Source organism: Jatrophihabitans sp. sgz311053 (assembly GCF_056135305.1).
Map to the genome: position 1 here is coordinate 450,745 of NZ_JBWAXP010000001.1, position 229,828 is coordinate 680,572.

Annotated in this window: 201 protein-coding genes and 5 tRNA genes (2 of these 206 running past the window's edge); 109 read left to right on the forward strand and 97 right to left on the reverse strand. The window is 71.4% G+C overall.

Going from position 1 to position 229,828, the window contains the following annotated elements:
* The 9 genes from AC0NZQ_RS01870 to AC0NZQ_RS01910 all read right to left on the reverse strand — a co-directional run.
* Positions 1-479: the 5' end (the start) of an isopenicillin N synthase family dioxygenase gene (locus AC0NZQ_RS01870; RefSeq protein WP_474527938.1), read on the reverse strand. Its footprint begins 481 nt before the window's first position; 479 of the gene's 960 nt are visible here — the first part of the coding sequence; the start codon lies at positions 477-479; its stop codon lies off the left edge, out of view.
* On the reverse strand, positions 476-1,057 hold the full coding sequence (locus tag AC0NZQ_RS01875) for a MaoC family dehydratase (protein WP_474527939.1): 582 nt from the start codon (positions 1,055-1,057) through the stop codon (positions 476-478). The genes AC0NZQ_RS01870 and AC0NZQ_RS01875 overlap by 4 nt, the downstream gene beginning before the upstream one ends.
* The gene (locus AC0NZQ_RS01880) at positions 1,054-2,853 is read right to left on the reverse strand and encodes a 2-isopropylmalate synthase (RefSeq protein ID WP_474527940.1); all 1,800 of its coding nucleotides are present in this window, start codon (positions 2,851-2,853) and stop codon (positions 1,054-1,056) included. Before AC0NZQ_RS01880 ends, AC0NZQ_RS01875 begins: the two co-directional genes overlap by 4 nt.
* A 43-nt stretch (positions 2,854-2,896) precedes the next feature.
* On the reverse strand, positions 2,897-3,412 hold the full coding sequence (locus AC0NZQ_RS01885) for a DUF4440 domain-containing protein (protein WP_474527941.1): 516 nt from the start codon (positions 3,410-3,412) through the stop codon (positions 2,897-2,899).
* 23 nt (positions 3,413-3,435) lie between these two features.
* Positions 3,436-4,443, reverse strand: a complete 1,008-nt coding sequence (locus AC0NZQ_RS01890) for an ABC transporter ATP-binding protein (RefSeq protein ID WP_474527942.1) — start codon at positions 4,441-4,443, stop codon at positions 3,436-3,438.
* Positions 4,440-5,474, reverse strand: coding sequence for an ABC transporter ATP-binding protein (locus AC0NZQ_RS01895; RefSeq protein WP_474527943.1), 1,035 nt, complete (start codon positions 5,472-5,474; stop codon positions 4,440-4,442). Before AC0NZQ_RS01895 ends, AC0NZQ_RS01890 begins: the two co-directional genes overlap by 4 nt.
* A 4-nt stretch (positions 5,475-5,478) precedes the next feature.
* Positions 5,479-6,381, reverse strand: coding sequence for an ABC transporter permease (locus AC0NZQ_RS01900; RefSeq protein WP_474529393.1), 903 nt, complete (start codon positions 6,379-6,381; stop codon positions 5,479-5,481).
* Between the two features lie 5 nt (positions 6,382-6,386).
* Complete coding sequence (locus AC0NZQ_RS01905) at positions 6,387-7,397, reverse strand: ABC transporter permease (protein WP_474529394.1); 1,011 nt, start codon at positions 7,395-7,397, stop codon at positions 6,387-6,389.
* 130 nt (positions 7,398-7,527) lie between these two features.
* Positions 7,528-9,099 carry an ABC transporter substrate-binding protein gene (locus tag AC0NZQ_RS01910; RefSeq protein ID WP_474527944.1) on the reverse strand — a complete coding sequence of 524 codons (1,572 nt, stop codon included), beginning with the start codon at positions 9,097-9,099 and terminating at the stop codon, positions 7,528-7,530.
* Between the two features lie 286 nt (positions 9,100-9,385).
* On the opposite strand from AC0NZQ_RS01910, the gene AC0NZQ_RS01915 reads away from it, so the two are divergent.
* The 6 genes from AC0NZQ_RS01915 (at position 9,386) to purB (ending at position 15,415) form a co-directional block, all read left to right on the forward strand.
* On the forward strand, positions 9,386-9,946 hold the full coding sequence (locus AC0NZQ_RS01915) for a helix-turn-helix domain-containing protein (protein ID WP_474527945.1): 561 nt from the start codon (positions 9,386-9,388) through the stop codon (positions 9,944-9,946).
* Positions 9,943-10,482, forward strand: a complete 540-nt coding sequence (locus AC0NZQ_RS01920) for a helix-turn-helix domain-containing protein (protein ID WP_474527946.1) — start codon at positions 9,943-9,945, stop codon at positions 10,480-10,482. The genes AC0NZQ_RS01915 and AC0NZQ_RS01920 overlap by 4 nt, the downstream gene beginning before the upstream one ends.
* Before the next feature lie 105 nt (positions 10,483-10,587).
* Entirely contained in the window at positions 10,588-11,886 is a 1,299-nt protein-coding gene (locus AC0NZQ_RS01925) for an adenylosuccinate synthase (RefSeq protein WP_474527947.1), read from the forward strand.
* A 107-nt stretch (positions 11,887-11,993) separates the two neighbouring features.
* Positions 11,994-13,238 carry a phosphoribosylamine--glycine ligase gene (gene purD, locus AC0NZQ_RS01930; RefSeq protein ID WP_474527948.1) on the forward strand — a complete coding sequence of 415 codons (1,245 nt, stop codon included), beginning with the start codon at positions 11,994-11,996 and terminating at the stop codon, positions 13,236-13,238.
* Positions 13,239-13,295: 57 nt separating this feature from the next.
* Entirely contained in the window at positions 13,296-13,940 is a 645-nt protein-coding gene (locus tag AC0NZQ_RS01935; protein WP_474527949.1) for a hypothetical protein, read from the forward strand.
* A gap of 35 nt (positions 13,941-13,975) precedes the next feature.
* Positions 13,976-15,415, forward strand: coding sequence for an adenylosuccinate lyase (gene purB / locus AC0NZQ_RS01940; RefSeq protein WP_474527950.1), 1,440 nt, complete (start codon positions 13,976-13,978; stop codon positions 15,413-15,415).
* Here purB and AC0NZQ_RS01945 read toward each other — a convergent pair.
* Complete coding sequence (locus AC0NZQ_RS01945) at positions 15,412-16,128, reverse strand: siderophore-interacting protein (protein WP_474527951.1); 717 nt, start codon at positions 16,126-16,128, stop codon at positions 15,412-15,414. The two genes, purB and AC0NZQ_RS01945, sit on opposite strands and share 4 nt — an antisense overlap.
* A 101-nt stretch (positions 16,129-16,229) precedes the next feature.
* Here AC0NZQ_RS01945 and AC0NZQ_RS01950 point away from each other — a divergent pair, with 101 nt between their 5' ends.
* Entirely contained in the window at positions 16,230-17,600 is a 1,371-nt protein-coding gene (locus AC0NZQ_RS01950; RefSeq protein ID WP_474527952.1) for an L-serine ammonia-lyase, read from the forward strand.
* Positions 17,601-17,615: 15 nt separating this feature from the next.
* Here AC0NZQ_RS01950 and AC0NZQ_RS01955 read toward each other — a convergent pair whose 3' ends face one another.
* Positions 17,616-19,259, reverse strand: a complete 1,644-nt coding sequence (locus AC0NZQ_RS01955) for an MFS transporter (RefSeq protein ID WP_474527953.1) — start codon at positions 19,257-19,259, stop codon at positions 17,616-17,618.
* Between the two features lie 124 nt (positions 19,260-19,383).
* On the opposite strand from AC0NZQ_RS01955, the gene AC0NZQ_RS01960 reads away from it, so the two are divergent.
* From AC0NZQ_RS01960 to AC0NZQ_RS02020, 13 genes are all read left to right on the forward strand, one after another.
* Complete coding sequence (locus AC0NZQ_RS01960) at positions 19,384-20,016, forward strand: TetR/AcrR family transcriptional regulator (protein ID WP_474527954.1); 633 nt, start codon at positions 19,384-19,386, stop codon at positions 20,014-20,016.
* Between the two features lie 68 nt (positions 20,017-20,084).
* Entirely contained in the window at positions 20,085-21,929 is a 1,845-nt protein-coding gene (locus AC0NZQ_RS01965; protein ID WP_474527955.1) for a bifunctional metallophosphatase/5'-nucleotidase, read from the forward strand.
* 100 nt (positions 21,930-22,029) lie between these two features.
* Positions 22,030-22,119 (forward strand) — tRNA-Ser (locus AC0NZQ_RS01970).
* Between the two features lie 22 nt (positions 22,120-22,141).
* A tRNA-Arg gene (locus tag AC0NZQ_RS01975) sits at positions 22,142-22,214 on the forward strand.
* A gap of 167 nt (positions 22,215-22,381) precedes the next feature.
* Positions 22,382-24,835: a lantibiotic dehydratase gene (locus AC0NZQ_RS01980; RefSeq protein ID WP_474527956.1), complete on the forward strand. Its 2,454-nt coding sequence runs from the start codon at positions 22,382-22,384 to the stop codon at positions 24,833-24,835.
* Positions 24,832-25,878, forward strand: coding sequence for a hypothetical protein (locus tag AC0NZQ_RS01985; protein WP_474527957.1), 1,047 nt, complete (start codon positions 24,832-24,834; stop codon positions 25,876-25,878). Before AC0NZQ_RS01980 ends, AC0NZQ_RS01985 begins: the two co-directional genes overlap by 4 nt.
* A complete protein-coding gene (locus AC0NZQ_RS01990; RefSeq protein ID WP_474527958.1) occupies positions 25,878-27,359 on the forward strand; it encodes a hypothetical protein in 1,482 nt (493 codons plus the stop codon). Before AC0NZQ_RS01985 ends, AC0NZQ_RS01990 begins: the two co-directional genes overlap by 1 nt.
* The gene (locus AC0NZQ_RS01995; protein WP_474527959.1) at positions 27,356-29,188 is read left to right on the forward strand and encodes a TOMM precursor leader peptide-binding protein; all 1,833 of its coding nucleotides are present in this window, start codon (positions 27,356-27,358) and stop codon (positions 29,186-29,188) included. Before AC0NZQ_RS01990 ends, AC0NZQ_RS01995 begins: the two co-directional genes overlap by 4 nt.
* Positions 29,185-30,336 (forward strand): hypothetical protein, encoded by a 1,152-nt coding sequence (locus tag AC0NZQ_RS02000; RefSeq protein WP_474527960.1) that lies wholly within the window; start codon positions 29,185-29,187, stop codon positions 30,334-30,336. The genes AC0NZQ_RS01995 and AC0NZQ_RS02000 overlap by 4 nt, the downstream gene beginning before the upstream one ends.
* Entirely contained in the window at positions 30,333-31,967 is a 1,635-nt protein-coding gene (locus AC0NZQ_RS02005; protein ID WP_474527961.1) for a thiopeptide-type bacteriocin biosynthesis protein, read from the forward strand. Before AC0NZQ_RS02000 ends, AC0NZQ_RS02005 begins: the two co-directional genes overlap by 4 nt.
* Positions 31,967-32,911 carry an ATP-binding cassette domain-containing protein gene (locus AC0NZQ_RS02010; RefSeq protein ID WP_474529395.1) on the forward strand — a complete coding sequence of 315 codons (945 nt, stop codon included), beginning with the start codon at positions 31,967-31,969 and terminating at the stop codon, positions 32,909-32,911. Before AC0NZQ_RS02005 ends, AC0NZQ_RS02010 begins: the two co-directional genes overlap by 1 nt.
* Before the next feature lie 12 nt (positions 32,912-32,923).
* Positions 32,924-33,682 carry an ABC transporter permease gene (locus tag AC0NZQ_RS02015; RefSeq protein ID WP_474527962.1) on the forward strand — a complete coding sequence of 253 codons (759 nt, stop codon included), beginning with the start codon at positions 32,924-32,926 and terminating at the stop codon, positions 33,680-33,682.
* 133 nt (positions 33,683-33,815) lie between these two features.
* Positions 33,816-34,064, forward strand: a complete 249-nt coding sequence (locus tag AC0NZQ_RS02020; protein WP_474527963.1) for a thiopeptide-type bacteriocin — start codon at positions 33,816-33,818, stop codon at positions 34,062-34,064.
* A gap of 85 nt (positions 34,065-34,149) precedes the next feature.
* Here the strand turns inward: AC0NZQ_RS02020 and AC0NZQ_RS02025 are convergent, their stop codons facing one another.
* The gene (locus tag AC0NZQ_RS02025) at positions 34,150-36,894 is read right to left on the reverse strand and encodes a LuxR C-terminal-related transcriptional regulator (RefSeq protein ID WP_474527964.1); all 2,745 of its coding nucleotides are present in this window, start codon (positions 36,892-36,894) and stop codon (positions 34,150-34,152) included.
* Positions 36,895-37,037: 143 nt separating this feature from the next.
* On the opposite strand from AC0NZQ_RS02025, the gene AC0NZQ_RS02030 reads away from it, so the two are divergent.
* From AC0NZQ_RS02030 to AC0NZQ_RS02040, 3 genes are all read left to right on the forward strand, one after another.
* Positions 37,038-37,814: a DUF3592 domain-containing protein gene (locus AC0NZQ_RS02030; RefSeq protein ID WP_474527966.1), complete on the forward strand. Its 777-nt coding sequence runs from the start codon at positions 37,038-37,040 to the stop codon at positions 37,812-37,814.
* Positions 37,815-37,892: 78 nt separating this feature from the next.
* Positions 37,893-38,291, forward strand: a complete 399-nt coding sequence (locus AC0NZQ_RS02035; protein WP_474527968.1) for a PLD nuclease N-terminal domain-containing protein — start codon at positions 37,893-37,895, stop codon at positions 38,289-38,291.
* A 130-nt stretch (positions 38,292-38,421) separates the two neighbouring features.
* A complete protein-coding gene (locus tag AC0NZQ_RS02040) occupies positions 38,422-38,694 on the forward strand; it encodes a hypothetical protein (RefSeq protein WP_474527969.1) in 273 nt (90 codons plus the stop codon).
* On the opposite strand, the gene AC0NZQ_RS02045 is transcribed toward AC0NZQ_RS02040, so the two are convergent.
* Positions 38,695-39,153 (reverse strand): SRPBCC family protein, encoded by a 459-nt coding sequence (locus AC0NZQ_RS02045; protein WP_474527970.1) that lies wholly within the window; start codon positions 39,151-39,153, stop codon positions 38,695-38,697.
* Positions 39,154-39,325: 172 nt separating this feature from the next.
* Between AC0NZQ_RS02045 and AC0NZQ_RS02050 the strand changes: the two genes are divergently transcribed.
* Complete coding sequence (locus tag AC0NZQ_RS02050; RefSeq protein ID WP_474527971.1) at positions 39,326-42,727, forward strand: fibronectin type III domain-containing protein; 3,402 nt, start codon at positions 39,326-39,328, stop codon at positions 42,725-42,727.
* A gap of 75 nt (positions 42,728-42,802) precedes the next feature.
* Here the strand turns inward: AC0NZQ_RS02050 and AC0NZQ_RS02055 are convergent, their stop codons facing one another.
* From AC0NZQ_RS02055 to AC0NZQ_RS02105, 11 genes are all read right to left on the reverse strand, one after another.
* On the reverse strand, positions 42,803-43,192 hold the full coding sequence (locus AC0NZQ_RS02055) for a PPOX class F420-dependent oxidoreductase (RefSeq protein ID WP_474529397.1): 390 nt from the start codon (positions 43,190-43,192) through the stop codon (positions 42,803-42,805).
* Complete coding sequence (locus AC0NZQ_RS02060; protein ID WP_474527972.1) at positions 43,189-43,722, reverse strand: hypothetical protein; 534 nt, start codon at positions 43,720-43,722, stop codon at positions 43,189-43,191. Before AC0NZQ_RS02060 ends, AC0NZQ_RS02055 begins: the two co-directional genes overlap by 4 nt.
* 114 nt (positions 43,723-43,836) lie before the next feature.
* Positions 43,837-45,597, reverse strand: a complete 1,761-nt coding sequence (locus tag AC0NZQ_RS02065) for a choice-of-anchor G family protein (RefSeq protein WP_474527973.1) — start codon at positions 45,595-45,597, stop codon at positions 43,837-43,839.
* 111 nt (positions 45,598-45,708) lie between these two features.
* Complete coding sequence (locus tag AC0NZQ_RS02070) at positions 45,709-47,436, reverse strand: FAD-dependent oxidoreductase (RefSeq protein ID WP_474527974.1); 1,728 nt, start codon at positions 47,434-47,436, stop codon at positions 45,709-45,711.
* A 139-nt stretch (positions 47,437-47,575) separates the two neighbouring features.
* Positions 47,576-47,968, reverse strand: a complete 393-nt coding sequence (locus tag AC0NZQ_RS02075; RefSeq protein WP_474527975.1) for an ankyrin repeat domain-containing protein — start codon at positions 47,966-47,968, stop codon at positions 47,576-47,578.
* Positions 47,969-48,121: 153 nt separating this feature from the next.
* A complete protein-coding gene (pstB, locus tag AC0NZQ_RS02080; protein ID WP_474527976.1) occupies positions 48,122-48,901 on the reverse strand; it encodes a phosphate ABC transporter ATP-binding protein PstB in 780 nt (259 codons plus the stop codon).
* A 21-nt stretch (positions 48,902-48,922) separates the two neighbouring features.
* Positions 48,923-49,888, reverse strand: coding sequence for a phosphate ABC transporter permease PstA (pstA, locus tag AC0NZQ_RS02085; protein WP_474527977.1), 966 nt, complete (start codon positions 49,886-49,888; stop codon positions 48,923-48,925).
* Positions 49,888-50,979: a phosphate ABC transporter permease subunit PstC gene (pstC, locus tag AC0NZQ_RS02090; RefSeq protein WP_474527978.1), complete on the reverse strand. Its 1,092-nt coding sequence runs from the start codon at positions 50,977-50,979 to the stop codon at positions 49,888-49,890. Before pstC ends, pstA begins: the two co-directional genes overlap by 1 nt.
* A 91-nt stretch (positions 50,980-51,070) precedes the next feature.
* Complete coding sequence (gene pstS, locus AC0NZQ_RS02095; RefSeq protein ID WP_474527979.1) at positions 51,071-52,195, reverse strand: phosphate ABC transporter substrate-binding protein PstS; 1,125 nt, start codon at positions 52,193-52,195, stop codon at positions 51,071-51,073.
* 182 nt (positions 52,196-52,377) lie between these two features.
* Positions 52,378-53,217, reverse strand: a complete 840-nt coding sequence (gene mshD, locus AC0NZQ_RS02100) for a mycothiol synthase (RefSeq protein WP_474527980.1) — start codon at positions 53,215-53,217, stop codon at positions 52,378-52,380.
* Between the two features lie 20 nt (positions 53,218-53,237).
* The gene (locus AC0NZQ_RS02105; RefSeq protein ID WP_474527981.1) at positions 53,238-53,996 is read right to left on the reverse strand and encodes a winged helix-turn-helix transcriptional regulator; all 759 of its coding nucleotides are present in this window, start codon (positions 53,994-53,996) and stop codon (positions 53,238-53,240) included.
* A 282-nt stretch (positions 53,997-54,278) separates the two neighbouring features.
* On the opposite strand from AC0NZQ_RS02105, the gene AC0NZQ_RS02110 reads away from it, so the two are divergent.
* The 8 genes from AC0NZQ_RS02110 (at position 54,279) to AC0NZQ_RS02145 (ending at position 60,421) form a co-directional block, all read left to right on the forward strand.
* Positions 54,279-54,836, forward strand: coding sequence for a TetR/AcrR family transcriptional regulator (locus tag AC0NZQ_RS02110; protein ID WP_474527982.1), 558 nt, complete (start codon positions 54,279-54,281; stop codon positions 54,834-54,836).
* Between the two features lie 68 nt (positions 54,837-54,904).
* Positions 54,905-56,524, forward strand: a complete 1,620-nt coding sequence (locus AC0NZQ_RS02115; RefSeq protein ID WP_474527983.1) for a GMC oxidoreductase — start codon at positions 54,905-54,907, stop codon at positions 56,522-56,524.
* A 17-nt stretch (positions 56,525-56,541) separates the two neighbouring features.
* Positions 56,542-57,327, forward strand: coding sequence for an alpha/beta hydrolase (locus tag AC0NZQ_RS02120; RefSeq protein ID WP_474527984.1), 786 nt, complete (start codon positions 56,542-56,544; stop codon positions 57,325-57,327).
* Positions 57,320-58,222 carry a hypothetical protein gene (locus AC0NZQ_RS02125; RefSeq protein WP_474527985.1) on the forward strand — a complete coding sequence of 301 codons (903 nt, stop codon included), beginning with the start codon at positions 57,320-57,322 and terminating at the stop codon, positions 58,220-58,222. The genes AC0NZQ_RS02120 and AC0NZQ_RS02125 overlap by 8 nt, the downstream gene beginning before the upstream one ends.
* 16 nt (positions 58,223-58,238) lie before the next feature.
* On the forward strand, positions 58,239-59,033 hold the full coding sequence (locus AC0NZQ_RS02130; protein WP_474527986.1) for an LmeA family phospholipid-binding protein: 795 nt from the start codon (positions 58,239-58,241) through the stop codon (positions 59,031-59,033).
* Positions 59,034-59,080: 47 nt separating this feature from the next.
* Complete coding sequence (locus AC0NZQ_RS02135; protein WP_474529398.1) at positions 59,081-59,167, forward strand: putative leader peptide; 87 nt, start codon at positions 59,081-59,083, stop codon at positions 59,165-59,167.
* Between the two features lie 119 nt (positions 59,168-59,286).
* Positions 59,287-60,120 (forward strand): sulfurtransferase, encoded by an 834-nt coding sequence (locus AC0NZQ_RS02140; protein WP_474527987.1) that lies wholly within the window; start codon positions 59,287-59,289, stop codon positions 60,118-60,120.
* Between the two features lies 1 nt (position 60,121).
* Positions 60,122-60,421, forward strand: coding sequence for a DUF1416 domain-containing protein (locus AC0NZQ_RS02145; protein ID WP_474527988.1), 300 nt, complete (start codon positions 60,122-60,124; stop codon positions 60,419-60,421).
* 60 nt (positions 60,422-60,481) lie between these two features.
* Here AC0NZQ_RS02145 and AC0NZQ_RS02150 read toward each other — a convergent pair whose 3' ends face one another.
* Complete coding sequence (locus tag AC0NZQ_RS02150) at positions 60,482-60,850, reverse strand: DsrE family protein (RefSeq protein WP_474527989.1); 369 nt, start codon at positions 60,848-60,850, stop codon at positions 60,482-60,484.
* Positions 60,851-60,979: 129 nt separating this feature from the next.
* Here AC0NZQ_RS02150 and AC0NZQ_RS02155 point away from each other — a divergent pair, with 129 nt between their 5' ends.
* Positions 60,980-61,504, forward strand: coding sequence for a heme-binding beta-barrel domain-containing protein (locus AC0NZQ_RS02155; protein WP_474527990.1), 525 nt, complete (start codon positions 60,980-60,982; stop codon positions 61,502-61,504).
* A 646-nt stretch (positions 61,505-62,150) separates the two neighbouring features.
* Here the strand turns inward: AC0NZQ_RS02155 and AC0NZQ_RS02160 are convergent.
* The 5 genes from AC0NZQ_RS02160 to AC0NZQ_RS02180 form a co-directional block, all read right to left on the reverse strand.
* Entirely contained in the window at positions 62,151-62,690 is a 540-nt protein-coding gene (locus AC0NZQ_RS02160) for a hypothetical protein (RefSeq protein ID WP_474527991.1), read from the reverse strand.
* Positions 62,691-62,790: 100 nt separating this feature from the next.
* Entirely contained in the window at positions 62,791-63,177 is a 387-nt protein-coding gene (locus AC0NZQ_RS02165) for a nucleotidyltransferase family protein (protein ID WP_474527992.1), read from the reverse strand.
* A gap of 132 nt (positions 63,178-63,309) precedes the next feature.
* On the reverse strand, positions 63,310-63,606 hold the full coding sequence (locus AC0NZQ_RS02170) for a putative quinol monooxygenase (protein ID WP_474527993.1): 297 nt from the start codon (positions 63,604-63,606) through the stop codon (positions 63,310-63,312).
* 97 nt (positions 63,607-63,703) lie between these two features.
* Complete coding sequence (locus tag AC0NZQ_RS02175; RefSeq protein WP_474527994.1) at positions 63,704-64,024, reverse strand: hypothetical protein; 321 nt, start codon at positions 64,022-64,024, stop codon at positions 63,704-63,706.
* Positions 64,025-64,068: 44 nt separating this feature from the next.
* Complete coding sequence (locus tag AC0NZQ_RS02180) at positions 64,069-64,755, reverse strand: TetR/AcrR family transcriptional regulator (RefSeq protein ID WP_474527995.1); 687 nt, start codon at positions 64,753-64,755, stop codon at positions 64,069-64,071.
* A gap of 143 nt (positions 64,756-64,898) precedes the next feature.
* On the opposite strand from AC0NZQ_RS02180, the gene AC0NZQ_RS02185 reads away from it, so the two are divergent.
* On the forward strand, positions 64,899-65,831 hold the full coding sequence (locus AC0NZQ_RS02185) for an AurF N-oxygenase family protein (protein ID WP_474527996.1): 933 nt from the start codon (positions 64,899-64,901) through the stop codon (positions 65,829-65,831).
* A 289-nt stretch (positions 65,832-66,120) separates the two neighbouring features.
* Here the strand turns inward: AC0NZQ_RS02185 and AC0NZQ_RS02190 are convergent, their stop codons facing one another.
* Positions 66,121-66,978: an aminotransferase class IV gene (locus AC0NZQ_RS02190; protein WP_474527997.1), complete on the reverse strand. Its 858-nt coding sequence runs from the start codon at positions 66,976-66,978 to the stop codon at positions 66,121-66,123.
* 26 nt (positions 66,979-67,004) lie between these two features.
* Here AC0NZQ_RS02190 and AC0NZQ_RS02195 point away from each other — a divergent pair, with 26 nt between their 5' ends.
* The 3 genes from AC0NZQ_RS02195 to AC0NZQ_RS02205 all read left to right on the forward strand — a co-directional run bounded on the left by AC0NZQ_RS02195 (position 67,005) and on the right by AC0NZQ_RS02205 (position 69,225).
* Positions 67,005-67,496, forward strand: coding sequence for a Fur family transcriptional regulator (locus tag AC0NZQ_RS02195; RefSeq protein ID WP_474527999.1), 492 nt, complete (start codon positions 67,005-67,007; stop codon positions 67,494-67,496).
* A gap of 8 nt (positions 67,497-67,504) precedes the next feature.
* A complete protein-coding gene (gene ygfZ, locus AC0NZQ_RS02200) occupies positions 67,505-68,521 on the forward strand; it encodes a CAF17-like 4Fe-4S cluster assembly/insertion protein YgfZ (protein ID WP_474528000.1) in 1,017 nt (338 codons plus the stop codon).
* 83 nt (positions 68,522-68,604) lie between these two features.
* Entirely contained in the window at positions 68,605-69,225 is a 621-nt protein-coding gene (locus AC0NZQ_RS02205) for a hypothetical protein (RefSeq protein ID WP_474528001.1), read from the forward strand.
* A 19-nt stretch (positions 69,226-69,244) separates the two neighbouring features.
* Here the strand turns inward: AC0NZQ_RS02205 and AC0NZQ_RS02210 are convergent, their stop codons facing one another.
* Positions 69,245-70,015 carry a pentapeptide repeat-containing protein gene (locus tag AC0NZQ_RS02210; protein ID WP_474528002.1) on the reverse strand — a complete coding sequence of 257 codons (771 nt, stop codon included), beginning with the start codon at positions 70,013-70,015 and terminating at the stop codon, positions 69,245-69,247.
* An 86-nt stretch (positions 70,016-70,101) separates the two neighbouring features.
* Here AC0NZQ_RS02210 and AC0NZQ_RS02215 point away from each other — a divergent pair, with 86 nt between their 5' ends.
* Both AC0NZQ_RS02215 and AC0NZQ_RS02220 read left to right on the forward strand, forming a co-directional pair.
* Positions 70,102-70,932, forward strand: coding sequence for a putative RNA methyltransferase (locus AC0NZQ_RS02215; protein WP_474529399.1), 831 nt, complete (start codon positions 70,102-70,104; stop codon positions 70,930-70,932).
* Positions 70,933-71,030: 98 nt separating this feature from the next.
* Positions 71,031-71,981, forward strand: a complete 951-nt coding sequence (locus AC0NZQ_RS02220; RefSeq protein WP_474528003.1) for a hypothetical protein — start codon at positions 71,031-71,033, stop codon at positions 71,979-71,981.
* 54 nt (positions 71,982-72,035) lie between these two features.
* On the opposite strand, the gene AC0NZQ_RS02225 is transcribed toward AC0NZQ_RS02220, so the two are convergent.
* On the reverse strand, positions 72,036-72,503 hold the full coding sequence (locus AC0NZQ_RS02225; RefSeq protein ID WP_474528004.1) for a DUF1810 domain-containing protein: 468 nt from the start codon (positions 72,501-72,503) through the stop codon (positions 72,036-72,038).
* A 113-nt stretch (positions 72,504-72,616) separates the two neighbouring features.
* On the opposite strand from AC0NZQ_RS02225, the gene AC0NZQ_RS02230 reads away from it, so the two are divergent.
* A complete protein-coding gene (locus AC0NZQ_RS02230; protein ID WP_474528005.1) occupies positions 72,617-73,816 on the forward strand; it encodes an MFS transporter in 1,200 nt (399 codons plus the stop codon).
* Positions 73,817-73,928: 112 nt separating this feature from the next.
* On the opposite strand, the gene AC0NZQ_RS02235 is transcribed toward AC0NZQ_RS02230, so the two are convergent.
* On the reverse strand, positions 73,929-74,135 hold the full coding sequence (locus AC0NZQ_RS02235) for a hypothetical protein (RefSeq protein ID WP_474528006.1): 207 nt from the start codon (positions 74,133-74,135) through the stop codon (positions 73,929-73,931).
* Positions 74,136-74,381: 246 nt separating this feature from the next.
* Between AC0NZQ_RS02235 and AC0NZQ_RS02240 the strand changes: the two genes are divergently transcribed.
* Both AC0NZQ_RS02240 and AC0NZQ_RS02245 read left to right on the forward strand, forming a co-directional pair.
* Positions 74,382-75,311, forward strand: coding sequence for a hydroxymethylglutaryl-CoA lyase (locus AC0NZQ_RS02240; RefSeq protein WP_474528007.1), 930 nt, complete (start codon positions 74,382-74,384; stop codon positions 75,309-75,311).
* 140 nt (positions 75,312-75,451) lie between these two features.
* Entirely contained in the window at positions 75,452-77,473 is a 2,022-nt protein-coding gene (locus AC0NZQ_RS02245) for a DUF3556 domain-containing protein (RefSeq protein ID WP_474528008.1), read from the forward strand.
* Here AC0NZQ_RS02245 and AC0NZQ_RS02250 read toward each other — a convergent pair.
* Positions 77,449-77,904: a PaaI family thioesterase gene (locus AC0NZQ_RS02250; RefSeq protein ID WP_474528009.1), complete on the reverse strand. Its 456-nt coding sequence runs from the start codon at positions 77,902-77,904 to the stop codon at positions 77,449-77,451. The two genes, AC0NZQ_RS02245 and AC0NZQ_RS02250, sit on opposite strands and share 25 nt — an antisense overlap.
* Before the next feature lie 46 nt (positions 77,905-77,950).
* Between AC0NZQ_RS02250 and AC0NZQ_RS02255 the strand changes: the two genes are divergently transcribed.
* Positions 77,951-78,895, forward strand: coding sequence for a carbohydrate kinase family protein (locus AC0NZQ_RS02255; protein WP_474528011.1), 945 nt, complete (start codon positions 77,951-77,953; stop codon positions 78,893-78,895).
* A 20-nt stretch (positions 78,896-78,915) separates the two neighbouring features.
* On the opposite strand, the gene AC0NZQ_RS02260 is transcribed toward AC0NZQ_RS02255, so the two are convergent.
* On the reverse strand, positions 78,916-79,752 hold the full coding sequence (locus AC0NZQ_RS02260) for a hypothetical protein (RefSeq protein ID WP_474528012.1): 837 nt from the start codon (positions 79,750-79,752) through the stop codon (positions 78,916-78,918).
* A gap of 88 nt (positions 79,753-79,840) precedes the next feature.
* Here AC0NZQ_RS02260 and AC0NZQ_RS02265 point away from each other — a divergent pair, with 88 nt between their 5' ends.
* Positions 79,841-81,307, forward strand: a complete 1,467-nt coding sequence (locus AC0NZQ_RS02265; RefSeq protein ID WP_474528013.1) for a neutral zinc metallopeptidase — start codon at positions 79,841-79,843, stop codon at positions 81,305-81,307.
* 1,642 nt (positions 81,308-82,949) lie between these two features.
* Positions 82,950-84,662: a sigma-70 family RNA polymerase sigma factor gene (locus AC0NZQ_RS02270; RefSeq protein WP_474528014.1), complete on the forward strand. Its 1,713-nt coding sequence runs from the start codon at positions 82,950-82,952 to the stop codon at positions 84,660-84,662.
* A 4-nt stretch (positions 84,663-84,666) separates the two neighbouring features.
* Here AC0NZQ_RS02270 and AC0NZQ_RS02275 read toward each other — a convergent pair whose 3' ends face one another.
* Positions 84,667-85,161, reverse strand: a complete 495-nt coding sequence (locus AC0NZQ_RS02275; protein ID WP_474528015.1) for a low molecular weight protein-tyrosine-phosphatase — start codon at positions 85,159-85,161, stop codon at positions 84,667-84,669.
* 55 nt (positions 85,162-85,216) lie between these two features.
* On the opposite strand from AC0NZQ_RS02275, the gene AC0NZQ_RS02280 reads away from it, so the two are divergent.
* Together AC0NZQ_RS02280 and AC0NZQ_RS02285 are read left to right on the forward strand one after the other, a co-directional pair.
* Positions 85,217-86,737 carry a TldD/PmbA family protein gene (locus tag AC0NZQ_RS02280; RefSeq protein ID WP_474528016.1) on the forward strand — a complete coding sequence of 507 codons (1,521 nt, stop codon included), beginning with the start codon at positions 85,217-85,219 and terminating at the stop codon, positions 86,735-86,737.
* Entirely contained in the window at positions 86,734-88,134 is a 1,401-nt protein-coding gene (locus AC0NZQ_RS02285; protein WP_474528017.1) for a metallopeptidase TldD-related protein, read from the forward strand. The genes AC0NZQ_RS02280 and AC0NZQ_RS02285 overlap by 4 nt, the downstream gene beginning before the upstream one ends.
* A 1-nt stretch (position 88,135) precedes the next feature.
* Here the strand turns inward: AC0NZQ_RS02285 and AC0NZQ_RS02290 are convergent, their stop codons facing one another.
* Positions 88,136-88,594, reverse strand: coding sequence for an Lrp/AsnC family transcriptional regulator (locus tag AC0NZQ_RS02290; protein ID WP_474528018.1), 459 nt, complete (start codon positions 88,592-88,594; stop codon positions 88,136-88,138).
* Positions 88,595-88,672: 78 nt separating this feature from the next.
* Between AC0NZQ_RS02290 and AC0NZQ_RS02295 the strand changes: the two genes are divergently transcribed.
* From AC0NZQ_RS02295 to AC0NZQ_RS02305, 3 genes are all read left to right on the forward strand, one after another.
* Positions 88,673-89,107: a DUF2000 family protein gene (locus AC0NZQ_RS02295; protein WP_474528019.1), complete on the forward strand. Its 435-nt coding sequence runs from the start codon at positions 88,673-88,675 to the stop codon at positions 89,105-89,107.
* A 226-nt stretch (positions 89,108-89,333) separates the two neighbouring features.
* Entirely contained in the window at positions 89,334-91,163 is a 1,830-nt protein-coding gene (locus AC0NZQ_RS02300; protein WP_474528020.1) for a phosphoenolpyruvate carboxykinase (GTP), read from the forward strand.
* Between the two features lie 144 nt (positions 91,164-91,307).
* Entirely contained in the window at positions 91,308-93,155 is a 1,848-nt protein-coding gene (locus tag AC0NZQ_RS02305) for a S8 family serine peptidase (RefSeq protein WP_474528021.1), read from the forward strand.
* 70 nt (positions 93,156-93,225) lie between these two features.
* Here AC0NZQ_RS02305 and AC0NZQ_RS02310 read toward each other — a convergent pair whose 3' ends face one another.
* Complete coding sequence (locus tag AC0NZQ_RS02310; RefSeq protein ID WP_474528022.1) at positions 93,226-97,239, reverse strand: S8 family serine peptidase; 4,014 nt, start codon at positions 97,237-97,239, stop codon at positions 93,226-93,228.
* A gap of 234 nt (positions 97,240-97,473) precedes the next feature.
* On the opposite strand from AC0NZQ_RS02310, the gene AC0NZQ_RS02315 reads away from it, so the two are divergent.
* From AC0NZQ_RS02315 to AC0NZQ_RS02340, 6 genes are all read left to right on the forward strand, one after another.
* Positions 97,474-99,492: a HelD family protein gene (locus AC0NZQ_RS02315; RefSeq protein WP_474528023.1), complete on the forward strand. Its 2,019-nt coding sequence runs from the start codon at positions 97,474-97,476 to the stop codon at positions 99,490-99,492.
* Between the two features lie 182 nt (positions 99,493-99,674).
* Positions 99,675-100,787, forward strand: coding sequence for a thiamine pyrophosphate-dependent dehydrogenase E1 component subunit alpha (locus AC0NZQ_RS02320; protein WP_474528024.1), 1,113 nt, complete (start codon positions 99,675-99,677; stop codon positions 100,785-100,787).
* Positions 100,784-101,755, forward strand: a complete 972-nt coding sequence (locus AC0NZQ_RS02325) for an alpha-ketoacid dehydrogenase subunit beta (RefSeq protein ID WP_474528025.1) — start codon at positions 100,784-100,786, stop codon at positions 101,753-101,755. The genes AC0NZQ_RS02320 and AC0NZQ_RS02325 overlap by 4 nt, the downstream gene beginning before the upstream one ends.
* 2 nt (positions 101,756-101,757) lie before the next feature.
* Complete coding sequence (locus AC0NZQ_RS02330; RefSeq protein WP_474528026.1) at positions 101,758-103,167, forward strand: dihydrolipoamide acetyltransferase family protein; 1,410 nt, start codon at positions 101,758-101,760, stop codon at positions 103,165-103,167.
* 117 nt (positions 103,168-103,284) lie between these two features.
* Positions 103,285-103,419, forward strand: a complete 135-nt coding sequence (locus AC0NZQ_RS02335) for a hypothetical protein (RefSeq protein WP_474528027.1) — start codon at positions 103,285-103,287, stop codon at positions 103,417-103,419.
* Between the two features lie 116 nt (positions 103,420-103,535).
* On the forward strand, positions 103,536-105,317 hold the full coding sequence (locus tag AC0NZQ_RS02340) for a thioredoxin-like domain-containing protein (RefSeq protein ID WP_474528028.1): 1,782 nt from the start codon (positions 103,536-103,538) through the stop codon (positions 105,315-105,317).
* 25 nt (positions 105,318-105,342) lie between these two features.
* Here AC0NZQ_RS02340 and AC0NZQ_RS02345 read toward each other — a convergent pair whose 3' ends face one another.
* Positions 105,343-107,535: a SpoIIE family protein phosphatase gene (locus tag AC0NZQ_RS02345; RefSeq protein WP_474528029.1), complete on the reverse strand. Its 2,193-nt coding sequence runs from the start codon at positions 107,533-107,535 to the stop codon at positions 105,343-105,345.
* 49 nt (positions 107,536-107,584) lie between these two features.
* On the opposite strand from AC0NZQ_RS02345, the gene AC0NZQ_RS02350 reads away from it, so the two are divergent.
* Positions 107,585-108,163: a peroxidase-related enzyme gene (locus AC0NZQ_RS02350; protein ID WP_474528030.1), complete on the forward strand. Its 579-nt coding sequence runs from the start codon at positions 107,585-107,587 to the stop codon at positions 108,161-108,163.
* 89 nt (positions 108,164-108,252) lie between these two features.
* Here the strand turns inward: AC0NZQ_RS02350 and AC0NZQ_RS02355 are convergent, their stop codons facing one another.
* From AC0NZQ_RS02355 to AC0NZQ_RS02365, 3 genes are read right to left on the reverse strand one after another with little or no spacing between them, the layout of a single operon-like run.
* Positions 108,253-109,062: an ABC transporter permease gene (locus tag AC0NZQ_RS02355; RefSeq protein ID WP_474528031.1), complete on the reverse strand. Its 810-nt coding sequence runs from the start codon at positions 109,060-109,062 to the stop codon at positions 108,253-108,255.
* Positions 109,049-109,981: an ABC transporter ATP-binding protein gene (locus tag AC0NZQ_RS02360; RefSeq protein ID WP_474528032.1), complete on the reverse strand. Its 933-nt coding sequence runs from the start codon at positions 109,979-109,981 to the stop codon at positions 109,049-109,051. The genes AC0NZQ_RS02355 and AC0NZQ_RS02360 overlap by 14 nt, the downstream gene beginning before the upstream one ends.
* A 12-nt stretch (positions 109,982-109,993) precedes the next feature.
* The gene (locus AC0NZQ_RS02365) at positions 109,994-111,166 is read right to left on the reverse strand and encodes a LolA family protein (RefSeq protein ID WP_474528034.1); all 1,173 of its coding nucleotides are present in this window, start codon (positions 111,164-111,166) and stop codon (positions 109,994-109,996) included.
* A 150-nt stretch (positions 111,167-111,316) separates the two neighbouring features.
* Between AC0NZQ_RS02365 and AC0NZQ_RS02370 the strand changes: the two genes are divergently transcribed.
* Both AC0NZQ_RS02370 and AC0NZQ_RS02375 read left to right on the forward strand, forming a co-directional pair.
* Positions 111,317-111,991: a response regulator transcription factor gene (locus AC0NZQ_RS02370; protein ID WP_474528035.1), complete on the forward strand. Its 675-nt coding sequence runs from the start codon at positions 111,317-111,319 to the stop codon at positions 111,989-111,991.
* Positions 111,992-111,999: 8 nt separating this feature from the next.
* Positions 112,000-113,424, forward strand: coding sequence for a sensor histidine kinase (locus AC0NZQ_RS02375; RefSeq protein WP_474528036.1), 1,425 nt, complete (start codon positions 112,000-112,002; stop codon positions 113,422-113,424).
* Positions 113,425-113,497: 73 nt separating this feature from the next.
* Here the strand turns inward: AC0NZQ_RS02375 and pknB are convergent, their stop codons facing one another.
* From pknB to AC0NZQ_RS02405, 6 genes are all read right to left on the reverse strand, one after another.
* The gene (pknB, locus tag AC0NZQ_RS02380) at positions 113,498-115,339 is read right to left on the reverse strand and encodes a Stk1 family PASTA domain-containing Ser/Thr kinase (protein WP_474528037.1); all 1,842 of its coding nucleotides are present in this window, start codon (positions 115,337-115,339) and stop codon (positions 113,498-113,500) included.
* Positions 115,340-115,400: 61 nt separating this feature from the next.
* Positions 115,401-117,002, reverse strand: a complete 1,602-nt coding sequence (locus AC0NZQ_RS02385; protein ID WP_474528038.1) for a peptidoglycan D,D-transpeptidase FtsI family protein — start codon at positions 117,000-117,002, stop codon at positions 115,401-115,403.
* A complete protein-coding gene (locus AC0NZQ_RS02390; RefSeq protein ID WP_474528039.1) occupies positions 116,999-118,384 on the reverse strand; it encodes an FtsW/RodA/SpoVE family cell cycle protein in 1,386 nt (461 codons plus the stop codon). The genes AC0NZQ_RS02385 and AC0NZQ_RS02390 overlap by 4 nt, the downstream gene beginning before the upstream one ends.
* A complete protein-coding gene (locus AC0NZQ_RS02395; RefSeq protein ID WP_474528040.1) occupies positions 118,381-119,817 on the reverse strand; it encodes a PP2C family protein-serine/threonine phosphatase in 1,437 nt (478 codons plus the stop codon). Before AC0NZQ_RS02395 ends, AC0NZQ_RS02390 begins: the two co-directional genes overlap by 4 nt.
* 2 nt (positions 119,818-119,819) lie before the next feature.
* Entirely contained in the window at positions 119,820-120,296 is a 477-nt protein-coding gene (locus tag AC0NZQ_RS02400; RefSeq protein ID WP_474528041.1) for an FHA domain-containing protein FhaB/FipA, read from the reverse strand.
* Positions 120,293-121,291, reverse strand: a complete 999-nt coding sequence (locus tag AC0NZQ_RS02405; RefSeq protein WP_474528042.1) for an FhaA domain-containing protein — start codon at positions 121,289-121,291, stop codon at positions 120,293-120,295. The genes AC0NZQ_RS02400 and AC0NZQ_RS02405 overlap by 4 nt, the downstream gene beginning before the upstream one ends.
* Before the next feature lie 191 nt (positions 121,292-121,482).
* On the opposite strand from AC0NZQ_RS02405, the gene AC0NZQ_RS02410 reads away from it, so the two are divergent.
* Together AC0NZQ_RS02410 and AC0NZQ_RS02415 are read left to right on the forward strand one after the other, a co-directional pair.
* Positions 121,483-121,568, forward strand: a tRNA-Leu gene (locus AC0NZQ_RS02410).
* A 2,005-nt stretch (positions 121,569-123,573) separates the two neighbouring features.
* The gene (locus AC0NZQ_RS02415; RefSeq protein WP_474528043.1) at positions 123,574-124,155 is read left to right on the forward strand and encodes a hypothetical protein; all 582 of its coding nucleotides are present in this window, start codon (positions 123,574-123,576) and stop codon (positions 124,153-124,155) included.
* A gap of 14 nt (positions 124,156-124,169) precedes the next feature.
* On the opposite strand, the gene AC0NZQ_RS02420 is transcribed toward AC0NZQ_RS02415, so the two are convergent.
* Both AC0NZQ_RS02420 and AC0NZQ_RS02425 read right to left on the reverse strand, forming a co-directional pair.
* On the reverse strand, positions 124,170-124,502 hold the full coding sequence (locus tag AC0NZQ_RS02420) for a hypothetical protein (RefSeq protein WP_474528044.1): 333 nt from the start codon (positions 124,500-124,502) through the stop codon (positions 124,170-124,172).
* A gap of 4 nt (positions 124,503-124,506) precedes the next feature.
* Positions 124,507-124,794, reverse strand: coding sequence for a DUF1330 domain-containing protein (locus tag AC0NZQ_RS02425; protein WP_474528045.1), 288 nt, complete (start codon positions 124,792-124,794; stop codon positions 124,507-124,509).
* A 138-nt stretch (positions 124,795-124,932) separates the two neighbouring features.
* On the opposite strand from AC0NZQ_RS02425, the gene AC0NZQ_RS02430 reads away from it, so the two are divergent.
* The gene (locus tag AC0NZQ_RS02430; protein ID WP_474528046.1) at positions 124,933-125,754 is read left to right on the forward strand and encodes an adenylate/guanylate cyclase domain-containing protein; all 822 of its coding nucleotides are present in this window, start codon (positions 124,933-124,935) and stop codon (positions 125,752-125,754) included.
* A gap of 6 nt (positions 125,755-125,760) precedes the next feature.
* On the opposite strand, the gene AC0NZQ_RS02435 is transcribed toward AC0NZQ_RS02430, so the two are convergent.
* Together AC0NZQ_RS02435 and AC0NZQ_RS02440 are read right to left on the reverse strand one after the other, a co-directional pair.
* Positions 125,761-127,980: an acyltransferase family protein gene (locus AC0NZQ_RS02435; RefSeq protein ID WP_474528047.1), complete on the reverse strand. Its 2,220-nt coding sequence runs from the start codon at positions 127,978-127,980 to the stop codon at positions 125,761-125,763.
* Positions 127,981-128,188: 208 nt separating this feature from the next.
* The gene (locus AC0NZQ_RS02440) at positions 128,189-129,883 is read right to left on the reverse strand and encodes a class I SAM-dependent methyltransferase (RefSeq protein ID WP_474528048.1); all 1,695 of its coding nucleotides are present in this window, start codon (positions 129,881-129,883) and stop codon (positions 128,189-128,191) included.
* 210 nt (positions 129,884-130,093) lie between these two features.
* On the opposite strand from AC0NZQ_RS02440, the gene AC0NZQ_RS02445 reads away from it, so the two are divergent.
* From AC0NZQ_RS02445 to AC0NZQ_RS02455, 3 genes are read left to right on the forward strand one after another with little or no spacing between them, the layout of a single operon-like run.
* On the forward strand, positions 130,094-131,017 hold the full coding sequence (locus AC0NZQ_RS02445) for a hypothetical protein (RefSeq protein WP_474528049.1): 924 nt from the start codon (positions 130,094-130,096) through the stop codon (positions 131,015-131,017).
* A complete protein-coding gene (locus AC0NZQ_RS02450; protein WP_474528050.1) occupies positions 131,014-132,060 on the forward strand; it encodes a glycosyltransferase family 4 protein in 1,047 nt (348 codons plus the stop codon). The genes AC0NZQ_RS02445 and AC0NZQ_RS02450 overlap by 4 nt, the downstream gene beginning before the upstream one ends.
* Positions 132,057-133,649: a Stealth CR1 domain-containing protein gene (locus tag AC0NZQ_RS02455; RefSeq protein WP_474528051.1), complete on the forward strand. Its 1,593-nt coding sequence runs from the start codon at positions 132,057-132,059 to the stop codon at positions 133,647-133,649. The genes AC0NZQ_RS02450 and AC0NZQ_RS02455 overlap by 4 nt, the downstream gene beginning before the upstream one ends.
* Before the next feature lie 3 nt (positions 133,650-133,652).
* Here the strand turns inward: AC0NZQ_RS02455 and AC0NZQ_RS02460 are convergent, their stop codons facing one another.
* Positions 133,653-135,272 carry a methyltransferase domain-containing protein gene (locus tag AC0NZQ_RS02460; protein WP_474528052.1) on the reverse strand — a complete coding sequence of 540 codons (1,620 nt, stop codon included), beginning with the start codon at positions 135,270-135,272 and terminating at the stop codon, positions 133,653-133,655.
* Positions 135,273-135,405: 133 nt separating this feature from the next.
* On the opposite strand from AC0NZQ_RS02460, the gene AC0NZQ_RS02465 reads away from it, so the two are divergent.
* From AC0NZQ_RS02465 to AC0NZQ_RS02490, 6 genes are all read left to right on the forward strand, one after another.
* On the forward strand, positions 135,406-137,004 hold the full coding sequence (locus tag AC0NZQ_RS02465; RefSeq protein ID WP_474528053.1) for a stealth family protein: 1,599 nt from the start codon (positions 135,406-135,408) through the stop codon (positions 137,002-137,004).
* An 83-nt stretch (positions 137,005-137,087) separates the two neighbouring features.
* Entirely contained in the window at positions 137,088-138,176 is a 1,089-nt protein-coding gene (locus tag AC0NZQ_RS02470) for a glycosyltransferase family 2 protein (protein ID WP_474528054.1), read from the forward strand.
* Positions 138,173-138,886 carry a phosphocholine cytidylyltransferase family protein gene (locus AC0NZQ_RS02475; RefSeq protein WP_474528055.1) on the forward strand — a complete coding sequence of 238 codons (714 nt, stop codon included), beginning with the start codon at positions 138,173-138,175 and terminating at the stop codon, positions 138,884-138,886. Before AC0NZQ_RS02470 ends, AC0NZQ_RS02475 begins: the two co-directional genes overlap by 4 nt.
* Positions 138,883-139,731: an ABC transporter permease gene (locus AC0NZQ_RS02480; RefSeq protein ID WP_474528056.1), complete on the forward strand. Its 849-nt coding sequence runs from the start codon at positions 138,883-138,885 to the stop codon at positions 139,729-139,731. The genes AC0NZQ_RS02475 and AC0NZQ_RS02480 overlap by 4 nt, the downstream gene beginning before the upstream one ends.
* 13 nt (positions 139,732-139,744) lie before the next feature.
* The gene (locus tag AC0NZQ_RS02485; RefSeq protein ID WP_474528057.1) at positions 139,745-140,551 is read left to right on the forward strand and encodes an ABC transporter ATP-binding protein; all 807 of its coding nucleotides are present in this window, start codon (positions 139,745-139,747) and stop codon (positions 140,549-140,551) included.
* Between the two features lie 49 nt (positions 140,552-140,600).
* A complete protein-coding gene (locus tag AC0NZQ_RS02490; RefSeq protein WP_474529400.1) occupies positions 140,601-141,695 on the forward strand; it encodes a glycosyltransferase in 1,095 nt (364 codons plus the stop codon).
* Here the strand turns inward: AC0NZQ_RS02490 and AC0NZQ_RS02495 are convergent.
* Positions 141,679-144,639 carry a CDP-alcohol phosphatidyltransferase family protein gene (locus AC0NZQ_RS02495; RefSeq protein WP_474528058.1) on the reverse strand — a complete coding sequence of 987 codons (2,961 nt, stop codon included), beginning with the start codon at positions 144,637-144,639 and terminating at the stop codon, positions 141,679-141,681. The genes AC0NZQ_RS02490 and AC0NZQ_RS02495 overlap by 17 nt on opposite strands.
* Before the next feature lie 112 nt (positions 144,640-144,751).
* On the opposite strand from AC0NZQ_RS02495, the gene AC0NZQ_RS02500 reads away from it, so the two are divergent.
* A complete protein-coding gene (locus tag AC0NZQ_RS02500) occupies positions 144,752-146,392 on the forward strand; it encodes an acyl-CoA synthetase (protein WP_474528059.1) in 1,641 nt (546 codons plus the stop codon).
* Between the two features lie 92 nt (positions 146,393-146,484).
* Here the strand turns inward: AC0NZQ_RS02500 and AC0NZQ_RS02505 are convergent, their stop codons facing one another.
* A complete protein-coding gene (locus AC0NZQ_RS02505) occupies positions 146,485-147,051 on the reverse strand; it encodes an adenylate kinase (protein ID WP_474528060.1) in 567 nt (188 codons plus the stop codon).
* Positions 147,052-147,194: 143 nt separating this feature from the next.
* Between AC0NZQ_RS02505 and AC0NZQ_RS02510 the strand changes: the two genes are divergently transcribed.
* Together AC0NZQ_RS02510 and AC0NZQ_RS02515 are read left to right on the forward strand one after the other, a co-directional pair.
* A complete protein-coding gene (locus tag AC0NZQ_RS02510; RefSeq protein WP_474528061.1) occupies positions 147,195-149,636 on the forward strand; it encodes an endonuclease/exonuclease/phosphatase family protein in 2,442 nt (813 codons plus the stop codon).
* A 64-nt stretch (positions 149,637-149,700) separates the two neighbouring features.
* Entirely contained in the window at positions 149,701-149,994 is a 294-nt protein-coding gene (locus AC0NZQ_RS02515) for a hypothetical protein (protein WP_474528062.1), read from the forward strand.
* 618 nt (positions 149,995-150,612) lie between these two features.
* Here the strand turns inward: AC0NZQ_RS02515 and AC0NZQ_RS02520 are convergent.
* Positions 150,613-150,939 carry a DUF6191 domain-containing protein gene (locus AC0NZQ_RS02520; RefSeq protein ID WP_474528063.1) on the reverse strand — a complete coding sequence of 109 codons (327 nt, stop codon included), beginning with the start codon at positions 150,937-150,939 and terminating at the stop codon, positions 150,613-150,615.
* A gap of 82 nt (positions 150,940-151,021) precedes the next feature.
* Between AC0NZQ_RS02520 and msrA the strand changes: the two genes are divergently transcribed.
* The 5 genes from msrA (at position 151,022) to AC0NZQ_RS02545 (ending at position 154,453) form a co-directional block, all read left to right on the forward strand.
* A complete protein-coding gene (msrA, locus tag AC0NZQ_RS02525) occupies positions 151,022-151,672 on the forward strand; it encodes a peptide-methionine (S)-S-oxide reductase MsrA (RefSeq protein ID WP_474528064.1) in 651 nt (216 codons plus the stop codon).
* Positions 151,673-151,685: 13 nt separating this feature from the next.
* Entirely contained in the window at positions 151,686-152,579 is an 894-nt protein-coding gene (locus AC0NZQ_RS02530; RefSeq protein WP_474528065.1) for a DNA-formamidopyrimidine glycosylase family protein, read from the forward strand.
* A gap of 22 nt (positions 152,580-152,601) precedes the next feature.
* Entirely contained in the window at positions 152,602-152,964 is a 363-nt protein-coding gene (locus AC0NZQ_RS02535) for a rhodanese-like domain-containing protein (protein ID WP_474528066.1), read from the forward strand.
* A 116-nt stretch (positions 152,965-153,080) separates the two neighbouring features.
* Positions 153,081-153,935 carry a glycerophosphodiester phosphodiesterase gene (locus AC0NZQ_RS02540; protein ID WP_474529401.1) on the forward strand — a complete coding sequence of 285 codons (855 nt, stop codon included), beginning with the start codon at positions 153,081-153,083 and terminating at the stop codon, positions 153,933-153,935.
* A gap of 128 nt (positions 153,936-154,063) precedes the next feature.
* A complete protein-coding gene (locus tag AC0NZQ_RS02545; RefSeq protein WP_474529402.1) occupies positions 154,064-154,453 on the forward strand; it encodes an ATP-binding protein in 390 nt (129 codons plus the stop codon).
* A 13-nt stretch (positions 154,454-154,466) separates the two neighbouring features.
* Here the strand turns inward: AC0NZQ_RS02545 and AC0NZQ_RS02550 are convergent, their stop codons facing one another.
* The gene (locus AC0NZQ_RS02550) at positions 154,467-159,344 is read right to left on the reverse strand and encodes an NAD-glutamate dehydrogenase (RefSeq protein WP_474528067.1); all 4,878 of its coding nucleotides are present in this window, start codon (positions 159,342-159,344) and stop codon (positions 154,467-154,469) included.
* Positions 159,345-159,503: 159 nt separating this feature from the next.
* Between AC0NZQ_RS02550 and AC0NZQ_RS02555 the strand changes: the two genes are divergently transcribed.
* Positions 159,504-160,955, forward strand: coding sequence for an NAD-dependent malic enzyme (locus tag AC0NZQ_RS02555; protein WP_474528068.1), 1,452 nt, complete (start codon positions 159,504-159,506; stop codon positions 160,953-160,955).
* Here AC0NZQ_RS02555 and AC0NZQ_RS02560 read toward each other — a convergent pair whose 3' ends face one another.
* A complete protein-coding gene (locus tag AC0NZQ_RS02560; RefSeq protein ID WP_474528069.1) occupies positions 160,956-162,260 on the reverse strand; it encodes a lipase family protein in 1,305 nt (434 codons plus the stop codon).
* 106 nt (positions 162,261-162,366) lie between these two features.
* Between AC0NZQ_RS02560 and AC0NZQ_RS02565 the strand changes: the two genes are divergently transcribed.
* Entirely contained in the window at positions 162,367-164,001 is a 1,635-nt protein-coding gene (locus AC0NZQ_RS02565) for a glycosyltransferase 87 family protein (RefSeq protein ID WP_474528070.1), read from the forward strand.
* A gap of 6 nt (positions 164,002-164,007) precedes the next feature.
* On the opposite strand, the gene hisC is transcribed toward AC0NZQ_RS02565, so the two are convergent.
* From hisC to hppD, 3 genes are read right to left on the reverse strand one after another with little or no spacing between them, the layout of a single operon-like run.
* On the reverse strand, positions 164,008-165,072 hold the full coding sequence (gene hisC, locus AC0NZQ_RS02570) for a histidinol-phosphate transaminase (protein WP_474528071.1): 1,065 nt from the start codon (positions 165,070-165,072) through the stop codon (positions 164,008-164,010).
* A complete protein-coding gene (locus tag AC0NZQ_RS02575) occupies positions 165,069-166,718 on the reverse strand; it encodes a DEAD/DEAH box helicase (RefSeq protein ID WP_474528072.1) in 1,650 nt (549 codons plus the stop codon). Before AC0NZQ_RS02575 ends, hisC begins: the two co-directional genes overlap by 4 nt.
* A gap of 25 nt (positions 166,719-166,743) precedes the next feature.
* Positions 166,744-167,937 carry a 4-hydroxyphenylpyruvate dioxygenase gene (hppD, locus tag AC0NZQ_RS02580; protein ID WP_474528073.1) on the reverse strand — a complete coding sequence of 398 codons (1,194 nt, stop codon included), beginning with the start codon at positions 167,935-167,937 and terminating at the stop codon, positions 166,744-166,746.
* 183 nt (positions 167,938-168,120) lie between these two features.
* Here hppD and AC0NZQ_RS02585 point away from each other — a divergent pair, with 183 nt between their 5' ends.
* On the forward strand, positions 168,121-168,642 hold the full coding sequence (locus AC0NZQ_RS02585) for a DUF4446 family protein (protein ID WP_474528074.1): 522 nt from the start codon (positions 168,121-168,123) through the stop codon (positions 168,640-168,642).
* Between the two features lie 30 nt (positions 168,643-168,672).
* Positions 168,673-169,605, forward strand: coding sequence for a prephenate dehydratase (gene pheA / locus AC0NZQ_RS02590; RefSeq protein WP_474528075.1), 933 nt, complete (start codon positions 168,673-168,675; stop codon positions 169,603-169,605).
* On the opposite strand, the gene AC0NZQ_RS02595 is transcribed toward pheA, so the two are convergent.
* Genes AC0NZQ_RS02595 through AC0NZQ_RS02605 form a run of 3 tightly spaced genes read right to left on the reverse strand, consistent with a single transcriptional unit; the run spans position 169,602 to position 171,344 of the window.
* Complete coding sequence (locus AC0NZQ_RS02595; RefSeq protein WP_474528077.1) at positions 169,602-169,919, reverse strand: GroES family chaperonin; 318 nt, start codon at positions 169,917-169,919, stop codon at positions 169,602-169,604. The genes pheA and AC0NZQ_RS02595 overlap by 4 nt on opposite strands.
* 28 nt (positions 169,920-169,947) lie before the next feature.
* Positions 169,948-170,196: a hypothetical protein gene (locus AC0NZQ_RS02600; protein ID WP_474528078.1), complete on the reverse strand. Its 249-nt coding sequence runs from the start codon at positions 170,194-170,196 to the stop codon at positions 169,948-169,950.
* An 11-nt stretch (positions 170,197-170,207) separates the two neighbouring features.
* Entirely contained in the window at positions 170,208-171,344 is a 1,137-nt protein-coding gene (locus tag AC0NZQ_RS02605) for an inorganic phosphate transporter (protein ID WP_474528079.1), read from the reverse strand.
* A gap of 221 nt (positions 171,345-171,565) precedes the next feature.
* Here AC0NZQ_RS02605 and AC0NZQ_RS02610 point away from each other — a divergent pair, with 221 nt between their 5' ends.
* The 7 genes from AC0NZQ_RS02610 to AC0NZQ_RS02640 all read left to right on the forward strand — a co-directional run bounded on the left by AC0NZQ_RS02610 (position 171,566) and on the right by AC0NZQ_RS02640 (position 179,586).
* The gene (locus AC0NZQ_RS02610) at positions 171,566-173,200 is read left to right on the forward strand and encodes an ABC transporter substrate-binding protein (protein WP_474528080.1); all 1,635 of its coding nucleotides are present in this window, start codon (positions 171,566-171,568) and stop codon (positions 173,198-173,200) included.
* An 81-nt stretch (positions 173,201-173,281) separates the two neighbouring features.
* Positions 173,282-174,325 (forward strand): ABC transporter permease, encoded by a 1,044-nt coding sequence (locus AC0NZQ_RS02615; RefSeq protein ID WP_474528081.1) that lies wholly within the window; start codon positions 173,282-173,284, stop codon positions 174,323-174,325.
* Between the two features lie 88 nt (positions 174,326-174,413).
* Positions 174,414-175,340, forward strand: a complete 927-nt coding sequence (locus tag AC0NZQ_RS02620; RefSeq protein WP_474529404.1) for an ABC transporter permease — start codon at positions 174,414-174,416, stop codon at positions 175,338-175,340.
* Positions 175,337-176,350 carry an ABC transporter ATP-binding protein gene (locus tag AC0NZQ_RS02625; RefSeq protein ID WP_474528082.1) on the forward strand — a complete coding sequence of 338 codons (1,014 nt, stop codon included), beginning with the start codon at positions 175,337-175,339 and terminating at the stop codon, positions 176,348-176,350. The genes AC0NZQ_RS02620 and AC0NZQ_RS02625 overlap by 4 nt, the downstream gene beginning before the upstream one ends.
* On the forward strand, positions 176,334-177,674 hold the full coding sequence (locus AC0NZQ_RS02630) for an ABC transporter ATP-binding protein (protein ID WP_474528083.1): 1,341 nt from the start codon (positions 176,334-176,336) through the stop codon (positions 177,672-177,674). The genes AC0NZQ_RS02625 and AC0NZQ_RS02630 overlap by 17 nt, the downstream gene beginning before the upstream one ends.
* Complete coding sequence (locus AC0NZQ_RS02635) at positions 177,671-178,180, forward strand: gluconokinase (protein WP_474528084.1); 510 nt, start codon at positions 177,671-177,673, stop codon at positions 178,178-178,180. The genes AC0NZQ_RS02630 and AC0NZQ_RS02635 overlap by 4 nt, the downstream gene beginning before the upstream one ends.
* Before the next feature lie 11 nt (positions 178,181-178,191).
* Positions 178,192-179,586 carry a GntP family permease gene (locus AC0NZQ_RS02640; protein ID WP_474528086.1) on the forward strand — a complete coding sequence of 465 codons (1,395 nt, stop codon included), beginning with the start codon at positions 178,192-178,194 and terminating at the stop codon, positions 179,584-179,586.
* A 30-nt stretch (positions 179,587-179,616) separates the two neighbouring features.
* On the opposite strand, the gene AC0NZQ_RS02645 is transcribed toward AC0NZQ_RS02640, so the two are convergent.
* The 4 genes from AC0NZQ_RS02645 to AC0NZQ_RS02660 all read right to left on the reverse strand — a co-directional run bounded on the left by AC0NZQ_RS02645 (position 179,617) and on the right by AC0NZQ_RS02660 (position 182,148).
* Positions 179,617-179,877 carry a hypothetical protein gene (locus AC0NZQ_RS02645; RefSeq protein ID WP_474528087.1) on the reverse strand — a complete coding sequence of 87 codons (261 nt, stop codon included), beginning with the start codon at positions 179,875-179,877 and terminating at the stop codon, positions 179,617-179,619.
* 392 nt (positions 179,878-180,269) lie between these two features.
* Positions 180,270-181,478 (reverse strand): HNH endonuclease signature motif containing protein, encoded by a 1,209-nt coding sequence (locus AC0NZQ_RS02650; RefSeq protein ID WP_474528088.1) that lies wholly within the window; start codon positions 181,476-181,478, stop codon positions 180,270-180,272.
* 80 nt (positions 181,479-181,558) lie between these two features.
* Entirely contained in the window at positions 181,559-181,852 is a 294-nt protein-coding gene (locus AC0NZQ_RS02655) for a WXG100 family type VII secretion target (protein ID WP_474528089.1), read from the reverse strand.
* Positions 181,849-182,148: a WXG100 family type VII secretion target gene (locus AC0NZQ_RS02660; protein WP_474528090.1), complete on the reverse strand. Its 300-nt coding sequence runs from the start codon at positions 182,146-182,148 to the stop codon at positions 181,849-181,851. The genes AC0NZQ_RS02655 and AC0NZQ_RS02660 overlap by 4 nt, the downstream gene beginning before the upstream one ends.
* 92 nt (positions 182,149-182,240) lie before the next feature.
* Between AC0NZQ_RS02660 and serS the strand changes: the two genes are divergently transcribed.
* Positions 182,241-183,500 carry a serine--tRNA ligase gene (gene serS, locus AC0NZQ_RS02665; RefSeq protein WP_474528091.1) on the forward strand — a complete coding sequence of 420 codons (1,260 nt, stop codon included), beginning with the start codon at positions 182,241-182,243 and terminating at the stop codon, positions 183,498-183,500.
* Positions 183,497-184,351: an HAD family hydrolase gene (locus tag AC0NZQ_RS02670; RefSeq protein ID WP_474528092.1), complete on the forward strand. Its 855-nt coding sequence runs from the start codon at positions 183,497-183,499 to the stop codon at positions 184,349-184,351. Before serS ends, AC0NZQ_RS02670 begins: the two co-directional genes overlap by 4 nt.
* Before the next feature lie 76 nt (positions 184,352-184,427).
* Here AC0NZQ_RS02670 and AC0NZQ_RS02675 read toward each other — a convergent pair whose 3' ends face one another.
* Positions 184,428-185,849, reverse strand: coding sequence for an acetate--CoA ligase (locus tag AC0NZQ_RS02675; RefSeq protein ID WP_474528093.1), 1,422 nt, complete (start codon positions 185,847-185,849; stop codon positions 184,428-184,430).
* Positions 185,850-185,854: 5 nt separating this feature from the next.
* Complete coding sequence (locus tag AC0NZQ_RS02680) at positions 185,855-186,445, reverse strand: proteasome activator (protein ID WP_474528094.1); 591 nt, start codon at positions 186,443-186,445, stop codon at positions 185,855-185,857.
* Positions 186,446-186,530: 85 nt separating this feature from the next.
* Between AC0NZQ_RS02680 and AC0NZQ_RS02685 the strand changes: the two genes are divergently transcribed.
* The gene (locus AC0NZQ_RS02685) at positions 186,531-187,727 is read left to right on the forward strand and encodes an aminotransferase class V-fold PLP-dependent enzyme (RefSeq protein WP_474528095.1); all 1,197 of its coding nucleotides are present in this window, start codon (positions 186,531-186,533) and stop codon (positions 187,725-187,727) included.
* A gap of 13 nt (positions 187,728-187,740) precedes the next feature.
* Here AC0NZQ_RS02685 and AC0NZQ_RS02690 read toward each other — a convergent pair whose 3' ends face one another.
* Positions 187,741-188,727, reverse strand: coding sequence for an NAD(P)H-quinone oxidoreductase (locus AC0NZQ_RS02690; protein WP_474528096.1), 987 nt, complete (start codon positions 188,725-188,727; stop codon positions 187,741-187,743).
* A 94-nt stretch (positions 188,728-188,821) separates the two neighbouring features.
* Here AC0NZQ_RS02690 and hutH point away from each other — a divergent pair, with 94 nt between their 5' ends.
* On the forward strand, positions 188,822-190,375 hold the full coding sequence (gene hutH, locus AC0NZQ_RS02695; protein WP_474528097.1) for a histidine ammonia-lyase: 1,554 nt from the start codon (positions 188,822-188,824) through the stop codon (positions 190,373-190,375).
* 87 nt (positions 190,376-190,462) lie between these two features.
* The gene (locus AC0NZQ_RS02700; protein WP_474528098.1) at positions 190,463-190,771 is read left to right on the forward strand and encodes an STAS domain-containing protein; all 309 of its coding nucleotides are present in this window, start codon (positions 190,463-190,465) and stop codon (positions 190,769-190,771) included.
* A 28-nt stretch (positions 190,772-190,799) separates the two neighbouring features.
* Here the strand turns inward: AC0NZQ_RS02700 and AC0NZQ_RS02705 are convergent, their stop codons facing one another.
* Genes AC0NZQ_RS02705 through AC0NZQ_RS02720 form a run of 4 tightly spaced genes read right to left on the reverse strand, consistent with a single transcriptional unit; the run spans position 190,800 to position 194,940 of the window.
* Positions 190,800-191,696 carry an alpha/beta hydrolase gene (locus AC0NZQ_RS02705; protein ID WP_474528099.1) on the reverse strand — a complete coding sequence of 299 codons (897 nt, stop codon included), beginning with the start codon at positions 191,694-191,696 and terminating at the stop codon, positions 190,800-190,802.
* Positions 191,697-191,735: 39 nt separating this feature from the next.
* Entirely contained in the window at positions 191,736-192,167 is a 432-nt protein-coding gene (locus tag AC0NZQ_RS02710) for a (deoxy)nucleoside triphosphate pyrophosphohydrolase (RefSeq protein WP_474528100.1), read from the reverse strand.
* A complete protein-coding gene (locus tag AC0NZQ_RS02715; RefSeq protein ID WP_474528101.1) occupies positions 192,164-193,639 on the reverse strand; it encodes a cryptochrome/photolyase family protein in 1,476 nt (491 codons plus the stop codon). Before AC0NZQ_RS02715 ends, AC0NZQ_RS02710 begins: the two co-directional genes overlap by 4 nt.
* The gene (locus AC0NZQ_RS02720) at positions 193,636-194,940 is read right to left on the reverse strand and encodes a family 4 glycosyl hydrolase (RefSeq protein WP_474528102.1); all 1,305 of its coding nucleotides are present in this window, start codon (positions 194,938-194,940) and stop codon (positions 193,636-193,638) included. Before AC0NZQ_RS02720 ends, AC0NZQ_RS02715 begins: the two co-directional genes overlap by 4 nt.
* Positions 194,941-194,959: 19 nt before the next feature.
* Between AC0NZQ_RS02720 and AC0NZQ_RS02725 the strand changes: the two genes are divergently transcribed.
* From AC0NZQ_RS02725 to AC0NZQ_RS02770, 10 genes are all read left to right on the forward strand, one after another.
* Positions 194,960-196,021 (forward strand): PfkB family carbohydrate kinase, encoded by a 1,062-nt coding sequence (locus AC0NZQ_RS02725; protein WP_474528103.1) that lies wholly within the window; start codon positions 194,960-194,962, stop codon positions 196,019-196,021.
* A gap of 50 nt (positions 196,022-196,071) precedes the next feature.
* A complete protein-coding gene (locus AC0NZQ_RS02730; protein WP_474528104.1) occupies positions 196,072-197,322 on the forward strand; it encodes an ABC transporter substrate-binding protein in 1,251 nt (416 codons plus the stop codon).
* Between the two features lie 4 nt (positions 197,323-197,326).
* Positions 197,327-198,313, forward strand: a complete 987-nt coding sequence (locus AC0NZQ_RS02735) for a carbohydrate ABC transporter permease (RefSeq protein WP_474528105.1) — start codon at positions 197,327-197,329, stop codon at positions 198,311-198,313.
* Positions 198,313-199,161, forward strand: a complete 849-nt coding sequence (locus tag AC0NZQ_RS02740; protein ID WP_474528106.1) for a carbohydrate ABC transporter permease — start codon at positions 198,313-198,315, stop codon at positions 199,159-199,161. The genes AC0NZQ_RS02735 and AC0NZQ_RS02740 overlap by 1 nt, the downstream gene beginning before the upstream one ends.
* Positions 199,162-199,176: 15 nt before the next feature.
* A complete protein-coding gene (locus AC0NZQ_RS02745) occupies positions 199,177-199,749 on the forward strand; it encodes an HhH-GPD-type base excision DNA repair protein (RefSeq protein ID WP_474528107.1) in 573 nt (190 codons plus the stop codon).
* Positions 199,750-199,869: 120 nt separating this feature from the next.
* Entirely contained in the window at positions 199,870-200,274 is a 405-nt protein-coding gene (locus tag AC0NZQ_RS02750; RefSeq protein ID WP_474528108.1) for a DUF6916 family protein, read from the forward strand.
* Positions 200,271-200,780 (forward strand): GNAT family N-acetyltransferase, encoded by a 510-nt coding sequence (locus tag AC0NZQ_RS02755; protein WP_474528109.1) that lies wholly within the window; start codon positions 200,271-200,273, stop codon positions 200,778-200,780. The genes AC0NZQ_RS02750 and AC0NZQ_RS02755 overlap by 4 nt, the downstream gene beginning before the upstream one ends.
* On the forward strand, positions 200,777-201,289 hold the full coding sequence (locus tag AC0NZQ_RS02760) for a phage tail protein (protein WP_474528110.1): 513 nt from the start codon (positions 200,777-200,779) through the stop codon (positions 201,287-201,289). The genes AC0NZQ_RS02755 and AC0NZQ_RS02760 overlap by 4 nt, the downstream gene beginning before the upstream one ends.
* Positions 201,290-201,302: 13 nt before the next feature.
* On the forward strand, positions 201,303-201,797 hold the full coding sequence (locus AC0NZQ_RS02765) for a phage tail protein (protein ID WP_474528111.1): 495 nt from the start codon (positions 201,303-201,305) through the stop codon (positions 201,795-201,797).
* 16 nt (positions 201,798-201,813) lie between these two features.
* A complete protein-coding gene (locus AC0NZQ_RS02770; protein ID WP_474528112.1) occupies positions 201,814-202,344 on the forward strand; it encodes a phage tail protein in 531 nt (176 codons plus the stop codon).
* Positions 202,345-202,417: 73 nt separating this feature from the next.
* Here the strand turns inward: AC0NZQ_RS02770 and AC0NZQ_RS02775 are convergent, their stop codons facing one another.
* The 5 genes from AC0NZQ_RS02775 to AC0NZQ_RS02795 all read right to left on the reverse strand — a co-directional run bounded on the left by AC0NZQ_RS02775 (position 202,418) and on the right by AC0NZQ_RS02795 (position 210,533).
* Positions 202,418-207,898: a beta strand repeat-containing protein gene (locus tag AC0NZQ_RS02775; RefSeq protein WP_474528114.1), complete on the reverse strand. Its 5,481-nt coding sequence runs from the start codon at positions 207,896-207,898 to the stop codon at positions 202,418-202,420.
* 143 nt (positions 207,899-208,041) lie between these two features.
* A complete protein-coding gene (locus AC0NZQ_RS02780; protein WP_474528115.1) occupies positions 208,042-208,704 on the reverse strand; it encodes an aminodeoxychorismate/anthranilate synthase component II in 663 nt (220 codons plus the stop codon).
* Positions 208,701-208,862 carry a hypothetical protein gene (locus tag AC0NZQ_RS02785; protein WP_474528116.1) on the reverse strand — a complete coding sequence of 54 codons (162 nt, stop codon included), beginning with the start codon at positions 208,860-208,862 and terminating at the stop codon, positions 208,701-208,703. Before AC0NZQ_RS02785 ends, AC0NZQ_RS02780 begins: the two co-directional genes overlap by 4 nt.
* Positions 208,862-209,731 (reverse strand): class E sortase, encoded by an 870-nt coding sequence (locus AC0NZQ_RS02790; protein ID WP_474528117.1) that lies wholly within the window; start codon positions 209,729-209,731, stop codon positions 208,862-208,864. The genes AC0NZQ_RS02785 and AC0NZQ_RS02790 overlap by 1 nt, the downstream gene beginning before the upstream one ends.
* A gap of 22 nt (positions 209,732-209,753) precedes the next feature.
* Positions 209,754-210,533, reverse strand: coding sequence for a DUF881 domain-containing protein (locus tag AC0NZQ_RS02795; RefSeq protein WP_474528118.1), 780 nt, complete (start codon positions 210,531-210,533; stop codon positions 209,754-209,756).
* A 113-nt stretch (positions 210,534-210,646) separates the two neighbouring features.
* Between AC0NZQ_RS02795 and AC0NZQ_RS02800 the strand changes: the two genes are divergently transcribed.
* On the forward strand, positions 210,647-210,922 hold the full coding sequence (locus tag AC0NZQ_RS02800; protein ID WP_474528119.1) for a cell division protein CrgA: 276 nt from the start codon (positions 210,647-210,649) through the stop codon (positions 210,920-210,922).
* Between the two features lie 70 nt (positions 210,923-210,992).
* The gene (locus AC0NZQ_RS02805) at positions 210,993-211,439 is read left to right on the forward strand and encodes a PH domain-containing protein (RefSeq protein WP_474528120.1); all 447 of its coding nucleotides are present in this window, start codon (positions 210,993-210,995) and stop codon (positions 211,437-211,439) included.
* Between the two features lie 6 nt (positions 211,440-211,445).
* On the opposite strand, the gene AC0NZQ_RS02810 is transcribed toward AC0NZQ_RS02805, so the two are convergent.
* The 6 genes from AC0NZQ_RS02810 to AC0NZQ_RS02835 form a co-directional block, all read right to left on the reverse strand.
* A complete protein-coding gene (locus tag AC0NZQ_RS02810; RefSeq protein WP_474528121.1) occupies positions 211,446-212,333 on the reverse strand; it encodes a rhomboid family intramembrane serine protease in 888 nt (295 codons plus the stop codon).
* A gap of 3 nt (positions 212,334-212,336) precedes the next feature.
* The gene (locus AC0NZQ_RS02815; protein WP_474528122.1) at positions 212,337-212,855 is read right to left on the reverse strand and encodes a peptidylprolyl isomerase; all 519 of its coding nucleotides are present in this window, start codon (positions 212,853-212,855) and stop codon (positions 212,337-212,339) included.
* Between the two features lie 20 nt (positions 212,856-212,875).
* Complete coding sequence (locus tag AC0NZQ_RS02820) at positions 212,876-213,523, reverse strand: YgdI/YgdR family lipoprotein (RefSeq protein WP_474528123.1); 648 nt, start codon at positions 213,521-213,523, stop codon at positions 212,876-212,878.
* A 20-nt stretch (positions 213,524-213,543) separates the two neighbouring features.
* Positions 213,544-214,266 (reverse strand): type 1 glutamine amidotransferase, encoded by a 723-nt coding sequence (locus AC0NZQ_RS02825; RefSeq protein ID WP_474528124.1) that lies wholly within the window; start codon positions 214,264-214,266, stop codon positions 213,544-213,546.
* Positions 214,263-215,525: a MurT ligase domain-containing protein gene (locus tag AC0NZQ_RS02830; protein ID WP_474528125.1), complete on the reverse strand. Its 1,263-nt coding sequence runs from the start codon at positions 215,523-215,525 to the stop codon at positions 214,263-214,265. The genes AC0NZQ_RS02825 and AC0NZQ_RS02830 overlap by 4 nt, the downstream gene beginning before the upstream one ends.
* A gap of 97 nt (positions 215,526-215,622) precedes the next feature.
* Positions 215,623-217,527 (reverse strand): S53 family peptidase, encoded by a 1,905-nt coding sequence (locus tag AC0NZQ_RS02835; protein WP_474528126.1) that lies wholly within the window; start codon positions 217,525-217,527, stop codon positions 215,623-215,625.
* A gap of 283 nt (positions 217,528-217,810) precedes the next feature.
* Here AC0NZQ_RS02835 and AC0NZQ_RS02840 point away from each other — a divergent pair, with 283 nt between their 5' ends.
* Both AC0NZQ_RS02840 and AC0NZQ_RS02845 read left to right on the forward strand, forming a co-directional pair.
* Positions 217,811-217,987, forward strand: a complete 177-nt coding sequence (locus AC0NZQ_RS02840) for a DUF1059 domain-containing protein (RefSeq protein WP_474528127.1) — start codon at positions 217,811-217,813, stop codon at positions 217,985-217,987.
* 146 nt (positions 217,988-218,133) lie between these two features.
* Positions 218,134-219,312, forward strand: a complete 1,179-nt coding sequence (locus AC0NZQ_RS02845) for an EAL domain-containing protein (RefSeq protein WP_474528128.1) — start codon at positions 218,134-218,136, stop codon at positions 219,310-219,312.
* Between the two features lie 36 nt (positions 219,313-219,348).
* On the opposite strand, the gene AC0NZQ_RS02850 is transcribed toward AC0NZQ_RS02845, so the two are convergent.
* From AC0NZQ_RS02850 to dnaA, 10 genes are all read right to left on the reverse strand, one after another.
* A tRNA-Ala gene (locus AC0NZQ_RS02850) sits at positions 219,349-219,421 on the reverse strand.
* 16 nt (positions 219,422-219,437) lie between these two features.
* A complete protein-coding gene (locus AC0NZQ_RS02855; RefSeq protein ID WP_474528129.1) occupies positions 219,438-219,569 on the reverse strand; it encodes a DLW-39 family protein in 132 nt (43 codons plus the stop codon).
* A 52-nt stretch (positions 219,570-219,621) separates the two neighbouring features.
* Positions 219,622-219,695: transfer RNA gene (locus tag AC0NZQ_RS02860), tRNA-Ile, on the reverse strand.
* 54 nt (positions 219,696-219,749) lie between these two features.
* Positions 219,750-220,355, reverse strand: coding sequence for a DUF3566 domain-containing protein (locus AC0NZQ_RS02865; RefSeq protein WP_474528130.1), 606 nt, complete (start codon positions 220,353-220,355; stop codon positions 219,750-219,752).
* 39 nt (positions 220,356-220,394) lie between these two features.
* Positions 220,395-222,878: a DNA gyrase subunit A gene (gene gyrA, locus AC0NZQ_RS02870; RefSeq protein ID WP_474528131.1), complete on the reverse strand. Its 2,484-nt coding sequence runs from the start codon at positions 222,876-222,878 to the stop codon at positions 220,395-220,397.
* Between the two features lie 178 nt (positions 222,879-223,056).
* Positions 223,057-225,030, reverse strand: a complete 1,974-nt coding sequence (gyrB, locus tag AC0NZQ_RS02875; RefSeq protein WP_474529405.1) for a DNA topoisomerase (ATP-hydrolyzing) subunit B — start codon at positions 225,028-225,030, stop codon at positions 223,057-223,059.
* A 384-nt stretch (positions 225,031-225,414) separates the two neighbouring features.
* Positions 225,415-225,978 carry a DciA family protein gene (locus AC0NZQ_RS02880; protein WP_474528132.1) on the reverse strand — a complete coding sequence of 188 codons (564 nt, stop codon included), beginning with the start codon at positions 225,976-225,978 and terminating at the stop codon, positions 225,415-225,417.
* 136 nt (positions 225,979-226,114) lie between these two features.
* Positions 226,115-227,290, reverse strand: coding sequence for a DNA replication/repair protein RecF (recF, locus tag AC0NZQ_RS02885; protein WP_474528133.1), 1,176 nt, complete (start codon positions 227,288-227,290; stop codon positions 226,115-226,117).
* Between the two features lie 11 nt (positions 227,291-227,301).
* Positions 227,302-228,444, reverse strand: coding sequence for a DNA polymerase III subunit beta (dnaN, locus tag AC0NZQ_RS02890; protein WP_474528134.1), 1,143 nt, complete (start codon positions 228,442-228,444; stop codon positions 227,302-227,304).
* 451 nt (positions 228,445-228,895) lie between these two features.
* Positions 228,896-229,828 carry the 3' portion of a chromosomal replication initiator protein DnaA gene (dnaA, locus tag AC0NZQ_RS02895; protein WP_474528135.1) on the reverse strand. Its footprint extends 708 nt past the window's final position, so only the last 933 of its 1,641 coding nucleotides appear in the window; its start codon lies off the right edge, out of view; its stop codon occupies positions 228,896-228,898.

Genomic DNA, 229,828 nt, shown 5'->3' on the forward strand with positions numbered 1-229,828 from the left:
GCGATGGTGAGCAGCTCGGCGACCCGGCCGGAGAGCCCCTCGCAGGCGGCGAAGTAGTCCCGCAGCGCGGCCCGCAGCGCGGCGCCCTCGGCGTCGGTGGGCAGCGGCAGCGGCTCGTCGTCGTCCAGCACGAGGCGGCCGACGCTGAGCTTCTCGACGTAGTCCGAGGGCATGCCGGGGCGGCCGGTGTAGGCGAAGGCGTTCTCGCTGAGCAGGGCGCTGTAGCCGTAGGGGCTGTAGTCGTTGTCGCCGCGTGCGGTGCTCGTCTGCATCGGGTACTTGTTCTTGTCCTCGACCGGCCGCGCGAAGAACTTCTTCGAGAGCTCGTAGGCGTTGTCGAAGATCGCCTTGTCGATGCCGTGGCCGCGGATGACGAAGAAGCCGACCTCGGTGCAGGCACGCGAGATCTCGTCCGCGACGCGGGCCTCCTGCGTCGGGTCGTCGGTGCCACGCAGGTCGATCACGGGGATGGCGCTCATGAGGACTCCTGTCCGGATTCGGGGTCTGGGGTGACGCCGGCGTCTCGGGGGCCGGCGAGCAGGGTGCGGTCGAACTCGATGACGACGACGCCGTCCTGGTTGCGGCCGACGGTGTGGACGGTGACGACGCCGTGGCCGGGGCGGCTGGCCGAGGGGCGCAGCGCGACGACGGTGCTCTCGGCGGTGAGGGTGTCGCCGACGAAGACCGGCGCGGTGAGCCGGACGGCGTCCCAGCCGAGGTTGGCGACCGCGCGCTGGCTCACCGTCCGCACGGTCATGCCGTTGACGATGCTGAAGGTGACGAGGCTGGAGACCAACATCCGGCCGAACTCGGTGGCGCCGGCGTAGACGGCGTCGATGTGCAGCGGGTGCTGGTTGTGGCTCAGCAGCGAGCCCCAGACGTTGTCGGCGTCCAGGACGGTGCGGCCGGGACGGTGCTCGTAGACGTCACCGACGACGAAGTCGGCGAAACCCAGGCCGGCGTCCTCCCGGTAGCGGCCGGGGCCGAGCCGCAGGTAGCCGGTCGGTCCCGTCGCGTTCGTTCCCGTCGCGGTGACCGGCGAGTCGACGGCGGTCATGCGCTCGCCTGCCGGACGACGACGGCGTGCTGCTTCTCGGGCCCGGCGCGCTCCACCAGGACGCCGGCACGGCGCAGCGCGGCGAGGACGGCACGGGTCCCGGCCAGCGGCTGCGACGACGAGAGGCCGACGCCCCACACCGGCCGCTCGCCGCCCGGCAGCGAGATGGCGGCGTAGCCCACCGACTGACCGGCGGTGGGTCCGCCGACGGTCTCGCCGAGCACCAGCTCGGTCAGCTCGACGTGGACGCCGTGCTCGGCCAGCGCCGCGCAGAGCTCGTGGGGCACCCCGGTGGCCGGGACGGCGAGGGTGCCGAGGCCGGGGACGGTGACGAAGACGTCGCTGCCGTCACCGCAGCGGGTGCGGACGGTGACCCCGCTGTCCAGCTCGCAGTACTCGGCGTGGAAGAGGTCCCAGAGGCGCGAGCTGGAGACCTCGTTGCCGGTGACGTCGGTGACGTGTTGGACGATCTTGGCGAAGTCCTTGCGCAGCGCGACCGGCAGCTCCAGCCCGCGCTCGGTGCGCAGCAGGTGGGCGATGCCGCCCTTGCCGGACTGGCTGTTGACCCTGATGATCGCCTCGTAGCTGCGACCGACGTCGCGGGGGTCGATCGGCAGGTACGGGACGCTCCACGGCAGGTCCCGGACGTCGCGGCCGGAGGCGGCCGCCGTCTCGTCCAGGGCGGCCAGCCCCTTGGCGACGGCGTCCTGGTGGGTGCCGGAGAAGGCGGTGAAGACGAGGTCGCCGGCGTAGGGGTGCCGGGCGTGGACGGGCATCTCGTTGCAGCGCTCGACGACATCGCGGATCCGGCCGATGTCGGAGATGTCGAGCTGCGGGTCGATGCCGCGGCTGAAGAGGTTCATGGCCAGGGTGACCAGGCAGACGTTGCCGGTGCGCTCGCCGTTGCCGAAGAGCGTCCCCTCGACGCGGTCGGCGCCGGCGGCCAGGGCGTACTCGGCGGCGGCCACCGCCGTCCCGCGGTCGTTGTGCGGGTGGACGGAGAGGATGATCGAGTCGCGACGGTCCAGCGACTCGTGCATCCACTGGATCTGGTCGGCGAAGTAGTCCGGCGAGTCGGTCTCGACGGTGCTGGGCAGGTTCAGCGTGAGCGGCCGGTCGGGGGTCGCGTCCACCACCTCGGCGACGAGGTTGCTGATCTCGAGTGCGAACTCCGGCTCGGTGACGTTGAAGGTCTCCGGCGAGTACTCGAAGCGCAGCTGCTCCGGACGCCGGTCGGCGAGCCGGACCAGCTGCTCGGCGCTGGTGCGGGCGAGGTCCAGCACGGCCGAGGCCGGCATGCCGAAGACGACGTCGCGCCACAGGCAGGCGGTGGCGTGGCAGAGGTGGACGATGGCGCGGTCGCTGCCGCGCACCGCGTCGAAGGTGCGGTCGATCAGCTCCGGCTTGGCCGGGGTGAAGACCGTGATGGTGACGTCGTCGGGGACCAGATCACGCTCGATGAGGTGCCGGACGAAGTCGAACTCGGCCTCGCTGGCCGACGGGTAGCCGACCTCGATGTCCTTGAAGCCCATCGAGACCAGGAGGTCGAACATGGCCAGCTTGCGATGCCGGTCCATGGGGTTGGCCAGCGCCTGGTTGCCGTCGCGCAGGTCGACCGAACTCCACAGCGGCGCCCGCTGCAGCGGGGTGTCGAGCCAGGTGCGGGTGGCGGGGTCCAGCGGTGCCGCGGCGCGGGGCTCGCGGTACCGGTGCACCGGCATCGCCGTGGCCCGCTGCCGGTTCCACCAGGGCTGCGCGTCGGGTGCGAGGTCGTGCAACGTCGTCACGGGGGTCATCGGTCTGCGTCCTCTCCAGCTGCGGGGTGTGTCGGAGTGCCGCTCAGGAACCGACGCCGGCGGAGTCGCCGACGGCGTATTCCTCGATGCGGGTGATCTGCGCGTCCCGGACCCAGACGCGCATCATGGTGTCGACCTGCTCGTCGGCGCCGTCGGCGCTGACGAGGTGGAAGGTGGTGCGCTGGACGTAGCCGTCGGCGAGGTGGTCGCGACGGACGTCCTTGGCGGCGAACGAGACCAGGTCGGTGCCGAGGTTGCTGATCAGCTCCAGGCTCTCGGTGCGGTCCCGTTCGATGCCGTCGTGGTTGTGCCAGACGACGAGGTCGTCGGCGTAGAGGGCGGCCGCCGCCTCGCGGTCACCGCTGACGATGGCCTCGACCAGCGCCTCGGCGATCGGCTCGAAGGGCAGTGGGTCGACGGCGACGCCACCGGCGTCGACCACCACGGCGTCGGCCGGCGGGCCGTCCGCCGGCACCCGCACCCGGCCGGTGGGGACGACCTCCACCCAGCAGCCGGGACGGGTCACGTCGTCGCCGGCGGCGACGACGACATTGCTCAACCACACAGAAGACCTCCGGGACGTCATGACGAGGGGGCGGCGTCGGGCACCCGGACGAGGCAGGCGGCTGCCCTCTCGGGTGCGGACGGGACCGCGGCCAGCCGCGGGTCGAGGTCGCGACAGCGGTCCTCGGCGAGCGGGCAGCGGGGATGGAATCGGCAACCGGTCGGCGGCGCGGCCGGGTCAGGCACGTCGCCGGGCAGGTCCAGCGGCAGCGTGCCGAGACCGTCGGCGCGCGGGATGGCCGAGACGAGCGCCTCGGTGTACGGGTGCTCGGGGGCACCCCACACCGTGCCGGTGTCGCCGAGCTCGACGATCCGGCCGAGGTACATCACCGCGACGCGATCGGCGATCTGCCGGACCACCGACAGGTCGTGGCTGATGAAGACCATGGCCATGCCGTCTTCCTTGGCCAGGGCGAGCAACAGGTTGGCGACCTGCGCCTGCGCCGAGGCGTCGAGCGCGCTGATCGGCTCGTCGGCCACGATGCAGGACGGCCGTGCCGCCAGCGTCCGGGCGATCGCGATGCGCTGCCGCTGGCCACCGCTGAACTCGTGCGGGTACCGCTCCACCGCGTCCGCGGCGAGGCCGACGCGCACCAGCAGCTCGGCCGGCAGCGAGGCGGCCTCACGGCGCGGACCGCCGCGCAGCCGCACCCCGTCGGCGATCAGGTCGCCCACCTTGCGGCGTGGGTTGAGCGAGGCGTACGGATCCTGGAAGACCATCTGCAGCGGCCGCAGCTCGTCGGGGCGACGGCGCCGCGACAGCGGTGTCACGTCGTGACCCTCGAAGCGGACGCTCCCCTCGGCGGCGGGCTCCAGCCCCACCAGCGCGCGACCCAGCGAGGACTTGCCGCAGCCGGACTCGCCCACCAGGCCGAGGACTTCGCCCGGCCGCACCTCGAGGCTGACGCCGTCGACCGCGCGGACCCGGCGTCGCCGCGGGCCGTAGTCGACGCAGACGCCGCTGGCCTCGAGCACCGAGTCGCGGCGCACCGCGACGCTCGCCTGCTGCTCCTGCACGCCGGTCATCGCCCTTCCTCCCCCGCCGTCACCAGGCACGCGGCCTCGTGGCCGGGGACCGCGTCGGTGACCCGCGTCAGCGGCGGCCGCCGTTCGCTGCAGGCCGCGACGCTGAGCGAGCAGCGCGGCTCGAAGGCGCAGCCGTCGGGGATGGCGCCGAGCGCCGGCGGGCTGCCGGGGATCGGACGCAGCGTGCTGTTCGGTGTCTCGGGGTGGGGCAGCGCGTCGAGCAGCGCCCGGGTGTACGGGTGCGCCGGTCGGCTCAGCACGCCCTCGCGCGTCCCCCGCTCGACGATGCGACCGCCGTACATGACGCAGATGTCGTCGGCGATCGCCGAGAGGACGCCGAGGTCGTGGGTGATGATGAGGACGGCCAGACCCCGCTCGCGGCGCAGCCGGTCCAGCAGCCGCAGGATGCCGGCCTGGACGGTGACATCGAGGGCAGTGGTGGGCTCGTCGGCGAGCAGGACGTCCGGGTCGCAGGCCAGCGCCGAGGCGATGGCGATGCGCTGGCGCATGCCGCCGGAGAAGACCGCCGGGTGGGCGTCCAGCGCCTGCTCCGGGTTGGGGATGCGGACCGTGGTGAGCAGCTCGACGGCCCGGCGGCGGGCGGCGTCCTTGGAGAGTCCCAGGTGGTGCCGCATGTGCTCGGTGAGCTGGGTGCCGACCGAGAGCATCGGGTGCAGGCTGGTGGCCGGGTCCTGGGAGATCAGCGCGATCCGCCGCCCCCGGATGTCACGCAGCGACCGCTGCGACATGTCCCGCAGCTCGGTGCCGTCCAGCCGGATCGAGCCGCCGGTGCGGGCGCCGTGGGGCAGCAGCCCCAGCATCGCCATCGCCGTCATCGTCTTGCCGCTGCCGCTCTCGCCGGCCAGGCCGAGGATGGCGCCGCGGTCGATGCCGAAGCTGACGCCGTCGACGGCGGCGCGGTGCCCGGACTTGGTCGGCAGGCTGACGGTGAGGTCGGTGACCTCGAGCAGCCGGCCGGTGCCGGCGCTCGACTCGGTGGCCGGCTCGCTCGTCGGGGTGGAGAGGGTCATGGCGTCACGTCCGGAGCGCACGAGCAGTGCGCGGGTCGAGGGCGTCGCGCAGGGTGTCGCCGACGAAGTTGAAGGCGAGCACGACGGTGAGGATGGCCAGGCCGGGGAAGAGGCTGATCCACCACTTGTCGAAGTTGGTGGAGCCGGCGGCGACCATGGCGCCCCATTCGGCGGCCGGCGGCTGCGCCCCGAGCCCGAGGAAGGAGAGGCCGGAGAGCAGCAGGATCGCGTTGCCCATGTCCAGCGCGGCCATCACCAGGACGGGCCCGGCGACGTTGGGGCGGATGTCCACCAGCAGCGTGCGCCACGAGGTGGCGCCGAGCAGCCTGCTGCTGATGACGTACTGGCTGGTGCGGGCCGACAGCACCAGGCCGCGCACCAGCCGGGCGTAGATCGGCCAGCTCACGATGATCACCGCGATGACTGCGTTGCGCAGCTCCGGTCCCAGCGCGGCGGTGACCGCCATCGCCAGGATGATGCCGGGGAAGGCGAAGACGAGGTCGGCGATGCGCATGATCGTGGTGTCCACCGCCCCGCCGAGCAGGCCGGCCAGACCGCCGAGGACGCCGCCGATGATCATGGAGGCGGCGACGAGCAGCGCGGCCAGCGGCAGCGTGATGCGGGTGCCGAAGACGACCCGGCTGAAGACGTCACGGCCGAGCTCGTCGGTGCCGAACCAGTGCTGCGCATCCGGGGGGAGGAAGAGCGCGCTGTGCTGCGCGAGCGGGCTGTCCGGGGCGATGAGCGGCGCGAAGACGGCCACCAACGTCCAGATGATCACGACACCGAGGCCGACCAGGGCCAGCGGCTGACGCCAGGGCGAGCGGGCGTTGCGGGCCTCGGCGCGACGCTGCCGCCGGCCCCGCCACGCGCTCGGCCGCTCCGCACGCGACGCCGCGATGTCCAGCGCCGTCACGAGAGCCGGATCCGCGGGTCGATGACGCCGTAGAGGACGTCGACGGCGATGTTGATGGCGATGTAGACGGTGGCGACGACCACGCTGACTCCCATGATCGCGGGCAGGTCGAGGTTGGTGGCGCTGCGGAAGGCGTACTGGCCGATGCCGGGCCAGCCGAAGATGTTCTCGACGAGGACGGTGCCCGAGAGCAGGCTGCCGAAGGCGACGCCGGCGACGGTGATGATGCCGACCAGGGCGGGCCGCAGGATGTGGCGCGTCACCACCACTCGCTCCGGCAGGCCCTTGGCCCGTGCCGCCCGGATGTAGTCGCTGCCGACGACCTCGAGGACGGAGGCCCGGGTGAAGCGCAGCAGCATGCCGACGGTGTAGATGGCCAGCACCAGACCCGGCAGCACGATGTGTCCCAGCGCCGAGGTGAAGAGGCTCCAGTTGCCCTGCAGCAGGGCGTCGACGGTGTACATCCCGGTGACGTGGTGTGGTGGCGCCTGCCCCGGGTCGAGACGACCGCCACCCGGCGCCCAGCCCAGCTTGAAGAAGAAGACGTAGAAGGCGACGAGGGCGATCCAGAACGTCGGCGCCGAGACGCCGGCCAGGCTGACGACCCGCAGGATCTGGTCGGGCCACCGGTCGCGGGTGAGCGCGGCGACGACGCCGAAGGTGACTCCGAGCAGCAAACTCACGCCGATGGCGAAGAGGGCGAGCTCGGCGGTGGCGGGGACGAACTCGGCGAGGTCGGTGCTCACCGGCCGGTGACTCTGCTGCGAGGTGCCGAAGTCGCCCTGCACCAGGTTGCCGAGGTAGATCAGGTACTGCATGGGCAGCGGCCGGTCGAGACCGTTCTGCTCCCGGAACGCGGCGACCGCCGCCGGGTCGTTGATCGCCTGCTGCCCGAGGTTGGCCGCCGCCGGATCGCCCGGCACCAGCTGCGTGAGCAGGAAGGCGATCAGCGTCGTGCCGATGACCAGCACCAGGCCGATGGCGATCCGACGCACCAGGTAGCGCATCAGGTCGGCGCGCCCCTGCCGGGAGGCGGAGCGGGTGATCGGGGCCGCCTCGGCCCCGATCCCGCCCTCGCCGCCGGCAGGTGGCACCGGGGCGAGCCCCGCGCCGGCCGGAGCGGCCGGCGCGGGGGCGTCAGCGGACGGCACTGAGGTCCAGCTCCCACAGGGCGTTCGAGTGGACGTTGGAGACGGACTTCGCGCTGACGAGCAGCTGGGCGGGCTGGATCAGCGGCATGAACGGGCTCTTCTCGTTGAGCTCCCGCTGGATCTGCTCGTACATCGTCTGCCGGGTGTTGCTGTCGGTGGTCTGCTGCGCCTTGGTGCCCAGCGCCTCCAGGGTCGGGTCGGCACCCTTGCCCCACTTGGCCCGCTCGCCGACGGTGGCGCCGGGGAGGAAGACCAGGTAGTCGCTCGGGTCCGGGAAGTCCGGGCCCCAGTACCAGAGACCCATCTGGTCCTTGCCGTTGCGGTACGTGTCCAGGGCGGTCTGCGTCGGTGCCGGCTTGAGGTCCACGGTGATGCCGACATCGGCGAGGTTCTGCTTCACCCGGGCGGCGAGGTCACCGAAGTTCAGGCCGTTGACCTGCAGGTCGCTCGGGTAGGACATGGTCACGGTCGGCCGTCCCAGCCCGGACTTGGCCAGCGCGGCCTTGGCCCGGCTCACGTCCCGCTTGACGCCCTGCGAGGCGGGGAGGCTGCCGAGGAACATGCTGGGGATGACGCCGGCGGCCTGGACCGAGCCCTTGCCGGCCAGCTGCAGCAGGCCCTGGTAGTCGATGCCGTAGCGGACGGCTTCCTGGAAGTACGGGTTGCTCGTGGCCTTCGAGACCGCCGAGCTCTCGTTGGTGTAGACGAAGAAGACGTTGGGCGAGGCCCCGCGCTGGACGTTGACGCCGGTGATGCCCTGCGCCTGCGCCGGGGAGAGGTCGACGGCGATCTGCGAAGCGCCCTTGAGGACGTTGAGCTTCTGCACGTTGGCCGCGACGTTGCGCACCACGATGCTCTCGTACTTGGGTTTGGGTCCCCAGTACTTCGGGTTGCGCTTGAGCTCGACGCTGCTGGCGGCGCTGAAGCTCTCCAGCACGTACGGGCCGGAGCCGGCCGAAGTCTTGTTCAGCGAGGACTCGGCCTTGTCGCTCTTGTCGGCGCCGGAGGCGTCCGTGCCGCCCGCGGCCTTGACCTGCTTGGAGTTGACGATGCCCAGCGCCGGGTTCGGGACGATGAAGGGGATCGCCGGGTTGGGCGTCGCCGAGGTCAGCACCACGGTGCTGCTGTTGGGGGCGCTGGCGGTGATGCCGCTCATCAGGAACGACGGGTTGCCCTTGAGGTTCGCGACGCGCTGCAGCGAGAAGACGACGTCGGCGGCGGTGACCGGCGTGCCGTCGGCGAAGACCGCGCCCTTGCGGAGCGTGAAGGTGTACTTCTTCGCGTCCGCCGAGGCGGTGTAGGACGACGCGAGGTCCGGCACCGGCTTGGTCATGTCGCCGTTCTTGAACGTCAGCAACGTGTCGTAGACGGCGCGGTCGATGAGCAGGCCGGTCGGCTCGAACATCCGGCCGGGGTCGCTGGTCTTGAGGTTGAAGGACGTCTCGACGATCAGGGTGCTGCCGCCGGCCGAGGTGTCAGCCCCACCGCTGCCACAGGCGGCCACCGAGCCGAGCACCCCGGCTCCGACACAGACCAGGCCGATCAGACGAAATTTCACGAAACCCCCGAAGGCGGTAGCCGCGCGACCCCTCGGCCGCTACGGTCTGGCGGGAAACACTCCACCAGGACAGGATTCCTGTCACAGAGGATGTTGTCTTGTAGCGCAGGACACTAAATTCGCTCCACGGCGGCTGTCAACGGGTAGCTAGGGAGTTGATCTGGCCGTAACGTGCGGCCCACGTCGGGCCGCGGGGCAGGACAGGCAGAATCGAGCCCGTCACGCCCGTCCGCACAGCGCTCGTGCGGTCCGACGGCCCTGTGACGAGAGAGGAAGTACCGCAGCCGTGGTCGACGAAGTCATCGAAACGGCGGGCCGGCAGCTCCGCCTGCTTCGACAGGCACGGGGCCTCACGCTCGCCGAACTCGCCGACCGCGCCGGCCTCACCGACGGCTACATCTCCAGCGTCGAGCGGGGGGCCACGGCGCCGTCGCTGAGCTCGCTGGCGACGATCGCGGCCGTCCTCGGCTCGGACATGTCGGTCTTCTTCCCCACGACCGTCCGCGGCCACGTCCACGTCCACCGCGCCGATCGCGAGGACCACCTGCGCGTCTCGGCGGGCAGCAATGAGACGTACACGATCCTGTCGGCGCGGTCGGTGGCGCCCACCTTCACCGGTCTCATCGAGGACCTCGCCGTCGCCGACGCCGACACCACCTACAGCTTCTTCGGCGAGCGCTTCCTCGTCATGCTCGACGGCGAGATCGAACTGCAGATCGACACCACGACCTACCGGCTGGGCCCCGGCGAGATGATCCACTACTCGTCCCACCCGAATCACCGGCTCCGGGTGGTCTCCGACCGGGCGGCACAGATCCTCTGGATCGTGACGCCGGCGCTGCTGTGACCGTCACCGGCGCCGATGCCTCGCTCGCGCGACGGATCGGCGCGCGGCTGCGGTTGCGGCGCAAGGAACAGCAGCTGACCCTGGCCGTCCTCGCCCAGCGGGCCGGGCTCTCCGTCTCCTACCTCTCGGCGGTCGAGAACGGGGTCAACCTGCCCTCGCTGCCGGTCCTGGCGCGCCTCACCGAGGCGCTCGACGTCAGCATCCCGGCCGTCCTCACCGACGAGGGCAGCCCCTTCGCCGTCACCGGCGAGATCCCCGCGGCCGACGGCGAGGTACAGGTCAGCCACCCGATGCTGCAGCTGCACAACACCGTCATCCGCGCGGCCGCCGGGGACTCCGGCAGCGCGACGGTGCCGCTGGAGGGACGCGACCTCTTCGTCTACGTCCTGGAGGGGACGATCACCCTCCGCGTCGAGGACGAGCCCTACGAACTGCACCGCGGCGACGCGATCGACGTCAGCCTCCCCGGTGAGGTCAGCTGGAGCTCACCGACGCCCAGCCTCACCGTCTGGTCGAGCTGCCCGAAGCAGACCTGACGAGCCGGACCCGCCCAGACGGATACCCTGTGCGACGACCGGGCGCCGGACGGCGCCGGCAGTCCGCCGTCGGCACCGGGCCGGCGCAGACGAACGAGGTGGAGCATGCCCGCGATCGTGCTGGTGGGCGCCCAGTGGGGCGACGAGGGCAAGGGCAAGGCGACCGACCTGCTCGGTAGCCGCATCGACGGCGTGGTGAAGTTCAACGGCGGCAACAACGCCGGCCACACCATCGTCATCGGCAGCGGAGAACAGCGGCAGAAGTACGCGCTGCACCTGCTGCCCTCGGGCATCCTCACGCCGGGCTGCGTCCCGATCATCGGCAACGGCGTCGTCGTCGACCTCGGCGTGCTCTTCGAGGAGATCGACGGCCTCGAGGCCCGCGGCGTCGACACCTCCAAGCTGCGGATCAGCAGCTCCGCGCACGTCATCGCGCCCTACAACCGCACCCTGGACCAGGTCACCGAACGCTTCCTGGGCAAGTCCAAGATCGGGACAACCGGCCGCGGCATCGGTCCGACCTACGCCGACAAGATGGCCCGCATCGGCATCCGCGTGCAGGACCTCTTCGACACCGACGTCTTGCGTGCCAAGGTCAGCGGCGCGCTGAACAACAAGAACCAGGTGCTGGTCAAGCTCTACAACCGCAAGGCCTTCGACGTCGACGCCGTCGTGGCCGAGCTGTCGTCCTACGCCGAGCGGCTGCGGCCGATGGTCACCGACACCGCCCTGCTGCTGGAGCAGATGCTCGACCGCGACGAGACGATCGTCCTCGAGGCCGGCCAGGCGACGCTGCTGGACGTCGACCACGGCACCTACCCGTTCGTCACGTCGTCCAACGCGACGGCCGGCGGCGCCTGCACCGGCAGCGGCATCCCGCCCACCCGCATCCACAGCGTCATCGCGGTCATCAAGGCCTACACCACGCGCGTCGGCGAGGGTCCGTTCCCCACCGAGCTGCTCGACGACAAGGGCGACCTGCTCCGCGACAACGGCGCCGAGTTCGGCACCACCACCGGGCGGCCGCGGCGCTGCGGCTGGTTCGACGCGGTCGTGGGCCGCTACGCCACCCGCATCAACGGCGTCACCGACTTCGTCCTCACCAAGCTCGACGTCCTCACCGGGATGCCCGAGGTCCCGGTCTGCGTCGCCTACGACATCGACGGCGTCCGCCACGACGAGATGCCGACCAACCAGGCCGAGTTCGACCGCGCCGTCCCGATCTACGAGACCTTCCCCGGCTGGGACGAGGACATCTCCACCGCCCGCAGCCTCGACGACCTGCCCAAGAACTGCCGCGACTACGTCGACGCCCTCGAGAAGATGATCAAGGCGCCCATCTCGGCCATCGGCGTCGGCCCGGGCCGGGACGAGACGATCGCCGTCCGCGACCTGCTCCGCTGACCCACCCCCCTTCCCCCACCCCCTTTCCTCCGGTTTTGGCGGCAGGCGCTCACATGTGAGCGCCTGCCGCCAAAACCGGGGGGTGAGGGGGTCGCTAGGCTCGCGCGGTGCGAGTCCTCGTGATCGGCAACGGCGCGCGTGAGCACGCCCTCTGCCTGGCCCTGGCCGCTGACCCCGGCGTGACGTCGCTGGCCTGTGCCCCCGGCAACGCCGGGACAGCGGGGGTCGCCGAGCAGCACCCGGTCGCCGCGACGGAGCCGGCGGCGGTGGCCGCGCTGGCCGTGGAGCTGGGCGCCGACCTCGTCGTGGTCGGCCCCGAGGCGCCGCTGGTCGCGGGGGTGGCCGACGCGGTCCGCGACGCCGGGATCGCCTGCTTCGGACCATCCGCCGCCGCCGCGCAACTCGAGGGCAGCAAGGACTTCGCCAAGCAGGTGATGGCCGAGGCCGGCGTCCCCACCGCGGCCAGCCGCACCTGCACCACCCCCGTCGAGGCCGCCGCCGCGCTCGACGAGTTCGGCGCGCCCTACGTCGTCAAGGACGACGGCCTCGCCGCCGGCAAGGGCGTCGTCGTCACCGACGACCGGGAGGCCGCCCTCGCCCACGCCGCGGCCTGCGAGCGGGTGGTCATCGAGGAGTACCTGGACGGCCCCGAGGTCTCGCTCTTCTGCGTCACCGACGGCACCTCGGTGCTGCCGCTGCTGCCCGCCCAGGACTTCAAGCGCATTGGCGACAACGACACCGGCCCCAACACCGGCGGCATGGGTGCCTACGCCCCGCTGCCGTGGCTGCCCGCCGACTTCGCCGACGAGATCGTCCGGACCGTGGCGCAGCCCACCGTGGCGACGATGGCGCGCCGCGGCACGCCGTTCGCCGGACTGCTCTACGTCGGGCTCGCCATCACCTCACGCGGCCCGCGGGTCGTCGAGTTCAACGCCCGCTTCGGCGATCCCGAGACCCAGGTCGTGCTGGCCCTGCTCGACTCCCCGCTCGGCACCCTGCTGCGTGCCGCCGCCGTCGGCGAGCTGGCGGCGCATCCGCCGCTGCGGTGGCGTCCGGGATCGGCGGTCACCGTCGTGCTCGCCGCCGCCGGATACCCCGGCAGGCCCCGCGCCGGCGACGTCATCACCGGCGCCGAGCAGCCCGGCGTCATCCACGCCGGGACCCGCCGCCGCGAGGACGGGGCCGTGGTGGCCTCGGGCGGACGAGTGCTCTCGGCCACCGCCACCGGAGCGAGCCTGGCCGAGGCCCGTGACCGCGCCTACGCCCTGGTCGAGAACATCGACCTGCCGCACGCGCAGTTCCGCCGCGACATCGCCGCCAAGGCCCTCGCCGGGGAGATCGTCGCCGGCTGAGAACCGGCACGCGGCCCCGGCTCGGACGGGGACCTCATCACGCGTACGTTCGCCAGCATGACGAGCCCGCACCACGGCAGCGATGTCGAGTGGCTTGACGGCGACGGTGCCCACGATCCGCGTGGTGTTGAGGAGCTCGCCGGCCGGGACGCGTCGCCCGTCCGCCGGCGCGGCGTCGTCGGTCTCGGTCTCGTCGCGGTGCTGCTGGTGGGCGCGGGACTGGTGGCGGCCGGCCACCATGACGAACCGAGCCCGCGCCCGTCCGCGTCGACCGTCACCGCAACCCAGGTCCCCGGCACGACGCCCCAGTTCGGCCTCGAGCCGACCCCCGCCGAATCGACGCCTGTCGAGTCCACCCCGGCCGGCCCGCCTGCGAGCGTCCTCGCCGCGATCCGCTCGGTCTTCCCCGGCGCGGTGCTGACCCTCTTCGTCGCCACCGATCCCCGGCCGCCGGAGACCCGCCCCGCCCTGGGATACACGCTCCGCTGGCGGGACCGAACCATCACGGTCGGCGTCCGACCGATCCGGCCCGAGGACATCGACCTGCTGTACCGCACCCGCCGCAGCCTGCGCCTGGCACAGGAGCTCCGCTCCTCGTGGGTGGACCTCCGGGTGAGGGTCGCTCGCGGCTCGACCACCGAGCGGGACTTCGCCGCGCTGCAGCGGCTCATCCTGGACACCCGGCTGCTCGCGACCCGGTGAGGCGAGCAGCGCCGGCCGACAGGGACAATGGCCCGGTGAAGCCCGTGATCCCGGACGTCCTCGCCGGTCGCTACGCCTCGGTCAGCATGGCGACGCTCTGGTCGCCGTCGCAGAAGGTCGTGCTCGAACGGCAGCTCTGGCTGGCCGTGCTGCGGGCGCAGGCCGAGCTCGGGGTGGAGGTCCCCGAGGCGGCGATCGACGCCTACCAGCGTGTCGTCGACCAGGGCATCGACGCCGTGGACCTCGCCGCCATCGCCGAGCGCGAGCGGGTCACCCGGCACGACGTGAAGGCGCGGATCGAGGAGTTCGCGGCGCTGGCCGGCCACGAGCACGCGCACAAGGGCATGACGAGCCGGGACCTCACCGAGAACGTCGAGCAGCTGCAGGTGCTGTCGTCGCTGCGCCTCGTCCGCGCCAAGGCGCTGGCGGTGCTGGCTCGCCTGGCCCGCCGCGCGGCCGAGTACGACACGCTCGTCATGGCCGGCCGCTCGCACAACGTCGCCGCGCAGGCCACCACGCTGGGCAAGCGCTTCGCCACCGTCGCCGACGAGCTGCTGGTGGCGGTCGGCCGGCTGGACGACCTCGTCGCCCGATACCCGCTGCGCGGCATCAAGGGGCCGGTCGGGACCTCGCAGGACATGCTGGACCTGCTCGACGGCGACACCGACAAGCTGGCCGAGCTCGAGGTCCGGGTGGCCAAACACCTGGGCTTCTCGCGCACGCTGACCAGCGTCGGCCAGGTCTACCCCCGCTCCCTGGACTGGGACGTGCTGACCGCCCTGGTCCAGCTCGCGGCGGCCCCGTCGTCATTCGCCACCACGGTCCGGCTCATGGCCGGCAACGAGCTGGTGACTGAGGGCTTCAAGCCCGGCCAGGTCGGCTCCTCGGCCATGCCGCACAAGATGAACACCCGCTCGGCCGAGCGCATCAACGGCTTCGCGGTGATTTTGCGCGGATACGCGTCAATGGTTGGCGAGCTGGCCGGCGACCAGTGGAACGAGGGGGACGTCTCGTGCTCGGTGGTCCGCCGGGTCGCCCTGCCGGACGCCTTCTTCGCCCTGGACGGCCTGCTCGAGACGACGCTGACCGTCCTCGACGAGTTCGGCGCCTTCCCGGCCGTCGTCGCACGCGAGCTCGACCGGTACCTGCCCTTCCTTGCCACCACCAAGGTGCTGATGGCCGCGGTGCGTGCCGGTGTCGGCCGGGAAGCCGCGCACGAGGCGATCAAGGAGAATGCCGTCGCCGTCGCCCTGGAGATGCGCGAGAAGGGGACGGAGGGCAACGACCTCTTCGCGCGGCTCGCCGCCGACTCGCGCCTGGGCCTGTCGGCCGACACGCTGCAGGGGCTGCTCGCCGAACCGCTCTCCTTCACCGGCGCGGCGCGGCAGCAGGTGGCCGCCGTGGTGAGCGCCGTCGACGCGCTGCTCGCCGCCGACCCCGACGCCGCCTCCTACGCGCCCGAGCCGATCCTCTAGCCCGGCGTGCGCCCCGCGATCCGGTCGGGGCGGCCGATGTTCCAGTAGCCCTTCACGAACATGGCCTCGTGCGCGATCCCCCGCGCCTCGAGCTCGGGGCGCAGCGCGATCATGGCCCGGCTCTCGCCCATGAGGTAGGCCCGACTGCCGGGGACGACGTCCAGCTCGGCCAGCACGGCGCGCAGCCGCTCGGGACCGCCGGCGGGCTCGGACCCGCGGTGCACCCACCGCACCTCGGCGGCGAGGGGCTGCTCGTCGGCGGCGTCGACCACCTCGACGAAGGCCGACGCCGCCTCGCCGGGCGGCAGCGACTCACAGATCGCGGCGATCGCCGGCAGCGCGGACTCGTCGCCGACGAGCACGTGCTGCGGTGCTGGGCGCAGCTCGAGCTTGCCGCGCGGCCCCTGGAAGGCGATCGCGTCACCCGCGGCCGCCCGCGCGCCCCAGGTGGCGCCCGGCCCCTCGCCGTGGAGCACCACGTCGAGGTCGAGCTCGCCGAGCTCGGGACGGGCATGGCGGATCGTGTAACGCCGCTTCACCCGCCGGCCGGCGGGATCGTCGAGGTGTAGCTCGACATCCTGGGCGGGCGTGACGGCGACGCCGCGCATCGTCTCGGCCTGCACCGTCACTCGGCGCATCCGCGGCGTGACCGCCGCAGCGCCGACGACCGTCCCGCGGTGCACGGGCGAGCGGCGAACGAGCGGCGCAGTCATGCCCGTGACCCTATGTGGCGCGACGGACCCGACCCGTCCCCGGTGGCCGGGGAAGGATCCGGCCTTCGTCGCGACCGTGGTCCGTGGCGCAAGATGAGCGCATGGCGATCAGTGTCTTCGACCTCTTCTCGGTCGGCATCGGGCCGTCGTCGTCGCACACGGTGGGGCCGATGCGGGCCGCGCTCACCTTCGCCCAAGGGCTCGCCGACGACGCGCTGCTGCCGCTGACCGTCCGGGTCAAGGCCGAGCTCTTCGGTTCGCTCGGGGCCACCGGCCACGGTCACGGCAGCGAGGCCGCAGTAGTGCTGGGCCTGCTCGGCGAGCATCCCGAGGAGGTCGACACCGCGGGCGGACCGGCGCGGGTCGCCTCGGTCCGGGAGCGGGGCCGGCTCGAGCTGCTCGGCCGGCACGACGTCGCCTTCGGCGCGGACGACCTGGTCATGCACCGCCGCCGTTCGCTGCCGTACCACCCCAACGGCATGCTCTTCACCGCCTTCGGCCCGTCCGGCGAGATCGTCCGCGAACGCACCTACTACTCGGTGGGCGGCGGCTTCGTCGTGGACGAGGCAGCTGCGGGGGCGGACCGGATCGTGCCGGACGAGACCCCGCTGACCTTCCCGTTCCGCTCCGGTGCCGAGCTGCTGCAGCGCTGCCGCGAGTCGGGACTGTCGATCAGCAGCGTGATGCTGGCCAACGAGACGGCATGGCGCAGCGCCGACGAGGTCCGGGCCGGGCTGCTGCACATCTGGCAGGTGATGATGCAGTGCGTCCGGCACGGCTTCGCCGCCGAGGGGGTGCTCCCCGGCGGGCTGAAGGTGCCACGGCGGGCGCCCGAGCTCTACCGCCGCCTCATGGACGATCCGTACTCCACCGATCCGCTGCGCGTCATGGACTGGGTGAACCTCTTCGCCCTCGCCGTGAACGAGGAGAACGCCGCCGGCGGCCGGATCGTCACCGCCCCCACCAACGGCGCCGCCGGCGTGCTGCCGGCGGTCCTGCACTACTACGTGCGCTTCTGCCCCGGCGCCAGCGACGACGGCATCGTGCGGTTCCTGCTCTGCGCCGGCGCCATCGGCGTGCTCTACAAGGAGAATGCCTCGATCTCCGGTGCCGAGGTCGGCTGCCAGGGCGAGGTCGGCTCGGCCTGTTCCATGGCAGCTGCGGCCCTCTGCGAGGCGCTCGGCGGCACGCCCGAGCAGGTGGAGAACGCCGCGGAGATCGGCATGGAGCACAACCTGGGCCTGACGTGTGACCCCGTCGGGGGCCTGGTCCAGGTGCCGTGCATCGAGCGCAATGCGATGGGGGCGGTGAAGGCGATCAACGCCGCCCGGATCGCACTGCGCGGCGACGGCACCCACGTCGTCAGCCTGGACAAGGTCATCAAGACGATGCGCGAGACCGGCCGGGACATGAAGATCAAGTACAAGGAGACCTCGCGCGGCGGGCTGGCGGTCAACGTCATCGAGTGCTGACCGCCGGCCCGCCGGTCAGGCCGCGCCCGCCCCCAGCGGCAGCTCGGCGGGCACCTCGTCCTTCTTCACGTTGATGACGACGAGCGCAACGACGATCCCGACGACACCGAAGCAGGTCGCCGCCAGGAAGCCGCTGCCCGAGGCGTGGGCCTGCAGCTGGTCGGCGAAGTCGCGGTAGGGACCGTTGAAGAAGGAAGCGGCGCCGGGGTGGGAGCGCACGAACTCGGTGATCTGATCGCGCTGCGGCCCCTGCTCGCCGGCTCCCTGCAGGAACTGCATCAGCTGCCCCCGCACCCCGGCCGGGGCCTGCGCCAACGCGCGGCCCAGTTCGGCGCCGTGATCGTCGGCGTAGCTGCGGCCGGCCGTCGCGGCGACGGTGGCGAGCACCGACAAGCCGATGGCACCACCCACCTGCTGCCCCACGTTGAGCATCGCCGACGCGACCCCGGCCTCGGTGTTGTTCACCTTCGAGACCGCCACGGTCGTGAGCGGGACGAAGAGGCACCCCATCCCGATGGCCTGGACGATGAGCCCCGGCAGGAAGAGGTTGAGGTATCCGGAGTCGGCGTCGACGGTGCTGTACCAGAACATCGACGCGGTGAGCAGGACGGCGCCGGTGAGAATCAGCGGCTTGGGCCCGAAGCGCGGCATCAGCTTGGTCATCAGCTGAGAGGTGATGCCGATGACGAAGGCGACCGGCAGGAAGGCGAAACCGGCCTTCAGCGCGCTGAACCGCATGACTTCCTGCACGAAGAAGGTCACGAAGTAGAACATGCCGAACATCGCCGCGCCGACGATGAGCATCACCAGGTAGGCGCCACCCCGGTTGCGGCTCAAGATCACGCCCAGCGGGAGCATCGGCGACGGCGTGCGCACCTCCCACGCGAAGAAGGCGACGAGCAGGACCACCGCGGCCACGAGGACCCCGATCGTGACGCCGTCGCTCCAGCCGTGCTTCGCGGCGTTGATGAAGCCGTAGACCACGCCGACCATGCCGGCCACGGAGAGCAGCGCGCCGACGACGTCGAGCCGGCCACGGAACCGTTCGGACTCGTGCAGGTAGAGGTACGCCCCGGCGATGAGGACGACGCCGATCGGCACGTTGACGAAGAGCACCCACCGCCAGGTGAGGAACTCGGTCAGGATGCCGCCCAGCAGCAGCCCCAGCGCGGCACCGGCACCCGAGACCGCGGCGTAGACGGCGAAGGCGCGGGTCCGGGCAGGGCCCTCGTCGAACTCCGTGGTGACCAGCGACAGGGCGGTCGGCGAGGCGATGGCGCCACCGATGCCCTGCACCACCCGACCGAAGAGCATGAGCCCATAGGTGGGCGCCAGGCCGCCCAGCAGGCTGCCGAGGGTGAAGAGCCCCAGCCCGATCATGAACATGCGCCGGCGGCCGAAGAGATCGCCGGAGCGGCCACCGACGAGCAGCAGACCACCGAAGGCGAGCGTGTAGGCGTTGAGCGCCCACGTCATGTCCGTCTGGTTCTTGTCGAAGTAGTCGCCCATCGACGGCAGCGCGATGTTCACGATGGTGGCGTCGAGGACGACCATCAGCTGCGCGCCGGCGATCACCAGCAGGACGAGGGCGGGGTGCGCGACCCGCTTCGGCCCCGCGGAGGTGGCGGCCGGCGCGGCCTGCTTGTCGAGGTCTGTCACGAGGATCTCCCGGTCGATACGGACGGCGCAGAACGCCTTTTGTAGACGCAGCCGTTCCTTAGGTGGGTAGGCTAGGGTCTGCCGACTAAGGAACGCAACCGTCTTGTACGAACTCGCCGAAAGCATGCCAGTGACCTCCGACATCGAGCCGCCGCTCTGCTCGCCGCAGCGCCGGCGCGGGGCCGCCCTCGAGGACGCCATCGTCGACGCGGCCTACGACGAGCTCACCGAGGTCGGCTACGCGGCCTTCGCCGTCGAGAGCGTCGCCACGCGGGCGCGGACGGGCAAGGCGAGCATCTACCGGCGCTGGCCGTCCAAGCAGGAGCTCGTCATGAGCGCGTTGCTGGCCCGGCTGCCCGGGCCCGACGATCCCGCCCTCGAGATCGCCGCCCATCTCGGCGACGAGGTCACCACAGCCGACGTTCTGCGGGGGGTCGGGCGGCTCATCGTCGCCACGCTGCGCAGTCCCGCCGGGCGGGCACTGCGCGCCATCAAACTGGAGTCCACCCGCGATCCGGAGCTCGCCGCCCTGGTCGACCGGCACTTCCAGGAACCGCGGCGTGCCGCCCTGCTCGCCGTGCTGCAGCGGGGCGTCGCGCGCGGCGAGGTCCGGGCCGAGGCCGCCACCGAACTCGTCGCCGACGTCCTGCCCGCCGTGCTCACGCACCGGATGCTGCTGCGCGACGAGAACATCTCGTCCGCCGACGTGGAGGCCGTCATCGAGCAGGTCGTGATTCCCCTGGTCTCGGTCCGCTAGCCACATTCCGGAGGTAGGGTGCGACCGCTCACGAAGCACCCGCAGCTACCCGGAACGGACACCCCTCGATGACCGATCGCACCATCTCCCGCCGCTCGCTGCTCGCCGGCGCCGTCGTCGGCAGCGCCAGCGCTACCTTTCTCGGCATGACGAGCGCCCGCACGGCTGCGGACGCCGCCGCGCCGGCGCGGACGGCCCGCATCAGCATCCTCGGCAGCACCGACCTGCACGGCCACATCTACAACTGGGACTACTACAAGGACGCCGAGTACGACGACGCCGCGCACAACGACGTCGGCGTGGCCAAGGTCGCGACGCTGATCCGGATGATGCGCAAGGAGCGGCCCTACTCGCTCACCCTCGACGCCGGCGACACCATCCAGGGCACCCCGCTCACGTACTACTACGCCGCCATCGACCCGATCACCGGCCCCAAGGCGCCGACCCACCCGATGGCCGCGGCGATGAACGAGATCGGCTACGACGCCGCCTGCCTGGGCAACCACGAGTTCAACTACGGCGTGCCGCTGCTGCGCAAGTTCCAGTCCCAGCTGCACCACCCGCTGCTCGGTGCCAACGCGCTGGACCCCAAGACCCGCGCCGCGGCCTTCCCGGAGTACGTGATCAAGAAGGTCAAGGTCGTCCCGGTCACCGGGCACACCAAGCGGCCGCAGGACTACGTCAACGTCGGCATCGTGGGCTTCGTGACGCCCGGCTGCGCGATCTGGGACAAGGCCAACGTCGCCGGCAAGATCGACTTCAACGGGATCGTCGAGCAGGCCAAGCAGGTCATCCCCCGGGTCAAGGCCGCCGGCGCCGACGTCGTCGTGGTGGCGTGCCACTCCGGCGCGACGCCGTCCTCGTCCTACGGTGACGCCCTGCCGTGGCCCGAGAACGCCTCGCAGCAGCTGGCCGAGGAGGTCGCCGGCATCGACGCGATCCTCGTCGGCCACGCCCACGTGGAGATCCCGCAGCGCTTCGTCGCCAACAAGCGCACCGGCAAGAACGTGCTGCTCTGCGAGCCCTACTACTGGGGCATGCGGCTGGCCGTCATGGACCTCGACCTGGAGTTCGCGCAGGGCCGCTGGTCGGTGACCGGATCGCAGGCCACCCTGCTGAACTCGAACACCGTGGACGCCGACCCCGACGTCCTCGCGGTCTCCAAGCAGGCTCACGAGAAGACGCTGGCCTACGTCAACGGCGTCATCGGCACCTCGACGGCGGCGCTCTCGGCGGCGACCTCGCGCTACCAGGACACCCCGGCCATCGACTTCATCAACTACGTGCAGGCCGAGGCCGTGAAGAAGGCGACGGGCACCACCTTGCCCGTGCTCTCCATCGCCGCGCCCTTCAACAAGCTGGCCGCGATCCCCGAGGGCGCGGTCACGGTGCGGGACATCGCCGGGCTCTACATCTACGACAACACCCTCGAGGCCATCCAGTTCACCGGCGCTCAGGTCAGGGCCTACCTCGAGTTCTCGGCGCGCTACTTCAAGCAGGTCTCGGGCACCGGGCCGTTCACGCCCGACCAACTCACCAACGCCGTCACGTCCACCGCACCGAACGGCACACCCGACTACAACTACGACATCATGGGCGGCTTCGACGCGCCGCTGACCTACGACATCGACGTCAGCGCCGCACCCGGCTCGCGGCTGCGCAACCTCGCCTACGGCGGCAAGGCGGTGGCCGACACCGACCAGTTCGTGGTGGCGATCAACAACTACCGCGCCTCCGGGGGCGGCAACTTCCCTGGCGTGACGACCGCGCCGGTGCTCTACAACGCCCAGGTCGCCATCACCCAGCTGCTCATCCAGTGGGTCACCGACCACAAGACGATCGACCCCGCGACCTTCGCCACGGGCACCTGGCGGCTGGTCTCCGGTGGGCAGCCCATCACCGTCAACGGCTGAGATCGCACCCCCGCAGCACCGTCGAGCGGTCACCCTGCACGACCGCTCGACGGTGCCGGTAGGCTGCTCGCTTGGTGGCTGGACCACGGTCCGACCGCTTGGAGGCTTCGCCTAGTCTGGTCTATGGCGCCGCACTGCTAATGCGGTTTGGGCTAACCGCCCATCCCGGGTTCGAATCCCGGAGCCTCCGCTGGATAGACTGATTCACCGATGCGCCCGTAGCTCAACGGATAGAGCACTTGACTACGGATCAAGAGGTTGCAGGTTCGAGTCCTGCCGGGCGCGCAAGTCCCCGAGGCCCCCGCCATCCGGCGGGGGTTTCGTCGTCTCGGTACCGAGACCGCAGCGCATGCGCCGTTAGGTAATCCGTCCCGCACCTGTACCGATCCTGTGCCGGGCGCGGACGAGCACGGTGGGCGCATGGTCCGGTGCAGCCCCTCCCGAGGCGTCCGATGACGGCCTTGCAGGTGCGGCCGGCGGCCTCGGTCGCGGTCGTGGACGTCCCGCCTCGGGCGCTCGTGCGCACGTCCTGCCTGGCGCTTCCCTCCCCCGGTCCGGCCGGGCTGCGGTGTGCCGGCGCAGCCGAGGCAGCCCTGACGCGTCGCGTCGACCGGGAGGCCGCCACACCCGCGGCCGAGCAGGCGCTGTACCGCTTGGTCGGCGGCACCACCGGCTCACGCCGCACGCAGCTGCTGCTGCCGCTGCGCCGGGCGATCCTGCGGGGCGAGGTGGGATCCGCGCTGGCCGCGCAGGCGATCGACGTCGCTCCCGAGGTGTCGCAGTGGTTGGCGCTGGACCGGGAGCTCGTCCGCGCCGAGGCCGAGCTGGCTGCCGCAACCGACGCAGCCTTGGCCGAAGCGCGGGTCGCACTGGCCGGCCTCTGCGGTGAGGAGGCACTACACCGCGCGGCCGCCTTCACCAGCCCGACCCTGCTGGACGCGATGCGGCGAGCCGCCGGCCGCGGCGGTGACGTCGACCGGCGGGCAGCGAAGTCCGAAGCCACGGTGCTGCGGCACGTCCTGCGCGCAGCGACCAAGACCGTCCCGCTCAGCTGGTTCGCCGTGGCGAGCTGGGCGGGTGTCGGCGACGTCGAGCCGACAACCGGCCCGGACGCCCGCGCGCTCCCCGACCTGGCCGCCGTGGCGGCGGTGGTGGACGCGGTCGTCGCCGCGCTGCCCGCAGACGAGCAGCCGCTGCGCGTCGCGGCCGGGACCTCCTGCTCGGGCGGTCGCGTCGTCTTCCCTCGCGCTGGCGGAGCCGAGACCGTCTCGCTGCCGGCGACGCCGGCACTGCTCACCCTGCTGGACGCGATCGGCGAGCGGGCCTCCCTTGCCGACCTCGCTCTCCGCCTGGGCAGCACCGCGCAGGCGCTGCGGCCGACCGTCAGCCGGCTGCGGTCGGCAGGCCTGCTGCTGCCCGCGCGGATCTGCGACGAGCAGGCGGCCCGTCCCGTCGCGGGGGTGACGGCCTGGCTGCGCAGCGTCGGCCGGCACGACGCGGCCCGTGACCTCGACGACATCGCCCGCACCACCGAGGCGTGGGGGCAGGCGACCGGGCCGCAGCGGACGACGCTGCGGTCCCGTCTCGCCGACCTGTGGGTGGGGCTGCCCGGCGGCGCCGAGGCCCGGCCGCCCTACCTGACGGAGGACGTCAGCCGTGCCGGCCTGATCGCTCCGCCGGCGGTGCCCGAGCGGGAGCGCGTCGCCGCGCTGCACGGCCTCTTCGAGGCGTTCGACTGGTTCACCGTGGTGCGGGCGGCCCAGCGGGCCCGGTTCGTCGCGATGCACGGTTGCGGTGGCGTCGTGGGCTCGGTCATCGAGTACGCCGCCGAGTACGACGCCCTCTGGCGCGATCCGGCCCTGCTCACCGCGCCCGACCTTGCCGACGACCCTGTGCTGTGCTCCGTGCGGAGCGCACGCGCCCGGGTCGCCACCGCCGTGCAGGAGACGACCGACGGTGACCTCGTCCTGACCCACGACGCGCTGCGCGACGCCTGGCCGCGGCAGCTCGACGGCCGGCCCGTCAGCTACTCGGTCTTCACCCAGCAGGAATCCGGAGACTCCGGGCCGGCGGTTGTCAACGAGGTGTACGGCGGGTGGGGGCGCTTCGCCAGCCGGTTCCTCTCAGCGCTGCCGGTCGGCGCCGGGACGGCGATCCGCGCCGACCTCTCGCGGCTGCCGAACCCGGTGCAGATCCGGCCGGTCGAGCACTACGCCGCCAACCGGCATCCGCTGCTGGTCGAGCAAGAGATCGTCGACGGCCCGGGCCCCCTGTCGTGCGGCAGGCTCGAGATCTGTCACGACCTGACGACCGACGCAGTCCGCGTGCGGGTGGCGGCGACCGGTGAGCTGCTCGACGTCGTGTATCTGGGCATCCTGGTGCCGCTGGCGCTGCCGCGTCACCTGGTGCCCCTCGTCAACGACCTCGGTTCGGGCCTGGTCGACCTGGACGGGCTGCGCCCGGCGCGGCCCGTCGCCTCCCCGGCCGGCGAGATCGCCTTCCGACCGCGGCTGAGCGCCCCCGGGGTCGTGCTCGCGCGGCGGTCGTGGTCGCTGGACCGGTCCCGAGCAGAGCAGCTGGCCGCCGATGTCGCGGCCGGCGGCCTGGCCGCCGCCGCCCGCTGGCGAGCCACCACCGGCTGGCCGCGCGCGGTCTTCGTCGGCGCCGGCAGCGACACCGGCGCGGCGGCAGCTCCCCGTGCGGGCGTCGGCCCGTTCGTCGCACGGATGGGCCGGGCGCGCTCGCAGTTCGTCGATCTGGCCGACCCGCTGCATGTCCGGCTGCTGCCCAAGCTGATCGCGCGGTTGCGCAGCGGGCTGCGCGTCGAGGAGGCGTTGCCCGTGCCCCGTGCCGGAGAGCCCGCCAGCGAACGGGTGCTCGAGACCTACCGAGGAGGCGCGCGATGACCGACGTGGTCTGTAGCTACTACGACCCGGTCAAAGCCCCCGTGCTGCACGAGGTCGTGGTGCCGGCGGCCAGGGCGATCGACGCACCGGGGGTCCGGATCGAGCGGCACTGGCTGCACGGCCCGCACCTGCGAATCGCGCTTCCGGAGGGCATCACCGCCACCGCCACCGCCGAGCGGCTGCGGGAGGGCATCGCGCGGCGCCCGTCGAGGAGCACTCTCGGCCCCGCCGAGCTGGTGGCCGCGGCGGAGGTCGCAGGCCGCGCCGAGCTCGTCCCCGGCCCGTACCTGCCCCTGCGGCCCGACAACAGCGTGCGCGTCGAGACACCCGACCGATCCGCCCTGACCAGGCTGCTCGGCGGCGCCGGCGCCGTGGCCACGCGTGACGCGATCCTGGCCGCGGCGCTCGACCCGATCGCCGCGACCGTCGCCACCGCGCGCACGCCGTCCGGCCGGGTGATGGCGGCGTTCACCGCCATGGCCGTGCACGCCCGGCACTACGGCCCGGGCTTCACCGGCGGCGCGATGTCGTTCCTGTCGCACCTGGAGGACGTGCTGCACCGCACCGACCCCACCGGCGGGCTGCGAGCCGGCTTCGAAAGGGTCTGGACGGCGCAGGCGACGCTGCTCAGCGACCGGCTGGACGCGCTGCTGGACGACGGTGAGCCGGACGGCGACGAGCTGGTCTGGTCGGCGTGGTCGGCCACCGCGCTGGGCATCGCACGCACGGCCTTCGAGCGCGGAGCGATCCCACTGCTGCCGGCAACCCGACACCGTCCCGGCGGGGTGGTGCGAGGTGACGCCCGCTCCGACGAGGCCGGGCTGAGCGGGTTCCATCGGCTCGTCGCCGACCGCTTCGACCCCGAGGCGGTGGCCGCTGACTTCGGCCCGTATCGCTTCGCCACCAACGTGCTCTACCAGGTGCTGTTGATCTGCGACGTCACGCCCATCGAGCGCTATCTGGGGGCGCATCTGCTGACGCGGGCGGTGGCGCGCCGGACGGGGACGGACTGGCAGGCGCTCGCCGCCGCCGTGGTGGCGTGATGGTCACCGATGAACTCGACATGCTGCGGCTACGGCCGATCGTGCAGGTGACCGCGATCGAGAAGGGGCTGCACGTCCGGGGATGGTCCAGCAGCTTCACCCTCGGTGGGGGAGCCGCGGTCCAGCGCATCTGGGATCGGCTGGCCCCGGCTCTCGCCGCCGGTGCCCGGCGTAGCGCACTCTGCCCGGAGGGGGCGCCGCCCGCCGTCCGTACCGTCGTTGCCACCCTGCTGGACGAGCTCACTGCCCACGACATGCTCGTGGCCGTCCCCGCCGACTGGGAGACCGAGGCCGGGCGTCCGGACGCCGCCACGGTGTCGTGGCTGGAGTCGGTGGCGACCCGACCGGACGTCGCCTGGTCCCGGCTCCGGGCAGCCACCGTCCACGTCGTCGGAGAGGGTCCGGTGGCCTGGGCGGCCAGCCGGGCGCTGCGGCGGACCGGGCTGTCCGTCGTCGCGGAACCGGGCCCCCGCGCCGATGTCGTCACGCTGCTGGCCGGTGACACCCACGTGACGGCGACAGCCGACGACCGCGTGGGCGCCGTCCTCCCGGCCGGGCTCACCGAGATCGACGCGATCGCCGCGCGATTGGGGGTGACCACCCGGCGCCTGGCGCCGTCGCCGCTGCAGCCCCTGGTCGGAGCCGTGCTGGCGCACCGCCTGATCTGCGCCGTCGCCGGCCTGCCCGACCCGGGCCACGAGCGCGGGGGCCGCCCCGGACCGGACACCCCGCCGCCGGTGGGGCAACGGGTCTTCGTCGCCCGGGTCGACCCGCTACGTGGCGAGTACCGGGTCTGGCTGCCGGCCGGATCCGATCCGCAGGACTCGCCGTGGCTCGAGGACGCGCTGTGGCACGTCGACGCGCTCACCGACCCGGAGCTGGGTCCGCTGGCGGCGCACGAGGTGGCCACGCTGCCCCAGGCGCCCGCGGCCCTGGGCGCCGTGCGATCGGGCAGCACCGTACGCCGGGCGGTCGCCGCCACCGCGGACGTGGCGCGGTTGACGGCGACCGGACACCAGACGCCGACCGAGGCGCGGGGACGGCGGCTGCGGGCCGCCTGGGCCGGGCGGAGCGGCGCACCGCTGGCCGAGGAGGCGTGGGCGAGCCACCCCGCGGCCCGCCGCTGGTGGAAGGCGCTGACGCTGCACTTCGGCGTCGACGCGACGGTGCGGGTGGAGCGCCTGGCCGACGGCGTGCACCGAGCCCGCGTCCTCGCAGGGCAGACCGAGCTGGCTGCCGCGGTCGAGGCCGAGCCGGGGGACGCCGTGGCGTTCGCGGCGTTGACAGCGGTCGGCCGGTTGCAGTGGGCCGAGCACGAGGGGAGCACCGAGCTGCCGGAGGTCAGCGCGCCGTGCGGGGCGACCCCCGCCCGCACTCGCGAGGCGGCCCAGCCGATCAGTTGGGCCGACGACGCCTGGAGCTGGCCCGCCGGACTGCTCGCAGTGGAGGCGCGCTTCGCCGAACGGCTAATCGGGCCATGACCGCGCCCGCTGCCACCCTCCCCGCCGTCACCGTCGCGACGCTGACCCGCTGGACGCTGGCCGACTGCGCCGAGCTCGCCGAGCGGGCCGCTGCGCTCGACGACGTCGTCGTGCCGGTGCGCTGCGACGGCCGTCTCGTGCTCGTCGGGCCACCCCAGTACCGCGGCGCGCCGCTGTGCCTGGAGTGCGCCGAACACGCACGGCTGACCGCGCAGCTCGGTCGCCTCGCCGACGACCGCATCGTCCGCGACGGCGTCGTCCCGCCCGCGCTGGCGGAGATGCTCGCCGTCGCCGTCCGTGCCGTTGCCGCCACCGCACGTCATGCCGACGCCGACCGGATCCGCGTGCTGCACACCGCCGACTTCGGGTACTCGACGCACACCGCGCACCCGCGGCCGGGTTGCCCGCGCTGCGCCCCCTGTCCCGTCGACACCGCCTCGACGACGCAGGCGGCGCTACCCAGCGGACGCAGCTGCGAGCCGTACTCGCTGCGTGGCGAGAACGCCCGGACGAGCGCGCGCCGGCTGCGGGCCGAGCTCGCCGACGAGTTCTTCGGCCCGGTGCCGGAGTCCAGCCGGAGCGAGCGCATCGCCCTGCCCATCGCACGGGCCGCCGTCGCCGCGCGGATGGTCGAGCAGGAAGGCGGCTACGGCCGCGCCGCAACCTACGGCGACGCCGAACGCACCGCGCTCTTCGAGGCGGTCGAGCGCATCTCCGGCATGGGCCCGCGCGGCCGTCGCACCGCCGTCACCGCGAGCTTCGCTGAGCTGGGCCCCGACCGCGCGCTCGACCCGACGACCCTGGGTCGGCACGAGGCGAGCGCCGAGACCGACCCGCGCTTCGCCCTCGCCGCCTGGTCGCCCGACCTGCGGATCGACTGGGTCTTCGGCTGGTCCTTCGCCCGCTCGGCGCCGGTCGCCGTGCCCGAGCAGGCTGCCTACTGGGGTGTCCCCGCGCCGCGCGGCACCGGCCTGCTCGCCGAGTCCTCCAACGGCTGCGGGCTGGGCAACTCCCCGGAGGAGGCCGCGCTGTACGGCCTCTTCGAGCTCATCGAGCGGGACGCCTTCCTGATGGCCTGGTTCGCTCGCACCCCGCTCGGCCGGGTCCGGATCCCGACAGGTGATCGCCTTGTCTCGTCGCTGGACGGGCGGCTGGACTCGCTCGGCTACGAGCTGCTCCTGCTCGACGCGACCAACGACCTGGGCGTCCCCGTGGCCGTGGCGGTGGCCCGCTCGCGCGATGCGCACACCGAGGCACCCCAGGCGTTCGTCGCCGCCGCAGCCCACCCGGACCCGCTTCGCGCGATCACCGGTGCCGTCGTCGAGGTCGTCGTCAACGTGGAACAGGCACCCAACGTCGCCCGCGCCCTGCCGGCACACTTCGACCGGGCCCGGCTGCGCCCGATGCTGGACGACCCCGCGGCCGTCACCACCATCGAGGACCACGTCGGGCTGAACGCGCTGCCCGAGGCCCGCCCGCGCTGGGAGCCGCTGCTCGCCGGCGCCGCGGCCCGGCCCTGGGACGAGGTGTGGGCGCCCCCGGCGCCGGAGGACGACATCGCGGCCTACCTGCATCGGCTGCGCAGCCACCTCCTCGACCGGGGCGTCGACACCGTCGTCGTCGACCAGACCGAACCGCGCACCCGCGACCGGCTCGGCCTGCACGCCGCGCGGGTCATCGCGCCGGGCATCATCCCGTTGACGTTCGGCCACCTGTACCGGCGGACCCGCGGGGTGACGCGGCTGACCGAGGTGCCGGCCCGGCTGGGTCGCCTGCCCGCCCCGCCGCGCTACGCCGACCTGCCCCTCGACCCGCACCCGTTCCCATGACGGCCACGCACGACCCGATGCTGCTGACGGCCACCCCCGACCCGGTGCTGCGCACCGCCTGGCAGCACGGCCCGGGAAAGGAGCTGGTCGTCGACCCGGGGCGGCCGCAGCGGCACCACCCCGCCGCAGGACGACGGCCAGGCGAGCTGGAACCCGTCCTGCGCGAGGCGCTGGCGCCCACCCGCTGGGACGACTGGTCGCACTACAACGCGCATCGGCCCTTCCCGTCCGCTCGCGCCCGGCAGGCGCACCGGTGCTGGCTGGTGCTGGCCGACGGACCGCACCGCGTCGACGAGGAGCGGGTCGAGATCGCGATGGCCGCCACGGGGCGTGACGACGAGGACGGCCCGTGCCACAGCGACGCAGGCGTCGAGCGCATTCTCGTGGCGGCCGACCCGGATGCCGTGCCCCTCGGCTACGGCGCGCTCCGCACGGCGCTGGCCGCGCTCGAGACCGGTCATGTCGTCGAGTCGCTGGTCGTCGCCGCGCACCGGCACGGCTGGCAGCCCACGGTGCAGTGGCAGCCCGGCCGGCCCGAACGGCCGGAGCTGCTGGTGACGATGACGCGTCACGCGGTACGCACGCCGCCGCCGCGACCGCGGCGCTGCTCCGGACTCGATCCGCGCGGGCTCTCCGCCGACCCGCGACCGCTGCCCGCCGCCACCTGGGACGCCCTCGTGGCGGGCGTGCCGACCGACGACGGAATGCTGCGACACCGGCTCGCCGTGCACAACGTCGAGGGACGCGCCGACGGCGTCTGGACGCGCGGCGTGCTGCGGCCCGGGACCGTGGGTCCGACGCTGGCCCGCGCGTTCCGTGGTCCGCAGGGTGTCGCCGACATCGCCGGCCTGAACACGGTGTGGGGCATCAGCGCCGACGTCCGCGCCGCCTGCACCGCCGACCCCGTCGCGGGATACGCACGTCTGCTGGTCGAGGCGGGACGGGCGGGCCAGCGCGTCGCCCACTCGGCCGCAGCGGCCGGGTTGTTCTGCCGTCCCGTCCGCGGCGTCGACGAACCGGACGCCGAAGCAGCACTCGGACTGCCGCCGAACGAGGACCTGCTCTACACGCTGCTCATCGGCCGGCCCCGCGTGCACGGCTTCAGCTACGACCTCACCCCCTGCTCGGCCGACGGAGGCGCCTCGTGACCACACTGCTCACCGCGCGATGGCACGCGTTGCGTGTCGCGAGCGACGGCGACCGGCTGACGGTCGACACGCTGATCCGGGACGTGCTGGCGCCGCTGGCCGACGCGGCGGTGGCCGACGGCAGGCTGCGACGGTGGTTCTTCCTGCGCTACTCCGAGGGTGGCGAGCACCTGCGCTGGCGACTGGAGACGGAGCGTCCCGAGGTTGTCGACGAGCTGGCCGAGCAGGTCCGCAGCCGCACCGGCCGGGACGTCGCGACCGCGTGCTACGAGCCCGAGGTCGAGCGTTACGGCGGCCCGGGGCTGATCGACGTCGCCGAGCAGCTGTTCTGCGACGCCAGCCGACTGGCGGTCGAACTGCTGCGCAGCGTCCCCGCGGACGGCCGCGCCGGACTCGCCCTCGAACTGATCGTCGCCACCGCCCGGGGGCTGGGGCTCACCGCCACCGACGCGGCCGCGTGGCTGCGGATGAGCGCTGCGTCCTGGCGCTGGCAGCTGGCGGAGACCGACGGGCTTCGCTCGGTCGGCCTGCACGCCGCGGCTGTCGCCGCGGCCCCGGCCCGCGCGGCGGCGGTGTGGCGACGGTGGAGCGGGGACCCGCAACCGGTCTGGCGCGGACTCGTCGCGGCGCGGACCACGTCCGATCGCCCCCGCGCACTCGGCATCGCCGCCTCGCAGCTGCACCTGATGCTCAACCGGCTCGGCATCACCCCGGACGAGGAGCGCTGGCTGCAGTGGCTGGCCGCTGCCTGCCTGGAGTTCGGCGGCGCAGCACCGGACCCGCAGCAGTTCTTCTCCACCGCCCCGGACGCCCCCGACCGGGCCTACCTCGCGGCCAGCCGCTACGCCCTGGCCGAGATGCCCGTGCAGGCCCCGGAGGATCGGCCCGTCCCCGAGGCGCTCTTCGAGTGGGCGCCGCCGGCCCCGGCCGTCGACCTGCCCGGCTCCCCGCTACCGCCGATGTCGCTGACAACAGCGCTGCAGCGTCGTCGCTCGGTGCGGGGACCGTACGGTCCGCTCACCGCGGCCGGGCTCGGCACGCTGCTCTGGACCGCCCTCCGCAGCGAGGACGGCCTGACGGGGCGGGCCTACCCCAGTGCGGGCGGACAGCTGCCGGTGCGGCTACGGGTGATCGCCGGCAACGTCGAGGGGGTGCCGCGCGGGCTCTACGAGGCCGACCCCGGCGCCCGTCGGCTGCTGCGGGTGGGGCCGTGTCCCGGTGCGGCCGAGCTGGCCGAGGCCTCGATGTGGCTGCACGACGGTCCGGCGGCACCGGAGCTGCAGCGGGTCGACGCGGCTGCGCTTCCCGCGTTGCTGGGGGTCTACGTCGACCTGCGGCCCGTCCGCTCCCGCTACGGCCTGCGCGCGCTGCGGTTCGCGCTGCTGGAGGCCGGGCACGTGACGCAGAACCTCGCCCTGGTCGCCGCCGCAGCCGGATTGAACCTGACACCACTGGGCGGTTTCTACGACGAGATCGCCCACGAGCTGATGATGCTCGACGGCGTCGACCGGGCGCTGACCTACCTGGTGCCGGTCGGCGGTTCGGTAGCGACGTCGGCAACGCCGCGGATGTACCCCGCCACCCCGGCACGCGACAGTGAGCCGAACCCGAAGGACAGGAGCTCGCAGTGATCCTCGAGACGCACGGCCTGCGCAAGAGCTTTACCCGCCGCGGCGTCCGCGGTGGTGCCGCGGTGACCGCGGTCGACGGCGTCGACCTCGGCGTCAAGGAGACCGAGATCTTCGGGTTCCTCGGGCCCAACGGCGCCGGCAAGACGACCACGATGCGGATGCTGACCACGCTGCTGCGTCCGGACGGTGGCGAGGCGACGGTGGTGGGTCACGACCTGCTCTATCACCCCGACCGGGTCCGCCGCGACATCGGCTTCGTGCAGCAGACCGGTGGCCTGTGGGACACCAGCACGCCCCGCGAGGAGCTGGTGCTGCAGGGCCGCATGCAGGGTCTCGGCGCCCGCGCCGCGCGCAGCCGCGCCGACGAGGTGATAGCGCTGCTGCAGATCGATCAGTACGCGACCCGGCCATGCATCGCGCTCTCCGGCGGTGAGCGGCGTCGCGTCGAGATCGGACTCGGCATCGTCCACGCGCCCGCACTGGTCTTCCTCGACGAGCCGAGCACCGGGCTGGACCCGAACAGCCGCAGCGCGCTGTGGCACACGATCCGCGACCTGCGCGACCAGGGCGTCACCATCTTCCTGACCACGCACTACCTGGACGAGGCGGATGCGCTCTGCGACCGCATCTCCATCGTCGACCACGGTCAGGTCGTGGCCACCGGTTCGCCGACCGAGCTCAAGCGCGAGATCGCCGGCGATGTCGTCACCGTCGACATCGCCGGTGACGCACCCGCCGAGTTGGCCCGGCTGGACGGGGTGGTCGAGCTGCTCGACGCTCCACCCGGCCAGGTTCGCCTGGTCGTGGACGACGGCGAGCGCACGCTCGCTCCCATCCTGGCGCTGCTGGCTGCCCACGGCGTGGGCATCAGCGCCGTCGAACTGCACCGCGCCAGTCTCGACGACGTCTTCCGGGCGCGGACCGGCCGCGGCCTGGCCGGCTGAGGAGGCCCCATCGTGTCCGCACTTGTGGGTGACACCGTCACCGTGTTCCGCCAGCAGCTCGCGCTCACCCTGCGCAGCCCGTCCTGGCTGGTCATCGGCATCGTGCAGCCGGTGCTCTACCTCGCCCTCTTCGCACCCCTGCTGCGCAAGGCGCTCGGCGCGACCAGCACCGCCGCGGCCTACGCCGGCTTCGTCCCCGGCCTGCTCGTGCTGCTGGTCATGGGCGCCTCGCTCTACGCCGGCGTCGGCATGATCAACGAGGTCCGCAGCGGCATCCTGGACCGTTGCCGGGTCACCTCGGTGAGCCGGTCGGCGCTGCTACTGGGACGGGTGCTGCGCGATGTCGTCAGCTATCTCGCCCAGGCCGTCCTCGTGGTCGGGTTGGCGACGGCGTTCGGCATGCGCGCCAACCTCTGGGGCATCGTCCTCGTCCTCGTCGTCCTGGCCATGGTGGCCGCCGCATTGAGCGCGCTCTCCTACGTCGTGGCGCTCAATGCCAAGCACGAGGGCGCGATGAGCGGAATGCTGCAGATGGTCAGCCAACCGCTCATGCTGCTCTCCGGGATCATGCTGCCGTTGTCGCTCGCGCCGGGATGGTTGGGCTTCATCGCCGACATCAACCCGCTCTCGCACGTCGTCGACGGTTCCCGTGACCTGTTCGGCGGCCGATTCGACACGGCACCGGTGTGGTGGGCCGTCGGACTGACGGCCGTGCTCGGCGCGCTGCTCGTGGGCTACTCGTCGCGACGGTTCGGTCGCGCCCTGAGCTGAGCCGTACCCTGCCCGCAGAAGCGCCCGTGGCCTCGTGCCGCGGGCGCTCGTCGTGGTGTGCTGAATTAGCGCGATTCTGCGCGATCCTTACGCAGCAGGCATTAGGTACCACGGTTGCGTAACTTCGCCGGTGATGCCCGGCGCGACGACGAGCACGCTGATGGCACCGGAGCGGATCACCGGACCGGCAACCATCGGCACCACCGACCAGAAGGAGACCACCATGGACAAGAACATCGAGACCGTCGAGTTCGCCGCCGACTTCGACGTCACGGACCTGCGGCTGGACGAGCTCACCGTCGACAGCGTTCTCGACTCGGCCGCGCTGCCCGAGGGCTCGGCCTCCTACAAGTCCAGCAGCACCTGCATCGTCACGGCCTGACACTCGCAGCACGGGTCGCTTCGCCGACACCGTCCGGGCCGGCCCACCATCTGGTGAGCCGGCCCGCGTCGCGTTCCGGGGCCGGTCACGACGCAGTGACGCGAACACCCTCGTCGGCGAACAGGCCCACCAGCTCGATCCGTGAGCTGACACCGACCTTCGCCAGCACCCGCGCCACATGCGAGTCGACCGTCCGTACCGACAGGAAGAGCTGGCCCGCGATGACCTTGTTCGTCAGTCCCTGCCGCACCAGCTCCGCGATCTCGGCCTCTCGCTCCGAGAGCCCGAAGGCCCCCGGTCGCAGTCCGCGAGCGGCGCTGGCCGCGACCCGCTTCTGCGCCGTGATCGCGACGGTGACGAGATGATGCGCACCGCGCACCTGGAGCACCCGTTTGGCCAGGCCGGCCTCGTGCTGGGCCTCGTGCAGGGCACCGGCGCCGCGCAGCGCGTCGGCCAGCTGCAGCCGGGCCCGGCCGGCGTCGACGTGTGCGGCCAGCTGCTCGAAACCTGCCAGCGCCCGCCGGGCGGCGGCGACCGCCCCCGGACCGTCGCCCCGCAGGCCGAGGACGAGGGAGTCGGCCAGGTCGGTCTCGGCCAGGTCGCTCGTCGTCCCGAGCGTCGCTGCCGACCGCGCCCGGCGCAGGTGCAGCTCGGCCGCGGCCAGGTCGCGCCTGGCGACGGCGAGCATCGCTGCCAGCGCCTCGGGCACCGCAGCCTCCGCCGTCTCCGCGCCGGCGGCTCGGAACAACGGCAGCAACGCGTCGTGCGCCTCGTCGTACCGCGCGGCGAGCAGGTAGGCCCGAGCCGTGGCCAGCGCGCATATCCGGTCGGCGACCGTCGGGCGCACGGGGACGGGCGGCGCGGTCACCCCGACGAGTGCGGCGGTGCCGTGCACCGCGATCCGGGCCGGCAGCGCGCAGGCGCGAGCAGCCCGGGCCAGACCGGCCAAGCCGAGATCCGCGGCCAGCTCGGCCGCCTCCTCGTGCCGGGCGATCGACTCGTCCGGCGCACCCAGGTGGTCTGCCACCGCGCCGGCCGCCAGCTGCAGCCGAGCGACGGCGTCCGTGCGGCCGCCCGCTGCGTGCAGGCCGCGCTCGGCATGCATGGCGGCAAGATCGGCCAGCCCCAGCCGCAGCTCGCTCCACACCAGGACGGGCAGGTAGGGCACGATCTCCCCCAGCCCCGAGCCGGGCAGCGCGTCGACGGCCGCGGCCACGTCACGGGCGAGCGGCACCAGGTCCGGCAGCCGGACGCCGGGAGTTGGGGTCAGTGTCCGACGCCCCAGCTCGAGCAGCTGCCGGGCTGCGAGCTGGGCGTCGCCGTCCTGGGGTCGGGCGGCGGGCAACCGCAGGTCGCCGACGACCTCGTGGTCGCCCAGCACGACGGCCGCTGACAGCGCCTCGTTGACCAGCTCTGCGCGCAGCGGCCCGTCGTGGCCCAGCTCGGCTCGGGCCAGCGACAGCGCAACCCCGGCGCGGCCGAGCGCGCGCTCGCTGCGCGCGGCGACGAGGGTCGCCGCGGAGTGATCGTCGCCGAGCAGTCGGGTGGCATGTTCCAGCGCCCGGGCGTGCCGACCCGTCGCCGCGAACGCCTGCGCCAGCACGTGGTGCGCCTGCCGAGCCGGAGCCTCGTCGTGCTCTCGGCACAGCCGTAGCGCGCCGCTGGCCCAGTGCGCGCTGGTGTCCGGGTCGTGGCGAAGACGGCGCTCGGCGGCAGCCAACAGCGTGGCGATGGCGGCGCTGTCACCGGCCGCGGCACAGACGACGAGGTGCTCGGCAGCGTCCAGGACACTCGCGCCGGGGGCCGTGGCGACGTACTCGGCGGCCCGACGATGGAGGTCGCACCGGCGGGGCGCGGTCACGCCGCGGTAGCTGCGCGCCCGCTCGACGGGATGGGCGAACCGCAGCCGGCCGGCCACGTCACCCAACACCCCCTCGGCGACCAGTACCGCCAGAGCGGCCAGCACCCGGGGCACCGGACGACCGCTGATGGCGGCGACGGCCTCCACCTCGACATCGAGTGACAGCACGGCAGCCGCGCCCGCGACGTCGACGGTCTCGGCGGTGTCCTGGGGTACCGGATCACCGGCCGCCTCGAGGTGTTCGGCGAGCATCTCGACCGGGATGCGGTGCAGCCGGCGCAGCTCGCTGGACGGCAGCGCGCGCAGCGTGGCCATCCGTCCGGGTCGGCCGTCGCAGGCCGCCACCAGCGTGCGGGCCCGCACCTCGCTCAGGCCGGGCAGCAGCGTCCGGGTCTCGATCTCGTCCCAGCGAGGCAGCCGGACGATGTTGCCGACGCCGGCGACGGCGCGCAGCGGCGCGGGCGTCCGGCCGGTACGGCCGCCACCCAGCAGCGTCAGTGGGCTGTCGTCACGACGCAGCAGTGCGTCCAGCACCGCCACCGAGGCCGGGTCGGCGCGGTGCAGGTCGTCCAGGACGAGCAGCAGCCGCTTCGGACCGATCCACTCCGCAAGCTCACGGGCCAGAACCCCGACGCGGCAGGGGTCCTGCGCGCTCTCCGGCGTCACCGCGGCGCGAAGCGCACCGACGGCGTCGGTTCCGCCGAACGCACCCAGCAGTGCCTCGTACTCCGCTCCGCCGGTGGCGCGCGCGGTGAGCACCCGGTCGAAGCCGCGGCCGTAGCGGACTGCCGCCTCCACCAGCGCGGAGGAGACCCCACCGCCCGGCGCGCCCTCGACGACCACGGTCGAGCCGGCGGCACGGGCGGACCGGCCCAGCAACTCCCCGACCCGACCGATTGCGGCGGCGCGGCCGCCCGGGCACGACGTCGATGCGGTCCCGAGCCCGGCACTCTCCCCGGCAGCAGTCATTGCGGCTCCTCCACCCCGTGTCCCGGTGCTGTCCCGCACCCGTGCCATGAGGATCAGCCGACGGCGGCCGTCCTGCATGGGGGTACCGCCCCCAGATTCATCGCGGGGCCTCGCGCAGGGCGTACGCATGCCACGATCTCGCTGTGTCGGCAGCGTGGGAGTGTGCGCTGACGCAGCGGGAGTGGCGCCGCCGTGTCAGGTCGGCGTTCGTCCTCGCCACCCTCGGCCTGCTGCTGTTGCTCGGCTTCGTGGGTGCGGTGGGCTTCTTCGCCGACCAGAGCGACCAGCTTCGCGCCTCGGGGACGCGGACCTCTGGTTCGGTCATCGGACGTGACGAGGACTCCCGGACCAGCAGCGGTGGCGTCGTCGTGTCGTATCGCGTTGGGCAACGACGGCTCAGCGAGCGTGTCGAACTGGGCGGAGACGTGACGAGCTACCACCTCGGCCAGCAGGTGACCGTCTACTACGACCCGCGCCGTCCCACGCTGATGACGATCGACGACGAGGACAATCAGCCGTCCTGGACGGTGCTGCCGATGATCGTGGCACTGCTCGCGAGCATCGCCTTCCTGGTCGGTGGCGGCGCCGCGCTCGCGCGGTGGTGGCGGGTGCGACGGCTGCTCCGCAGCGACGCGTGGCATCCGGTGCTCACCCACGTGACGCTGGACAGGCGGAACCGTGTGGTGGTCACCGCGGACCTGCCCGCCGGACCGATCGCCCTCCGCCTTCCGCTGCTCACCGGGACGCACCTCGCCCAGCGGAGCTCGACGCCGCATTCGGGTCCCGACGAGCTCTGGCTCGCCGGCCCCGGTCGCAGGCTGGCCGTCCTGGCCCAGCCGGGCGGCGCGCCGATGTGGTGCGCGAGAGCGCCGCGGACCACGCGCGCCGCCGCACGCTGGCAACGGTCAGCTCGAACGTGATGCTCGCCGGCCCGTGACCCGTCGTCCGCGCGTTTCGTCCCCTGGCCATCGAGGGTGGGGGCATGCCAGGATTCGGCTGTGATTTTCGCGGACGGTCTGGCGGGCCTCGTCATGCTGGGGCTCTGGTTGTTCTGCCTCCTCGACGTGATCACCACCGACGAATCGCGGATGCGCAACCTGCCCAAGGCGATGTGGGTGCTGATCGTCCTGATCTTCCCGGTCGTCGGGGCTATCGCCTGGCTGGTCGCGGGGCGGGTGTGGGACTCGCCGCGCCCGCAGTCGAACAGCCGCTTCCCCGAGTACGACCGGCCGGGGCGTCACGTCGCGCAGAACCCCGACGACGACGACGAGTTCCTCGCCGGCGTGCGAGCCCGGGCCGAGGCGCAGCGCCGCCAGTACGACGCCCGGCGCAAGCGGGAGCTGGCCGCCGAGCAGGAGGCGCTGACCGAGCGGCCGGAGCCTGACGACCCGCGCTGAGCCGTCTCGCCCGAGGGACTCGAGTCCCGAGGGCCTCGAGTCCCATAGGCCTCAAGTCCCGACGGCGACGGCCGATGGTCCCGGGTGCGCACGGCAGGAGCCCGCGCTGGACGACCACGGACGGACGATCATGCGTCACGGCAATCGCCTGCTGCGCCGACCCCGGTTGGCCGAGCTCGGACCGGCACTGCTGGCCAGCCTCAGCGCCGCCGCCGTCCTCGTCACCGTCACCACGACCTCCGGCGGCGACATCACCGTCGTCGTGCCGAACGCCTACAGCTGCTCGCAGGCCAGCGACACCTGCCGCCAGCTCAACCCGCCGTACGCACCGTCGGCGCCGAACCAGTGCAGCTGGGTGACCCAACCGATCCCCGGCGGGGTGCCCGCCGACCGTGTCTGCTGATCAGCGCGATGCGGCGTACGCCTGCTCGATCTGCTTGCGCAGGTTCGCGTCGCTCTGCCGGACGGTGAGCGCGATGACCGGCTCGATGACCTTGCCGAGCGCCTTGCCCGCGAGCCCGCCGGGAAGGTCGTAGCTGAAGACCACCGAGAGCTTCGTCCGCTCCGGCCCGTCGGCCTCGAAGCGCCAGGTCGAGGAGTTCGTGAAGCCCTTGACCGAGGTGAGCTCGATCAGCTCGTCCTCCTTCCACCCCGTGATCTCGACGCGGGAGGAGAGCTTCACCGGCTTGACCTGGAAGGTGGCGTCGAAGACCGCACCGGGGCCCCGGGGGTTCGCGGGGTCGACGGCCTCGAACTTCCCGATGCCGAACATCCACTGCGGCACGTTCGCCGGGTCGTCGACGTAGGCGTAGGCCACGGAGAGCGGAGCTTCGGCTATTCCTTCGTGGTGGATCTCGACCATGCCAGGACCCTAGACGCGGCAGGTCGGAATCTGCCGTGAACAGTCGTACACCGTAGGGAAGCTCACGTCGTGGACGGAGGGCCAAAGTCCCTGCGGATCGACCGGACATCGGTCGATGGACCGAAGCGTGACTCCTCCCTGCGACGGCGTGACGCCGCCTCCCTCCTTGCGAATGCATTCACGTGCCCGCTCGTTCGGGCCGACGGCAGCCGTCGTCGCGGCACTCGTCCTCGGCACCCTCTCCGGAGCCGGCAGCGCCGCCGCAGCGACCTCCATCACGGTCAGCTCGACCTCGACCAGCCGCGTCGCGCCGAACACGACGGGCGCCCTCGCCGGCCTCTCGGTGGCCAACACCGGCGGTGCCACCGTCCAGGTCACGCTGGCGACCGACGTCGGCAGCGTCGCCCTGCCCTCGCACGCCAACCTGACGCTGGCCTACGCCAACCACTGGTCCGGCGATCCGTCGATCACCTTCACCGGCTCCGAGGCCGACGCGCAGACCGCACTGAACGCGGCGACGCTGAGCACAGGCAACACGGCGGGCCAGACCGCCCACGTCAGCGTGACCGCCAGCCCGGCGGACAGCACGCGGGTCTACCTCGCGCCCAACCAGCACTACTACGAGTACGTGGCGAGCTCGAACATCACCTGGACCGCCGCGGACACCGCCGCCAAGGCCAAGACGTTCCAGGGCCAGCGGGGCTACCTGGCCACCATCCCGAACACGACGGTGAACGACTTCATCTCGTCCAAGATCCAGGGCGCCGTGAACGTCTGGTTCGGCGCGCAGGCCTACGTCGGGGACGTCCCGAACTATGCGCGAGTGTGGCGCTGGACCAAGGGTTCCGACGAGAGCCCGCTGCAGGGCCAGACCATCTCCAACTGCAACTCGAACAACAGCCAGCAGACCTGCAGCTTCACCGACAACACCGGCCTCTACAACTCGTGGGCGCCGGGTGAGCCGAACAACTACAACGGTGAGTACTACGCCGTCACCAACTGGCAGGGTTCGGTGGGCAAGTGGAACGACCTGAACAACAACCCCGGTGGCATCGCCGGCTACGTCGTCGAGTACGGCGACCAGGCCGTCGGGTCGACCGGCTTCAACCAGACCGTGACCGCGTCGGCCAACGTCCTCGTCGCCGACGTGCCGGGGGCGCCGACCGCCGTCGCCGCCGCCCGGGGCAACGGGTCGGCCAGCGTCAGCTTCACGGCGCCGGCGAGCAACGGCGGTTCGGCCATCACCGGTTACACGGTCACCTCGGCACCCGGCGGCAAGACGGCCACCTGCGCCGGCAGCCCCTGCACCGTCGCCGGCCTGGACAACGGCACCAGCTACACCTTCACCGTCGTCGCCAGCAACGCCATCGGCGACAGCAGCCCGTCGGCCGCCTCCAACGCCGTCACCCCCGCCACCGTCCCCGGCGCCCCGACCGGCGTGATCGCGACCCGCGGCAACGGCTCGGTCTCGGTGAGCTTCACCGCCCCGGCGAGCAACGGTGGCTCGGCCATCACGAGCTACACCGTCACCTCCGCACCCGGCGGCAAGACGGCCACCTGCGCCGGCAGCCCCTGCACCGTCGCCGGCCTGGACAACGGCACCGGCTACACCTTCAGCGTCGTCGCCACCAACGCCATCGGTAGCGGCGCCGCCTCCTCGGCCTCGTCCGCCGTCACTCCGGCGACCGTGCCGGGGGCACCGACGTCGGTGACCGCCACCCGCGGCAACGGCTCGGCCGCCGTGGCCTTCACCCCGCCGAGCAGCAACGGCGGCTCGCCCATCACGAGCTACACCGTCACCTCCGCACCCGGCGGCAAGACGGCCACCTGCGCCGGCAGCCCCTGCACCGTCACCGGCCTGGACAACGGCACCAGCTACACCTTCACCGTCGTCGCCACCAACAGCGTCGGCGACAGCAGCCCGTCGGCCGCCTCCAACGCCGTCATCCCCGCCACCAAGCCGGACGCGCCGACCGACGTCGTCGCCACCCGCGGCAACGGCTCGGCCTCGATCAGCTTCACCCCGCCGGCCAGCAACGGCTCGCCCATCACGGGTTACACCGTCACCGCGGCACCCGGTGGCAAGACCGTGACCTGCGACGGCCTCAGCGCCTGCATCGTCGCCGGCCTGGACAACGGCACCAGCTACACCTTCACCGTCGTCGCCACCAACGACGTCGGCGACAGCAACCCGTCGGCTGCCTCCGCTGCCGTCACCCCCGCCACCGTCCCCGGCGCGCCCGGCATCACCTCGGTGGTCTCCAACGCCGGTTCGCTGACGGTCACCTTCACCGCCCCCACGGCGGACGGTTCGGACGCCATCACCGGCTACGAGTACTCGGTCGACGGCGTGCACTGGGCGTCGCTCACCACCACCGGCAGCGGTCCGTACACCGGCACCATCGCCGGACTCAGCAACGGCACCAGCTACCCGGTCCGGGTGCGCGCCGTGAACAGCGTCGGCTCCGGTCCGGCCTCGGCACCGGTCAGCGCCACCCCGGCCACCACGCCGTCGGCGGCGACGAACGTCGCCTCCAGCGTCCGTGACGGGCAGGTCACCGTGACGTGGAAGGCGCCGACCGACAACGGCGGTTCGGCCATCACCGGCTACACCGTCACGGCCCAGCCGGGTGGGATCACCTGCCGGACGACCGGCGCCACCAGCTGCACCTTCCCCGCGCTGCCGCCGGGCAAGTCCTACCGCTTCAGCGTCGTCGCCACCAACGCCAACGGCAGCAGCACCGCCACCGGTGTGGGAACGGGCGCCCACTCGGCCCCGTCGGCTCCGACGCGGGTGAGCGGACTGCCCTCGGCCCCGCGCTCGCTGCGGGTCACCACCGGCGACCGCACCCTGAACCTGCGGTGGGCGAAGCCGGCCGACGACGGCGGTGCCCGCATCACGCACTACCTCGTCAGCCTGGACGGCGGCCGCCACTGGCAGCAGGTCGACAGCACCCACCTCACGATCGAAGGCGTGCCCAACGGCGTGGCGTTCCGCGTCCTGGTGCGGGCGACCAACGCTAACGGTGCCGGCGCACGGAGCGCGACGGTCCGCACCGCCACCCGACAGTGGTTCCACGACCCCATCAGCCCGAAGGCCCGCGCGAAGCAGCGCAGCGTTCCGGCTAAGCCGTGGAGCTACGGCGGCAAGCCCGTCGCGACCCGAAACACCGCCCGCTCGGCCAACGGCTCTCCGGCGCTTCCGGTCGGCGCGCTCCATGGCCGGCAGTTGCAGCGGGGCCAGGCCGCCGGTCTGGGTGCAGGCACCGTCTTCCGCTTCGACTCCGCGGTCCTCACCGCGGCGGGCAAGCGGCAGGTCCGGGCACTGGCCGCGAGCCTGCGCTACGTCGACGGCATAGTCTGCGAGGGCTTCAGCGACTACGGCGGCAAGACCGCGCACGAGGCGCAGCTCTCGCTGCAGCGGGCCAAGACGGTCTGCGCCGCCCTCCGCGCCGATGGTGTCGAGGTGAGCAGCAGCGTCAAGGGTTACGGCGCCAGCCGCCCCGTGGTCATCGGCGGCACCCCCGCCGACCGCGGCGCCAACCGCCGGGTGGTCGTCCTCGTCACCCGCTGACAGCAGCATCGACCGGCGCCGCGCCGGACGAGCCCTCGGGCCGTCCGGCGCGGCATCGCCGTCTTCGGCGGCAGGTCAGGCGCGGAAGTCCGCGGTGCCGAGGAGCCGGTCGACGGCGATCTCCACGACGACGCGGGCCGGGTTCTCCCGCGGCTGGCGGTAGCGCTCGGCGTATCGCCGGACGGCCTCGGCCACCCGGTCCGGATCGTCGGAGACGGTGGCCGCACCCTCCAGCGAGAGCCAGTGACGGCCGTCGACCTGGCACAGCGCCACCCGACGGTCGCGTCGCGCATGCCGCGCCTTGGCGCTGGTGCCGCTGCAGATGACGCGGGCCATCCCGGCGTCACCGTCCCAGGTGAAACCGACGGGCGTCACGTGCGGGGTGCCGTCGGCGCGCAGCGTGGTGAGGGTCGCCAGGTGCCGGACGGTGACGAAGTCCAGGCCCGCCGCGGTCAGCGCGCTCAGGTGAGTTGCCGATCGTCGTGCGGCAGCACCGGCGGGGTGTCGTCGACATCGCTGCCACCGCCACCGCCCTGGCACCAGGGGCACCACGGCTGCAGCTTGCGGTGGGTGGCGCTCGCCAGCAGCAGGTAGATCATCGACAGCTGCACGACCGCCCACAGCGCGTGCCCGACCGGCGTGGTGGCGAAGTTCGATCCCACCAGCACGGCGAGATAGGGCAGCAGGAAGCGCGGCTCGGTACCGGCGTGAGCCGTCCAGAAGCGGCGCTGCATGCGGGTGGCACGGCCGGCGGCGTCGAGCGGCAGCGACGCGACGCAGGCCTCGCAGAGCGACCGGTCGTGGCGTCGCATGAGCAGGAAGAGACCGATGACCGCGGCGAAGAGCACCACCGGAACGGTGACGGCCAGCAGGCCCGGCGGGGGGAAGAGCCCCACCCAGACCACGCCGACGACGGCCAGGCTCAGCAGCGTCGTGGCGTGATGACCGACCAGGGCACGGGCGCCGCCGTGTCCGGAGACTTCGTGAGCGTGCATGCAGACAACCCCCAGCAGCGAGACGCTGCCCCGCACACCGCCTCGACCGCTGAGTTAACCACTTCGGCCCGCCTTCGGATAACCGAAGGCGGGCCGAGGCAGCTGTTGCTCAGGTCAGCTCAGGTGCTGTCCGCGCATCCGGAACTGGTAGAACGCTCCGCCGGAGACGGCCAGCAGCGTCAGCAGCGCCACCAGCGGCAGGACGGGCAGGCCGCCGTTGTCCGCGCCACCGGCCTGGCCGGCGGGGATGCCGGTCGGGATGTTGGAGGCGGGCACGACGGTGGGCGGAGCCGAGGAGGACGGCGTCGTCGTCGGCTCGTCCGCGGCGGTGCTGGGGCCGGCCGCGGCGTTGGCCAGCGCGAGGTTCACCACGCCGTCGCCGGGGGCGAGGGCCAGCGGACGCACGGCGCCGGTCAGCTTGGTGACCTTGGCGCTGTTGCCGCCGAGCGCGCCGGTCAGCGAGCCGAGGTCGAGACCGCCGGGGACCGCGTTGACGTTGAGCAGGTTGATCTCGACGGCGCGGACCAGGGTCTGGTTCTCGACCACCGGGGTCGACTGGTTCGGCGTGGCCTCGAGGTTCGACTCGTACGGGTAGTCACCGTCGCGCTGCTGGATGCCGGGGCCAGACTGCACGTTCAGGCCGATGTCAACGATGTTCTTCAGACCGTCGGCCAGCGTGCCCAGCGGACCGTCGCTGGCCGCGGTGAACTGCGAGGCGATCGCGTTGACCGCACCCAGCACCGTGGTCTTGCCCTGGTCGACGAGGCCGAGAACGGTCGAAACCAGGGTCTTGACCGGCTCCGGCAGCACCGCGACGCAGTTCTTGAAGGCCGTCTCGAGCGGGTCGGTGATGCTGGTGACCAGGTTCGCGAGTCCCGTGGAGAGGATCTTCGGCAGGTTCTTCACCACGAACGAGATCAGGTCGAAGTTCGAGGTGTCGAGGTCGGTGAGGTCCTTGTCGAGCAGGGTCTTCAGCAGCTTCGCGACGTTGACCGTGATGGTGGCGTCGTCGACATCGACGGTGACGCCGCCGCCGGCCAGCGACAGGTTCGGCACGGTGGTCGAGGTGAAGGCGCACTTGGAGGCGTCGCCGCCGGTGAGGCCGCCGAGGACCGCCCCCAGTCCGCTGACGCTGCCCAGGACACCGGAGAGCGAGCTGCCGCTGAGCAGGCCCTTCAGCTGGCTGAGCAGCGCGCCGAGCGCCGGCGAGCCGATGTTGAGGTTGACCGAGGCCACGCTGGACTTCGGCCGGATGACGTCGCCACCCTTCTCGGTGCCGACCGTGCTGGTGACGGCGCCGATGCTGGCGGTGACGCCGCCGAGGGCGGCCAGCGAACCGCCACCGGGCAGGCTCGTGGGCAGGCCGGGGATGCTCGGCAGGCCGGGAATGGTGACCTTGCCACCGCTCAGGGCCGCGCCGCTGAGGTTCAGCGTCGCGAAGCCCTGCGACTGCACGTCGTCGCCCAGCAGGGCGCCGCCGTTGTTGGCGACCGCACCGGCGGCACCGCGCGAGGCACCGTTGAGGTTGGCGCGCGCCACCTGGTTGGCGACACCGGCCTGGACGGCCGGGTTGGTCGGCAGCTTGATGAGGTTGGTCAGCGGCAGGTCGATCGCGTTCAGCAGCTTGACGTCGAGCGGGTTCTGCACCGAGGTCTCGCCCGGTGCCGTGGCACGCGCATCCTGGACGTCGGCGATGGCCTGGATCGGGTTGCCCCCGACCGAACCGTCGACGAGCCGACCGACGGCCTGCGCGTTGGGAAGATCGGCGGCTGCGGCGGTACCCCCACCGGCAGCGACGATCGCGGTTGCACCCAGACCGACCACGGCGATTCCCGCGACCAGTCGGACGGAGCGACGTGCGCTCGTGGGGCGCACGGCTACCCGTTCTGACATTCCGACCTCATTCGTTCGTCCAGTGATACAGGCGTGCAACCCCGATGCGAACGTGACCGCACGTAACCCCCAACGAGCGGGGGCAACTGATGGCTACGCGCTCCGGAACCCGGGCATCCCGAGGCTGACTGAACCGTAATCTAATGCAGCAGGGGCGTTGATCGGAACGGCCGGTTTCTGCGGCGGAACCGCCGGAATGCGCTCGTACGGCGTCCCGAGGGGCGCGCGCTGGTCCTCCTCGCCGACGTTCGGCCACATCGACAGGGCCCGTTCTGCCTGGGCCGTGATCGACAACGACGGGTTGACGCCGAGGTTCGCGGTGAGCGTCGAGCCGTCCACGACGTGGAGTCCCTCGTAGCCGAAGAGCCGCTGATAGGCGTCGATGACGCCGCTTTCCGGGGTGTCCCCAATGGCGCAGCCGCCGATGAAATGCGCAGTCATCGGAATGTTCATGAGGTCGCCCCAGGTTCCCCCGGCCATTCCGTTAACGTTTTCGGCGAGCTGATCCGCTGCGCGGTTGGCGACCGGGATCCACGTCGGGTTCGGCTCGCCCGCGCCCTGCCGACTGGTGAGTCGTGCAAAACCAAATCGTGAACGCTTGCGGCTCACCGTTATGGAATTGTTAAGTGACTGCATCACGAGCAGGATGACGACCCGCTCCGACCACTTGCGCGGAACCAGCAGCAGCGCCTTGGACGGGTTCTTGACGATGGCCGTGACGAACTGCCACCACCGCGAGCGTCGGGTGCCGCCGGTGGTCATCACCGTGTTGAGCAGTCCCATCGCGTTGCTGCCCTTGCCGTACCGGCAGGGCTCGATGTGGGTGTTCTCGTCCGGGTGCCAGGACGACGTGATGGCCACGCCCTCGGTGTAGTCGTGCTTCGGCTTGGGGACGCGCACGCCCAGGATGGCCTCGGAGTTGGTCCGCGTCAGGTAGCCGAGGCGGCCGCTGATGTTCGGCAGGCTCGTCTCCCGCAGCTTGTGCAGCAGCTTCTGGGTGTTGTACGTCCCGGCGGAGAAGATGACCTGGTCGGCAGTGAAGGTGGTGCCCTGCTTGCCGAACCAGCGTCCGGTCCGCTCGGTGCGGACCTCGTAGCCGCCGGCGGAGCGCGGACGGACGTCGGTGACGGTCGTCAGCGGGTGGATGGTCGCACCGTGCTTCTCGGCCAGGTACAGGTAGTTGGTCATCAGGGTGTTCTTCGCACCGTGCCGGCAGCCGGTCATGCACTCGCCGCACTGGATGCAGCCGGTGCGCTCGGGGCCCGCGCCGCCGAAGAACGGGTCCGGGACGGTCTGGCCGGGCTCCTGCTTGCCGTCGCGGCCGAAGAAGACCCCGACCGGCGTCGCGGTGAAGGTCTCGGCCTTGCCGAACTGCTCGGCGAGCCGCTTCATCTCCAGGTCGCTCGGCGTCATCGTCGGGTTCTTCACCACGCCGAGCATCTTCTTGGCCTGCGCGTAGTGCGGGGCGAGCTCGTCGCGCCAGTCCGTGATGTGGGCCCACTGCGGGTCGTCGTAGAACGGCTGCAGCGGCTCGTAGAGGGTGTTGGCGTAGTTGAGGGAACCGCCGCCGACGCCCGCGCCGGCCATGATGAGGCAGTCCTTGAGGATGTGGATGCGCTGCAGGCCGGTCATCCCCAGCTTGGGCGCCCAGAGGTAGTCGCGGATGCGCCACGACGTCTTGGGCAGGGTGTCCTTCTCGAACCGGCGACCGGCTTCGAGCACACCGACCCGATAGCCCTTCTCGGTCAGCCGGAGCGCCGACACGCTCCCGCCGAAGCCGGAACCGATGATCAGGACGTCGTAATGAGTGGCCGTCGACACATACCGGAGTGTATGCGCGTCATCGTGTCGCACGCATCAGGAACTTCCGGCCACCGCCGCTGCCCTGACCGCGGCACGCGCGTGGCGACTCAGCAGGCCCGACGCGCCGACACACCCCTGCCCCGCCGCCGCCCCACGGTCACGGCGCAGGCGGAGCCCAGCGGGCCGCGAGGTCGTCCCGGCCGAAGAAGGCGGCGGTCTGCGCTGCCGACGGCGTCCCGGCAGCCGGGTCCGCCCCGGCGGCGAGCAGCGCCTCGACGACGGCATCCTCGCCCTTGAAGACGGCGCCCGCCAGCGGCGTCTGTCCGCGGTCGTTCACCCGGTCCACGTCCGCCCCGCGGGATGCCAACGCAGCGACTGCCGCGGCACGCCCGTGGTACGCCGCCAGCATGACCAGGGTGTTGCCCTTCGTGTCGGTCAGGTCCACCGGCACCCCGGCGTCCACATACGCCGCCAACCGCTCCGTCTCGCCCTCGCGCGCCCACTTCAGCACCCGCTGAGCCAGCTCGACGACGTCGTCCTCACCACTCACGAGGGGAAGCGTAGGCCGCCCGCGAAAGACGAAGGCCGGGATGGACGGGGTGTCGCTCGCGCAGCGTGGATGGGCCTGGCCCCCCGAGCGAAGCGAGGGGTGGTTGCAAGCGAGCGATGCCCCGTCCGGCCCGGCCAGACGCACGAGAGTCGATCAGCCGAAGCGGCCCGAGATGTAGTCCTCGGTACGACGGTCGGACGGGTTGGCGAAGATCTTCTCGGTCTCGTCCATCTCGACGAGCTGCCCCGGCTTTCCGATGCCGGCCAGGTTGAAGAACGCCGTCCGGTCCGAGACCCGCGCCGCCTGCTGCATGTTGTGGGTGACGATCACGATCGTGTACGTCTCCTTGAGCTCCTGGATCAGGTCCTCGATCGCGAGCGTCGAGATCGGGTCCAGGGCCGAGCAAGGCTCGTCCATCAGCAGCACCTGCGGCTCGACCGCGATGGCGCGGGCGATGCAGAGCCGCTGCTGCTGACCGCCGGAGAGGCCCGCGCCGGGCTTGTCGAGACGGTCCTTCACCTCTTCCCAGAGGTTCGCGCCGCGGAGCGACTTCTCGACGATGGCGTCGGCGGACGCCTTGTTGAGTCGCTTGCTGTTCAGCTTAATGCCCGCGATGACGTTGTCGTAGATCGACATGGTCGGGAACGGGTTGGGGCGCTGGAAGACCATACCGATGGTGCGACGGACATCCACCGGGTCGACGGCCGAGTCGTAGATGTCCTCGCCGTCGAGCATGACCTTGCCCTGGACACTGGCCCCGGCGATCACCTCGTGCATGCGGTTGAGGGTGCGCAGCACGGTCGACTTGCCACAGCCGGACGGGCCGATGAAGGCGGTCACCGACCGCGGGGCGATGGTGAAGTTGACCTCGCTGACGGCGAGGAACTTGCCGTAGTAGATGTCGAGGTTCTTGGCCTCGAGACGCTTCGCCATGATGTTCTCCGGTCCGGCCGCTCAGGCGGCTATCTTGTTGCGCCGGCCAATGAGGCGGGCGATGAGGTTAAGGGCGAGCACGATGATGATCAGAGTCAGCGCGGCGCCCCACATGCGCTCGGGCGCGTAGTTGGCCACGGCCCCCATCACGCGGTTTCCGTTGGCGTCGAGGTGGTAAGCCCCCGCCCCCGACGACTGGTTGTAGTTCAGGAACTGGGAGTTGATGAAGCCGGGCAGCGAACTCTGGAACCCGTCGAAGAGGTTCGTGTTGGTGGTTCCGGCATATCCGACCAGGATCAGCAGCGGAGCCGTCTCGCCGGCGACGCGCGCGATGCCGAGCACGATTCCGGTGATGAGACCGGTGAACGCAGTGGGGATCACGACCCGAGCGATGGTCTTCCACTTGGGGATGCCGAGCGCGTAGCTCGCTTCCCGCAGCTCGTTCGGGACGAGCTTCAACATCTCCTCGGTGGTGCGCACGAGGACCGGGACCATGAGGATCACGAGCGCGAGCGAGACGAGCCAACCCGCACGGACCCCTCCCAGAGTGGTGATGAAGAGGGCGTAGATGAAGAGGGCCGCGACGATCGACGGGATGCCGGTAAGGATGTCGACCATGAACGTGGTGACGCGGGCGAAGACCCCCTTACCGCCGTACTCCACGAGGTACACGCCGACGAGGATGCCGATCGGCACGGAGATCACCGTGCAGAGCGCGACCTGCTCGGCGGTGCCGATGATGGCAGCGGAGACGCCGCCACCCTGTACGCCCTGGCTGATACCGGCTTGGTCCGAGGTCCACCAGCCGGCGGACATGATGACCGATGCGCCCTTGCTGACAACTGTCCAGAGCAGCCAGACCAACGGGACCATCGCGACGCCGAAGGCCAGCCAGACCAGGGTGGTCGCGAGGTTGTTCTTGACCCGACGTGAGCCGCGCGCCTTCGAGAAAGTCGGCCCGATCGGAGGTGTGGCGATGGCGGTCATCACTGCACCGGCTTCCTGTTGACGATGGCACGGGCGGCCGAGTTGACGACGAAGGTCAGCACGAAGAGCACGAGGCCCGCGGCTATGTACGCACCCGTCGAGGAGGGGTTGTTGAACTCGGAGGAGCCGTTTGCGATCTTGGACGCAAAGGTCTCGCCTCCGGTGAAGATCGAGAAGGAGAACGGCGGGCTCGCCGCCGACACGATGAGGTAGACGGCGATCGTCTCGCCCAGGGCCCGGCCCAATCCCAGCATCGAGCCGCTGACGACGCCGGCACGGCCGTAGGGGATGACCGCCATCCGGATCATCTCCCACTTGGTGGCACCAAGTGCGAGAGCGGCCTCGACATTCGCACGCGGCGTCCGCTCGAAGACATCACGGCTGATCGCCGTGACGATCGGCAGGATCATGACGGCAAGAACCACCGCGCCGTTGAAGATCGTGTTCTGCGCCTGCTTGTTGTCGAAGAGCGGCAGCGGAATCGCGCCAATGGCGTTCTGCACGGGCTCGAGCTTAGGGGCGAGGATGAACGCGCCCCAGATGCCGTAGACGATGGAGGGAATGGCGGCAAGCAGATCAAGAACATAGGCGACCGGCTTGGCCAACCGCCTTGGGGCGTACTGCGTGATGAAGAGTGCGACACCCACCGCGATCGGCACGGCGATGATCATGGCGATCAAAGAGATGACGACAGTCACCCAGAGCAGGCTGGCGATTCCGAATTGCAGGTTGCCGGGCGTGGTGACGAAGTTCGTCGACGTGAAGAAGTTGTCCTTGTCGTCCATGATCGACGGAACGGACTTGATGGCAAGGAAGGCGCCGATCAAGACCACCAGAACGATCACGAACGCCGACGCACCCGTGGCCAGTCCGGCGAAGATCCGATCGCCGGGACGGACCTTGCCGCCGGCCGCGGTTGTCCCTGCCCCGACTACGGGGTCGATCGGAGCCATTCCCGCAGACAGCGGTTGACTCGACGCAATGGGCTCGGGCTCGGGCTCGTCGCGGTGCAGGATCGATTCGCCGCCCACGACCGGGGGCGGCAGCTCGTTGCCCTCCGGGGGGCCGGCGTGCCGTGCCTGATCGGTCATGGTCTCTCGCTCTGTCATGTGCGTCGTGGCCTCTCACGCCGGAGCCCCGCCGGACACCTCTCGGCGTCCGACGGGGTTCGCGGGGTAGTTGCTAGCTGATCTTGGCGATCGACGCCTTGACCTTGGTGGCCAGTTCGGCCGGGATGGGCGCGTAGCCCTTCGAGGCGAGGACGTTCTGGCCGTCACCGATCGTGTAGTTGAGGAAATTCTTCACGAAGGTGCCGGTGGCCGCGTCCTTGTAGTTAGTGCACGCGATCTCGTAGGTGACCAGGATGATCGGGTAGGCGCCGGCGGTGGTGGGCTTGTAGTTGAGCTTCAGGCTCAGATCGTCACCCGTGCCCGCCACGGTCGCCTCGCCGGCAGCCTTGCTGGCGGTGTCCTTGGAGATCTGGACCGCACCGGAGCCACTGTCGATCTGCGCAGTCTGCAGGCTGCTGTCCACGGCGAAGGAGTACTCGGCGTAGCCGATGGAGCCCTCGGTCTTGGCGACGGCCGCGGCGACGCCCTGCGACTTGGCCTGACCCTGTCCCTTGAAGACCTGGGCAGCATTGTCCTTGGCCGGCTCGGCAGTGAAGACGCTGGGAGCGGTCGCCGAAAGGTACTTCTCGAAGTTCTGCGTGGTGCCCGAGGCGTCCGAGCGGTAGATCACGCTGATGTTGGTGCTGGGGAGGGTGGCGCCGCTGTTCTCCGCCTTGATGGCCGAGTCGTTCCACTTGGTGATCTTGCCGGTGAAGATCTTGGCGACGAGGTCGGGCGTGAGGACGAGCTTGTCAACGCCGTTCAGCTTGTAGGCGACCGCGATCGGACCGACGACCATGGGCAGGTCCAGCGGTGCCGAACCGCAGCGCTTCTGCGCAGCAGCGACCTCGCCAGCGTCCTTGTTCAGCGGCGAGTCCGAGCCGGCGAAGTCGACCTGACCGGCATTGAACTGGCTGATGCCGGCCCCGGAGCCGGTCGGGTTGTAGTTGATCTTCGCGCCGCCGCACGCCTTGGTGTAGGCGTTGATCCACTCTGTCATCGCGTTGGTCTGCGCGGTCGAGCCCTCGCCGTTGAGGGTGCCGGTCGAGCAGGTTGGCTTGCTGCCGGACGAGGTCGAGCCGGAGCCCGTGCTACCGCCGGAGGCCGAGCTGTCGCTGTTGTTGCTGCTGCCACAGGCGGCCATGGCCACGGCGGCTGCGAGCAGCCCGGCGGCAACGCCCACACGGTTGAACTTCACGTTCGGATCTCCTTGATCGGATGTCGTTTCCGGACGCGACGCTAAGAGCGGCAAGTGGCGCAACGGGGTGGCGTAAGTGAACGATGAGTGAATGACACGTCCCACCACGATGACGTGCACAAACCGGACATGTGGCCAACAGGTGAACTGCTTCACGCAGAACTAACAGGCAAGCCCCGGAATCACGGGGATTCCCACTGGATGTCCACGTCGTGCCGGGTGAACGACTCGCTCTCGTAGAGCCGGAAGGCCGCGGTGTTGTCCGCGTCGACATAGAGCAGGACGTACGGACACCGGACGTCCGCGAGGTGTCTTAGGCCGTGCGAGAGCAAGGTGCGACCCAGGCCGAGGCCCTGCGCGGCCGGTGAGACCCCGAGGACGTACACCTCCCCGGCGCCGTCGGGATGGATCTTGGTCCAGTGGAAGCCGAGGAGCTCGCCGCCCCGTTCGGCGAGGAAGAAGCCGTCGGCGTCGAACCACTCCTCGGCCTGCAGGCTCTGCAGGTCGGGCAGGGTGACGCGCCCCTGTTCCGGGTGCGAGGCGAACGCCGCAGCGTTCACCGCAAGCCACGCCTGCTCGTCGCGGCCGGGGACGAAGGTGCGCAGCGTGATGCCGTCGGCCGGCGGCGCAGCGACGGGCGGTGGCGCGTCACCGGGCCGGCGCAGCTGCCACAGTTCCCGCACCCGTCGCAGTCCGCGCGACTCGAAGACGTCGATCAGCCGGCTGTCTCGACCGTGCGACCAGACCCGGACCGGTCCGCCGACGCGCTCCGCCACGGCATCGAGGATCTCTCGCGCCGCCTCCGGTTCGGCGACCAGCTCCAGCTCGGAGCCGTCGAGCTGGCCGTAGCCGGTGACCGCGGAGCCGTCAGGGACGACGAGGTGCGTGACCTCGTCCGAACGCAGCCGTGCGTGTGCGCGATCAGAGAGCGGCGGCGCGCCGTCCTCGGCCGCCAGCGCGGCAGTCAGCGTGGCGACCGCCGCGGCGGTCCCGTCGTCCGGACGTCCGATCGCGGGGGGCATCCCCCGACGCTAGCTCGCGATCAGTGCTCGCCGCTCAGCTGGTCGGCCAGGGAGATCTCGCTGTCCAGGGAGTCCAGCTCGCGGCCTGCTTCCCGGCGGGCAGCAGCAGCGTCGGCGGGGCGGACGAACTTGTAGCCGACGTTGCGGACCGTGCCGATCATGGCCTCGTACTCGTTGCCGAGCTTGGCCCGCAGGCGCCGCACGTGGACGTCGACGGTGCGAGTGCCGCCGAAGTAGTCGTAGCCCCAGACCTCCTGCACGAGGTGGGAGCGGGTGAAGACCCGGCCGGGGTGCTGCGCCAGGAACTTCAGCAGCTCGAACTCCTTGTAGGTCAGGTCGAGCGAGACACCGGCGAGCTTGGCCGAGTAGGTGGCCTCGTCGATGGTCAGCTCGCCGAGCTCGAGCTTGCCGTCGACCTCGTCGCTGGCGGCGGCGCGGCGCTCGACGACGAGACGCAGCCGGGCGTCGAGCTCGGCCGGACCTGCGGTGTCCAGGACGAAGTCGTCCACGCCCCACTCGGCGGCGATGGCGATGAGGCCACCCTCGGTGAGGACGGCGACGATCGGCACCGACGTCCCCATCGCGGCGAGCACGCGGACGAAGGAGCGAGCCGCGACGAGGTCACGGCGGGCGTCGACGAGGACGGCGTCGCCGAGCGAGCGGTCCACCAGCGCGCCTGCGTCCTGCGGCAGCACCGTCACCTGGTGCGGCAGCAGGCCGAGGGCGGGAAGCACCTCGGTGGTCGGCTGCACGGCTCCGGTCAGCAGGATGAGCTCCACGTTCGCCTCCGGTTCGGGCCTGGTCGGCCACTGATTCGGCTGGTCATTCGGGTCGTGATCACTGCCCCCACGCGGCGGCGTTGCCGGCGCAAAGCGCTTTCAGAATACCGGACGGCGACAGTGGTGCGACGGGACGGACGGCCCTACAGTCCCGGAAATACGGGCGTTACATGGCCGAAACAGAAGGCCAGTGTTGAGCGAGCACGGTGCCGGTGAGCTGGCGCGACGAGGCACCGAGAGGGGCGTCCATGATCGATTCCAGACGTCGCGGGACGGTCTGACATGGCACCTCGCCGCACCCGTGAGCGCATCCGCGACACCACCCGGGACCTCATCGAGGCCGGCGGCTTCGCCGCGGTCTCCGTGGCGGCCGTGGCAGCCGCAGCAGAGGTCTCGAGACAGACCGTCTACACGCATTTCGGAACCCTCGAGCAGCTCGTCCACGACGTCATGCTCGGCGAGGCGGAGCAGCTGCTGGCCGAGGTGACCGCCGAGCTGGCCGGCTGCACGACCCCCCTGGACTACATCGCCGAGCTCACGATCGCCTGCCGGCGTGCGATCCGCACCCATCCGGTGCTGGTCCGCCTCATCGCCGCGGACGCCGCCAACCCGCTGAACGAACCACTGGCGATGAATCGCGCGGTGCCTGTCGCCGAGCAGATCCTCGCGCCGGTGGTGGCCATGGCGCCGGAGCTGGCTGTTGATCGGACGTCGCTGGCCGAGCTGGTCGTCCGGCTGGGGCTGTCGGTCATCCGGGATCCGGGAGGTTCGCTGGGCGAGGACGACGCCGTCCGATCGTTCTATGCCCGCTGGCTCGGACCGGCACTTCGCTGGTCTTGATTGGACACTCCTGGCGATAGTGTCCAGAATCTCGATGTCCTTTTCGTCCACATCGAGAGCGAGCCGTCGTGACCTCAACCACTCCGCACCGCGGAAACTCGTCCGCCGGAGTCTCCCGCCGGGGATTCCTCACCGCGGCCGCGGCCACGGGGGCCGCCGCCGTCCTGGCCCGGCCAGCACGAGCCGCGGCCGCGACACGGGTTCCGGTGAGCCGTGAGGAGCGTCGGGTCGTGGTCGTCGGGTCCGGTTTCGCAGGCGGGGTGGCCGCGCTCCGCTTCGCGCAGGCCGGAGTCCCCGTCCTCGTCCTGGAACGGGGCAAGTGGTGGCCGGCCGGCCCGAACAAGGACACCTTCGCGACACCGTTGCACCCCGACAAGCGCCTGCTCTGGTACGGCTCGGCGCCGGAGCTGCTGGGGCGGAGGCTGTCGCTGTCGCCCTACGTCGGCCTGCTCGACTCCGTCGCCGGTGACCACATGACCGCGCTCTGCGCCGCCGGCGTCGGCGGCGGGTCGCTCGCCTACCAGGGCATGAGCCTGGTTCCGGCCGAGGGCGCCTTCCACGAGGCGCTCCCCGAGGCGCTCGACTACGAGACGATGACCCGCGTCTACTACCCGCGGGTGTCGCGGATGCTGCAGCTGGAGACCGCACCCGACTCCCTGGTCAACACCGAGAACTACCGGGTCTCGCGGCTCTTCGCGCAACACGCCCGCACAGCGGGCTATCACGTCGAGAAGGTCCCCATGCCCATCGACTGGAACTACGCCCTCGCCGAGCTGCGTGGCGAGATGAAGCCCTCCTACACCGACAGCAGCGGCTCCATCGGCATCAACAACGGCGGCAAGCACACCGTCGACGTCACCTACATCAAGCAGGCGCAGGCCACGGGCCGGGTGGAGGTCGCGGCGCAGCACGAGGTGACCGAGGTCTACCGCACCCGCTCCGGCAAGTGGGAGGTGCACGTCAACCGGATCTCGGAGACCGGGACGACGCTGCAGAAGAAGATCATCACGACACCGACCCTGATCATGGCCGCCGGCAGTCCCAACACCAACAAGCTGCTGGTCCGCGCGGCCGCGCTCGGCCACATCCCCGCCATCGACGGACTCGGCGAGAACTGGGGCACCAACGGCGACCGGATCTACCTCTGGACCGACCTCAACCTCACCGAGCGCATGACCGCACCGCAGGGCGGTCCGGTCGTCTACTACAGCAAGGAGTGGGACGACCCGAAGCTGGCGAACACCGTCATCCAGGCCTCCATCCCGTCGCTGCTCGGCGTCGTGGACCTGCGCAGCACCGTGCTCGTCGGCTACGGGCACAGCCCCGACCGGGGCCGCTTCACCTACGACGGCGGCCGCGACGTCGCCCGGCTGCGCTGGCCACGCGGCGGCGACCACACCATCCACCAGCGCATCGGCACGCGGGTGCACAAGGTCGCCGGCCTCGGCGGTCTCGTCGTCGACACCTACCCCGCCTACCCCAACACCTGGCACGCCCTCGGTGGCGCGAACATGGGCGTCAGCTGCGACCTCGAGGGACGGGTGCACGACCTGCCCGGCCTCTACGTCCTGGACGGCGCGCTCATCCCGGGCTCCACGGCCGCCTGCAACCCCTCGCTCACCATCGCCGCCGTCGCGGAACGCGCCATGGATCGCATCGTCACCGAGGACGTGGGCAGCCGCATCTGACGGGCGACAATGGCACGGTGCCCGAGCCGTCGCCCGTCGTCCTCTCGACCCGTGACGGGGTCCGCCTCGTGGCCGACCACTGGCGGGTGGACGATCGGCGGGTCGGCATCGTGCTGGCCCACGGCTTCACCGGGCACGCCCGCAATGCCGACGTCCTGCGCATCGCCCGAGGGCTGCATGCGCGGGGTTTCGGCGTGCTGGTGCCGGACCTGCGCGGGCATGGCCGCTCGGGCGGCCGCAGCACCGCCGGTGCCGACGAACGTCTGGACATCGCCGCCGCAGTCTCCTGGCTTCGCGGCGCCGGCTACCGGACGGTGGCGACGGTCGGCTTCTCGATGGGCGCCTCGGCCGTGCTGCGGCACGCCGGGCTCGACGGGGACACCGACGCGGTGGTGAGTGTCAGCTCCCCCGGAGCCTGGTTCGAGCGCGGCACCCGGCCGATGCGGTTGGTGCACTGGATGTTCGAGCACCCGGTCGGACGGGTGACGGTCCGCCTGCTGCGCAACACCCGGGTCTCACCCGACGGCGGCTGGGAGGTACTCCCCGAGGCTCCGGCCGAGGTCGCCGCGGCCATCAGCCCACGGCCGCTGCTGCTGGTCCACGGCGACAGCGACCACTACTTCCCGCTGCGACACCTCGACGAGCTGGCGGCAGCGGCGCCGGCGGCGACCCGGTGGGTGGAGGCGGGGATGGGCCACGCGGAGCTGGCGACCTCCGACGACCTCGTCCGCCGGATCGCCGACTGGCTCCGCCTCGTCACCGGCAGCGGAGCCGCGATCTGCCACCATGAGCCACGTGACTGAGGCCGGCTCGACCGCTGCCGTGACGCCGGCACCCTCCTCGACACCCCCCGCGCATCCGGCCACCGAGCTCAATCTCCTCGGCATCGCCGGGGTCGCACTGCTGGCCGGCGGCGGACTGGCCGGTGCCGGCTATGCCGGTGCGCTGCCGCTGCTCGTCGCGGTCGCGGTGGTCCAGGCGGTGCTCGCCTTCGGCTGGGTCTTCGGGACCGGGATGCCCGGCCGTCGCGGCGGGCTGATCCTCGCCGCCCTGGCCGCGGGCGGTGCGGACGTCGCCGTCTCCCTCTATCCCGACGGCCGGCTCGGTGTCCTGGCCGCGGTGCTGGGGCTGGCCATCCCGGCGGCGTTCGTCCACCAGCTCAGCCGGGGCGCGGCGCGGGTGCAGCTCGTGTCGTCGCTCTCGGCGGTCGCGGTCCTGATCGTGGCCGAGGTCGGCCTGGCCGCGCTGCTGCAGCTGCGGCACGAGTTCGCTGCCGACGGACGGGCGCTGGTCGGCATCGCCGTCGAGGGCCGGGTGGTCGCCGCCGTGGCCGCGGCGGCGCTGGGAGCCGTCGTCGTCGGCTGCCTGCTGGACCTCATCGCCCCCGTCCCGCGATTCGACCCAGCCGTGCCCAGGGGCATCCTCGGCCTGCTGGCCGGGGCCGGAGTCGGGGCCGCCATCGGAGAGCTGCTGCTGGCCGAGTCCCGCGAGTTCGCCGACGGTCGGGCGATCTTCCTGGGCGCCGCCGTCGGCGCGTTGGGAGCGCTGCTCGCCGTCGCCGCGTCGTTCGTGCAGCACACCACTCCGCACGGCAAGACGCTGCCGGCACGGCTGGGCCGGCCGGTCTATGCGGCGATCCTCCCGGTCTGCATCCTCGCGCCGGCGGCTTTCCTGCTGTGTCTGGCCATCCGCTCCTGACCGGGCGGCCACCGGCATGACCGCCGTCCTCGTGGCTGCCGTCGTGCTGCTCGTCGTGGTGGCACTCGCGGCCGGACTGCCGCTGCTGGACCGCTATGTCGCAGCGACCGCCGAACGACGCGCCGGGGAAGCCCTCGCGGTGCCCTTCGGCCGGGCCGGGACGGTCCGGGTCAGCGACCGGCCCTTCCTGACCCAGGCCTTGCGCGGCTGCTACCGCAACGTGCACGTCAGCGGTGGCGGCTTGCGGATCGGCGAGATCACCGGCGCTGCCCTGGACGCACGCCTCACCAACGTCTACCTCTCGCTGCGCAGCCTCTCGGGACGACGGGCCGCCGAACTGCCGTGCGAGCACGTCGAGGGGCGACTGGTGCTGCCCTACGGCGAGGTCGCCCGGGTGGCGAACGTGCCCGGTCTGGAGCTGCGCCAGTCCCGCGGTCGGGTCATCGCCACCGCCGCGCTGCCCGTCCCCGGCATCAGTCAGCTGGCCCGCGTGAGCGGAATGGCGGTGCTGACCCTCGGGGAGGGGAACACGGTGTGGCTGCGGGTCCGCGGCGTCTCGGTGGCCGGCTTCAACGTGCCGACCCTCGTGCTCAACCAGCTGTTGCCGAGCCTGGACGTGCCGATCCCACTGCCACCCCTGCCCTTCGGGCTGCGACTGGACGAGGTCCGCCCCGGTGACGACGGGCTGGTGGTCCTGGGGTCGGCCGCGGCGGTGGTGTTCCGGCGGCTGGGTGACGTCTCACCTGCCTCGCCGACCCGACCGCGCCCGGCGCCGCGTCCCACACCGCAGGACGCCGATCCCGCGACGTGATCCGGTTGACTGGCGAGCGCCGAGACCGGGCAGCTAGGCTTCGAGGCATGTCCAGCTCGGTGAGACTTCTGCTCACCTCCCGCCGCGCGGTCGACCTGTGCCGCGTGGGCAGCTGCCTGTGTCGTCCCGCCTGATCGGCTGACCGCGCCGTCGCGCGCCCCGATCGACACCGCCGCCTCCCGCGGCCCCAGCGATGCGCTGCATCGTCCGACGCGTTGTCCGCACGTCCAATCCATCAGAGGAGAACACCACCATGAGCCGTGAAGACGTGCTCGTCTCGGCCGACTGGGCCGAGCAGAACCTGAACACCGACGGCGTCGTCCTCGTCGAGGTCGACGAGGACACCTCGGCCTACGACGGCGGCCACATCGCCGGCGCGGTCAAGCTCGACTGGAAGACCGAGCTGCAGGACCAGGTCCGCCGCGACTTCGTCGACAAGGAGCAGTTCGAGGCGCTGCTGTCGTCCAAGGGCATCAGCAACGACGACACCGTCGTGCTCTACGGCGGCAACAACAACTGGTTCGCCGCGTACGCGTACTGGTACTTCAAGCTCTACGGCCACTCCGACGTCAAGCTCCTCGACGGCGGCCGCAAGAAGTGGGAGCTCGACGGCCGCGCGCTGTCGTCCGACGCGGTCTCCCGTCCGGCCACCGAGTACAAGGCCAAGGACCAGGACCTCTCGATCCGCGCCTTCCGTGACGAGACCGTCGAGGCCATCGGCAAGAAGAACCTCGTCGACGTCCGCTCGCCCGACGAGTTCTCCGGCAAGCTGCTCGCCCCGGCCCACCTGCCGCAGGAGCAGAGCCAGCGCGGTGGTCACATCCCGACTGCGCTCAACATCCCGTGGTCCAAGACCGCGAACGAGGACGGCACCTTCAAGTCCAACGACGAGATCCGCGAGATTTACGGCGCCGAGGGCCTGGACGAGGACCGCGACACCATCGCCTACTGCCGCATTGGCGAGCGCTCCAGCCACTCGTGGTTCGCGCTGCACGAGCTGCTCGGCCTGCCCAACGTCAAGAACTACGACGGCTCGTGGACCGAATACGGTTCGCTGGTCGGCGTCCCGATCGAGAAGAGCGTCTGAGATGTGCGGAGCCCCTGCCCAGACCCCGTCCCTGCCGGCCGGCATCGACCTGGAGAAGGAGACCGTGATCTACGGCGTCGTCTCCGCCGGTGACGCCCCGGTGCCGGGTGCCTACGTCCGGCTGCTGGACAGCACCGGCGAGTTCACCGCCGAGGTCGTCACCTCGGCCACCGGAGACTTCCGGTTCTTCGCCGCCCCCGGCAAGTGGACGCTGTCGGTCCTGCACAAGGACGGCAAGGCCCGCCGCGAGGTGGCCGCACTGGAGCCCGGCCTGGTCGAGGCCCCGCTCTCGCTCTCCTGACCCAGCCCCATCCGATTTTGGCGGCTGCCGCTCACATGTGAGCGGTAGCCGCCAAAATCGTTAATAGGTGAGGGCCTGGACGCCGTCGCGGAGGACCTCGTCGACGAAGCTGGCGCTGCCCCTGATGACGGCGCCGGGGACGAGATCGGCCTCGGCGAGGTCGCGCCGGGCCGCACACTGGGTGCAGACGGTGAGGCTGCCGCCGGCGAGGACCGCGTCCCGCAGGTCACCGAGCGGGGCCGAGTGCGGCAGCTCGAAGGCCTCCGCCCGGCCGGGGACGGCGAACCACACCGCCTCCCCGGTGAGCCAGAGCGACACCTCGGCCCCGGCGGCGAGGGCGGTGGCCGCGACCGTGAAGGCCTGTGCGGCGCGCTCGGGAGCTTCGGCGCCGCTGGTGCATTTCACGACGAGCGGCCGGGGCGTCTGCATCGCTCCATGATGTCGCGCCGGTAGCGTCGGGCACGTGGAGACCGTGCTGTTCGGCGTGCTGGTGCTGGCGTTCGTCGCGCTTGCGCTCGGCGGCCTGCACCTCGTCCGCCGCCTGCTCGCCGACGACCGATGACCGAACCCGCCCCGGACACCACCGACCTGCGGACCGGCGCGCCGATCCATGACGCACTGCTGGCGGTGCTGCCGCTGGTGGGAGTGTGGCGGGGCAGCGGCGCCGGGGTGGTGGCGTCGTCCGGTCAGGAGTTCCGGTTCGGGCAACAGGTGACGATCAGCCACGACGGCCGCACCTTCCTCGCCTACGAGTCGCGGTCCTGGCTGGTCGACGACGACGGTTCGGTCATCCGGCAGGCATGGCGGGAGAGCGGCTTCTGGCGCGCCGGTCCCGGCGAGGACGACGTCGAACTCGTCCTCGCCTCGAACACCGGCCAGGCCCTCGTCTTCGCCGGAACCGCCGGGGACGCGCAGTGGGAGCTCGCCACCGTCTCCGCGCAGCACAGCCCCAGCGCCAAGGACGTCGACGGCGAGCGTCGCCTCTACGCCGTCCGCGGCGAGGAGCTGATCTATGCCACCGAGCTCGCCCCCGGTGGTCAGGACTACGCCCCGCACCTCAACGGCCGGCTCAGACGGGTCTGACCTGGCCGTCGCGTCGGCAGTGAGGCACTGCTTGGTGGTCGACACCCTGGCGTAGCAGATCAGCAGTCCGCTCGTCGACCACACGGCCGCATGAGCGGAGGTCCTGACCCGGCAGCGGGAGGTCAGTCATGCAAGAGTCATCTCATGACGGCACGGCGCCTGCGCGACCAGCCCCGTTCGAATCAGTGGCGGCTGGCGTTCTGTTGTGCGGTTGTGACCATCGCGAGCACGACAGGAATGCTGGCCGATTTGGGCGCAGGGTGGACTGTCCTCTACGCCCTGGTGGCACCTTGTGCCCTCGCAGGAACCGTTGGCAGCACGCTGGTCTTCGTACGGAGCCGAGAACGCCCGGCCGCAACCATCGAACGCCCCCGTCCACGTCCGCGCTGACGCTCTGCACCGACTGCGCATGAGCGGCACTGCCGTAGGGCGGCACGAAAGGTAGGGCAGCACGAAAGGTAGGCCGCCGCGGCGGATTCGATTCGTCGCGGGCGACACCTGGCGCGGGCGGCCGCGGACAACCTGCGGTTTTGAAGAAGGACGATCATCCATTGCTGACGGGCGTCGTTGTCCGCGCTCACTCCACGCGCGTGACCTCCCTGATGGGAGGACGAAGCGGTTGTGAATGGCGGTGGTGGAAGGCCCGTCAGACGTAATCGCTGAGCCGATGGCGGACGTCCACCAGACTCATCCCCGCCCAAGCGGCGCCCGCGCCCCCGGTGACCGCGACAACGACGGTGGGCGTCTCCGCGATGAGCGCGCAGCGGTCGTCGACCGAACGGGCGAGGGCTCGGACGCTGCGCCCATCGATTGTCACGACGCCGACCGACCACCCTGATCCGGCGAGCGTCTCGAACGATGCGTCCGGGTCGTCGCACGCCGCGTGAGTGAAGGCGGCCTCCTCCTCGCGGGGCAGACCCGATGCGAGATGAGCTGCGGCGATGCTGGCGGCGTCGGCTAACCCGATTCTCGGAAGCTCCGGTGATGCTTGCGTCTTCGTGTTCGTGGTGACGACGACCGTGTCCGGCCCGGTAGGAGCCCCGTGACCCAGCGAGACCGTCCAGAGCCGCTCTCTGTCGTTCCACAGGGTGAGCCACCGCAGCCCTGCCCACGCCGGTGCAAGCCCGTAGACGGGGAACCGGGGCGTCGACGGAAGGTCGTACATGTGCAAGGCCACGGCGAGCATTCTCCCCACCGCAAATCGGTATGAGCGATAGTTCGAAGGCGACAAGCTCGCTGCACCCACAAGCGTTCGTGTGTGCGGAACCCGGCGACCGCGTGACCGCTCAGCCGTCGACGGCGACCAGCAGGTCTCGCAGCAGGGCGTCGGGGTCGAACAGGATCACCAATCCGTCACTGACTACGCGCCGCGTGCCGGGATCGACGGGATCAACGGCTGCCCACGTCCTTCGTCCAATACCGACCTCGACGACGAGGCCCCGGGACAACTGCAGACGCCGCTCCTGGATAGCGCCGAAGTCCCCGGTACGAATGAGCTCAGCTCGCGGATCGAAAAGGCTGAACCAGTCATCGGCGTCGAGCAGCAGTTCAGGGTGTTCTGTCAGAACGACCAGGTCCACATCGGAGGTCGGGGTGGCGTCTCCTCTGGCATGAGACCCGACCAATCCGACAGCGACGACGCCCTTGAGGCTCGTGCCCATGCGTCCGGCCACGGCCAGAACCACCCGAACGTCAACAGGCCAGCTCAACCCAGCCTCGCTGATCCGTTCGCCAATGGTCTGTAGCAGCGACGTGGCGGATCCTGGCGAGGCCGGGGCTCCGGCCCGACATCCGCCATCGCGTGTTCAGGGTGCCTCGACGCTGCTGATGCGGTAGCGCCGGACGTCGGCGCCGCGCAGCTCCGGGAGCTTTCGGACGGGACGGTCGGCATCGGGGTCGCTGCTGCGGAATGCGTCGAGGTCGGCGTCGGTCTCCCATCGCTCGTAGATGACGATGCGGGTGGGATCGATCGGGTCGGGCGCCTGCAGGAAGTCGAGGCAGCCGGGGAAGGCCCGGGCCCGGACGGCCACGTCGTAGGTCAGCGCCAGGTACTCACCCCGCAGGTTGGCGTCGACGCTCAGATGTCCGGCGATGATCAGCATCGCCGCACGGTAAGCCCGCTAGTTCGGTAGAGCCCGTGCGGCGACTGGCAGCGGACCGTGCCGAAGTCGGCGCTGCAGGTAGACCCCGAGCGGGCCGTCATGTCGCCGCGGACGGCTGGGTGGCCCGCCGCCGGATCAGGACGACGACCGCCAGGACGACGAGCCCGAGAAGCGCCCCCGCCACGGCGGCGGGGAGCAGCAGGCGCACCCACTCGGCCAGCGTGGGCGACCAACCGGTCGCCAGGTAGTCGACATAGCGGCGCGGCTGGTTCGCGGCGTTCGGCAGCGGTGAGTACGAGTAGTAACCCTGCTCGTCGCCGTCGCCGCGCCACCACCACCAGTACGTCGCGAGCACACCGAGCACGGCGAACGCCGCCCCGGCAACCGCAGCGGCACCCCATCGCACGACCCCACGCATGTCGGCAGCCTAGGTGAGGCCAGGGACCGCGCGGCCGATCGAGGTCAGTTGGCCTCCGGCAGCGGGGCGTCCGGGTCCAGATCGAGGCCGAGTTCGCGGACGTTGCTGCCGATGAGCAGCCACGCCTGCTCGGTGAGCTCGGCGGTGAGGGTGGCCCGGGGCAGGTCGCGGGTGCTCTCCAGCCACCAGGCGGCGGTGGCGTCGACCAGCCCGACGACACCGACGATGACGCGCTCGGTGCGGCTGACGTCCAGGCCGAGCGCGCGACCGTAACCCTGGACCAGCGTCGTGATCTCCGCGGCGAAGGCGGCCTTGGCATCCGTGGCGCCGCGGGAGTCCTTGGACCGCACCGCGTAGGCGTGCTGGGCGACGAAGCGGTACAGGTTCGGGTGCTCCTCGACCCAGCGCAGGTGCTCGTCGATCGCGGCGCCGATGATGCTGCGCGCCGATCCGCCGGTGGCCAGGCCGGCGCGGATGCGGGCGCCGATCTCGTTGCCGATGTGGGCCGAGACGGCGAGGTCGAGGGCGCGCTTGCCGTCGAAGTGCCGGTAGACGTGCGTCCGCGGCACTCCGGCGAGCTCGGCGACCTGGGCGGTGAGGACGTCCGGGCCGTGGCGTTCGATCGCGTCGATGGCGGCGTCGATGATCAGCTGGCGGCGTTCCCGCCGGTGCGGATCCCATCGCGTCGACCGCCCGTCGCGGGCCGCCGCGGCGTCCGGTTCTGCGGCCATTCGCCCAGCTTAGAGGCAGCAGGCGCCGCCGATCTCGATCCGGAGCCATTACCTGCGACAGGTTGTCAAAGACATATCTGCCTGGTACGAGTTGTGACAGTAACAAGTGTGCAGCTCGTCACACCGCGATCGGAGCCCCCGTCATGACCGCCTCGGCACCCCTGCGCAGCACCCCCGACCCCCGTCCCGATGACGGCCGGGACTCGGTCCGGAAGACGGCCAGTCGGCTGCTGTCGTCCAGCTCGCGCAACAGCTACGACCCCGGCCTGGACGTCGACTGGGACGCGCCGGTGGACCTGCCGATGCGCTACCTGCCCTACGAACGGACCTCGCTCTACGGCACCCCGCTCTGGGAGCAGCTGGACGAGGAGCAGCGGCGCGAACTGTCTCGCCAGGAGCTCGCCTCGATCGCCTCCACCGGCCTGTGGTTCGAGATCATCCTCATTCAGATGCTCGCCCGCTGGGCCTATCACCAGGACCCGCAGGACCCCCGCACGCAGTACGCCCTCGCCGAGATCGGCGACGAGACGCGCCACGTCATGATGTTCGCCAAGTCGCTGCAGCGCATGGGCGTGCCGACCTACCGGCCGCACCCGGTGATCCACCACCTCGCCCGCATCTACAAGGCCACCGCCAAGGGACCGACCCTCTTCGCCCCGGTGCTGGTGGCCGAGGAGATCCTGGACCGGCTGCAGCGCGAGACGATGGGTGACGAGTCGATCCATCCCCTGGTGCGCATGGTCAACCGCATCCACGTCGTGGAAGAGGCACGTCACGTGCGCTTCGCCCGCGAGGAGGTCGCCCGGCAGATGCGCGACATCGGCCCCGTCGCCAAGGTGATCAGCAACCTCGTCACCGCCCTGGTCGCGTCGTTCGTGACGGCGTCGGTCATCAACCCCGACGTCTACGAACAGGTCGGGCTCGACCGCGACGAGGCGCTGAAGGCCGCACGGAACAATCCCCACTACGCCGAGTCCCGGCGCTGGATGGGCGAGAAGATCATGAACTTCCTCGCCGAGCAGGGCATGGTCACCTGGTACAGCAAACCGTTCTACAAGGCGGTCAGCCTCATCTGAGCATGACGATCCCCGAGCCACTTCCGCCGACGGTGTCGGTGGGCCGGCTGGACGGGCCGGCGGCTCGGGGATCGGGTAGCTGTCCGGGAATTGCTCGCCGCCGCGCACTCGCGGTGGTGGGCGATACCCATACTTTGGGTGCTGCGGGGCTAGCGGGCAGCCACCTCACGTGTCCTGAAAGTATTCAACTTCGGACCACCTCCTCTCTCGTGTACCGCCACGGTACGACGGAGATCGGGACCCGGCAACGGCGTTTCGCCGGCAGCGCAGCGGCGCGTCGAGACGCGGGTCAGAAGTCGCAGAGGCGGCGGATCTCGGCGTCCAGCTCGGGATGCCGCGCTCGCTCGACACCGTCGATAGCGACGATGTCGACGGGCCCCCGCGTGGAGCTCAGCAGCCACACCGCGTCGGCACTGCGCAGGTCGGCGACCGAGCCGAGCACCCACTCGGTGGTGAAGCCGGCCGACGCGGCCCGCTCGTAGAGCAGTGCCTGCGTCGTGCCGCCGAGGATGCCGGTCTCGCCCAGCGGGGTGGTGCGCAGCGTCCGGCCCACCGCCCAGACGACGGTGGCGGTCGGGGCCTCGAGCACCTTGCCGTCGCTGCTGACGAAGACGACATCGTCCGCGCCACGGCGTGCGGCCTCGCGCTGCGCCGCCATGTTCACCGCGTAGGAGAGGGTCTTCACCCCGCCGAGCAGCCAGGGGGCGTCCCGGAAGGCGGTCGAGGCGAGCCCGCGTCCCAGGGTGACGACGCGCAGGCCGTCGCGTCGCTGCCGGAAGGTCTCGGCCCCGATGGGGCTGATGCGGGCGAATCCGGTCGGGCCCGCGCCGTGGCCGCGGGTCAGCACGAGCTTCAGCGCCGCCTCGCCGGTGCCGTCCCACGCCGCCACAGCGTCGGCGACCAGGAGCCGCCAGGCCTGCGGATCGAACGGGATCTCCAGGGCAGCGGCGGAGCGGGTGAAGCGGGCGATGTGCGCGTCCAGCTTGTGCACCGAGCGCGACCCGTCGGCCGTCACCATGACGCGGCAACCCTCGAAGCAGCCGTCACCCCGCACCAGACCGTCGTCGTCGGCGCGGGCGAGGGGGTCCTCGGCGGGCAGCACGCCCCGACCGAGGACGGCGAGCACGGGCGCAGGGTCTGCCGACACGGCCTCAGGCTACCTAGGATGGCGCTGTGACCGGCCACGACCACAGCGGTGCCGCGGTCGACGCCGAGACCGGCGCCGCCGACCTCGCGGCCCGGCTCCGTGCCCGCGGCATGCGGATGACCCCGCAGCGCGAGCAGGTGCTGGCCGCGGTGCGCCGCCTCGGTCATGCCACCCCGGAGCAGATCGCCGAGACGGCCACCGACGTCGACACCGCGACCGTCTACCGGACCCTGGAGCTGCTCGAGGAGCTCGGCTTCGTCCGCCACACCCACCTGGGGCACGGGGCGCCGAGCTACCGGCCGGCCGAGGACGACCACATCCACGTCGTCTGCCACACCTGTGGCGCCGTGGTGGACGCCGAGCCCGTGCTCGTCGACGAGCTGGCCGGCCGACTGCTGGAGCAGCGCGGATTCGTCCTGGACCGCAGCCACTTCACCGTCTTCGGCCGGTGCCGGGACTGCGAGGCGAACCGGGCCGACGGTGCCCCGCCGGAACAATCCGGCACCGCGGGACGCTGAACCCGACGATGAGCACCGTGACCTTCGACCCGTCCCTCGCCGTCCCCGGCACCGGTCGCGACGCCGGTGTGGCGTGGCACTACGGCGACCCGCTCCGTGAGCAGCGGCTCGCCGACACCCGTGCCGCGGTCGTCGACCGCAGCCACCGCGACGTCCTCGTCGTCGGTGGTCCGGAGCGGCTGGGCTGGCTGCACTCGATCTGCTCGCAGCACGTCGCCGACCTCGGTGAGGGCGAGTCGACCGAGGCCCTCGTCCTCTCGCCCCACGGACACGTCGAGCTGCACTGGCAGCTCACCGAGATCGCCGGCGCGGTGTGGCTCGACACCGAGCCCGGCGACGGCGATGCCTCGCTGGCGTACCTCACCAAGATGATCTTCATGAAGCGGGTCGAGCCGGCGGACGTGAGCGCCGCCCGGGCGGTGCTCACCGTCCTCGGACCGCAGACCCCGGCGGTGCTCGCCGCTGCCGGCCTCGCCGTCCCCGCCGGGCCGGGTCTCGCCGAACCCCTGGACGGCGGCGGTTTCGTCCGCCGGACCGCTGGTCCGGGATCGGACGCGGCCGACCTGATCGTCCCCCGTGCCGACAAGGACCGCTACCTCCGCGCGCTGGCGGCCGCGGGCGCGAACCCGGCGGGGCTCTGGGCCTACGAGGCGCTGCGGGTGGCCCAGCGGTCACCGCGAGCCGGCAACGAGACCGACCATCGCACCATCCCGCACGAGGTCGGCTGGATCGGACGGGCCGTCCACCTCGACAAGGGCTGCTACCGCGGACAGGAGACGGTGGCGCGAGTGCACAACCTCGGTCGCCCGCCGCGCCGGCTCGTCCTGCTGCACCTGGCCGGCGAGAGCGACGAGCTCCCCGAGTCGCAGACGCCGGTCGAGTCGAACGGCCGCAGCATCGGTTTCGTCGGAACGGCCGTGCATCACTACGAGCTCGGCCCCATCGCCCTCGCCGTCGTGAAGCGCTCCGTGGCCGACGACGCCGAACTTGTCGTGGCAGGCGGAACGGCGCGGATCGACCCGTAGCGGCACCGGGCAGCCCCGCGACGGCGTAACCCTTTCGGCGGGACGACGTTGGGCTCTGTGAAACCGGAGTCAGGAGTCTTGCTGTGGCCACCCCCCGTCGCCCCCTCGCCGCTGTCCTCGTACTGCTCGGCGCCCTCGCCGTCCTGCTCGGACCGGTCGCCCCGACGCGCGCCGCCCAGGCCGCGCCCGTCGACTGCGGCTACCCGGCCGCGGCCTGCGAATGCCCGACGCTGTCCATCAGCACCACCACGCCCGCGGTCGGCGAGCGGCTGCAGGTGACGGGACGGAACTTCATCGGCGACACCAAGCTGACCCTGCGCCTCAAGCCCGCCGACGGCGGTACCGGCCGGCAGTTCAACGTGGGCACCGTCCGGACCTCCGCCACCGGCACCTTCGCCACCAGCTTCGTCATGCCCGCGGCCACCATCAACCGCGGCGCCTACGACCTGCACGCGGTGAACGGCCGACCACGACCCGAGGTGACCGCCGCGGGCGTCGGCTGCCCCGTGGACCCCAGCCTGCGGCTGCGGGCCAACGGTGACAACGACAACCGCGGCCCCGACAGCAACGAGCCCTCGACGGCCTTCACCGGCGTCAACCTGATGTGGCTGCTGCTCGCGGCGGCCGTCCTCGTCGCGGTAGGGCTCTATGTGAACCACCGCGGCCGGGCCAAGAAGAACACCGTCCGCTCCATCCACGGCTGATCCTGGTTGCGCCCCCGCCTCACCAGGGCGTGGGGCGGGTGAGCCGGGACGGCAGGGTGGTCCGGTCGTCACCACGGGCAGCCCCGAGCTGCGCCGTGGTGAGGAAGAGCGCCTCGTCCAGCCGGGCTCCACGCAGATCGGCGCCGCGCAGGTCGGCACCGATGAGGTCGGCACGCTGCAGCTGCGCGTCCCGCAGATCGGCGCCGATGAGCAGGGCGCCCCGCAGGTCCGCCGAGCGCAGGTCGGCGCCGCGCAGCGATCGTCCCGCCCGGTCTGCGTGAGCAAGGTCCGGGCCGTCCCCGCGGACGAGCGCGCTGCCCCGCCGCAGCAACGGGGCGACCGACGCCCGGGCGGCCTCGGTGTCGACGTCGGCGACGGCGGCCCGTCCGGCGAGCGCGTCGATCCGGGCGGTGGCCGAGGCCAGCTCCGTGACGAGCGAGTCACAGGCGGGACGCCCGGTGAGGTCGTCGAGGTACCAGAGCAGCTCGTGCAGCCGCATCACCACCGGCAGCGCCGCGAAGAGTGACCGGGCGCTGCGTGGCGAGTCGCGCCAGTCACCGCCGACCGAGGCGCTCACCCGCTGCCCGGCCCCGAAGCAGTCGAAGGCGGCGCAGCCGGGGAAGCCACTGTCGCGCAGCCGGTCGTGGATGCCGCAGCGCAGGTCGGTGGCCAGGTGGCGGCACGGCTCGCCAGCAGGCTTGGCGATGGCGAAGTCGGCTGGCGAGGCGAAGGCCAGGCCGACACAGCAGAGCGCGAGGCAGTTCCCGCAGTCGGCCCGCAGCGTGGTCACCCGTCGATGCTGCCACCAGCGGCACAATCGCAGACGTGTCCCCGGCCGAGCGACCCGTCGCCACCCACGACCCGCTCCCGGCAGGACTGCGCGGCGTCCTGCCCGCCCTGCGGTGTCCGGTCTGCGGTGGCGGGCTGGCCGCCGCAGGCCGATCGCTGCGCTGCCCGGCCGGTCACAGCTTCGACCTCGCCCGGCAGGGCTACCTCGCCATGCTCACCGGCCGGGGGGTGAGCACGGGCGATTCCCCGGCGATGGTGGCGGCACGCGCGGAGGTGCTCGCCGGCGCGGCCTACTCCCCGGTGGTGGCGGGCGTCGCCGAGGCCGCCGCGGGGGTACTCGCCGGGCGGAGCGCACCGCTCGTCCTCGACCTCGCCGGCGGCACCGGCGCCTATCTGACGGCGGTCCTGGACCGGGCACCCACCGCCGCCGGCATCTGTGTCGACGCCTCCGCTCCGGCGCTGCGCCGCGCAGCACGCGCCCACCCCCGGGCGGCCGCCGTCAGCGCCGATGCCTGGGGACGGCTGCCGCTGGCCGACGACGCCGTGGACTGCGCCCTCTCCGTCTTCGGGCCACGCTCCGCCGCGGAGCTGGCACGGGTGCTCGTGCCGGGTGGCGCCGCGGTCGTCGCCGCCCCCGCTCCGGACCACCTCGTCGAGCTCGTCGAACCGCTCGACCTGCTGCGGGTGGACCCCGACAAGGACGCGCGCCAGGCACGGACCTTCGCCGGTTTCGCCGTCGCGGAGACGACCACCGTCCGGCAACGGGCGAGGCTGACGCGGAGCGAGGCCCGTGCCGTCGTCGGCATGGGCCCGAGTGCGGCGCGACTGGATCCCGACGACCTCGACCGCCGGCTCTCCACGCTCCCCGAGGTCGTCTCGGTCACCCTCGCCGTCGACATCACCGTCTACCGCGTCTGACAGCGAAGGCCGGCGCGCGTACGCCTCCGGTTTGCTCATGGGCCGGGGCCGGGAAGGCCGTTCGGGTGCGGGCACCCGTCCGCGAACGGAGGTCCATCGTGACTGCCACCTCGAATCCGGGGGCCGATCCCGCGCCCGCACCGGAGGACATCAAGCACGATCGTCATCGCCACCCCGGCCGGGACCACCAGCCGGGCACCGACCTGCGCGCGGGTCGCCGTCAGGTCGCCCGCAGCCGCGGCGCCCTCAGCGGCATCCTGCTGCTCGTCCTCGGCGTCTGGACGGCGGTGATCCCGTTCGTCGGGCCCTACTTCGACTTCGCCTTCACGCCGCGTCCCGACGATGCCTGGCACTGGACCTCCGGCCGCGGCCTCTACGAGCTGCTGCCGGGCGCCGTGACCGCGCTCGCCGGCCTCGTGCTGCTGGTCAGTGCCAGCCGGGCGCTGACCGTCCTCATGGCCTGGCTCGCGGCGGTCTCGGGGGCCTGGCTCGTGGTGGGACCCTCGCTCGACCGGCTGCTCGACGTCGGCACGGGCGCGCCCGACGCCACCGGGGACAGCAAGACCGTCGCCCTCGAGCTGCTCTACTTCTTCGCCGTCGGCGTCGCCATCGCCCTGATCGCGGGCATCGCGCTGGGACGGCTCTCCACCCACAGCGTCCGCGACGTCCGTGCCGCCGAACGGCGCGCCGAGGCCGAGGCGGCCGAGCAGCGCCGGCTCGAGGCGGAGCAGGCGGCCCGGGCAGAACAGCAGCGACGCGCCGCCGAGGTGGCGGCCACGGAGCGGCGCGATCACGACTCCCGCAGCGCAGCGGCCGCCGAGACGCGCACCGACACCCCCGCCGAGACCGGCAGCCGGCCGGCCGGCGACACGGCTGCGCATGCCGAGCCGCGGACCGACGTCCCGACCACGGAGCAGCCTCGCGACCCCGCCGGCTACTCGGGTCACCACGGCTACGGAGCAGGGCCGGGCGATGCCCCGGCCCAGCAGGCACCCCCGCCGGGCTATGTGCGGGCGAACCAGGGCAACCCGGAGCCACCCCGCCGCTGAACCGCCGCCTCATCGATGCCCGCCGCACCTCACCGTGCGGCGGGCATCGCTGCGTCAGCCCTGCCCGCCCGACGTGTCTGTCGTCTCACCCGGCCGGGACCCGAGCAGCTGCAGCGTGGCCTCGTCGGGAAGGCCGCCGAAGAAGTGGTCGAGGACCTCAGCGAAGATCGGCTCGTCGGGTGCGACCGCCGCGAAGAGCGTCACGCAGGAGCGCAGTTTCAGGGCGTCCACCGAACCGCAGAGCTGCTCGGCCGAGGAGGTACCGGACTCACAGGCAGCCTGGCAGGCCGCGCGCAGCCGCGGTCCCAGGACGGGGTGGCGCAGGTACTGCCGCGCCTCGTCGGCGTCGGCGAGTGCGAAGTGTCTGGCCGTGGCGCTGCGGCCGAGACCGTCGAGTTGGGGGAAGACGAACCACATCCAGTGACTGCGCTTGCGGCCGGCGCGCAGTTCGGCGAGCGCGCGGGTGAAGGTGGCGTCCTCGTCCTGGGCGAGGACGAAACGCTGCAGCGAGGCGGTCGTCATGCCGTCAGCGGTACCCGGTCCGCCCGTCCGGCACGACACCCAACGGCTCGAGACGAGGGTGGGAGCGCCCGTCGGCGCCGGTGACGGGCGGGGACGCGGCAGAATGGGCGGACGTGCCTGCCCGGACCCGCGCCGCGATCGCCATGTTCGCCGTCGGCTGGGGCGCCAACCAGTTCACCTCGCTGCTGCTGGCCTACCGCGCCGAGCGCGGCGTCTCGATCGCCACCGCGGACGCGCTCTTCGGCAGTTACGCCGTCGGCCTGATCCCGGTGTTGCTGATCGGCGGGCCGCTGTCGGATCGGGTGGGGCGCCGCGCCATGGCCCGCGCTGCCGTCCTGTTGTCGCTGCTCGCCACCCTGGTGCTGATGCTGGGGACCGAGGGCACCGGCTGGCTCTACGCCGGGCGCCTGCTCGCGGGCGTCGCCTCGGGAGCGGTCTTCGCGCCGGGCACCGCGTGGGTGAAGGAGCTCTCCGCACTGCCCTGGTCCACGACGGGTGACGCCGCGGCCGGTGCCCGCCTGGCCGCCATCGCCCTCTCGGCCGGGTTCGGACTGGGTCCGCTGGTCGCCGGCCTGCTCGCCCAGTGGGCCCCGCACCCGCTGGTCACGCCCTACCTCGCCCATCTGGCCGTGGTCGCGACGGCCGGCTTCCTGGTGTGGCGGACACCCGAGACCGTGACCCAGCGTCGCGGCCGGGTGCTCGCCCGCGTCTTCGCCCCGGCTGCCCGCACGCCACGCTTCCGCGGCGTCGTCGCCCCGCTGGGCCCCTGGGTCTTCACGGCGGCGTCGCTGTCCATGACGTTGGGACCGGCCCTGGTCACAGCCCGGACCGGCGGCTTCGCCCTCGGCTTCGCGGCGATCGTCGCCGGGGTCACGCTCGGCACCGGTGTGGCGGTGCAGCCGCTGGCCCGGCGCCTCGACGCCGCCGTGGGCGCGCGCACCTCGGACGCTCGATCGCTGCGGCTGGGTCTCGGCAGCTGTGTCGCAGGCTGCCTGGTGCAGGCAGGCACGGCGGCGACCGGAGCGCCGGTGCTGGCTCTGGCAGCGGCCGTGCTGCTCGGCGCGGGGTACGGCTTCTGCCTCGTCGCCGGTCTGCTGGAGACCCAGCGGATCGCCGCGGCCGAGGATCTCGCCGCCCTGACGGCCACCTTCTACGCGCTCACCTATCTGGGCTTCGCCGCGCCCCTGGTCGTGGCCGCACTGCACGAGGTCGCGGCGTACCCGCTGCTGCTCCTCGGTGCCGCGGTGCTCGCCGCCCTCACCCTGGGCGTGGTGGTGCGCAACGCCACCCGCACCAGGATCGCGCTGCGGTAAACCGAATTGCGCACAACTTATCCCCTAGGCGACACCTTCGGAGCCTGATGAGCGGCACCCTGGCAGGCTTCGTCGCCCAGATCACGAACAACAACAACACCGCGGCCAGCGGCTACCTGACGATGCAGGAGACCAGCGGCAGCACCACCTGCAACAGCAACGGCGACACCCCGACCTCCACCAGCACCGCCACCAACGCCATCACCTGCAACATCAACAAGTTCAACGGCAGCACGACGATCGTCCCCGGCCAGTCGGTCACCGCGACGGTCACGATCAAGAACACCGGCACCGTCGCCGCCAACACCTTCACCCTCACGCCGGGCACCTGCAGCCAGGTCCTCGGCACCCGTCGCCAGCGACACCGGCACCACCACCGCGCAGGCCTACACCGGCTACTGGCGCATCGGCTGGGACAGCCTGGCCTTCTGGCCCAACCAGCCCACGTCGGCCTACGTCAACGGGTCGCTGGCCTACGCCGCCGTCTACACCGACGCGCTCACCGCCGCCCAGGTCGCCGCCCACTACACCGCCGGCGACTGACGGCACCGTCGATACTGGGGTCATGACGACTCTCGGTCTGCCCGACACCGTCGACATCCGCGAGGTCGGCATGCGAGACGGTCTCCAGCTCGAGGCGCCGGTCCCGCTGGCCGACAAGCTGCGGATGCTCGCCGCGATCGTGGCCACCGGCGTCCGCCGCGTCGAGGTCACCAGCTTCGTCTCGCCGAAGGCGGTGCCGGCACTCGCCGACGCCGACGAGCTCGCGCGGCACCTCGACGACTATCCCGGCATCGACTTCTCCGCCCTCGTCGCCAACACCCGCGGTGCCGTCCGCGCCATCGACGCCGGGGTCACCAATCTCGAGTACGTGGTCTCCGCAGCCGATTCCCACAGCCGGGCCAACGCCGGTCGTGACACCGCCGCCGCGGGGGAGGCCATCGCGGAGATCGCCGGATTGGCGCACGCCGCGGGCGGCCAGCTCGAGGTGATCGTCGCGACCGCCTGGGACTGCCCCTTCGACGGACCCACCCCACCGCAGCGCACCCTGGACGTCGTCGCCACCGCGGTCGCCGCCGGCGTCGACCGGCTCTGCCTCGGCGACACCATCGGCACGGTGACACCCCGCCGGGCGGTGGAGCTGGTCGAGGCCGTCCGGGCTGCCGCTCCCGGCATCCCGGTCGGCGCGCACTTCCACGACACCCGCGGCACCGGCCAGGCCAATGCGCTCGCGGTGCTCCAGGCCGGTGTCCGGCAGCTCGACGCGAGCGTGGGCGGGCTGGGCGGCTGTCCCTTCGCCCCCGGCGCCAGCGGCAACATCGCCACGGAGGAGCTCGTCTACTGGACCGAGGACGCGGGGGTCCGCTCGGGACTCGACCTCGCCGCCGTCGTCGCCGCGGCCGCCGTCACCGAGCGCGCCGTCGGCCATCCGCTGCCCAGCTCGCTCGCCCGCGCCGGCGGGCGCTCGGTGCCGCTCGGCACGTTTCGGGGCTGATCGGCGCGACCGCCGAGGCACACGGCGAACCCTGCGCCGTGCGGGATCCGGATGACGGCAGCGAAAAGTGGGCATCACCTTCACCCTGAAGTTAAGCTGCCGTTATTGCGGGGATGTCAGGTGCGCGGGAAGGGCTCGTTATGGACATCGACGCCGGCAAGCCTTCGCCCGGGTACCAGCGGCGGATGGATGCCGCCATCGAGGACTACGTCGCGCACGGTTCCCGCCGTCCCGGCCGGGGCCGGTGGTGGCAGCTCGCGCGTGTCGTCAGCTTCGTCGTCGGCGGCATCGCTGTCGTCTCCCTCACCGACGGCCTCGGTGCCCCGTGGCAGGTGGCCTCGTGGTGGGCCGAACCCGTCGCCATCGAGAAGTTCGTCCTCTGGACGCTGCTGTGGCAGCTGCTGGGCCTGGGACGTGGGATGGCGCCCTTCGGCGTCGGCGCGCTACCCGGTGTCGCCGGTCTGAGCTACTGGCTGACGCCGGGGACCATGCGGCTGCCGCCCTGGCCCGGCCGTGTCCCTGCCACCGGCGGCACCCGCCGCTCGCTGCTCGACGTCGCCCTCTACGCGCTGGTGCTGGCGCTCGGTGCGGCACTGCTCGGCTTCTCCGGCACCGTCGACGGCGTACTACCGGCACCCGGCGTCCTCGCGCTGTTCGGCGCGCTCGCCCTGCTCGGGCTCCGCGACCGGACGCCGCTGCTGGCCGCCCGTCCCGAGATCGTCGTGCCCTTGCTGGTGGTCTTCCTGCTGCCGGTGGGGGACGTGACGATCGGGCTGAAGCTGGTGCTGGCCTCGCTCGGCTGGCTGGCCTTGGCCGTCGCCGCCAACCGCCACCTCCCCTTCGCGGTAGCGACCACCCTCACCGACGCGCCGTGGCTGCGCAGCGAGCGTCACCGGCGTGCGCTCTGGTCGCGCGACGACCACGACCTGCTCCCCGGTGATCTGGCCCGCCGCAGCGCGGGCGTCCTGGTCGCGGTGGGACTCGTCCTGCCCGGCGTGCTGCTCTTCGCGCGTGGGGGCGCCCTCACCACGGTGGCCGTCTGCCTGGCCGTCTTGGTGCTCGTCCTCGTGGCGGCGGCGCTGCCGAGGCGTGGCCAGCTCGAGCTCACCGCCTTCGGTGTCTACCTCGTCCTCGCCGTCTTCGGTCACGCTGCGAGCGCCGGGTTCCGGGACCTCACCGCACCGGGCCCACTCGCGGTGCTCGCCGTCGTCCTGGTGGGCGGCATCGTCCTGGCCGCCACCGCCCCGCGATACAGCGTGGTCCTCACCCCGTGGCGGCACGCGGCCGCAGCCGGGCCGGTGAGCCTCTGGTTGCTGCGCCGCGACGCGGTCGGCCGCTTCGACGTCCCGCAGCTCGAGGACGACACCGAGGCGCGCCACCTACGGGACCTTGCCGTGCTGGCCCTGCACCCGAACGGACGGGCTCTCGACGGCCTGGTGCGGCGCGCCGTCGCCCGGCCGGACGACTACCTGCCGCGCTCGGCCGAGTTCATGGCCGGGGCCGCGCTCGGCTGGAGCCTCGACACCGGCCACGCGCAGACCCGGCAGCTGCTCGCGGCGATCCAGGAGCGCTGCGCCTTCGACCCCGGCGAGCTGCGCGTCGTGACCCTCGCCGCGCACTCCGCGCTGCGCACCGACTACCGCTACCGCGTCCTGGACGCCGACACCGGGCTGGTCGAGGACGGCTACGTCGACATCGACGACATGGTGGACCGGGTGCCGTGGCGCGATCCCGCCGCACCGGCGATCCCGGTCGAGGTCCACTTCAGCGTCACCGCCGCCACCGGTTACACCGCGCCGCCGGCCTTCGACCTCGCCCCGCGCGACGCCGCCGCGCAGAGCGTCGCGACGGCCGACCGACGCCCGAGGCCGCGACCCGCGCCGGGGCCGGTGCCCCGCAGCCTCACCTCGCGAGTGACCCGTCCTGTGCCCAGCCCGGTGCGGCCGTGGGCGCGCAGCGAGACGGCCGCCGCGGCCCGCATCGAGACTCCGGCCGGCATCGAGCCCGTCGCGGTGGCCGGCTCAGTGGCTCGGGCGGTGGCGCGGCCGGGCGGCGACCCGGTCGTCCGCCCCCGTCCCGCGCCGGGCGGGCAGCCCGGCCCGGCTCCGACCGCGCGGCTGCTCGGGGCTCGGACGGCTCAGGCGAAGGGACGCAGCTGGTAGTCGCCGACGGTGGTGGCGACGAGCGTGCCGTCCTCACCGTGGACCTCGGTGGTGAACTCGAAGGGCACCTTGACCCCCGGCTGCGCGGCGGCGGAGATGCGGTCGATCTCCTCGTCGCTCATGGCCGCGGTGGCGGTCAGCCGGCTCGTCCCCGGCCGCAAGAAGTCGATCTTGATGTTGCGGACCAGCGGGTAGTGGGTCGAGGTGTCGAAGGTGGCGTAGTGGATCGCGCCGCCGAGGACCTCGGCGACGGTGAAGATCACGCCGGCGTAGACGACGCCGAAGTGGTTGCCGTTGCCCTCGAACGGGACACTGGCCTGCACGAAGCCGCGCCGCAGCTCGGTGAACTCGACGCCCATCTGATGGGCCCGGGGGATCAGCTCGCCCAGGGCGGTCGTCAGCTGCTGGGCGGGGGTGGGTTCGCCGGTCACGCCGCGGATGCTAGCGCTCTTGCCCCGGTCCACTAGGTTCTCGTCCGTGGCACACGCGACCGGCGGCAGCATCGCGGTACTCGGCGAGGCACTCATCGACGTCGTCGAGACCGGCGACGACGAGCCCCGGCTGGCGCGCCCCGGCGGCAGCCCCTACAACGTGGCCGTCGGGCTGGCCCGGCTCGGTCAGCCCGCTGCCTTCGTGGGACGCCTCTCCCACGACCCGCTGGGGACGATCCTGCGCCGGCACGCCGAACGCTCGGGTGTCGACCTGTCGCTGTCGGTGGACGCCCACGAGACGACGACGGTGGCCCTCGTCGAGCTCGTCGACGGCATCGCGCAGTACCGCTTCGGGGTGGACGGCACCGCGGACTTCCGCTGGACCGACGCCGAGCTCGCCGCGGTCGGTCACGACGGGCTGGCCGCGCTCCACTTCGGGTCCTTGGCGTCCTGGCTGCCGCCGGGCGACGCCGCCCTGCTGCGTCGGGTCGGCGAGCTGCGCGAGCACGTCCTCGTCAGCTACGACCCCAACGTCCGGCCGCACCTGCAGCCCGATCGCGCCGCTGCGCGGCGGCAGATCGAGGCCGCGTTGCCGCTGGCGCACCTCGTGAAGACCAGCGACGAGGACCTGGCCTGGCTCTATCCCGATGCCGACCCCGACGACGTGGCGACGGCATGGCTGGACCTCGGTCCCTCGCTGGTCGTCGTCACCCGCGGCGGCGAGGGTTCGGACGCGATGCACCGGGGCGCGGTCGTCCGGCGGCCGGTGCGCACCGTGGCCGTCGTCGACACCGTCGGCGCCGGGGACGCCTTCATGTCCGGTCTGCTGGACTCCCTGGCCCGGCGCGACCTGCTGCACCCGCAGCGGCTGGCCGCACCCGCCGACGTCCTGGGAGCGGTCCTGGACGATGCCGCCCTCGTCGCCGGCATCACCTGCTCCCGCGCCGGCGCCAACCCGCCGCGGGCCGCGGAGCTCCTCGACCTGCGATAGCGGCTCCCGACCGGGACGGTTCAGCCGGCGTCGCGCTCGCGGGCGGTGATCGCCCGCGCGGCGGCGGCACGGTGGGCGAGGTCCAGGATGAGGCCGGCCACGACGCCGGCCGTCACCAGCGGCACCCAGATCCAGATCAGCGTGGTGCGCAGGTCGAGCGCGTCCAGGACGAAGAGGACGAGCACGTAGAGCAGGAACGGGGCGACCACCGCCGCGATCACCCGCGCCCGCGCGGCCGAGTCGGCGCGGAGCACGGCGAGGTCGGAGAGCTTGCCGTCGGCGGGTGCGGCCGGCCCCTTCTCGGCGCGGGCGGTCCCCTTCTCTGCCTTGGCGGCGGCCCTGCTGTCGGCCTTCGCGGCCTTGGCGGCGTTCTTCTCGGCCTTGGCGGCAGCCTTCTTCTCTGCCTTCGCAGCAGCCTTCTCGGCGCTCGTGTCATCGGGTGCGGTCGCCGTCGTCGTGGGCTCGGCGGCAACGGCGGGCTCCGCCGCCGGAGCCAACGGGTGGTCCTCGGCTGCGGCGACCTGCGGGATCACGGTGGTGACGGCGCTGGGAACCGGCTCGTCCAGGACCGGGTCCACGATGGGCTGGATCCGCGCGGTGCTGCCCTCGTCCGTCAGCGGCGCAGCGGGGACAGCCGGCACGGGGCCGGTGTCCGCGCCGCCGGCGAGCATGGTCTCGATGACGTCCAGCCCGCCGGAGGGGGTGTCGGGATCGCGATCCTCGTCGGCCTGTCGTCGTGCCTCGCCGCGCGAGTGCCGACCCGGCCGGGGACGGGATCCGGCCTCTCGCTGCTCGGAGAGCACCGGCGCCGACGCCGTCGCGTCGCCGTCATCGTCCGGTGCCGAGTGCCGCCCCATCCTCACAGTCTTTCAAATGCCGATTTCGACAGGTGGTCGCCGCGCGGTGACCACTAGACTCCCGTTTCTGCACACCGAAGGAGATGCCGTGCGGGCCCGTCTCAGTCGCAGCACCAGGATCGCGTCGCTGCTCGTCGCCGGAGCACTGGCGCTGACGGGCTGCGCCACCGTCGTGGACGGTTCACCGAAGACGGAGAACGCCCCGAACGTGAGCCTCGGCGTCAAGGGCGTGGACGCCAACAGCGCGTTCGACACCCTCGCGCAGAATGCCATCAGCGACGTCGAGGCGTTCTGGAAGGTCGAGTACCCGAAGATCGACAACGGCAAGTCGCTGCCGCCGATCAAGGGCGGCTACTACTCGGTCGACGGGCGCCGCGTGGCCTTGACCCGCAGCGCCGCCGGGCAGCCGGTCGAGAACAACGGCTGCGCCAAACGCAGCATCAGCGGCCTCGTCGACAACGCCGCCTACTGCAGCATCGACGACTCGATCCTCTGGGACCGCTCCGACAAGCACCTCTTCGTCGAGCTCCAGAAGAAGTACGGCGACTTCGCCATCGCCCTGATCTTCGCGCACGAGTTCGGTCACGCGGTGCAGGGCCGGCTCGGCATCTTCGACAACCGGCCCAAGGTCATCTACACCGAGTCGCAGGCGGACTGTGCCGCCGGCGCCTGGGCGGCGGCCGCGGTGGACCGTCGCGCACCGCACTTCCGCGACGTCACGCTGGCCAAGGTGGACGCGGCCCTGGACGGCTTCCTTAACGCCCGCGACAGCACGCCGGAGAACTTCGACGACATCTCGCACGGCAACGGCTTCGACCGGCTGTCGGCGGTGGCCGACGGCTTCGACCGCGGCGTGCAGTACTGCTACAGCGACGGCTACTACGCCTCGCGCACCTTCACCGAGCGGCCGTACTACAGCGAGCAGGAGGAGGAGCAGGGCGACAACACGCCGTTCGACCAGGTCGTCGACACCAGCAGCGACAACCCCTTCGTCAACGACCTGAACCGCTTCTGGATCACCGCGGCGCGCAGCATCAACAAGACCTTCCGTCCGGTGAAGATCGCCGAGGCCGACCATCCGAAGTGCGGCGCGTCGTCGACGTCGGAGTTCGGCTACTGCCCGGACGACAACACCGTCTACTTCAGCGAGGGCTTCGCCCGGAAGGCCTACAACAGCCTCCCCGCCGTCCAGATCGACCGGAGCAACGGCGACGTCACCCTGCTGAGCAACCAGCCGGCGGACTTCGCCCTCGGCACCATGCTCTCCATCGGCTGGGGTTTCGCCGTGCGACACCAGCTCTTCAACCGCGACCTCGACGACGGGGCCGCCCTGCTGGCCGGGGTCTGCTACACCGGCGCCTACGCCAAGGACATCAACGTGGCGCCGGGCACGACCCGTCGCTTCACGCTCTCGCCGGCCGACCTGGACGAGGGCGTGGCGGCCCTGCTCGACGAGGTCCCGCAACCGGCCGCCTACGGCGAGCGCGGCACCACCGGACTGCAGCGCATCCAGTCCTTCATCACCGGTTACACCAAGGGCCTCACCGGCTGCTGACCTGTCCCGCGGTGCGGACCGTGGACCACGGACGAGCGGACCGGCCGCTGCGGAATCCTGTCCGCAACGGCCGGTCCGGCGAGATCGCACGGTGACGTTCCCCCTCACCGTGCAGCAACCCGCGCCCCCCGACAGGGGTTGCTCTCGTTCGATCTCACTCACCATGACGACGCACCACCCCGGTCGTGTCGCGGTTCGGCACACCGACTTCACCCGAATGAGGACGACGGGACCAACGTCCCGCCATCTCGGCGCCTTCGTTCGCCCTTCCCAAATTCACAGCTCTCTTCTAAGGTCGCGATGGGTCACCGCAGCCATGACATTTTGCGCGTGGAGACCAACTCGTCGCCGTGGGAGGGCCTTGATGGGCAGCAGCATGCGCAGGACCCCGTCGCACTTTGCATCAGTCAACGTTGTAGTGAGCCCGGCGCCCACGGGCGGTCAGTTCAGCGCATCGGCTTCGTTCTCGCGCGATCTGGAAATCTCGTGGACAGTTCCATCGATGGGCGAATACTTCTGCGGCACCTCGAGTAACGGATATGCCACTTCGGCGTTCGCCGGAGCTGAGGCGTACCCCAACGACGGCTGCGGACATAAGCAAGCCAGCGCTTTGTCCGATGGCAGCGACAGCGTGGACGAAACTGTCGAGCCGCAATGTTGATCTACGCAGGCACTCGTAAGCTTGGCGTACAAGGCCGGACCGCGTCGCGCACAATCGCGGCCGTCAGCGTTTGTTTGACGGCCGCGTGTACCTCGGCGTCACCACAGCAGGGGCCGTCTCTCGACACGACACCAAGAGGTGGCTCTAGGGCCACGACTCTGAAAGCAATGGGTTCGGGCGACGTCGGCGCTTTCATACCTAATAGCAAGCCTGGCCTTGACTACGTCTTCCTGCTGCGAACAATGTGCGTTTCGAACGGAGTTGCAAAAGTTAGAGCTGTGACGGCGGCGGGCGCCACCGGCGGTACAAGAGTGGTGACGTGGGCGTTCCGGCCGGAGACTTACCGGGGAATTCGGTCACCACTTCCGCTCGCCGGCTCGGTGCGGCAAATGCGAGGGTTCGACCGGACCTCCGTCAGAGCGGTCTGCGCAACAAACAGGGGCGACCTACTCGCAGTAAGTATATCGCGCACCGCAGCCGACAGAGGGTCGATGCAAGGCGTCAAGGTCGTTTATGGCGACAAGAAGGCGGCGTTTAGCCAGTATTCGGTCACGATGTGCGCTCAGAAAACGTGCAGATAGTTCAAGACAAATCCGGCGTCGAGCTCCGGGGCCCACGCAAGAGCCCCGGAGCATCACGAGACCACCATTACCTCGTGTGACGCCGGCAGCCAGCCGCGCCGTCACGCCGACTCTAGGACAGGCCCTGCCACAGTCCCACGTCGATCATCACCCTGACCGGAACCGGCGCTGCCGCGCTCAGGCCGGCCAAGGGCGGGCTGGGACCAATGGCTCGTCACCTCGGCGCCTTCGCCCCCCTTCCGGTCCGGCGGGGCCCCTAGCCTGAGGACGTCGTTCGGTCCGGGCGCGATCGCGAGCCGGCCGGCTCGCCGCACCGGCGCGCCAGGCGCCCACCGCACCGACTCCCCATGGCACGGCGCAGCCGATTCGCCGTGCCCCTCACGACGAAGGATGCGCCGACATGAGCGAGCCCACCGACACCGAGCTGCTGGCGGAGGTCCGGTCGGGCAACGCCGACGCGTACGGCACCCTGTGGGCCCGGCACGAGGCGGCCGCGCGCCGCCTGGCGCGCCAGCTCGCCCGTCCGGCCGACGTCGACGATCTGGTGAGCGAGAGCTTCCTGCGGGTGCTCCGAGCAATCCAGGGTGGCGGCGGGCCGGACGGCGCGTTCCGGACCTACCTGCTCTCGACCATGCGCCGGTTCCACCTCGACACCGCCCGTGGCTATCACCAGCGCGTCGCCCTCACCGGCGAGCCGGAGGAGTTGGAGCCCCGGCACTCCAGCGCGCCGGCGGCCGAGCAGATCGTCACCGAGCAGCTCGAACAGCGCGCCGCCTGGGCCGCCTGGCTCTCGCTCCCGGCGGAGAGCCGCGAGCTGCTCTGGCAGCTCGTCGTCGACGAAGAGACACCGGCGGCCATCGCCCCGCTGCTCGGCATCTCCGCCAACGCGGTCGCCTCCCGCGCGGTCCGGGCCAAGGAACGGCTCCGCAGCGCCTTCCTCGAGCAGTACCTCGCTGACTGCCCCGAGGGTCCCTGCCGGGAGACACGGGCGAAGTTCGGCGGCTACGTCCGCAAGACGCTCTCCGACCGCGACCGGATCAAGGTCGACGAGCACCTGGACGACTGCGACCGCTGCGTCGCCGCGCTCCTGGACATCAGCGACACCCACCGCGCCCTCGTCCTCACCATCGCCCCGCTGGTCCTCGGCGGCGCCGGGATCGCGGCGGCGTACCTCACCGCCGGCCACGGCAGTGCCACCGTGACCGCGGCGACGTCGGCGCCCGCCGGGACTTCGGCCGGGAGTACAGCCGGCGGTTCGGCCGGGGCACGCACTCCGGGGTCCGCGCCGTCGGCGCCGACGATGGTCGCCGCCGCGACGGTGATCGCGGTGAGCATGGCAGCGAGCGCCTGGGCCCTCGTCGCGAAGAGCGAGCCGGAGCACCACACCAAACAGGCGGGGATCTCCGCCACCGTCCGACGCACCACCGGATCGCCTGCGGGAGCCAGTGGCGTGCCGGGGCCTGGCGGCGGCGCGCTCGCCGCACCCACCACGACGACGCCGTCCGGCATCACGCCGGCTCCGGCCGCCTCACCGGTCACCGGGGCCACCGCGCCCAGCGGCGCGACCGTCCGCTCGTCACCGATCGCCGCACCGGCCTCCTCGCCCAGCGCCGTGGGACCGAGCGGGACGACGTCGTTGCCGGTGATCCTGCCGACGACGGCACCGACCACGGGAGGGGCCGAGACGACGACTCCGGCCCCGTCCTCATCAACCCCTGAACCGTCGACGTCCGAACCCACCACGTCCGACCCCACGACGTCCGACCCCACGACGACCGAACCCACGACGACCGAACCCACGACGACCGAACCGACCGCCTCGGAACCGTCGACGACGGAGGTCGTCACCCCGGTGGCGTACACCTTCGACGTCAACGACGACCGGGAACGGGAACCGTGGGTCGACCTCTCCGTACCCGACGGGTGGCAGATCACCTCGGTGACCAACGGTGACGGGACGACCCTTGAAGGTCCGGTAGGCCCGGTCTCTGAGGGGACGTGGCAGATCACCCAGTTCACGTACACGGTCGTGGTCAGCGGCGCGGGTGCCACCTCGCCAGTCCTCACCGTCACCACCTCCGCGGGGACGACGAGCTTCGCCACCCCGCGCTGACGCCTCAGCCGGTCAGGTCGGCCAGCAGGGCCACGCAGCTGCGCTCGACCTGGGCGAGCACGTCGGTGAAGCCGGAGTCGCCGCCGTAGTACGGATCGGCGACGTCGCGGTCGGCGTCGTCGGCCTCGGGGTCATAGGCCCGCAGCAGGACGATCTTGTCGCGGGCGGCGGCCGGATCCGTCGCATCGTCGGCGAGTTCGCGCAGTTCTGCGACATGTCCGGCGTCGAGGGCCACGACGAGATCGGCCCGGTCGAAGTCGGCGGCGTCGAACTGGCGCGCCGAGTGCCGCGGCCAGGGATAGCCGGCAGCTGCCAGGGTGGCACGGGAGCGGCGGTCCATGTCGTCACCCACGTGCCAACCCCCGGTCCCGGCACTGCTCACCGCCACCCGGTCGGCCACCTGCTCGCGCGCGGCGAGGGTGGCGAAGACGGCCTCGGCGGTGGGGGAGCGACAGATGTTGCCGGAGCAGACGAAGACGACGCGGACGGGATCGCTCACCACGCCAGTCTGCCGTGACGCTGGCGCGGACGAATCGGACGGTACGTTCGCAGACATGCCCGACATCGATCCGTCGTTCGCGGCGCTGCCGTCGCGAGGTCTCGCCGCGGCCGCCCTGGACCGGGCCCGCGAGCTCGGCGTGGACCACGCCGATTTCCGGCTCGAACGCATCCGCACCGGCAGCATCGAGCTGCGCGACGCCGTCCTGGAGTCCCTCGGCGACACCGAGGAGATCGGGCTGTCGGTCCGGGTCGTCCACCGCGGCACATGGGGGTTCGCGGCCGGGATCACCCGGACCCGCGAGGGCGCGCGGCTGCTCGCGGAACAGGCCGTCGCCACCGCCGAGGTGAGCCGGCCGCTGCGCGACGCGCCTGTCGTGCTGGCCCCGGAGCAGGTGCACGCCGAGGCCAGCTGGGTCTCGTCCTACGAGATCGACCCCTTCGACGTGCCGGCCCCCGAGCGGGTCGGGCGACTGGCCGAGCTCTCCGAGCGGCTGCTGGCCGCCGACGGTGTCGACCACGCCGACGCCTCGCTGATGCACGTGCTGGAGAACAAGTTCTACGCCGACCTGAACGGCACGACCACCACGCAGCAGCGGGTACGGCTGCAGGTGGACTTCACCGCCACGCACGTCGACCGGGCCGCCGGCTCCTTCTTCTCGATGCGGACGATCGCGCCGCCGACCGCACGCGGCTGGGAGTACCTCACCGGGACCGGTTGGGACTTCGACGCCGAGATCGACGAGCTCCCCGGCTTGCTGCGCGAGCACGTCAAGGCGCCGAGCGTCGAGCCCGGCCGCTACGACCTCGTCATCGACCCCACCAACCTCTGGCTCACCATCCACGAGTCCATCGGCCACGCCACCGAGCTGGACCGGGCCCTCGGCTACGAAGCGGCCTACGCCGGCACCAGCTTCGCCACCATCGACAAGCTCGGCTCGCTGCGTTACGGCAGCCCGGTCATGAACGTCACCGGTGACCGGACGGTCGAGCACGGGCTGGCCACCATCGGGTTCGACGACGAGGGGGTGGCCGCGCAGGAGTTCGACATCATCCGCGACGGGGTGCTCGTCGGGTACCAGCTGGATCGGCAGATGGCCGCCGCGAATGCCGAGCTGCTGGGCAGCGATCGCTCCAACGGCTGCGCGTACGCCGACTCCGCCGGCCACATCCCGATGCAGCGGATGGCCAACGTCTCGCTGCAGCCGGATCCGGACGGTCCCTCGCTGGACGAGCTCGTCAGCCGCGTCGAGCGCGGCATCCTCATCAAGGGCGACCGCTCCTGGTCGATCGACATGCAGCGCTTCAACTTCCAGTTCACCGGGCAGCAGTTCCACAAGATCGAGAACGGCAAGATCGTCGGACAGCTGCGCGACGTCGCCTACCAGGCCACCACGACGGACTTCTGGGGTTCGATGGAGGCCGTCGGCGGCCCGCAGACCTATCTGCTCGGCGGCGCGCTCAACTGCGGCAAGGGTCAGCCCGGCCAGTCCGGTGCCGTCTCGCACGGCGCCCCGGCGGCGCTGTTCCGAGGCGTCAACGTCCTCAACACCCGACACGAGGGCGGCCTGGGATGAGCGAGCCACAGGAGCTGGTCGAGGCCGCGCTGGCGGCGGCCACCAGCGACGGCTGCATCGTGATCGTGGCCGAACACACCGAGACCAACCTGCGCTTCGCGGCCAACCAGCTCACCACCAACGGCCAGATGCGCGACCGCACGGTCACCGTCATCAGCACGTTCGACTCCGCCGCCGGCACCAGTGCCGGGGTCGTGAGCCGGGCCGTCGGCACGGTGGACGAGATCGCCGCGCTGGTCCGTGACGCTGAGGAGGTCGGCCGGCAGGCCGAGCCTGCCGACGACGCCGCGCCCCTGGTCACCGGTGACGAGCAGGACGACGACTGGTCGGCCGCCCCGGCGGCGACCTCGGTCTCGGTCTTCGACGCCTTCGCCCCGGCCCTGGGCCGGGCCATGGCGGACTGGCGCTCGTCGCAGCGGCTGCTCTACGGCTTCGCCGAGCACGAGCTGACGTCGTACTACCTCGGCTCTTCGACCGGACTGCGGCGCCGGGTCGACCAGCCGGCGGGCCGGCTCGAGCTCAACGGCAAGACCGCCGACCTCGGCGCCTCGACGTGGTCTGGCCGCTACACCGCCGACTTCACCGACATCGACGTCCCCCGTGCCGTCGCCGAGCTGGAACAGCGGCTCGCCTGGTCGCGCCACCGGCTGGAGCTGCCGCCGGGCCGGTACGAGACGCTGCTGCCCCCGACCGCCGTCGCCGACCTCATGATCGATGCCTACTGGTCGGCCGCGGCGCGTGACGCCGAGGAGGGGCGCAGCGTCTTCGCCCGGCAGGGCGGTGACGGGACGGAGCCGACCCGCATCGGCCAGCGGCTCTCCCCGCAGCCGCTGCGGCTCTTCAGCGATCCCGGCCATCCCGGCCTTGAGTGCCCGCCGTTCGTCGTCGCGACCTCCTCCGGCGGCGGCGTGCAGTCCGTCTTCGACAACGGACTGCCGCTGGGCCCGACATCGTGGATCACCGACGGCGTCCTCACCGATCTCATCCGCACCCGGGCATGGGCTGAGCGCACCGGCGCCCGTCCCCGCCCCGCGATCGACAACCTGGTCCTCGAGGCCGAGGGCGCGACGGCGTCGCTGGAAGAGATGATCGCCGGCACCGAGCGTGGCTTGCTGGTGACCAGCATGTGGTACATCCGGCAGGTCGACCCGCAGAACCTGCTCCTCACCGGCCTCACCCGCGACGGCGTCCTGCTCGTCGAGGAGGGCGAGGTCCGCGGGGCGGTCAACAACTTCCGCTGGAACGAGTCGCCGATCGACCTGCTCGGCCGGGTCACCGAGGTCGGCGCTACCGTGCCGACGCTGTCACGGGAGTGGAGCGACTACTTCCGCCGCACCGCCATGCCGCCGCTGCGCGTGCCGGACTTCAACATGTCGACGGTGAGCCCGGCCTCCTGACTCACTCGCTGAGGGGCGCGACCACGTGGTTGCGGACGTGGTCGTAGACCACCTCGGTGCGCAGCCCCGCGACCTCGCGGCGCTGCGTCAACGAGTCCAGCACGAAATCCTGCAACGCCGTCGGGCTCGGCACCGCGACGTGGACGAGCAGATCCTCCGAGCCGGTCGTGACGAAGACCTGGAGCGTCTCCGGCAGCGTGAGGACGAAGTCGCGGAAGCCCTGCACGACGGCACGGGACTGCGGCCGCAGCCGGACCGTGATCATCGCCTGCACCGGACGGCCGAGGGCCCCGAGGTCGGCTTCGGCGTGGGTGCCGACGAGGACACCGCGGCGCCACAGGCCCCGCACCCGCTCCAGCGTCGTCGACGGCGCGCTGCGGACCGCGGCGGCGAGGTCCCGGTTGCTGCGCCGTCCGTCCGCCTGCAGTGCCGCCACCAGCGCCGAATCCAGTTCGTCCATGAACAGCGATTCTGCCGTGAGGCCGCATGAAGTTCGAAGAGTCGAGGTCGATGAAGGATTTGTGGCTAGCTTCGGCCCGTGACGACGACCGAAACAGCACCTGCACGCTTCGACACCAAGATCGTGGTGGTGGTGCGCGACGACCTGCCGACCTGGCAGAAGCTCAACATGACGGCGTTCCTGGTGAGTGGCATCGCGGCGGCCGCTCCCGAGGCGATGGGACTGCCGTACCGCGACGCCGACGGCACCACCTACCTGCCGATGTTCGGCCAGCCGACGCTGGTCTTCGCGGCCGACGCCGGGGAGCTCCGTCGCACGATGACGCGAGCCCTCTCCCGCGAGGTCGTGCCCAGCCTCTTCGTCGACGAGCTCTTCACCACCGGCGACGACGAGGCGAACCGGGCCGCCGTCGCCGCGGTCGGCCACGACGACCTGCAGCTGGCGGGGATGGCGTTCCGCTGCCCCCGTCGCGACGCCGACAAGATCACCAAGGGACTGCGGCTCCACGCCTAGCAAGTCGTTCCGAGCGTCGTGGGTCACACCAGGCCACAGCCTGCATCGCCTGTCCGGCAAGGGTTTCCGACGACCCGGGTGTGAGCATTCACGCAGCCTCACGATTGGGCATGTAAGCGCTCACGGGGGTTATGGTCCGAAGAATCCATCAGATGTCGCGCGGGTCGAGAAGCGTCCCCGCGCCTTCTGCGATTTCGTCGGCTATGACGCCTGAGGAGACCCGCACATGACGGCAAGCACCATCCCCGGACTCGACAGCGCGCCCACCACGCACAAGGGCCTGCTCGACTGGGTCCGCGAGACCGCCGAGCTCACGCAGCCGGAGCGGATCGAGTGGGTGGACGGCTCGCCCGAGGAGTGGACGCGCATCACCGATCTGCTCGTCGAGAACGGCACCTTCGTCCGGCTGAACCCCGAGAAGAAGCCCAACTCGTTCTGGTGTGCCTCGGACCCGACCGATGTCGCGCGCGTCGAGGACCGCACCTTCATCTGTAGCAAGGATCCCTCCGGCGCCGGGGCCACCAACAACTGGATGGACCCCGACGACATGAAGGCGATCATGATCGAGCGCTTCCGCGGCTCGATGCGCGGTCGCACCATGTACGTCCTGCCGTACTGCATGGGTCCGCTGGACGCCGACGAGCCGATGCTCGGCGCCGAGATCACCGACTCGGCCTACGTGGTCGCCTCGATGCACATCATGACCCGCCTCGGGACCAAGGCGCTCGAGCTCTTCACCAAGGACGGCGTCGAGCAGACGTTCGTCCCCGGCCTGCACTCCATCGGCGCCCCGCTGGAGGAGGGCGCCAAGGACGCGGCGTGGCCCTGCAACGACACCAAGTACATCGTCCACTTCCCCGAGGAGCGACTGATCTGGTCGTACGGCTCGGGCTATGGCGGCAACGCGCTGCTGGGCAAGAAGTGCTACTCACTGCGCATCGCCTCGGTGAAGGCGCGCGACGAGGGCTGGCTGGCCGAGCACATGCTCATCGCCAAGGTGACCAACCCCGAGGGCGTCAGCAAGTACATCGCCGCGGCCTTCCCGTCGGCCTGCGGCAAGACGAACCTGGCCATGCTCGAGCCGACCCTGCCGGGCTGGAAGGTCGAGACCATCGGCGACGACATCGCCTGGATCCGCATCGGCGAGGACGGTCGCTTCTACGCCGTCAACCCCGAGAACGGCTTCTTCGGCGTCGCGCCGGGCACCGACTACCACACCAACCCCAACGCGATGCGCACCATCGAGAAGGGGTCGTCCATCTTCACCAACGTCGCGCTGACCGACGACGGCGACATCTGGTGGGAGGGCATCGGCGAGGCGCCGGAGCACCTCACCAGCTGGAAGCACCAGGACTGGTCCCCGAACGGCTCGGAGCTGGCCGCCCACCCGAACTCGCGGTACTGCACGCCCATCAGCCAGTGCGACACCCGGGCCCCGGAGTGGGACGACCCGAAGGGCGTCCCGCTGGACGCGATCTTCTTCGGTGGCCGCCGTCGCGACACCGTCCCGCTCGTCACCGAGGCCCGCGACTGGCAGCACGGCGTCTTCATGGGCGCGACGCTGAGCTCGGAGACCACGGCAGCCGCCACCGGCGCGGTCGGCGTGGTCCGCCGCGACCCGATGGCGATGCTGCCCTTCATCGGTTACAACGCCGGTGACTACTTCGCCCACTGGGTGAACACCGGCAAGGGCGCCGACGCCGACAAGCTGCCCAAGATCTTCTACGTGAACTGGTTCCGCCGCGACGCCGAGGGCAAGTTCACCTGGCCCGGCTTCGGCGAGAACATCCGCGTGATCAAGTGGGCGCTGGAGCGGATCGAGGGCAAGGCCGCCGCCGTCGACACCCCGATCGGCCGCGTGCCGACGCCGGAGGCGCTCGACACCGCCGGTCTGGACATGAGCGAGGACGACCTGCGCAACTCGCTCGCGGTGAACGTCGAGGAGTGGAAGAGCGAGATCCCCCTCATCGAGGAGTGGTTCACCAAGATCGGCACCGCGCTGCCCAGCACGCTGCGCGACGAGCTCGAGGCCCTGAAGCTGCGCCTCGACAGCTGACCTGAATCACCGTCACGGGCCCGACCGGTCACTCCGGTCGGGCCCGCGGCGTCTGCCGGACGGGTGGTCCAGCGCCCGATTGGTGCCGTTCGGCCCGCTGTGGCGTCGCCGTGGCGTGCTTCAATATGACGCCGGCTTCACACAGTGCTGATCCGCCAGCTCTCCGGCCGTACCCGCCCCGCCGCACCGGAGTCGCTGATGTCGCTGTCCCGCCGTTCCCGTGGCCTCGTGACGCTCGGCCTGGTCGCCTCCGTCGCCGTCTCGGTGTCGACCGTCGTCGGGCCGGCCGATGCCACCCCGCTCGCCCGAACCGGTACCGCACCGGCCGTCTACGCCGTGAACAAGCCGATCTGCTCCCGGCCGACGGACCCGGCCGCGATGCGATGCCTCGGCCTCAAGCGGGTCGACGTGCCGCGAGGCACCAGCGGCGCCTATCGCATCCCCGCGTCGCCCCGGCTCGCCCGTGGCCTCGGACCGAGCGGCGGGTACTCACCGGCTCAGCTCGCCACCGCCTACAGGGCCAACCCCAAGCTCAACCGGAAGAACCTGACCGTCGGCATCGTGCTGTGGCACGACGCGCCGAACGTGCTGAAGGACCTCAACCACTTCAACGCGAAGTGGGGCATCCACCCCGACGGCCCGAAGTCGTCGACCCGGGAGACCTCGAGCTCGTTCCGCAAGGTGAACGAGCGCGGCCGCACCTCGGGGCTGCCGAAGCGTGATCGCGGCGCCGCCGGGGAGATCGCGCTCGACACCCAGGCGGTCCGGGCGCTCTGCAACACCTGCCGCATCCTGCTCGTCGAGGCGGACGGGCCGTTCGCCGGCGACCTCGCCAACGCCGTCAACACCGCGGTGCGTCTCGGGGCCGACATCGTCACCAACTCCTATGGCACCCCGGAAGGGAGCTTCTCGACGCGGGTCCAACAGGCGTACCGGCACCCCGGCGTAGCCGTCCTCGCCTCGACCGGCGACAGCGGCTGGTTCGGCTGGGACCTCGCCAACGACCCGAACGGCTTCAGCGACAACGCGGCCATGTTCCCCGCCACCTCCCCGAGCGTGATCGCCGTCGGCGGCACCCGTCTCGACCTGCGCCCGGACAACACCCGGGACAAGGAGACGGTCTGGAACAGCAACGGCGCCTCGGACGCCGTGGGGTCGTCGCGACTGAAGCCCCAGGGCGCCTCCGGCGGCGGCTGCAGCAAGCGCTTCACCGCGCCGCTGTGGCAGCGACGGACGCCGGGTTACGCGGCCGCCGGCTGCAACGGCAAGCGGCTCGCGGCGGACATGGCGATGGTCGCCGACCCCGCCACCGGCTTCGACGTCTTCGACACCTACGGCTCCGGCGGCTGGGTGACGGTCGGCGGCACGTCACTCTCGTCCCCGCTGGCGGCGGCGATGCTGGCGCTGGCCGGCGGTCCGCGCGGCGCGCGCTTCCCGGCGACGGCGCTGTACGGCAACGCTTCGGCGCGGCCCTGGTCGCGCTTCGACGTCCGCACCGGCGGCAACGGCTTCTGCGAGGCAGCGTCACCGACGGCCTGTTCGGCGGCGCTCGACGGCTCCGGCACGAAGAACCCGAACAAGCTCAACTGGGGCCTGACGGACTGCAGCTTCTCCCGCCGCGGCGGCGAGACCGTCCCCACCCGTCGGAGCAGCGAGTGCAACGCCACCACCGGCTTCGACGGCCCGACCGGGGTCGGCTCGCCCGGCGTGCCGAGCGTCTTCGCCCGCACCGATCCGTACCTCGCCGTGAGCTGGCGTGGTTCGGTGACCCACCGTCGCGCCGAGACCTTCCGGGTCGGCATCAGGACGCCGGTCTCGGGCACGCGGATCACCTCGCTGACCTACAGCTGGGGCGACGGCAGGCACACGACCACCACGTCGCGCTCAGCGAAGCACACCTATCGCAAGACGGGCCGCTTCTCGGTGTCGGTGACCTCGCATGACTCGCGTGGCCAGGTCGCCGTCGTGAAGCGCCGCGTCACCGTCCGCTGAGACGACGACGCCGCCGGACCCGAGAGGGTCCGACGGCGTCGCCTGACGTGCCTGCTACTGGGTGATCGTCCTACTTGGTGATCGTCAGCTTCACCGTGCCGGACTTGCCGGTGGCGTAGCTGCCGTCGCCGTTGTAGTACGCGACGTAGCGGTAGCTGCCGGTCGACTTCGGCGTGTAGCTGACCTTGCCGACACCGCGGGACAGCGTGCCCGAGCCGCGTGAGGCCGTGGATCCGTCGGAGTTGACGATCCGCAGCGTGAAGCTGCCGGTGGCTGCCGGCAGGCCCGTTGCGGTGCTGACCGTGACGGTGGCCGTGACGGCGCGGTTGACCTTCGTCGTACCGGACGAGAAGGCCAGCTTCACCGCCGAGGCCACCTTGGTGACCGTCAGCTTCACCGCGGCGGAGGTCGACGGGCTGTCGTCGCCGTCACCGGCGTAGCTCGCCGTGAGCGACAGCGTGCCCGCCCGCGTCGGCTTGTAGCTGATCTTCGCCGTGCCGGCGGCGAGGGTGGCGCTACCGAGCGTGGTGCTGCCCGACATCAGCGTCACCTTCCCGGTCGGCGTTCCCGCGGCACCGGTGACCGTGACCGTCGCGACCGCGGTCTGGCCGGCCTTCACCGTGCTGGGCGAGACCGACAGCTTGGTCGCCGTCGCCGACTTCGCGTCGGTGAGCGACACAACCTGTGCCTTGCTGCCCACCACGTTGTGGAAGTGGATCAGCAGCGCGCCCTGTCCCTTGTCCTTGGCGTAGGACGTGGCGTCACGCCGGACCTTGAGCAGGGTTCCCGGTGAGTCCGCGTAGAGCAGCGGGCTGGTGTCACCGTTGTACGAGCCGTAGACCGCGACGCCCGGGTTGAGGACGTCCATGCTCAGCGGGTTGGAGAGCGTGTTGGTGGTGGCGTCGTAGCCGCCGACGCTGTCCAACGGACCACCCGACTGGGCGCTGTAGGAGAGCACCGAGTAGCTGATCCGCGAGCTCTCCGCCGTGATGCCGGGCAGCGCCCCGATCGTCACCGGCAGCACCATGGTGTCGCTGTCGAAGAGCGCGGTGTCGTAGTCGCCCACCCGGTCGTTGATGCCCTGGATATCGAGCTGATCGCCGGTGGCGAGGTCGACGGTGACCGCCACGAAGACATCGGTCTGGTCGGCGCCGGACGGAACCCGAGTCGTGTACGTGACCGCGTCAGCCTCGCCGTCACCGTTGGTGTCGATGTAGATCTCGACGGCCTGGAAACCGACCGGCGAGCGCCACGGACCCTGGGTGGTGATGGAGAAGTACGCCATGCCGTCGTCCGAGGTGAGCGGATCCTCGCCGAGCGTCCGCAGCTGCGGCGCCGAGGAGGTCGAGCCCACGTACTTCAGGTCGGCCGACTTCTCGTCGTCGAAGTGGACGCACTTCGTCGTCACCGTCGTCGAGCACTGCGGCGCCGCCGGGCTGGTGGCCTGCAGTTCGAAGCCGGCGACGGTGGAGGTGACGTTGGCGTCGCCGCTGCCCTGACTGACCCGCGTGCCGCTGAGCGGCAGGTCCGCGGTGCGGACGGTGCCACGGCCGCCCAGCGTCAGACTGGTCGGCTGCGTCATGACCGAGGCCGGTCGGGGCGCGGCGTAGACCGGCACCCGCAGGTCGGGCGCGTCCCCGGTCGCTGGCTCGAGGACGACCAGACCGCTGGCGTCCGCGACGAACTCCCGCGGAACACCGGCCTGCTCGCGCTCCATGGTCGGGTCCAGCGTCTTGGTGAGGTCGGCGGCAGTGACCGTCAGCGTCACCGTGACCGTCTCGCTCGACCGCGGGTCGACGGTGACCGTGGCGGGCGAGACCGAGAACGAGGCACCGGGGACCTGCGTGCGGGCCTGGTAGCCGACGTCGTAGGTCACCGGCGACAAGCTGGTGTTCTCGACCTTGATCGTCTTGCTCCGGGTCAGGTCACCGGTCGCGGCGACGACACCGAAGGACGCCGACACCGTGCCGGTGAGCGCGTCCTTCTGCGCCTGCGTCGCGCCCGAGTCGGCGGTGACGTAGGCCAGGACGCTGTTGTCCAGCGCCTGCTTGGCGTCGATGCGGCCACTGCCGACCCGGTTCGGGGCGTAGGTGTCGCCGCCGGAGTTCGGCTCGGTGAAGAGGTCGTGGTTGGCCGTGTTCATGATGTCGGCCTTGACCTGCTCGGGCGTCCAGTCGGGGTGACGGGACTTCACCAGGCCGGCGAGGCCGGACGTCATCGGCGCCGCCATCGAGGTGCCGCTGTTCGTGACACCCTGGTTGCCGGTGCCGACGGCGGCGGAGAAGACGGTGCCGCCGACGGCGGTGACGTCGGGCTTGACGTTGTTCTCGCTACGCACACCGCGCGAGGAGAAGGACGAGAGCGTGTCGTTGAGCGAGGGGTCCTGCTGCTTCACGCCGTTGGCCTCGGTGCTGCCGACCGTGACGGTCTGACCGCCGGCCAGCTGGCTGCGGATCGCGTCGGCGCCGGATTTGGCGACAAGGACGCCGGGAATCGCGGTGCTGCCGGTGATGCCGGCCGAGAACGACTCCGAGTTGCTGCCGAAGACGAAGCCGATGGCACCGGCGGCGGCGAGGTTGCCGCTGCGCTTGACCGAGCCGCACTCAGGCGAGGCGTCGTTCCACTCGACGAAGCCGATCTTGCCGTTGACCGCGGCCGCGTCGGTGCTGCTGAGCGGGTCGCAGCCGTAGGGGTTCGCCGACGACAGCTTGACGATGTTCCCGGCGAGGTCGGGCTTGGTCGCCCAGTCGTAGGCGATCGAGCGCTCGGCGGCGTACTGCGCCGCAGCCGGGGCGGTGATGTTGAGGGCGTCCACGACGGCCTGCGCGTCCTGGCTGGAGGCGACGGTGAGCGCGCTGGGCGCGTTGCCGGGCGAGCCGCCGGTGTCGTAGAGGTCGCCGTTGTTGCCCGAGGAGATCACCATCGTGACCCCGACCGAGGTGGCCCGCTTGACGAGCAGGGTGTCGGCGTCCTGCGGCGAGGTGAAGTCCGAGCCCAGCGACAGGTTGGCGACGTCCACGTGGTCGGAGGTGTCACCGTCGTTGTTGGGGTCCATCGCCTTCTCGATGGCGGCACCCGTGACGTCGGTGCTGCCCTCGCAGCCGAAGACGCGGAAGGCGTAGAGCTTGGCCTCGGGGGCCATGCCGGGGCCGATCCGCATCGAGTTGAAGGGCGTGCTGGTGTTGTAGGCGCCGGTGTAGCTGCTGCCGTCGGCGTTGACGCCGACACCGGCCGCGGTGCCGGCCACGTGCGAACCGTGACCCTCGCAGTCCAGCGGGTTGGCGTCGGCCTTGGGGTCCGGCTGATAGGTCGCCGAGGAGGGGTCGGCGTTGTAGTCGTCGCCGACGAGGTCCGTGCCGCCGATGACCTTCGCGGTCGGGAAGACGGTGGGGTTGGTCTGCTGGGCCGCGGAGCGTGCGGTGTCGAAGGCGGCCTTGGTGCCGGCGCCGCCGAAGTCGGCGTGGGTGTAGTCGATACCGGTGTCGATGATGGCGATGGTGCTGCCGCGGCCGGTCTCACCGTAGGCCTGCCACGCCGCCGCACCGTTCTGGAACGGCACCGCGTAGGAGTTGGTCGGCTTCTTCGGCGTGATCGGGTAGACGCCCGAGACACCGTCGATCTTCTGCAGGGACGCGAAGTTCTTCACGTCGGTGCGCACGGCCACGCCGGCCAGCAGCGAGTGCGAGTCGTAGAGCACGCGCGTGCCCTTGGGCAGGTCGGCCTTCACCGACTTCTGCTCGGTGCGGATCTTCGTCAGCTGCGATTTCGCGGCCTGACGTGCGGCGGCCGCGCCTCGCGACTTCGCCTTCTTCGCCGCGGTCGCGGTGGAGGCGGTGTTGAGGGCGAGCAGGAACGCGTACGTCCCCTTCTTCGGCACTCCTGCCGGCAGCGCACCGCGCTTGGGCGCGGTCTTGCCCTGCAGCGAGTTCTTCGACGAGCCGACTCCGGGTGCGAGCGGCAGTGCCGCGTCAGCCGCCGGAGCGACGATCAGGCCACCCGCGACGAGGGCCGCGGCGGTGACCGCCAGCGCCGTCGTCCGGGCAGGTGAGCGCAGCATGGCGGCGCTCGGTCGAGCGAACAGCATCAACTTTCCCCACCGACAGGGGGTTCCGACCGTCTGGGAGCACTTGTGGTGCTCGCGGCGAACGACGCACAGTTGGACGTTCCGGTCATCCTGTCGGGCGGATGGTAACCACACTCTCAGCGATTCGTCAGCCGGACGACTCGCGAGGATGCCCCCGTCCGCGCCGCCCCGCTGCCGTGTCCGTCCGTCGCTCTCACGAAATTGCCTTGGACCCACCGGTAGCGTTTCTCCTTCGTGAGTGAAGCGAGCGCCGACGATCCCCGACCCGATCCGCAGCTCGTCGCCGAGCGGCATCACCTGCAGCTCGCCCAGTCCTGCCTGGCGCAGATGCGCGAAGCCGCCGACCACATCGCCGACTACGGCGTGGACGAGCTGGCCAGCCATGCGCTCGGCTCGCTGCGGGCGCAGCGACTGGAGTCGCTCGCCGCGGACCCCGACGCGCCGCCGTTCTTCGGCCGCACCGACCGCGATCCGGATGCCGAGGTGGGTCCCGGCGGTGAGACCTTCCACATCGGCCGTCGTCACATCCGCGACCCGGCCGGCGACCCGGTGGTCATCGACTGGCGGGCGCCGCTGGCGCGGCCGTTCTACCGGGCCACTGCCGACGACCGTCAGGGCGTCAGGCTGCGCCGGCGTTTCGGCTTCGCCGACGGCGAGCTGACCTCCTTCGAGGACGAGCAGCTCGACCGCGGCCAGGACCTCGGTCTCGCCTCGGACATGCTGCGTGCCGAGATCGAACGGCCCCGCGTCGGCCCGATGCGCGACATCGTCGCCACGATTCAGCCCGACCAGGACGAGCTGGTCCGCGCCGACCTCGACACGTCGCTCTGCGTCCAGGGTGCGCCGGGCACCGGGAAGACAGCCGTCGGCCTGCATCGGGCGGCCTACCTGCTCTATACCTTCCCCGAGCGGCTGCGGCGCTCCGGTGTCCTGGTGGTCGGCCCCAACCAGGCCTTCCTGCACTACATCGCCCAGGTGCTGCCCTCCCTCGGCGAGGGCGGCATCACCCAGGCGACGGTGGACGGGCTGCTCGGTCACGTCGCCAGCGGCAGCGAGCCGGTGGACCTCGCCGTCCTCAAGGGTGACGCCCGGCTGGCCGAGGTGCTGCGCCGCTCGGTGCTCTCCCACGTCCGCAAACCCGCCGACGACGTCGTGGCCGTCGTCGGCACCAAGCGATACCGGGTGCCGGAGTACCGGCTGCGCCGCTATGTCGACGACGCCCGGCGCGCACTGGGGTCCGGGCTGCGCTGGACCGCCGCCCGCGACCGGCTTCGGCTGCAGGTGGCCGAGGACGTCCGGCGGCAGCGCGAGGACGCCGGCGGTGCGCCGAGCGACGCCGAGACGGCGCGGGTCGCGCGGTCGCAGGCCGTGCGGGACTGGACCGACACGGTGTGGCCCGCCCTGACGGCGCCGGCACTGCTCGCACGGCTCTACGACGACGCGGACTTCCGCGCCCGGTGCGCCGGGGCCGCCCTCACCGAAGCGGAGCGGGACGCGCTCGCCAGGCCGGCTCCGTCCACGCTGCGCCGGGTGCGCTGGACGCCGGCCGACGTCGTCCTGCTCGACGAGCTGGAGTCGCTGCTGCAGCCGCAGGACACCTTCGTCCACGTCGTCGTCGACGAGGCGCAGGATCTCTCGGCGATGCAGTGCCGGGTCGTCGCCCGCCGCTGCCCGCAGGGGTCGGTGACCGTGCTCGGCGACCTGGCCCAGGCGACCACGCCCTGGGCGCCGGGGTCCTGGGAGCGCACGCTGGAGCATCTCGGCCACGAGGCGACGGTGCTGCCGCTGACCGCCGGCTACCGCGTGCCGGGCGAGGTGCTGGCTCTGGCCAACCGGCTGCTGCCCCACATCGCGCCGGACGTCCCGCCCGCGACGTCGGTCCGCCAGGGCGAGGATGCGCTGCGCCTCGTGCCGGGCGGTTCGGTGGTCGCCCAGGTCCGCGACTGCCTCGCGGTGCCCGGCTCGGTCGGGGTGATCGTCCCGGACGCCCGCGCCGACGAGACCCTCGCCGGCCTCGCCGAGTTCGGGGCTCAGCTGCTCGGCGGTGACGCCGACCCGCGGGTGACGGTCGTCCCCGCCTCCGGGGCCAAGGGCTTGGAGTACGACTCCGTGGTCGTGGTCGAACCCGCCGCCATCGTCGAGGCCGAGTACGAGCGCATCGACGGTCTGCGGCGCCTCTACGTCGTCCTCACCCGTGCCGTCTCGCGGGTGCGGATCGTCCACGCGACCGCCCTGCCCGCCGAACTCGACTGAGCCTCGCGCGAGTCTCCACAGCCCCGTGATCGGGGTCACGGATATGGTAGGAACCTCTGGGTAGTTCGGCCGGTACGCCACCCCTGTACCAACGGACGATCCAGCCTCGTACGACAGCGTCAGACCCACCCGCAGAGCGCACCACCGGCAACCCCGGCGAGCGCGAGAGCCGAGGAGTCGCCGTGAGCGAACACGTCCATGCCGTGAACCCCGAGCCGGACCTCGTCCAGCTGCTCACGCCCGAGGGGCAGCGGGTGGACCACCCCGACTACCCGCTCGAGATCAGCGACGACGAGATCGGCTCGCTCTACCGCGACCTGGTGCTGGTGCGACGCATCGACAGCGAGGCGATCGCGCTGCAGCGGCAGGGCGAGCTGGGACTCTGGGCCTCCGCGCTGGGCCAGGAGGCGGCACAGATCGGCGCCGGCCGGGCGCTGCGCACCCAGGACATGGCCTTCCCCACCTACCGCGAGCACGGGCTGGCCTGGTGCCGCGAGGTCGACGCGCTGACGCTGATGGGGCTCTACCGCGGCACGAACCTCGGCGGCTGGGACCCCAAAGAGAACAACTTCGGGCTGTACACGATCGTCATCGGCGCGCAGACGCTGCACGCCACCGGATACGCGATGGGGGTCGTCCGGGACGGGGCCGTCGGCACCGGCGACCCGGAGCGCGACACCGCCGTCATCGCCTTCTTCGGTGACGGCGCCTCCAGCCAGGGCGACGTCAACGAGTCCTTCGTCTGGGCCGCGGCGGCGAACCTGCCGGTCGTCTTCTTCTGCCAGAACAACCAGTGGGCGATCAGCGAGCCGGTGGGCGTGCAGAGTCGCGTGCCGCTGTACCGCCGCGCCAGCGGCTTCGGTTTCCCCGGCATCCGGGTGGACGGCAACGACGTCCTGGCCAGCCTCGCCGTCACCCGCAAGGCCCTGGACGACGCCCGCAACGCGCAGGGCCCGACCTTCGTCGAGGCCTTCACCTACCGCATGAACCCGCACACCACCAACGACGACCCGCGGCGGTACCGGCTGGGCAGCGAGGCCGAGACATGGAAGCTGAAGGACCCGATCGAGCGGGTCCGCGCCTATCTCGCTCGTGAGGCCGGCTTCGGTGCCGACTTCTTCGACGGCATCGAGGCCGAGGCGCGCGAGCTCGCCGAGTACATCCGCGTCGGGTGCCGGGCCCTGCCCGACCCCACGCCCGCCTCCCTCTTCGAGCACGTGAACGTGACCATGACCGACGACGTCCGCGCCCAGCGCGACGACTTCGTCCAGTTCGTGACGGAGGTGTCGGCATGACGGCCAAGACGATGGCGAAGTCGCTCAACGACGGGCTCCGCAAGGCGATGGAGGACGACCCCAAGGTCGTCGTCATGGGGGAGGACGTCGGCAAGCTCGGCGGCGTCTTCCGCATCACCGACGGCCTGCAGAAGGACTTCGGCGAGGCCCGGGTCATCGACACCCCGCTGGCCGAGTCGGCGATCATCGGCACGGCGGTGGGGCTGGCCATCCGGGGCTACCGTCCGGTCTGCGAGATCCAGTTCGACGGCTTCGTCTTCCCCGGCTTCGACCAGATCGTCAGCCAGGTGGCCAAGTTCCACAACCGCTCGGCCGGCAAGGTGAAGATGCCGATCACCATCCGGATCCCCTCCGGCGGTGGCATCGGCGCCGTCGAGCACCACAGCGAGTCGGTCGAGACCTACTTCGCGCACACCGCCGGGCTCAAGGTCGTCGCCTGCAGCAATCCCTCGGACGCCTACTGGATGATCCAGGACGCCATCGCCGACGACGACCCGGTGATCTTCATCGAGCCCAAGCGGCTCTACCACGCCGGCAAGGCCGAGATCGCCGAGTCGCCGACGCCGCTGTACTCGGCGCAGGTCATCCGACCCGGCCGGCACGTGACGCTGGCCGGCTACGGCATGACGGTGCCGACACTGCTCGACGCGGCCGCGGCCGCAGCCGAGGAGGGCCTGGAGCTGGAGGTCATCGACCTGCGTAGCGTCTCGCCCCTGGACGTCGGCACGGTCGTCGAGTCCGTGCGCCGCACCGGTCGGCTGATCGTGGTCCACGAGGCGCCGCAGAGCTTCGGCGTCGGTGCCGAGCTCGCCACCCGCGTCACCGAGGCGGCGTTCTACAGCCTCGAGGCGCCGGTACTGCGCGTCACCGGTTACGACACCCCGTATCCGCCGTCGCGGCTGGAGCACGAATGGCTGCCGAACCTGGACCGCGTGCTGGACACCGTCGACAAGATCATGGAGTTCTGAGCGTGAGCCTGGAGCAGTTCCGCCTGCCGGACCTCGGTGAGGGCCTCACCGAGGGCGACATCCTCAAGTGGCTGGTCGCCGTCGGCGACACCGTCGAGGTCAACGACACCATCGCCGAGGTCGAGACGGTGAAGGCCGCCGTCGAGCTGCCCTCGCCGTTCGCGGGCGTCGTCACCGGCCTGCACGCCGCCGAGGGCGAGACCGTCCCGGTGGGGACGGCGATCATCTCCATCGAGACGTCGGGTTCGGCGGCGCCCGCGACGACCCCGGTGTCACCCGCGGCGGCAGCCGGGGAGGATCTCGTCCCGGCGCTGGCCGAGGAGGAGAAGCAGCCGACGCTGGTGGGTTACGGACCGCGAGAGGAGACCGGCGGCCGCCGCCGGCGGCGTCGGGTCGAGCCGCCACCGGTCACCGCCGCCGGCGCGCAGGCGTCCTTCAATCTGCCCCCGGCCGCGGCAGCACACCCGGCGCCGCCGCCCGCGGCGGTCGAGCCCCCGGTCACCCCCGTCACGGCCCGGCCCGGCGCCCAGCGGGCCCTGGCCAAGCCACCGGTCCGCAAGCTCGCCAAGGACCTCGGTGTGGATCTCACCGGCATTGCACCGACCGGCCCCCACGGCACGATCACCCGCGAGGACGTGCAGCAGGCGGCCAGCGGCAGCCGCGTCAACGGGCACGCGCCGGCAAGCACCGCCGCCGTGACCACCGGACGCGAGACTCGCATCCCCATCAAGGGCATCCGCAAGCACACCGCCGCGGCGATGGTGGCCAGCGCCTTCACCGCCCCGCACGTCACCGAGTTCGTGACGATCGACATCACCGCGACCATGGAGCTGCGCGACCGGGTCGCCGCACGCCGGGAGTTCCGCGGCGTGAAGGTCTCGCCGCTGCTCTTCGTGGCACGCGCCGTCCTGCTGGCCGTGAAGCGCACCCCCGAGCTCAACGCGACGTGGGACGAGGCCGCGGGCGAGATCGTGCACAAGCACTACGTGAACCTCGGCATCGCCGCGGCGACCGAGCGGGGCCTGGTCGTCCCCAACGTCAAGGACGCCGATCGGATGTCGCTGCTGGAGCTCGCGGGGGCGGTGGGCCAACTGACCGAGACCGCCCGCGCCGGGAAGACGAGCCCGGCCGACATGTCCGGCGGCACCTTCACCATCACCAACGTCGGCGTCTTCGGTGTCGACACCGGCACCCCGATCCTCAATCCCGGCGAGGCGGGCATCCTCTGCTTCGGCGCGATCCGGCGGATGCCGTGGGTCGTCGGCAGCGGTGCGGACGAACGGATCGAGCCACGCTGGGTGACCCAGCTCGGCCTCTCCTTCGACCACCGCCTCGTGGACGGCCAGCAGGGGTCGCAGTTCCTCGCCGACGTGGCCGCGATCCTTTCGGACCCCGGGCTCGCTTTGTTGTGATTCGTTAGGCGGCTCAGCGCAATGACGGGGTGACGTTAGCCACCAGGGGCCTCTTGGGCGTGATCTGTTAGGCAGTGCGAGGTACTGTCCTTACAGATCACTCAACGAGGAGGAATCATGGAGAAGATCGCCCGCCGCCTGCGCCAGCGTCGTCGAGTCCGCGAGTTCAACCGCGCCTTCGACAATGCCTCGCCGTCGATGCAGCACGAGCTCATCGCCGCCGCCGCACGCTCCGGCATGCACAACCGGTGATCGCACGCCGACACCCGGCAGCGCACTGAGGCCGTCGTCCCACCCGGACGGCGGCCTTTCGCGTACCCGGAGGAAACATCCGCGGGCGACGACGGTTGGATGACAGCGTGGATGCCGTGAAGACCGGCCCGCGGGTGCGGGCCCCCGAACTCCCCGCCGGCGACTGGTTCAACACCGCCGCGCCGCTGGACCTCGCCGCTCTGCGCGGCCGCTTCGTGCTGCTGGATTTCTGGACCTTCTGCTGCGGCAACTGCCTGCACGTGCTCGACGAGCTCCGCCCGCTGGAACAGCGGCTCGGCGAGGTGCTCACCGTCGTGGGCGTGCACTCGCCGAAGTTCCCGCACGAGGCCGACCCGACCGCGCTCGCGGCTGCCATCGAGCGCTACGAGGTGCACCACCCGGTGCTCAACGACCCTGCCCTGGCTGCCTGGCAGCAGTACGCGGTGCGGGCCTGGCCCACCCTGGTGCTGGTCGATCCCGACGGCTACGTCATCGCCCAGGCCGCCGGCGAGGGACAGGTCGCCGCGCTCGGGGCACTGATCGACGACCGGCTGCCCGCCTTCGAGGCCGCGGGGCGGCTGCGGCGCGGTGACGGTCCGTACGTGCCCCCGCCGGTCGCCCCCGGCGCACTGCGCTTCCCCGCCGACGCCGTCCGACTCCCCGCGGCGCGGACCGGGCGGGACCGCGACACGCTGCTCGTCGCCGACGCCGGTCACCACCAGGTCGTCGAGGTCGAACTCGACGGCGAGACGGTGCTGCGGCGCATCGGCGCGGGCCGGGGCGAGCCCTTCGCCGAGCCGAACGGGCTGGCACTGCTGCCCGCCGGGCTCGCGCCGTACGACGTCCTCGTCGCCGACACCGCCCACCACGTGCTGCGTGGTGTCAGGCTGGCCGACGGCGAGGTCGTCGCCACCCTCGATCTGCCCGCCCTGCTCGCCGACGAGCTCACCGTCACCGGTCCGATCCCGCTCGCCCTCTCGCCCTGGGACCTCGTCTGGTGGCCCGCCACCGAGCGCGTCGTCGTCGCGGCGGCCGGCGTCCACCTGCTGCTCAGCGTGGACCCGGTCACCGGGACGGCGGAGGTCCTGGCCGGGACCACCGTCGAAGGGCTGCGTGACGGCGCCGCCCTGGACAGCTGGCTGGCGCAGCCGTCCGGCCTGGCCGTCGACGGTGACCGGGTCTGGTTCGTCGACGCCGAGACCTCGGCGCTGCGCTCGCTGGACACCGCCGGCGTGGTCCGGACCGCCGTGGGGGAGGGGTTGTTCGACTTCGGGCACGTGGACGGCCCGTCCGCGGCCGCCAGGCTGCAGCACCCCCTCGGCGTCGCCCTGCTGGGCGACGGGTCGGTGGCGGTGCTGGACACCTACAACGGCGCGGTCCGCCGCTACGACCCCGCCGCCGACGAGGTGAGCACGCTGGCCCGCGGCCTGACCGAACCGTCCGCGGCGCTGCTCGTCGGTGACGAGCTCGTCGTGGTCGAGTCCGCCGCACACCGGCTCTCGGCGACACCGCTGGCACCGGAGCTGATCGCCGGCCCGGCGCTGCGCACCGAGCGGCCCCCGACGGCGCTGCGGGCCGGCACGGTGACGCTGACGGTCCGCTACGCGCCGGCACCCGGCCGCAAGGCCGACGAGCGCTACGGTCCGTCGACGCTGCTCTCGGTTGCCGGCGCGCCGGAGCTGCTGCGCGCCGGGGCGGGGGACAGCGTCGAGCTGACCCGCGAGCTCACCCTCGCCGCCGGGACCGGGGTGCTGGCCGTGACCGCCCGAGCCGCCGCCTGCAGCGACGACCCGAGCGAGGAGCACCCGGCCTGCGAGCTGAGCCGGCAGGACTGGGGCATCCCGGTGGTCGTCAGCGAGGACGGTGACACCGAGCTGGAGCTCGTCCTGCTGGGGTGAGCCGGGACGCGTCCTCGGGCGTGTCCTAGTCGATCCGCATGGCGACGACGGCGACGTCGTCGCCGTGACGGACTGCGGCGCGGGTGAGGGTGTCGATGATCCGGCGCGGGGTCGCCTCCGAGGGCAGCGCCGCGGTGAGCCGGCACATCTCGGCGAGCCCCTCGTCCATGTCCGGCTCGGCACCGAAGGAGTCGGTCAGCCCGTCGGTGAAGCAGATGAGCGTGCTGCCGCGCTCGAGGTCGCAGAAGGCGTCCGGCGGTCGCTTGCTGTCGGCCAGCAGCCGGCTCACGCCGATCATGGGACCGCGGCTGGCGTCCAGGACGCGGACCGTGCCGTCCGGCTCCCGGATCACGATCGGCGGGTGCCCGGCGCTGGTGTAGCGCAGCGTGGCGCCCTCCGGCGTCGGCGTGAGCGTGGCGTAGACGCAGGTGGCGAGGAAGCGCATGTCGGTGCCGTCGAGCAGCTCGTCGACGGCGGTGAGGACGGTGTGCGGATGGCTGCCGGGCCAGCCGTAGGAGCGGACGATGGTGCTGAGCTTGCCCATGCGGGCCGCCGAGTCGATGTTGTGGCCCATCACGTCGCCGACGACGACGCCGACCGCGCCGCCGCCCCGCAGCGCGAAGACGTCGTACCAGTCGCCGCCCACGGCCGCCTCGTCGGCGGCGGGGACGTAGTCGGCGGCGATGGTGAGGCCGTCGACCGTGGGCAGGCTCGGCAGCAGGTTGCGCTGCAGCGTGGCGGCGGCCGCCCGCTCACGGGCGTACAGCTGCGTGTTCTCCAGCATCAGGCCGGCCCGGACGGCGAGATCCTGCACCAGCGCGACCTCGGTCTCCCCGAGCGGCGGCCGCTCGCCGTCGGCGACGAGCATGACGCAGCCGAGGATGCCCGATCGGGCGAGCAGCGGGACGGCGACGAAGCTGCGGATGCCGAGCTCGCGCAGCAGCTCCGTCCGCTCGTCGTCCGCGGCACCGGTGCGGTCGGGCGGCTCCCGGTCGTAGTCGGTCACCAGCACGTCGCGGGCCTCGCCGCGCAGCACCCGCCAGAGCGGGCTGTTGTGCGGCAGTGACGCGGGGAGCTGTCCGCGCAACCGCTCCACCGTCGCCGCGATGTGCTCGTCGGTCTCGGCCGCCTCGTGCAGCAGCAGCGGGGTCTGCAGTCCGCCGGTCTCGTTCCGGACGAAGACCGAGCACCAGGTGCCGACGCGCGGGACGAGAGCGTCGGCGAGCAGCTCGAGGATGCGACCCGGCTGCTGGCTCATGGCCATGCGTGAGGTGAAGTCGGCGAGCAGGGCCAGCCGGTCGGCGGCGTCGGCCACCTGGGCCAGCGCGTCGTCGCGCGCCTGCTGTGCCTCGACCCGGGCGGTGACGTCGGCCTGCACTCCGACGTAGTGCGTGATCTCGCCGTCCCGGTCACGCACCGGGGAGATGGAGAGCTCGTTCCAGAACGGCCGGCCGTCCTTGCGGTAGTTCAACAGCGTGGTGGTGAGCGCACTGCCGTTGCGCAGGGCGGCCCGGATCTCGTCCACGACGCTCTGGTCGGTGTCGGGGCCCTGCAGGAAGCGACAGTTGCGCCCCACCGCCTCGTCGAAGCTGTAGCCGGTGGTCTCGGTGAAGGCGGGGTTCACCCAGACGAGCGGGTTCTCGGCGTCGTTCGGGTCGGTGATGGTGAAGGAGACCCGGGTGGCGAGGACGGCACGGTCGCGCAGCGTCGACGCCGACTCCCGGACGCCGGCGATCAGCTTGGCGTTGCGGGCGGGGAGGAAGACGACGAGCGCCAGCGACTCCAGCGCCTCAGGGGCTCCGGTCAGCGGCAGTCCCAGGACCCAGAGCACTTCGCGGGCGTCGGTGGCGGCAGTGGCGCGCATGGCGGTGATGGGCTCGCCCGCCGTGGGCTCCCCGCCCGCGACGCGCAGCAGCGACTCGGCCGGGTCGGGGCTGGTACTGCCGGACTCGGCGGGCTCGCTGCCGGCCGGCAGGTCGTCGCCGCTGACGTCTTCCAACCCGGCCGCCCGGGACCACTGGTCCACCGACATCGGCAGCTCGCCACCCGGCGCCAGCTGCCGGGCCAGGTCGTTGGCGTAGGTCACCTCGCGCCGGGCGAGGTCCACCACCAGGATGGCCGCCGAGGCCTCGTGCACCAGCGGCGGGTAGAGGGTCGCCAACGCCGCGTCGGCCTGCCGGCCGGGGCTGTCCGCCGCGGGCGGAGGCGTGGGGCTCACGGCCCCGATGCTATCGAGCGCCCTTGCCGTCCGTACTAGCGTCGCGGGCATGGTGCGCGCCGCATGGTTCTTCCCCGTCCCCGACGAGAGTCAGCTGCCGGAACGGCTGCAGGGTCTCTTCGCCAAGGCCCGCGAGAGCATCGGCTTCGTCCCCAATGTCTTCCGCTCGTTCAGCTACCGTCCCGAACGCCTTTCGGCTTGGTTCGGCCACTACCGGCTGCTGCACGAGCCGACCGCGAACCTCGACGCCGCCGACCGCGAGATGATCGCCGTGGTCGTCAGCGCGTGGAACCGCTGCACCTACTGCATCGTCTCCCACGGCCACGCCCTGCAGGCCGCCCTCGTCGAACGCGGCGTCGCCGCGGACGAGGCCACCCGCACCGCCGACTACATCGCCACCAACTGGCGCCATGCCGACCTCGACACGCGCCGGATCGCGATCTGCCAGTACGCCGAGAAGCTCACCGCCCGGCCGCACGAGGCGAGCGAGGCCGACCTCCACGCGCTGCGCGCCGTCGGGCTCACCGACCACGAGATCTGGGACGTCGCCGAGATCGCGGCGATGTACAACTTCACCAACCGGATGGCCCTCGCCCTCGGCCAGCGACCCAACCCCGAGTACCACTAGCTCCACCCCACTTGACCCACCCCGGCCGACCCTCCGCCGGCTCACCCTCCGCCGGCTGTTGAGTGGATGCGGGGACGTACCCCGACAGGTCAGCTCGTGATGTCCTTGCCGGCGAAGCGGGCCCAGGCCAGCGTGGTGAAGACGGCGACGTAGCCGACGCTGACCAGGACGCCCCGGCTCATCGAATCGGTGACGACCGGGTCGCGCAGCAGGTCGATCCAGGCCCGCCAGTGGTGGGTCGGCAGCCAGGCGTGGATGGCCGAGAGCTGCGGGATGGCGTCCGCGACCTGACTGGTGATGATCAGTGTCAGCGTCGCGGCGATGGCTGCGATCGGGACCTCGGTGAGCGTCGAGACGAAGAGCCCGATCGCGGCCACGCTGAGCAGCCCGACGGTCACGTAGCCGACGACGAGGGCGAGCCGGCCGAGCCCCTCGACGTAGCTGATCGTCCGACCCGAGAGCAGCGTGAGCTCACCGGAGGGGAAGAGCACCAGCCCGGCGAGCACGCCGAGCAGCGCCACGACCACAGCGCAGGCCAGGCACCACGCCGCGGTGGCCCCGAACTTCACGGCGAGCAGCCGCGTCCGGCCGACCGGGACGGTGAGCAGGTAGCGCAGCGTGCCGCTGTGCGCCTCACCGGCCACCGAATCCCCGGCCACCACCGAGACGACGAGTGGCAGGAAGAGCGGCATCGCGACGAGGAAGGCGGCGAGCGCGGCGAACAGTCCGTTCTCGGCGATGCCGCCGAAGATCGAGCCACCCTCGCGGTCGCCACCGCTGAGCTTGGTGGCGACGCAGATCAGAACCGGCACGAGGCCGAGGACGGCCAGCAGCAGGTTGTTGCGGCGCCGGCGGAAGACCATGCCGATCTCGGAGCGCAGGAAGCTAGCCCGAGACATCGAACCCCTCACCGGTCAGGCCGACGAACTGCTCCTCCAGGCTCGGTCGCTCGACCCGGAAGCCGCGCACCGCGACACCGGCGGCGACGAGGGCCGCGACCAGCTCCTCGGGGCGTGCCCGGCCGAGCAGAGCCAGGACGTCGGCACCGTCGCGTCGCACCTCCGCCAGCCCGCGCTCGGCGAGCAGCCGCGCCGCAGCCTCGACATGGGGGGTCTCGACCCGGACCGAGGGTGCCTGCCGGTCGCGGAGCTCGGTCATGCCGCCCTGCCAGACCAGCCGGCCGGCGCTCATGACCCCGATCTCGGTGCACATCTGCTCGACCTCGCTGAGCAGGTGCGAGGAGACGAAGACCGTCGTCCCCTGTTCGGCGAGCTGCCCGACCAGCGTGCGGATCTCCCGGGTCCCCTGGGGGTCCAGGCCGTTGGTCGGCTCGTCCAGCACCAGCAGCTCCCGCGGCCGCAGCAGCGCCGCGGCGATGCCGAGGCGCTGCCGCATGCCCAGGGAGTAGGCGCGATAGCGCTTGCCGGCCGCGGCGGTGAGGCCGACGCGTTCCAGCGCCTCGTCGATGCGTGCCGCCGAGGTCGCGGGGTCGGTGCTCCGGTCGGCGGCGTCCAACCGGGCCAGGTTGGCACGACCCGCGAGATAGGGATGGAACGCCGGCCCCTCGATCAGGGCACCGACCCGCTCCAGCACCTGAATGCCCGCCGCCGTCACGGACGTGCCGAGCAGCTCGTGCTCACCGGCACTCGGCATCACCAGGCCGAGCAGCATGCGGATCGTGGTGGTCTTGCCCGAGCCGTTGGGGCCGAGGAAGCCGTAGACCGAGCCCGCCGGCACCTGCAGGTCGATGCCGTCCACCGCGGCCACGGCGCCGAAGCGTTTGGTGAGACCGCGCGTGGCGATCGCCGGTGCCGTCATCGCCGCGGCGGACTACTTGGCGGCGGCGTAGAGCGAATTGGGCTCGACGGCCCCGAGGAGCACCCGGCCGTCGTTGGTGATCAGGACGTTGACGAGGTCGGTCGTGACGAGGCGCCCGGCACCCCAGGGCCCGTAGACCCGTTCCGAGGCCCGCGCCAGCGGTCCCTTCTCCAGGCTGCGCAGCCCCCGGCTGAGGCGGTCGCCGGCGTGCAGCGTCCAGACGGTGTCCCAGCCGGTGCCGCTCACCGTGAGCCGGCGCGCGACGTTGCGTGACGGCGACGGCGCGGACGGCGCCGACCGCTCCCGCTCCGCCCGGGCGCGTGCGAACCGCTCGGCCAGGTCCACCGTCCGCACCCGCGCGCCGGCGGGTGGGGTGAAGGAGAAGTAGGTGGCCGAGGGCGCGGTGAAGGAGATGCTCGTGTACTCGATATCCACCGCCGCGTCGGACCGGCCACGGGCGTAGACCTTGACGCCCAGCGGCACCTTCGTCTTGCCGTCCACGGCGATGCGCACCGAGCCGATGGTGGTGCTCTCGCTGCGCGGTGTGAGCACGAGCTCGTAGGCGCTGCGATTGGCGACGCGGTGCCGCGAGCTGACCGTCACCTTGGTGCCGGGCTGCAGCTCCTTGAGCAGGTCGTCGGCCAGTCCACCCGGCGTCGCCGCTCCCAGCGTGCCGCCGCTCGGCAGCGTCGCCGGCACCCCGGAGGGCCGCGGCGAGCCGCCGAAACGGGACGAGCGGTCCGGGAGGATGGCGTGCAGTGCGGTGCGGTCGGCGCTGGACCACTGCCAGACGTTCTGCCCGGAGCGGAAGACGTCGGTCTCGTCGGTCTCCCCCAGCAGCGCGACACGCTGCCGGTCGGGACCGCCGTACCAGACCTTGAGGGTGTGCGAGCCGGTGAGCAGCGAGGAGAGCGAGGCGCTGCTGCCGGCGTCGTCGCTCATCACCGAAGGCAGCTCGGGCAGGCCCAGCGAGAGCTTGGAGACGACCGTCCCGGAGAAGCCCGTCAGCTGCGGCTGTCGCACGGCCGCGATCAAGGACCGGGCGTCGGTACGCGGCAGCGTCGTCTCCGACGTCGCCTGTGCCCGCAGCACGCCGGTGGCGACGATGCCGATCACGCCGACCACCGCCACGGGCGCCAACCAGCGCAGCGCAGGATGGCGCTGGACCACCGGCGGGACATTCACCCCATCGAGGGTGCGCAACGCGCGCTGTGGCAGGGCTGAGGTAGGCCCGGTGCGCTGCTGGTCCACACTGGCAGTCTGACAACGCTTCGAACCAGTCCGACAGGCGCCCTCCGGGCGTCCACAGGTCGGCCCAGACCAGGGGAGTGCAGAGTGCGATTGCTGATCGTCGAGGACGAGGTCAGGCTGGCGTCCGCCCTGCAACGCGGTCTCGGCGCCGAGGGGTTCACCGTCGACGTCGCCCACACCGGCCCCGACGGGCTGCACCTGGCGCAGGAGACGACCTACGACGCGGTCATCCTCGACATCATGCTGCCGGAGCTCTCCGGCTATCGCATCATCGAGCACCTGCGCGCCGCCGAGAACTGGGTCCCGATCCTCATGCTCACGGCGAAGGACGGCGAGTACGACGAGGCCGACGCCCTGGACCTCGGCGCGGACGACTACCTCACCAAGCCGTTCTCGTTCGTCGTCCTGCTGGCGCGCATCCGGGCCCTGATGCGGCGCGGGGTCCAGCCGCGACCGGCATCGCTGACCGTCGGCGACCTGGTCCTCGATCCCGCCGCCCACACGGTCCACCGCGGCGAGACGGCCATCGAGCTGACACCCCGCGAGTTCTCGCTGCTCGAGTTCCTGATGCGCCGCGCCGGTGACGCGGTGAGCAAGGCGGACATCCTGCACCACGTCTGGGACGCCAACTACGACGGCGACGCCAACGTCGTCGAGGTCTATGTCGGCTACCTGCGCCGCAAGATCGACGTGCCCTTCAGCCGGCAGTCGCTGCAGACCGTCCGCGGGGCCGGCTACCGCCTCACCGCCGAGAACTAGCCCCACCGATGTCCGCGACGGGGTCGTCGCTGCAGGGGATCGCGCGGCGCGGCGTCGCCTGGCCGCGCGAGTGGTGGGTGCGCCAGTCGCTGCGTGCCCGCCTCACCCTGCTCGCCACCGCCCTCTTCTCCTTCGCCGTCATCACCGGTGCCGTGCTGCTGCTCGTGCTGCAGCGCTACGCCCTCACCCGCGTGCTCGACTCCAACGCCGTGCAGAGCGCGAACGACGTCGCCGCCCTGGTGCGCAAGGGCACGCTGCCCAAGGTGGTGCCGACGACGACGAGCGGTATCGCCGCCGTCCAGGTACTCGACAGCAACGACGCGGTCATCGCCTCCTCCGAGGGAGCCGACCGCACCGTCTCGCTGCTGAGCCCGAGCCAGCTGACGCAGGTCCGCAACGGCAACCGCATCGAGTTCAGCGCCGACGACATCTCCAGCTCCACCCCGACCCTTCGCGCGATCGCGCGCAAAGTCGGCTCCGTCACGGTCGTCGTCTTCACCGACGTGAGCCGGGTGGACGACAGCCTGCGCATCCTCACCCGCGCCGCGCTCATCGGCGGTCCGCTGGCGGTGCTGCTCATGGCGACGGCCACCTACGGCGTGGTGGCCCTCACCCTGCGACCGGTCGCCGCGCTGCGGCACGGTGCCGCCGACATCACGGCAGCGGGGCTCGCCGAACAGCGGCTGCCGGTGCCCCGCGCGCAGGACGAGATCCACCGGCTGGCCGTCACCCTCAACGCCATGCTCGACCGCATCGACTCGGCCACCAGCCGGCAGCGGACCTTCGTCGGGGACGCCGCGCACGAGCTCCGCTCGCCGCTGGCCTCGCTGCGGGTGCAGCTGGAAGTGGGGCAGCGCTTCGGCCCGGAGGACGACTGGTCGGGCCTGCTCGACGACGTCCTCGTGGACGTCGACCGGCTCGACCGGCTGGTGAAGGACCTGCTCTCGCTCGCGCGGCTGGACGAGGCGGGTCGGCTCCGTTCGGAGCCGGTGGAGTTCGGTGAGGTGGTCGACTCCGTCGTCGCCGGGTACACCCAGGCCCGCGTTCCGGTGACGGCGAACTGCACCCCGGTGACGGTGACCGGTGACGCCGATGCGCTGCGCCGGGTGGTGATCAACCTGGTGAACAACGCCGTCCGCTACGCGACGACCGGCGTGACCGTCGAGCTGGGGGTCCACGGGCGGGGCGAGACACGGCACGCCCGGCTCACGGTCACCGACGACGGCCCCGGCATCCCGGAACGGGAGCGGCAGCGCGTCTTCGACCGCTTCTACCGGGTGCAGGAGTCGCGTTCGCGCGACACCGGCGGCACCGGGCTGGGGCTGCCGATCGTCCGGGACATCGTGCGCAACCACGGTGGCCGGGTCTGGCTGACCGATCGCGAGGACGGCCGGCCGGGACTGCTCGCCGTCGTCACGCTGCCGCTGGCCTGAGGCCGGCGCCCGGGCGGGCAGCCGGTCCGGAGAGCGCCGGGCCGACAGCGGACTGCCGCCGGCCCGGTTGCTCTCAGCTCGACGGCGCGCCGCTGGGCGAGCCGCTGCTGCCGCAGACCGGCAGCGTGCCCGGCGTCGTCGTGGTGGGGGTCGGTGTCGGCGTGGTCGGGGCGCCGGGCGTGGGGCTCGTCGGCGTACCGGTCGGCCCCGGGGTGCAGGTCGGCTGCGGCGGCGAGTACTGGTAGATCGTCAGCGTGATCTTGCGGCTCGGCTTGTAGGCGCCGGGTCCGGGATCCTGCGAGGCGACGAGACCGTTCTTGCTCTCGTCGCGCGTCGTCTGCTCCACCGTCTTCGGATTGCCGAAGTCGTCCGGAATGAGCTCGAGCGCCTGGGCGAGCGTCTTGCCGGTGACGTCCGGCAGCTTGATGGTGCCGGTGGAGAGGACGAGTTCGATCTTGGTGCCGGGGCGGACGGCCTCGTTGGCGGACGTGCCCTGCTCGAGCACCGTGTCCTTGTCCTCGGCGCTGTTGCGGTACGTCCGGGTGTAGGTGAGCTTGGCGTTCTTCAACGCCGCCACCGCGTCGGCGAACTTCATCCCCTCGACGAGCGGCACGCTGGTGAGCTGCTGCTTGTAGGTGTAGAAGCGGACGACGCTGCCCTCTTGCAGCTCGGCACCGGGCGCCGGGGTCGTGATGCAGACCTGACCCTCGCTGACCGAGCGGACCACCCCGCCGGCGTCCTTGCAGGGCTCGCTGGTCTCGCCGCCGAACTCGGGCGTCAGCTTCTGCTTGCGGAGGTCGTCGATAGCAGCCTGGCGCGTCTGGCCGATGACGGAGTCGAGGGTAACGTTCTGCCGCTCCGTGCCGCCCGTGCCGGCGATGAGCCAGGTGCCGATGCCGATCACGAGCAGCAGTGCCACCACCACCGCGGCCCAGATCAGACCGGTGCGATGCCGCTCGTCCTCGCCGTCCTCCTCGTCGACGGGACGGCGCGCCGCCACGACCGGCGCGGGCGTGCGAGCGATGAACTGGGTGCGCTCGGCGTCGGTCATCACCGCCTCGGCGGTGACCGGCTGGCTGGCCAGCGCGCGCTGCAGGTCGCTGCGCATGTCCGCGGCGGACTGGTAGCGGTTGAGCTGGTTCTTGGCCAGCGCCTTCATGATGATGGAATCGACGGCGCGCGAGACCTCAGGGTTGCGCGCCGAGGGCAGCACTGGGTTCTCGCGGACGTGCTGGTAGGCCACCGCGACCGGCGAGTCGCCCTGAAACGGCGGACCCCCGGTGACGAGCTCGTAGAAGAGGCAGCCGGTGGAGTAGACGTCGGAGCGCGCGTCGACGGACTCGCCGCGGGCCTGCTCGGGCGAGAGGTACTGCGCCGTGCCGATGACGTTGGCCGTCTGCGTCACCGTGGCCGAGGTGTCGGCGACGGCGCGGGCGATGCCGAAGTCCATCACCTTGACCGCGCCGGCAGTGGTGATCATGACGTTGGCCGGCTTGATGTCGCGGTGGATGATGCCGTTGCGGTGGCTGAAGTCCAGCGCGCTGCAGATGTCGGCGACGATCTCCATCGCCCGGCTCTCGGGCAGCTTGCCCTCGGCGCGCAGGATGTCGCGCAGCGTCCGGCCCTGCACGAACTCCATGACGATGAAGGGCACCGGGACACCGTCGGCGCCGGCGTCCTCGCCGGTGTCGAAGACCGAGACGATCGACGGGTGGTTCAGGCCGGCGGCCGAGTGCGCCTCGCGCCGGAACCGGTTGAGGAAGGACGGGTCCCGCGCCAGGTCGGCGCGCAGCACCTTGATCGCGACATCGCGGTTGAGACGGATGTCCCGCCCGCGGTGGACCTCGGCCATCCCGCCGTAGCCGATCAGCTCACCGAGCTCGTACCTGCCGCCGACCAGTCTCGGCTGCGTCATCTGTCGTCCTCATTCCTCGTCCTGCGGGGCCGGCGTGTGTCGCGATGCTCCGGCATCGGCATCACGACCCACCCGCCCCGATGGAGCTCAGATATGCCTCGAAGACCTTCCTGGCTACCGGCGCGGCGGCCAGCCCACCGGTGGTCTCGTTGCCGTTGACCCCGCCCTCCTCGATGATCACGGAGACGGCGATCTTGGCCTCGCCACGGTCCAGCGCGAAGCCGGTGAACCACGCGTGCGGGGGCGGGAACTTGCCGGTGCGGGCGTTGCGGGTGCCGTGGTCGGCCGTCCCGGTCTTGCCGCCGACCTTCACGTCGGGGAAGGTCTTGCTGTCGACCGCGGCCGTCCGGCCCGTGCCCTGCGGGTTGTCGACGACGCCCTCCATCAGCTGGATCAGCTCGGCGTCGCGATCGGGGTCCAGCACTTGGCTGAGCTGCTCGGGGTCGGTCTGGCGCAGCGTCGACAGATCGGGGCGGAGCTCCTTGGCCACCAGGTAGGGCTTCATCAGCAGCCCGTTGTTGGCCACTGCGGAGGAGATCATCGCGGCCTGCATCGGCGTGATGGCCACGTCGCGCTGGCCGATCGCCGACTGCGCCAGGGTGTCGGGCTGCTGCCAGTCGCTCTGCGCACCGGGGGTGGAACGGCAGACCGGCAACGGGGTGGTGAAGGCGGCCCGCAGGCAGAGGTCCCCGGCCTGGGTCCCGGAGTAGGGCGCCTGCAGCCCGAACTTCTCGGCCATCGCCGGCACCTTGGTCTTGAGGTCCTCGGCGACGAGCTTGGCGAAGGTGGTGTTGCAGGACTTGGCCAGGGCCAGCGCGAGGGTGGCGGTCTTGCCGTTGTCGCAGACCTCGCCGTCGAAGTTCTCGACGCAGGCCGCCTCGCCGTTGGCCGGGCAGGCGCTGGTCCGGCCGGGGTTCAGCGGCCAGTAGGAGTTCGGCGAGGAGAGCCGGGTGTTCGGCGTCAGCTTGGGGTCGGCCTGCAGGGCGGCGGCGGAGTCGATGACCTTGAACATCGAACCGGGCGGATAGACCTGGCTGATGGTCCGGTTGAGCAGCGGGTCCTCGTCGTTCTTGTTGTAGGCCTTCCACGCCGCGTCGATCTCGTCGGCGTTGTGGCTGGCCAGCTTGTTCGGGTCGTACGACGGCGTGGAGACCATGGCGAGGATGGCGCCGGTCTTGGGGTTGAGGGCGACCACGGCGCCGCGCCGGTTGCCCATCGCCTTGTAGGCGGCGGCCTGCGCCCGGGCGTTGAGGGTCAGCTGGACGCTGCCGCCCTTGGGGTTGCGTCCGGTGAGGATGTCGGCGAGCCGGGTGCCGAACAGCGACGGGTCGTCCCCGGTGAGGATGCTGTTGGTGGCGCTCTCGATACCGGTCTTGCCGTAGATGTAGGAGTAGTAGCCGGTGGCCGGGGCGTAGACCGGACCCTGCGGGTACTTGCGCAGGTACTTCAGCTCGTCCTTGGTCGCCACCGACGTCGCCACCGCGTTGCCGTCGACGACGATCTGGCCCCGCGGGCTGCTGTACTCGTTGAGCAGCACGCGCCGGTTGCCGGAGTTGTCGCGGTACGAGTCGCCCTGCAGCACCTGCACCACGTTGAGGTTCACGAAGAGCGCGAGGAAGAGCACGCCCACGGCGATGGCGACCTTGCGGATGGGCTTGTTCATGCCGGCACCGGTTCCTGCGTGGCGGTCTGCTGGGACGACGGTGGCGTGGTCGCCGGCCGCCGGGCGGCGTCGGAGATGCGGACCAGCAGCGCGAGGATCACCCAGCTGCCGAGCATCGACGACCCGCCGTAGGAGAGGAACGGCGTGGTGAGGCCGGTGGCGGGGAGCAGCCGGGTCACGCCGGCGACGACCACGAAGAGCTGCAGGGCGTAGAGGAACGCCAGCCCGCAGGCCAGCAGCTTGCCGAAGGAGTCGCGCACCGCCAGGCCCGCCGCGAGGCCGCGGGTGACGAGGATGCCGTAGAGGGCGAGCAGCCCGGCGACGCCGAAGAGCCCGGTCTCCTCGCCGAAGGAGGAGATGATGAAGTCGGTGGAGGGTAGCGGCACCAGCTCCGGGTGCCCGCTGCCCAGGCCGGTGCCGAAGATGCCGCCGGTGCCGAGGCCGAAGAGTGACTGCCGCAGCTGGAAGCCGAGGGCGGCGTTGTCGGCGGCGAAGGGGTGCAGCCAGATGCTGACGCGCTCCTGCACCTTGCCGAAGATCTGGTACGCCAGGTAGGCCCCGCCGGCGAAGAGCAGCATGCCGATGATGACCCAGCTGACGCGCTCGGTGGCGACGTAGATGAGCACGATGAAGAGGCCGAAGAAGAGCAGTGACGTGCCCAGGTCGCTACCCCGGACGAGCACCGCGATGCAGACCAGCCACGCCACGAGCACCGGACCGAGGTCGCGGCCGCGGGGCAGGGTGAGTCCCAGGATCTTGCGGCCGGCGAGCGCGAGGACGTCCCGCTTCTGCACCAGGTAGGCGGCGCCGAAGATGGTGAGCAGGATCTTGGCGAACTCACCGGGCTGGATCTGGAAGCCGCCGACGCGGATCCAGATGTTGGCGCCCGGAGCCTCCGGGATCTCGCTGAACTGCGCCGGCAGGACCACCGGCAGCATGAGGAAGAAGAGGCCGACGAGCGCCAGCGTGTAGGCGTAGCGCTGCAGCACGCGATGGTCGCGGACCAGCAGCAGGATGCCGACGAAGAGGGCCAGGCCCAGGCCGATCCAGACGACCTGCTTGGGCGCCTGCGGCGCGTATCCCGAGCTGAGGTCGAGGCGGTGGATCATGACCAGGCCCAGGCCGTTGAGCAGCACCACCACCGGCAGCATCAGCGGATCGGCGTACGGCGCGACGCGGCGGATGACGAGGTGGGTGATCGCGCCGAGCAGCAGCGGCACGGCGGCGTAGGTCAGCAGGCGAGACGGGGAGAGCTTGCCGTCGCGGGCGGCTTCGACGGCGGTCTCGGCAATGACCGTGATCAGCACCGCGAAGATGAGCATGACGATCTCGGTGTTGCGGCGCGTCGGCACCGTGCGCAGCGTGCTCAGCCCGGCGGTCATCGGCAGTTCACCCCCGGGCTCGGCTGCGGCGTCTCGCTGCTGGCAGCGGCGGACGAGGCTGCGGAGGAGGCGGCACTGGACGAAGCGGCACTGGGAGAAGCTGTCGGCGAGGGGGTGAGGCGTCGCGTGGACGGCGCGGCGACCGGCGAGCTCCGGCGGCTGGCGGTGGGCGAGGCAGAGGCAGTGCTCGGCGTGGTCCGGGCGGTCGGGCTCGGCGTCGCGGACCGGCAGACGGGCAGCCGGTTGGCGCGGAGGTTCTCGACGATCTTCTCGGCGTCACGGGCGTTGCCGGCGGTGATGCCGCTGGTGACCTGACCCCGGACCGACGGGTTGAGGTCGTCGATCTCGATGTCGGTGTTCTTGTAGACGGTGAAGAACTTCAGCGGACCGAACTCGGTGTTGATGCCGCGGAAGATCGCGACCTCGCTGCCCTTGCCGTCCGCGCCGACGAAGAACTGGGTCTGCGTCCAGGCGTAAGTCGCGCCGAGTCCACCCACGACGACCGCGATCACGCCGATGCCGATGAGCCAGGGCTTCCAGCGGAACCGCCGTCGAGGTGCCTGCTGTTCGACCGGCGGCGGTGCCGCGGTGGGACGGGCCATGTGCGCGGCGCGCTCGGCGGCACTGGAGTCGCCGGTGACGCCGGGGACGTCGGCCGCCGCGGGGTCGACGAAGGCACCGGCGATGACCGGGACGTCGTCGATGACGTCCCCGACACGGGCGTTGATGACGTCGGCGACGATCACGGTGACGTTGTCGGGACCGCCGCCGCGCAGCGCGAGCTCGACGAGGCGGTCGGCGCAGTCCTGGACGTCCTCGATCCGCATCGTCTCGGCGATGGTCTCGGTCGAGACGACGTCGGAGAGACCGTCGGAGCAGAGCAGGTACCGGTCGCCGTGACGCGCCTCGCGGATCGAGACGTCCGGTTCGAGCTCGCCGCCGAGCAGGGCACGCAGGATGACCGACTTGCGGGGGTGGTCCTTGGCCTCGTCGGGTGTGAGCTTGCCGCTGTCGACGAGGTACTGGACGTAGGTGTCGTCGTGCGTGATCTGCGTCAGCAGGTTGTTGCGGAGCAGGTAGGCGCGCGAGTCGCCGACGTGAACGAGCCCCACCTGACCGCCGACGAAGCGCAGCGCGGTGAGGGTGGTCCCCATCCCCTCCAGCTCCTGCTTCTCCTTGACCGCGTCGGAGATCTGGTTGTTCGCCTCCAGGACGGTGTCGCGCAGCGCCCCCATGAGGTCGTCGATGCGGCGGTCCTCGTCGAGGTGCTCCATGGCGGTGATGACGATCTTGCTCGCCACCTCACCGGCCGCGTGACCGCCCATGCCGTCGGCGATGGCGAGCAACCGTGGCCCGGCGTAGACGGAGTCCTCGTTGTTGTTGCGGACCAGGCCCTGGTCGGAGCGGACGGCGTAACGCAGGTAGAGAGCCATGGTCAGCGCAGCTCCAGCACCGTCTTGCCGATGCGCAGCGGCACGCCGGGTTCGAGCTGGACGGGTCCGTCGAGCTTGCGTTGGCCGAGATAGGTGCCGTTGGTGGAGCCGAGATCCTCGACGACCCAGACGCCGTCCTGCAGGCTGATGCGGGCGTGCCGGGTGCTGGCGTAGTCGTCCTCGAGGACGAGGGTGGAGTCGTTGGCCCGGCCGATGAGGACGGGTGCGCCGGTGAGGCCGATCCGGGTACCGGTGAGGCCGCCTTCGGTGACCATGAGGTGGGTCGGCTGACCGGGGCGTGACGGCTGCGCGGCCGACGAGCTCTTGCCCCGTCGACGGGCCGGCGGCGGTGTGGCCACGCGGGCCTGTCCGCTGGTCCGCAGGTCCGTCCGGATCACCCGGATGCAGGCGAAGACGAACAGCCAGAGCAGGACCAGGAATCCGAAGCGGAAGAGCTGGAGCGCCAGGGCAGAGTTCACGCGCGTTCCTGGTGGAACACGATGCGCGTGTGGCCCACGCGGATGACGTCGCCGTGGCGCAGCAACTGGCTGCTGATCTCGTGGCCGTTGACCGTCGTGCCGTTGGTGGAGCCCAGGTCGTAGGCGGTCGCGAAGTTGCCGTCGAACTGGATGTCCACGTGGCGGCGCGAGATGCCCTGGTCCAGCAGCTGCAGGTCGCTGTCGGTGCCGCGGCCGATGACGTTGCTGCCGCTGCGCAGATCGAAACGGCGGTTGGACTGGTCGACGATCAGCATCGCCGACTGCCGGCGCTGCGGCGGCGCCTGCTGGGCGTAGGTCTGGTCGTACGGGTTGCCCTGCGGCGCCCCGCCGTGGCCGTTGTTGCCGTAGGGGTCGTTGCCGTAGCCGGGCTGCTGGCCGTGGCCCGGCTGACCGCCGCCGTACGGATCGGCAAAGGCGGGCGCCGGTGGCGGGACCGGCGGCGCAGCGGCGGGAGCCGGCGGCGCGAAGGCGGGAGGCGCTACGGGTGCTGAGGTGGCGGCAGCGCCGTGGCCGCCGGGGGGCGGATCCGGGTACTGACCCAGCGGCGCGCCGGGGACGATCGGCATGGAGAGCGAGTCCTGCGGGCGGCGGCGCGGCGGCGCGGCCGGCTCCATCCGGGAGGCGACGCCGAAGACGCCGGTGTGCAGCTCGTCGTCACGGGCGAGGTAGACCTCGACGTCGCCGATGGTGTCCCACCGGTTCTCGTCCAGGTACTCCTGCACGAGTTCGGCCAGCGAGTTGGTCAGCTGGTTCTCCCACGGGATAAGCCGCTCGTAGTCCGACGGCGACAGCGTCACGCGGTAGCGGTTGGGCGACAGGACCTGACCGTTGCCCATGACGTTGCGCTTGTCGGCCGCTTCGCGCTGCAGCGCCGAGCCGATCTCGACCGGCTCGACCTGTCCCTTGAAGACCCTCGCGAAGGCACCGCCGACCAGGCCTTCCAGGCGGCGTTCGAAGCGCTGCGCCAGGCTCACGGCGTTCCTCCTGTCGACATCCACGGGTGCCCACCGCTCGTGCGGGCACGTTCAACTGCACGTCGGGCGACGTGAGCGGTCCGGAGTCTATCGGGCACGGCTGAGGCACCCGATTTTTCGGGCTGCGCCGCGTGCTAACGTTGCGGCTGCCAACCAGCGCGGACGTCCAACCGGACCGCCCACGCGAGCCCGGGCAAGTGGCGGAATGGCAGACGCGCACGGTTCAGGTCCGTGTGTCCGAAAGGACGTGGGGGTTCAACTCCCCCCTTGCCCACCAGTTCCTGGGTCATCTCCCAGGGTCCCGCTTCGGGGGCAGCCAGACACCCGAGACGTTCGCTGCCACAGCTTTCACCGAGGCAGAGCCTGGCCACACGGCCGATGACGCCGCTCACGCTGGCGCCGTAGCCCGGCCGCAGCTCGACCCCAACTGTCAGGCACAGTCCGGCGGTACCCCGGCGCAGACAAGCAGGTTCGAGGGCGGCGGCCCGAGTGGAAATGATCCCGACAGCGTCGCGCGGACGAAGCGCGCGCAGTGCGATGCCTGCGACATCCCCAACGACAGTCGCAGTGTCTCCGCGTCGGTGACCTGGACCGGCCCGGCGCCGCGCTCGAGCGAACTCGGCGTGTGCGATGCCGGCGCTGCTCCGCTGCCGGGCACTGCCGCAGCGGGCACGGGGCGGACTGACAATCGGGTGCGTACCTACGACAGTCACCATCGTCGCTCTCACAGGCGGGCGAAGCCCGCGAGGCAGGTCGAAGAGAACTCGATCTCTCGCCTCACTGCCCGTAAATGGTCGCCTCAGCCGACGCCGACGACGCCTCCTCAAACGGTGAGCTGATGACGATGGCGTGAATGGCAGGCCACGCAGCGGCGATCTTGCCGCGACCGGCGGCAAGGACGCTGTCCCGGCAGGGCAGCGCCTGTTCTATCAGCTTGGAGCGCAATTCTTTACCCGTCGCCTCGGTGTCGTCTCCCGGCAGCAGAGCCCACTCGCCGACGCGACGGGAGTCAGCGTCCCGCTCGTAGCTGGACCGCGTGTCAGCACGGATGGCCGCGTAGTACTGCGATTTATCGATACCCGGTACTTGCGCGTCGATTTCGGCGCGAAGATCCGGCGCAAGCCACGGCCGATCTCGGGGGATGTAAACGCCGAGCTGAGGGTGAAAGATCGCCGCCTCGGGGGTCGTGGTGCGAGTGGTGGCGAAGTGAACGATTCGCCAGCCGACCTCAGACCGTTGGCGGTAGGTGCGTCCGCGACGGTCCTATCCCGCCTCCACGAGAACGGGCGTGACGTAATCGGACAGGAAGCGAGTCAACAGCGACGCCATTACAGATCGCCCCTTCCTCACCGTCCGAACGACCGCCCTCAGGGATATTCGATGCATACGTATCCCCGTCGCCTCGGGTGGCAGCAACGCCGGATGCTGTCGTCGCCTCGACTTCCTCGGCCTCGGCACTCACCCGCCTGGTCAGGACCTTGCTCAGACCAACCTTGGCGAGCTTGCCTAGGGCAGCGCCGCCGAGGCTTGTGGCTACTCCGATTGCTGCGCCCTTCGCGACGCACCCGACCACGGACTTCCCGGGGGGCAATCGAGGCAACGTCGATCAAGCGGAGACACCTGAGGGCACCTGTAGCGGCACGTTGGTAGGCCATCGGATCTTGCGTCGACTGGTTCGCCCACCACCCGATCGCGCGCCGCGCATTTTAATGTGGTGGCCCTGTCGTGCATCCTGCGACGGTGGCTGCTCAGGCGCTGCGACCCTCTCCAAGGCTGACGCCAGGCTCGGCCCGCAAACGGGCGGACGAAGGACACCACGTCAGCCGGTCGAAACCGCCGTCCTCGTCGACGCGTCCCTGCCCGGGTTGCGACCCCTCACGATGAGATCAGTCGTTGCGCCGACATGCTTCGGCTGGTGCCTCGAAGAACGCGCGTGCGCCTCTCCGAGATCTTTACGGAGGCGCAAACGGGGTGGGCGGCGCGCCCTGCGGTGCGGTGGGCGGGACGGCCTGGTGCCGCACCGCCTCGTGCAGGTTCCGGCGGCGCGCGTGGTCCAGACGCTGGCGCTGGACCTTGCGAGCGCGGCGGCGAGCGCGGCGTTCGGCACGAGCATCGGCTGACAGCGCGGCGAAAATAGATGACATTGGGTTTCCCTCCCCGATGAGTCGCCCTCATGATGACACCCCACTCGGCCCGGCGACAGTCGTAATCGCCGCCCGGCTCGTTTGGCTACCGTGGGTGTGGAGGACGCGTGATCTCCGCCCCGGGGCATCATGTGCGCCATGTGGCGACGGGTGATCGGGGTGGCGGCAGCAGCGCTACTGCCGCTGGCGGCGTGCTCGTCGGCCCCCGACCCCGGAGGGCCGCAGCCGCGCTCGCACGCGGAGCAGCTCCTTGCCCGTGGCACCACCGCCGGACATCCGTGGCGGCTGACGGTCTCGTCCAGCCCCGAGGGCCAGCTGTGCATGGGTGTGAACGCCCAGTCGACGCCGAAGGACGGTTTTGTCGAGGACGGCTGCGGCTTCGGGCCGCCGGACGATCGGCTCGCCGGGCCGGTCGACACGGCCGAGGCAGGCAATTGGCAGCTGATCTGGGGGCCGGCGCCGCCCGGCGCCGTGCGCGTCCGGCTCGCCACCTTCTCGCTGCCCGATCATGTCTCCGACGGTACGTCGGTCGGCGGTCCCGGATGCCGCCCGTCGACGCCCGCGCACCTCACCGCGCCGATCAACCGCCGGCTCCCGGCCTGGGTCACGCCCGGCGGGTGGTTCGTGACAGCCGCGCGTGTCTCGGCGCAGAGCTGCGGCTACGACGACGCCACCTTCCTCGACAAGGACGGGCACCGGGTCGCAGAACGGTCCTGGTAACCCCGCGAGGGCGGTCAGGTCGGTCGCGCGACACGCACCGCAAGGGTCACGAGCACGACCGGGCAGAGGACGAGGACGACCGCGCCCACGCCGCTCCAGGCCGCGGGGTGCCGGACGAGCGCCGGCAGGCCGTCCGAGGCGGGAAACGTGCAGCGGGTGCCAGGGAACCACCACTGCCACGACGCCTGTCCGTAGACCGACGACCCCCGTGGTCTGTCGCCGCAGAAGAAGTCGCCACGCACCTGCCGACTCACCAGCACGATCGCGTAGGCCGCCACGGCCACGAGCCAGGCAATCGTCCCCGACACCAGCGCGGCGACGGCGCCGACGCGACCCCGGGCCGACACGACGTCAGCTACCGGGGACGATCCGCAGGTCCCGGACGGCCCCGTCACCGAGCGCGGCGAGCGCCTCGGCGTAGGCCTCGCTGTCGTGCGCGGCGCGGGCCTGCTCGACGGAGTCGAACTCGATGAGCACGGTGCGGGTCTGCTCGCCTGCCTCGTAGACCTGCTCGGGAAGCCCGCGGGCGATGAAGGTGCCGCCGCCGGCCTCCAGCGCCGGTCCGGCGAGCTTCGCGTAGGCCGCGACCTTCTCGGGGTCGCGGACCTCTCGGTAGATGCTGATCCAGTAGGCCGTCACGCCGCCATCATGCCGCGGCCGTCCGGGTTGGCCCCACCCTGGCGCGGCGATCACCGGCTCCACGCCGCGCTGGCATGGGGCCAACCGCGCCGAGATGGGGCCAACCCGGACCGGAGCCGGGGCCGCTACGGTCAGCCCATGACCCTGCTGATCGTCGCGGTGTGCGTGCTCGGCGCGACGGCGATCGGGCTCGTCGTCGCTCTCGCCGTCACCGCCGGGCGGCTGCGCTCGTCCCGGCAGCGCGTCGAGGAGCTGGAACGCGGGCTGGTCGAGGTCGAGCCCCGCGGCACCATCGCCGGCCTCGCCGGACGCGCCACGAAGGCGGTCCGGGCCGTGACCACCACCGCCACCCGGCTCCGGGAGGACGGCGTCGGCAGCGTCCTGGCCGAGTCGCTGGAGGTGCTGGAACGGTGGGCTCGGGAGGACCGCGCCACCATCGTCCGGGTGGCCGCGGCCGACGGCACCGCCACCGTCGTCTTCACCGACATCGAGGACTCCACCCCGCACAACGAGGCGCTCGGCGACGAGGGCTGGCTGAAGGTGCTGGCCGCGCACGAGCGAGTCGTCCGCGGTGCCGTCGAGCGCCACCGCGGTCACGTCGTCAAGAACCAGGGCGACGGCTTCATGATCGTCTTCGGCAGGCCGGACGCCGCGCTCGACGCCGCCGTGGCCATGCAGCGTGGTCTGGACTCCAGCCGGGACCGCACCCTGAAGCGCACCCCGCTGAAGGTGCGCATCGGCATGCACTCGGGACCCGTCGTCAGCCGGGACGGCGACTTCTACGGCCGCACGGTGGCGGTGGCCGCGCGGGTCGCCGGGCTGGCAAGCGGCGGTGAGATCCTGCTGACCGAGGACGTCGAGGCCCCCGGCCGGGACCTCACCGACCGCGGCCGGCACCACCTCAAGGGCGTCAGCGAGCCGGTGCGGGTCCTGTCGCTGTTCTGGCGCGCCGAGGCGTGACGCCGGTCAGGTGAAGACGCCGGTCGCCACCAGCCGCTTCTCCACGAAGGGGCGCAGCGTCAGCATGAACGTCCGCGTGATGTGGTGCTTGTCCCGGTAGATCAGGACGTTGCCAACCACCGGCTGGCACGTCTTCGGACCGCAGATGAGGTCGTTGAGGTCGACGGCGCGGGCCTTCGTCGCGCGGGCCGCGAGCACCATCGGGGTGTCGTCCGGGACGGCCTCGTCCCGCGGCACGCTGCACTCGGTGAAGTCGTCGTTGGTCCGCGCCAGGCACTCGGGGATGTCCTTGTGCATCTCGGGCGACTCGATGAACGGCACCACGGGGATGCCGGCGCGGCGCAGCTGCTCCCAGTAGGTGGCGGCGCCCTTGGCGATCTCGCGCCACGCAGCGGGGCCGGCGTCCGGGTGGGCCACCGTGCCCAACGACGGTCGGGACGAGGTGATCACGACGTCCGGCTTCTCCTTGAGCAGCTGCGCGGTGAGCTTCTTGCCCCAGGCCTGGCACGACGGGTACTTCGTCGACCCGTCCATGACAAGCAGGGTGGGCGTCCAGGTGCAGAGGCTGTGGAGGTTCATCACCAGCTTCCAGTGCCGTTCCAGCGCGATCGCATTGAGCGCCGGGAACCACTGGCCGGCCACCGAGTCGCCCACCAGCGCCACCGTCTTCACCGGGTTCGTGGTGTCGCCGTAGGTGCAGGGCAGCAGGTTGGGCGAGCTCTGCACCGCCTGACACCCGCCGGGGCCCTTCGTGTAGGCCCCCTCGTCGGTCTCGGCCGCGGTGACCGGCGGCGCGAACTTCGTGGAGGTGTTCCCGGCCGGGGTCAGCGACGCCGCCGACCGTGACGAGCTGGCCGAAGCCGAAGTCGACGCCGACCCGGACGGCGTCGCGGAGGCGGACGGCCGGACGAGGGCGGCGGCACCGGGCTGCTCGGCGCTGAGCTTGGGCTTGTAGGGGCCGGGCTCGTGGGCGATGAAGAGCGTGGCCATCAGCACCGGCACCAGGGCCGCCGTCACCGTCGCCAGTGACCGCCACCGGTGCCGGGCGAAGAAGGCCGCCAGCCGGACGCGGTCCTCCACCAGCACCTTGGTCAGCCAGGCCAGCAGCAGCGAGGCGGCGAGGATGGCGGGGCCGTCCAGGTAGCCGATGTCGCCGCCGGTCTTGGCCTTCCAGATGACGATGAGCGGCCAGTGCCACAGGTACAGCGAGTACGAGACGTCGCCGACCCACACCACGGGGCGCAGCGACAGCAGCCCGGACGGCCCGACGCGCGCCGCGGCCGAACCGCCGGCGAGGGCCAGGACGGTGCCGATCACGGGCAGTGCCGCGATGCTGCCGGGGAAGGCGGAGTGGTCGTCGATGACGTAGGCCGAGACGACGACGAGGACGAGACCGGCCCAGCCGAGCAGGCCGACCCGGCTGAGCCGGTGGGCGGCCCGGCCGCCGAGCAGGGCGAGGGCCGCGCCGAGCGCGAGCTCCCAGACCCGGGTGGTGGTGATGAAGTACGCCGCCGCCGGGTTGGTGCGCGTCTCGTGCACCGAGAAGGTGAAGGAGGCGACCGCCACGACGAGCGCGAGCAGGAACATGCTGGCCCTGGTGCGGCTCGCGCGGCGGGCGGCGACACGGTCGGCCGCCGCGCCGCGGGCGCGCAGCCGCCGCGCCAGCAGCGTCCCGACACCGAGGGCGAGCAGGAAGAGCAGCGGCCAGACGAGATAGAACTGCTCCTCGACCGACAGCGACCAGAAGTGCTGCACCGGCGTGGGCGGGTCGTCCGCGGTGAGGTACGAGACCGCGTCGTTGGCAAGGATCCAGTTCTGGAAATAGAGCGCGCTCGCCCGCACCTGTTCGGCGGTCGCGGCGAGCTGGGTCGCCGGCAGGAAGGCCTTCGACAGCAGCCAGGTGGCGGCGAGCACCAGCGCCGCCGCGGGCATCAGCCGCCGCGCCCGGCGAGCGTAGAAGTCGACGAACCCGACGCGCCCGGTCTTGGCGACGGTGCGCATGAGGTGGCCGGTGATGAGGTAGCCGGAGATGACGAAGAAGACGTCGACGCCGACGTAGCCGCCGGGCACGAGCGAGGGGTAGAGGTGATAGGCCACCACCAGCGACACCGCGATCGCGCGCAGCCCCTGGACGTCCGGCCGGAAGCCCGACGGACCCGCAACCGCGCCGGGGCCCGGCCGGGGGGCACGGTGCCGGCCCACGGTACGACCGGCGGGCGTGGACACTGCGGTTTCTCCTCGGGCGGTCTCGGGCGCTCACGTCGGCGGACGCAGCGGACGGCAGAAGGTGTGCCCCGGATGGACGACAGGCAACCCTATCGGCGAACTCTGGGTGACGGCCCCGTGAGCTGGCAGCCGTGACCGAACGCACGCGTCTGGATCGCCGCGACGGCGGATGGCGTCCGTTCGTCGCGGCACCTGTCCCGGAGCCCGGTCACCGGCGGCGGGCCACCACCCGGTGCAGCTCGGGGTCCTCGTCGCCGAGGGGGGCGAGGCCGGTGCCGTCGACGACGTCCAGGATCTCGAAGCCGGCGTCCCGGAGCCGGCCGTCGAACCGCTCCGGCGCCACGTAACGCCGCAGGTGGTTCCCGAAGGTCTTCGGCAAGGCCTTGTCGCGCTCGGTGCGGAACTCCGCGGCCACCAGGTCGCCGGGCCGAGCTCGCCGCCCCAGCTCCGTCAGCAGCACCGCCTCGGTGGGGCCGTCCACGGCGTGGACGAGGAACCGCAGGTAGAAGAGCACGGGACCGTCGGCCCCGTCCCGGATCCGGCCGAGGGCGGGTCCGAAGTCCGGGGCGTCGATGTCGCAGACCTCGAAGCGGGCGGTGGTCCCGCGGGCCAGGCCGAGCGCCACCGCCCGGCGGGAGCGATCCAGCCCGACGGCGGTCCGGCCGGTGTCAGCGAAGGCGGCGGTGTCCCGTCCGTCGCCACAGCCGATATCGACGACCGTGGCCGGCAGCTCCGGTCGCGCGAGCAGGTCGCGGCAGAACGACGACGGCTCGGAGAAGGGCGCCCGGCGGGCATAGGCGTTCTCCCACAGCACCGCCGTCACGTCCGTCATCGGCAGCACTCCGTCGAGCCACCGTCGGGTGCGGTCACGCAGCCAGTGGAAGCCGGGCTTCGGGAGCCGCCACGTCGCGCCGTAGAGGTGTTCCACGAAGGCCTCGTCGATGCCGGGGACCAGCGCCCGGCCGCCACAGAAGTCGATCTCCTTGGTCCCGGCCCACTGCTCGCGGGTGATGACCGTGGTCCCGGCGATACCGAAGGGCGCGGCGAGCTCGTCGGTCTCGTCGAAGAAGAAGTGGAACAGATCGATCCGGATCGAGGGGTCGGTCGCGTCGTGCACGTGCAGTGCGGTCTGGCGGCACTCGACGTCCAGTCCCTGGTCGACGAGGAAGAGACCGATGTCCCGCAGGTCGGCGGCGGCCGCACGTCCGGAGCGCGCCCGCGAGACATAGGCGCAGTCGAAGTCGACGTCGTGACCGATGACGCTGCCCTCGCGCACCGCCCCCAGCAGCGTGCCGTAGACCAGGAAGACGTCGTGGCCGTACTCGTCGGCCAGCAGCCGGCGCACCCGCTGGTAGAGGCCCATCACGGTGGCCTGCCACTCGGTGTCCAGCTTCTTGGACAGCTGCAGCCGACCGGTCTGGCCGAGGATGTAGCCGTCGGCAAGCCTGCGGCGCAGCTCGCGCACCGTCGCGCCTCCGGCCTTGGCCGGACGGCGGAAGAGCCGGCCGTCCGGCATCGGGAGCGGCCGGCCGTCGACCCGCAGCGTGAGGACGTCACGGGGGCCGACGTAGTCCCAGATGCCGCGCAGCCGGAGCTGGAAACCGCGCGCGTCCTCCCGGCCGGGGACCTCGTCGGTGGCCCACGCTGCGGCGACCTCCAGGTCGTTGACGTGCACCCCGATCCGCACCGGACGACCGTCGTGCAGCGGCGCCCAGCCCGCCACCGCGTCGCGGTCGAAGCGCTCGACCCGACCGGCTGCCGCGGGTCCGGCCGGCTCCGCCGCGCCGCGGGGATGGGCCACCGACACCAGGATCGTGGAGTTTCGTGCCGCCCGCCGGAGCCGGCGCAACCGGCGCCGGGCGGCCCGGGCCAGGCGGCGGGGCGTCGGCGAAGGACCGGGCATACGGCCTCGTTCTCCTCTCCGCCACGAGCGCTAACAGGCGGTTCGACAGCTGAGCTCGCGCCGAGCGCGGGCGTCCTGGCTGGCCGGGACCCTACCGGCGTCGCCGGTAGGCTGCGGCTGTCCGCGCGTTCGGCGCCCCGGTTCGGCGCGCGTCGCCCACCACCCCGGCGCCCTCCGGCCGCCGTCAGCGAGAGGGAGCACTCGACCCGCATGCGCAGTTCGGTCGGCCCGCGTCTCGTCCGCGTCCGCCGCGACCTGCGCTTCGTGCTCGCCGATCGCTACCGGCGGCTGCTCGGGTCCCGCTTCGCGCTGCTCGCCTCGGTGGCCGCCACGCTGGTGGACCTCGCCGTGCGGGTCTCCCGGCGCGGCCGGCGGCCCGCGACAGCGACAGCGACGACCACCGTGGGGCTCGCCGTGGTCCGGGCCGTGGTGCTCGGCGGGCAGGAGCTCAGCCTCACCGTCGCCGCCGCGCCCGAGGGTGTCGACGCCGTGGTGTTCCGGGACCCGGCGGGCACCGAGACGGTCGCCGACACGGTCCTCGACGCCGGTGGCGAGCTGCTGCGCCTGGTGGCCCTCCTCCCTGACACCGTGACCGACGGTTCACCGCAGACGGTGCTGCTGCGTACCGAGGGCGGGACCGTCACGCTGCCGGCCGCCACGACGAACGCGCCGGCCGGGGTCCCGTGGCCGCCGGCCCTGGGCGCCGGTGTCGACGGGTCCCTCACCCTCACCGGGCGCCGTCCCGAACCGCCACCGGTCACCGATCACGCGGTGCGGCTGGGAATCCGCAGCCTGCAGATCAGCTGGCCCGAGCGTCCCGACAGTCGGCTGGTGCTCGTCGGGGACGGCGACGAGACGACCCACGAGGCGCAGCCGGACGGCGGCCGGTCCGTCGTCCGCCTCGACCTCGCCGAGCTTGTCTCGACCGGCGGCGCCGCGACGCTGGCGGCCTTCGTCGAGGTCGGTGGCGCACGGGCCCCTCTCGCCCTGCCGCCGGCGTCCCGCCCCAGCGCCCCCCGGCCACCTCGCTACGTCCGGCTGCCGACGACCGGTCCGACCGCCTGCGCGGTGACCGTGGACTACGCCTCGGACGGGCAGCTCGTGGTCCGTGTCGGCGACAGGAGCGCGGCGTGACGCGCCGGGCCCGCCTCACCTGGTTGGTGGACAGCACCAACCCCACCGGCCGCATCGTCATGTCGCTGCGCCGGATGCAGGTGCTGGCGGCCGAGCACGACGTCGCCGGTCTCGCTCTCACCCCGCCACCGGCGGACGTCCCCCGGAACCGTCTGATCCGGGCCTTCCCGCCGGCCCGCAGCCTGGCCGGCGAGGCGCGGCTGGCCCGCTCGGACATCATCGTGACCGTCGGCGACCGCACCGCCGCCTCCGCGGTCGCCCGGCTCTCGCCGGGCACGCAGGTCGTGCACACGGTCAACGCCCGCGCCGAGGTGGCGCTGGCCGGCAACCGGTTCATGCAGTCCGTGCCGCGGATCGCCGGGGCGCTCGTGCCGCTGTCGGTGGATCCGGACGACTTCGCGCGGCGCTCCGGGCTGGCGCCGGAGCGGGTCCGGGCCATGGACGACTTCGTCGCCGAGGACGAGAGCGTGCTCGGCAGCGGCCGCGGTCACTGGGTCGTCGTCGCCGGCGCGATCACCGAGGCGACGCGCCAGGTGGTGGACGCCTTCGCCCGGGCGCTGCCCGAGCTGCCGGGATGGCGGCTCCGGATCGTCGGCGCGGGGGCAGAGCTGGCCGGGCTCGCCGAGCACGTCGAGGCGCTCGGGCTCACCGAGCGGATCGTGCTGCCGGGCGACGTCGCCGACATCGCCCCGCACTACGCCGACGCGGGCTTCGTGGTCGCGATCAATCCCGGCGAGGCCAACGGCCTCAGCGTCGTCGAGGCGCTGGCCGCCGGCATACCCGTCGTCGGCAGCCCGCTCGTCCCGGCCGTCGCCCGCCTGGTCCGGGACGGCCACAACGGCGTGGTGCTGCCGCGGACCGACGTGGTGACCCTGGCTGACACGATCACCGATCTTGCCCGTGACGAAGGACGACGGCTCGCCCTCGCCACCGCCGCGCGACGCGAGCGCACGGGCCTGCTGACACCGAGGAGCGCAGCCGACCTGCGCAACTATTTTGCGCAGATCCTCGCGCAATCCCGCACGGCCGGAGGACGTTCGTGACCACAACCATCACCGGGACGCGTCGCGTCGGCGGCAGGGAGCACGCGGTGACCGATCGGTTGCTGCCGGCGGCAGCCAGGGCCGAGCTGCTCGACGCCGTCCTCGACCTCTTCCGACGCGGCGGCGTCCCCGCCTTCGTCGTGCGCGCCGACACCTCCGGACGGGTCGGCAGCACCGACCCCCACGCGCTGGACACCCGGCGGGTGGGGAGCACGGTGGCCGTCCGCGCCGAGCACCGCAGCACCGCGATCTCGCTGCTGGCCGAGCTCGCCGGCGCCGGCATGCACGTGCGGGAGGCCTTCGCCGGTCGTCTCGACGGGTTGCCGCTGCCGCTGTCCGCCGAGACCCTCGCCATGGTCCCGAGTCGCTGCGACGCGCTGCTGGTCGCGCGGCTCTGGTCGGTGGCCGACGGCCTGCTGGACTACGGCTTCGAGTACGGCTGCGTCGTCGAGTTCTGGTCCCCGCCGCGCGCCGACGAGCCGGGCATGTGGCAGGCCACCATCCCCAACGTCGCCGGCCTCGCCTTCCACGAGGACTACCTCACCCCGGCGACGATCACCGTCGAGGGGCGGGAGCGGCCGTCGGTGGCGGTCTTCGACCGCACCTTCCTCGACGACGTCACCTTCCCCATCGACGCCGTCTACACCTGGGTGGACGGCGACGACCCCGTCTGGCGGGAGCGGATGCAGCGGGCGCGGGCCGAGGCCGACGGCGTCGACTTCCATCCCGAGGCGCAGGCGGCCAACCGGTACCAGAGCCGCGACGAGCTGAAGTACTCGCTCCGCTCCCTGGAGATGTACGCGCCGTGGATCCGGCACGTCTACCTCGTCACGGACGGTCAGGTGCCGTCCTGGCTGGACGAGGAGAACCCGCGCCTGACGGTCGTCGACCACCGCGACATTTACGCCGACCCGTCGGTGCTGCCGATCTTCAACTCCTCGGCGATCATCACGCAGCTGCACCACATCGAAGGCCTGGCCGAGCACTACCTGTACTTCAACGACGACATGTTCCTGGGTCGGGACGCCCGTCCGGAGCAGTTCTGGTTCGGCAGCGGCATCGCCAAGGTCTTCTCCGGCAGCCTGCCGCGGGCGTTCGGACCGGCCCACCACGGCGATGCGCCCCACTTCAACATCACCAAGAACATCCGCAGCCTCATGGAGGCCGGCCTCGGCCGCTCGGTGACGCAGGCGATCCAGCACACGCCGTACCCGCAGCTGCGCTCGGTGAACTACGAGATCGAGGAGCGCTTCGCCGAGGTCGTCACCGCCACCGCGGGCCACCGCTTCCGGCACCACGAGGACATCGCCGGTGACCAGCTCTTCCACTACTACGCGCAGGCGATCGGCAAGGCCGTCCCCGCCACCATCGACTACCGGTACCTCAACGTCGGGGTGAGCGAGACGCTGCCGAGATTGCGCCGCCTGCTCGCCGCCCGCGACGCGACCGTCTTCTGCCTGAACGACGCCCCCGAGCCCGGCACGGTCCCGGTGCCCATCCCGGAGGTCGTCGGGTTCCTGGAGTCCTACTTCCCGATGGCATCGGGGTTCGAGAAGAGCCCGATGGCATCGGGGTTCGAGAAGCGGTAGCCCTCAACCGCGGCGGGCGATGACCCGGTACAGCTGCGGGTCCTCGCCCCGGTAGGGGGAGAAGCCGTTGCCCTCCTGCTCCAGCACGGGGGTGAAGCCGTAGCTGTCGCGCAGCGTGCGGCCGAAGACGGCACCGTTCTGGAACCGCCGGTAGTGGTTGCCGTGGACCTTCCCGATGGCCTCGTCGCGGTCGGTACGGAACTCGGCGGCGAAGCAGTCGCCCGGGCGCGAGCACTCGGCGACGGTGCTCATCAGCGTGCGCTGGACGTCCTCGGGGATCGAGTGCAGGAAGAAGCGCAGGTAGAAGGTCATCGGCTCGTCCCCGCTCCGCGCGGCGCGCAGCGTCGCCCGCAACCGCGTCGCGTCCCCGACGTCGCAGGCGGTGAAGGAGAGGCCGGCGTAGCCGAGCTGCTCGGCCTTGCGCGTGGCCTGCCGGACGCCGACGTGCGAACGGTCCAGCCCGGTGACCTTGCCATGACCGGCGGCGGCGAAGGCGTAGCTGTCACGGCCGTCCCCGCAGCCGATGTCGACCACGGTGTCGGGGAGGTCGTCGCGCGACTGGACGAGCTGCTGGAAGGTCGAGCCCGTCGTGTAGGTGGTCCGAGCGTAGAAGCCGGCCCAGTAGATCTCCTCGACCACGGCGGCCGGCAGGTGAGCGTCGGAGGCCTGGCTGACCCGCTCGGTCGCCCAGCTGAAGGCGGGATTCGGGGTGCGCCAGTCCGGCCCGTAGACGTGGTCGAGGACGGCCTCGGCGTCGGCCGGGACGAGGGCCGTGGCGCCGGCGAAGGGCACCTCCCGGACCGCGGACCACGGCGCGAGCGTGCCGGCGGTGGCCACGCCGTGCGGGAACTGCAGCCGACCGGCCTCGTCGACGTAGAGGTGATAGAGCCGGATGAGGACCCCCGGCTGCTCGGGATGGGTCACCGTCAGCGAGGTGGGTCGGGCGCGGACGTCGAGGCCGGCGTCGATGAGCGCGAAGGCGAGGTCGCGGAGGTCCCGCGCGGCGGCTGCGGCATCCCGGTGGCCCGAGACGACGGCGGCGTCGAAGTCGAGGTCGTGGCCGATGAAGCCGCCCTCGCGGATCGCCCCCAGCAGCGTGCCGTAGGCCAGCACCACGTCGTAGCCGGTCGCCTGCGAGACCAGGAGGCGCAGCCGGGCGTAGAGCTCGAGCACGCCGGCCTGCCAGGCGGTGTCCAGCGTCTTGGACAGCTGCAGGACCCCGGAGCGTCCGAAGACCTCACCGGCGTCGAGCCGGGTGAAGAGATCGGCCGCCGAGCGGGAGCCGGTCCCGGCCGGGACGTGGACGGTGCCCTGCCCCGCGATGGGGAGCGGACGTCCGCCGACGGTGACCGTCAGGCGGTTACCGGGCCCGACGAAGTCCCAGACGTCGGTGAGCGCGAAGGCGAAGCCACGGGCCTGACCGCCGACGTGCCGTGCCACCGGATCGGTGGCGAAGACCTCGGCCACCGGACGGCCGTCCACCTGCAGGGTCACCGCGATCGGCTCGGCGCCGAAATCGGCGTCGAGCCAGCCGTGGGCACCCTCGCGGTCGAAGCCCTCGACGACGCCGTTGCGGGGAATCGAGGTCGTGGGCGAGGGTGTGCGCGGGGGAGCACCCGACATGACTCTCCGTCCGGGCCGAGGCGACAGAACGGCGTGAAGGCTACCGAACGCAAGGCTGACGGCCGGGTAACCTTCGGACGAACGACAGACGACCGGCAAGCCCCCCGGGGCCCGCGAGAAGAGGGATTCGGCCATGACCGGAGGGCAGGCGTCCGCGCCGCGCCGCCGTGGCCGCCGGCTCGCCGAACGCATCCCGGAACCCCTGCGACAGCGGCTGGATCGGCTGCGTCGCGGCGAGCATCCCTCGCTGCGCCGGGCGGTGTCGCGGGGCACACCTCGTGGCATCACGCCGCAGATCGTGACCGAGTTCGACGTCCACGCCGTGCGCGCCTGCGTCACCGCGACGCTCCGCGCCGCACTCGAGCGCGCCAACATCCGCTTCGCGGCACTGCCCGGTCCGCACGGCACCGTCCGGCAGTTCGCCGTCGCCGACACCGACCGGACCCGCGCCCGCGCCGCAGTCGCCGGGGCGATCGGCGGTCCCGGCTGGGCCCTCGACGACACCCGTGGTCGCGGCACCGTCAGCGTGCTGCGTGCCTACCGGGTGCTCAGCTCCCCCGGCGGCCAGGTCCTCTGCGGCAGCGACACCGCGGTCGAGGTCGGTTTCTGGTCGACGCTGCCCACCGGCGCAGCGCGCGCCGAGGGCGGCGAGCACCGGCCGGGCACCCTGGCCGCCCCGAACCGCAACGGTGTCGCGGCCTATCTCACCCCCGAGGCCTGGACCGCCGCGACCAGCGCCCCCGAGCACTGGCCGGACGACCGGCGCCTGCCGGACGTCGGCGAGGTGAGCGCACCGGTCGACATCGTCGTCACCTGGGTCGACGGCGACGATCCGGCCTGGCAGGCGCGACGGGCCGCCTTCGCGCCGAGCGACGAGCACAACGACTCGGCCGGGCACGCCTCCCGCTACTTCGCCGCCCGCGACGAGCTGCGGTACGCGCTGCGCTCGATCGCCATGTACGCAGGCTGGGTCCGCCGCATCCACCTCGTCACCGACGACCAGGTGCCCAAGTGGCTCGACACCACCCACCCGAAGATCAACGTCGTCGACCACCGCGACCTGTTCCGGGACCACTCCGCCCTGCCGGTCTTCAACAGTCACGCCATCGAGTCCCGGCTGCACCACATCGAGGGGCTCGCCGAGCACTACGTCTACCTCAACGACGACATGTTCTTCGGCGCCCCGGTGACCCCGGAGCTCTTCTATCTCGGCAACGGCACGCAGAAGGTCTTCCTCTCCCGCAACACCGTCGATCTGGACCCGGCGACGTCCCGCGACCTGCCCGCCATCACCGCGGCGAAGAACGGACGGGCGCTGATCGAACGGGAGTTCGGGGTGACCGTCCATCACAAGTACCAGCACGCCGCGCATCCGCAGCTCAAGAGCGTCGTGGCCGAGATGGAACGCCGACACCCGGAGCTCTTCGCCGCGGTCGCCCGCTCGCGTTTCCGCCACCCCGACGACCACGCCATCCCGTCCTGGCTCGAGCACTCCTATGCTCTCGCGCTGGGACGGGCCGTCCCCGGCGAGTGGACCTACGCCTATCAGGACATCGGCCGGGCCACGACGCCACGAGCCCTCGACGGCATCCTGCGGCGGCGGCCGCAGTCGTTCTGCCTCAACGACATGGGCACCGAGGAGATCTCTCCCGGTGAGCAGCACGAGGCGCTGAGCCGCTTCTTCGGCGAGTACTTCCCGCTGCAGGCACCCTGGGAGATCCCTGGCGAGTGAGACCTGCGCACGATGTGAGCCAGCAGGCTCGCGGGACGCGGGGTTGCGGGGCCGCCGACCCCGCTCCCGCTAGATTCGACGTCATGCCCGACACCGCGGCCGCGCCCTCGCCGGCCCGGCGACCCCCGTCGCGGCCGCGCGTCACGGTGGTCATGCCGGCGCTGAACGAGGAGCGACACCTCGTCGAGGCCGTCGGCAGCGTCTTCGCGCAGGACTACGACGGTCACCTGGATCTCGTCGTCGCGGTGGGGCCGTCCACCGACGGCACGCGCGAGCTGGCCGACCGGCTCGCCGCCGAGCACTCCGGCCGGATGACTGTGGTCGACAACCCCACCGGACGGACCCCCGCCGGCCTCAACCTGGCGATCGCGGCGGTCGATGCGGCGACCACGGTCGTGGTTCGCACCGACGGCCACGCCTACCTGCCGCCGGACTACGTCCGCACCGCCGTCGAGGTGCTGCAGCAGACCGGCGCCGCGAACGTCGGCGGGATGATGATTCCCGAGGGGACGACGCCCTTCGAGCAGGCCGTCGCCCGGGCGATGAGCGAGCCGATCGGCCTGGGGTCGGTGCCGTTCCATGTCGGCGGCGAGGCCGGCCCGGCCGAGACCGTCTACCTCGGCGTCTTCACCCGCGACGTCCTGGCCCGGACCGGTGGTTTCGACGACCACTTCACCCGCGCCCAGGACTGGGAGCTGAACCACCGCATCCGCGAGCTCGGCGAGACGGTGTGGTTCGATCCGCGGCTGCGGGTCACCTACCGGCCGCGCCCCAACCTGCGCCGGCTGGCCACGCAGTTCCGCGGCTCGGGGCGGTGGCGCTGGCAGATCATCCGCGCCTACCCCGGCACGGCGAGTGCCCGGTACCTCGCCGCCCCCGCGACGACGGCGACGCTCGGCGTCGCTGCGGCACTTCTGGCGCGCGGCGCGCTTACCGGCAAGGGCCGGCGGCTCACCCAGCTGGCGGCAGCCGCCCCCGCGGGTTATCTGGCCGTCGTCCTCGGCGGCGCCGCGCAGAGCCGTCGCGGGCTCAGCGCCCCCGCCACCGCCTGGTACCCGGCCGTCCTGGTCACCATGCACCTGTCCTGGGGCAGCGGCTTCCTCGCCGGTGCGATCTCGGACGCCCTCTCGGCCCTGCGCGACAGGCGCCCCGCCGGACGGAGAGCATCGTGAAGCAGCAGGTCGCCATCCTCGCCGCCGGCCGCGGCACCCGGCTGGGCAAGCCCCACCCCAAGCCGCTCACCCCACTGGACGACGGCAGCACCATCCTGGGCAGCCAGCTCGCCAAGATTCGGGCCTGTTTCGGCGACCCGCAGGTCTACGTCGTCGTCGGCTTCAAGCTGGAGATGATCCTCGAGGCCCATCCGGACGCCGTCTTCGTCTACAACGAGGCCTACGACGAGACCAACACCTCGCAGAGCCTGCTGCGGGTGCTCCGCGCCAGCAACGACGGCGGCGTGCTGTGGATGAACGGTGATGTCGTCTTCGACCCGGCGCTGCTGGCACTGACCACGCCGCTCATCGACGCGGGGCAGTCCTTCGTCGCCGTCAACACCGCCAGCGTGGCCGACGAAGAGGTCAAGTACACCCTCGACGGCGACGGCTGGATCCGCGAGCTCTCCAAGACCGTGGTCGGCGGTCTCGGCGAGGCCGTCGGCGTCAACTACGTCTCGGCGGCGGACAAGCCGGCCCTCATCCGCCGGCTCGGCGAGGTGGATGCGCAGGATTACTTCGAGCGCGGCATCGAGCTCGCGATCGAGCACGACGGCGCGCGGTTCCGGGCGCTGGACATCTCGGCCCTCGACGCCGTCGAGGTCGACACCCCGGACGACCTCGTCCGCGCCAACCAGTACCTGCGCGACACCCGCGGTGACAGCTCGTGAGCCAGGCCAAGATCTACGGCCAGTCCGCCTTCTCCTCCGGGGCTGGCCGCGCGTCGGGCATCGACCGCATCAAGCGCGTCGTGGACTACCGCCGCATCCTCAAGCTGCTGGTGGTCCGCGACCTCAAGGTCAAGTACGGCGGCTCCATCCTCGGCTGGTTCTGGACGGTGCTCGACCCGCTCGCGATGAGCCTCGTCTACTGGTTCGTCTTCAGCGTCTTCTTCAAGCGGACCGTCGGCGAGGAGCCATACATCATCTTCCTCGTCATGGGCCAGCTGCTCTGGAGCTGGTTCAACGGCGGGGTCAGCGGCACCATGCGGGCGCTGCGGGCCGAAGCGCAGATGGTCAGGTCGAGCAACGTGCCGCGGGAGCTCTGGGTCGTCCGCGTCGTCTGCTCCCAGGGCATCGAGTACCTCTTCAGCCTGCCGGTGGTGGCGATCTTCGCCCTCGTCTATCTCAAGGAGCCGAACTGGCGCATCGTCTTCCTGCCGCTGGCATGGTTGCTGATGTTCCTGCTCGTCACCGGCCTGGGGCTGATCCTCTCGCCGCTGAACGTCCTCGTCCGCGACATCGAGAAGGTCGTCCCCATCGTCCTGCGGGCGATGTTCTACATCTCGCCGGTGCTGTACAGCATCTCGAAGATCACCCAGAGCCATCCGTCGCTGCGCTTCGTCTATGCCTACAACCCCGTGGTGGGACCGCTCTCGCTGGCGCGCGGCACCTTCTTCCCCGACGAGGTGGAGCCGTACTTCATCTGGCACTCGGTCGTGCTCTGCTGCCTGCTCTTCGTCCTCGGCGTCTTCGCGTTCAGCCGCTTCGAGAAGTCCGTGCTCAAGGAAATCTGACGGAGCCCGCGACATGAGCCACCAGATTCCCGCCATCGGCGAACCGATCATCAAGCTGCGCGACGTCGGCATCCAGTTCTCCCGCGGCCGCAAGCGGCACCGGTCCATCCGCGAGCTGCTCATCAAGGGGTCGACCGGGACGAAGAAGGACGAGTTCTGGCCGTTCCGTCACGTCAGCTTCGACATCAACCGCGGCGAGGCGATCGGCGTCGTCGGCCGCAACGGCCAGGGCAAGTCGACCCTGCTCAGCCTCATCGCCGGCGTCCTCATCCCGGACGAGGGCACGGTGGACGTACTGGCCGGCGTCGCCCCGCTCATCGCCATCACGGGCGGCTTCGTCGGCGACCTCACCGCCCGCGACAACATCGCGCTGGTCGCCGGGCTGCACGGCATGACCGACGACGAGATCGCCGAGAGCTTCGACGAGATCGTCGAGTTCGCCGAGATCCGCGATTTCCTCGACACCCCGTACAAGCACTTCTCGTCCGGGATGAAGGTCCGCCTCGCCTTCTCGGTGGTGTCCCGGCTGCGTGAGCCGATCCTGCTCGTCGACGAGGTCCTTGCCGTCGGCGACGCCGCGTTCCGCAAGAAGTGCTTCGGCCGCATCGAGTCCCTGCTGGGCGAGGGGCAGACGCTCTTCCTCGTCTCGCACTCGGCCGGCAACCTCAAGCGCTTCTGCGAGCGCGGGCTCTACCTCGAGGGCGGCGAGCTGCGCGCCGACGGACCCATCAACGACGTCATCAAGCAGTACCAGGCCGACACCGACACCCTGGACGACGACGGCACCCTCAACTCGGAGGTCGACGATCCCGGCCAGTGACCCGTCCTGGAGCGAGGCGCCACGGGTAGCCGTCTGGCGCAACGCCTGGCTGGCCGGCTCCGAGACCTTCGTCCGGGACCAGATCGCCGCCATGCGCCGCTGGCAGCCGCTCCGGGTCGGCCTCCGCGCGGTGGCCGAACCGCTCACCCCCGCCGACCTCACCCTGCTCGGCCCGTCCCGGCTCAACGAGCTGCGCTTGGAGCTGGCCGGGTCGATCGGGCTGCGACGCCGGGCTGCCGCTTTCCTGGCCGACCGGGACGCCCGGCTCGTCCACGCTCACTTCGGTCTCGACGCGACGTCGGCCCGGCCGGTGGCCGACCGGTTGGGACTGCCGCTGATCGCCACCTGCCACGGCTACGACGTCACGCTGCTGCCCCGGCTCCCCGGTCCGATCGGGTGGGAGTACCGGCGGCGGCTGGCACAGATGTTCAGCTCGGCCGCTGCCCTGGTCGCGGTGTCGCGGTTCATCGCCGACCGCATGATCGACCTCGGCGCCCCCGAGGACCGGCTGCACATCCTCCCCATCGGCATCGACACCCTCGGCGTCCGCGAGACCGACCCGCTGCCGGACCCCGCCACCCGCAGCGGCGTCGCCTTCGTGGGACGACTCGTCCCCAAGAAGGGGGTGCGGGACGTGGTCCGGGTCTGGGCTTCGCTACCGGCCGAGCTGCGACGGCAGCATCCACTGCGGATCGTCGGCGACGGCCCGCTGCGCGCGGCCCTCGAGGCGGACGCGGCCGAGGTCGACGGCACCGTGGAGCTGCTGGGGTACCGCTCGTCGGCCGAGGTGGCCGACGTCCTGTCCCGTTCGGCGGTCTACTTCCAGCCCTCGCAGACGGCGGCGGACGGCGACGCCGAGGGCTTCGGCATGGTGTACCTGGAATCCGCGCTGCACGGCCTGCCGTCGGTGGCCTACGCGCACGGCGGCGTGACCGACGCAGTCGCCGACGGCGTCACCGGCCTGCTGGCACCCGAGGGCGACGAGGCGGCGCTGCGCGGCAACCTGGAACGGCTGCTCGCCGACCCGGCGCTCGCCGGCCGGCTCGGGGCGGCGGGGCGGCACCGGGTGCTCACCGACTTCGACATCGCCAGCTGCACCGCCGCCCTGGAGCGGCTCTACGACAGCGTCACCGGACGGGCTTGAGGCCCCCGAGACCGAGGTCGTCACCGAGGCGTTCGGCGGCCAGTTCGCCCAGTTGGGCGAGCATCAGCGCGGTCCGGCCGCCGGCGGAGACGTCGATCAGCTCGATGCGCTCGGCGCAGGCCCGCTTGGCCTCGGCTCGCCACACCTCGCCCGCCGCGACGGCGGCGAAGAAGTCGTCGGCATCGTCCGGGGTGATGCTCAGACCACCGGCCGCGACGGCGAGGTCCGGCTTGTTGAGTCCCCGCGCCACCCGGTAGCTGTCGATGTCGGGCAGGTAGAGCGCGATCGACAGCTCCCGGTCCAGGACGTCCACCCAACCGCTGGAGTAGTCCGAGATCAGCCCGTCGGCCAGCCCCATGAGCTCGTGCAGCGTGCCGCCGGCGGCGAGGATCTGCTCGTCGGTGAGGACGGTGACGCCGAGAGCGTCGAAGAGCGCGCTGTCCAGCCGGTGGGGTTTGGCAGCGAGCTGGACGTCGTGCCGCGCTGCGGCGGCGGCAAAGGCCCGTCCCGCCTCGGCGGTGAGCGGGTCGCCCTCGGTGAGCCCCACCAGACCGGCTGTGGCGGAGCTGCGAAATGTCGGCAGCCAGACGACGACCGGACGGGTGGGGTCCAGGCCGAGGGCGGCGAGGCGGCTGCGGTCGCGGGCCGCGGCGACGACGTCCTGCCGGGGATTGCCGGCCACGATGCGGGTGTCCGCCCCGAGGCTGAGCGCCCGGATCGCCTCGTGACCCCACAGCGGCGAGGAGGCCGAGTGCGCCTGCGCGCCGATGCGCTGCGCGAAGTTGGCGTTGGCGTTCCACTTCGGCCCGGTGCCGTGCCAGAGGTTGACGTGCAGCCGGCGTCCGACCGGGCGGGGCGAGTCGTAGAGGCCGTGGGTGTAGAGCACCAGCTCGGCCCGCAGGAACGTCCCGAAGGCACCCTTCTTGGCGATGATCCGCACCCGTGAGGCGTCGCTGCCCAGCAGCGCGGCGACCCGATCGAGGGCGGCACGAGCCGCCGCCGGGTCGTTGGCCACGAGGACGACCTCGCCGGGGTAGCTCCGGGCCAGCTCGGCCGCTGTGGCCAGCGAGTTCTCCTCCGAATCGGGGAGTCCGGCGACGAGGGCGAGCCGCCGCGGGGTGGTCACACGCATCAGCAGCCGGGCGATGGGCACGGCGATCGCGCGGCGGAGCTCCTTCTTCAGGACACCCACGCTGCGGGGGAGTTGGCGCGGTTTCGCGTGAAACAGGCTCTCGGGGACGTAGACGAGCAGCAGCCAGACCGCGCCGACGGGGATGACCCAGTCGAGCTGATCTCGATTCCCTGCGACGAGCAGCACCACACAGCGCAGAAAGAAGCCACCACCCAGGCGGCTCACAAGCTTCGGAACCGGAGTCCGTCCGCCGCGGGAGCGGTAGAAGATGTCGTAGCGGTGCCAGGCCACGGCGAAGGCCCAGACGAAAGCCCAGCCCAGCGTCGTCTCGTCGGTGGGGCGGAGCAGGAGGAGTGACTCTCCGGCCGTCACGAGCAGCGGGAGGTACCACGTCAGCGGTGAGGGCGCCGGCCAGAAGAACGCGACGCCGTCGTCCCGCAGGGCGGTGACCACCCGCGCCACGTCCTCCGGGAGCAGTTCGCGTCGGCGCGGCGAGGTGAGCGTGCGGACCGTCCACCCGACCAGCACCCAGGCCAGCCCGACGCCGACGGTGACGAGGTAGGCGACGAGCGCCACCCGTCCGCCCCCGACGACAGCTCCGACGATCAAGCCGATCGACAGCACCAGCCACCGCTCGCCGATCTGCATGTGGATGCCCTGCTTCACCCAGTGCACGGGCCCACGACCGGTGGGGGCACCGAAGCGATCGCCGCTCGCCACCTGCGCGGGCTGGGAGATGTCGGCATAGGGGCGGACGTCCGGAGCCGGTCGACGCCACCACGCGAGGAGGCTGTCGGCGAAGGCGTAGTCGGCCATGTGCCGGGTCAACTGCAGCCCGATCCCGGCGACGGCGAGCGGCCAGAGCCGCGGCTCGGCGACCGCGATCGCGGCGAGGACTGCGTTCTCCTTGACCCGGTCGGTGACGAGGTCCAGCCAGGCCCCGAAGGCGCTGAAGCCGCGGGTCGAGCGGGCGATCTCGCCGTCCACGCAGTCCAGCACCAGCGCGACCTGCAGCAGCAGCGCACCGGCGACCACCGTGGCGGTGGACCCGAGCGCGATCAGCCCGGCGGCGACGAGGCCGACGACGAAGCCGATCACCGTCACCTGGTTCGGGGTGAGGCCGCGACGCACGGCGCGGCGCGAGATCCGGCGGCTGATCGGGCGGAGCGCGAAGGTGGACCAGACCCCGTCCCCACCCCGGGAGGCCCGGCGCCAGCGCAGGTCGGCCTCGTCCAGTCGCTCGGCGGCCGGCAGCAGGCCGGGGTCGCGGCCCGCGACATAGGGCCCCACGCTCACGGCGGTCACCGGCTCGCCCGTCCTGACGAAGGCGACCGTCGCGGCGTGGACAGGATCGAGGTCGTCCCAGCCCTGCTCGCGGGCGGTCGCGGCCGCAGCGTTCCAGGCATGCGCGGCCGCGGCCGTCGACGCGGCACGGACGTGGAGGACGCCGGCAGCCACGGCGCCGCTCTCGCCCACCTCGTGATGCTCGTCGGCAGCGGCGAGGACCACCGTCCCCGCCACCCGGACCGCAGCGGCCGGATCGGCGCCGGCCGTGACGAGCAGCCGGTTGCCCGGTCGCGGGTCGTCCAGCACGTCCAGCAGGGGCGTGTCGGAGACGACGAGGTCCCCGGCGACGACGGCCAACCCCTCGCCGTTCTCGGCGGCGCGCCGGGCCAGCGCGGCGAGCTCACCCAGGGCGTCGGCGCCGGCGACACGGAAGAGGCGCGCCCGGGCGCGGTCAGGCAGCCCGTCGAGCTGCGCGCGCAGCCGAGCCGTTCCGTTGCCGCCGTCGGGCAGCAGCGCGACGATCAAGACGACCCGGGGCGGGGGCGGGATTCGGCGGCCGGCACGGTCGACGATGATTCCACAACCGATCGGCGACCTACCGTTGGGAATACCTGGTACTCGCTGGTAGGACAACACCATGGACATCCTCAAAATGGCGGGCCAGGTGCTGGGCCGCGCGAGCCTGGAAGCTCGATTCGCGGCCACGTTGATCCAGGCCGGCGGCCTCGGGATGGCCACCACGCCACCGCACAAGCTGCTCGCGGCGCTGCGCGACGTCGGCTCCTACGGGCCCGCCGGCGCCGCCATCTCGCTGGCCGCGGGCGCGTACGGCGATCGGGCCGCGATCATCGACGAGATCGGCGCCATCACCTTCGACGAGATGGAGGAGCAGTCCAACGCGCTGGCCAACCAGCTGCACGCGCACGGCGTGGAGCCTCGCGACGGCTTCGGCATCATGTGCCGCAACCACCGCGGACTCTGGCTGGCGCTCTTCGCCGGCGCCAAGCTCGGCGCGAAGACCCTACTGCTCAACACCGACTTCGCCGGTCCGCAGCTGAAGGACGTCTGCGAGCGGGAGGGCGTCAAGGCGCTCATCCACGACGAGGAGTTCGCCGACGTCGCCAAGGCCGTCGAGCTGCCCGGCGGCAAGTACGTCGCCTGGCACGAGGGGGAGACGACCGACGACACCCTGCTCGGCCTCATCGAGTCCGGCGACACCAGCCGGCCACCGAAGCCGTCGGCGAAGCAGAAGATCGTGCTGCTCACCAGCGGCACCACCGGCACCCCCAAGGGCGCCCCGCGCGACATGGCGGTCTCGCTGGCCCTGCCCGGTGGATACCTCTCCAAGATCCCGCTCCGCGGCGGGCGGACGGTCGTCCTCGCCGCCCCCGGCTTCCACGCCTGGGGGCTGCTGTCGTCCATGCTGGCGCTCGGGCTGGGCAACACGCTGGTCACCGCCCGCAAGACCGACCCCGAGTTCACCTGGGGGGCGGTGGACGAGCACCAGGCCGACGCGCTCATCACGGTGCCGATCCTGCTGTCCCGGTTGCTGGACGTCGGGGAGGAGAAGATCGGCACCTACGACACCTCCCAGCTGCGGGTCATCGCCGTCTCCGGTTCGGCGCTGCCGGCCGACCTCGCGACCCGGACCATGGACCTGCTCGGCGACATCGTCTACAACCTCTACGGCTCCACCGAGGTGGCCTACGCCGCGATCGCCACGCCCGAGGACATGCGCGCCGCCCCCGGCACGGTGGGCCGTCCCCCCACCGGCACGACGATCAGGCTCTTCGACGACGACGGCAAGCCCGTCGCCGACGGCGACTCCGGCCGCATCTTCGTCGGCAGCAGCATGCAGTTCGAGGGCTACACCGGCGGCGGCACCAAGGACACCATCGACGGCCTCATGTCCACCGGCGACGTCGGCCACTTCGACTCCGACGGCCGGCTGTTCGTGGACGGCCGCGACGACGACATGATCGTCTCCGGCGGCGAGAACGTCTTCCCCGCCGAGGTCGAGGAGTTGCTCGGTGCCTACGACGGCGTCAGCGACGCCGCGGTCCTGGGCGTCGACGACGAGAAGTACGGCAAGCGGCTGCGCGCCTACGTGGTCCTCGACGACGGCGCGTCGATCGAGGAGCAGGAGCTCAAGGACCACGTCAAGAGCAACCTCGCCCGTTACAAGGTCCCGCGGGAGATCATCTTCATCGACGAGATGCCCCGCAACCCGGCCGGCAAGATCGTCAAGCGGAACCTCCCCGACCCCGACTCGGACTGACCCCCGCCCCCACCCCACGTCCCGTTGAGTGGCACCGGGTGGCACCGGGTGGCACCGGGTGGGGCTGGGTGGGCGGACGGGCCAGTGGCCTTCTAACGGGTGGGGAGGACGGCCAGGATCGCCTCGGTGACGTCGTCCGCGGGCCGGTCGGCGTCGATGACGTGGAGCAGCCCCTGGTCGCGGTAGTGCTCGACCAGCGGGGCCGTGGCCTCGTCGAAGACCCGGAGCCGGTTGCGGACCGTCTCCTCGTTGTCGTCGGCCCGACCCTCGGTCTCGGCGCGGGCGAGGATGCGACGCATCAGCTCCTCGCGCGGGGCGTCGAGGTAGATGACGGCCTCGGGACGCGCGTCCTCACGCTCGGCCAGCTTGCGCGCCTCGACGGCCTGCTCGACCGAGCGCGGGAAGCCGTCGAGCAGGTACCCGTCGGCCGAGGCGGCGGCGATGACCCGCGGCAGCACCAGTTCGATGATCAAGGCGTCCGGGACGAGGTCACCGCGAGCCATGATCTCGCCGACCTGCATGCCCAGCGGCGTCTCCTGCTGCACCTCGTGGCGGAGCAGGTCCCCGGCAGCGAGGTGCTCGAGGCCGAGTCGCTCGGCGAGCCGTTCCCCCTGCGTGCCCTTGCCCGAGCCGGGCGGACCGATGAGCAGCACGTTCATCACTACACCTTCGCAGAGGCTTCGCCGGCCGGACGAGAGGGGTCGGCGACGGTCCCGCGACCCCTGCCTGTCGAGCGCAGCTCGCGAGAATGTCACCCGCGTGGTGCACACTGCCTCGAACCCGCTCGATCCCGGAGGAAAGCGTGCGAACCACCCTCATGTCGCGTCACCCACGGCGCCTCGTCGTCGGCCCCGTCGTCGGGACCGTCGCCGTCGCCGGACTGGTCCTCGGTCTGGCCCTTCCCGACACCGCCGCGCAGGCAGCACCGTCGGCCAGCCTGGTCGTCACCGAGGCCTACGGCGGCGGAGGCAACTCCGGCGCCACCCTGAAGAACGACTTCATCGAGCTCGGCAATCGCGGGGCCGCCGCGGCCGACCTCTCCGCGTACTCGGTGCAGTACATCTCGGCCAGCCCCGGTGCGAGCACCAGCTGGGGCGTCACCCCGCTGACCGGTCAGATCGCAGCCGGCGGTTCGTACCTCGTCGGTGAGGCGGCCGGCGCCGGTGGCACCGAGAACCTGCCGACGCCGGACGCGACGGGCACGCTGAACCTCGGCGGGACTGCCGGCACCGTCGCCCTCGTCCGCGGCACCACGGCGCTGAGCTGCAAGACCGCCGCCGACTGCGCCGCCGACACCCGCATCGTCGACCTCGTCGGCTGGGGCAGTGCTGCCGTCCGCGAGGGGACGGCGGCTCCGGCCACCAGCAACACCACCTCGACCCAGCGGAGCAGCGCCGCCGACACCGACGACAACGCGACCGACTTCACCAGTGCCGCTCCCACGCCGACGCCGAGTGGCTCGGGTGGCGGCAGCACCCCCGGCGAGCCGGGTCCGCTGCGCATCCACGACATCCAGGGTGCGGGGTGGATTTCGCCGCGCGACGGCGACGCCGTCACCAACGTCCCCGGCGTGGTGACCGCGCTGCGTACCGGGTCGAGCAAGGGCTTCTGGATCCAGGACCCGACGCCGGACGACAACGCCCGCACCAGCGAGGGCATCCTGATCTACACCGGCTCGGCCCCCACCGTGAAGGTGGGTGACTCGGTGCTCGTCAGCGGCAAGGTCAGCGACTACTACGCGCTGAGCAGCGGCGAGACGTTGAGCAACACCGCCAGCCTGTCGGTCACCGAGATCACCGGTCCGACCGTGCAGGTGCTCAGCAGCGGCAACGCGCTGCCGGCGCCGCTGGTCATCACGCCGACCACCGTGCCCGACGTGTACGCCCCCGACCTCGGCGGCAAGAACATCGAGAAGACCACGCTGGACCCCACCCGTTCGGCGCTCGACTTCTACGAGTCCATCGAGGGCATGCGGGTCGAGGTGGACGATGCCCGCATCGTCGGCCCGTCCAACCAGTACGGCGAGCAGTACGTCACCACCAAGCCCTCGCAGTTCCGCTCTCCGCGCGGTGGCACCGTGCTGCCGGCAGACAACAAGATCCCGTCCGGACGACTGCAGGTCGCCGACCTGGCGGGCCGCAAGCTCGGCCTGAACGTCGGCGACGTGCTCACCGGTGCCACCGTCGGCGTGATCGACTGGTCGACCTTCGGCGGCTACGTCCTCGAGGCGACCCAGCTCGGCACCCCGACCAGCAACGACCTGCCCCCGGTCACCGCTACGCCCGCGACCAAGAAGCGGCTCTCCATCGCGACGTACAACGTCGAGAACCTCAAGCCGGGTGACTCGGACGCCAAGTTCGCCGCCCTCGGCAAGGGCGTCGTGACGAACCTCGCCAGCCCCGACATCGTGGCTCTGGAGGAGATCCAGGACAACAGCGGTGCCACCGACGACGGCACCGTCGCCGCCGACCAGACCCTGGCCAAGCTCATCGCCGCCATCACGGCCGCGGGCGGGCCGACGTACCAGTACCGCCAGGTGAACCCGACCGATGACCAGGACGGCGGCCAGCCCGGCGGCAACATCCGGGTCGCGTTCCTCTTCGATCCCAAGCGGGTCAGCTTTGTCGACCGTGGCGCGGCGAGCATCGACCGCACCACCACCGGCACCGCCGTCACGCGCAGCCGCGGTCAGGCTGCCCTCACCCTGTCGCCGGGGCGCGTCGACCCGCAGAACCCGGTGTGGCAGGACAGCCGCAAGCCGCTGGCGGGCGAGTTCCGGTTCCAGGGCAAGACCGTCTTCGTCGTCGCCAACCACTGGAACTCCAAGGGCGGCGACCAGAGCGCGGACGGCCGCTTCCAGTACCCGAAGCAGACCTCGCGGGTGCAGCGCTCCGGGCAGGCGCAGGTCGTCCACGACTTCGTGCACCGGATCCTGGAGACCGATCGGCACGCGCGGGTGGTCGTGGTCGGGGACCTGAACGACTACCAGTTCAGTCCGGCGCTGGCGACGCTGCGCACGGGGACGGCCGACGGCACCGGGACGGCCATCCTGAAGGACCTGATTACCACCCTGCCGGCGAACCAGCAGTACACCTACGTCTACAACGGGGTCTCGCAGGTGCTCGACCACATCCTGGTCTCGCCCGCCATCCGGGACTTCGATTACCAGGTGGTCCACGTCAACGCCGAGTACAGCGACCAGACCAGCGATCACGACCCCCAGGTGGTCGACTTCCGACCCTGACGCGTCACTACCCGGGTCCACCCGTGGTGTCGGCCATCCTGCCCCGCGGGGCAGGATGGCCGGCATGGACATGACCGGCTGGGTGCAGGGACAGGTGTTCGTTCAGACGGTCGACGAGCACGAGGTCGCCGCCGTCACCGCCTTCCTGGAGTCGCGGGGGCTGACCTTCCAGGTGCTGACGCTGAGCGAGCGGATGGTGGTCGAGGGCGGTGACCCGGACGGTGCCGTCACGACCGATCGCTTCAGCATCGCGATCCAGATCGGGGGCTTCCCGCAGGTCGTGGCACCGGTCCTCACGGATCTGGTGCAGCGCGTGCACGGCGGCGGCTGGGAACCGGCAACCTCGGACGATGCGTGACAGCTGCGGTCACTGCTGGTGACTGCTGCGCCCGCCGAAGGTCCCGGCACGTGCTCCGTGAAGGTCCCGCCAGAGGTCCCGAGCCGGACTTATCGGCGCGGCATGACCGGGTGACCCGCCATTTCGTGCCAAGTGTCCCGATTCACCGGGACATTCTGTAAGCGCTGCCGAATTACAGGGCAGTAGTTCGGTCCTACCAGCTTGACTTCACACGGGTCTCACGTGCATTGTTGTTCTTGTCGGCGAGGAACTGGCCCCCATAAAGCCCAGGAAATCGTAGATGGCACGACTCGAGGCAGCTCGGTGAATCCCCCGCTCACCGACACGCATTCGATCCGGTCCGCTCGCACGCTCGGCTGAATCCCCCGCTCAACCGAACGTGCACCCTTGGACCAGCAGCAGGCCCCCGGTGAATCCCCCGCTCACCGGGGGTCTGCGCTGTTAACCAGAGTTCCCGGCACCGAGCGCGGTGCGCATCGGCAACAGCCGCGTTGCCCGGCGCGGCTGGCCACAGGCCCCCCAGGCACGACGAGCAGCCGCTACCGAGCGGCGCAGACCCACCGCCAATCAGCGCGGCTCGAACGAGACGCCGCTCAGCGTGGCTCGCGACCCCGCCGCTCAGCGTGGCTCGCGACCCCGCCGCTTGAGGGCACGCAGCTGCGCCGGAGTCAGCTCGTCGGCGCTCTTGCCGGACGAACCCTTCGCCCCGGCAGACTTGCCGCCAGCCGACTCACCAGCCGACTCGTCAGCGGTCTCGTCCGCAGCAGCCGCGGCCTCGTCGCCCTCGTCCTGCTTGGGGATCGTCACCTTGCCGGACTCGAGGTCGATGCGCCGACCGCCGGAGTTGTCGCCGACCTCTTCTCGCGTCGACTGCAGCCGACGCTTCTCCTCGTCCATGTGCCGCTTGGCCGGGTTGAACAGGACGTCAAGACCCCATTGCGTCACGGCTGCGCCTCTGCTCTGGCCGCTGCGGTGTCTCCTACGCCTCTCATAGCGTCGAGCGTACGTCCTGCGTAGCCTCGACCGCATGCTCTTCTCCCGTCCCAAGACCCGTCTGGTCGAGCCCGAACGCGCGCTGCGCGGTCGCGACCACTACGAGTTCCCGGTGCCGGACACCCACTTCGTCAACGGCAATCCCCTCAAGCCGCCCTTCCCCGAGGGGTACGAGCAGGCGGTCTTCGGCGCGGGCTGCTTCTGGGGCGTGGAGGAGATCTTCTGGCAGCTGCCGGGCGTCTGGATCACTGCGGTCGGCTACACCGGCGGCATCACGGCCCATCCGGACTACGAGGAGGTCTGCTCGGGGATGACCGGGCACACCGAGGCCGTCCTCGTTGTCTTCGACCCGGAGCAGACGAGCTACCAGACGCTGCTGGCCCGGTTCTTCGAGTCGCACGACCCGACGCAGGGGATGCGGCAGGGCAACGACGTCGGCACCCAGTACCGCTCGGGCGTGTACGTCGTCGACGATCGGCAGCGCGAGCTGGCCGAGCAGGCAAAGGCGGTCTTCGCCGAGACCCTCGACGGGCTGGGCTACGGCGCGGTGACCACCGAGATCGCGCCGCTGCGCGAGTTCTTCTACGCCGAGGCCTACCACCAGCAATACCTGGCCAAGAACCCGAACGGCTACCGCTGCCACAGCACCACCGGGGTCGAGTTCCCCCTCGCGCGTCTGGGCTGAGGCGGGATCACCGGTGCCCGAACTGCCCGAGGTCGAAGCGCTGGCCGCGTTCCTCCGGGACCGTGCGGTGGGGCGCTCGATCGTCCGCGCCGACGTGGCGGCGATCAGCGCGGTCAAGACCTTCGACCCGCCGCTGTCGGTTCTCGGCGGTGCCTTCGTCGTGGACGCCGCGCGGCACGGCAAGTTCCTGGACCTCGTCGTCGCCTCGGAGGCCGCCGGCGAGGTGCTGCACCTCATCACCCACCTCTCCCGCGGCGGCTGGCTGCACTGGCGCGAGTCCCTGCCCGCCGCTCCGCCACGGCCGGGCGGCAAAGGGCCGATCGCCTTCCGGCTGCATCTGGCGCCGGAGTTCGACGAGGGTCCAGTGAGCGGCTTCGACCTCACCGAGGCCGGCACCCAGAAACGACTGGCCGTCTACCTGGTACGCGACCCGCTCGAAGTGCCCGGCATCGCGCGCCTGGGACCGGACGCGCTGACCATCTCGCGTGACGACCTCGGCCGCGTGATGGGGGCACAAGGCGCACAGCTCAAGCGGGCGCTCACTGATCAGACCGTCCTGGCCGGAGTGGGCAACGCCTACTCCGACGAGATCCTGCACGCGGCCCGGCTCTCGCCCTTCAAGAACGCCGCCAAGCTGAGCGACGAGGAACTCACCCGGCTGCACACGGCGCTCGGCGAGGTGCTGACCGCTGCCGTCGAACGGTCGGTGGGTCAGAAGGCAGCCACCCTGAAGTCCGAGAAGCGCAGCGTACTGCGGGTGCATGCCCGGGCGGGCCTGCCGTGTCCGGTCTGCGGTGACACGATCCGCGAGGTCTCCTTCGCCGACCGCAACTTCCAGTACTGCCCCACCTGCCAGACCGAGGGGCGGACGCTGGCCGACCGGCGGCTCTCCAAGCTCATCAAGTGAGCGCTCTACCCTCGACACCGTGATGCCCGCCGACATCCCGACCGTCAGGGTCGACCAGCTGCCAACCGATCCGGCCGAGTGGCCCGCCGACGTCGTCCTGCTCGACGTCCGCGAGGACGAGGAGTGGCGGCACGGTCGTGCGCCGCAGGCGGTGCACATTCCCATGCACCAGGTGCCGCAGCGACTGCACTACGAGCCGGGAGAGATCACCCCGGAGACCCGGTTGGTCGTCACCTGCAAGGTGGGTGGCCGCTCGGCACAGGTCACCGCCTGGCTGCGCCAGCAGGGCTACGACGCCGTCAACCTCGAGGGGGGCATGCTCGCCTGGGAGGCCGCGGGCCGGCCGATGCAGGCCGACGACGGGCTGACCCCCACCGTCGCCTAGCACGTGTCGTTCGGCACGCCGTCACCGCACGGCCATCCGGCCACGGCACGATGGTCGCCGTGAGACCGCTGGGTCGTGACGCGCGACGACCGCCGTTGGCACCGCCGCCCCGGCCGATGATCGTCGCCCATCGCGGCGACTCGGCCCGGCTGGCCGAGCACACCCTGGCCGCCTACGAGCTCGCCGTCGCCAGCGGGGCGGACGCCCTGGAGTGCGACGTCCGGATGACGCGCGACGGGCACCTCGTCTGCGTCCACGACCGGACCGTCAACCGGACCTCCGACGGTCGCGGCGTGGTCAGCGACCTCGACCTCGACACCCTGGAACGGCTGGACTTCTCGTCCTGGCGCGGGGAGCTGCCGGCGTCGGCCGATCACCTGCTCGGCGACCCGACGAACCCCTATCTCGAGGGCGTCACGCCCGACCGGATCGACGGCGGCGGCGTGCTCACGCTGGAGATGCTGCTCGGCCTGGTGCGCGACGCCGGCCGCGAGGTGAAACTGCTGATCGAGACCAAGCACCCCACCCGCTACGCCGGCCTGGTGGAGAAGACGCTCGTCGAGATGCTGGACCGCTTCGGCCTCGCCGGCCGGCCCGGACCCCCGGAGTCCGTCCACGCGCCGGCGGATCCCGACAGCCCGGTCGTGGTCATGAGCTTCGCCCCGACGGCGGTTCGGCGGGTCAAGCTGCTGGCCCCCGACGTCCCCACCGTGCTGCTGCTGGAACGGTTCCAGCCGCTGCGACGCGACGGCTCGCTGCCGTCCGGTGCCACCGTGGCCGGGCCGGGGCTGCACCTGCTGCGGGAGGACCCCGACTTCGTCCGGCGGGCCCACGAGCGTGGCAACAAGGTCTTCGTCTGGACCGTCAACGCGCCCGCCGACGTCGACTTCGTGCTGGGGCTGGGGGTCGACACCATCATCACCGACCGACCGCGCGATGTCGCCGAGCAGGTCGCTGCCGCCACCGCCTGACCGACGTCCGCGCCCGCGCTGACCGCCTCGGTGCGCGACGACGTGCCAGCCGCGTTTGGTACGCGAGAGGCCGGGGAACATTTGCTCTCGACCGGATCGGGCAGCAACGAAGGAGTCGTCGCGTGGGCATGCTTCGCGTGCGCCACGACGCCACCAGCGCGGCCGAGGTGCGACACGCCATCGTCGCCGACCTGGATGCGCACGACCTGACCCGCGACTCGCTGGACGACGTCGCCCTCGTCGTGAGCGAACTCGTCGGCAACGCCGTGGTGCACGTGGTGGACGACGGCGACCTCGACGTCGAGTGGCAGCTCGCCGACGCCGGCGAACGGACCTTCGTCCTCGTCCGCGTCCAGGACAGCAGCACCGACCGGCCGCAGCTGCAGCGCGTCGACGCCACCGCGACCAGCGGCCGCGGGCTGGCCATCGTCGCCGCGGTGGCCAGCGACTGGGGCGTCCGCGATCTCGCCCACGGCAAGCAGGTCTGGGCGCAGGTGCCCGTCCGCCGCGTCCTCTGAGCGCGGTCTCCCGTCAGCCGGCCAGACCCCGCAGCACCCGCAGCGCCACCGACAGCGTGGCGAGATCGACGTGGTCACGGGTCAGCGCCGAGGTCACCGTCTGCCGGGCACGCTCGACCCGCTCGGTGTTGCGGTCCGCCCAGGAGTCGATGCGCTCGTCCACCGTTGCCGCGGGATCGGTCTGCTCCAGCACCGCCGTGGTGATGGCCGACAGCGCGGCGTAGACGTCGTGCCGCGCCGCCGCCCGCGCTAGCGTGGACCACCGGTCGTCGCGCGGCAGGTTGGTGACGCAGGTCAGCAGCTGGTCGACGCTGAGCCGCTCGGAGAGCGCGAAGTGCAGCTCGGCCACGGCGCGGGCCTCCTGCCCGGTGGCATGGGCGATCTCGACCACGTCCAGCAGCAGGAAGGCGCTGAGCAGCTCCGAGACCCGCAGTGCGAGATCACGGGGGAGGCCCAGCGCGGTGAGCTTCGCCGCGTCGTCGAAGAGCGTCTGCCGCTCGACCCCCCGCATGAGATCCGGGCAGTGCGCACCCAGGATGTCCACCAGCGGCCGGAACCGTTCGATCTCCGCCCCGACGTCGCTGATGGGGAAACGGGCGTCGACGAGCCAGCGGGTGGCGCGGTCGACGAGGCGCCGGATCTCACCGTAGGCGGCGTGCTGCGCGGAGGTGGGGATGACGTTGTCCAGCTCCTCGATCTGCTGCCACAGCGGCTCGAGGTCGAAGACCTGACGCACCACCGCGTAGGCCCGGGTGATCTGGGCGGCGTCGACCCCCGTCTCCTCGATCGCGCGGTGCACGAAGGTCGTGCCGCACCGGTTGATCATGTCGTTGACGACGACGGTGGTGATGATCTCGCGGGCCAGCGGATGACGCGGCAGCTCGTCGGCGAAGCGGGTCGCGATCGAGGCGGGGAAGTAACGGTCCAGCGCGTGCCGGAACCAGGGCTCGTCCGGGACGGTGGAGTCCTCGATGTGCTGCGTCAGCGTCAGCTTGGAGTAGGCGACCAGAACGGAGTTCTCGGGGGAGAGCAGTCCGATGCCCTCGCTCTCCCGCCGCGCCATCTCGGCGTCGGAGGGGAGGAACTCCAGCGCACGGTCCAGCTCGCCGGCGGCCTCCAGCTCGGCCATGAAGCGCTGGTGCACCGAGGCCAGCGCCGGGCTGAGCTTGCGCGCCATGCCCAGCAGGACGTTCTGGCCGTAGTTGTCCCGCAGCACGTGCGCGGCGACGTCCTCGGTGGCGGCGGCGAGGATCTCGTTGCGCTCGTCGCCGGTGATGGACCCGGAGACGACGGCCCGGTTGAGCAGGATCTTCAGGTTGACCTCGTGGTCGGAGGTGTCGACGCCGGCGGAGTTGTCGATGGCGTCGGTGTTGATGCGGCCACCGTTGCGCGCGTACTCGATGCGGCCCCGTTGGGTGAAACCGAGGTTGCCGCCCTCACCCACGACCTGGCAGCGCAGCTCATCACCATTGACGCGGATCGCGTCGTTGGCCTTGTCGCCGGCGTCGGCGTGCGTCTCGGTCGACGCTTTGACGTAGGTGCCGATGCCGCCGTTCCAGAGCAGGTCCACGGGGGCGAGCAGCACGGCCCGCAGCAGCTCCAGCGGCGCGAGCTTGGTGACGCCCTCGGGCAGTCCCAGCGCCCGGGACACCTGCGGCGTGATCGGGATCGACTTGGCCGTCCGCGGGAAGACGCCGCCACCCTCGGAGATCTTGGTGGCGTCGTAGTCCGCCCAGGACGAGCGCGGCAGGTCGAAGAGGCGTCGCCGCTCGGCGAAGGAGGCGGCCGCGTCCGGATCCGGGTCGAGGAAGACGTGCCGGTGGTCGAAGGCGGCGACGAGCCGGATGTGCTCGCTGAGCAGCATGCCGTTGCCGAAGACGTCACCGGACATGTCACCGACGCCGACGACGGTGAAGTCGTGGCTCTGGGTGTCGAGGCCGATCTCGCGGAAGTGGTACTTCACCGACTCCCACGCGCCGCGCGCGGTGATGCCCATCGCCTTGTGGTCGTAGCCGACCGAACCGCCGCTGGCGAAGGCATCCCCGAGCCAGAAGCCGTAGTTCTCGGCGATGCCGTTGGCGATGTCGCTGAAGGTGGCGGTGCCCTTGTCGGCGGCGACGACCAGATACGGGTCGTCGGCGTCGTAGCGCCGCACCTGCGGCGGCGGCACGACCTGCTGCTGGCCGTCGCGGTCGGTGACGTAGTTGTCGGTGACGTCCAGCAGCGAGGAGATGAAGGAGCGATAGCAGGAGATGCCCTCGGCCAGCCACGCGTCACGGTCGACGGCCGGGTCGGGCAGCCGCTTGGCCACGAAGCCGCCCTTGGCTCCGGTCGGCACGATGACGGCGTTCTTCACCGTCTGCGCCTTGACCAGGCCGAGGATCTCGGTGCGGAAGTCCTCGCGCCGATCGGACCACCGCAGTCCACCGCGGGCCACCGCACCGAAACGCAGGTGGACGCCCTCGACCCGCGGCGAGTGGACCCAGATCTCGTAGCGGGGTCGCGGCTGGGGCAGCTCCGGCACCAGCCGGGGGTCCAGCTTGATGGCGATGACGGTGCGGCGACGGCTCTCGACCTCGTCGTCGTCGCAGTGGATGTCCGGGTCGTCGCCGGTCACCCGGTCGGTCCGGTAGGCGTTCGTGCGCAGGGTGGCGTTCACCAGACCCAGCAGGGAGCGCAGGATGCGGTCCTGGTCCAGGCTCGCAACCTCACCGAGCAGCTGCTCGACGACATCGGCCCGCCCGACCGGGCCGTGGTCGTCGTGATGGGCCACCGGCGCCTCGTCACCGCGCTCGGGATCGAAGCGCGACTCGAAGAGCTCGACGATCGCCTCGGCGATGGCGGTGTTGTCCAGCAGCGCCTGCTCGATGTAACCCTGGCTGAAGGTGGTCCCGGCCTGCCGCAGGTACTTCGCGTAGAGCCGCAGGATGTTGACCTGCCACCACGTCATCCCGGTGCGGACGACGAGGCCGTTGAAGCCGTCCTGCTCGATCTCCTCGCGCCACAGCAGCCGGATCGTGGCGATGACGTGCCGGGCGCGGGTCTCGTCGAAGCGGACCCCGGCGGGCAGCCGGAGCCCGAAGTCGTAGATCCACACGCGGTGGGCGTCGCCGAACTCCAGCTCGTAGGGGCGTTCGTCCAGGACCTCGATCCCCATCTGGGTGAAGATGGGCAGGGCCTTGGCCAGCGACACCGGCGTGCCCGTCCGGAACACCTTGAGGCGGCGGTCCGCGGGGTCGTCCGAGCCGGGGGTGTAGAGGTCGAAGGCGAGGCCGTTCTCCGCCGGCAGCCCGTCGAGCGTGATGAGGTCGCGCACCGCGGCCGAGGCCGGGAAGTCCTCCTTGTAGGCCTCCGGGATGAGGTCGCGGTAGCGGCGGTGCAGATGCTCGGCACGCTCGTCGCCGACGGCGATGGCGAGCAGGTCCTGCAGGTCGTCGCCCCAGCCACGGGTCACCTTCGCGACCTCGGCCTCGACCAGCGACCGCTCCGGCGAGGGCACCGGGGTGCCGGGTCGGATCGCGACGAGCAGATGCATCCGAGCCAGGTTCATCTCGACGATCCGGTCGTCGCGACCGATGATCTCGCCGGGCCAGTACCGGCTGATGACCTCGGTGACGCGGCGCCGGGTCTCCGGGCCGAAGCGGTCGGCGGGGAAGTACACCAGCACGCCGACGAAGTCGCGGTTGAGGTGGACGCGGGCGAAGACACCGACGGTCCGGTTCTCGGCGCGGTCGACGACCAGCTGGGACAGCCGCAGTAGGTCGTTGGTCGGCGCCTCGAGCAGCTCGTCGCGGGGCAGGGTCCGCAGCGCGGCGAGCAGTCGCCGTCCGGAATGGCTGTCCGGGCGGACCGCGGCCCGGTGCAGGATCTCGGCGATGCGGCGACGCAGCACCGGCACCCGGCCCACCACGCCGTCCTCGGCGTTGCTGATCAGGCCGAGGAAGACGTGGATGCGCTGCGGGGCGGCGCCCTCGGCCGGCGTCACCACGGTGACGCAGTCATAGTGGACCTGGCGTCGCACCGTGCTGACCAGCGGTGACTTGAAGATGGCCAGCGGCGCGCCGCTGCGGAACGCGGGCAGCAGCTCCAGCGGCGAGACCCGGATGTCGCCGCGCAGCACGCCGTCGGCCCGCTGCTCGCCGCCGCCGCGACGGGGGCTGGCCAGCTCGTTGGCAGAGAACTCGGCGTGGCCGAGGATCATGAAGTTGCCGTCGGCCAGCCACCGCAGCAGGGCACCGGCCTCCTCGCTCGTCTCCCGATCGAACTGGCCGGGGTCGGCGACGAGGCGGTCGGCGAGCTTGCGCACCAGGTTGTACATGTGCGGGGCGTCGGCCACCGCATTGAGGACGTCGTCGAGGATCCGCTCGAGATTGGCCGCGATGACCGGGTGCTGGTCGGCCGGGACGCGGTCGAACTCTACGTGCACCCAGGACTCCACGACGGCGCCATCCGGGACCGGGGCGTTGTCGTCGATGTCGAAGACCTGCCGCAGCACTCCGTCGTCGTCGCGGGTCACCACGATCTGCGGGTGCAGCACCCGCTCGGCGCCGTAGCCGACGCGGTCCAACTCGGCCCAGAGCGACTCGACGATGTAGGGCGCGTCCTCGGAGACGATGTCCACGGCGGTGAGCACCCGGCTGCCACCGGGGACGTCGAGGTCCCGGACGCGCAGCAGGGTCTCGCCGCGCAGTCGCCTGGCGCCGAAGGTCAACGCCTCGGCGGCGAGCGCGGCGAGGGCCGCGTCGTCGCGACCGGCGAGCTGGGCGCCGGCGTGCGCCAGGAATCGCCGCGCGAAGACCGCGGTGTCGACGTCGGGCGGTGGTGCGCTGTCCACTATCGGGGTCGTCCCGTCGGCCGAGGGGTCCGTGTGGTGGTCGAGCTGGTCGGTCATGCGCGAAGTCACTCCATTGTGACGGTGGATGCGGGCGCCACGACGGCGTCCGACCCCATCCTGTCACTGGTCGGCGTCGATGCGGAGGCGGCCGGCGCGGTGCGCCGTAGCTACTCGCGGGTAGCAGGTCCCGTCGGCGCGACGTTGCAAGATTGGGCCATGAGCACGCCGCCGGAGACCCCGCCGCCCCACACCCGTCGCCCGCTACCCACCGGGGCGTCGTACAGCATCACCGTCCGCCTCTACGCCGAGCCGTCGGCCTCGGTGGTGGGTGAGCTGGCCACTGCCGTCGGGACCGCGGGCGGGCTGCTCACCGCCATCGACGTGAGCGAGTCGCGCGCCGACCGGATCACCGTGGACGTCACCTGCTCGGCCGTGAACGGCGACCACGCCGGGGAGATCGTCGAGGCGATGCGCGCCGTCGAGGGCGTCTCGGTGCACCGCGTCAGCGACCGCACCTTCCTGCTGCACCTCGGCGGCAAGATCGAGGTCTCCTCCAAGGTCCCGTTGCGGACCCGCGACGACCTGTCGATGGCCTACACGCCGGGCGTGGGCCGGGTGTCGCTCGCGCTGTCGCAGCACCCCGAGGACGTCGCCAAGCTGACCGTGAAGGGCAACTCCGTCGCCGTCGTCACCGACGGCTCGGCCGTCCTCGGCCTCGGCAACATCGGGCCGGGCGCGGCGCTGCCGGTGATGGAGGGCAAGGCGGCGCTCTTCAAGCGCTTCGCTGACATCGACGCCTGGCCCATCTGCCTCGACACCCAGGACACCGACGAGATCGTCCAGGTCGTCAAGGCCATCGCGCCGGGCTTCGGCGGGATCAACCTCGAGGACATCTCCGCGCCGCGCTGCTTCGAGATCGAGCGCCGGCTCCGCGAGGTGCTCTCGATCCCGGTCTTCCACGACGACCAGCACGGCACGGCCATCGTGGTGACCGCGGCGCTCACCAACGCGCTGCGCTGCGTCGACCGGCCGTTGGACGAGGCGCGGATCGTGGTGGCCGGCGGTGGGGCGGCCGGCACCGCCATCGTCACGCTGCTGCTCGCCGCCGGTGCCCGCAACGTGCTCGTCTGGGACCGCGAGGGCATCCTCGCCCCCACCGACCCCTCGCTGAACCCGGCCAAGCAGCGGCTGGCCGCCATGACCAACTCCGCGGGTCGGACCGGGACGCTGCGCGACGCGCTGCAGGGTGCGGACGTCTTCATCGGTGTCAGCGGGCCGGGTGTGCTCGCCGCGGAGTGGATCACCGAGATGGCGCCGCGCTCGGTCGTCTTCGCGCTGGCCAATCCCGACCCCGAGGTCGATGTCGACGCCGCGCAGCACCTGGCGACAGTGCTGGCCACCGGCCGCAGCGACTACCCGAACCAGATCAACAACGTGCTGGCCTTCCCCGGCGTCTTCCGCGGCCTGCTCGACGCCCGCGCGCACGAGGTGTCGATGGAGATGCTGCTGGCGGCCGCCGACGCGATCGCGCACTGCGTCTCCGACGAGCAGCTCAACGCCACCTACATCATCCCGTCCGTCTTCGACCCGGCCGTGCCGAAGGCAGTCGCCGCCGCAGTGAGCGGTGCGGCGAAGCCGACGGACGCCGGGCCGGTGACGGCGGGCTGATCAGCCGGCGGGGGTGAGCGGCGCGAGCGAGGTGCCGGACGGGATCCGACCGCAGCTCGACGGCGCCGACGTGCCGGCGAAGCGCGCGGAGAGCCAGGCGATGGCACTCGGCAGCCACAGCGCGATGCTGGTGAAGTGGCTGGTGAGGTCGTACTGGCTGTAGCTGATGGCGGAGTTGCTGCGGCAGTACTGCCGAGCCAGCGAGCGGACGTCGCCGGCAAGCATCACGCCGTCGCCCTTGCCGAGCCCCTTGGTGCCCTCGAGGATGCCGTTGCTGCCCTGCCCGATGAACATGGGGACCGTCGGCGTCGGCGCGGAGCCGAGGTTCAGCTTGTTCACCGTGGTCACGAAGGGCGGGATGATCGCCGGGTCCGCGTACTGCGGCTTGACCAGCTTCGCGAAGGTGAGCCCCGGGTACTGGCCGAGGACCTGCACGATCGAGGCCTTGTCCAGCTTGGCGACCAGGCTGCGGCCGTAGTCGCTCAGGTACCGCGTGAAGTCGACGCCGTAGCCGCGGGCCGCACCGATGAGCGCCATCGGCGCGACGCCGGCCCAGATCTGGCTGCCGCTGACGTAGCCGAGGTTGTGCGCGGGAGCCACCAGCACGCCGCCCTCGGCCGCGCCGACGAGACGGCGGTTGACCTCCGGTGCGTAACCCGGTGCGAGCGCCGCGGCCCAGTTGGTGGCGATGGCTCCGCCGGAGTAGCCGATCAGGCCGACCTTCGCCGTCGCGCTGACGCCGGTGGTGGCGGCGGCCGCCGTGACGGCGCGGATCGAGTCCAGCGTGGTGTAGCCGTACTCGGGGCCGGCAGCGAAGTCGGCGGTCTGCCCCTGGGTGTCGGCCATCGCGATGCTGTAGCCCTGCAGCAGGAACGACGACATGAGGGCGGCCTCGAGGTGCGCGGCCTGACCGCCGAGCGTCTTGCCGCCGGCGATGGCCCGCGACGGACTGTCCTCGGGGTTGAGCGAGTCGTAGAACGAGCCGTAGGCGACGAGCCGGCTGGTGGTCCTGGCCAGCGGCGTGTGGATCACCGAGGTCACGTTGGCGGCCGGACGCCCCTGCGCGTCGGCGGTCCGGTAGACCAGCTGAGTGACGTCCAGCGGGAGCTTGATGCCGTCGAGGCTGTACTTCAGCGTCCGCGTCTTCAGCACCGTCCCCGGCTCGTAGAACGACAGCGGCGTCGAGCCGGTGTAGCTGAAGAAGGAGTCGGCGGCCGCCACCGGTGCCGGCGCGGAGACCAGCGTGACGACGAGACCGGCGGTCCCGAGGGCGGCGACGAGGGACCTGATCCGGCGTGAACGCATGGACGGACCGTACGACAAATCGGTCAGGTCCGCCCCTCGAGCTGCTCGGGTGGGATAGGACACGACGCCAGCCCCGGCTCAGCAGCCGGTGCCTAGCCTCAGCCGAATGAGGGGTGGGCTGTGGCCGGTGCGATGGCGTCCGGCGTCGGCCCCCCTCCTCGTCTTCGCCGTCGCCTTCGGCGCCAGGGTCGCGACGGTGCTGTGCCGCGGCGGCTACGGCGGGTACTTCAACTACGACTCCGGCGTCTACTACAGCGCAGCGAGCGCGCTCCTGCACGGCCGCTTGCCGTACCGCGACTTCATCCTCGTCCACCCGCCTGGCAGCACCGTCGCACTGACACCGTTCGCGGCGCTCGGCGCCGTGACCAGCGACCACGTCGGCTACACCGTCGCGAACCTCGCCAGCTCGGCCCTCGGCGCGGCGGCCGCGGCCCTGGTCGTGATGGTGGTGCGCGAACTCGTCCCCAGCTCGACGGCGGCACTGGCGGCGGGCATGGCCTATGCCGTCTACCCCGGAGCTGTCCTCGCCGAGACCCAGGCCCGGCTCGAGCCGTTCGGCAACGTCGCGCTGCTGCTCGGCGCGCTCTGCCTGCTCCGCGCGCCCGTGGCACGGCGGCGGGTCGTCTTCCTCGGCGGCGCCGCCCTCGTCGCCGCGGTCAGCGTGAAGATCTGGTACGTCGTGCCCGCCGCCTTCGTGCTGCTCACCCTCGTCCCCCGCGAGCGCAGGGGGCGGTGGCGCCCGGTGGCGGCGGGGATCGTCACGGCCGTCGCGCTGATCGATCTGCCGTTCTTCCTGGCTGCGCCGCGGGCTATGGTCCGTGCCGTCGTGCTGGCCCAGCTCGGCCGGCCCGAGAAGCGGGGCACCGGATCGTCGGTCCGCCTGTCGCAGCTGAGCGGGGTCCCGCTCATCAACCGCTCGCACCCACCGACGCCGGCGGTGACGCTGGTCATCGCCATCGGGACCGTCGTCACGCTGCTGGTCGTCGTCGCCCTCACCGCCACCCGGCGCAGTGCGCGCCCCTTCGCGGTCATGCTGCTGGCGCAGGCGACCGTCCTGCTGACGGCGCCCTCGTACTACGCCTTCTACACCGACTACCTGGCGCCGGCGGGGACCATCTGTCTCGGGGTCGCACTCGGCGTCGTCGCCGCGGCCGTGTCGCGGCGCGCGGTGGCGCGCCGCCCGCTGCGGCGAGTGGCGGCCGCGACGACCGCACTCGTGGCCGCAGCCGCCGTCCTGGCCTTGACGACGGCCCGCGATCCGGTGAGCGCGCCCTATCCGGCGGCGCGCTTCGAGCGCGCGGTCGCGGCCTCGCGGTGCGTGATGAGCAACAACCCCGAGGTGCTGATCCAGTTGGACGCGCTCGACCGCGGCCTGGCCGCCGGCTGTCGCAACCGGGTGGACTATGTCGGCTGGCGACTGTTGCCGAGGCGGTACCCGTCCGATCTCGCGCGGACGGTGGCCACGAAGCAATCCGAGGCCCGGTACCTCCTCTCCGGCAATGCCGTCGCGCTGCTCGCGGGCGAGACCGTGGCCATGAACCAGCAGCTCGAACGGGTGCTGGGCAACGCACCGGTCCTGGCCCGGTCGGGCACGTTGTGCGTCGTCCGGATCACCGCGCGGCAACGTCGCGAGTACCGAGACCTGACGCCGCTGCCGCGGGTCTCACCACCCGGCGCCACCGCCGCGGAGCGCGCCTCCACGGCGCCGTGGTGCGACGGACCGCTGCTGGCGTCCCGCTGACGCTGCTCAGTCGAGAGGGGGCGCAAGCTCGGTGGCCACGGCGAGGAAGCGGTCGTTCTCCTCCGGCGAGCTGATCGTGACCCGCGCCCCGGCGCCGGCGAAGGCCCGGACGATGACGCCCTGCGCCTCGCAGCCGGCCGACCACTGCGCAGTGGCCTCGCCCAGCGGCAGCCAGACGAAGTTCGCCTGGCTCGGCGGCACCTGGTAGCCGGCGGCGAGCAGCGCATCCCGGACCCGCACCCGCTCCCGCATGACCTCGTCGACGCGCTCCAGCATCTGCCGCTGGGCGTCCGCCTCCAGCGACGCGAGTGCCGCCGCCTGCGCCACGGACGTCACCGAGAACGGCACCTGCGTCTGCCGCAGCGCGGTGGCGAGCGCCGGGTCCCCCGTGACGGCGTAACCGATGCGCAGCCCGGCGAGGCCGTAGGCCTTGGAGAAGGTGCGTAGTACGACGGCGTTGGGGAACTCGTCGAGCAGGCTCAACCCGTCGGGGACGTCGGCGTCGTCCACGAACTCGCGATAGGCCTCGTCCAGGGCGACGGTGACGTCGGCGGGGATTCTGCGCAGAAAAGCGCACAACTCCTCGCGTCCGACGACGGTGCCCGTCGGGTTGTTCGGGTTGCAGACGAAGATCAACCGCGTCTTGCCGGTGACCCGCGCCGCCATCTCGTCCAGGTCATGGACGTGAGTCCCGGTGAGCCCCACCTGGACCGACGAGGCGCCGCTGACGGCAGTGATGATCGGATACGCCTCGAACGAGCGCCAGGCGTACATGACCTCCTCGTCGGCATCGGCAACGGCCTGCACCAGCTGCGTGCACAACGACACCGAACCACACCCGACGGCGACGCGGTCGGCGGCGACGCCGAGATGCGCGGCGAGCGCGTTCGTCAGCTCGGTGGCCGCGTTGTCGGGATAGCGATTGGCACCCGCGGCGACGGCGGCGATGCGCTCGACGACGTGCGGAAGGGGCGGGTAGGAGCTCTCGTTGCTCGCGAGCTTGATCGCACCGGGGACGGTGCGTCCGGGCACGTAGGCCGGGAGGGTGGAGAGCACGGGGCGGAGCGTCACGACTTCTTGCCCTTCTTGACCGGGCGCTCCGACGGCGGCTTGTACCGCTCGACGCGCGCCTTGCGTCCCTTGATCAACGTGGCTTGCAGCTTCGCCACGACCTCGGCCTCCGCAGCGGCCGGAATCTCGACGGTGGAGAACTTGTGGGTGATCTCGATGGCGCCGATCTGCCGACCCGAGACGCTGGTCTCGTTGGCGATGGCGCCGACGAGATCCTGCGGGCGGATCTTGGCGGCATGGCCCAGGCTGACGAAGATCGTGACGGAGTCGCCGGAGGTCTTCTTCGGCGGCCGCGCCGCCTTACCGGCGTCGTCCTTCGGGGTGGCGACCTCGGGGATGTCGTCCTCGTCCGGGCCGGCGATGCCGGACTCGTGAGCCAGCTTCACCGCGGCCAGGGCGATCTGGACGATGTCGTACTCGTCGCTGAGGGCGTCGACGACCACCCGGTACTGCTCGTAGTCGTCCTCGCGGAGCAGCTCGGCGATGGCGCCACGGGTCAGCTCCAGGCGCCGGGCCCGCAGGTCGGCGACGGTCGGCAGCGTCTCGACGGCGATCCGCGACTTGGTGATCTTCTCGATCGTCTTCAGCAGCCGGTGCTGCCGCGGCTCGACGAGGGTGATCGCGGTGCCCTCACGTCCGGCCCGGCCGACCCGGCCGATGCGGTGGACGTACGTGTCCGCCGCCGACGGCAGGTCGTAGTTGACGACGTGGGTGAGGTGGTCGATGTCCAGTCCGCGGGCGGCGACGTCGGTCGCCACCAGCACCTCGGCGGTGCGGTTACGGATCTTGGCCATGACGCGGTCGCGCTGGTCCTGGGTCATGCCGCCGTGCAACGCCTCGGCGCGGTAACCGCGCGCCGCGAGCGTCGCGCCGAGGGTGTCCACCTCGTCACGGGTGCGGCAGAAGACGACGGCGGCGGTGGGTGCCTCGATGTCGAGGACGCGGCCGAGCGCGTTGGGCTTGTGCTGCCGCGGGACCAGGTAGGCGACCTGGCGGACGCTCGCGCTCTCCCCCGAGGCGGCGCTGCGCTCGATCTTGATCTTCTCGGGGTTGTGCAGGTACCGCTTGACCAGGCCGTTGATGCGCGCCGGCAGGGTCGCCGAGAAGAGGACGGTCTGCCGCTCCTCCGGGACGGCCGCCATGATCGCCTCGATGTCCTCGGCGAAGCCCATGTCGAGCATCTCGTCGGCCTCGTCCAGGACGACGGTCCGCATCGCCGACAGGTCCAGGGTGCCGCGGGAGAGATGGTCGAGGGCACGGCCGGGGGTGGCGACGACGACGTCCACGCCTGCGCTGAGCGCGCGCATCTGGTGCGGGATCGGCTGGCCGCCGTAGACGGCCAGGACCCGCGCGCCCAGCTGCTTGCCGTACCGCTGCGTCGCCTCGGCGACCTGGATCGCGAGCTCCCGCGTCGGCGCCAGCACCAGCGCCTGCGGCGAGGTGCCGCCCGGCTCGAGGCGCTGCAGCAGCGGCAGCGCGAAGGCCGCCGTCTTGCCGGTGCCGGTTGCAGCCTGGCCGACGACGTCCCGGCCGCTGAGCAGCGCCGGGATCGTCGCGGACTGGATCGGCGTGGGCTCCTCGTACCCGAGCGAGTCGAGGGCCTGGTGGAGTTCGGGCCGCAGCTCGAGATCGGCGAAGGTTGTCACCGCTCCAGGGTCCCAGAAGTCGGGGCTAGAGGTTGCCGCGGGCGTCCTGCTCGCGCTCGATCGCCTCGAAGAGCGCCTTGAAGTTGCCCTTGCCGAAGCCGAGCGAGCCGTGCCGCTCGATGAGCTCGAAGAAGACGGTCGGCCGGTCCCCCACCGGACGGGTGAAGATCTGCAGCAGGTAGCCGTCCTCGTCGCGGTCGACCAGGATGCCGCGGGCCTTGAGCTGCTCGACCGGCACCCGGACCTCGCCGATGCGCGCTCGGAGCTCGGGGTCGTCGTAGTAGGAGTCGGGCGTGGCGAGGAACTCGACGCCACGCGCGGTCATCTCGTCGACGGCCCGCAGGATGTCGTTGGTCGCGATGGCGATGTGCTGGCAGCCGGCGGTGCCGTAGAAGTCCAGGTACTCGTCGATCTGGGACCGCTTCTTGCCCAGCGCCGGCTCGTTCAGCGGGAACTTCACCCGGTGGTTGCCGTTCGCGACCACCTTGCTCATCAGCGCGGAGTACTCGGTGGCGATGTCGTCGCCGACGAACTCGGCCATGTTCACGAAGCCCATGACGCGGTTGTAGAAGTCGACCCACTCGTCCATGTGACCGAGCTCGACGTTGCCGACGCAGTGGTCGACGGCCTGGAAGATGCGCTTGTCCGGGCCGACCATGGTGGAGGTCTTCGCGACGTAGCCGGGGAGGTAGATCCCGTGGTAGCGCGAGCGGTCGACGAGGGTGTGGCGGGTCTCGCCGTAGGTTGCGATGGCGGCGCGGCGGATGGTGCCGTGCTCGTCGCTGACGTCGTGCGGCTCCTCCAAGACCGTTGCGCCCTGCGCGCGGGCGTGCTCGACGCAGCGGTCGACGTCCGGCACCTCGAGGGCCAGGTCGACGACGCCGTCGCCGTGCCGCCGGTGGTGGTCGGCGTACTGGCTGGCGGGGTCGACGGCGCCGATGATCACGAAGCGCGCGCTGCCGGACTTCAGCACGAAGGCCTTGTGGTCCCGGTTGCCGGTCTCGGGGCCGCTGTAGCCGACGAGGGTCATGCCGAAGGCGTGCTGGTAGTAGTGCGCGCTCTGGGTGGCGTTGCCGGAGACGAAGACGACGGCATCCATGCCGGTGACCGGGAACGGATCGCGTGTCTGGTCGTAGTCGACCAGCCCGACCAGCTGCTTGAGGCGGTCGAGGGTGAGGTCGGCGTCGCGCTCGGCAGGAGTGAGGTCGAGGGAGGTCATGCAACGAACCCTGCGCCGTGGACGATGGCCACGCAAGTCGCCGGTTGGCAGCCCGTCAAGTTGCACATAGTGTGCAGCAGAGACCCGTCGTCACTGGTCATATTGACCAGTTCGGTGCGGCTCCGGCGCGACGCTCGCGCGCCTCCGCCGCCCGGGGACCTCGCCGCCATAGCCTTGCTGACGATGTCCACCTATGTCGCGGTCTTCGCGCTCGTCCTCGCCTACGTCGCCCTCGTCGCGGCGTACATCGCGCTGCGGACGCTCGCCAAGCTGCGTCGCGCGACGCGGGTGCTGGCGCGCGGCGCCCGCGGCGAGGACAACCACTCCTCGCTGCTGGAGACGGCGCAGCGGCACGACGAGCGGATCGAGGTCGTCGCCGACGAGCTGGAGTCCCTGCGCGAGCACATCGAGGCCATCGTGGGATCTCGCCCCGGCGACGCGCCGGGCGCGCTGCGCAACATCGCGCTCGTGCGCTACGACGCGTTCAGCGAGATGTCGGGCCGGCTGTCCTTCTCGCTCGCCCTGCTGGACGAGAAGGGTGACGGCGTGACCCTGTCGGCGATCGCCGGGGCCGGCGACACCCGCGTCTACGCCAAGGGTGTCTCGGACGGTCGCAGCGACCACGACCTCTCCCCCGAGGAGCAACAGGCCGTCTCGGCCGCCCTCGCCAAGCGCCGCAGCCTGCTCGCCCGCCGCGCGTCCTGAGCGCTCCTGCCGCTCGTTAGGCTCGCCCGCGTGACCACCATCGCCTTCCTGGGCCCGGAGGGGACCTTCGCACACCAGGCGCTGCGGGCGCTGCCGGTGGCCGCCGGAGCCGACCTCCTCCCGCAGGCGAACGTCACCCTCGCCATCGACGCCGTGCGCGGCGGCCGGGCCGACACGGCGCTGGTCCCGCTGGAGAACTCCGTGGAGGGGGCCGTCCCCGCCACGCTCGACGAGCTCGCCCACGGCAAGCCGCTCGTCATCGCCGAGGAGACCTACCTCGCCGTCACCTTCGAGCTGATGGCGCGGCCGGGGACGAGCCTGGCCGAGGTCGGCTCGGTGGCGACCCACCCGCACGCCGAGGCCCAGGTCCGCCGGTGGCTGATGACCCACCTCCCGGCGGCCGGGGTCGCACTGGTGGGGTCGACCGCGGGTGCCGCGCAGGCGGTGGCCGCGGGGAAGTACGACGCCGCCGTGGGTGCCGCCGTCGCCGGTGAGCTCTACGGCCTGGTCACGCTGGCCCACGACATCGCCGACAACGAGGGGGCGGTGACCCGCTTCGTCCGCCTCACCCGGCCGGCGCCGCCACCCCCGCCGACCGGCAACGACCGGACCACCGTCACCGCCCACCTGCGCGAGAACCATGCCGGCGCCCTGCTGGAGCTGCTCAGCGAGTTCGCCAACCGCGGCATCAACCTCACCCGGATCGAGTCGCGTCCCGACCGCCGGCGGCCGGGCACCTACTCCTTCTCCATCGACGCCGAGGGGCACATCGCCGACGAACGCGTGGGCGACGCCCTCACCGCGCTGCGACGGGTCTGCGCCGATGTGCGTTACCTCGGCTCCTACGAGCGGCGTGACGGCACGCAGGGTCCGATCCCGTTCGGCCGACACGACCGCGACTTCGCCGAGGCGCGCGCCTGGGTCGACGGGTTGCGCCGGACGGGCCGTGGGGGCCTGCCCTAGAGGTAGAGGCCGGTGTTGGCGTCGTTGCGCTCCGCGGCGACGGCGTGCAGGTCACGCTCGCGCAGCAGCATGTAGTCGTCGCCGGCGATCTCGACCTCGAAGCGGTCGTCCGGGCTGAAGAGGACGCGATCGCCGGTCTCCACGGCACGCACGTGATTGCCCACCGCCAGCACCTCGGCCCAGACCAGCCGCTTGGAGACCTGCGCCGTCGACGGGATCAGGATGCCGCCGGAGGAGCGCCGCTCGCCCTCCTCGCGGGTCTCGCGGACCAGCACGCGGTCGTGCAGCATCTTGATCGGCAGCCGGTCGGTCATGCGATCAGCCTAGGACGCTGGACCCGCGTCAGTGGAACTGCGGGACGAGCAGGTAGAGCCCGTACCCGACGAGCGCGGCACAGACGGTGAAGCAGGCCCCTGCGATCACCAGTCCCGAGGTCCGCGCCGCCCCGGCCTGCCCCGCGTCGCGGGCCGTCTCGGCTCGGGACAGGCCGAGCACGCCGAGGGCGAAGACGACCGCGCCGCCCACGGCGAAGGCCAACCCCACCGCGGCGACCTGCGCGAGGCCGTCCCACTTGATGTCGATCGCAGCCATCCCGGCTCCTCTCAGACGCCCGCGGTGGCGGGCTCGCGCAGCGCCACCGACGTCTCGTCGTTGACGTTGTGGGACGTCACGGCATTGCGCCGCGAGACGGCGTAGATGCCGGCGACGACCGCGACGGCGGCGATGCCCACCACGGCCGCACCCGCATTGCCCTTGTCGGCCACGCTCGCGGCAAGCCCCCCGATGACGGCGGCGACGGGCAGGGTGAACAGCCACGCCAGCGCCATCCGGCCGGCGACGTTCCAGCGGACCTCGGCGAGCCGGCGACCCAGCCCCGAGCCGAGGATGCCGCCGCTGACCACCTGCGTCGTCGAGAGAGCGAAGCCGAGGTGGGACGAGGCCAGCAGCACGGCCGTCGAGGAGGCCTCGGCGGCGAAACCCTGGGGCGCCTCGACGTCGGTCAGGCCCCGGCCCATCGTCCGGATGATGCGCCAGCCGCCCATGTAGGTGCCGAGGGCGATGGCGGTCCCGGCACTCGCGACGACCCAGACCGGCGGTCCCGACCCCGGCTCGAGCGTGCCGTTGGCGATGAGGACGAGCGTGATGATGCCCATCGTCTTCTGCGCGTCGCCGGTACCGTGCGCCAGCGCCACCAGCGAGGCCGAGACGGTCTGACCGTGGCGGAAGCTGGTCTGCACCGTCGCGCCGCGGGCCCGCTGCGTCAGCTTGTAGACCAGGAACGTCGCCACCGCGGCGATGACGCCGCAGACCACCGGCGAGGCGAAGGCGGGGACGAGGATCTTCTCGACCACCACGTCGAAGTTGACCGCGCCGGTACCCGCCGCGACCATCACTGCGCCGATGAGCCCCCCGAAGAGCGCGTGCGAGGACGACGAGGGCAGGCCCAACAGCCAGGTCAGCAGGTTCCAGACGATCGCGCCCACCAGCCCGCCGAAGACGACCGCGGGCGTCACCTTGGCGTCGTCGACGATGCCGCTGCTGATGGTCTTGGCGACCTCGGTGGAGATGAAGGCACCGACCAGGTTCAGCACACCGCAGATCGTGACGGCCACCTTGGGCTTGAGGGCCCCGGTCGCGATGGAGGTCGCCATCGCGTTGGCGGTGTCGTGAAAGCCGTTGGTGAAGTCGAAAGCCAGTGCCGTCACGATGACGACCAGAACCAGGAACGGCACGTCCACCAGTATCTCCCGCTGTTCGGAGCGCGAACAAACTGCAGGTCCATAAGTGCCCGCTATGTCTGAATCGCCGATGACGCGGACGCTAACAGCTCGGCAACGGGAGTGTCCCGGTCACCCCGGAACGGTCGAATCCGCATATAAGCTGCCGCGTCATGACCGCGGAACACCGCGCCGAACCGACAACCCACCCGGACCGGGTCGGGTCGACAAGGGGACTTCGTATGGGGTTGACACCCGGAAAGCAACGCAGCATCACGGCGGCCGTCGCCATGACGGCCGCTCTCGCTCTCGCCGCCTGCGGCGCCGGCAAGAAGGACGACAGCGGCAGCAGCGGCTCGAACGGCGCCAGCGGCAAGCCGATCACCATCGGCACCACCGACCCGGTGACCGCGATCGACCCGGCCGGCTCGTACGACAACCCGTCGCTGCTCGTCGAGACGCAGATCTACCAGTTCCTCATGGACGTGCCGGAGGGCGGCAAGACCCCGCAGCCCGAGGCCGCCGAGAAGTGTGGCTTCACCACCCCCACGAAGTACACCTGCACCCTCAAGCCCAACCTGAAGTTCTCCAACGGTGACCCCCTCACCGCCAAGGACGTCGCGTTCTCGTTCAACCGCGTCGTGAAGATCAACGACCCGAACGGACCGGCTTCGCTGCTGGCCAACATGGCCAAGGTCGAGGCGACCAACGCCAGCACCGTCGTCTTCACCCTGAAGAACGGCAACGATCAGACCTGGCCCTACGTCCTCGGCACCTCGGCCGGCCCCATCGTCGACAGCAAGGTCTTCCCGGCCAACAAGCTGCTCGACGACGACAAGGTCATCGGCTCCGGCCCGTACGCACTCTCGTCGTACCAGAAGAACCAGCTCGTCGCGTTCAAGGCCAACCCGAACTACACCGGCAGCGACAAGCCCAAGACGAGCAACGTCACGCTGAAGTACTACACCGAGGCCAACAACCTGAAGCTGGACATCCAGCAGGGCGCCATCGACGTCGCGTGGCGCACTCTCGGCCCTAACGACGTCGCCTCGCTGAAGAAGGCCAGCGGCGTCAAGGTGCTGACCGGATCCGGCGGCGAGCTGCGCTACCTCGTCTTCAACTACAAGACGATGCCGGGCAAGAACGACGCCCAGAAGCAGGCCATCCGCCGGGCGATCGCCTATTCGGTCGACCGCACCGACCTGGCCGACAACGTCTACCAGGGCACCTACCAGCCCGCCTACTCGATGGTGCCGGACGGCATCAAGGACGCCACGACGCCCTTCAAGGACAGCTACGGCGACAAGCCCGACACGTCGAAGGCCAAGGCGGCGCTGCAGGCGGCCGGTGTCTCGACGCCGCTGTCGCTCAACATCAACTACACCACCGACCACTACGGCCCGACCTCGGCGGACGAGTACAACGAGCTCAAGCGCCAGCTGGAGCAGACCGGTCTGTTCAAGGTCAACGTCAACGGCACGGCTTGGACGACGTACAACAAGGAGCGGGTCAAGGACTCGTACGGGATCTACCAGCTCGGCTGGTACCCGGACTTCGTCGACGCGGACAACTACCTGAGCCCGTTCCTCACCGTCGACAACTTCGTCCACGCGCACTACTGCGACCCGAACGCCAGCAACCGGCCGTGCGACACGGACAAGATGCTGCCGCTGCTCTCGACCGAGCAGACCGCCTCCGGCAGCGCCCGGACGACCGCACTGGACACGATCCAGAAGACGCTGGCCGACGGCAGCATGCCGTACCTGCCGCTGCTCTCGGGCAAGCAGGTCGCGGTGATCCACGGCAACATCTCCGGCGTCCAGGAGACCCTGGACCCGACGTACAAGTTCCGGATGTGGCTGCTCAGCAAGAGCTGACCCGCTGACGCAACCGCCGGGCGGGCGCCACCAGCGCCCGCCCGGCGGTGACGCGGCCATGACCAGAAAGGCCACCACCCCTTGGCCAGCACCAAGAGCTCGTCCGGATCGTTGCGCACCTACCTGATCACCCGGCTGTTGCTGGTGATCCCGATGGTGTGGATCCTCGTCACCGTCGTCTTCGTCGTGATGCGGGTGGTCGGCGACCCCATCGAGTCACGCTTCGGCGGGCAGCTGTCACCGCAGGAGATCGCCAAGCGGCGCGCTGCCGCCGGCCTCGACCGCCCGCTGCTCTCGCAGTACTGGGACTACGTCAGCCACGTCGCCCGCGGCGACTTCGGCAAGACCCTCACCGACGGCCAGAGCGTCAACTCGCTCATCGTCACCCGCGGTGCGGCGACGCTGGAGCTCACCTTCTGGGCCGTCCTCGTCGCCCTGGTCGTCGGCGTCCCGCTGGGCCGCTTCGCGGCCCGCTACCGCGACCGGCTCCCCGACGTCGGCATCCGCCTCTTCGCGATCCTCTGCTACGCCGTGCCGGTCTTCTTCTTCGGCCTGCTGCTGCAGTACATCTTCGCGATCAAGCTCGACTGGCTGCCCGCTAACAGCCGGGCCAGCGCGGACGTCGACCTCGCCATCAACACCGTCGAGCCGAACACCCACATTTACCTGATCAACGCGATCCTCTACGGCGACGACTCCTACATCTGGGACGTCGTGCGGCACACCGTGCTCCCCGCCGTCACGCTCGGCCTGCTGACCGCCGGCGTCTTCGCACGGCTGGTCCGGGTGAACCTGCTGCAGACGCTGCGCTCGGACTACGTCGAGTCCGCGCGCGCCCGTGGCGTCCCCGAGCGCCGGGTGGTCCGGCGGCACGCGTTCCGCAACGCGCTCATCCCGGTCGTCACCGTGATGGGGCTGCAGGTCGCCTCGCTGCTCGCCGGCGCCGTCCTCACCGAGATCACCTTCAACTGGCCCGGCCTCGGCTACACCATCGCCTACTACCTGAGCCGGCAGGACTACTTCGCCGTCCAGGGCATCGTCACCTTCATCGCGGTCGTCGTCGCCTTCATCAGCTTCCTGATCGACGTCGTGGCCGCGCTCATCGACCCCCGAGTGAGGTACTGACGTGGGTGTCAATGTCGCCCAGGTGGAGACCGACAGCGAGATCTCCGACCCGGCCCGCAAGCGCAGTCGCATCCCCGGCGTGGACGCCATGCGGGCCACCGCCGGTTTCCAGCGCGGCATGCTCGTCGCGGGCGTCGTGCTCATCGGGGTCTTCGTCGTCCTCGCCGTCTTCGCCCCGCTGATCGCGCCGTACGGCTTCAACGACAACCGGGCCGACGGCAAGCGCTTCGGACAGCTCGCCTCGCCCTCGTCGCAGCACCTCTTCGGCACCACGAGCACCGGGACCGACGTCTTCTCGCAGACCGTCTACGGCGCCCGTACCGCCCTCGAGGTGATCGTGCTGGCGGTGCTCATCTCGATCGTCATCGGCGTGCCGCTGGGGTTGGTCGCCGGATACCTCGGCGGGTGGCTGGACCGCATCCTCGTCCTCGTCAGCGACGCGCTCTTCGCCTTCCCGTCGCTGCTGCTGGCCATCATCATCTCCACCACCGTCTCCGGCGGGTCCAGCGGCGCCACCGCCGGCATCCTTGCGGCCGCCGTCTCGATCACCGTCGTCTACGTCCCGCAGTACTTCCGGGTCGTGCGCAACGCGACGGTGACGGCGCGCGAGGAGACCTACGTCGAGGCCGCACGCGCCCTCGGCGCGCCGCCGCGCGTCGTCATGCTGCGCTACATCTTCGGCAACGTGGTGCAGACGGTGCCGGTCATCGCCACCCTCAACGCCGGCGACGCCATCCTCACCCTCGCCGGGCTGGGCTTCCTCGGCTACGGGATCGAGCCCTCGGCGGCCTCGGAGTGGGGCCGCCAGCTGAGCCAGTCGCTGCCGGATGTCACCAACCAGGTCTGGTGGACCTCCACCTTCCCCGGCCTGGCCATCGTCCTCATCGTCATCGGTGTCACGCTGGTGGGCGAGAGCCTCAACGACGTGCTGAACCCGCTGCTGCGCACGACGAAGGTCACCAACGTCGTCCTGCCCCGGCGACGCTCCGAGCCGGCCGAGGGGGAGCAGGCATGACCGAACCCGTGCTCGAAGTGAAGGACCTGCGGGTCTGGTACGCCGGCGGCGGTGGTCCGGTCCGGGCGGTCGACGGCGTGGACTTCACGCTGCGCCCCGGCGAGGTGCTGGGCCTGGTCGGCGAGTCCGGCTGCGGCAAGTCGACGCTGGGTCGTGGCCTGATGGGCCTCACGCCACGTGGCTCGGCCGTCGACGGCTCCATCCGCTTCGACGGCCACTCGCTGCTCGACATGCCGACCAAGCAGCGCGAGCGGCTGCGCGGTGCAGGAATGGGGCTCATCTTCCAGGAGCCGATGACCCGGCTGGACCCGCTGATGCGGATCAGCGACCACTTCGACGAGGCCCTCAAGACCCACGCGAAGGACCTCTCCAAGAAGCAGCGGGAGCTTCGCGCGCTGGAGTCGCTGCGCGCGCTGGGCATCCCGCCGACGCGCTACCGGAACTATCCACACGAGTTCTCCGGTGGCATGCGGCAGCGGATCATGATCGCCCTCGCGCTCGCGCTGCGGCCCAAGTTCATCGTCGCCGACGAGCCGACCACGGCACTGGACGTGCTGGTGGAGGCACAGATCCTGCGCATCCTCGCCGACATCCGGGAGCGTTTCGCCCCGGCCATCCTGCTCATCACGCACAACCTCGGCATCATCGCCGAGGCATGTGACCGGGTAGCGGTGATGTACGCCGGTCGGATCGTGGAGCAGGGGCCGGTGGAGGCCGTCTTCGCCGATCCGCAGCACCCGTACACGCGAGAGCTGCTGCGCTCGACCATCTCGCTGAAGACGCAGGAGCTGCACTCCATCCCCGGTGCACCGCCGGATCTCGTCGCCCCGCCGTCGGGTTGCAACTTCCATCCCCGGTGCCCGTCGGCGATGCGCGTCTGCGTCGAACGGGACCCGATCCCGCGGACGCTGGACCGGCAGCGGGTCGAGTGCTGGCTGCACGAGACGCTGTCCGAGGACGAGGCCCGCCCGCTCGAGCACGTGGAGGTATCCGTTGCCGACGAAGCCTGACCTGGTCAAGGAGCCGGCCGACGCCGACGAGCGCCGTCCGCTCATCGAGATCAAGGACCTGCACGTCGACTTCGCGCTGCGCACGAGCGCCTTCGCGCGACTGGTCGGCGGCTCGTCCGGCATGGTCCGGGCCGTGGACGGCGTCAACCTGACCCTCGGCGAAGGCGAGGTCGTCGGCCTCGTCGGCGAGTCCGGGTCCGGCAAGTCGACGCTCGGCCGCGCACTCCTCGGGCTCGTCCAGCCCACCGGGGGCTCGATCACCTACCGCGATCAGGAGCTCGTCGGGCTGTCGGAGTCCCGGTTCCGCCCGCTGCGCCGCAAGCTGCAGATGGTGTTCCAGGATCCGCACGCCTCGATGAACCCGTCGATGACCATCGGTCGCGGCATCGGGGACGCGTTGCGCATCCACGGCCTGCATCCCGAGAACCGCCGCGCCGCGGTCGCGGAGGTCCTGGAGCGCGTCGGCCTGGCGCCGGCGTCCCGGTTCATCGACAAGTACCCGGCCGAGCTCTCCGGCGGGCAGAAGCAACGAGCCGTGATCGCTCGGGCCATCGCCCTCGGTCCGGAGCTGCTGGTGGCCGACGAGCCCATCTCGATGCTGGACATGTCGGTGCGCGCCAAGATCCTCGGGCTGATGGCCGAGCTGCGCCGCGACCTCGGGCTCACCTACCTCTACATCACCCACGACCTCGCCTCCGCCCGCTTCTTCTGCGACCGGGTCGCGATCATGTACCTCGGCAAGATCGTCGAGATCGGCCCGGTCGAGGAGATCTTCGACAACCCGCGCCACCCCTACACCCGGGCGCTGCTGCGCGCGGTGCCCGACCCCGACCCGTCCCGGACGGTGCCACGCGAGCTGCCGCGCGGCGAGATCCCGGACGCCGCCGCCGCCCCCGAGGGCTGCTCGTTCCACCCGCGTTGCCCGGCCGCCTTCGGTCCCTGCGGCTGGGAGGCACGCGACCTGCGCATGATCCTGGAGCAGCGCTGGACCAGCGTCTCGACCGAGCAGTACGACACCGAGCAGGCCTACGTCCGGCCCGGCGCGCGATTCGCCACCGCCTCGTCGCCGACCTCCGCGGTCGTCCACTCGAGCTCTCCCGGTGACCTGCTCGACGTGCTCGAGGCCGAGCGGGACGGGCACCCGGACGAGCCGCTCTGGAGCGGTGTGCAGGGCCTCGCTGCCGAGGGTGGCGGCGTGCGTGTGGAGTTGACCGAGCCGATCGAGCCGCGACTGCGTCCCATCGGCGCCGGCGGTGCGCAGGTCTCCTGCCACCTCTTCCACGACGCTGCGACCGGTGAGCCCCGCGCGGACGCCGGCACGTGACCCCGACCGTCCTGGTCGTCATGGGCGTCTCGGGCTCGGGGAAGTCGACCGTCGCCGCGGCGCTGGCCGAGCGGCTGGGGTGGACCCTCGACGAAGGCGACGCGCTGCATCCGCAGGCCAACGTGGACAAGATGGCTGCCGGTCACGCACTCACCGACGAGGACCGCTGGCCGTGGCTGCAACGGGTGCGCGAGCACATCGACGCCGTGCTCGACCACAGCCGCAGCGGCATCGTCACCTGCTCGGCGCTCAAGCGCAGCTACCGCGACGTCCTGCGGCGTGACGGCGTCGTCTTCGTCCTGCTCGACGGGACGAAGGAGCAGATCGCCGACCGCCTCGCGCATCGGCACGGCCACTTCATGCCGCCGAGCCTGCTCGACTCGCAGTTCGCCACCCTCGAACGTCCGGGTGACGACGAGAAGGCGATCTCCGTGGCCGTCGACCGTCCGGTGGCGGTGCAGGTGGGGGAGGTAGTCGACAGCCTCGGGCTCTCCGCCCGGTCCTGAAGGGAAGTCGCATGATCGTCGCCGCCGCCGACACCGACTGGAGTTCCCACGACACCCGACTGGTGGTCGCCGCCATTGTCGGCATCGCGCTGATCGTGGTGCTGATCGCCCGCTTCTCGGTACACCCGTTCCTGGCCCTGATCGCCGGTTCCGCACTCACCGGGATCGGCGCCGGCGTGGGGCTGGACAAGGTGATCGGCAACTTCGAGGACGGCGTCGGGTCGACCCTGCGGGAGGTGGGTCTGCTCATCGCCCTGGGGGCGATGCTCGGCAAGCTGCTCGCCGAGTCCGGCGGCGCCGACCAGGTCGTCGACACCCTCGTCTCCCGGTCGGGTCCACGACTGGTGCCCTGGACGATGGCGCTGGTGGCGGTGATCGTCGGCTTGCCCATGTTCTTCGAGATCGGCCTGGTGCTGCTGCTGCCGGTGATCGTCCTCGTCACCAAGCGCTCGGAGCTGCCGCTGATGCGGGTCGCGATCCCCGCACTCGCCGGGCTGTCGGTGCTGCACGGTCTCATCCCGCCCCACCCCGGCCCGCTCATCGCCATCGACGCGGTCAACGCCCAGCTCGGCACCACGCTCGCGCTCGGCCTGCTCGTCGCGCTGCCGACGGTGGTGATCTGCGGACCGCTCTTCTCCCGGTACGCCGCGCGCTGGGTGCCCGTCGGTCCGCCGGCCGCGGCCGGCGGGGTCAGCACGACCTCGGAGAAGGCGGCCTCGGACGAGGTGAAGCGACCACCGTCGTTCGCCGTCACGCTCGGCACGATCCTGTTCCCTGTCGTGCTGATGCTGCTGAAGGCACTGGCCGACATCGTCTGGGACGACGACGAGAAGAACCGGGTGCGCGTCGTGCTCGACTTCGTCGGCGAACCCCTGGTGGCGCTCTTCCTCGCTGTCGTCCTGGCCATGATCACCTTCGGTTACGCCGTCGGCTTCGACGGCAGGTCGATCGCTGACCGCCTCGGCGCCGGGCTGGCACCGATCGCCGGCATCCTGCTCATCGTCGGTGCCGGCGGCGGCTTCAAGCAGACGCTGATCGGAGCCGGCATCGGCGACTCGATCGCCAAGGTGGCCGAGGACACCGGCGTCTCGGTGCTGGTGATCGCCTTCGTGCTGGCCGTGGCGCTGCGACTGGCCACCGGGTCGGCGACCGTGGCGACGACCACCAGCGCCGGGATCGTCGCGCCGCTGGCCGAGGGCCTGACCGGACCGCATCTCGCGCTGGTGGCGCTGGCGGTAGGGGCGGGATCGCTCTTCCTCTCCCACGTCAACGACGCCGGCTTCTGGCTGGTGAAAGAAAGCTTCGGAATCAGCGTGGGTCAGACCTTCAAGACGTGGTCGGTGATGGAGACGCTGATCTCCGTGGTCGGGTTCGCCTTCATCTCGGTGTTGTGGTTGCTGTTCTGAGCAGCTTCCGAGTCTTCCCGCTCCGGAATGTCAGCCTGACTCGCAGGCCTCCTGCTCCAGTGAGGTGGGGACTTGATGGGTGGAGCAGGGCGTGACCCGGTCAGTCCACTGCCAGCTGTGGTCCTGGAAGAGGAAGAGCCCGGCCGTCGTGTAACCCGCGGTGTCGACCTCGGCGACGGCCCACCCGCCCGCGCAAGAGACGCCGGCGACGTCCGTCGCCGCGCCGACGTGTGCGCTGTCCCAAGCCCGAGTCAGGGTCGGGGTGCCGGGACAGGTGACTGCCGTCCGCACCCGCGCGACCGGAACGTACGCGCGCGACCTCGAGACTCCGTGACCGTGGGTGATGACACCGGATGGTCCGGCGAGCAAGGCGATCGCACCGGCCACGACCATGGCGCCGACGCCCGCTGCCAAAGCGACGGTGAGCCGGCGCCTCAACTTCACCGCTCGTGATGCCGACGCTCTTGCCGCCGAGGTGGGCTGCCGCGCATGCTGCGTCGTTGCTGCGACGGCCATGATGCCTCCCGGTCGGAAGCCCTCGTGGGGGAGGGACCGCACAAGAGTCACTCGCGGGGGTTGAGGACGGACGAAGACGTTCAGGTTCGGGACAGCGACGGTTGCCCGCACGTCCTCCGTCCGCGCGGGTCCCGTCCTCTCCTGCGGGTCTCTCTTCCCACGGTCACCTATCCGTCGAGGAGGGGATCGGGTGGTGGTGTGGTCCATCGACGTCCGGTGGGGCTGATCCAGGTGATGGCTCCGTCGGGATGTCGTTCGATGTCCCAGCGGCCGTCGTGTTTGAGGTGGTGATGTCGGGAGCAGAGCGGGATGAGGTTGGCCGGGGCGGTGGGACCGCCACCGGCGTGGGGCGTGACATGGTCGATCTCGCAGCGTTCGGCTCGCTGGCGGCAGGTGGGGAAGCGGCAGGTCCGGTCGCGGAGTTGCACGAAGCGGCGCATCGGTGCCGGTGGCCGGTAGGTGGCGGCGGAGACGTCGAGGAGGTTGCCGGCGGGATCGGTGAGCAGTCGTCGCCAGGTGCCGGTGGGGTCGAAAGCGATGGCTCTGGCCGCGGCAGCCGGGATCGGGCCGTGTCCGGCGAGATCGCCCGGGTGGTCGTCGGTGCCGAGCAGGGTCGAGGCAGCGACGGTGACCAGCACCCGCGGCCGCGCACCTCTGCCCGTCCTCGCCCGGTCGCCGGACGCCACGCAGCCGCTGCCAACATTGCTGCCGCTGCCGAGATCACAGAGGGCATCTGCGCGGCGCTGGTCGGCGGTCCGGCCGTCGTGACGGTTCCTGTCGGCGAGCTGCTGCAGCGTCGCTTTCAAGGCGGCCGCCTCGGTGGCCGGGAGCAGGGCCCAGAGCTCGGTCATGCCGTGTTCGACCGGAGTGAAGACCACCCGCCTCAGCTGCAGTGCGGCGGCGTGCTGCTCCTCGGCGGTTCGGGTGTCCAACGCCGCCACCACCCGCCGTACCCGGGCCCTGAACTGGCTGAAGGTCAGGGTCTCGACATCCCGCAGGACCCGCTCGTGGAACTCGCCCAACACGGCGTCCGGCAGCTGCTCGGCCAGCTCCACCGCCCGCGTGGCATAGCGCAGCTCGATCCGCCCGGCTCGCAACGCTGCGAAGAGGTCCGCGAACCGGGACACCAGCAACCCCGCGATGCGCAGCTTGGCCGCCGCCGTCACCGATGGCACCCGCAGCACGCAGGACACGTCCTCGACGATCCACTCCTTACCGAACCGCCCGTGATCATCCCGGTAGGGATCCGGGTCGGCCCCCACCTGCGCCAGGACCTCGACCTCGCGCACCTCACCCGCGATCCGCATCAGCCGCGCAGCAGCGAGTGCGTCGAGGGCATCCCTCGTCTCCGCGCACGCCACGTCCTCGACCGCCATGCGCCGACGTTAGCGGCTTCTACGTTCGAAACTGACGTTATCCACAGGGCAGCCCGGACTGCTTCCGCCCCACTCCCACCTCAGATCTGCCACATCTGCATGTTCGCCCGCGCGGCCGAGCTGTAGTTGGCCTCAGCCGTATGCGCGATTCTGCGCAGATCCTGCAGCGCCTCGCGCATCTGCCGGGCGCCGGACACCCAACGGCGATGAGCCTCGGCGTGCAGGGTCGCCGCCTCGCCCTGCCACGTAGCCTGCAGCCGTCGCAGTCGAGAGTCCACCTCCTCCTCGGTGGCGGCGAGCAGGGCGCCGGTGCGGGTCATCCGGTCGATGAGCTCGCCGAGCAGGTCGAAATCGACAGCGAACCCGCCGCTCATGCCACGCTCCGCAGCAGCGTGGTGGTGTCGAGCTCGTTGCGCTCGTAGGCCTGCGCGGTGACGCCGAGGGCACGAGCCATCTCCTCCAGAGCGGCGACGACCACTCGGGCGCCCTCGTGCCATTCGCGCCAGGCAGTGCCGAAGGCCGCAGCCGCCGCCCCCCGCCAGCCGTAGCCGAGCAGATCCTCGGCCGCTGCCTGCAGACGCGCCAGTTCGGCGTCCGCCTCGGTCACGTTCTCGGTCACCATCGCCTGCGCCGCGAAGAGCTCGGCGGGCTCCACCTCGTATCCGGACATGAGCCGACCGTAGGCGCTCATTCCGGCCATAACGCCGACAAAGGTGCAGCCTGTGGATAACCGTGGGCACAGCGCTCAGTAGCCTGACTACCGTGATCGACCTCAAGCTCCTCCGCGACGACCCGGAACTCGCCCGCGCCTCCCAGCGCACTCGGGGCGCGGACCCCGGCCTGGTGGACGCCCTGCTCGCCGCCGACGACATCCGTCGCGCGGCCGTGGCACGCGCCGACGCACTCCGTGCCGAGCAGAAGGCGCTGAGCAAGCAGGTCGGCAAGGCCTCGCCCGAGGAGCGCCCGGCGATCCTCGCCCGCGCCAAGCAGCTCGCCGAGGAGGTCAAGACCGCCGAGACCGAGCAGAGCCACGCCGACACCGCGCTGCGCGAGGCCCAGTTCGCCGTGCCGAACCTCGTCCAGGAGGGCGTCCCGGAGGGCGGCGAGGACGATTTCGTGACCCTGGAGACCGTCGGCACGATCCCGGAGGTCGCCGACCCCAAGGACCACATCGAGATCGGCGCCGGCCTCAAGGCGATCGACACCGAGCGCGGCGCGAAGGTCAGCGGCGCCCGCTTCTACTTCCTCACCGGTGTCGGAGCGCAGCTGGAGTTCGCGCTGGTGAACCTGGCGATGCAGCAGGCGACCGAGGCCGGCTTCACCCAGATCATCGCGCCGTCCCTGGTCAAGCCGGAGGTCATGCAGGGCACCGGGTTCCTCGGCGCGCACTCGGACGAGATCTACCACCTCGAGAAGGACGACCTGTACCTCGTCGGCACCTCCGAGGTGGCCCTGGCCGGCATGCACAGCAACGAGATCCTGGACCTTCGCGAGCTGCCGCTGCGCTACGCCGGCTTTTCCTCCTGCTTCCGGCGCGAGGCCGGCAGCTACGGCAAGGACACCAAGGGCATCATCCGGGTCCACTGGTTCGACAAGGTGGAGATGTTCTCCTACGTCCGCGCCGAGGAGGCCACCGACGAGCACCAGCGACTGCTCGCGTGGGAGCGGGAGTTCATGGACAAGCTCGAGCTCGCCTACCGCGTCATCGACGTCGCTGCCGGGGACCTCGGCTCGAGTGCTGCTCGCAAGTTCGACATCGAGGCGTGGTTCCCGTCCCAGGGGGCCTACCGCGAGCTCACCTCCACCTCCAACTGCACCACCTTCCAGTCCCGGCGGCTCAACATCCGGACCAAGGGCGAGAAGGGCAACGAGCCGGTGGCGACACTGAACGGCACCCTCTGCGCCGCCGCCCGGACCATCGCCTGCCTGCTGGACCACCACCAGCAGCCCGACGGCTCGGTGTACGTCCCGGCGGCGCTGCGCCCGTTCCTGGGCGGTCGCGACGTCCTGAGCCCGGCGTGACGACCCAGCCGGCACCGGCCGAGCTGGGGCAGATCCGGCTCGTCGCCACCGACATCGACGGGACGCTGCTCGACAGCCGGGGCCAGGTCTCACCCCGCAACCGAGCGGCGCTGGACGCGGCCGCCGAGGCCGGCCTGCACGTCGCCTTCGTGACCGGACGGCCGCCACGCTGGCTCGACGACCTGGTCGACGCCACCGGTCACCAGGGTGTCGCCATCGGGGCCAACGGTGCCGTCGTCTACGACATGGCGAGCGAGAAAATCCTCTCGTCGCACACCCTCTCCGTCCCCCTTATGCGTGATCTTGCGCAAAAACTGCGCGAGGAGTTCCCCCGGATCACCTTCGCCATCGAGTTCGGGCTGGCCTTCGCCGCCGAGCCGCACTATGTCCACGACTGGGAGATCAGTCCACGCTTCGACCGGCGGGGCGTGGCCATCCCACCGCCGCGGATCGGCTCCTTCGACGAGATCACCGACGAGCCGGCGGTGAAGCTGCTCGCCAAGGACCGCGGCGCCGACCCCGATCTCCTCGTCGCCGCCGCCCAGCGCGTCGTCGGTGACCGGGCGACGGTGACGCACTCGTCGTCGTACGGTCTGCTCGAGCTCTCCGCGCCCGGCATCACCAAGGCGACCGGCCTGGCCGACCTCGCGGCCGCCCACGGACTCGGCGCCGAGCAGGTCGCGGCCATTGGGGACATGCCCAACGACCTGCCGATGCTCGGCTGGGCCGGCCGCGCGTTGGCGGTCGGCAACGCCCACCCCGAGGTCAAGGCCGTCGCCCACGAGGTGACGGTGAGCAACGACGAGGACGCCGTCGCCCTGCTCATCGAGTCCGTCCTCGCCGCCCGCTGACCCAGCCGCGCCCAGCTGCGCCCAGCTGCGCCCAGCCCCGGCCAGCCCAGTCGGGCTCAGCCCCGCCCTGCCGCGCTCAGTCGGGCGGGACCAGCGCCGACCGCAGGATCTTGCCCGACGTCGTCTTCGGCAGCTCGTCGAGGAACCAGATCCGCCGGGGGTACTTGTACGGCGCGGTCTCGGCCCGGACGTAGGCCTGCAGCTCGGCGACGAGCTCGTCGCAGGGGTCGTACCCGTCACGGAGCACCACGGCCGCGGCGACGATCGAGCCACGCGCCTCGTCCGGCACGCCGACGACCCCGCACTCGCGCACGGCCTCGTGACCCAGCAGCGTCGACTCCACCTCGACCGGACCGATCCGGTACCCGGCGCTGATGATGACGTCGTCGGCGCGGGCCTGGAAGAAGAGCCACCCGTCCTCGTCCTGGCTGACGGTGTCCCCGGTGTGCCAAGGACCGGACGGCGCGTCCTCGTCGTCGTAGCCGAGGAAGAACGCCGGCAGGGTGGCCGGGTCGATGGTGAGCTCGCCGTCGACGATCTCCACCGACACCCCCGGCAACGGACGTCCCATGGATCCCGGCGGCGAGACCTCGCCCGGCGGGGTACCGCTGACCTGTCCGGTCTCGGTCTGGCCGTAGCCGTCGCTGATCGCCAACCCGGTCTGCTCGCGCCACGCGTTCCACGCCGGGACGCCGAGCGCCTCGCCCGCGGTCACCAGCCGGCGCAGCGAGGGCAACCCTCCGATGGGGCCGTGGCCGGCGATCAACCGGTACTCGGTAGGGGCCATGCAGAGCACGTCGACGCCGAGTCGCCGGACGGTCTCGAGCCGTTCGACCGGGTCGAAGCGCCGATCCTGGACCACGGCCGCCGCGCCACACCACCACGGCGCGATGAAGCAGTTGCGGGCAGACTTGGACCACCCCGGCGCCGCCGTCGACCAGACCAGCTCACCCGGCTCGGCCGCCAGCCAGGACGTCGCCTGCAGCCGCTGACCCCACGCGTAGCGCTGGCCGTGGCGGACCAGTTTGGGCTCACCGCTGGTGCCGGAGGTGAAGAGGACGAAGGACGGGTCATTGTCGTCCAGCTCGGCGAAGTCCGGGGCGGGACCGTCGGCGAGGAAAGACTCGTCCAGCCACCACACCGGGACGCCGGCATCGGCGGTCGCCGCCTCGTTGCGCCGGTCTGCGACGACCAGCACCGGCCGGGCCCGGCGGACGCGCAAAGCGACGTCCTTGGCCCGCAGCATCTCGCTGCAGGGCAGGATCGGCGCGCCCAGCCAGAGGCAGGCGAGGGTCAGCGCGACGTTCGGCGCCCCGTTGCCCTGGATCGTGAGGACGACATCACCGCGGCCGACGCCCCGCTCGGCCAGACGGCCGGCGACCGCACCGGCGGCGGCCAGGATCTCAGCGAAGCTCCAGTGACGGTCCGCGACGTCGTCGACGAGCGCGCGGTGGCCGGCCGGTCTGGTCGCGACGAAGTCTCGGACCCAGTTCGCCACCGCGGCTACAGGTACTGGCCCGTGCCGCGGGACGACTCGTCCCCGCCACCGGGTCCGCCCGCGCCGGGGACGAGCAACTGCCCGTCCGGCCCGACCACGACCTGCCGTCCGCCGCCGCCGGGGAGCTGCCGCCGGCCGGCCATCTGCTCCAGCTGCGCGCGAGCCGCAGCCTGCTGGGCGTAGATGGCGGTCTGGATGCCGTGGAAGAGGCCCTCCAGCCAGCCCACGAGCTGTGCCTGCGCCACCCGCAGCTCCGCCTCCGAGGGCGTCTCGCCGCCGAAGGGCAGGCTCAGCCGGGCCAGCTCCTCCTGCAGATCCGGCGACAGCCCGGAGGCGAGCTCCTTCACCGAGGACTCGTGGATCTCGCGCAGCCGGCGGCGCCCCGCCTCGTCCATCGGCGCCTGCCGCACCTCCTCCAGCAGCTGCTTGACCATCGTCCCGATGCGCATCACCTTGGCCGGCTGCTCGACCTGCCCCGTAATGTCGTCGATGTCGCCGCGGTCCGAACCGTCCTCGGCGGTCGTCAGTTCGGTGGAGTCCGAGGCGTCCGGCGCGGGGGTGGACGACGGTGCGGGTTCGTGGTTGCTGTCGGTCACGGGGACCAGTCTGCCCGCGACCGCGAAAACGCGCACAGGGCACCGCACGACGACCGGAGGTGGCATTGTGAGGGGGGTGATCGGGGTGGACGTAGCTCGCGTTCGCGGGCTGTACCCGACACTGGCAACCCGGACGGCGCAGCTGGACGGCTCCTTCGCCGCGCTGCAGCCGGAATCGGTGATCCGCGCGGTCATCGCGACCCTGCGGTCGGCCCCGGCGCAGCCCGGTTCGCGCTCCGGCCGGTCGCAGCAGTCCGCCACCCGCGTGCTCCGCGCCCGGCGTGCCGTTGCGGATCTGGTGAAGGGTCGCACCGAGGACGTCGTCCTCGGCCACAGTGCCGCCTCGCTGCTGCAGCGCTTCGTCGTCCTGCTCGCCGGCGACTGGCAGCTGGGCGACGAGATCGTGGTCAATCGAGCCGACGCCGACCTGGTCGCCCAGCCCCTGCTACGCGCGGCCCGCAACCGCGGCGTCATCGTCAAATGGGCCGAGGTGGACCTCGACACCGGTGAGGTCCCGGCCTGGCAGTACGAGGAACTCGTCACCCGCCGCACCCGCCTGGTCACCGTGTCGCTCGCCAACCCCGCGACCGGGGCCCTGCCCGACGTCCGTGCCATCGCCGACATCGCCCACCGCCGCGGTGCCCTCGTCGTCGTCGACGCCGGCGCGTCGCCCCCGTACACGGCCCTGGACCTCGAGACCCTCGGCGCCGACCTGCTGGCGGTCTCCGCTCCCGTCTTCGGCGGCCCCACCGTCGGCGCCGTCGCCGCGCGCCCCGGACTGCTGGCGGAGCTGACCGAGACCGAGGACGTGCCGACCCCCGGTCCGCACTTCTTCGAGACCGCGCCGCTGCCGGTGGAGCTTCTGGACGGGCTGACCGCAGCCGTCGATCACCTCGCCGATCTCGACGAGCACGCGACGGGTAGCCGGCGGGAGCGGCTTGAGGCCTCGGCCACCGCCTCGCTGGACTACACCGGCGAGCTCTACCGGCGCCTCGACACCGCACTGCGCGCTCTGCCGGGGGTCACCGTCCTCGGAGCGGCGGAGCGCCACTTCCCGATCGCCGCCTTCACCGTCGCCGGACGTCGCCCCGACGATGTGGGCGCCTTCCTGCAGCGCAACGACGTCTCCGTCTGGACCGGTGACCCCGGCGTGGCCGAGGTGCTGCGCGCCTTCGGAGCCGACGAGTACGGCGGTGCCGTCTTCTTCGGCCTCATGCCGCACACCAGCGCCATCGAGATCGACCAGCTCGTCGACGCCCTCGGCCGCTTCACCGGCAGCTGACCCCGGCCCCGGCTCAGCGCACCTGCAGCAGCACCTTGCCGATGTGCGCGCTGCTGTCCAGGACGCGGTGCGCCTCGCCGGCGTCGTCCAGGGGGAGCACCCGGTCCACGATGGGGCGGACCTGACCGGCCTCGATCATCGGCCAGACGGCGCTCTGCGTTGCGGCGACGATGTCGGCCTTCATCGCCGCCGGCCGGGCCCGCAGTCCAGCGGCGTGCACCGTCGCGCGCTTGGTCAGCAGCGACCCCAGGTTGAGCTCGCCCTTGGCGCCGCCCTGCATGCCGAGCACGATCAACCGGCCGCCGGTGGCGAGGGCGTCGACGTTGCGCGGCAGGTACGAGGCGCCCATGTTGTCGAGGATGACGTCCACGCCGCCCCCGTCGGTACGGGCCTTCACCACCTCGACGAAGTCCGCGTCGCGGTAGTTGACGGTGACGTCGGCACCGAGGTCCCGGCAGAAGTCCAGCTTGGCGGCGGTGCCGGCGGTCGTGAAGACCTCGGCACCGCGGCCGTGGGCGATCTGGATCGCCGCCGTGCCGATGCCGCTGGAGCCGCCGTGGACCAGGAAGCGCTCACCGGGCTGCAGCCGGCCCGCCTCACTGCCGAAGACCATGGACCAGACCGTGCAGGTCACCTCGGGCAGCGCCGCGGCGTGCAGCAGCGAGACCCCCGCCGGCACCGGCAGCAGCTGCCCCACCGGCACCGCGACCTTCTCGGCGTAACCGCCGCCGGCCAGCAGTGCGCAGACCTCGTCGCCGACCTCCCAGCCGGCGACGGTCTCGCCGACGGCCGAGATGACGCCGGAGCACTCCATGCCCGGGATGTCCGAGGCCCCCGGCGGCGGCGGGTAGAAGCCCTGGCGCTGCAGCAGGTCGGCCCGGTTGATGGCGGTCGCCGTCACGTCGACGATCACCTCGTCGGACTTCGGGGTGGGGTCGGGGACCTCCTGCACCGAGAGGACGTCAGGACCGCCGAACTCGCTGATCACCACTGCGCGCATGTCTCCGACCCTAGTGTCGCGGCAGCCTGTCTCGGATCTCAGACGGTGTGTCGGCTGGCTGGTGGCCGGCCGGTGCAGGCGCGACGCTGGGGCGATGCAGGCTCTCGCCCATTCCGTCACCGTCGGCACCGGTCCGCTCACCGAGGACGACGTGGTCGCCGTCGCCCGCCACGACGCGCCGGTCGCGCTCTCCGCCGAGGCGACGGCGGCGATCACCGCCGCCCGGGGCGTGGTCGAGGCGCTGGCCGACGACGTCGAACCGCACTACGGCATCTCGACCGGATTCGGCGCGCTCGCCACCAAGCACATCCCGGCCGAGCAGCGGGCGCTGCTGCAGCGCTCGCTCATCCGCTCGCACGCCGCCGGCAGCGGTCCCGAGGTGGAGCGGGAGGTCGTTCGCGCCCTCATGCTGCTGCGGCTCTCCACCCTGGCCACCGGACGCACCGGGGTCCGGCCGCAGACCGCGGCCGCGCTGGCCGGGCTGCTCGAGCACGGCATCACCCCGGTCGTCCACGAGTACGGCAGCCTCGGCTGCTCCGGCGACCTCGCGCCGCTGTCGCACGTCGCCCTCGCCTTGCTCGGCGAGGGGTCCGTCCGCGACGCCAGCGGGGTGCTGCGGCCGGCAGCCGAGGCCCTGGCCGCCGCCGGACTGCAGCCGGTCGTGCTGGCCGAGAAGGAGGGCCTGGCGCTGGTCAACGGCACCGACGGCATGCTCGGACAACTGCTGCTCGCCTGCCACGACCTCGACCTGCTGCTGCGCACCGCGGATCTCACCGCGGCGATGAGCGTCGAGGCGCTGCTGGGCACGGCGCAGGTCTTCGCCGCCGATCTGCAGGCGCTCCGACCGCAGCCGGGGCAGGCGGTGGCGGCCGAGAACATGCGCCGGCTGCTCGCCGACTCGCCGATCATCGCCTCGCACGCCGGGCCGGACTGCGTCTACGTCCAGGACGCGTACTCGATGCGCTGCGCGCCCCAGGTCGCCGGCGCGGCCCGCGACACGCTCGCCCACGCCCGCATGATCGCCGGCCACGAGCTCGCCAGTGCCGTGGACAACCCGGTGGTGACCCCCGACGGGCGGGTCGAGTCCAACGGCAACTTCCACGGCGCACCGGTCGCCTACGTCCTGGACTTCCTCGCCATCCCCACCGCGGACGTCGCCTCGATCAGCGAGCGGCGCACGGACCGGATGCTGGACGTCGCCCGCTCCCGCGGCCTGCCGCCGTTCCTGGCCGACGATCCCGGTGTCGACTCCGGGCACATGATCGCCCAGTACACGCAGGCGGCGCTGGTGAGCGAGCTCAAGCGGCTGGCCGTCCCCGCGAGCGTGGACTCCATCCCCTCCAGCGCGATGCAGGAGGATCACGTCTCGATGGGGTGGTCGGCGGCGCGCAAGCTGCGGCGCGGTGTCGACGCGTTGAGCCGGGTGCTGGCCATCGAGCTGCTCACCGCCGCGCGCGCCCTGGACCTCCGTGCCCCGCTGCGTCCCGGACCGGCCACCGGGGCCGTGGTGACCGCGCTGCGCGAGACCGTGGCCGGGCCGGGACCGGACCGCCACCTCGCCCCCGAGATCGAGGCCGCAGTGGCCTTCGTCCGCTCCGGGGCCGCCGTCGCCGCCGCCGAGACCGGGCTGGACGGCCCGTTGCGCTGAGGACGTTCGACCAGGTTGTGCGCAGTCCTTCGGTCACTGCGTGCCGCCGCCGGATTGACTCGCCGACACCCCGGGCATCCTCTGCTCGTGTCGACGGGAAACATCACCTTCGAGTGGCGCCAGGGCGTGCCGTGGCTGCTCCTTGCCGGCGACGTCGACATGCGCGCCGCCCACACCGCCACCGACGCGGTCATCGCGCGCTACCGGACCGACGGTCCGCTCTACGTCGACGTCCGAGACGTGACCTTTCTCGATTCCGTGGGCCTGGGGCTGCTGCTGCGGCTGCGGCAGGTGGCCGGCGAGGTCCGACTGGTCGAGCCGTCCCGGCAGGTCACGCGGCTGCTGCACCTCTGCGGCGTCGACCCGCTCTTCACGCTCGAACCGCTCGCCGCCTGAGCGGCGCACCTGCCACCACAGGGCCAGGTCAGACCAGCACACGGCGCAGGAACTCCACCTGTTCGGTGCACGACGTCTCGAACACCTCACCGACGTAGATGTCGAAGTGGCCGACCGGGAACGAGCGGACCTCGGCCCGCGGGGCCCGTCGGGCCACCTCGTGGACGGCGGCGACCGGGGCGATGTTGTCCTGCTCGGCCACCACGACCAGGATCGGGCACTTCACCCGGCTCGCATGGCGCACCGGTCGGTTCAGCGGGACCCGGAGCAGGCCACGGGCCAGCATCTCGTTGCGGAACGTGGGCCCCGCAATTTTCCGGTAGCCGGCCTCGGCCCCCTCGGCGGAGATCACCGCGCCGGAGCCCGGCGCCCCCACGATCGGGACGGTGACCGGCTCCCGGTGTCGCGCGGCGCGGGCGAGGTCGCGCAGCGCCGCAGCCGTGGTCGCCAGCCCCTTGCGGGGGCCGTCCGAGCGCTGTGTGCCGATGAGCGCGGCGAGGCCGTCCATGGCCGCGCCCTGGCTGATGACAGCCGCGATGCGCTGGTCCGCCGCAGCCACCACCACCACGTGGCCGCCGGAATAGGACGAGCCCCAGACCACGATCCGGGACGGGTCCACGCCCCGGCTGGCCCGGGCGAAGGCGACGGCCGCGTGATAGTCCTCCCGGTGCCGCCGGTGGTCGACGTCCTGCCTCGGCTCGCCCGCCGACGTGCCGAAGCCCCGGTAGTCGAAGACGAGGACATCGCAGCCGGCCGCCGCGAAGCGCTCGGCGAAGGGCAGCAGACCGGCGTCGCGGGTGGCCCCGAAGCCGTGGGCCATCACCACGCAGGGGCGTCCCCGCGTGGTGGTGAGGTCGTCGTTGCCCGCCTGCAGGTACCAGCCCTCGCAGCGCGTGCCGTGGCTGTCGAAGCCGACGGTCTCCATGCGCCTCCCGTCCGGACCGTCACGCCAGGGACGGTGCCGTCACTGATTCGCGTCGATCCGCCCTGTCGGTTCTCCCCGGTGGAGCAGCGCCGCCACGGCGGGCAGCAGCGCGAGATCGATGGGGAGCCAGGCGACGCCGTCCAGCTCGCCGGCCGCGAGCCAGCGCAGCGCGTCATGATCCTCGATCGCCCGTGGTTCGCCGTCGATAAGCTCGGCCGCATACAGCGCCAGCCGGATACCGCTGCCGGTTGCGACGTCCAGCAGCGCACCGACCCGCACCGTGACGTCGAGCTCCTCGCGGCACTCCCGGACCAGCGCTCGCGCCGGGGTCTCGCCGGGTTCGATCTTGCCGCCGGGGAACTCCCAGCCGCCGGCGAGGCGGTGCTCCGGAGCCCGGCGGGCAGCCAGGACGGTCCCGCCGCGCAGGATCGCGGCCGCAACCACCTCGACCGGTCCGGCGGCGTCGGTCACGGCGCCCGCGAGCCGCGCTCGCGCTCCTGCTCGCGCAGCTGGTCCAGGTCCTTCAGCCGGTCCAGGCCACGCAGCGGCTGGGCGATGCGCTGGTTGCCCTGCAGCCGCTCCCGGTTGCGATCGAGGAAGGCCCAGTACCCCGCGGTGAAGGGGCAGGCGTCGTCGCCGACGCGGACCTTCGGGTCGTAGCGGCAGCCGCCGCAGAAATCGCTCATCCGGTCGATGTAGGCACCGCCACCGGCGTAGGGCTTGGTGGCCATGACACCGCCGTCGGCGTACTGCGACATGCCGACCACGTTCGGCACCATCACCCAGTCGTAACCGTCGACGAAGGACCGGTGGAACCAGTCGGTGACCCGGGACGGACGCCAGCCCCGCTGCATGGCGTAGTTCCCCAGCACCATCAGGCGCGGGATGTGATGCACCCACGCGTTCTGCGCGATGTTGCGCAAAGTGGCGGAGAGGCAGGCGGCATCCACCGATTCGTGATCCAGCTCGGCGAACCACTTCGGCAACGCGCCCGTGGCGCCGAGCTCGTTGCGCTGCCGGTAGGAGCGTGGCTGCTGCCAGTACAGATGCCAGACGTAGTCACGCCAGCCGATGATCTGCCGGACGAAGCCCTCGGCCGACGCGATCGGCACGTCGCCGTCCCGGTAGGCCTGCTCCGCCCTCGCGACGACCTCGACCGGGTCCAGCAGGCCGAGGTTGAGCGGCGCGGAGAGCAGCGAATGCGACATCCAGTCGTCCCCGGCCAGCATGGCGTCCTCGAAGCTGCCGAAGGTGGGCAGCCGATCGGCGACGAAGCGGCGCAGCACCTTCAGCGCCTCACGCCGGGTGGCGGCGAACCGACGCGGGCCGTCCTCGCCGATGAAGCTGACGTCCCCGTCACGCTCCCAGCGATCCAGATCCCGGCGGACCTCGTCGTCGATCTCGTCCTCGGTCGGCCACCAGGGCTCGGGGACGCCGAGGGTCGCCTGCCTGGGCGGCGGCTGGCGGTTGTCGTGGTCGAAGTTCCAGCTCCCGCCGGCCGGTTCGTCACCGTCCATCAGGATGTCGAGACGACGACGCGCACCGCGGTAGAAGTCCTCCATCAGCAGCCGCTTGCCGTCGCGCGACGTCGCCCAGGTGGCGAAGTCCTCGAGCGAGGTGGCGAAGCCGCGCGGTGGCAGCACCGTCACGTCGAGCTCCGAGACGAAGTCCAAGGCCTTGTGCGACGTCGGGTGGCAGACCGACAGCTGGTCGCGGGTCGAGGCGACGACCTCGCGGTAGGTGTCGGCTCGGACGTAGCGGCACTGGTCACCGAGCTCGGCGGCACGGTGCCGCATCGCCGACAGCACCAGATGCGCCTTCTGTCGGTGGAAGCGGCGGCGGCGGAAGACCGAGCGCGCCTCCACCATCAGCACCGGCTGATCGGAAGAGTCGAGGAAGTGACGACCCAGCTGGTCGCCGAAGAGCCAGCGTCGGTCGGTCACGCCGGTGATCTACCCGGATTCGTCAGCATCGCCACCAGCTCGCGGGCGGCCGTGAGCGAACCGACCAGCGGATGCAGCGCGAAGGCCCGCAGCACCGCCTGCTCGTCGCCGGTCTCGGCGTAGCGCGCCGCCTCCCGCTCGCAGTCGCGGACCGCCGTCATCAGCGCCGCCTGGTGAGGGGTGGGTGCGGCGACGGGCAGGGCGGTGGCGCCGGTCGGATCGACCAGGCACGGCACCTCGACCACGAGGTCGGGGGGCAGTCCCGGCACCGCGTCGCCGGCCGGCACGTCGAGGATCATCCGCTGCGGCGGGGTCCGTCCGGTGAGGGCTCCGACCGCGGCCGCCGCCACCGTCTCGTAGCCGCCCGCGGCGACGTCGGCCTCGTCGCGAACGTCGTCCCGGAGCTCGGCGAAGTAGCTGCGGTTGCGCTCGTCGTTGGCCGCCTGCCAGAGCTCGCGGGCGCGGCTCGGCTCAGCCGCCGCCGCGGCGTAGAACGGCCGCTGCTGATCGCGGACGTGCTCGGCCCGGGTCCGGCCGGCCTCCCGCACCCCGCGCAGCGCCTCGTCGTGGGCGTAGTACCAGTAGAGGTACTCGTTGGGGACGGCGCCGAGCGCGGCGAGCAGCTCCGGACCGAAGAGCCGGCCCTCCTCCGTCGCCGCGATCGCGGTCGGGTCGGCGAGGAAGTCGGGCAGGCGATCGGCGCCGGCCACCTCGACGCCGCGCAGCCAGCCCAGGTGGTTGATGCCGAGGTAGTCGACGCCGGCGGCGATCGTCCCCGGCGGGCCGGCCACCGCGACCCCGAGCGCGGCGCAGACGCGGCGCAGCAGCCCGGTCGGCGAGTCGCAGATGCCGAGCACCCGCGGTCCGAGATGGCGCGCCATGACCTCGGTGACGATGCCCGCCGGATTGGTCATGGTGAGGGTCCAGGCCCCGGGGGCGCGCCGGGCGATGGCGGCGGCCTGCTCGGCCACCACCGGCAGCGAGCGGAGCGCGTAGGCGAGACCGCCGGCACCCACCGTCTCCTGACCGAGCAGGCCGAGCTCCAGGGCGCATCGCTCGTCGTGGACACGGCCGTCCACGCCGCCGACCCGGATGGCGCTGAGCACGATGTCGGCACCGTCCAGGGCCGCGTCCAGCGAGGCCTCGACGACCACGGGCGAGCCCGCCAGGACAGCCGCGATCACCCCGGTCCGGACGGCATCGACGTCGTGGAGGACGACGGCCTCGGGCTCGAAGGGTGCCAGGGCGTCGACGATCAGCGGGACGCGGAATCCGCCGCCACCCAAGACAGCGATGCGCACGACGCCTAGCCTAGAGCGGATGTCCGATTCCGCCGATTCCCCCGGTGCGGTCTTCGACCTGCTGCTGCAGGGCACCGTCTTCCTCGATGTCGTCCTCACCGGCCTGGAGTCCCCGCCCGCCCGTGGCGCCGAGGTGCTCGCCGCGGGCATGGGCTCCTGTCCCGGCGGCATCGCCAACCTCGCCATCGCCGCGAGCCGGCTGGGTCTGTCGACGACACTCTCGGCGGCCTTCGGCGACGACGTCTACGCCGACTTCTGCTGGACGACGCTCGCCGAGCAGGAGGGCGTCGACCTCACCCCGTCGGCCCGCTTCCCCGGCTGGCACACGCCGGTGACGGTCTCGATGGTGCTCGACCGCGACCGGGCCATGGTCACGCACGCGCACCCGTCGCCGCTGCCCCCCAGCACCCTCGTCGAGGGTCGCCCCGAGGCCCGCTTCGGCTTCGTCCACCTCGAGCCGGAGCCGCAGATCTGGGTGGCGCAGGCCGCTGCCACCGGCATGAGGCTCTTCGCGGACGTGGGCTGGGACCCGGACGAGCAGTGGTCGCCGGCGATGCTGGACCAGCTCGAGCACTACTACGCCTTCGTCCCGAACAGCGTCGAGGCCATGGCCTACACCCGCACCGACGACCCGCACGACGCCGTCCACGCCCTCGCCGACCGGGTCCCGGTCGCCGTGGTGACGTGCGGGGGCGAGGGTGCGATCGCCGTCGACGGGGAGACCGGAGAGGAGGCCTGGGTGCCGACGTTCCCCGTCAACGCCCACGACCCGACCGGCGCCGGCGACGTCTTCGGCGCGGCTCTGGTACTGGGGACGAAGCACGGCTGGCCGCTGGAGCGCCGGCTGGCCTTCGCCAACCTCTGTGCCGCGCTGTCGGTGCAGTACGTCGGCGGCTCGCTCGCGGCGCCGGGCTGGGGCGACATCGTGGACTGGCTCGCGGGCGTGCGCAGCCGGGCGGCGAGCTCCACCACCGCCGCCGAGGTCGCCGCCCGCTACGCCTTCGTCGACGAGGTGGCACCGGCCGAGCACGCCTCGGTGCGACGGGCGAGTGCCACCATCGCCCGGACGTCGGACGCCTGACATACCCTTCCCGCTAGACAAAGCATGGAAAGCGCCGATCAGGAGGCCCGATGACGACCACCACCCGCCGACAGTTCCTCGGTCTCACCGGGGGCGCGGCCCTGGCCGCCGTGCTGGCCGCCTGCGGCTCGAACAGCGGACGTGGCTCGAGCGGGTTGGTGCAGTGGTACCACCAGTACGGCGAGGCCGGCGTGCAGCAGGCGGTGAAGCGGTACGCCTCGTCGTACCGCAAGGCCGACGTCCAGGTCGTCTGGACCACCGGTGACTACGACCGCAAGGCGGCCGCGGCACTGCTCAAGGACGGCGGCCCGGATGTCCTGGAGTTCGGCAACGGGCCGTCGATCGACCAGATCAAGGCGAAGCAGGTCGTCGGACTGACCGACCTGCCGGGCGACGCGCGTTCGGACTTCAACAAGCAGATCGTCGATCGCATGACCTACGAGGGGACGCTCTACGCGATCCCGCAGGTCATCGACATGCAGCTGCTCGTCTACCGCAAGAGCCTGCTCTCGGCCGCCGGCCTCGACGCCCCCACCACCGTGGACGAGCTGATCGCCGCAGCCAAGGCGCTGACGACGAAGGACCGCAAGGGACTCTTCGTGGGCAACGACGGCGGTGTCGGCACGCTCGTCGGCCCGGCACTCTGGTCGGCCGGCCTGGACTACCTCACCGATGGCACCACGATCGGCTTCGACGATCCCGCGGCGGCGACCTCGCTGAGCAAGCTGCGCACCCTCTTCAGCAGCGGCTCGCTGCTGCTCGGTGCTCCGGCGGACTGGTCGGACCCGTCCGCCATCGTGCAGGGGTTGACGGCCATGCAGTGGACCGGACTGTGGAACATCCCCGTGCTGCAGAAGAAGTTCGGCGACGACCTCGGCGTCGCGCCGTACCCGAAGCTCTCGGACTCCGTCGGCGCACCGAGCGTTCCCATCGGTGCCTACGGTTCGGCCGTCAACGCCAAGAGCAAGCACATCGACGAGGCGAAGGCCTACGTGAAGTGGCTCTGGGTGGACAACGTCGCCGACCAGCTGGATTTTGCGCAGAGCTACGGTTTCCACATTCCGGCACGGAACAGCCTCGTTCCGAAGGCCAAGGGGCTGCAGACCGGGACCGGCGCGGACGCCGCACGCTTCGCCAAGGACTACGGCAAGGCGCAGACGCCGCTGCTCTGGACCCCGGCATCGCAGACCGCCTACCAGGACGCCGTCAGCCGCATCATCAAGGACGGCGCCAACCCGAGCTCCGAGCTGCGCGCCGTGATCAGCAAGGCGAACAGCGAGCTCAAGCGCATCGGTCGTTGAGACGATGACGGCGCCGTCGTCCCTGCGTCGCCGGCTGCTGGGCGTGCAGGACCGCAACCTGTGGTTCTGGATCTTCGTCGGGCCCTTCGTGGTCGGCCTGGTGATCTTCGTAATCGTCCCGATCGCTTGGTCGGTGTACCTGTCGTTCTTCTCGGCGTACAACACGGTGACGCCGACCGAGTTCGTGGGTCTGCGCAATTACGCAGATCTGCTCGAAGACTCCGCCTTCCGTGACAGCCTGCTGACCTTCGCCGTCTTCGCGCTCTTCATCGTGCCGGTGACCTTCGCCGGCTCGCTCGGCCTGGCGCTGTTGATCAACCGGGCGCGCTGGGGCAAGTCGTTCTTCCGGTCGGTCTTCTTCCTGCCGGTGGCGTGCTCCTACGTCGCCGCCGCGCTGATCTGGAAGCTCTCGATCTTCTCCGGCGTCCGCTTCGGCCTGGCCAACCAGGTGCTCGGGGCCGCGGGGGCCGACCCCATCGCCTGGCTCTCGGTGACGCATCCGCCGTGGTACTGGCTGGTCATCGTCACGGTGCGGCTCTGGCTGCAGCTCGGCTTCTACATGATCTTGTTCCTCGCGGGCCTGCAGCGCATCTCGCCCACGCTCTACGAGGCGGCTGCCCTGGACGGCGCCCGCAGCGGTTGGCAGACCTTCCGCCACATCACCTTCCCGCAGCTGCGCGGGACGTCGGTGGCGGTGGTGATCCTGCTGCTGGTGAACGCCTTCCAGGCCTTCGACGAGTTCTACAACCTGCTCGCCTCGTCGAGCGGCTACCCGCCCTACGCCCGGCCACCGCTGGTGTACCTCTACTACATCGCGCTGGGGGATCAGCAGGATCTCGGCCATGGCAGCGCCGGCGCGGTCATCCTCGCCGCGATCATCGGCATCGTCGCGCTGCTGCAGGGTCGCTTCGTCGGCTTCGGCGAGGGGTCGGCACGGGAGGAGCGGCGGCTGCGACGTGCGGCCCGGCAGACCCGACAGGCGGCAGCCTGATGGCCCGCCTCGCCCGGTCGCCACGGGAGCGTCTCGGCTCGGTGCTGCGCTACGTCCTGCTCGTCGGAGCGACCGTCCTCTTCCTGACGCCGTTCTACCTGCTGCTGCGCAACGAGCTGGCCACGGACGCCGACATCACCTCGCCGGACTGGAAATTCGTGCCGAGCTCGCTGCGGTGGTCCAACTTCAGCGAGCTCTTCGACGACCCGGCCGTCCCCATGCTGCGGAGCCTGCTCAACTCCGTGATCGTGGCGGTGGCCCAGACGGTGGGGACGCTCGTGCTCGCCTCGCTGGCCGGGTACGGCCTCGCGCGCATCCCGTACCGGTTCGCCCGCGCCGTCTTCGGGCTCGTGCTGGCGACGCTGCTCGTCCCCGCCGCGGTGACCTTCGTGCCCAGCTTCATCGTGGTCTCCAGCCTCGGCTGGCTCGACACGTTCCGCGGACTGATCATCCCCGGCCTCTTCTCCGCGGTCGGCGCGTTCCTGTTCCGGCAGTCGTTCCTCGGCTTCCCGTCCGAGATCGAGGACGCAGCCCGCGTCGACGGCCTCGGCTACTGGGGGACGTTCTGGCGGATCGTGGTGCCCAACAGCAAGGCGGTCTTCGCCGCGGTCGGGACGCTGACCTTCGTGGCCAGCTGGAACGCCTTCCTCTGGCCGCTCATCATCGCCCAGGATCCGGACTCGTGGACGGTGCAGCTGTCGCTGTCCACCTTCATCACCGCGCAGACCGTCAACCTGCACGAGCTCTTCGCCGCCGCGACGATCTCCATCATCCCACTGCTGCTGGTCTTCCTCGTCCTGCAGCGCTACCTCGTGCAGGGCGTCGAACGCAGCGGCGTCAACGGCTGACCTAGCATCGAAGCCATGCACCTGGCGACCACGGACGAGGCCAACGCCCTGCTCGAGCGCGATCCCCTCGCCCTGCTGATCGGCATGCTGCTGGACCAGCAGATCCCGATGGAGAAGGCCTTCACCTCGCCGGAGGTGCTCCGCGAGCGACTCGGCGTCGAGCGCCTCGACGCCCGTGAGCTCGCCGCCTACGATCCCGGGCAGCTGGAGGAGATCTTCCGGACTCCGCCGGCGCTGCACCGCTTCCCCGCCGCCTTCGCCAAGCGGACGCAGGCGCTGGCCCAGCTGCTCGTCGACGAGTTCGACGGCGAGGCCGAGAACGTCTGGCAGGGCGCGGCCGACGGCAAGGATCTGGTCAAGCGCATCGGCACCCTCCCCGGTTTTGGCGAGCAGAAGGCCAAGATCTTCGCCGCGCTGCTGGGCAAGCAGTTCGACGTCCGCCCCACCGGTTGGCAGGAGGCGGCCGGGGACTACGGCAAGGACGGCCACCGCTCCATCGCCGATGTCGTCGACGACGACTCCCGCAAGGCCGTCCGCAGCTACAAGCAGCAGATGAAGGCGGCGGCGAAGGCCAGCGCCACGAAGTAGCAGCCGACGCCCCTCACCCCACGCGACTCCGAGCGAAAGCGGTCGGAAGTCCCTTCTGAGCGGCCCGACCAGCACATATGCTGGCGCCCGCGTTAGATCCGCGTTGGGATGAGGAGCACCGTGCACGAAGTTTCCAGACGCGCCGTACTGGGTGCCGGCGCAGCCGTCGCCGGGCTGGCGGTCACGGCCACGAGCGCCTCGCCGGCCGCGGCAGCAGCCCCGGCGCCCGCCCGGCTGCTCCGGCGATCGCACTACGCCAAGCTCGTCGGTCGCCAGTTCCTGGCCGTCGACGACGCCGAGCGACGCCGCATCCGCTTGGTCGCCGTCGCCAGTTCCCCGCACATCACGCGCGCCCGGCAGCAGGACAGCTTCACCCTGGTCTTCGTGCCGGTGGACGGCCGGCAGCTCGACGACGGCATCTACCGGCTGCACCGGGCCGGCACGCAGACCAGTGAGCTCTTCCTCTCCGGCGTGGGCGGTGGGATCAGCGTCCAGGCCGTGATCAACCGGATCACGGCGACATGACGTCGTCGCTCACGCCGGCGCTCAGGTCGCCGGGCGTGACGCTGCGACCGGCGGTCGCGGGGGACGAGCCCCTCCTCCGCGCGCTCTTCGCCCAGTCCCGCGAGGAGCTGACGGTGCTGCCGCCCGAGCTGCGCGCGCCGCTGCTCGACGTCCAGTACCGCGCCCGCTGCCACCAGTACGCACAGACGCATCCTGCGGCGCGGTGCCTCATCCTCGTGGCGGACGGGATCGACGCGGGGCAGCTGCTCCTCGACGACGCCGGCGCCGAGACCCGGATCGTCGACCTCACCGTCGCCGTCGAGCACCGCGGCCGCGGCATCGGCACGGCCGCCGTCGCTCACGCCCTGGACCTCGCCGCAGCTCGCGACACCCGCTGCACCCTCGCGGTCTGGTCGGCCAATCAGCCCGCCCGAGCCCTCTACGAGCGACTCGGTTTCGTCTACCTGTCCACCGGCGACGGCTACCTGCACATGGCCGCCGCCCCGGCAACGAGAGTCCTCGCATGAGCAACCCCTACGTCGGCGAGATCAGGATGTTCGCCGGCAACTTCGCCCCCCAAGGTTGGCTGCTCTGCCAGGGCCAGCTGCTCGCGATCGACGACTACGACACGCTCTTCAACCTGATCGGCACGACCTACGGCGGGGACGGCGAGACCAACTTCGCCCTGCCGGATCTGCAGTCCCGCATACCGCTCCACGCCGGGACCGGGGGTGGCGACAGCTATTCGCTGGGCCAGACCGGTGGACAGGAGACGGTGCAACTCACCACGGCGCAGCTCCCCGCGCACTCCCACGCCCTCGCCGCGAACTCCACGCCGGGGACGACGTCGAGCCCGGCGGGAGCGGTGGCGGCCGGCTGGACGCGCGCCGGCTACAGCACCGCGGCCGCGACGGTGGCGATGAACTCGACCTCGATGGTCGCCACCGGCGGCAGCCAGCCCCACGACAACATGCCGCCGTACCTCGTCGTCAACTTCATCATCTCGCTGTACGGCATCTACCCGAGCCCGACCTGATCGGAGGGACGCCATGGGCGATCCTTACCTTGCCGAGCTGAAGCTCGTCTCCTTCAACTTCCCCCCGAAGGGCTGGGCGTTCTGCAACGGCCAGCTGCTGCCGATCAACCAGAACCAGGCGCTCTTCGCGCTCCTGGGCACCCGGTACGGCGGTGACGGGGTCACCAACTTCGCCCTGCCCGATCTGCGCGGGCGGTCACCGATCCATCAGGGCCAGGGCATCAGCGTCGGCACCAGCGGCGGGGAACGGACCCACACGCTGACCGTCAACGAGATGCCCGCCCACAACCATCAGGTCCGGGCACAGTCCACGGCCGGCACCGGGGTACCGACCGGTGCCGTCCTCGCCGCCAGCCCGGACGCCAACTACGCGACGGCCCCCAACACCCTGATGTCCTCGGCCACCGGCTCGCAGCAGGGATCGGGACAGCCGCACGAGAACCGGTCGCCGTTCCTCGTCCTCAACTGGATCATCGCCCTCACCGGCGTCTTCCCCAGCCAGAACTGACCCGGCGGAGCCTGACATGACCGACCCCTTCCTCGGCGAGATCCGCGCCTTCGGCAGCACCTTCGCCCCGTCCGGCTGGGCCCTCTGCAACGGGCAGCTGGTACCGATCTCGCAGAACACCGCCCTCTTCTCGCTGCTCGGCACCAACTACGGTGGCGACGGCAAGAGCACCTTCGCGCTGCCGAACCTCATGGGGGCGTTCCCGATCCAGCAGGGCCAGGGCGCGGGGCTGAGCGCCTACTACCTCGGCGAGTCCGGCGGCGAGCAGAGCGTGACGCTGCTGAACAGCGAGATGCCCAACCACTCCCACACACCGCAGGCCAGGGACGGCAGCGGCAACACCGGCAACCCCGCCGGCGCCGTCCCCGCGCGCGCGAGCTACGGCCGCGGCACCACGCAGTGGTACTCCACCGCCGCCCCGGACGTGCTGATGCACCCGCTCTCCAGCGAGGTCGTCGGCGGCGGGCAGCCGCACAACAACATGCCGCCGTTCGTCTGCGTCACCTTCATCATCGCGCTGCAGGGGGTCTTCCCGCCCCGTCCTTGAAGCCGTAGATGCAACGCCACAGGCCCCGTCACGACGATCGTGACGGGGCCTGTTGTGCGTGGCGCGCCGAGCCTCAGCGCGTCCGGACCTTCACCCGGTGCAGGGTCGTGCCGATCTTGACTCCGAGGTTCCAGTACGTGTGCGAGCGCATGCCCTTGTTCATGGTGACGGCAAGGGTCCAGCGCCCCGAGCCGGCCTTGCGGAACGAGGTGCCGGTCGGGCCGGGCTTGCGCGGGTAGACGGCTGCGTCGTAGTAGTACGGCCGCGAGTCGGCGAAGACCACGAGGGTGTACGTCCGGCCTGGCTTGATGTTCCACGCACCCTTGCTGTACGACGCGCCCTGCAGCTGGATCCCGGCCACGCGGTAGCTGCCCGTGACGGTCCGCGTGTTACCGGCACGATCGGTCGCGGTCGCACGGTACGTGGTGGTGCCGCTGGCTCCGCCACGCACCGTGAGCGTGCAGCCGGCGATTCCGGAGAGCGCGTCCTTCGCCTTGCAGCGCGCCTTCGGCGCGGTGCCGTAGTAGGTGGCCCCGTTCCGAACTCCTGCGACGCTCACCGACGGTGCCGTGCGGTCCACGTCGATGCCGCGGACGGTCACCGTCGCCATGCCACCGTCGGTGGCGCGGATCGTCCTGGTCACCGACTGCGCCGCACCGTCGCGGCTGAAGGTCACGGCCGCCGGGCAGGGACCGGTGAGCGGTGCTCCGGAGCTGGTGCAGCGGAAGGTGACGGTCACCGGGGACCGGTACCAGCCGTACTTCGTGCGCGGCGTGCCGGACGAGACCGACGCGGTGATGGTCGGGTCGCGGCGAGCCACCGAATCGGACGAGCCGGTGAAGTGACCGTCCCCGGAGTAGGTGACGGCGACCTGCCGAGCCGCACCGGAGGGCACCGTGACGTCGAGGACGGCGGTCCCGCCCGTCACCGTCGCCGAGCCGACCGACTTGCCGGCCACGTAGAAGGTGGCGGTGCCGGTCGGGTCGCCGACGCCCGGGCTCACCGGCGTGACGACGGCACGCAGCTCGTCGGAGCGCACGGTGAGCGCCGTCGTGGTGGCGGCCTTGTCCACGACCTGCGTGACCGAGCCCGTCGAGGCGCCGTAAACCGTCGTGTCCGACGGGGTGAAGGCGGCCGTCACGGTGTACGAACCCGGCTCGAGCGGCTTGTTCGACGCGTTCAGCAGGGCGGGGCTGGTCGCCTTGCCCTGACCGTCCACCGCGACCGGTGACCCGATATTGCGCGATCCGATCGCAAACTGCAGTGTGCCCGCGGGGTGAGTCGATCCGGCCGCGACGACTGCGGTGACGGCGACGGACTGGCCGTAGACCGCACTGCTCTGCGCGGTGAGGCTGGTGGTCGTCGCGACCGCAGCGATGTCGAGGTCGTCGGTCATCGTCGGCGCGGCGGACCAGGTGCCGTTACCGGCCTGCGTGTAGCTGACCCGGCAGTGGCCGACGTGGTCGAAGCTGACCTTGCCGTCGGAGAGCGAGCAGGCGCTGTTGGTCGTACCACCGCCGTCGATCGCGATGGTCACCGGCAGTCCGGAGGTGGCGGTGGCGGCAGGGGTGTACGACCCCCCGACGACCGGGGACGTCGGCACGGTCGAGGTCTTCGTGATCGTCTGCGTCCGAAGCGCCACCGTCAGCGTGAACGCCTGCTGCGAGCTGCCGTTGGCGTTCGTCACCGTGACGGTGATGGCGTAGCTGCCCGAGGTCCCGTCCGCCGGGGTACCGGCGAGGGTTGCGGTGCCGTCCCCGTTGTCGGTGAACGAGACCCCGGACGGCAGCGTGCCCGTCTCGGTGATGGACCGGGCGGGAGGGAACCCGTCGGACGTGGTCACGGTGAAGCTGCCGGCCGTGCCGACCGTGAAGGTCGTCTTGTCGGCGCTGGTGATGGCCGAGGTCTCCTTCACCGTCAGGGTGAAGGCCTGCGTCGCGGCGGGGCTGACGCCGTTGGCCGCGGTGAGGGTGAGCGCGTAGGTGCCACCCTGACCCGGCGCGGGCGTGCCGGTAAGGGTTGCGGTGCCGTCCCCGTTGTCGGTGAAGGAGACCCCGGCCGGCAGCGTGCCCGTCTCCGTGATCGTCCGCGCCGTGGGGTAACCGGCCGAGGTCGTCACGGTGAAGCTGCCGGCCGTGCCGACGACGAGGCCGGCGTGGTCGGTGCTGGTGATCGTCGGCGGCGCGTTCACGGTGAGGACGAAGCTTTGCGTGGCGGCCGGCGCGATGCCGTTGTCCGCGGTGAGGGTGATCGCGAAGGAGCCGGAGGCGGTCGGGGTACCGCCGAGGGTGGCGGTCCCGTCACCGTTGTCGGTGAAGGTCACCCCTGCCGGCAGCGTGCCGCTCTTGGTGAGGGTCACCGCTGCCGGTTCGCCACCAGCGGTCGTCACGGTGAAGGCCGCCGCCGTGCCGACGCGGAAGGTGGCGTGGTCGGTGCTCGTGATGCGCGCCGGCTCGGTCACCGTGAGCGTGAAGGTCTGCGAGGCGTCCGGGGCGATGCCGTTGCTTGCGGTGAGGGCGAGCGTGTACACGCCACCGCTGCCGGCATTCGGGGTTCCGGCGATCGTGGCGGTGCCGTCGCCGTTGTCGGTGAAGGTCACCCCGGCCGGCAGCGTCCCGGACTTCGTGATCGTGGTGGCGGCCGGGTTGCCGGCCGCCGTGGTGACGGTGACGCTGCCGGCCGCACCGACCGAGAGCGTGGCGTGGTCGGCGCTGGTGATGCGCGGCGCCTGCCGGACGGTGAGCGTGAAGCTCTGGGTGGCGCTGGCCGCGGTGCCGCCGGAGGCCGTCGCCGAGACGGTGAGCGGGTAACTGCCCCCGGTACCCGCGGCGGGCGTGCCGGCGAGGGTCGCGGTGCCGTCCCCGTTGTCGGTGAATGTCACCCCGCTCGGCAGCGTTCCGGTCCTGGTGAGCGAGGTGCTGGTCGGGTAGCCCGCCGTGGTGGTGACGGCGAAGCTGCCGGCCGTCCCCACCGTGAAGGTGGTGTGGTCCGCGCTGGTGATGACCGGCGACTGGTCCACGAAGAGCGTGAAGGACTGGCTGGCCGACGGGCTGAAGCCGTTGCTCGCCTTCAGGGTGAAGGTGTAGCTGCCACCGCTGCCCGCCGGCGGCGTGCCGGTGAGCGTGCCGGTGCCGTCGCCGTTGTCGGTGAGGGTGAGCCAGGCCGGGAACTGGGCGCCGGTCCGCGAGAGCGTCGCGTTCGGCACGCCCGAGGTCGTGATCGAGAAGGAGCCCGCGGCCCCCACCCGGAACCTGCTGTTGTCCGCGCTGGTGAAGGCGGGCGCCGTGCCGACGCGCAGCGTGGCCGCGGTCGTGGTGGCGGTGCCGGCGCTGTTCGTGAAGACCGCGCGGTACTCGTTGCCGTCCTCACCGGCGGTCGCCGTGTGCGTGTAGCTCGTCGAGGTGGCGCCGGAGATGTTCGAGAACGTGGTGCCGTCGGTGGAGACCTGCCAGCGGACCGTGGGCGTCGGGACACCGCTCGCCGCCGCGCTGAAGGTCACCGACGTCCCTGGCTGCACCGTCTGGTCGCTCGGGTTGGTCGTGACCGCAGGCGCCTGGTTGACCTGGACGGTGAGGCTCTGCGAAGCGTCGGGGCTGATGCCGTTGGTCGCACCCAGCGTCACCGGATAGGTGGCTCCTGACCCGGTCGGGGTGCCGGCCAGCGTGGCAGTGCCGTCGCCGTTGTCGGTGAAGGTGATGCCGGCCGGCAGCGTGCCGGACTCCGTGATGGTCGAGACGGTCGGATTGCCCGAGGTGGTGACCGTGAAGCTGCCGGCCGTCCCGATCCTGAAGGTGGCGGTGGCCGGGCTGGTGAAGCTGGGCGCCTGGCCAACGGCCAGGGTGAGGGTCTGCGTCGCGTTGGGGCTGACGCCGTTGTTCGCGGTCAGGTTGAGCGGGAAGTTGCCGCCGGCGCCGCTGGGGGTGCCCGAGATCGTGGCGGTGCCGTTGCCGTTGTCGACGAAGCTCAATCCGGTGGGCAGGGTGCCGCTGCTGCTGATCGCACTCGCCGGATAACCGGTGGTCGTGACGGTGAAGCTGCCGCTCTGTCCCGTGGTGAAGGAGGCGCTGTTGGGGCTGGTGATCGCGGGGGCGCGGTTCACCGTGAGAGCGGCGGTGGCGGTGGCGTTGTCGAAGCTGACGTTGACCGGGTTCGGGCCCGAGACCGTTCCCGAGTGGTAGTCGATGGCCGCCTGTCCGCTGCCGAGGGGAGCGGAGTGGCTGCCGGGACTCGAGGTGACGGTGGCGTCGCCCGCCGGATCGGCGAAGGTGAGGGGGAGGGTCGCGAAGGCGTCCATGTTGGAGGCACCGACGTCCGTACCGGCCGAGTCCACCCGCAGCGATCCCGTCACCGTCGCGGTGGCGTTGGGTCCGACCACGGTGGCCGGGCTGGCCGACGCGGTCAGCACGAGCCGGGGGCTGATGGTGATGCTGCCGCCGGAGCCGCCGACGGTGTCGCAGCCGGAGTTGTTCGGCCCGGCGTTGCAACCCCACCAGTTGTCCGTGGCGTTGCTGCTGCCGCCGGACTGGTAGACGGCGGGGACGCCACTGTTGCCGGAGATCCGGTTGTAGTGCAGCGTCGCGGTCGCCGCGGAGTAGATGGCCGCACCCACCGAACTGGAGCCCGCGATCGCGTTGCCGGTGAAGGTGCTCTCGGTGACGGTGAGGCTGCCGCTCGGCTGGTAGATCGCGCCGCCGGTGCCCGGCTGGGCACTCGGTCCGGAGGCGGTGTTGTTGCTGAACCGCGAGTTGCTGACCGTGTAGGTCGAGCTGGGCGTCCCCTGGACGGCGACGGCGCCACCGCTGGTGCCGGAGGATCCGCTGTTGCTGACCGCGTTGTAGGTGAAGGTGCTGCCGGTGATCGAGGCCGAGTCTGTGCTCGGTCCGTTCACCGACTGGTAGAAGATCGCCGATCCGCTGGTGTTCGACTGGTTCTGCGTGAAGGACGAGTTCACGACGGTGAGGCGGCCGCCGTACATCTGGACCCCGCCACCTGGCTGGTACTCGCCGACGGCGGTGCTGTTGCTGACAACCACATTGCTGAGCGTGAGGGTGTCCGGCGTCGCATTGGTGTCACTGCCGGCGAGGATCGCGCCACCGCCGAAGTCGCCGTTCCAGCCGTTGGTGAGCGTCAGGTTGGTGAAGGTGGTGCTGACGCCGCCGGCGAAGTCCTCGTCGATGTTGAAGATGCGGCTGGCGCTCTTGCCGTCCAGCACGGTGCTGCCGCTGCCCGCGCCGGCGATGGTGACGCTGTTACCGGAGCCGCCGAGCTTGAGCTCGCCGTTGTCCAAGGAGTAGGTGCCGCCGGGGACGTTGATCGTCACCGTCCCGCCGATGTTGTTGGCCAGGCAGGTCGCCTCGCGCAGGCTCAAGGTCGGCGGCGGCGTGGTGATGGACGAGCTGCCGCAGGCGCCGGCGTTGGTCGCCGTGTCGCTGGTGGTGTTGACGTTCAGCGTCGTGGCGGCGTTGGCCGGGGCGACGTTGACGACGGCGTCGATCGACAGCGCGAGCGCCGCAACGGTGACGACAGAGACGATCCGGCGGCGGGGCAGGCGCATGCGACATCCTTGGTCAGGCGAGCGGGTGCGACCAGTGCACCCACAAACTCACGCAGACCTAACCTCACCGACCGGCCCCGACGATAGGGACTGACGTCCCGTTTCGGCACGACTGCGCCCACCCACCCCGGGGCGTGCCGGCCTCAGGCGGGGAGGAAGGCGGAGGCGCGCATGGTGTCGACCTCGTCGCCGAGCGAGGCCACGAGCGCCTCGTCCACCTCGTGACCGCAGCTGCGCAGCCAGTTGGCCAGCATCCGATGTCCCCCCTGGGTGAGGACGGACTCCGGGTGGAACTGCACACCCTCGATCGGCAGCGTTCGGTGACGCAGGGCCATGACGACCCCGGACGGCGTCCGGCCGGTCACCTCGATCTCGTCGGGAAGCGCGTGCTCCTCGACCGCCAGCGAGTGGTACCGCGTTGCGGTGAAGGGCGTTGGCAGCCCCGCCAGCACGCCCCTGCCGCCGTGTTCGACATCGCTGGTCTTGCCGTGCAGCAGCTCGGGGGCCCGGACCACCGGTGCCCCGAAGACCGCGCCGATGGCCTGGTGTCCGAGGCAGACACCGAAGAGCGGAAGGGCCCGTTCGGCGCAGACCTCGACGAAGGCCATCGACTCGCCGGCCTCGGCCGGGGTTCCCGGCCCGGGTGAGACCAGCACTCCCGAGACACCGAGGTCGTCCAGCTCGCTCGGGCGGACGGCGTCGTTGCGGCGGACGATGACCTCGGCGCCGAGCTGCCCCAGGTACTGGACGAGGTTGTAGACGAAGCTGTCGTAGTTGTCGACGACCAGGATCTTCGCGCTGGTCATGAGCCGGGCACCGTGACGTCGTTGATGGGCAGCTTCGGCTCGATCCACGGGAAGACGACGAAGAGCAGCAGGGCGCAGACGGCGGCCACGAGCAGCAGTGTCTGCAGCAGCTTGAGGGCCAGGTTGCCCGGCAGGTGCCGCCAGATCCAGACGTACATCAGCCCACCTGCGCCGAATAGAGGGCCTTGATCGGCCCGGGCATGGTCTTCACGTGCTTGCCCTGCGCATCGAGCGCGGAGTACTGCCCGGCGTAGCGGGCGTGGACGATCATGCGCTTCTCCGCCGTGAACTTCGGGTGGCAGGTCGTCATCGTCATCAGCCGTTCGACGGGCTGCAGATCCGGGTTGTTCGGGACGGGCAGCAGCACCCGACCCGCCGAGGGATCGACGATCTCCCGGCCGGGGATCTTCACCGTCGTCGCCTGGCCGGAGCTGGTCTTCGCCGGCACGGTCGCGAGCTTGCCCTGCGGATCCTGGCCCGCGGGGGAGCCGAGAACCCGGTAGACGAACCAGGTGGTCCGGGTCTCGACGATCACCGGGTCGTTGGTCCGGAGCTTGTCGAGGTTGAGGAAGGGCTCGCCCTTGCCCACGCGGTGACCGGCGACGCCGAAGTTGCCGACCTTGCCCGGCATGACGGTGCGCGAGTAGTGGCCGGGTCCCTCCTCGAGCTGGTCGAGCCCGGTGCCCTCGACGATCGTCCAGTGGTAGTCGCTGCCGAAGCGCGGGATGTAGATGTTGGCGACGCCCGATCCCAGCGGGATGGTGCCCCCTCCGCCGCCGGGCAGGGCCAGGGCGGGGTCGTCCCACTGCTGTTCCAGCTTGTGGGCGATGCGGTCGTTGTCGTCGCGGGCGAAGATGCTGGTGATCCAGACCTCGTAGACCACGAAGAGCAGGACGACGAGGCCGAGCGTGATGAGGGTCTGGCCGATCCCGCGCAGCACGAAGCGCACCCGGTCCCCGGTGGTCGTCCGCGGCGGCCCGGGTGGTGGCGGAGCGGGTGGCTCGGCGACGAGCGTGTCGTCGGTCATCGCGCGATCCCCGGATCGGTCCTCATCTGCCTGCCTTCGCGTAGTTCAACGACACCGAGCCCTGATAGGCCGGCAGCCGCAGCGAACCCGTCGTCTCGACGGTGTATCCGAGTCCGTAGTACGCCGCGGCCTCTTTGAACTCGCTGACCCCTCTCGAGGCGTCGAGCCTGTCCAGCATTGTGCGGGACGGTCCGATGGCCGCAACCCGAAACGGCGGCGAGTACACCTCGCCGTTGAGCAGCAGGGTGTTGCCGACGCATCGGACCGCCGAAGTCGCGATGACGCGTTGGCCGGCGATGGACATCGCCTCGGCGCCACCGGCCCAGAGCGCGTTCACCACGGCCTGCAGGTCGGACTGGTGGACGACCTTCTGGTTCGCCACCGTCGCGTCGTCGCCGGCCTGGTCGGTGGTGTCGGCCGGCGCGTCGTCCAGGACGACCTCGACGCCGGGGCCGCTGACGGCCCGCAGCCCGGCCGGCAGCCGCAGTGGCTGCGCCTGCCGCTGCAGCGCCGCGACGGCGGAGTCCCGGTTGCCGACATCGCCGGTGAGCTTGTTGACCTGCGCCTGCAGTTGCCGCACCCGGGCGTCCAGATCCCGGACTCCGACCTCGGCGCGACGGACAGTGTCGGCGAGGCTGGTGATACTCGGCGGGCGCAGATCGGTGCCCTCGGAGTCCCGCGCGCTCGCGGCGAAGCCGACCCCGGCGACGAGGCAGACGACCGGGACGAGCGCACGCCACCGGCCACCGGGGCGCGGGTCGACCCGTCGGAGCCGCCCGAGCAGGCGCTGAAATCGGCGCATTGGCCGGGTCACCTCCTGACGGCTGCGTCTACGCTAGACGACTAGTGTGCCGTCCGGCCGACGGCCGGGTGCTCCGCGCCCGGCCCCTGGTGACGCCGATCAATGGAGAGACTGTGCCCAAGTCCAAGGTCCGGAAGAAGAACGACGCCCCGGTGCGCTCGTCGTCGAGCGCGCCGCGCAGCCGCCAGCTCGCGCCGAGCCCCACCTGGTACCCGATCACCATGGGCGTGGTCCTGCTGCTGGGGCTGGCCTACCTGGTCGTCTACTACCTGACCTCGGCGGGGACCAGCCCGCACGTGCCGCTGATGGCCGACCTGCACTCCTGGAACTTCGCCATCGGTTTCGGCGTCATGCTGCTCGGCCTGATCATGGCCGTGCGCTGGCGCTGACGGCTTGTCCACATCGTTTTCCACGCCTGTGATTACACGGCTGTAATTACCCACATCTGGGGACAAGCCTGTGGACAACTCTCCCAACGGCCCGGCCGCATCGGTGCGTTTCGCCCCTGATCGCCGGGTCACGTGGGCTGCGGGCGTCGGCGCGGTGATCCTGGCGGCGCTGGGGCTCGTCGCATCCGACGGCCCGTCCCGGCTGCTCTTCGGCGTCGGGGTGGTGGTTCTGCTCGCCTTCGTCATCGGCGACGTCGTGTACTCGCCGCGGCTGGCGGCGTCGACGGACGGGGTCGACATCCGCTCCCCGCTGCTGCGGGTCTCGCTGCCCTGGGAGCAGATCGAGGTCGTCCGGGTGGACAGCCGAGCCCGGCTCGGGTTGCGCAGCGTGACCCTGGAGGTCGACGCGGGCGAGACGCTCGCCGTGCTGAGTCGCCGGGCCCTCGGTGCCGATCCCGAGGCAGCGGCGGCGGCGATCAACGCCTTCCGGCCACCGATCGGCTATCGGACCACCTGAGCGCTGTCACCAGGCGGGCAACGGCGGCGAGTCGTAGGTGGCGGTGCGGACCGCGACAACGACCACCAGGACGACCAGGATCGCGGTCAGGCCACCTGCCTGCAGTCGCGTCGGGATCCGGTCCCGCCGCTGCGGCAGGCCGCCGATGGCGAGGGCGCAGAGCACGCCGGCGACGAAGCCGCCGATGTGGCCGAACTGCGAGATGCCCGGCACCGAGAAGGTGATGGCGAAGTTCAGCACGATGGTCCCGACGAGCCACTGCGGGTCGAGACCGAGGCGCCGGACGAGGACCAGGCAGGCGCCGAAGAGGCCGAAGATGGCGCCGGAGGCACCGGCGGTGGCCGTGTTCTCCGCTTCGAAGACGTAGACGCAGGCCCCGCCGCCGAGGGCGCTGAGCAGGTACACCGCCGCGAACCGCCAGTGGCCGAGCAGGCGCTCCAGCGCCGGACCGGTGAAGGCCAGCGCGAGCATGTTCGCCGCGATGTGGAGCAGGCCGAAGTGCAGGAAGGCCGAGGTGATCAGCTGGTAGAAGGCGCCCTGATCGACGCGCGGGGGAAAGAGCTGCAGTCGCTGGAACAGCGCCGACGAGCTCGGGTCCCGCAGCGTCGCCGGCGGCTGCAGCCCGGTCGCGAGGTAGCCGGCGACGTTGAGCAGCAGCATCGCGCCGGTGACGTACGGCGGGGAGGCCATGATCTTGGCCCCCACGCTGGTGCGGGGGGCGCGGACCGACCGCGCTCCCTCGCGGGCGTCGTCCGGGCAGTGGAAGCCCACCGACGCCGCCCGCATGCACTCCGGACAGATGGGACGGTCGCAGCGCACGCAGCGCACGCCGGTCTCCCGGTTCGGATGCCGGTAACAGAATCCGAGCCCGGTGACCCCTCCCCCGGCTGTCACGACCTACTCGACGGTGACCGAGTTGATGGTGATCGGCTCGACCGGCTTGTCGTTGCGTCCGGTACGGGTGGTGGCGATGGAGTCCACGACGGCCCGGCTGTCGGCGTCGGCCACCTCACCGAAGATGGTGTGACGACGGTTCAGGTGCGGCGTCCTGCCCACCGTGATGAAGAACTGCGAGCCGTTGGTGTTCGGGCCGGAGTTCGCCATGGCGAGCAGGTACGGACGGTCGAAGGAGAGTTCGGGGTGGAACTCGTCGGCGAACTTGTAGCCCGGGTCGCCGTAGCCCTCACCCAACGGGTCGCCGCCCTGGATCATGAAGCCCTCGATGACACGATGGAAGACCGTGCCGTCGTAGAGCGGGTCGTTGGTCTTCGTCCGGGTGCCCGGGTGCGTCCACTCCTTCGCCCCGGTGGCGAGGTCGACGAAGTTCTTCACCGTCTTCGGAGCGTGGTTGCCGAACAGGTTGATGCGGATGTCGCCCTTGCTCGTGTGCAGGGTCGCGATCTGGGTCTCGGCCATGACGCCATCCTGCCAAACGGTCAGAACTTCGGGGCGAGCGCCTGCGCGAGGTAGCGGGCGTTGGCCGAGATCGGCTGCGAGGTGTGGACGACGACCATGACCCTGTCCTTGGCGAAGACGAAGGCCCAGTCCCGGAAGCCGTCGCCGTGGTCGAACTTGGTCCGGTAGCTGATGCCCGTCAGGCCCGGCACGAAGTCCTTGTAGGTCGCGAGCTCACGACCGGCCTGCGCGGTGCGGATCATCGCGTTGTACGCGGCCAGGGCCGTGGGGAACGTCCGCGGTTGGATGTCAGCCGTCGGGTTGTACGGCGGCGCGATGAAGTAGAAGCGGCAGCCGACGGGGGTGAGCGTCGTGAGCCGGGTCGTCCGATAGATGCGGTTGCCCTCGATGTCGGCCACGTTCGGCTGGGACGTCGGATCCTGGTTCAGCCCCGTCCGGATGTACGGGCACCGGCCGTCCTTCTCACCAGCCGGGGTCGCCTTGCCGGGCGGCAGCGGCTTGACGGCGGCCGGCTTCGGCGGCTGGTAGTCCGTCCCGGTGTCGCGGGTGTTGGTGACGGTGCTGGTGATCGTCCGGCCGTCCGAGGCGGTCGGCGTCGGAGTCCCCGACGAGGTGCACCCGGCGAGCAGGAGGAGGCCGGCGCAGGCGAAGGGCAGCAGTCGCTTCACGGACAGAGGGTAGAGCGCGTTCAGCGCGGCCGCGCGGCGGCGACCTTCGCAGCCTGTAGCGGGAGCGAGTCGTCCAGCGGTTCGAGCTCGACATCGACTCCCCGGCGACGGTAGGCGCGCAGCAGGAGGTCGTCGGCGAAGCGTGGGCTCTTGGCCAGGACCGGACCGTGCAGGTAGGTGCCGATCACGTTGTCGCGGACGGCGCCCTCGGTGCGGTCGGTGCCGTTGTTGCCGCGGCCGGCCTGCGTCCGGCCCAGCGGTGCGACGCCGGGGCCGAGCGTGGTGAGCCCGCTGTGGTTCTCGTAGCCGACGAGGCGGCCCGCCTCGGGAGTGTCGACCCAGTTGTTGCCGATGAGCCGTTCGAGCTTGCCGTGGGTGACGACGTCCAGGACGCCCACGCCGTCGATGTGGCGTCCCTCGTGGGTGACGAATTCGTGACCGAGCATCTGGTAGCTGCCGCAGATCGCGAGCATCACCACGCCGTCGTCGGCCATGGCCCGCAGCGTGGCGCCGCGGGCATGGAAGTCCGCGCCGATGTCACCCTGCGCGGCATCCTGCCCACCACCACCGAGCAGGATGTCGGCGTCGCTGGGCAGCGGGTCTCCGATGCTGACCGGCACCACCCGGACCGGCAGACCGCGCCACTCCAGCCGCTTGCGCAGGATGAGCACGTTGCCGGTGTCGCCGTAGATGTTCATCTCGCGCGGGTACAGGTGCACCAGCGTCAGCGGCGGGGTCGTCACTGCGCCACCCCGATCCGTTGCAGCACGGCGTGCAGCTCCCACATCGCGGTGTAGGTGCTGAAGACGACGACCCGCCCCGACTCCGGAACGGCTGCGACGGCGGAACGCACTGCCTTCTCCAGCTCGGGTTCGATCTCGTCGGTGCCGACCTCGTCGTAGCGCAGGCGTACCGCCATGTCGGCGGCCCGGGTTCCCGAGGTCGAGAACCGGCTCGCCAGCTCGGCGAGGGCGCGGAAGTCGACGTCCCACAGCCACGAGACGTCCCGGCCGTCGGCGTAGTCGTCGTTGATGACGATGACGACGGCCTCGGGCGCACCGGCGTCCAGGGTCCGCAGGCTCTGCCGGAAGCCGGCGGGGTTCTTCACCAGCTGCAGCTGCACCGCGCGCCCGTCGACGGCGAAGGTCTGGCCGCGGCCGAAGGCGGGGTAGACCTTAGCCAGCCCCGCCAGGACGGTCTCGTCGTCGAGGCCGAGGGCCAACGCGAGCGCCGCTGCGCCACAGGCGTTCTGGGCGTTGTGCGGTCCCTCGGCACGGAGCACCACGTCATGCGTCCGCTCGCCGATACGCAGGCTCAGCGCGGGTCGCTGGGGTCCCGGAAGGGACTGGAGCTCGACGGCGGCCGGGAGCGACGAGCGGTGCACCGGACCGCCGTAGAGCTCCTCGTCGTTGGGGAAGAGCTCCCGCAGCTCCGGCGCGACGCCGTAGTAGCTGACCTCGCCGCCGGTCTCGCCGGCCAGCGCGGCGATCCGCTGGTCGTCGCGGTTCAGCACCACGTGGCCGGTGGTGGCGGCCGCCACCTTCCCCAGCAGACGGGCGGTGGTGTCGATCTCGCCGAAGCGGTCGAGCTGGTCGCGCATGACGTTGAGCAGGAGGCAGTGCCGCGGTGCGACCCGTTCCACGAAACGGACGGCCCATGCCTCGTCGAGCTCGAAGACCGCGACGTCGTAGCGCAGCCGGCCGGTCCACGAGGCATGCTCGACCGTGGCGGTGATCGCGCCGCGCACGAAGTTCGAGCCGGTGTCGTTGGTGAGAACGCGGTACCGCTCACCAAGCAGGGTGGCCACCATCTTGGTGGTGGTGGTCTTGCCGTTCGTGCCGGTCACCACCACGACGCCCTCGGGCAGAGCCGCCAGAGCCCGGGCGAGGTAGCGCGGGAAGACCTTCTCGACGACCAGGCCCGGCAGTGCGTTGCCGCGTCGGCCGAGCAGCCGCAGGGCGAGCAGCGTGAGCTTGCCGAGCCACACCGCCAGTACCTGCATGGCGCCACGGTACCGAGAAGGTCGACGCCGGGAACGACGACGGGGCGCGCCGCTCGTCGCGGCGCGCCCCGTCCCCGAGGTGCGGTGAGGCCCGTGCCTAGCTGGCCTTTGCCGTGAACCAGTTGGTGTTCGGCACGCCGACACCGGTGACCTGGTCGTAGCCCGTGGTCACCTTCAGGCTCGAGTCCTGGTTGAAGGTGCGGACCGAGTAGGAGAGCCCACCCTTGGCGTTCTCGCCGTTGACGAAGTTCACGCGAACCACGCCGGCGTCCTTCGGCGCGCCCTTGACGTCGGTGAACTGCGTCTTGTTCTTGTAGATCACCGGGTTCAGCAGACCCAGCCGCTTGGCCCCGGCCTGCAGCTTGAGCGCGGTGATGCCCGCGAAGAGCGGCGAGGCGAGGCTCGTGCCACCGATGCGGTACTCGTCGTAGTAGACGCCGTCACTGAAGGTCTGCGTGATACCGATCAGCATGCCGGTCTGCGGGTCGGCGTCCATGGCGACGTCCGGGACCTGGCGGTACGGGCTACGGGTGGCCCCGTCCTGGTAGTCCGGACGGTTGAAGAGGGCGGACGAACCGCCGCCGGCGCCGTAGAGGTAGGACGTCGGGCCCCACGACTTGCCGTCGGACGAGAGCGCGGCGCTGTTGGTGCCCCAACCGGTCTGGAAGCCGATGCTGCCGTCGGCGCCGATCGCGGTGGCGGTGCCACCGACGGAGGTGACGTACGGGTCGGAGGTCGGGTAGTCGGCCTGCTTGAGACCGGTGTTGGCCACCTCGTCGCCGTTGTCTCCCGAGGAGAACATGAAGCTGATGCCCTGCGCAGCGCCCTGCACGAAGACGGCCTCGTAGGCGGGAACGGAGTCAGCCGACTCGTCGGACTCGGTGCTGCCCCACGAGTTCGTCACCAGCTGGGCGTCGTTGTCATGGACCACGGCGGCCAGGGCGTCGAGGAAGTCGTCGTCGTTGCAGCTGGCCGCGCCGTAGTACTGGATCTTGGCACCGGAAGCCATGGCGTGGACGGCCTCGACGTCGAGGGTCTGCTCGCCGTACCAACCGCTGGCGCCGCACTCCTTCTGGTTGGTGAAGGCCGGGGCGTTCGACTCGCGGTACTGGCCCTTCGCGTACGGCGCGTCGCCCTGGTTGTCGGCGTAGGTCGCGATGTCGCTGGTGATCGTCGGCGAGGCGTAGGCGTCGGTGATCGCCACCGTGATGCCGCTGCCGTCCAGCGTGTTGTCCGCCCCCTCGTAGGCGGCGCGGTACTGCGAGCCGACGTAGCCACACGGCGCGTAGGGCAGCGTCTTGCCCTGGAACTGCGGCAGCTTGGTCTTGTAGTCGGCCTGGTACTTCGCCGCGATCTGGCCGTAGTAGCGCGAGCACGGACGTGCGTTGCGGTATCCCGCGGCCGGCGGGTCGGCCGGCTTGCTGGCGGGCGCCATCCGCTTCGGGGAGGTGTCGAAGCCGGTGATGGTGAGGATCGAGCTGCGCAGCGAGGCCGGCACGGTCAGGGCGTGAGCCGGCGCCTGCACCGTGTGGCCCGCGTGGCGGTAGCGGTTGAGCTGCGCGCGGAACGCGGTGTGGGCGGCCTTGGCCGAGCCGCTGATGGTGATGAAGCGGTTGGCGGCGCCGACCCGGCCGACCGTGAAGCCGCTCTGGCGCAGGTAGCGCGACACCGTCCGGACGGTGGTGGAGGTGGGCTGGAACCGCGCGCGGTACTGAGCGGCCGTGAGGTAATGGCCGTAGCTGGCCGAACCGGGCGTCGACACCGCCGTCGCGAACTGTTTCGCGGCGGCAAGCCCGCCCCGCGGAGCCAGGTAGACCCGGCCCGAGACCCGCGCCGACGACTTCACGTGGCCCAGGTTGCGGGCGTGCGAGGTCCAGGTCGGCTTCGTGCTCGGAACCGCGGCGGGGGCCGGGGCCGCGGAAGCGTCCCCGGTCGCGGCGACCGCGAGGGCGAGCACCGTCGTGGCGGTGATCGTCGCCGCGGTGAGTCCGCGTTTGTGCATGTTGCCTCCAGTTAATCCGTTGAGCTGTCGTTCGCGCTGTCTCGAGACCGCGGCGCTCGTGATGCCTCGGACTCTTAACAGACACCTAGGTTGCTCGTACGCTACGGGGCTGCCGGCGACCGTGCATAGGTCAGATGTGGTCAATTGGTGACAGTCATTTTCTTCCGGAGACGTCAGCCTTGCGTCTGGACGCCGGATTTGCTTTACACGAGATTCATATGGCGATTACTTTCGGTAAGGAGCGGCGCATCAGACGTCGACCTGACCGGGGGTGGGGTCCGGTATGAAGAAGTTCTCCTGTGGGGACGTCGTCCCCGGCTGCGAAGCGAGCTGGGTCTGTCCGACCGAGGACGACATCCTGGCGCGCGTGGCTGCACACGCCCGGGTCGACCACGGGATGACTGACATCCCGGCGGAGGTCGTCGCGGCCGTGCGTTCGCATATCGCGACGGTCGACTGAACCCGCGACCGGCCCACGATGTCCGCCACGCTCGAGGCCCGTCTTGGGCACTCGCTCGGCGATAGCCTGGCCCGGTCAGGGGTCAGCGCATGACCGTCTGGACGAACCACCTTGTCCGGCGCAGACCCGTAGGGGAGAGCGGGGAGATGGCGAGCGCAGTCAGCCCTGGCGTCGGAGTGGAGTACCTCCCCATCCTCGACGTCGCCCGGGGTATCGCCGCTGGCTACCAGTCCCAATTCGCACTGGTTGACGCCGACTACGACACCGACGGTGGCGACGTCACGCCGGATGCCCGCCCGGAGCTGCTGTTCGACAGGAACGAGCCGGTCAGCGGTATCCCGACCGGCGAGCTCGAGTTCGATCCGCGTGAGTTCGATGTCTCCTCGTTCTCACCCTCCGCTGACGACGCCGCTGACGGCGGACTCGTCGCGCGGGCCCTCGGCATCGCCCTCGCTGCCGTGAAGACGCTGCCACGAAACACCTTCCTCACCCTCCCGGTACCGGCTCGGCTGGTGGCCTCCCGGCCGGTACGCGAAGTGCTTGGTTCGTTCGGCAGCCTCCGCGGCATCGTCCTGGACATCAGCGACTTCGACAGCACGACGCCGGTGGGGGACCTCGAGTACGTCCTCGCCCAGCACCGGGACAACGGCGCTCTCATCTCGGTGGGCGGGCACGGCTCCTCGCAGCCGGAGCTGTCGAGCATCGTGCGGCTCAAGCCGGCGATCCTGCGTCTCGGTCGCGACTGGGTGCGTGGCGTCGACCGTTCGGAGTCCAAACGGTCCGCGATCGAGGTCATCGGGCAGCTGGCGGGGCAGTTGGACGCCTGGGTCCTCGCCGAGGGGGTTGTCGCCACCGCCGAACTGCGCGCCCTGGCCGGCCTCGGGGTTCCGCTGGCCCAGGGTCCGCTCATCGGTGAGGCCCGGGAGTTCTGGCCGTCGGTGGAGCTGAACGCGACGGCGGCCCTGCCGCAGGCGCAGGCCACGGGCGACGGAGTGCTGCGATCGCTGATGCAGCCCGCCTACACGACTCGCGATGCCTTCGCGGCCAGCGCGGTGCTGCCCGAGACCTCGGGCTTCGACGTCGTGGTCGTGGTGGACGAGTTCGATCGGCCGGTTTCCCTGCTCGAGCAGGGCGGTGCCACCTCCTGGGAGGCGGCCGAGGCCCTGGCCGTCAGCATCGACACGCCGGTCGCGGACGCTGTCTCGCGGGCGCTGGTCCGCCCGCGAGCGACCCGGTTTAGCCCGCTGGTCTGCACCGACGCGGCGGGGCGCTGCCTGGGAATCCTGCGGATCGAGCGCCTGATGACGCATCTCGCGCAGCGCTGAGGCGAGCGAGTACGGGCAGCCATTCGGCGGATCCAGTGGAGACGAAGAGAATCGAACTCTCAACCCCCGCCTTGCAAAGGCGGTGCTCTGCCAATTGAGCTACGTCCCCGGGTACTGCGGCGGAACTACTGCGAGGCGTCGGCCGTCGCCTCCCGCCACAGCGCCTCCGTGTCGGAGTGCGCTTGCCGCCGCCGGGCTGTGGCGGCCGCAGCCGCGACGACGGCGGCGAGGACGAGAAGCGGCTTTGTCGGTCGCACGCCCTCACCGTACGCGACCACGACACCTCTGTGTCGAGGTGCCGCCGCGGGGTGGGCCTGGGAGGACTTGAACCTCCGGCCTCATCCTTATCAGGGATGCGCTCTAACCGCCTGAGCTACAGGCCCGCGTTGTGACAATCCTATCCGGACGTCACCACCGGTCTTACACCGGTACCGGCGTCACCGCTCGGAGAGCGTGATCTCGACCCCGCCCACCAGATCGGCGCAGAGGTTGTAGACCACCGAGCCGATGGTGCTGAGGGCGATGAAGAGCACGATGTTCACGACGCCGATGATCGCTGCCCCGCCGAAGACGACGCCGGCGGTGACCGGGGCGTCCGAGCCGGGACCGTTGAGCTGCACCACGGTGTCGTTGATCTTGCCGATGATGCCGGCGGCGTCCAGCACGCCGAAGAGCACGCCGACGACGATCAGCCAGACGAAGAAGAGCGCGATCGACAGCACGCAGGAGAACTTCAGCACGGTCCACGGATTGATGTGCCGCAGCTGCAGTCTCGCGCGGCGCGGACCACGGGATCGGCTCGTCTTCGCCCGCGACGACTGCTTCGCCGCAGCCCCGTTGCCGTTGCCCCGCGGGGTCTGCGTCGTCACGGCCTCGCTCGACGCGGCCGCGGGTGCCGCCTGCGGGAAGGCGCTGCCGGTGACCAGCGGCGGGATCGTCCCCGTCGGTGCGTCGGCCTGGACCGACCCACCGAACGCCGGGTTCTGCGCCACCGGGGCCGAGCCGTAACCGGGGTTGCTGCCCGAGCTAGGCGACTGCGACATCTGCGTTGTCATCCCTTCACATGCGTCGGACCGGTGGCGCTAGTCCTGCTCCTCCGGCTCGTCCGCGTTGCGTGCAACCGCAACCACGTTCACACCATCGGGCAGATTCATCAAGCGCACGCCCATCGTCTGGCGCTGTGCCCGGCGAACCTCGGACGCCTTCGTACGGATCACCACACCATCCGAGGTGATGGCGTAGATCTCGTCCTTCGGCCCGACGGCAACTGCACCGACGAGCCCACCTCTGGTCGACACGATACGCGCGGTGAGGACACCCTTGCCCCCTCGGCCTTGCACCGGATACTCCTCGACGCGCGTCCGCTTGGCGTATCCACCCTCAGTGGCGACCAAGATTTCGGCGTTCTCGTCGTGCACGACCTCCATGGCGAGAAGTTCGTCACCGTCGTTGAAGCGCATGCCGAAGACGCCGGAGGTAGCGCGTCCCATCGGCCGCAGGGCGTCGTCGTCGGCGGTGAAGCGGATGGACATCGCCTTGCGGCTCACCAGCAGCAGATCCTGCTCGGCCGACAGCAGCGCCGCGTCGATGAGCTCGTCGTCGGCGCGCAGGTTGATGGCGACGATGCCGCCGCTGCGGTTGGAGTCGAAGTCGGTGAGCTTGGTCTTCTTGACCAGGCCGTGCTTGGTCGCCAGCACCAGGTACGGCGCGACCTCGTAGTTCTTGAGGGTGATGACCTCGGCGATCTCCTCGTCCGGCTGGAAGGCCAGCAGGTTCGCGACGTGCTGGCCTCGGGCGTTGCGGTTGGCCTCGGGCAGCTCGTAGGCCTTGGCGCGGTAGACCCGGCCCTTGTTGGTGAAGAAGAGGATCCAGTCGTGCGTGGAGGTGACGAAGAAGTGCTGGACGATGTCTTCCTGCCGCAGCGCCGCGCCCTGGACGCCCTTGCCGCCTCGCTTCTGCGAGCGGTAGAGGTCGGTCTTGGTGCGCTTGGCGTAGCCGGTGCGGGTGATGGTGATGACGACGTCCTCGCGGGCGATGAGGTCTTCCATCGAGACGTCCCCGTCGTGCGGGATGATCTTGGTACGCCGCTCGTCGCCGTACTTGTCGACGATCTCGTTCATCTCGTCGCGGATGATCTGCCGCTGCCGGCCGGGCTTGGCCAGGATGTCGTTGAGGTCGGCGATCTTGGCCTCGATCTCCGCGGCCTCGTCGATGATGCGCTGCCGCTCCAGAGCGGCTAGGCGACGCAGCTGCAGGTCGAGGATGGCGAGCGCCTGGATCTCGTCGATCTCCAGCAGCTCCATCAGGCCGCTGCGGGCGTCGTCGGCCGACGGTGCGCTGCGGATGAGGGCGATGACGGCGTCGAGCTGGTCCAGCGCCTTCAGCAGCGCCCGCAGGATGTGCGCGCGCTCCTCGGCCTTGCGCAGCCGGTAGCGGGTCCGCCGGACGATGACCTCGACCTGGTGGTCGACGTAGTGCGAGACGAACTGGTCGATCCGCAGCGTGCGCGGCACACCGTCGACGATGGCGAGCATGTTGGCGCCGAAGGTCGTCTGCAGCTGAGTGTGCTTGTAGAGGTTGTTGAGGACGACCTTGGCCACGGCGTCGCGCGAGAGCTTGATGACCAGGCGCATGCCGATGCGGTCGGAGCTGTGGTTCTCGATGGCGCGGATGCCGGCGAGCTTGCCGTCCTTCACCAGCTGCGCGATGGACTCGACGAGGTTGTCGGGGTTGACCTGGTACGGCAGCTCGGTGACGACGAGCTGGGTGCCGCCGCCCCGCTTCTCGTCCTCCTCCACCTCGACGACGGCGCGCATCCGGATCGAGCCGCGACCGGTGCGGTAGGCGTCCTCGATGCCGTCGCGGCCGACAATGAGGCCCTTGGTCGGGAAGTCCGGGCCGGGGATGAGCTCGATGAGCTTCTCGAGCAGCTCGGTCTCCGTGGCGTCGGGGTGATCGAGGGCGTAGGTGACGCCGGCGGCGACCTCACGCAGGTTGTGCGGCGGGATGCGCGTCGCCATGCCGACGGCGATGCCTTCGGAGCCGTTGACGAGCAGGTTCGGGAACCGCGCCGGCAGGATGACCGGCTCGGTGGTGTTGCCGGCGTAGTTCGGGACGAAGTCGACGGTCTCCTCGTCGATGTCCTGCAGCAGCGCCATGGCCAGCTGCTGCAGCCGGCACTCGGTGTAGCGGTACGCGGCGGCCGGGTCGTTGCCCGGCGAGCCGAAGTTGCCCTGCGGGTCGATGAGCGGGTAGCGCAGCGACCAGGGCTGCGCCATCCGGACGAGGGCGTCGTAGAGCGCCGAGTCGCCGTGCGGGTGGTAGTTGCCCATGACGTCGCCGACGACGCGGCCACACTTGACGTAGCCGCGGTCGGGCCGGAAGCCCGAGTCGTACATGCCGTAGAGGATCTTGCGGTGCACCGGCTTGAGGCCGTCGCGGACGTCCGGCAGCGCGCGCCCCACGATCACCGACATCGCATAGTCGATGTAGGACCGCTGCATCTCGGTCTGGATGTCGACCGGTTCGATCCGATCGAAGCTCGGCGGCTCGGTGATGTCAGTCATGTCTTACGCCAACTTCCAACTCGAAGCGCGCCGGACAGATGTCGTCCGGAACGCGGCGGGGTGACCACGGCGAAGGCGCAGGGCGGACCGGCCTCGTCGCGAACATGGTCGGGACTGGCCCCCCGAGCGAAGCGAGGGGCGGGTGAGCGACGAGGCCTGCCCGGCCTGCGCCGCCCGACTAGATGTCAAGGAACCGCACGTCTTTCGCGTTGCGGATGATGAACGACCGACGGGCCTCGACGTCCTCACCCATGAGGACGCTGAAGAGCTCGTCGGCGGTGGCGGCGTCGTCGAGGGTGACCAGACGCAGGATCCGGTTGGACGGATCCATCGTCGTCTCCCACAGCTCCTTGGCGTTCATCTCGCCGAGACCCTTGTAGCGCTGGATCCGCTCGGTCTCGTCCTTGGGGAGCTTGCGGCCGTTCTCGAGACCGTCCTTGATCACCGCGTCGCGCTCCTTGTCGGAGTAGACGTAGCTGGCTTCGCCCTTGGTCCACTTGATCTTGTAGAGCGGCGGAGCGGCGAGGTAGACGTGGTTGTTCTCGATCAGCGGACGCATGAAGCGGAAGAGCAGCGTCAGCAGCAGCGTGGTGATGTGCTGGCCGTCGACGTCGGCGTCGGCCATCAGGACGATCTTGTGATACCGAAGCTTGGTCAGATCGAAGTCGTCGTGGATGCCGGTGCCCATCGCCGTGATGAGCGACTGGACCTCGTTGTTCTTCAGGACGCGGTCGATGCGCGACTTCTCGACGTTGATGATCTTGCCGCGGATGGGCAGGATCGCCTGGAACTGCGAGTCGCGGCAGGACTTCGCCGAACCGCCGGCCGAGTCACCCTCCACGATGTAGAGCTCGCTCTGCACCGGATCGGTAGAGCGGCAGTCGGCGAGCTTGCCCGGCATGCCGAACGTGTCGAGAGCGTTCTTGCGGGCCAGCTTCCGCGCCTGCTGCGCCGCCTTCCGTGCCCGGGCCGCCTGCGTCATCTTCGTGACGATGGTCTTGGCCTCGGTGGGGTTGCGGTTGAACCAGTCCTCGAGCCACTGGTTACTCACCGACTGCACGAAGGTCTTGGCCGCCGAGTTGCCGAGCTTGGTCTTGGTCTGACCCTCGAACTGCGGCTCGCCGAGCTTGATCGAGATGATCGCGGCCAGGCCCTCACGGATGTCGTCGCCGGTGAGGCGCTCCTCCTTGGAGTCCTTCACCATCTTCTTCTCGATTGCCCACTTGTTGACGACGTTGGTCAACGCGGCGCGGAAGCCCTCTTCGTGGGTGCCGCCCTCGATCGTCGCGATCGTGTTGGCGAAGGTGTGCACGCTCTCGGAGAAGGACTTGTTCCACTGCATCGCGATCTCGACCGAGAGCGCCTTCTCGGTGTCCTCCTGCGCGAAGTAGATGACGTCCTTGTGGATCGCTTCCTTGTCCGTGGTCCGGTTGATGTGCTTGACGAAGTCGGCGATGCCGTTCTCGTAGCAGTAGGTGATCTCGCGGACCTTCTTCGGCGCAACCTTCGCCTCGGCCGAGCCGACCGCGCTGTCGTCCTCGTCCACGATCTTCTCGACCCGCTCGTCACGCAGGACGATGGTGAGGCCCTTGTTCAGGAAGGCGTACTCCTGGATGCGGCGCCGGATGGTCTCGAAGTCGTACTCGGTGGTCTCGAAGATGGCCGGGTCGGCCCAGAAGCTGACGGTGGTGCCGTGCTTCTTGCTCGCCTCACCCTTGTGCAGCGGCGCCGCGGGCTTCTGGTCGACGTAGGGCTGCGACCAGACGAAGCCGTCGCGCTCGATCTCGACCTCGAGACGGTGGCTCAGCGCGTTGACGACGGAGACACCCACGCCGTGCAGACCACCGGAGACCGCGTAGGCCTTGCCGTCGAACTTTCCGCCCGCGTGCAGCACGGTGAGGATGACCTCGACCGCCGGCTTCTTCTGGGTCGGGTGCATGTCGACCGGCATGCCGCGGCCGTTGTCCTTGACCCGGACGCCGCCATCGGCGAGCAGGGTGACCTCGATGCGGTCCGCGTGGCCACCGAGGGCCTCGTCGACGGAGTTGTCGACGACCTCCCAGACGAGGTGGTGCAGGCCGCGGGCGGAAGTCGACCCGATGTACATGCCGGGGCGCTTGCGCACCGCCTCCAGGCCCTCGAGGACGGTGATCGAGCTGCCGGTGTAGGCGCTCTTCGCCCCCTTGGCCGGGCTCTTGGCCGGCGCCTTGGGCGCGGCTGCGGCATCAGGCTGCGTCTCGGGGGTGCTGTCGTCCTGGGGTTCCGAAGCGGAACTGGTCACGATCGACCTTTCCTCGCCGCAGCGGCGGCGACACATGACTCATGCGAACGGGGTGCCAGACCGCTACCACTCGGCCGGTCGCACACCCCGCAGATGACTCCAGTCTAGCCCAAACCGTTGCCGCATCTCTTCGCCACGCGGGCTGAGGGGCACGCAGAGCCATCGGCGCCCCTGTCCGGCAGGGATCCCACGTCGGGGAGACGGACGGACTCTCTGCGGTCGATGAGGCGTCAGTCGCAGGTGTCAGCCATAGTGTCAGCCGTAGGTGTCACGCGGACCGCGGTGGCCACGCACCGAACGGCCGCCGTGCTTCCAGCTCGGCGCGGTCGGACCGCTGATGATGAGCTTGGTGACGACCTGGGGCCCCAGCTCGGCGACGAGGCGCGCCAGGACCCGCGACGAGAGCAGCCGCAGCTGCGTCGCCCAGGCCGTTGACTCGGCGGCGATCCGCAGCTCACCCGCGACCAGCGACTGCGGGTGTGCGTGGGCGGCGATGTCCGGACCCACGAGCTGATCCCAGTCGGCGAAGACCCGAGCTTCGGCCAGCGGCCGATCCCATCCCTGCTCGGCGACGAAGCCGCCGAGCAGCCCGCCGATCCGGTGGGGATCGCGTGCCGGATCGGCACCGGGGCCGGAGAACCCAGAGCGGTTGCGTCCCGCCTCGTCCGCGCGGCCGCCGAGGTTCTCGCGACGGATGCGATTACGCGTCTCCCGGTCGAAGCGTCGCGGTCGATTCCGCGCTGTGGAGCGTGCCCCGGCGAGGACCGCGGCGGCGAGGTCGTCCGTGGTGTCGTCGCTCGTCTCACCGGGGTTGTCCACAGGCGGATCGTCCGCAGCGGTGACCGGTGCCACTTCTGCCCGGTTCGGACGAGGCTCGACCTCCGGTTGATCCACAGAGTGAGGTGGTTTTCCACCGGGCTCTGTGGATAACTTGCGCGAGAGCGCTCGGCCGTCCTCAGCTCGCGACACGGGTCACCTGCCCGTCCGCGACGTCGAATCGGGCTGCGCGCAGCACATCCGGAACGTCGCCCGGCACCGCCCCGGTGACGATGGCCTGCTCGGCGCCGGCCGCGACCACCGCCAGGTGTTCGCGCCGGCTCACGTCGAGTTCGGCGAAGACATCGTCCAGGATCAGGACGGGGTCCCCGCCGGGGAGCGCGTCGGACCGGAGCAGCTCGTAGCTGCCGAGGCGCAGGGCGAGCGCGGCCGACCACCCCTCGCCATGGCTTGCGTACCCCTTCACCGCGAGCTCGCCGAGGGTGAGCTCGACATCGTCGCGGTGCGGGCCGACGAGGTTCACGCCTCGATCCAACTCCGCCTGGCGGGACTCCGCCAGCTGCTCCAGCAGCGCCGCGCGGAGTTCGGCGACGGCCGGCACCGTTGCCGGGTCGTCGGAGTCGGGGTCGTCCAGACCGGGGATGGTCGTCAGCAGGCTGCCGGAGTAGCGGGCTCCGAGTGGCGCGCTGGCCGGCGCGACCCGCGCGTAGGCCTCGGTCAGATGTGGTCGGAGCCCACGGAGGGTCCTGAGCCGGGCATGCAGCAGGGTCGCGCCGTGCTCGGCGAGGTGCCCGTCCCAGACATCGAGGGTCGACAGGTCGCCGCTGCGCACCGGTCCGCGGCGGCCGCCGGCGCTCTTGAGCAGCGCTGCCCGCTGCTTGAGAACCCGGTCGTAGTCGGAGCGGACGCCGGCCATCCGAGGCGAGCGGGCCACCACGAGATCGTCGAGGAAACGTCGACGCTCGGAGGGGTCACCCCGGACGATGTGCAGATCCTCGGGGGCGAAGAGGACGGTGCGCAGCACACCGAGGATGTCGCGGGGCCGGGTCACGGGGGAGCCGTTGAGCCGCGCCCGGTTGGCCCGACCGGTGACGATCTCCACCTCCACCCGCAGCTCGCGGTCGTCCGCTACCACCGCGGCGCGCGCGATGGCCCGTTCGGCGCCGCTGCGGATCAGCGGGGCGTCGGCGGCGACCCGGTGACTGCCGAGAGTGGCGAGATAACCCAGGGCCTCGACCAGGTTCGTCTTCCCCTGCCCGTTGGCCCCGACGAGCGCCACCGGGCCGGGCTCGAACTCGACCTCGGCCGAACTCCAGCTGCGGAAGTCGGCGACGGAGAGATGTCGGACGTGCACCGGCGCCGACGTCAGCCCGGCAGCCGGACCGGCATGATCAGGTAGGTGTACTCGGGGTTGTCGGCCTCGGCGGCATCCGCGGGACGCAGCACCACAGGCTTCGTCGACGAGGTGAAGAGCAGGCGCGCGGTCGAGCTGGAGAGCGCGCTGAGGCCGTCGAGCAGGAACTGCGGGTTGAAGGCGGTGACGATGCCGTCGCCGTCGTAGCTCACCTCGAGCTGTTCCTCGGCGCGGCCCTCGTCGTCGCCGCCGGCGGTGAGGGAGACGGCGCTGTCGGCGAACTCCATCCGCACCGGTGCGTTCCGGTCGGCGACGAGCGCGACACGGCGGACAGCCTCGACCAACGGGGCGACGGCCAGCTCCGCGCTGGAGGCCCACTCGTTCGGCAGCAGCGACCGGTAGGCGGGGAAGGTGGCGTCGAGCAGGCGGGTGGTGGCGCGGCTGGCGCGGCCGTTGGTGGTGCCGGAGAAGCCGATGATGCCCTCGCCGGAGCCGCCGGCGGAGAGCGAGATGGTGAGCGACTCACTGTGCGAGAGGCTCTTGGCGGCATCGGCGAGGGTCTTGGCCGGCACGAGCACCTGCGCGGCGGCCGCGCTCGGGTCACCGGGCTGCCAGCCCAGCTCCCGGACGGCGAGACGGTAGCGGTCGGTGGCAGCGAGGGTGAGGCGATCGCCGTCGATCTCGAGACGGACACCGGTGAGCATCGGCAGGGTGTCGTCCCGGCCGGCGGCGATGGCGACCTGGGCGACGGCCGCGGCGAACTCGGCTCCGTCGACGGTGCCGGCGGTCGTCGGCATGACGGGGAGCTTGGGGTAGTCGTCGACCGGCATCCCCGGCAGGCTGAAGCGCGCCGAGCCACAGGTGATGGAGAGCCGCGAACCGTCGACCGTGACGTCGACCGGGTGCGGCGGCAGGGCACGGGTGATGTCGGCGAGGAGGCGTCCGGAGACGAGGGCGCTGCCTGACTCACCGGCGGTCACCGGCAGGTCGACCTCGGTGGAGGCCTCCAGGTCGAATCCCGAGACCGAGAGCTGCTCGCCGTCGACCTGCAGCAGCAGGCCCGCCAGCACGGGGAGCGTCGGCCGGCTGGCGAGGCTGCGCGCCGCCCAGGTGACGGCATCGGCCAGGGCGTCGCGTTCGACCCGGAACTTCACGGTTCACACCTACTCGTCGTCGGGCTGTGGTCCGCTGTCGCTGGTTCTCCCAGTTCTCGCGGATGGGTTAGTGATGATGCCGCACCGGGTAACGCGGATCGCTTGTCCCCGGGAATCCCCGGGCAACAGCTCTTGTCGTTCTCTCCAGTGAAGAATGAATCCTCGTCTGTCGTCTTCGCAGCTGTGGATCCCGGGGACAACCACGTCGACGCCCCGTAAACGTTAGCCTGCGTCAGCCTGGCGGCTGTGGATGGACGCCGGACCGTCACCCCCGGGCGACCGATCGTCCCGGGGACACAGATCCCTCGCCCCCGGGCGTCCACACGAGCATCGCCGTTGTCCACAGCGCTACCCACATTGTGTACACCGGCACGGATGCTGCGGGACGGCGTCACCGAGGGCATCCCGGAAGGCGTCGCCGAGGGTGCCACCGACACCGGTCGAGCGGTGATCACGAGCGTGCTCTCGTCCGGATCCGGTTGGTGAGCTCGCTGATCTGGTTGTAGATGGAGTGCTTCTCCTTCATCTGCGCCCGGATCTTGCGCTCGGCGTGCATGACCGTGGTGTGGTCGCGGCCGCCGAAGCGCTCGCCGATCTTGGGCAGCGAGAGCTCGGTGAGCTCACGGCAGAGGTACATCGCCATCTGGCGGGCACTGACGAGGGTGCGGCTGCGCGAGCTGCCCGTCAGGTCGTCCAGGGAGATGTTGAAGTACTCGGCGGTGACAGCCATGATCGTCGTCGCCTGGATCTCGGGGGCGTCGTTCTCGGCCACGAGGTCCTTGAGGATCATCTCGGCCAGGCCGATCTCGACCGGCTGTCGGTTCAGGTTGGCGAAGGCCGTCACGCGGATGAGGGCGCCTTCGAGCTCTCGGATGTTGCTCTGCACCCGCGAGGCGATGTACTCCAGCACCTCCGGCGGCGGGCTCATGCCTTCCTGAGCGGCCTTCTTGCGCAGGATCGCGATGCGGGTCTCGAGGTCCGGTGCCTGGACGTCGCTGATGAGGCCCCACTCGAAGCGGGTGCGCAGACGGTCCTCCAACGAGCTGAGCTGCCGTGGCGACTTGTCCGAGCTGATGACGATCTGCTTGCTCTGGTTGTGCAGGGTGTTGAAGGTGTGGAAGAACTCCTCCTGGGTCCGCTCGGCGCGTTCCAGGAACTGGATGTCGTCGATGAGGAGCAGATCGACCGACCGGTACCGGTTCTGGAAGGCCTGCATCTTGTCGTCGCGGACGGAGTTGATGAAGTCGTTCGTGAACTCCTCGCTCGAGACGTATCTCGTGCGCAGTCCCGGCTGGAGTCGCTGGGCGTAGTGACCGATGGCGTGGAGCAGGTGCGTCTTGCCGAGGCCGGAGTCGCCGTAGATGAAGAGTGGGTTGTACGCGCG

Bases quoted from the DNA above. Each gene is read 5' to 3' on its own strand.
- AC0NZQ_RS02835 (WP_474528126.1), bottom strand. From the start codon at position 217,527: ATGCACAAACGCGGACTCACCGCGGCGACGATCACCGCCACGACGGTG.
- AC0NZQ_RS02655 (WP_474528089.1), bottom strand. From the start codon at position 181,852: ATGAGCGGCGGGTTCGCTGTCGATTTCGACCTGCTCGGCGAGCTCATC.
- AC0NZQ_RS02500 (WP_474528059.1), top strand. From the start codon at position 144,752: ATGGACATCCTCAAAATGGCGGGCCAGGTGCTGGGCCGCGCGAGCCTG.
- AC0NZQ_RS02485 (WP_474528057.1), top strand. From the start codon at position 139,745: ATGAGCCACCAGATTCCCGCCATCGGCGAACCGATCATCAAGCTGCGC.
- AC0NZQ_RS02390 (WP_474528039.1), bottom strand. From the start codon at position 118,384: ATGACCGCCGGGCTGAGCACGCTGCGCACGGTGCCGACGCGCCGCAAC.
- AC0NZQ_RS02845 (WP_474528128.1), top strand. From the start codon at position 218,134: ATGGCGAGCGCAGTCAGCCCTGGCGTCGGAGTGGAGTACCTCCCCATC.
- AC0NZQ_RS01875 (WP_474527939.1), bottom strand. From the start codon at position 1,057: ATGACCGCCGTCGACTCGCCGGTCACCGCGACGGGAACGAACGCGACG.
- AC0NZQ_RS01945 (WP_474527951.1), bottom strand. From the start codon at position 16,128: ATGACTGCGCCGCTCGTTCGCCGCTCGCCCGTGCACCGCGGGACGGTC.
- AC0NZQ_RS01980 (WP_474527956.1), top strand. From the start codon at position 22,382: ATGACGGCCTTGCAGGTGCGGCCGGCGGCCTCGGTCGCGGTCGTGGAC.
- AC0NZQ_RS02625 (WP_474528082.1), top strand. From the start codon at position 175,337: ATGACCGAACCCGTGCTCGAAGTGAAGGACCTGCGGGTCTGGTACGCC.
- AC0NZQ_RS02560 (WP_474528069.1), bottom strand. From the start codon at position 162,260: ATGCGTTCACGCCGGATCAGGTCCCTCGTCGCCGCCCTCGGGACCGCC.
- AC0NZQ_RS02840 (WP_474528127.1), top strand. From the start codon at position 217,811: ATGAAGAAGTTCTCCTGTGGGGACGTCGTCCCCGGCTGCGAAGCGAGC.
- AC0NZQ_RS01935 (WP_474527949.1), top strand. From the start codon at position 13,296: ATGACGAGCCCGCACCACGGCAGCGATGTCGAGTGGCTTGACGGCGAC.
- AC0NZQ_RS02375 (WP_474528036.1), top strand. From the start codon at position 112,000: ATGTCCGCGACGGGGTCGTCGCTGCAGGGGATCGCGCGGCGCGGCGTC.
- msrA (WP_474528064.1), top strand. From the start codon at position 151,022: ATGCTCTTCTCCCGTCCCAAGACCCGTCTGGTCGAGCCCGAACGCGCG.
- AC0NZQ_RS02430 (WP_474528046.1), top strand. From the start codon at position 124,933: ATGACCCTGCTGATCGTCGCGGTGTGCGTGCTCGGCGCGACGGCGATC.
- AC0NZQ_RS02770 (WP_474528112.1), top strand. From the start codon at position 201,814: ATGACCGACCCCTTCCTCGGCGAGATCCGCGCCTTCGGCAGCACCTTC.
- AC0NZQ_RS02690 (WP_474528096.1), bottom strand. From the start codon at position 188,727: ATGCGCGCAGTGGTGATCAGCGAGTTCGGCGGTCCTGACGTCCTCTCG.
- AC0NZQ_RS02000 (WP_474527960.1), top strand. From the start codon at position 29,185: ATGACGGCCACGCACGACCCGATGCTGCTGACGGCCACCCCCGACCCG.
- AC0NZQ_RS02745 (WP_474528107.1), top strand. From the start codon at position 199,177: ATGCACCTGGCGACCACGGACGAGGCCAACGCCCTGCTCGAGCGCGAT.
- AC0NZQ_RS02025 (WP_474527964.1), bottom strand. From the start codon at position 36,894: ATGACTGCTGCCGGGGAGAGTGCCGGGCTCGGGACCGCATCGACGTCG.
- AC0NZQ_RS01990 (WP_474527958.1), top strand. From the start codon at position 25,878: ATGGTCACCGATGAACTCGACATGCTGCGGCTACGGCCGATCGTGCAG.
- AC0NZQ_RS02830 (WP_474528125.1), bottom strand. From the start codon at position 215,525: ATGCAGGTACTGGCGGTGTGGCTCGGCAAGCTCACGCTGCTCGCCCTG.
- AC0NZQ_RS02600 (WP_474528078.1), bottom strand. From the start codon at position 170,196: ATGGCTGCGATCGACATCAAGTGGGACGGCCTCGCGCAGGTCGCCGCG.
- AC0NZQ_RS02170 (WP_474527993.1), bottom strand. From the start codon at position 63,606: ATGCTGATCATCGCCGGACATCTGAGCGTCGACGCCAACCTGCGGGGT.
- AC0NZQ_RS02300 (WP_474528020.1), top strand. From the start codon at position 89,334: ATGACGGCAAGCACCATCCCCGGACTCGACAGCGCGCCCACCACGCAC.
- AC0NZQ_RS02555 (WP_474528068.1), top strand. From the start codon at position 159,504: ATGAGCACGCCGCCGGAGACCCCGCCGCCCCACACCCGTCGCCCGCTA.
- AC0NZQ_RS02145 (WP_474527988.1), top strand. From the start codon at position 60,122: ATGTGCGGAGCCCCTGCCCAGACCCCGTCCCTGCCGGCCGGCATCGAC.
- AC0NZQ_RS02285 (WP_474528017.1), top strand. From the start codon at position 86,734: ATGAGCGAGCCACAGGAGCTGGTCGAGGCCGCGCTGGCGGCGGCCACC.
- AC0NZQ_RS02160 (WP_474527991.1), bottom strand. From the start codon at position 62,690: ATGCTCGCCGTGGCCTTGCACATGTACGACCTTCCGTCGACGCCCCGG.
- AC0NZQ_RS02790 (WP_474528117.1), bottom strand. From the start codon at position 209,731: ATGACCGACGACACGCTCGTCGCCGAGCCACCCGCTCCGCCACCACCC.
- AC0NZQ_RS02610 (WP_474528080.1), top strand. From the start codon at position 171,566: ATGGGGTTGACACCCGGAAAGCAACGCAGCATCACGGCGGCCGTCGCC.
- hutH (WP_474528097.1), top strand. From the start codon at position 188,822: ATGCAGGCTCTCGCCCATTCCGTCACCGTCGGCACCGGTCCGCTCACC.
- AC0NZQ_RS02245 (WP_474528008.1), top strand. From the start codon at position 75,452: ATGGACATCGACGCCGGCAAGCCTTCGCCCGGGTACCAGCGGCGGATG.
- AC0NZQ_RS02660 (WP_474528090.1), bottom strand. From the start codon at position 182,148: ATGTCCGGATACGAGGTGGAGCCCGCCGAGCTCTTCGCGGCGCAGGCG.
- AC0NZQ_RS02735 (WP_474528105.1), top strand. From the start codon at position 197,327: ATGACGGCGCCGTCGTCCCTGCGTCGCCGGCTGCTGGGCGTGCAGGAC.
- AC0NZQ_RS02415 (WP_474528043.1), top strand. From the start codon at position 123,574: ATGTGGCGACGGGTGATCGGGGTGGCGGCAGCAGCGCTACTGCCGCTG.
- pstA (WP_474527977.1), bottom strand. From the start codon at position 49,888: ATGACCGCCATCGCCACACCTCCGATCGGGCCGACTTTCTCGAAGGCG.
- AC0NZQ_RS02760 (WP_474528110.1), top strand. From the start codon at position 200,777: ATGAGCAACCCCTACGTCGGCGAGATCAGGATGTTCGCCGGCAACTTC.
- AC0NZQ_RS01995 (WP_474527959.1), top strand. From the start codon at position 27,356: ATGACCGCGCCCGCTGCCACCCTCCCCGCCGTCACCGTCGCGACGCTG.
- AC0NZQ_RS02815 (WP_474528122.1), bottom strand. From the start codon at position 212,855: ATGGCCGAGACCCAGATCGCGACCCTGCACACGAGCAAGGGCGACATC.
- AC0NZQ_RS02150 (WP_474527989.1), bottom strand. From the start codon at position 60,850: ATGCAGACGCCCCGGCCGCTCGTCGTGAAATGCACCAGCGGCGCCGAA.
- AC0NZQ_RS01880 (WP_474527940.1), bottom strand. From the start codon at position 2,853: ATGACCCCCGTGACGACGTTGCACGACCTCGCACCCGACGCGCAGCCC.
- AC0NZQ_RS02310 (WP_474528022.1), bottom strand. From the start codon at position 97,239: ATGCTGTTCGCTCGACCGAGCGCCGCCATGCTGCGCTCACCTGCCCGG.
- AC0NZQ_RS02130 (WP_474527986.1), top strand. From the start codon at position 58,239: ATGACCGCCGTCCTCGTGGCTGCCGTCGTGCTGCTCGTCGTGGTGGCA.
- AC0NZQ_RS02620 (WP_474529404.1), top strand. From the start codon at position 174,414: ATGCGGGCCACCGCCGGTTTCCAGCGCGGCATGCTCGTCGCGGGCGTC.
- AC0NZQ_RS02465 (WP_474528053.1), top strand. From the start codon at position 135,406: ATGACCGGAGGGCAGGCGTCCGCGCCGCGCCGCCGTGGCCGCCGGCTC.
- AC0NZQ_RS02515 (WP_474528062.1), top strand. From the start codon at position 149,701: ATGGACATGACCGGCTGGGTGCAGGGACAGGTGTTCGTTCAGACGGTC.
- AC0NZQ_RS02725 (WP_474528103.1), top strand. From the start codon at position 194,960: ATGTCCGATTCCGCCGATTCCCCCGGTGCGGTCTTCGACCTGCTGCTG.
- AC0NZQ_RS02585 (WP_474528074.1), top strand. From the start codon at position 168,121: ATGTCCACCTATGTCGCGGTCTTCGCGCTCGTCCTCGCCTACGTCGCC.
- AC0NZQ_RS02185 (WP_474527996.1), top strand. From the start codon at position 64,899: ATGACCGCCTCGGCACCCCTGCGCAGCACCCCCGACCCCCGTCCCGAT.
- AC0NZQ_RS02460 (WP_474528052.1), bottom strand. From the start codon at position 135,272: ATGTCGGGTGCTCCCCCGCGCACACCCTCGCCCACGACCTCGATTCCC.
- AC0NZQ_RS01895 (WP_474527943.1), bottom strand. From the start codon at position 5,474: ATGACCCTCTCCACCCCGACGAGCGAGCCGGCCACCGAGTCGAGCGCC.
- gyrA (WP_474528131.1), bottom strand. From the start codon at position 222,878: ATGACTGACATCACCGAGCCGCCGAGCTTCGATCGGATCGAACCGGTC.
- AC0NZQ_RS02640 (WP_474528086.1), top strand. From the start codon at position 178,192: ATGATCGTCGCCGCCGCCGACACCGACTGGAGTTCCCACGACACCCGA.
- AC0NZQ_RS02565 (WP_474528070.1), top strand. From the start codon at position 162,367: ATGAGGGGTGGGCTGTGGCCGGTGCGATGGCGTCCGGCGTCGGCCCCC.
- hppD (WP_474528073.1), bottom strand. From the start codon at position 167,937: ATGACCTCCCTCGACCTCACTCCTGCCGAGCGCGACGCCGACCTCACC.
- AC0NZQ_RS02545 (WP_474529402.1), top strand. From the start codon at position 154,064: ATGCTTCGCGTGCGCCACGACGCCACCAGCGCGGCCGAGGTGCGACAC.
- AC0NZQ_RS02175 (WP_474527994.1), bottom strand. From the start codon at position 64,024: ATGCGTGGGGTCGTGCGATGGGGTGCCGCTGCGGTTGCCGGGGCGGCG.
- AC0NZQ_RS02110 (WP_474527982.1), top strand. From the start codon at position 54,279: ATGGCACCTCGCCGCACCCGTGAGCGCATCCGCGACACCACCCGGGAC.
- AC0NZQ_RS02040 (WP_474527969.1), top strand. From the start codon at position 38,422: ATGCGTCACGGCAATCGCCTGCTGCGCCGACCCCGGTTGGCCGAGCTC.
- AC0NZQ_RS02775 (WP_474528114.1), bottom strand. From the start codon at position 207,898: ATGCGCCTGCCCCGCCGCCGGATCGTCTCTGTCGTCACCGTTGCGGCG.
- AC0NZQ_RS02260 (WP_474528012.1), bottom strand. From the start codon at position 79,752: ATGGGGCGGCACTCGGCACCGGACGATGACGGCGACGCGACGGCGTCG.
- AC0NZQ_RS01950 (WP_474527952.1), top strand. From the start codon at position 16,230: ATGGCGATCAGTGTCTTCGACCTCTTCTCGGTCGGCATCGGGCCGTCG.
- AC0NZQ_RS02795 (WP_474528118.1), bottom strand. From the start codon at position 210,533: ATGCGCCGATTTCAGCGCCTGCTCGGGCGGCTCCGACGGGTCGACCCG.
- AC0NZQ_RS02270 (WP_474528014.1), top strand. From the start codon at position 82,950: ATGAGCGAGCCCACCGACACCGAGCTGCTGGCGGAGGTCCGGTCGGGC.
- AC0NZQ_RS02155 (WP_474527990.1), top strand. From the start codon at position 60,980: ATGACCGAACCCGCCCCGGACACCACCGACCTGCGGACCGGCGCGCCG.
- AC0NZQ_RS02650 (WP_474528088.1), bottom strand. From the start codon at position 181,478: ATGGCGGTCGAGGACGTGGCGTGCGCGGAGACGAGGGATGCCCTCGAC.
- AC0NZQ_RS02385 (WP_474528038.1), bottom strand. From the start codon at position 117,002: ATGAACAAGCCCATCCGCAAGGTCGCCATCGCCGTGGGCGTGCTCTTC.
- AC0NZQ_RS02540 (WP_474529401.1), top strand. From the start codon at position 153,081: ATGATCGTCGCCCATCGCGGCGACTCGGCCCGGCTGGCCGAGCACACC.
- AC0NZQ_RS02140 (WP_474527987.1), top strand. From the start codon at position 59,287: ATGAGCCGTGAAGACGTGCTCGTCTCGGCCGACTGGGCCGAGCAGAAC.
- AC0NZQ_RS02550 (WP_474528067.1), bottom strand. From the start codon at position 159,344: ATGACCGACCAGCTCGACCACCACACGGACCCCTCGGCCGACGGGACG.
- AC0NZQ_RS02360 (WP_474528032.1), bottom strand. From the start codon at position 109,981: ATGACGGCACCGGCGATCGCCACGCGCGGTCTCACCAAACGCTTCGGC.
- AC0NZQ_RS01925 (WP_474527947.1), top strand. From the start codon at position 10,588: ATGCCCGCGATCGTGCTGGTGGGCGCCCAGTGGGGCGACGAGGGCAAG.
- AC0NZQ_RS02730 (WP_474528104.1), top strand. From the start codon at position 196,072: ATGACGACCACCACCCGCCGACAGTTCCTCGGTCTCACCGGGGGCGCG.
- AC0NZQ_RS02045 (WP_474527970.1), bottom strand. From the start codon at position 39,153: ATGGTCGAGATCCACCACGAAGGAATAGCCGAAGCTCCGCTCTCCGTG.
- AC0NZQ_RS02595 (WP_474528077.1), bottom strand. From the start codon at position 169,919: ATGACCGACCGGCTGCCGATCAAGATGCTGCACGACCGCGTGCTGGTC.
- ygfZ (WP_474528000.1), top strand. From the start codon at position 67,505: ATGAGCACCGTGACCTTCGACCCGTCCCTCGCCGTCCCCGGCACCGGT.
- AC0NZQ_RS02780 (WP_474528115.1), bottom strand. From the start codon at position 208,704: ATGACCAGCGCGAAGATCCTGGTCGTCGACAACTACGACAGCTTCGTC.
- AC0NZQ_RS02395 (WP_474528040.1), bottom strand. From the start codon at position 119,817: ATGGCTCTCTACCTGCGTTACGCCGTCCGCTCCGACCAGGGCCTGGTC.
- AC0NZQ_RS02240 (WP_474528007.1), top strand. From the start codon at position 74,382: ATGACGACTCTCGGTCTGCCCGACACCGTCGACATCCGCGAGGTCGGC.
- AC0NZQ_RS02740 (WP_474528106.1), top strand. From the start codon at position 198,313: ATGGCCCGCCTCGCCCGGTCGCCACGGGAGCGTCTCGGCTCGGTGCTG.
- AC0NZQ_RS02440 (WP_474528048.1), bottom strand. From the start codon at position 129,883: ATGCCCGGTCCTTCGCCGACGCCCCGCCGCCTGGCCCGGGCCGCCCGG.
- AC0NZQ_RS02445 (WP_474528049.1), top strand. From the start codon at position 130,094: ATGCGCAGTTCGGTCGGCCCGCGTCTCGTCCGCGTCCGCCGCGACCTG.
- AC0NZQ_RS02225 (WP_474528004.1), bottom strand. From the start codon at position 72,503: ATGACGACCGCCTCGCTGCAGCGTTTCGTCCTCGCCCAGGACGAGGAC.
- AC0NZQ_RS02020 (WP_474527963.1), top strand. From the start codon at position 33,816: ATGCCCGGCGCGACGACGAGCACGCTGATGGCACCGGAGCGGATCACC.
- AC0NZQ_RS02325 (WP_474528025.1), top strand. From the start codon at position 100,784: ATGACGGCCAAGACGATGGCGAAGTCGCTCAACGACGGGCTCCGCAAG.
- pstC (WP_474527978.1), bottom strand. From the start codon at position 50,979: ATGACCGATCAGGCACGGCACGCCGGCCCCCCGGAGGGCAACGAGCTG.
- AC0NZQ_RS02865 (WP_474528130.1), bottom strand. From the start codon at position 220,355: ATGTCGCAGTCGCCTAGCTCGGGCAGCAACCCCGGTTACGGCTCGGCC.
- AC0NZQ_RS01890 (WP_474527942.1), bottom strand. From the start codon at position 4,443: ATGACCGGCGTGCAGGAGCAGCAGGCGAGCGTCGCGGTGCGCCGCGAC.
- AC0NZQ_RS02335 (WP_474528027.1), top strand. From the start codon at position 103,285: ATGGAGAAGATCGCCCGCCGCCTGCGCCAGCGTCGTCGAGTCCGCGAG.
- AC0NZQ_RS01985 (WP_474527957.1), top strand. From the start codon at position 24,832: ATGACCGACGTGGTCTGTAGCTACTACGACCCGGTCAAAGCCCCCGTG.
- AC0NZQ_RS02180 (WP_474527995.1), bottom strand. From the start codon at position 64,755: ATGGCCGCAGAACCGGACGCCGCGGCGGCCCGCGACGGGCGGTCGACG.
- pstB (WP_474527976.1), bottom strand. From the start codon at position 48,901: ATGGCGAAGCGTCTCGAGGCCAAGAACCTCGACATCTACTACGGCAAG.
- AC0NZQ_RS02705 (WP_474528099.1), bottom strand. From the start codon at position 191,696: ATGGAGACCGTCGGCTTCGACAGCCACGGCACGCGCTGCGAGGGCTGG.
- AC0NZQ_RS02765 (WP_474528111.1), top strand. From the start codon at position 201,303: ATGGGCGATCCTTACCTTGCCGAGCTGAAGCTCGTCTCCTTCAACTTC.
- AC0NZQ_RS02135 (WP_474529398.1), top strand. From the start codon at position 59,081: ATGTCCAGCTCGGTGAGACTTCTGCTCACCTCCCGCCGCGCGGTCGAC.
- AC0NZQ_RS02280 (WP_474528016.1), top strand. From the start codon at position 85,217: ATGCCCGACATCGATCCGTCGTTCGCGGCGCTGCCGTCGCGAGGTCTC.
- AC0NZQ_RS02060 (WP_474527972.1), bottom strand. From the start codon at position 43,722: ATGCACGCTCACGAAGTCTCCGGACACGGCGGCGCCCGTGCCCTGGTC.
- AC0NZQ_RS02355 (WP_474528031.1), bottom strand. From the start codon at position 109,062: ATGTCTCGGGCTAGCTTCCTGCGCTCCGAGATCGGCATGGTCTTCCGC.
- AC0NZQ_RS02470 (WP_474528054.1), top strand. From the start codon at position 137,088: ATGCCCGACACCGCGGCCGCGCCCTCGCCGGCCCGGCGACCCCCGTCG.
- AC0NZQ_RS02050 (WP_474527971.1), top strand. From the start codon at position 39,326: ATGCATTCACGTGCCCGCTCGTTCGGGCCGACGGCAGCCGTCGTCGCG.
- AC0NZQ_RS01960 (WP_474527954.1), top strand. From the start codon at position 19,384: ATGCCAGTGACCTCCGACATCGAGCCGCCGCTCTGCTCGCCGCAGCGC.
- AC0NZQ_RS02505 (WP_474528060.1), bottom strand. From the start codon at position 147,051: ATGAACGTGCTGCTCATCGGTCCGCCCGGCTCGGGCAAGGGCACGCAG.
- mshD (WP_474527980.1), bottom strand. From the start codon at position 53,217: ATGCCCCCCGCGATCGGACGTCCGGACGACGGGACCGCCGCGGCGGTC.
- AC0NZQ_RS02350 (WP_474528030.1), top strand. From the start codon at position 107,585: ATGGTGCGCGCCGCATGGTTCTTCCCCGTCCCCGACGAGAGTCAGCTG.
- AC0NZQ_RS01965 (WP_474527955.1), top strand. From the start codon at position 20,085: ATGACCGATCGCACCATCTCCCGCCGCTCGCTGCTCGCCGGCGCCGTC.
- pknB (WP_474528037.1), bottom strand. From the start codon at position 115,339: ATGACGCAGCCGAGACTGGTCGGCGGCAGGTACGAGCTCGGTGAGCTG.
- AC0NZQ_RS02535 (WP_474528066.1), top strand. From the start codon at position 152,602: ATGCCCGCCGACATCCCGACCGTCAGGGTCGACCAGCTGCCAACCGAT.
- AC0NZQ_RS02785 (WP_474528116.1), bottom strand. From the start codon at position 208,862: ATGTACGTCTGGATCTGGCGGCACCTGCCGGGCAACCTGGCCCTCAAG.
- AC0NZQ_RS02755 (WP_474528109.1), top strand. From the start codon at position 200,271: ATGACGTCGTCGCTCACGCCGGCGCTCAGGTCGCCGGGCGTGACGCTG.
- AC0NZQ_RS01905 (WP_474529394.1), bottom strand. From the start codon at position 7,397: ATGCGCTACCTGGTGCGTCGGATCGCCATCGGCCTGGTGCTGGTCATC.
- AC0NZQ_RS02290 (WP_474528018.1), bottom strand. From the start codon at position 88,594: ATGGACGAACTGGATTCGGCGCTGGTGGCGGCACTGCAGGCGGACGGA.